The sequence below is a fragment of the Cryobacterium sp. Y82 genome, from assembly GCF_002929495.1.
Taxonomy (GTDB): Bacteria; Actinomycetota; Actinomycetes; order Actinomycetales; family Microbacteriaceae; genus Cryobacterium; species Cryobacterium serini.
In genome coordinates, this window is record NZ_PJJJ01000035.1 from 57,672 (window position 1) to 288,357 (window position 230,686).

General features: G+C 63.3%; 208 protein-coding genes, 6 tRNA genes, 2 pseudogenes and 1 riboswitch (2 of these 217 only partly in view). Of the genes and pseudogenes, 70 read left to right on the forward strand and 146 right to left on the reverse strand.

The genetic code is table 11. From position 1 onward, the window contains the following. On the reverse strand, positions 1–1,415 hold the 5' portion of the coding sequence (gene glpK / locus CXY70_RS12395) for a glycerol kinase GlpK (RefSeq protein ID WP_104192677.1). Its footprint begins 100 nt before the window's first position; only the first 1,415 of its 1,515 coding nucleotides appear in the window; its start codon is at positions 1,413–1,415; its stop codon lies beyond the left edge, outside the window. A 94-nt stretch (positions 1,416–1,509) separates the two neighbouring features. Beyond that, positions 1,510–2,277 carry an MIP/aquaporin family protein gene (locus tag CXY70_RS12400; RefSeq protein ID WP_104192678.1) on the reverse strand — a complete coding sequence of 256 codons (768 nt, stop codon included), beginning with the start codon at positions 2,275–2,277 and terminating at the stop codon, positions 1,510–1,512. 217 nt (positions 2,278–2,494) lie between these two features. Between CXY70_RS12400 and dhaK the strand changes: the two genes are divergently transcribed. The 4 genes from dhaK (at position 2,495) to CXY70_RS12420 (ending at position 5,194) form a co-directional block, all read left to right on the forward strand. After that, positions 2,495–3,496, forward strand: coding sequence for a dihydroxyacetone kinase subunit DhaK (dhaK, locus tag CXY70_RS12405; RefSeq protein WP_104192679.1), 1,002 nt, complete (start codon positions 2,495–2,497; stop codon positions 3,494–3,496). 11 nt (positions 3,497–3,507) lie between these two features. Beyond that, positions 3,508–4,206, forward strand: coding sequence for a dihydroxyacetone kinase subunit DhaL (dhaL, locus tag CXY70_RS12410; protein WP_104192680.1), 699 nt, complete (start codon positions 3,508–3,510; stop codon positions 4,204–4,206). Continuing rightward, positions 4,206–4,898 (forward strand): dihydroxyacetone kinase phosphoryl donor subunit DhaM, encoded by a 693-nt coding sequence (gene dhaM, locus CXY70_RS12415; RefSeq protein ID WP_104192681.1) that lies wholly within the window; start codon positions 4,206–4,208, stop codon positions 4,896–4,898. Before dhaL ends, dhaM begins: the two co-directional genes overlap by 1 nt. 74 nt (positions 4,899–4,972) lie before the next feature. Further along, entirely contained in the window at positions 4,973–5,194 is a 222-nt protein-coding gene (locus CXY70_RS12420) for a hypothetical protein (RefSeq protein WP_104192682.1), read from the forward strand. Between the two features lie 146 nt (positions 5,195–5,340). Here CXY70_RS12420 and CXY70_RS12425 read toward each other — a convergent pair whose 3' ends face one another. From CXY70_RS12425 to CXY70_RS12435, 3 genes are all read right to left on the reverse strand, one after another. After that, the gene (locus CXY70_RS12425; protein ID WP_104192683.1) at positions 5,341–5,751 is read right to left on the reverse strand and encodes an ester cyclase; all 411 of its coding nucleotides are present in this window, start codon (positions 5,749–5,751) and stop codon (positions 5,341–5,343) included. A gap of 230 nt (positions 5,752–5,981) precedes the next feature. Next, complete coding sequence (locus CXY70_RS12430) at positions 5,982–6,830, reverse strand: alpha/beta fold hydrolase (RefSeq protein WP_104192684.1); 849 nt, start codon at positions 6,828–6,830, stop codon at positions 5,982–5,984. A gap of 272 nt (positions 6,831–7,102) precedes the next feature. After that, positions 7,103–7,756: a DNA-3-methyladenine glycosylase gene (locus CXY70_RS12435; RefSeq protein ID WP_104192685.1), complete on the reverse strand. Its 654-nt coding sequence runs from the start codon at positions 7,754–7,756 to the stop codon at positions 7,103–7,105. A gap of 188 nt (positions 7,757–7,944) precedes the next feature. Further along, positions 7,945–8,010, forward strand: a riboswitch (guanidine-III (ykkC-III) riboswitch). 11 nt (positions 8,011–8,021) lie between these two features. Between CXY70_RS12435 and CXY70_RS12440 the strand changes: the two genes are divergently transcribed. Next, positions 8,022–8,396: a multidrug efflux SMR transporter gene (locus CXY70_RS12440; protein WP_104192686.1), complete on the forward strand. Its 375-nt coding sequence runs from the start codon at positions 8,022–8,024 to the stop codon at positions 8,394–8,396. Here the strand turns inward: CXY70_RS12440 and CXY70_RS12445 are convergent. The 3 genes from CXY70_RS12445 to CXY70_RS12455 form a co-directional block, all read right to left on the reverse strand. Then, positions 8,393–10,291: a Na+/H+ antiporter gene (locus CXY70_RS12445; protein WP_104192687.1), complete on the reverse strand. Its 1,899-nt coding sequence runs from the start codon at positions 10,289–10,291 to the stop codon at positions 8,393–8,395. The genes CXY70_RS12440 and CXY70_RS12445 overlap by 4 nt on opposite strands. Before the next feature lie 28 nt (positions 10,292–10,319). After that, positions 10,320–11,249, reverse strand: coding sequence for an aldo/keto reductase family oxidoreductase (locus CXY70_RS12450; RefSeq protein ID WP_104192688.1), 930 nt, complete (start codon positions 11,247–11,249; stop codon positions 10,320–10,322). Positions 11,250–11,442: 193 nt separating this feature from the next. Further along, positions 11,443–12,273 carry a DeoR/GlpR family DNA-binding transcription regulator gene (locus tag CXY70_RS12455; RefSeq protein ID WP_104192851.1) on the reverse strand — a complete coding sequence of 277 codons (831 nt, stop codon included), beginning with the start codon at positions 12,271–12,273 and terminating at the stop codon, positions 11,443–11,445. A 145-nt stretch (positions 12,274–12,418) separates the two neighbouring features. Here CXY70_RS12455 and CXY70_RS12460 point away from each other — a divergent pair, with 145 nt between their 5' ends. Then, positions 12,419–12,892, forward strand: coding sequence for a hypothetical protein (locus CXY70_RS12460; protein WP_104192689.1), 474 nt, complete (start codon positions 12,419–12,421; stop codon positions 12,890–12,892). Between the two features lie 7 nt (positions 12,893–12,899). Continuing rightward, positions 12,900–14,405: a mannitol dehydrogenase family protein gene (locus CXY70_RS12465; protein ID WP_104192690.1), complete on the forward strand. Its 1,506-nt coding sequence runs from the start codon at positions 12,900–12,902 to the stop codon at positions 14,403–14,405. Here CXY70_RS12465 and CXY70_RS12470 read toward each other — a convergent pair. Genes CXY70_RS12470 through CXY70_RS12480 form a run of 3 tightly spaced genes read right to left on the reverse strand, consistent with a single transcriptional unit; the run spans position 14,402 to position 19,741 of the window. Beyond that, positions 14,402–16,819, reverse strand: coding sequence for an excinuclease ABC subunit UvrA (locus tag CXY70_RS12470; protein ID WP_104192691.1), 2,418 nt, complete (start codon positions 16,817–16,819; stop codon positions 14,402–14,404). The genes CXY70_RS12465 and CXY70_RS12470 overlap by 4 nt on opposite strands. Next, positions 16,782–18,962, reverse strand: a complete 2,181-nt coding sequence (locus CXY70_RS12475; RefSeq protein ID WP_104192692.1) for a S9 family peptidase — start codon at positions 18,960–18,962, stop codon at positions 16,782–16,784. Before CXY70_RS12475 ends, CXY70_RS12470 begins: the two co-directional genes overlap by 38 nt. Positions 18,963–18,976: 14 nt before the next feature. Next, on the reverse strand, positions 18,977–19,741 hold the full coding sequence (locus CXY70_RS12480) for an SDR family oxidoreductase (protein WP_104192693.1): 765 nt from the start codon (positions 19,739–19,741) through the stop codon (positions 18,977–18,979). Positions 19,742–19,905: 164 nt separating this feature from the next. Between CXY70_RS12480 and CXY70_RS12485 the strand changes: the two genes are divergently transcribed. The 4 genes from CXY70_RS12485 to CXY70_RS12500 all read left to right on the forward strand — a co-directional run bounded on the left by CXY70_RS12485 (position 19,906) and on the right by CXY70_RS12500 (position 22,606). Next, positions 19,906–20,400, forward strand: a complete 495-nt coding sequence (locus CXY70_RS12485) for an NfeD family protein (RefSeq protein WP_104192694.1) — start codon at positions 19,906–19,908, stop codon at positions 20,398–20,400. Further along, positions 20,393–21,358, forward strand: coding sequence for an SPFH domain-containing protein (locus CXY70_RS12490; protein WP_104192695.1), 966 nt, complete (start codon positions 20,393–20,395; stop codon positions 21,356–21,358). The genes CXY70_RS12485 and CXY70_RS12490 overlap by 8 nt, the downstream gene beginning before the upstream one ends. Before the next feature lie 3 nt (positions 21,359–21,361). Further along, complete coding sequence (locus CXY70_RS12495; RefSeq protein ID WP_233205922.1) at positions 21,362–22,126, forward strand: glycerophosphodiester phosphodiesterase family protein; 765 nt, start codon at positions 21,362–21,364, stop codon at positions 22,124–22,126. 111 nt (positions 22,127–22,237) lie between these two features. Then, on the forward strand, positions 22,238–22,606 hold the full coding sequence (locus CXY70_RS12500; protein ID WP_104192696.1) for an RNA polymerase-binding protein RbpA: 369 nt from the start codon (positions 22,238–22,240) through the stop codon (positions 22,604–22,606). Positions 22,607–22,687: 81 nt separating this feature from the next. Here the strand turns inward: CXY70_RS12500 and lnt are convergent, their stop codons facing one another. The 9 genes from lnt to CXY70_RS12550 all read right to left on the reverse strand — a co-directional run bounded on the left by lnt (position 22,688) and on the right by CXY70_RS12550 (position 33,117). Continuing rightward, complete coding sequence (gene lnt, locus CXY70_RS12505) at positions 22,688–24,214, reverse strand: apolipoprotein N-acyltransferase (RefSeq protein ID WP_104192697.1); 1,527 nt, start codon at positions 24,212–24,214, stop codon at positions 22,688–22,690. A gap of 7 nt (positions 24,215–24,221) precedes the next feature. Next, positions 24,222–26,687 (reverse strand): RNA helicase, encoded by a 2,466-nt coding sequence (locus CXY70_RS12510; protein WP_104192698.1) that lies wholly within the window; start codon positions 26,685–26,687, stop codon positions 24,222–24,224. A 40-nt stretch (positions 26,688–26,727) separates the two neighbouring features. Next, positions 26,728–27,480, reverse strand: a complete 753-nt coding sequence (gene tatC, locus CXY70_RS12515) for a twin-arginine translocase subunit TatC (RefSeq protein WP_104192853.1) — start codon at positions 27,478–27,480, stop codon at positions 26,728–26,730. Positions 27,481–27,525: 45 nt separating this feature from the next. Continuing rightward, positions 27,526–27,783, reverse strand: a complete 258-nt coding sequence (tatA, locus tag CXY70_RS18550) for a twin-arginine translocase TatA/TatE family subunit (RefSeq protein ID WP_104192699.1) — start codon at positions 27,781–27,783, stop codon at positions 27,526–27,528. A 22-nt stretch (positions 27,784–27,805) separates the two neighbouring features. Then, positions 27,806–28,081 (reverse strand): hypothetical protein, encoded by a 276-nt coding sequence (locus CXY70_RS12525; RefSeq protein ID WP_146066131.1) that lies wholly within the window; start codon positions 28,079–28,081, stop codon positions 27,806–27,808. 42 nt (positions 28,082–28,123) lie between these two features. Beyond that, positions 28,124–30,265, reverse strand: a complete 2,142-nt coding sequence (locus CXY70_RS18370; protein WP_233205923.1) for a YafY family protein — start codon at positions 30,263–30,265, stop codon at positions 28,124–28,126. A 14-nt stretch (positions 30,266–30,279) separates the two neighbouring features. After that, positions 30,280–31,227 (reverse strand): FKBP-type peptidyl-prolyl cis-trans isomerase, encoded by a 948-nt coding sequence (locus CXY70_RS12540; RefSeq protein WP_104192701.1) that lies wholly within the window; start codon positions 31,225–31,227, stop codon positions 30,280–30,282. 130 nt (positions 31,228–31,357) lie between these two features. Then, positions 31,358–32,359, reverse strand: a complete 1,002-nt coding sequence (locus CXY70_RS12545) for a tRNA (adenine-N1)-methyltransferase (RefSeq protein ID WP_104192702.1) — start codon at positions 32,357–32,359, stop codon at positions 31,358–31,360. Continuing rightward, positions 32,356–33,117 carry an HAD family hydrolase gene (locus CXY70_RS12550; protein ID WP_369852603.1) on the reverse strand — a complete coding sequence of 254 codons (762 nt, stop codon included), beginning with the start codon at positions 33,115–33,117 and terminating at the stop codon, positions 32,356–32,358. Before CXY70_RS12550 ends, CXY70_RS12545 begins: the two co-directional genes overlap by 4 nt. Before the next feature lie 85 nt (positions 33,118–33,202). Between CXY70_RS12550 and CXY70_RS12555 the strand changes: the two genes are divergently transcribed. After that, entirely contained in the window at positions 33,203–34,159 is a 957-nt protein-coding gene (locus tag CXY70_RS12555; protein ID WP_104192703.1) for a PAC2 family protein, read from the forward strand. 35 nt (positions 34,160–34,194) lie between these two features. On the opposite strand, the gene mshC is transcribed toward CXY70_RS12555, so the two are convergent. From mshC to CXY70_RS12570, 3 genes are all read right to left on the reverse strand, one after another. Continuing rightward, positions 34,195–35,487: a cysteine--1-D-myo-inosityl 2-amino-2-deoxy-alpha-D-glucopyranoside ligase gene (mshC, locus tag CXY70_RS12560; RefSeq protein WP_104192704.1), complete on the reverse strand. Its 1,293-nt coding sequence runs from the start codon at positions 35,485–35,487 to the stop codon at positions 34,195–34,197. Between the two features lie 73 nt (positions 35,488–35,560). After that, complete coding sequence (locus CXY70_RS12565; RefSeq protein WP_104192705.1) at positions 35,561–36,415, reverse strand: undecaprenyl-diphosphate phosphatase; 855 nt, start codon at positions 36,413–36,415, stop codon at positions 35,561–35,563. A gap of 77 nt (positions 36,416–36,492) precedes the next feature. Further along, a complete protein-coding gene (locus CXY70_RS12570) occupies positions 36,493–37,857 on the reverse strand; it encodes a M20/M25/M40 family metallo-hydrolase (protein WP_104192706.1) in 1,365 nt (454 codons plus the stop codon). A gap of 106 nt (positions 37,858–37,963) precedes the next feature. Here CXY70_RS12570 and CXY70_RS12575 point away from each other — a divergent pair. Further along, positions 37,964–38,048 (forward strand) — tRNA-Leu (locus CXY70_RS12575). 112 nt (positions 38,049–38,160) lie between these two features. Here the strand turns inward: CXY70_RS12575 and CXY70_RS12580 are convergent. From CXY70_RS12580 to CXY70_RS12595, 4 genes are all read right to left on the reverse strand, one after another. Beyond that, positions 38,161–39,036 carry an ABC transporter permease gene (locus CXY70_RS12580; RefSeq protein WP_104192707.1) on the reverse strand — a complete coding sequence of 292 codons (876 nt, stop codon included), beginning with the start codon at positions 39,034–39,036 and terminating at the stop codon, positions 38,161–38,163. Further along, positions 39,023–39,991 (reverse strand): ABC transporter ATP-binding protein, encoded by a 969-nt coding sequence (locus CXY70_RS12585; protein WP_104192708.1) that lies wholly within the window; start codon positions 39,989–39,991, stop codon positions 39,023–39,025. Before CXY70_RS12585 ends, CXY70_RS12580 begins: the two co-directional genes overlap by 14 nt. 42 nt (positions 39,992–40,033) lie before the next feature. Beyond that, positions 40,034–41,200 (reverse strand): DUF2092 domain-containing protein, encoded by a 1,167-nt coding sequence (locus tag CXY70_RS12590; protein ID WP_104192856.1) that lies wholly within the window; start codon positions 41,198–41,200, stop codon positions 40,034–40,036. Positions 41,201–41,299: 99 nt separating this feature from the next. Further along, entirely contained in the window at positions 41,300–41,680 is a 381-nt protein-coding gene (locus tag CXY70_RS12595) for a hypothetical protein (protein WP_104192857.1), read from the reverse strand. Between the two features lie 95 nt (positions 41,681–41,775). Here CXY70_RS12595 and CXY70_RS12600 point away from each other — a divergent pair, with 95 nt between their 5' ends. Then, positions 41,776–42,654, forward strand: coding sequence for a hypothetical protein (locus CXY70_RS12600; RefSeq protein WP_104192709.1), 879 nt, complete (start codon positions 41,776–41,778; stop codon positions 42,652–42,654). A 21-nt stretch (positions 42,655–42,675) separates the two neighbouring features. Here CXY70_RS12600 and CXY70_RS12605 read toward each other — a convergent pair whose 3' ends face one another. From CXY70_RS12605 to CXY70_RS12610, 3 genes are all read right to left on the reverse strand, one after another. Continuing rightward, complete coding sequence (locus CXY70_RS12605; protein ID WP_233205924.1) at positions 42,676–43,662, reverse strand: J domain-containing protein; 987 nt, start codon at positions 43,660–43,662, stop codon at positions 42,676–42,678. A gap of 257 nt (positions 43,663–43,919) precedes the next feature. Then, complete coding sequence (locus tag CXY70_RS17845) at positions 43,920–44,084, reverse strand: hypothetical protein (RefSeq protein ID WP_158250978.1); 165 nt, start codon at positions 44,082–44,084, stop codon at positions 43,920–43,922. Positions 44,085–44,187: 103 nt separating this feature from the next. Beyond that, positions 44,188–44,898 (reverse strand): SOS response-associated peptidase, encoded by a 711-nt coding sequence (locus CXY70_RS12610; protein ID WP_158250979.1) that lies wholly within the window; start codon positions 44,896–44,898, stop codon positions 44,188–44,190. 59 nt (positions 44,899–44,957) lie between these two features. Between CXY70_RS12610 and CXY70_RS12615 the strand changes: the two genes are divergently transcribed. Next, the gene (locus CXY70_RS12615) at positions 44,958–45,794 is read left to right on the forward strand and encodes a DUF3097 domain-containing protein (RefSeq protein WP_104192711.1); all 837 of its coding nucleotides are present in this window, start codon (positions 44,958–44,960) and stop codon (positions 45,792–45,794) included. Between the two features lie 311 nt (positions 45,795–46,105). Next, positions 46,106–46,309, forward strand: coding sequence for a cold-shock protein (locus CXY70_RS12620; protein WP_035840308.1), 204 nt, complete (start codon positions 46,106–46,108; stop codon positions 46,307–46,309). Positions 46,310–46,440: 131 nt separating this feature from the next. Here CXY70_RS12620 and CXY70_RS12625 read toward each other — a convergent pair whose 3' ends face one another. After that, positions 46,441–46,920, reverse strand: coding sequence for an Lrp/AsnC family transcriptional regulator (locus CXY70_RS12625; RefSeq protein WP_092107921.1), 480 nt, complete (start codon positions 46,918–46,920; stop codon positions 46,441–46,443). Positions 46,921–47,172: 252 nt separating this feature from the next. Beyond that, complete coding sequence (locus CXY70_RS12630) at positions 47,173–48,990, reverse strand: DEAD/DEAH box helicase (protein WP_104192712.1); 1,818 nt, start codon at positions 48,988–48,990, stop codon at positions 47,173–47,175. An 81-nt stretch (positions 48,991–49,071) separates the two neighbouring features. On the opposite strand from CXY70_RS12630, the gene CXY70_RS12635 reads away from it, so the two are divergent. After that, positions 49,072–49,860: an SGNH/GDSL hydrolase family protein gene (locus CXY70_RS12635; protein WP_104192713.1), complete on the forward strand. Its 789-nt coding sequence runs from the start codon at positions 49,072–49,074 to the stop codon at positions 49,858–49,860. 54 nt (positions 49,861–49,914) lie between these two features. On the opposite strand, the gene CXY70_RS12640 is transcribed toward CXY70_RS12635, so the two are convergent. Together CXY70_RS12640 and CXY70_RS12645 are read right to left on the reverse strand one after the other, a co-directional pair. Then, positions 49,915–51,156, reverse strand: a complete 1,242-nt coding sequence (locus CXY70_RS12640; RefSeq protein ID WP_104192714.1) for a D-alanyl-D-alanine carboxypeptidase family protein — start codon at positions 51,154–51,156, stop codon at positions 49,915–49,917. A gap of 45 nt (positions 51,157–51,201) precedes the next feature. Continuing rightward, entirely contained in the window at positions 51,202–52,011 is an 810-nt protein-coding gene (locus tag CXY70_RS12645; RefSeq protein WP_104192715.1) for an RNA methyltransferase, read from the reverse strand. Between the two features lie 131 nt (positions 52,012–52,142). Here CXY70_RS12645 and CXY70_RS12650 point away from each other — a divergent pair, with 131 nt between their 5' ends. Both CXY70_RS12650 and CXY70_RS12655 read left to right on the forward strand, forming a co-directional pair. After that, entirely contained in the window at positions 52,143–53,066 is a 924-nt protein-coding gene (locus CXY70_RS12650) for a Sir2 family NAD-dependent protein deacetylase (protein WP_104192716.1), read from the forward strand. Positions 53,067–53,132: 66 nt separating this feature from the next. Next, positions 53,133–53,726, forward strand: coding sequence for a histidine phosphatase family protein (locus tag CXY70_RS12655; protein WP_233205925.1), 594 nt, complete (start codon positions 53,133–53,135; stop codon positions 53,724–53,726). Between the two features lie 91 nt (positions 53,727–53,817). Here CXY70_RS12655 and CXY70_RS12660 read toward each other — a convergent pair whose 3' ends face one another. Next, positions 53,818–54,888 (reverse strand): glycosyltransferase family 1 protein, encoded by a 1,071-nt coding sequence (locus CXY70_RS12660; RefSeq protein ID WP_104192717.1) that lies wholly within the window; start codon positions 54,886–54,888, stop codon positions 53,818–53,820. After that, positions 54,885–55,820 (reverse strand): alpha/beta fold hydrolase, encoded by a 936-nt coding sequence (locus CXY70_RS12665; protein WP_104192718.1) that lies wholly within the window; start codon positions 55,818–55,820, stop codon positions 54,885–54,887. Before CXY70_RS12665 ends, CXY70_RS12660 begins: the two co-directional genes overlap by 4 nt. Positions 55,821–55,937: 117 nt before the next feature. Here CXY70_RS12665 and treS point away from each other — a divergent pair, with 117 nt between their 5' ends. The 4 genes from treS (at position 55,938) to CXY70_RS12685 (ending at position 60,059) form a co-directional block, all read left to right on the forward strand. Beyond that, positions 55,938–57,635 (forward strand): maltose alpha-D-glucosyltransferase, encoded by a 1,698-nt coding sequence (gene treS / locus CXY70_RS12670; RefSeq protein WP_104192719.1) that lies wholly within the window; start codon positions 55,938–55,940, stop codon positions 57,633–57,635. A 119-nt stretch (positions 57,636–57,754) separates the two neighbouring features. Further along, positions 57,755–58,456 (forward strand): GAF and ANTAR domain-containing protein, encoded by a 702-nt coding sequence (locus tag CXY70_RS12675; protein ID WP_104192720.1) that lies wholly within the window; start codon positions 57,755–57,757, stop codon positions 58,454–58,456. Positions 58,457–58,566: 110 nt separating this feature from the next. Then, positions 58,567–59,280: a GAF and ANTAR domain-containing protein gene (locus CXY70_RS12680; protein ID WP_104192721.1), complete on the forward strand. Its 714-nt coding sequence runs from the start codon at positions 58,567–58,569 to the stop codon at positions 59,278–59,280. Between the two features lie 92 nt (positions 59,281–59,372). Beyond that, complete coding sequence (locus tag CXY70_RS12685; RefSeq protein ID WP_104192722.1) at positions 59,373–60,059, forward strand: exonuclease domain-containing protein; 687 nt, start codon at positions 59,373–59,375, stop codon at positions 60,057–60,059. A 159-nt stretch (positions 60,060–60,218) separates the two neighbouring features. Here CXY70_RS12685 and CXY70_RS12690 read toward each other — a convergent pair whose 3' ends face one another. The 3 genes from CXY70_RS12690 to glgA form a co-directional block, all read right to left on the reverse strand. After that, positions 60,219–60,470: a type B 50S ribosomal protein L31 gene (locus tag CXY70_RS12690; protein WP_092107894.1), complete on the reverse strand. Its 252-nt coding sequence runs from the start codon at positions 60,468–60,470 to the stop codon at positions 60,219–60,221. Between the two features lie 193 nt (positions 60,471–60,663). After that, positions 60,664–61,446, reverse strand: a complete 783-nt coding sequence (locus tag CXY70_RS12695; protein WP_104192723.1) for an ABC transporter ATP-binding protein — start codon at positions 61,444–61,446, stop codon at positions 60,664–60,666. An 83-nt stretch (positions 61,447–61,529) separates the two neighbouring features. Next, entirely contained in the window at positions 61,530–62,711 is a 1,182-nt protein-coding gene (gene glgA, locus CXY70_RS12700; RefSeq protein WP_104192724.1) for a glycogen synthase, read from the reverse strand. A 79-nt stretch (positions 62,712–62,790) separates the two neighbouring features. On the opposite strand from glgA, the gene CXY70_RS12705 reads away from it, so the two are divergent. Beyond that, the gene (locus tag CXY70_RS12705) at positions 62,791–64,035 is read left to right on the forward strand and encodes a glucose-1-phosphate adenylyltransferase (RefSeq protein ID WP_104192725.1); all 1,245 of its coding nucleotides are present in this window, start codon (positions 62,791–62,793) and stop codon (positions 64,033–64,035) included. After that, positions 64,032–64,685 carry a phosphoserine phosphatase SerB gene (serB, locus tag CXY70_RS12710; RefSeq protein WP_104192726.1) on the forward strand — a complete coding sequence of 218 codons (654 nt, stop codon included), beginning with the start codon at positions 64,032–64,034 and terminating at the stop codon, positions 64,683–64,685. The genes CXY70_RS12705 and serB overlap by 4 nt, the downstream gene beginning before the upstream one ends. Before the next feature lie 26 nt (positions 64,686–64,711). Here the strand turns inward: serB and fabG are convergent, their stop codons facing one another. Further along, complete coding sequence (gene fabG, locus CXY70_RS12715; RefSeq protein WP_104192727.1) at positions 64,712–65,422, reverse strand: 3-oxoacyl-ACP reductase FabG; 711 nt, start codon at positions 65,420–65,422, stop codon at positions 64,712–64,714. 177 nt (positions 65,423–65,599) lie between these two features. Between fabG and CXY70_RS12720 the strand changes: the two genes are divergently transcribed. Genes CXY70_RS12720 through CXY70_RS12730 form a run of 3 tightly spaced genes read left to right on the forward strand, consistent with a single transcriptional unit; the run spans position 65,600 to position 66,989 of the window. Next, positions 65,600–65,878: a DUF3099 domain-containing protein gene (locus tag CXY70_RS12720; protein ID WP_104192728.1), complete on the forward strand. Its 279-nt coding sequence runs from the start codon at positions 65,600–65,602 to the stop codon at positions 65,876–65,878. After that, positions 65,875–66,150 carry a hypothetical protein gene (locus CXY70_RS12725; RefSeq protein ID WP_369852558.1) on the forward strand — a complete coding sequence of 92 codons (276 nt, stop codon included), beginning with the start codon at positions 65,875–65,877 and terminating at the stop codon, positions 66,148–66,150. Before CXY70_RS12720 ends, CXY70_RS12725 begins: the two co-directional genes overlap by 4 nt. Beyond that, positions 66,147–66,989 carry an SURF1 family protein gene (locus CXY70_RS12730; protein ID WP_104192729.1) on the forward strand — a complete coding sequence of 281 codons (843 nt, stop codon included), beginning with the start codon at positions 66,147–66,149 and terminating at the stop codon, positions 66,987–66,989. The genes CXY70_RS12725 and CXY70_RS12730 overlap by 4 nt, the downstream gene beginning before the upstream one ends. A gap of 1 nt (position 66,990) precedes the next feature. On the opposite strand, the gene CXY70_RS12735 is transcribed toward CXY70_RS12730, so the two are convergent. From CXY70_RS12735 to sufB, 8 genes are all read right to left on the reverse strand, one after another. Further along, positions 66,991–68,280: a glycosyltransferase gene (locus CXY70_RS12735; RefSeq protein ID WP_233205926.1), complete on the reverse strand. Its 1,290-nt coding sequence runs from the start codon at positions 68,278–68,280 to the stop codon at positions 66,991–66,993. A gap of 52 nt (positions 68,281–68,332) precedes the next feature. Continuing rightward, entirely contained in the window at positions 68,333–69,931 is a 1,599-nt protein-coding gene (locus tag CXY70_RS12740; RefSeq protein WP_104192730.1) for an ABC-F family ATP-binding cassette domain-containing protein, read from the reverse strand. Positions 69,932–70,051: 120 nt separating this feature from the next. Next, entirely contained in the window at positions 70,052–70,681 is a 630-nt protein-coding gene (locus tag CXY70_RS12745; protein ID WP_104192862.1) for a TetR/AcrR family transcriptional regulator, read from the reverse strand. Positions 70,682–70,800: 119 nt separating this feature from the next. Beyond that, positions 70,801–71,130, reverse strand: coding sequence for a metal-sulfur cluster assembly factor (locus CXY70_RS12750; protein WP_104129099.1), 330 nt, complete (start codon positions 71,128–71,130; stop codon positions 70,801–70,803). A gap of 4 nt (positions 71,131–71,134) precedes the next feature. After that, entirely contained in the window at positions 71,135–71,899 is a 765-nt protein-coding gene (gene sufC, locus CXY70_RS12755) for a Fe-S cluster assembly ATPase SufC (RefSeq protein ID WP_104129098.1), read from the reverse strand. A gap of 61 nt (positions 71,900–71,960) precedes the next feature. Continuing rightward, complete coding sequence (locus tag CXY70_RS12760) at positions 71,961–72,287, reverse strand: non-heme iron oxygenase ferredoxin subunit (RefSeq protein ID WP_104082647.1); 327 nt, start codon at positions 72,285–72,287, stop codon at positions 71,961–71,963. A gap of 2 nt (positions 72,288–72,289) precedes the next feature. Next, a complete protein-coding gene (gene sufD / locus CXY70_RS12765) occupies positions 72,290–73,534 on the reverse strand; it encodes a Fe-S cluster assembly protein SufD (RefSeq protein ID WP_104192731.1) in 1,245 nt (414 codons plus the stop codon). Continuing rightward, the gene (gene sufB / locus CXY70_RS12770; RefSeq protein ID WP_104129095.1) at positions 73,535–74,953 is read right to left on the reverse strand and encodes a Fe-S cluster assembly protein SufB; all 1,419 of its coding nucleotides are present in this window, start codon (positions 74,951–74,953) and stop codon (positions 73,535–73,537) included. Positions 74,954–75,263: 310 nt separating this feature from the next. On the opposite strand from sufB, the gene CXY70_RS12775 reads away from it, so the two are divergent. Together CXY70_RS12775 and CXY70_RS12780 are read left to right on the forward strand one after the other, a co-directional pair. Further along, the gene (locus CXY70_RS12775; RefSeq protein WP_199183437.1) at positions 75,264–76,241 is read left to right on the forward strand and encodes a heme A synthase; all 978 of its coding nucleotides are present in this window, start codon (positions 75,264–75,266) and stop codon (positions 76,239–76,241) included. Between the two features lie 127 nt (positions 76,242–76,368). Further along, positions 76,369–76,956 carry a hypothetical protein gene (locus CXY70_RS12780; RefSeq protein WP_146066132.1) on the forward strand — a complete coding sequence of 196 codons (588 nt, stop codon included), beginning with the start codon at positions 76,369–76,371 and terminating at the stop codon, positions 76,954–76,956. Positions 76,957–76,981: 25 nt separating this feature from the next. Here the strand turns inward: CXY70_RS12780 and CXY70_RS12785 are convergent, their stop codons facing one another. Beyond that, a complete protein-coding gene (locus CXY70_RS12785; RefSeq protein WP_104192734.1) occupies positions 76,982–77,899 on the reverse strand; it encodes a heme o synthase in 918 nt (305 codons plus the stop codon). Positions 77,900–78,225: 326 nt separating this feature from the next. On the opposite strand from CXY70_RS12785, the gene tkt reads away from it, so the two are divergent. The 6 genes from tkt to pgl all read left to right on the forward strand — a co-directional run bounded on the left by tkt (position 78,226) and on the right by pgl (position 86,573). Next, on the forward strand, positions 78,226–80,319 hold the full coding sequence (tkt, locus tag CXY70_RS12790) for a transketolase (RefSeq protein ID WP_104192735.1): 2,094 nt from the start codon (positions 78,226–78,228) through the stop codon (positions 80,317–80,319). Positions 80,320–80,419: 100 nt separating this feature from the next. Continuing rightward, positions 80,420–81,550 carry a transaldolase gene (gene tal / locus CXY70_RS12795; protein WP_104192736.1) on the forward strand — a complete coding sequence of 377 codons (1,131 nt, stop codon included), beginning with the start codon at positions 80,420–80,422 and terminating at the stop codon, positions 81,548–81,550. Further along, positions 81,547–83,148 carry a glucose-6-phosphate isomerase gene (locus tag CXY70_RS12800; RefSeq protein ID WP_104192737.1) on the forward strand — a complete coding sequence of 534 codons (1,602 nt, stop codon included), beginning with the start codon at positions 81,547–81,549 and terminating at the stop codon, positions 83,146–83,148. The genes tal and CXY70_RS12800 overlap by 4 nt, the downstream gene beginning before the upstream one ends. 142 nt (positions 83,149–83,290) lie before the next feature. Next, positions 83,291–84,832, forward strand: coding sequence for a glucose-6-phosphate dehydrogenase (gene zwf, locus CXY70_RS12805; RefSeq protein WP_104192738.1), 1,542 nt, complete (start codon positions 83,291–83,293; stop codon positions 84,830–84,832). Next, positions 84,829–85,785: a glucose-6-phosphate dehydrogenase assembly protein OpcA gene (locus tag CXY70_RS12810; RefSeq protein ID WP_104192739.1), complete on the forward strand. Its 957-nt coding sequence runs from the start codon at positions 84,829–84,831 to the stop codon at positions 85,783–85,785. Before zwf ends, CXY70_RS12810 begins: the two co-directional genes overlap by 4 nt. A gap of 2 nt (positions 85,786–85,787) precedes the next feature. Next, positions 85,788–86,573, forward strand: coding sequence for a 6-phosphogluconolactonase (pgl, locus tag CXY70_RS12815; protein WP_104192740.1), 786 nt, complete (start codon positions 85,788–85,790; stop codon positions 86,571–86,573). A gap of 98 nt (positions 86,574–86,671) precedes the next feature. On the opposite strand, the gene CXY70_RS12820 is transcribed toward pgl, so the two are convergent. From CXY70_RS12820 to uvrA, 10 genes are all read right to left on the reverse strand, one after another. Beyond that, on the reverse strand, positions 86,672–87,040 hold the full coding sequence (locus CXY70_RS12820) for an RNA polymerase-binding protein RbpA (RefSeq protein WP_104129085.1): 369 nt from the start codon (positions 87,038–87,040) through the stop codon (positions 86,672–86,674). A gap of 129 nt (positions 87,041–87,169) precedes the next feature. Then, entirely contained in the window at positions 87,170–87,421 is a 252-nt protein-coding gene (gene secG / locus CXY70_RS12825; protein WP_092340102.1) for a preprotein translocase subunit SecG, read from the reverse strand. Positions 87,422–87,551: 130 nt separating this feature from the next. After that, positions 87,552–88,352 carry a triose-phosphate isomerase gene (gene tpiA / locus CXY70_RS12830; RefSeq protein ID WP_104192741.1) on the reverse strand — a complete coding sequence of 267 codons (801 nt, stop codon included), beginning with the start codon at positions 88,350–88,352 and terminating at the stop codon, positions 87,552–87,554. Further along, positions 88,343–89,557 (reverse strand): phosphoglycerate kinase, encoded by a 1,215-nt coding sequence (gene pgk, locus CXY70_RS12835; protein ID WP_104192742.1) that lies wholly within the window; start codon positions 89,555–89,557, stop codon positions 88,343–88,345. The genes tpiA and pgk overlap by 10 nt, the downstream gene beginning before the upstream one ends. Before the next feature lie 10 nt (positions 89,558–89,567). After that, positions 89,568–90,575: a type I glyceraldehyde-3-phosphate dehydrogenase gene (gap, locus tag CXY70_RS12840; protein WP_104192743.1), complete on the reverse strand. Its 1,008-nt coding sequence runs from the start codon at positions 90,573–90,575 to the stop codon at positions 89,568–89,570. 96 nt (positions 90,576–90,671) lie between these two features. Then, on the reverse strand, positions 90,672–91,298 hold the full coding sequence (locus CXY70_RS12845) for a superoxide dismutase (protein WP_104192744.1): 627 nt from the start codon (positions 91,296–91,298) through the stop codon (positions 90,672–90,674). 124 nt (positions 91,299–91,422) lie between these two features. After that, complete coding sequence (gene whiA, locus CXY70_RS12850; protein ID WP_104192745.1) at positions 91,423–92,412, reverse strand: DNA-binding protein WhiA; 990 nt, start codon at positions 92,410–92,412, stop codon at positions 91,423–91,425. Positions 92,413–92,493: 81 nt separating this feature from the next. Then, complete coding sequence (rapZ, locus tag CXY70_RS12855; RefSeq protein ID WP_104192746.1) at positions 92,494–93,369, reverse strand: RNase adapter RapZ; 876 nt, start codon at positions 93,367–93,369, stop codon at positions 92,494–92,496. 73 nt (positions 93,370–93,442) lie between these two features. Beyond that, the gene (uvrC, locus tag CXY70_RS12860) at positions 93,443–95,344 is read right to left on the reverse strand and encodes an excinuclease ABC subunit UvrC (RefSeq protein WP_104192747.1); all 1,902 of its coding nucleotides are present in this window, start codon (positions 95,342–95,344) and stop codon (positions 93,443–93,445) included. Positions 95,345–95,358: 14 nt separating this feature from the next. Further along, complete coding sequence (gene uvrA, locus CXY70_RS12865) at positions 95,359–98,226, reverse strand: excinuclease ABC subunit UvrA (RefSeq protein WP_104192748.1); 2,868 nt, start codon at positions 98,224–98,226, stop codon at positions 95,359–95,361. A 135-nt stretch (positions 98,227–98,361) separates the two neighbouring features. Between uvrA and CXY70_RS12870 the strand changes: the two genes are divergently transcribed. Genes CXY70_RS12870 through CXY70_RS12880 form a run of 3 tightly spaced genes read left to right on the forward strand, consistent with a single transcriptional unit; the run spans position 98,362 to position 102,541 of the window. Next, complete coding sequence (locus CXY70_RS12870; RefSeq protein WP_104192749.1) at positions 98,362–98,970, forward strand: PadR family transcriptional regulator; 609 nt, start codon at positions 98,362–98,364, stop codon at positions 98,968–98,970. After that, positions 98,967–99,695 carry an ABC transporter ATP-binding protein gene (locus CXY70_RS12875; RefSeq protein WP_104192750.1) on the forward strand — a complete coding sequence of 243 codons (729 nt, stop codon included), beginning with the start codon at positions 98,967–98,969 and terminating at the stop codon, positions 99,693–99,695. The genes CXY70_RS12870 and CXY70_RS12875 overlap by 4 nt, the downstream gene beginning before the upstream one ends. Then, a complete protein-coding gene (locus CXY70_RS12880) occupies positions 99,692–102,541 on the forward strand; it encodes an FtsX-like permease family protein (RefSeq protein ID WP_104192751.1) in 2,850 nt (949 codons plus the stop codon). The genes CXY70_RS12875 and CXY70_RS12880 overlap by 4 nt, the downstream gene beginning before the upstream one ends. A gap of 244 nt (positions 102,542–102,785) precedes the next feature. On the opposite strand, the gene uvrB is transcribed toward CXY70_RS12880, so the two are convergent. The 8 genes from uvrB to polA all read right to left on the reverse strand — a co-directional run bounded on the left by uvrB (position 102,786) and on the right by polA (position 116,532). After that, positions 102,786–104,849, reverse strand: a complete 2,064-nt coding sequence (gene uvrB / locus CXY70_RS12885) for an excinuclease ABC subunit UvrB (protein WP_104192752.1) — start codon at positions 104,847–104,849, stop codon at positions 102,786–102,788. A gap of 29 nt (positions 104,850–104,878) precedes the next feature. Next, the gene (coaE, locus tag CXY70_RS12890) at positions 104,879–105,544 is read right to left on the reverse strand and encodes a dephospho-CoA kinase (RefSeq protein ID WP_104192753.1); all 666 of its coding nucleotides are present in this window, start codon (positions 105,542–105,544) and stop codon (positions 104,879–104,881) included. A gap of 81 nt (positions 105,545–105,625) precedes the next feature. Beyond that, on the reverse strand, positions 105,626–106,135 hold the full coding sequence (locus tag CXY70_RS17850) for a two-component system response regulator (protein WP_158250980.1): 510 nt from the start codon (positions 106,133–106,135) through the stop codon (positions 105,626–105,628). Positions 106,136–106,502: 367 nt separating this feature from the next. Next, positions 106,503–107,957, reverse strand: coding sequence for a 30S ribosomal protein S1 (gene rpsA / locus CXY70_RS12900; protein WP_092448535.1), 1,455 nt, complete (start codon positions 107,955–107,957; stop codon positions 106,503–106,505). A gap of 206 nt (positions 107,958–108,163) precedes the next feature. Beyond that, entirely contained in the window at positions 108,164–110,830 is a 2,667-nt protein-coding gene (locus CXY70_RS12905; RefSeq protein WP_104192755.1) for a multicopper oxidase domain-containing protein, read from the reverse strand. Next, positions 110,827–111,942, reverse strand: coding sequence for a hypothetical protein (locus tag CXY70_RS12910; protein ID WP_199183438.1), 1,116 nt, complete (start codon positions 111,940–111,942; stop codon positions 110,827–110,829). Before CXY70_RS12910 ends, CXY70_RS12905 begins: the two co-directional genes overlap by 4 nt. Positions 111,943–112,105: 163 nt before the next feature. Continuing rightward, positions 112,106–113,779 carry a DUF885 domain-containing protein gene (locus tag CXY70_RS12915; protein ID WP_104192756.1) on the reverse strand — a complete coding sequence of 558 codons (1,674 nt, stop codon included), beginning with the start codon at positions 113,777–113,779 and terminating at the stop codon, positions 112,106–112,108. 74 nt (positions 113,780–113,853) lie between these two features. Then, positions 113,854–116,532, reverse strand: a complete 2,679-nt coding sequence (gene polA / locus CXY70_RS12920; RefSeq protein ID WP_104192757.1) for a DNA polymerase I — start codon at positions 116,530–116,532, stop codon at positions 113,854–113,856. 52 nt (positions 116,533–116,584) lie between these two features. Between polA and CXY70_RS12925 the strand changes: the two genes are divergently transcribed. After that, complete coding sequence (locus CXY70_RS12925) at positions 116,585–117,010, forward strand: hotdog fold thioesterase (RefSeq protein ID WP_104192758.1); 426 nt, start codon at positions 116,585–116,587, stop codon at positions 117,008–117,010. Here the strand turns inward: CXY70_RS12925 and CXY70_RS12930 are convergent. Further along, complete coding sequence (locus CXY70_RS12930; RefSeq protein ID WP_104192759.1) at positions 117,002–120,511, reverse strand: bifunctional RecB family nuclease/DEAD/DEAH box helicase; 3,510 nt, start codon at positions 120,509–120,511, stop codon at positions 117,002–117,004. The genes CXY70_RS12925 and CXY70_RS12930 overlap by 9 nt on opposite strands. Before the next feature lie 136 nt (positions 120,512–120,647). Further along, complete coding sequence (locus tag CXY70_RS12935) at positions 120,648–121,253, reverse strand: ANTAR domain-containing response regulator (protein ID WP_035879545.1); 606 nt, start codon at positions 121,251–121,253, stop codon at positions 120,648–120,650. 38 nt (positions 121,254–121,291) lie between these two features. Between CXY70_RS12935 and CXY70_RS12940 the strand changes: the two genes are divergently transcribed. Beyond that, a tRNA-Leu gene (locus tag CXY70_RS12940) sits at positions 121,292–121,374 on the forward strand. Positions 121,375–121,532: 158 nt separating this feature from the next. On the opposite strand, the gene pyk is transcribed toward CXY70_RS12940, so the two are convergent. From pyk to rpe, 15 genes are all read right to left on the reverse strand, one after another. Beyond that, the gene (gene pyk / locus CXY70_RS12945) at positions 121,533–122,978 is read right to left on the reverse strand and encodes a pyruvate kinase (protein ID WP_104192760.1); all 1,446 of its coding nucleotides are present in this window, start codon (positions 122,976–122,978) and stop codon (positions 121,533–121,535) included. Positions 122,979–123,044: 66 nt separating this feature from the next. Further along, positions 123,045–124,502, reverse strand: coding sequence for a glutamate synthase subunit beta (locus tag CXY70_RS12950; RefSeq protein WP_104192761.1), 1,458 nt, complete (start codon positions 124,500–124,502; stop codon positions 123,045–123,047). Beyond that, positions 124,495–129,072 carry a glutamate synthase large subunit gene (gene gltB / locus CXY70_RS12955; protein ID WP_104192762.1) on the reverse strand — a complete coding sequence of 1,526 codons (4,578 nt, stop codon included), beginning with the start codon at positions 129,070–129,072 and terminating at the stop codon, positions 124,495–124,497. Before gltB ends, CXY70_RS12950 begins: the two co-directional genes overlap by 8 nt. A 147-nt stretch (positions 129,073–129,219) precedes the next feature. Further along, positions 129,220–130,224, reverse strand: a complete 1,005-nt coding sequence (lgt, locus tag CXY70_RS12960; protein ID WP_104192864.1) for a prolipoprotein diacylglyceryl transferase — start codon at positions 130,222–130,224, stop codon at positions 129,220–129,222. A gap of 87 nt (positions 130,225–130,311) precedes the next feature. Beyond that, positions 130,312–131,136, reverse strand: a complete 825-nt coding sequence (trpA, locus tag CXY70_RS12965) for a tryptophan synthase subunit alpha (RefSeq protein WP_104192763.1) — start codon at positions 131,134–131,136, stop codon at positions 130,312–130,314. Then, on the reverse strand, positions 131,133–132,344 hold the full coding sequence (gene trpB, locus CXY70_RS12970; protein ID WP_104192764.1) for a tryptophan synthase subunit beta: 1,212 nt from the start codon (positions 132,342–132,344) through the stop codon (positions 131,133–131,135). Before trpB ends, trpA begins: the two co-directional genes overlap by 4 nt. Continuing rightward, entirely contained in the window at positions 132,345–133,115 is a 771-nt protein-coding gene (gene trpC / locus CXY70_RS12975) for an indole-3-glycerol phosphate synthase TrpC (protein ID WP_104192765.1), read from the reverse strand. 19 nt (positions 133,116–133,134) lie between these two features. Beyond that, positions 133,135–133,356, reverse strand: a complete 222-nt coding sequence (locus CXY70_RS12980; RefSeq protein WP_104192766.1) for a DUF6704 family protein — start codon at positions 133,354–133,356, stop codon at positions 133,135–133,137. Between the two features lie 74 nt (positions 133,357–133,430). Next, positions 133,431–134,114 (reverse strand): Trp biosynthesis-associated membrane protein, encoded by a 684-nt coding sequence (locus tag CXY70_RS12985; protein ID WP_158250981.1) that lies wholly within the window; start codon positions 134,112–134,114, stop codon positions 133,431–133,433. 11 nt (positions 134,115–134,125) lie between these two features. Further along, the gene (locus tag CXY70_RS12990) at positions 134,126–135,682 is read right to left on the reverse strand and encodes an anthranilate synthase component I (protein WP_104192768.1); all 1,557 of its coding nucleotides are present in this window, start codon (positions 135,680–135,682) and stop codon (positions 134,126–134,128) included. Next, positions 135,679–136,044 (reverse strand): phosphoribosyl-AMP cyclohydrolase, encoded by a 366-nt coding sequence (gene hisI, locus CXY70_RS12995; protein WP_104192769.1) that lies wholly within the window; start codon positions 136,042–136,044, stop codon positions 135,679–135,681. The genes CXY70_RS12990 and hisI overlap by 4 nt, the downstream gene beginning before the upstream one ends. Further along, positions 136,044–136,805, reverse strand: a complete 762-nt coding sequence (hisF, locus tag CXY70_RS13000) for an imidazole glycerol phosphate synthase subunit HisF (protein WP_104192770.1) — start codon at positions 136,803–136,805, stop codon at positions 136,044–136,046. The genes hisI and hisF overlap by 1 nt, the downstream gene beginning before the upstream one ends. Before the next feature lie 21 nt (positions 136,806–136,826). Continuing rightward, positions 136,827–137,666: an ATP phosphoribosyltransferase gene (gene hisG, locus CXY70_RS13005; RefSeq protein WP_104192771.1), complete on the reverse strand. Its 840-nt coding sequence runs from the start codon at positions 137,664–137,666 to the stop codon at positions 136,827–136,829. 72 nt (positions 137,667–137,738) lie between these two features. After that, a complete protein-coding gene (locus tag CXY70_RS13010) occupies positions 137,739–138,002 on the reverse strand; it encodes a phosphoribosyl-ATP diphosphatase (RefSeq protein ID WP_092340073.1) in 264 nt (87 codons plus the stop codon). Next, a complete protein-coding gene (gene rpe / locus CXY70_RS13015) occupies positions 137,999–138,682 on the reverse strand; it encodes a ribulose-phosphate 3-epimerase (RefSeq protein ID WP_104192772.1) in 684 nt (227 codons plus the stop codon). The genes CXY70_RS13010 and rpe overlap by 4 nt, the downstream gene beginning before the upstream one ends. A gap of 172 nt (positions 138,683–138,854) precedes the next feature. Here rpe and CXY70_RS17855 point away from each other — a divergent pair, with 172 nt between their 5' ends. The 3 genes from CXY70_RS17855 (at position 138,855) to CXY70_RS13030 (ending at position 140,938) form a co-directional block, all read left to right on the forward strand. After that, on the forward strand, positions 138,855–139,202 hold the full coding sequence (locus CXY70_RS17855; protein ID WP_158250982.1) for a DUF2809 domain-containing protein: 348 nt from the start codon (positions 138,855–138,857) through the stop codon (positions 139,200–139,202). A gap of 732 nt (positions 139,203–139,934) precedes the next feature. Next, on the forward strand, positions 139,935–140,705 hold the full coding sequence (locus CXY70_RS13025) for a hypothetical protein (RefSeq protein WP_104192773.1): 771 nt from the start codon (positions 139,935–139,937) through the stop codon (positions 140,703–140,705). After that, positions 140,705–140,938 (forward strand): helix-turn-helix transcriptional regulator, encoded by a 234-nt coding sequence (locus CXY70_RS13030; RefSeq protein ID WP_104192774.1) that lies wholly within the window; start codon positions 140,705–140,707, stop codon positions 140,936–140,938. The genes CXY70_RS13025 and CXY70_RS13030 overlap by 1 nt, the downstream gene beginning before the upstream one ends. 108 nt (positions 140,939–141,046) lie before the next feature. Here the strand turns inward: CXY70_RS13030 and CXY70_RS13035 are convergent, their stop codons facing one another. The 19 genes from CXY70_RS13035 to CXY70_RS13125 form a co-directional block, all read right to left on the reverse strand. Continuing rightward, a complete protein-coding gene (locus CXY70_RS13035) occupies positions 141,047–142,531 on the reverse strand; it encodes an RsmB/NOP family class I SAM-dependent RNA methyltransferase (protein ID WP_104192775.1) in 1,485 nt (494 codons plus the stop codon). After that, positions 142,528–143,445: a methionyl-tRNA formyltransferase gene (fmt, locus tag CXY70_RS13040; protein ID WP_104192776.1), complete on the reverse strand. Its 918-nt coding sequence runs from the start codon at positions 143,443–143,445 to the stop codon at positions 142,528–142,530. Before fmt ends, CXY70_RS13035 begins: the two co-directional genes overlap by 4 nt. Continuing rightward, positions 143,446–145,500: a hypothetical protein gene (locus CXY70_RS13045; protein WP_104192777.1), complete on the reverse strand. Its 2,055-nt coding sequence runs from the start codon at positions 145,498–145,500 to the stop codon at positions 143,446–143,448. It lies immediately after the preceding gene. Positions 145,501–145,513: 13 nt separating this feature from the next. Continuing rightward, positions 145,514–146,707: a methionine adenosyltransferase gene (gene metK / locus CXY70_RS13050; RefSeq protein WP_104192778.1), complete on the reverse strand. Its 1,194-nt coding sequence runs from the start codon at positions 146,705–146,707 to the stop codon at positions 145,514–145,516. Positions 146,708–146,781: 74 nt separating this feature from the next. Next, on the reverse strand, positions 146,782–148,008 hold the full coding sequence (coaBC, locus tag CXY70_RS13055) for a bifunctional phosphopantothenoylcysteine decarboxylase/phosphopantothenate--cysteine ligase CoaBC (RefSeq protein WP_104192779.1): 1,227 nt from the start codon (positions 148,006–148,008) through the stop codon (positions 146,782–146,784). Positions 148,009–148,032: 24 nt separating this feature from the next. Next, the gene (gene rpoZ, locus CXY70_RS13060; protein ID WP_092107764.1) at positions 148,033–148,293 is read right to left on the reverse strand and encodes a DNA-directed RNA polymerase subunit omega; all 261 of its coding nucleotides are present in this window, start codon (positions 148,291–148,293) and stop codon (positions 148,033–148,035) included. Between the two features lie 116 nt (positions 148,294–148,409). Next, the gene (gmk, locus tag CXY70_RS13065; protein ID WP_104192866.1) at positions 148,410–149,330 is read right to left on the reverse strand and encodes a guanylate kinase; all 921 of its coding nucleotides are present in this window, start codon (positions 149,328–149,330) and stop codon (positions 148,410–148,412) included. After that, on the reverse strand, positions 149,323–150,237 hold the full coding sequence (gene pyrF / locus CXY70_RS13070; protein WP_104192780.1) for an orotidine-5'-phosphate decarboxylase: 915 nt from the start codon (positions 150,235–150,237) through the stop codon (positions 149,323–149,325). Before pyrF ends, gmk begins: the two co-directional genes overlap by 8 nt. After that, entirely contained in the window at positions 150,234–153,521 is a 3,288-nt protein-coding gene (carB, locus tag CXY70_RS13075; protein ID WP_104192781.1) for a carbamoyl-phosphate synthase large subunit, read from the reverse strand. The genes pyrF and carB overlap by 4 nt, the downstream gene beginning before the upstream one ends. After that, positions 153,521–154,801: a glutamine-hydrolyzing carbamoyl-phosphate synthase small subunit gene (gene carA, locus CXY70_RS13080; RefSeq protein ID WP_104192782.1), complete on the reverse strand. Its 1,281-nt coding sequence runs from the start codon at positions 154,799–154,801 to the stop codon at positions 153,521–153,523. The genes carB and carA overlap by 1 nt, the downstream gene beginning before the upstream one ends. Before the next feature lies 1 nt (position 154,802). Next, the gene (locus CXY70_RS13085) at positions 154,803–155,342 is read right to left on the reverse strand and encodes a hypothetical protein (RefSeq protein ID WP_104192783.1); all 540 of its coding nucleotides are present in this window, start codon (positions 155,340–155,342) and stop codon (positions 154,803–154,805) included. Further along, positions 155,335–156,702 carry a dihydroorotase gene (locus CXY70_RS13090; RefSeq protein WP_104192784.1) on the reverse strand — a complete coding sequence of 456 codons (1,368 nt, stop codon included), beginning with the start codon at positions 156,700–156,702 and terminating at the stop codon, positions 155,335–155,337. Before CXY70_RS13090 ends, CXY70_RS13085 begins: the two co-directional genes overlap by 8 nt. Then, entirely contained in the window at positions 156,692–157,654 is a 963-nt protein-coding gene (locus CXY70_RS13095) for an aspartate carbamoyltransferase catalytic subunit (RefSeq protein WP_104192785.1), read from the reverse strand. The genes CXY70_RS13090 and CXY70_RS13095 overlap by 11 nt, the downstream gene beginning before the upstream one ends. After that, the gene (gene pyrR / locus CXY70_RS13100) at positions 157,651–158,193 is read right to left on the reverse strand and encodes a bifunctional pyr operon transcriptional regulator/uracil phosphoribosyltransferase PyrR (protein WP_104192786.1); all 543 of its coding nucleotides are present in this window, start codon (positions 158,191–158,193) and stop codon (positions 157,651–157,653) included. The genes CXY70_RS13095 and pyrR overlap by 4 nt, the downstream gene beginning before the upstream one ends. Positions 158,194–158,323: 130 nt before the next feature. Next, positions 158,324–159,307, reverse strand: coding sequence for a DUF4190 domain-containing protein (locus CXY70_RS13105; protein ID WP_104192787.1), 984 nt, complete (start codon positions 159,305–159,307; stop codon positions 158,324–158,326). 62 nt (positions 159,308–159,369) lie between these two features. After that, entirely contained in the window at positions 159,370–159,789 is a 420-nt protein-coding gene (nusB, locus tag CXY70_RS13110; protein ID WP_104192788.1) for a transcription antitermination factor NusB, read from the reverse strand. Then, a complete protein-coding gene (efp, locus tag CXY70_RS13115) occupies positions 159,786–160,349 on the reverse strand; it encodes an elongation factor P (RefSeq protein WP_092107753.1) in 564 nt (187 codons plus the stop codon). Before efp ends, nusB begins: the two co-directional genes overlap by 4 nt. A gap of 109 nt (positions 160,350–160,458) precedes the next feature. Continuing rightward, on the reverse strand, positions 160,459–160,890 hold the full coding sequence (locus CXY70_RS13120; protein WP_104192789.1) for a type II 3-dehydroquinate dehydratase: 432 nt from the start codon (positions 160,888–160,890) through the stop codon (positions 160,459–160,461). A 49-nt stretch (positions 160,891–160,939) separates the two neighbouring features. Then, positions 160,940–161,338, reverse strand: coding sequence for a hypothetical protein (locus CXY70_RS13125; protein WP_104192790.1), 399 nt, complete (start codon positions 161,336–161,338; stop codon positions 160,940–160,942). A gap of 227 nt (positions 161,339–161,565) precedes the next feature. Between CXY70_RS13125 and CXY70_RS13130 the strand changes: the two genes are divergently transcribed. From CXY70_RS13130 to CXY70_RS13140, 3 genes and pseudogenes are all read left to right on the forward strand, one after another. Further along, on the forward strand, positions 161,566–162,930 hold the full coding sequence (locus CXY70_RS13130) for a helix-turn-helix domain-containing protein (protein ID WP_104192791.1): 1,365 nt from the start codon (positions 161,566–161,568) through the stop codon (positions 162,928–162,930). 56 nt (positions 162,931–162,986) lie between these two features. Then, on the forward strand, positions 162,987–164,510 hold the full coding sequence (locus tag CXY70_RS13135; protein WP_104192792.1) for an aldehyde dehydrogenase family protein: 1,524 nt from the start codon (positions 162,987–162,989) through the stop codon (positions 164,508–164,510). Positions 164,511–164,641: 131 nt separating this feature from the next. Continuing rightward, a pseudogene (locus tag CXY70_RS13140) lies at positions 164,642–165,037 on the forward strand (DUF779 domain-containing protein); the annotation flags it as partial. Positions 165,038–165,130: 93 nt separating this feature from the next. Here CXY70_RS13140 and aroB read toward each other — a convergent pair. The 11 genes from aroB to CXY70_RS13195 form a co-directional block, all read right to left on the reverse strand. Beyond that, the gene (aroB, locus tag CXY70_RS13145; RefSeq protein ID WP_104192867.1) at positions 165,131–166,219 is read right to left on the reverse strand and encodes a 3-dehydroquinate synthase; all 1,089 of its coding nucleotides are present in this window, start codon (positions 166,217–166,219) and stop codon (positions 165,131–165,133) included. Between the two features lie 19 nt (positions 166,220–166,238). Next, the gene (locus CXY70_RS13150) at positions 166,239–166,760 is read right to left on the reverse strand and encodes a shikimate kinase (protein WP_233205927.1); all 522 of its coding nucleotides are present in this window, start codon (positions 166,758–166,760) and stop codon (positions 166,239–166,241) included. Between the two features lie 19 nt (positions 166,761–166,779). Continuing rightward, the gene (aroC, locus tag CXY70_RS13155) at positions 166,780–167,988 is read right to left on the reverse strand and encodes a chorismate synthase (RefSeq protein ID WP_104192794.1); all 1,209 of its coding nucleotides are present in this window, start codon (positions 167,986–167,988) and stop codon (positions 166,780–166,782) included. A gap of 5 nt (positions 167,989–167,993) precedes the next feature. Continuing rightward, entirely contained in the window at positions 167,994–168,872 is an 879-nt protein-coding gene (locus CXY70_RS13160; RefSeq protein WP_104192795.1) for a shikimate dehydrogenase, read from the reverse strand. After that, positions 168,865–170,229, reverse strand: coding sequence for an endolytic transglycosylase MltG (gene mltG, locus CXY70_RS13165; protein ID WP_233205928.1), 1,365 nt, complete (start codon positions 170,227–170,229; stop codon positions 168,865–168,867). Before mltG ends, CXY70_RS13160 begins: the two co-directional genes overlap by 8 nt. Positions 170,230–170,231: 2 nt before the next feature. Next, complete coding sequence (ruvX, locus tag CXY70_RS13170; RefSeq protein ID WP_104192796.1) at positions 170,232–170,702, reverse strand: Holliday junction resolvase RuvX; 471 nt, start codon at positions 170,700–170,702, stop codon at positions 170,232–170,234. A 2-nt stretch (positions 170,703–170,704) separates the two neighbouring features. After that, complete coding sequence (alaS, locus tag CXY70_RS13175; RefSeq protein ID WP_104192797.1) at positions 170,705–173,359, reverse strand: alanine--tRNA ligase; 2,655 nt, start codon at positions 173,357–173,359, stop codon at positions 170,705–170,707. Positions 173,360–173,429: 70 nt separating this feature from the next. Then, positions 173,430–173,639 (reverse strand): hypothetical protein, encoded by a 210-nt coding sequence (locus tag CXY70_RS13180; RefSeq protein ID WP_104192798.1) that lies wholly within the window; start codon positions 173,637–173,639, stop codon positions 173,430–173,432. 82 nt (positions 173,640–173,721) lie between these two features. Next, a complete protein-coding gene (locus CXY70_RS13185; protein ID WP_104192870.1) occupies positions 173,722–174,093 on the reverse strand; it encodes a DUF948 domain-containing protein in 372 nt (123 codons plus the stop codon). A gap of 134 nt (positions 174,094–174,227) precedes the next feature. Beyond that, positions 174,228–174,857 (reverse strand): 30S ribosomal protein S4, encoded by a 630-nt coding sequence (rpsD, locus tag CXY70_RS13190; RefSeq protein WP_092107727.1) that lies wholly within the window; start codon positions 174,855–174,857, stop codon positions 174,228–174,230. A 199-nt stretch (positions 174,858–175,056) separates the two neighbouring features. After that, on the reverse strand, positions 175,057–176,397 hold the full coding sequence (locus CXY70_RS13195; protein ID WP_104192799.1) for a replication-associated recombination protein A: 1,341 nt from the start codon (positions 176,395–176,397) through the stop codon (positions 175,057–175,059). Between the two features lie 108 nt (positions 176,398–176,505). Between CXY70_RS13195 and CXY70_RS13200 the strand changes: the two genes are divergently transcribed. The 3 genes from CXY70_RS13200 (at position 176,506) to CXY70_RS13210 (ending at position 179,364) form a co-directional block, all read left to right on the forward strand. Next, on the forward strand, positions 176,506–177,300 hold the full coding sequence (locus tag CXY70_RS13200; RefSeq protein ID WP_104192800.1) for a peptidylprolyl isomerase: 795 nt from the start codon (positions 176,506–176,508) through the stop codon (positions 177,298–177,300). 110 nt (positions 177,301–177,410) lie between these two features. Beyond that, positions 177,411–178,643, forward strand: a complete 1,233-nt coding sequence (locus tag CXY70_RS13205) for a DUF349 domain-containing protein (RefSeq protein WP_104192801.1) — start codon at positions 177,411–177,413, stop codon at positions 178,641–178,643. Positions 178,644–178,755: 112 nt separating this feature from the next. Beyond that, positions 178,756–179,364: a type IV toxin-antitoxin system AbiEi family antitoxin gene (locus tag CXY70_RS13210; protein ID WP_104192802.1), complete on the forward strand. Its 609-nt coding sequence runs from the start codon at positions 178,756–178,758 to the stop codon at positions 179,362–179,364. On the opposite strand, the gene CXY70_RS13215 is transcribed toward CXY70_RS13210, so the two are convergent. The 13 genes from CXY70_RS13215 to thrS form a co-directional block, all read right to left on the reverse strand. Further along, a complete protein-coding gene (locus CXY70_RS13215; RefSeq protein WP_104192803.1) occupies positions 179,361–181,616 on the reverse strand; it encodes a bifunctional (p)ppGpp synthetase/guanosine-3',5'-bis(diphosphate) 3'-pyrophosphohydrolase in 2,256 nt (751 codons plus the stop codon). The genes CXY70_RS13210 and CXY70_RS13215 overlap by 4 nt on opposite strands. 173 nt (positions 181,617–181,789) lie before the next feature. Beyond that, positions 181,790–182,803 (reverse strand): protein translocase subunit SecF, encoded by a 1,014-nt coding sequence (secF, locus tag CXY70_RS13220; RefSeq protein ID WP_104192804.1) that lies wholly within the window; start codon positions 182,801–182,803, stop codon positions 181,790–181,792. Next, complete coding sequence (secD, locus tag CXY70_RS13225) at positions 182,803–184,524, reverse strand: protein translocase subunit SecD (RefSeq protein WP_104192805.1); 1,722 nt, start codon at positions 184,522–184,524, stop codon at positions 182,803–182,805. The genes secF and secD overlap by 1 nt, the downstream gene beginning before the upstream one ends. 115 nt (positions 184,525–184,639) lie before the next feature. Continuing rightward, the gene (gene yajC, locus CXY70_RS13230; RefSeq protein WP_104192806.1) at positions 184,640–185,026 is read right to left on the reverse strand and encodes a preprotein translocase subunit YajC; all 387 of its coding nucleotides are present in this window, start codon (positions 185,024–185,026) and stop codon (positions 184,640–184,642) included. Between the two features lie 113 nt (positions 185,027–185,139). Then, a complete protein-coding gene (gene ruvB / locus CXY70_RS13235) occupies positions 185,140–186,150 on the reverse strand; it encodes a Holliday junction branch migration DNA helicase RuvB (protein ID WP_104192871.1) in 1,011 nt (336 codons plus the stop codon). 35 nt (positions 186,151–186,185) lie between these two features. Further along, positions 186,186–186,854 (reverse strand): Holliday junction branch migration protein RuvA, encoded by a 669-nt coding sequence (gene ruvA, locus CXY70_RS13240; RefSeq protein WP_104192807.1) that lies wholly within the window; start codon positions 186,852–186,854, stop codon positions 186,186–186,188. Then, entirely contained in the window at positions 186,851–187,477 is a 627-nt protein-coding gene (ruvC, locus tag CXY70_RS13245) for a crossover junction endodeoxyribonuclease RuvC (RefSeq protein ID WP_104192808.1), read from the reverse strand. Before ruvC ends, ruvA begins: the two co-directional genes overlap by 4 nt. Positions 187,478–187,481: 4 nt before the next feature. After that, entirely contained in the window at positions 187,482–188,246 is a 765-nt protein-coding gene (locus CXY70_RS13250) for a YebC/PmpR family DNA-binding transcriptional regulator (RefSeq protein WP_104129021.1), read from the reverse strand. Positions 188,247–188,374: 128 nt separating this feature from the next. Next, entirely contained in the window at positions 188,375–188,929 is a 555-nt protein-coding gene (locus CXY70_RS13255) for a DUF1697 domain-containing protein (RefSeq protein ID WP_104192809.1), read from the reverse strand. Positions 188,930–189,004: 75 nt separating this feature from the next. Continuing rightward, positions 189,005–189,646, reverse strand: a complete 642-nt coding sequence (pdxT, locus tag CXY70_RS13260; protein WP_233205929.1) for a pyridoxal 5'-phosphate synthase glutaminase subunit PdxT — start codon at positions 189,644–189,646, stop codon at positions 189,005–189,007. An 11-nt stretch (positions 189,647–189,657) separates the two neighbouring features. Then, complete coding sequence (gene pdxS / locus CXY70_RS13265) at positions 189,658–190,560, reverse strand: pyridoxal 5'-phosphate synthase lyase subunit PdxS (RefSeq protein WP_104192810.1); 903 nt, start codon at positions 190,558–190,560, stop codon at positions 189,658–189,660. Between the two features lie 102 nt (positions 190,561–190,662). Continuing rightward, the gene (locus tag CXY70_RS13270) at positions 190,663–191,271 is read right to left on the reverse strand and encodes an HIT domain-containing protein (protein WP_233205930.1); all 609 of its coding nucleotides are present in this window, start codon (positions 191,269–191,271) and stop codon (positions 190,663–190,665) included. Between the two features lies 1 nt (position 191,272). Further along, entirely contained in the window at positions 191,273–193,216 is a 1,944-nt protein-coding gene (thrS, locus tag CXY70_RS13275; RefSeq protein WP_233205933.1) for a threonine--tRNA ligase, read from the reverse strand. Between the two features lie 300 nt (positions 193,217–193,516). Here thrS and CXY70_RS13280 point away from each other — a divergent pair, with 300 nt between their 5' ends. Beyond that, the gene (locus tag CXY70_RS13280; RefSeq protein ID WP_233205934.1) at positions 193,517–194,524 is read left to right on the forward strand and encodes an Ig-like domain-containing protein; all 1,008 of its coding nucleotides are present in this window, start codon (positions 193,517–193,519) and stop codon (positions 194,522–194,524) included. 189 nt (positions 194,525–194,713) lie between these two features. Here the strand turns inward: CXY70_RS13280 and CXY70_RS13285 are convergent. The 3 genes from CXY70_RS13285 to CXY70_RS13295 all read right to left on the reverse strand — a co-directional run bounded on the left by CXY70_RS13285 (position 194,714) and on the right by CXY70_RS13295 (position 195,032). Further along, a tRNA-Val gene (locus CXY70_RS13285) sits at positions 194,714–194,785 on the reverse strand. A gap of 43 nt (positions 194,786–194,828) precedes the next feature. Further along, positions 194,829–194,902, reverse strand: a tRNA-Cys gene (locus tag CXY70_RS13290). A 58-nt stretch (positions 194,903–194,960) separates the two neighbouring features. Then, positions 194,961–195,032: transfer RNA gene (locus CXY70_RS13295), tRNA-Gly, on the reverse strand. Positions 195,033–195,268: 236 nt separating this feature from the next. On the opposite strand from CXY70_RS13295, the gene CXY70_RS13300 reads away from it, so the two are divergent. The 3 genes from CXY70_RS13300 to CXY70_RS13310 all read left to right on the forward strand — a co-directional run bounded on the left by CXY70_RS13300 (position 195,269) and on the right by CXY70_RS13310 (position 196,900). After that, a tRNA-Val gene (locus tag CXY70_RS13300) sits at positions 195,269–195,344 on the forward strand. Positions 195,345–195,500: 156 nt separating this feature from the next. Beyond that, positions 195,501–196,208, forward strand: a complete 708-nt coding sequence (locus CXY70_RS13305) for a M50 family metallopeptidase (RefSeq protein WP_104192813.1) — start codon at positions 195,501–195,503, stop codon at positions 196,206–196,208. Between the two features lie 41 nt (positions 196,209–196,249). Continuing rightward, positions 196,250–196,900, forward strand: a complete 651-nt coding sequence (locus CXY70_RS13310) for an SDR family oxidoreductase (RefSeq protein WP_104192814.1) — start codon at positions 196,250–196,252, stop codon at positions 196,898–196,900. An 85-nt stretch (positions 196,901–196,985) separates the two neighbouring features. Here the strand turns inward: CXY70_RS13310 and CXY70_RS13315 are convergent, their stop codons facing one another. Next, positions 196,986–197,555 (reverse strand): hypothetical protein, encoded by a 570-nt coding sequence (locus CXY70_RS13315; RefSeq protein ID WP_104192815.1) that lies wholly within the window; start codon positions 197,553–197,555, stop codon positions 196,986–196,988. A 70-nt stretch (positions 197,556–197,625) separates the two neighbouring features. After that, positions 197,626–198,357: a YqjF family protein gene (locus CXY70_RS13320; RefSeq protein ID WP_104192816.1), complete on the reverse strand. Its 732-nt coding sequence runs from the start codon at positions 198,355–198,357 to the stop codon at positions 197,626–197,628. Positions 198,358–198,561: 204 nt separating this feature from the next. Between CXY70_RS13320 and CXY70_RS13325 the strand changes: the two genes are divergently transcribed. Beyond that, a complete protein-coding gene (locus CXY70_RS13325; protein ID WP_104192817.1) occupies positions 198,562–199,743 on the forward strand; it encodes a MarP family serine protease in 1,182 nt (393 codons plus the stop codon). A 57-nt stretch (positions 199,744–199,800) separates the two neighbouring features. On the opposite strand, the gene CXY70_RS13330 is transcribed toward CXY70_RS13325, so the two are convergent. Together CXY70_RS13330 and zapE are read right to left on the reverse strand one after the other, a co-directional pair. Beyond that, a complete protein-coding gene (locus CXY70_RS13330; protein ID WP_104192818.1) occupies positions 199,801–201,021 on the reverse strand; it encodes an ammonium transporter in 1,221 nt (406 codons plus the stop codon). Between the two features lie 157 nt (positions 201,022–201,178). Then, the gene (gene zapE / locus CXY70_RS13335) at positions 201,179–202,231 is read right to left on the reverse strand and encodes a cell division protein ZapE (protein ID WP_104192874.1); all 1,053 of its coding nucleotides are present in this window, start codon (positions 202,229–202,231) and stop codon (positions 201,179–201,181) included. Between the two features lie 152 nt (positions 202,232–202,383). Here zapE and CXY70_RS13340 point away from each other — a divergent pair, with 152 nt between their 5' ends. Continuing rightward, positions 202,384–203,289: a sulfurtransferase gene (locus CXY70_RS13340; RefSeq protein ID WP_104192819.1), complete on the forward strand. Its 906-nt coding sequence runs from the start codon at positions 202,384–202,386 to the stop codon at positions 203,287–203,289. After that, positions 203,286–203,714 (forward strand): SufE family protein, encoded by a 429-nt coding sequence (locus tag CXY70_RS13345; protein WP_104192820.1) that lies wholly within the window; start codon positions 203,286–203,288, stop codon positions 203,712–203,714. The genes CXY70_RS13340 and CXY70_RS13345 overlap by 4 nt, the downstream gene beginning before the upstream one ends. A 109-nt stretch (positions 203,715–203,823) precedes the next feature. Here CXY70_RS13345 and CXY70_RS13350 read toward each other — a convergent pair whose 3' ends face one another. Then, on the reverse strand, positions 203,824–204,987 hold the full coding sequence (locus CXY70_RS13350; RefSeq protein ID WP_146066133.1) for a S9 family peptidase: 1,164 nt from the start codon (positions 204,985–204,987) through the stop codon (positions 203,824–203,826). Between the two features lie 106 nt (positions 204,988–205,093). Between CXY70_RS13350 and CXY70_RS13355 the strand changes: the two genes are divergently transcribed. From CXY70_RS13355 to CXY70_RS13370, 4 genes are all read left to right on the forward strand, one after another. Further along, a complete protein-coding gene (locus CXY70_RS13355; protein ID WP_104192822.1) occupies positions 205,094–205,684 on the forward strand; it encodes a DUF3000 domain-containing protein in 591 nt (196 codons plus the stop codon). Continuing rightward, positions 205,677–206,879, forward strand: coding sequence for an HRDC domain-containing protein (locus CXY70_RS13360; RefSeq protein WP_104192823.1), 1,203 nt, complete (start codon positions 205,677–205,679; stop codon positions 206,877–206,879). Before CXY70_RS13355 ends, CXY70_RS13360 begins: the two co-directional genes overlap by 8 nt. Positions 206,880–206,976: 97 nt before the next feature. Further along, positions 206,977–208,182, forward strand: a complete 1,206-nt coding sequence (locus CXY70_RS13365; RefSeq protein WP_104192824.1) for a thiolase family protein — start codon at positions 206,977–206,979, stop codon at positions 208,180–208,182. Next, a complete protein-coding gene (locus CXY70_RS13370; RefSeq protein ID WP_104192825.1) occupies positions 208,179–210,350 on the forward strand; it encodes a 3-hydroxyacyl-CoA dehydrogenase NAD-binding domain-containing protein in 2,172 nt (723 codons plus the stop codon). Before CXY70_RS13365 ends, CXY70_RS13370 begins: the two co-directional genes overlap by 4 nt. A 111-nt stretch (positions 210,351–210,461) precedes the next feature. Here CXY70_RS13370 and dxs read toward each other — a convergent pair whose 3' ends face one another. The 5 genes from dxs to dut all read right to left on the reverse strand — a co-directional run bounded on the left by dxs (position 210,462) and on the right by dut (position 217,546). Further along, positions 210,462–212,411: a 1-deoxy-D-xylulose-5-phosphate synthase gene (dxs, locus tag CXY70_RS13375; RefSeq protein ID WP_104192826.1), complete on the reverse strand. Its 1,950-nt coding sequence runs from the start codon at positions 212,409–212,411 to the stop codon at positions 210,462–210,464. Between the two features lie 115 nt (positions 212,412–212,526). After that, positions 212,527–215,373: an aconitate hydratase gene (locus CXY70_RS13380; RefSeq protein WP_104192827.1), complete on the reverse strand. Its 2,847-nt coding sequence runs from the start codon at positions 215,371–215,373 to the stop codon at positions 212,527–212,529. A 208-nt stretch (positions 215,374–215,581) separates the two neighbouring features. After that, entirely contained in the window at positions 215,582–216,403 is an 822-nt protein-coding gene (locus CXY70_RS13385; RefSeq protein ID WP_104192828.1) for a DUF3159 domain-containing protein, read from the reverse strand. Positions 216,404–216,410: 7 nt separating this feature from the next. Then, on the reverse strand, positions 216,411–217,001 hold the full coding sequence (locus tag CXY70_RS13390; protein ID WP_104192875.1) for a DUF3710 domain-containing protein: 591 nt from the start codon (positions 216,999–217,001) through the stop codon (positions 216,411–216,413). A 35-nt stretch (positions 217,002–217,036) separates the two neighbouring features. Further along, positions 217,037–217,546, reverse strand: a complete 510-nt coding sequence (gene dut, locus CXY70_RS13395; protein ID WP_104192829.1) for a dUTP diphosphatase — start codon at positions 217,544–217,546, stop codon at positions 217,037–217,039. Positions 217,547–217,584: 38 nt separating this feature from the next. On the opposite strand from dut, the gene CXY70_RS13400 reads away from it, so the two are divergent. Continuing rightward, on the forward strand, positions 217,585–218,037 hold the full coding sequence (locus CXY70_RS13400; protein ID WP_104192830.1) for a DUF3093 domain-containing protein: 453 nt from the start codon (positions 217,585–217,587) through the stop codon (positions 218,035–218,037). A gap of 4 nt (positions 218,038–218,041) precedes the next feature. Here CXY70_RS13400 and CXY70_RS13405 read toward each other — a convergent pair whose 3' ends face one another. Continuing rightward, complete coding sequence (locus CXY70_RS13405) at positions 218,042–218,335, reverse strand: DUF4193 domain-containing protein (RefSeq protein WP_092112645.1); 294 nt, start codon at positions 218,333–218,335, stop codon at positions 218,042–218,044. A gap of 200 nt (positions 218,336–218,535) precedes the next feature. Between CXY70_RS13405 and sepH the strand changes: the two genes are divergently transcribed. After that, complete coding sequence (gene sepH / locus CXY70_RS13410) at positions 218,536–219,690, forward strand: septation protein SepH (protein ID WP_104192831.1); 1,155 nt, start codon at positions 218,536–218,538, stop codon at positions 219,688–219,690. 12 nt (positions 219,691–219,702) lie between these two features. Here the strand turns inward: sepH and CXY70_RS18375 are convergent, their stop codons facing one another. Next, positions 219,703–219,879: a hypothetical protein gene (locus CXY70_RS18375; RefSeq protein ID WP_233205936.1), complete on the reverse strand. Its 177-nt coding sequence runs from the start codon at positions 219,877–219,879 to the stop codon at positions 219,703–219,705. Between CXY70_RS18375 and CXY70_RS13415 the strand changes: the two genes are divergently transcribed. The 5 genes and pseudogenes from CXY70_RS13415 (at position 219,799) to CXY70_RS13435 (ending at position 224,001) form a co-directional block, all read left to right on the forward strand. Then, entirely contained in the window at positions 219,799–220,224 is a 426-nt protein-coding gene (locus CXY70_RS13415) for a tripartite tricarboxylate transporter substrate-binding protein (protein ID WP_233205935.1), read from the forward strand. The two genes, CXY70_RS18375 and CXY70_RS13415, sit on opposite strands and share 81 nt — an antisense overlap. A 2-nt stretch (positions 220,225–220,226) precedes the next feature. Then, positions 220,227–220,754 (forward strand): tripartite tricarboxylate transporter TctB family protein, encoded by a 528-nt coding sequence (locus tag CXY70_RS13420; RefSeq protein WP_104192833.1) that lies wholly within the window; start codon positions 220,227–220,229, stop codon positions 220,752–220,754. Next, positions 220,754–222,237: pseudogene (locus tag CXY70_RS13425) on the forward strand (tripartite tricarboxylate transporter permease). The gene CXY70_RS13420 and the pseudogene CXY70_RS13425 overlap by 1 nt, the downstream one beginning before the upstream one ends. 12 nt (positions 222,238–222,249) lie before the next feature. Then, the gene (locus CXY70_RS13430; protein ID WP_104192834.1) at positions 222,250–222,903 is read left to right on the forward strand and encodes a DNA glycosylase AlkZ-like family protein; all 654 of its coding nucleotides are present in this window, start codon (positions 222,250–222,252) and stop codon (positions 222,901–222,903) included. Positions 222,904–222,957: 54 nt separating this feature from the next. Next, positions 222,958–224,001 (forward strand): aromatic acid exporter family protein, encoded by a 1,044-nt coding sequence (locus CXY70_RS13435; protein WP_104192835.1) that lies wholly within the window; start codon positions 222,958–222,960, stop codon positions 223,999–224,001. 97 nt (positions 224,002–224,098) lie between these two features. Here the strand turns inward: CXY70_RS13435 and CXY70_RS13440 are convergent, their stop codons facing one another. Further along, positions 224,099–224,860 (reverse strand): amino acid ABC transporter ATP-binding protein, encoded by a 762-nt coding sequence (locus CXY70_RS13440; RefSeq protein WP_104192836.1) that lies wholly within the window; start codon positions 224,858–224,860, stop codon positions 224,099–224,101. Continuing rightward, positions 224,857–226,305: an amino acid ABC transporter substrate-binding protein/permease gene (locus CXY70_RS13445; RefSeq protein ID WP_104192837.1), complete on the reverse strand. Its 1,449-nt coding sequence runs from the start codon at positions 226,303–226,305 to the stop codon at positions 224,857–224,859. The genes CXY70_RS13440 and CXY70_RS13445 overlap by 4 nt, the downstream gene beginning before the upstream one ends. Before the next feature lie 177 nt (positions 226,306–226,482). Between CXY70_RS13445 and CXY70_RS13450 the strand changes: the two genes are divergently transcribed. Beyond that, positions 226,483–227,430 carry a LysR family transcriptional regulator gene (locus CXY70_RS13450; RefSeq protein WP_104192838.1) on the forward strand — a complete coding sequence of 316 codons (948 nt, stop codon included), beginning with the start codon at positions 226,483–226,485 and terminating at the stop codon, positions 227,428–227,430. A 226-nt stretch (positions 227,431–227,656) separates the two neighbouring features. Continuing rightward, entirely contained in the window at positions 227,657–228,688 is a 1,032-nt protein-coding gene (locus CXY70_RS13455; protein ID WP_104192839.1) for an FUSC family protein, read from the forward strand. Positions 228,689–228,693: 5 nt separating this feature from the next. On the opposite strand, the gene CXY70_RS13460 is transcribed toward CXY70_RS13455, so the two are convergent. After that, on the reverse strand, positions 228,694–229,731 hold the full coding sequence (locus CXY70_RS13460) for a nitronate monooxygenase family protein (protein ID WP_104192876.1): 1,038 nt from the start codon (positions 229,729–229,731) through the stop codon (positions 228,694–228,696). Between the two features lie 152 nt (positions 229,732–229,883). After that, positions 229,884–230,686: the final stretch of a hypothetical protein gene (locus CXY70_RS13465; protein ID WP_104192840.1), read on the reverse strand. It continues 1,669 nt past the right edge of the window; the window shows 803 of its 2,472 coding nt (coding positions 1,670–2,472); its start codon lies beyond the right edge, outside the window; its stop codon occupies positions 229,884–229,886.

The window sequence follows — 230,686 nt, forward strand, 5'->3', positions numbered from 1 at the left end:
CATCGGCTGTCTTCCTGCCAGTTAGTGCGTAGTTCGTCAAGACCGCTCCAGAAGCCCACTGCAAGGCCGGCAGCATAGGCTGCGCCCAAGGCTGTCGTTTCCGCAACGACCGGCCGCACCACGGGCACGCCGAGGATATCGGCCTGAAATTGCATGAGCAGGTTATTTGCGATCATGCCGCCATCCACCTTGATCTCGGTCAGGGGAACACCCGAATCGGCGTTGACCGCGTCGATCACCTCCCGAGTCTGAAACGCCGTCGCTTCAAGAGCCGCGCGGGCAATGTGACCCTTGTTCACAAACCGGGTGAGTCCGACCAGGGCGCCGCGGGCGTCGGAACGCCAGTACGGGGCGAACAGTCCCGAAAACGCCGGTACGAAGTAGGCTCCTCCGTTATCGTCGACCGTTTTTGCCAGGCTCTCAATCTCGGAGGCCGAGCTGATCATGCCGAGGTTGTCGCGCATCCACTGCACCAGTGCTCCGGTCACCGCGATAGACCCTTCCAGGGCATAGTGCGGAGCGCCGTCACCGAGCTTGTACCCCAGAGTGGTCAACAGCCCATTTTTGGAGTGCACAATCTCGGTACCGGTGTTGAAAATCAGGAAGTTGCCGGTGCCATAGGTGTTCTTGGCTTCACCCTGGTCGAATGCAGCCTGACCGAAGGTCGCTGCCTGCTGGTCACCGAGGATGCCGGCAACAGGAACCTCACGCAGCAGGCTCGAGGTGTGCGCGGTGCCGTAGACCTCAGAGGAGGAACGGATTGAGGGCAGCATCGACTTGGGCACGTCGAAGACGGCGAGGATCTCGTCGTCCCATTGCAACGTTTCCAAGTCCATGAACAGGGTACGGCTCGCGTTGGTCACGTCGGTGGCATGCACGCCGCCGTCAACGCCGCCAGTGAGATTCCACAACACCCAAGAGTCCGTTGTGCCAAAGAGTAGGTCACCAGCATCGGCTTTAGCCCGGGCTCCCTCCACATTTTCGAGGATCCAAACGATTTTCGTGCCGGAGAAGTAGGTGGCCAGGGGCAAGCCGACCTTCTTCTTGAACCGTTCGACACCGCCATCAGCGGCCAGGCGGTCGACGATCGGTTGGGTGCGGGTGTCCTGCCAAACGATGGCGTTGTAGACGGGAACACCGGTGGTCTTGTCCCACACCACGGCCGTTTCGCGCTGATTAGTGATTCCGATGGCCCTGATATCGTGTCGGGTGAGGTTGGCCTTGGACAGTGCCTGCCCGATCACTTGACGGGTGTTGTCCCAGATTTCTTTCGGGTCGTGCTCGACCCAGCCAGCCTGGGGAAAAATCTGCTCGTGTTCGAGCTGACCGGTCGACACGATTGATCCGGCCCTATCGAAAATAATGGCCCGGGAACTGGTCGTTCCCTGGTCAATGGCGAGAATGTAATCAGTCATTGGTGAGTGTCCTCCTTGTGAGTGTGCGAAAAGTACAGATGTGGCCGCAGGACAATGGGCCGATTCGCTCAGGGAACCGGCCCGTTTGTTCGAGTCAGGCGGCGAGCAGTGGCAGCAGAATCAACGCGGCCCAACCAGCGAGAAGCCCCCCGATGATCGGCCCCACGACGGGCACCCAGGAATACGCCCAGTCGGAGCCGCCCTTGCCCTTGATCGGCAGGATGAAGTGGGCGATGCGCGGCCCGAGGTCCCGAGCCGGGTTGATGGCGTACCCGGTCGGGCCACCGAGCGAGGTACCGATGACGATCACGAGCAGAGCCACGGGGAGGGCTCCGAGAGAGGCCAGTCCACCGGATTCGCCCTGGCGGTCACCACCGAAAGCGATGACGACAAAGACCAGCACGAAGGTGCCGATGATCTCCGTGACGAGGTTCCAACCGTACGAGCGGATGGCCGGCCCGGTGGAGAAGACACCCAGTTTGTTGGCCGGGTCTGGTTCGGCGTCGAAGTGTTGCTTGTAGGCGAGCCAGCACGCGACGGCGCCGAGGATGCCACCGATCATCTGTGCGGCGATATAGGCGAGGACCGAGACTGCGTTGACGGGAACACCCATCCCGAATTCCTCGGCACCGTTGGCGACGAGGCCCAGGGTGACGGCAGGATTGAGGTGCGCTCCCGAACGGTAGGCGACCACGACACCGGCGAACACCGCGAAGCCCCAGCCGATGGTCACCATGAGGAACCCACCCCCGAGGCCCTTATTCTTGGCCAAAGCGACGTTGGCAACCACGCCGGTTCCAAGGAGAACCAGCATCGCAGTGCCCACGATCTCCGAGACGAATACAGCTCCGATATTTTCCACGAGAACCTTTCTGGTCAGACAAGGGACGCTGCAGCTTCCCCTCTGCGGTGAGCGGACGGCAATAACATAGCGCGGGGCGTCACCAAGGGGAATAGGCCATGCGAGTTCGCCCTGGTATTTACTGACCGTGGTCAAAGCGCGTATGTTGAGCTTGAGAAAATTCGCCTGTGAGAGGCACCCGAACGAATCCGCGGCATCACCGAGTGAATGGCTATTCATGAAGAAGCTCATCAATGATCCGAAGAACGTCGTCAACGAAGCCGTAGCCGGGTTCGAGATGGCGCACGCCGACATTGTGCGGGTCTCCCACGATCCGGTCTTTATCCTGCGAGCGGATGCGCCGCTGCGCGGCAAGGTCGGAATCGTCAGTGGTGGCGGCAGCGGACACGAACCCCTGCACGGCGGTTTTGTCGGTTTTGGAATGCTGGATGCCGCCGTTCCCGGCCCCGTTTTCACCTCGCCGACACCGGACCCCATCCTCGCGGCGACACAGGCCGTCGATGGCGGCGCGGGAGTGATCCACATCGTGAAGAACTACACCGGCGATGTGCTGAATTTTGAGACCGCCGCCGATCTTGCTGCCGCTGAAGGCATCGAGGTTCGCGCGGTCATCATCAACGACGATGTCGCCGTGAAGGACTCGCTCTATACAGCCGGACGCCGCGGCGTGGCTGGAACGGTCCTAGTCGAGAAGATCACCGGAGCTGCCGCTGAGCGCGGCGATGATCTGGACGCCGTTGTCGCCGTGGCCGAGAAGGTGAATTCACGCGTGCGCACCATGGGTGTTGCGCTCACCCCGTGCGTTGTGCCGCACGCGGGGGAACCTAGTTTCACCCTGGCCGACGACGAAATCGAAATCGGCATTGGCATTCACGGCGAGCCAGGGCGAGAGCGAATCAAGCTCGAACCCGCCGACGCGATAGTTGACCGGCTACTCGGCCCGATTCTGGACGACCTGCCGTTTGCCAATGGCGACGAGGCCCTCCTCTTCGTCAACGGTATGGGCGGCACACCGCAGATTGAGCTGTACATCGTTTTCCGCCGGGCTGCCGAAGTTCTAGCGGAGCGAGGTATCACAGTCACCCGGAGCCTAGTCGGCAATTACACGACGAGCCTCGAGATGGCGGGAGCATCGATCTCCGTTTTGAAACTCGATGACGAGCTCACCGCGCTCTGGGACGCCCCGGTCCAGACGTCCGCGCTACGGTGGGGACGATAGAAGGAGATTCGATGGCCCCGAACGATGAACCCGGCGCAGCTGGCTCTGGCGCCGCCCTCTCCAACGCAGTGCCCCGGCTGGACACCGGCTGGACCATTCGCTGGATTCGACGAAGCGCCGAGGTACTCGCCGCCAACCGGGCCGCCCTCAACACCCTTGACCGCGACATCGGCGACGGCGACCACGGGGAGAACATGGATCGCGGTTTCCAAGCGATCCTGCCCAAACTTGAGGGACTCGACGACGAGACAACGCCAGGCTCCGTGTTAAAAATTGTTGCCACAACCCTGATCTCGACGGTCGGCGGTGCTGCCGGTCCGTTGTACGGTACAGCCTTTCTTAAAGCTGCCGGTGCTGTCGGCGCGACGCAATCGTTGGATTCGGCCGCACTGGTCGCCCTACTCACGGCGGCGCGGGACGGCATCGTGCTGCGGGGCAAAGCAGTGGAGGGTGACAAGACCATGATTGACGCCTGGACCCCGGCGGTGAATGCGGCGTCGGCAGCGCAGACGGCTGGCTCGCCCATTGGCGCCGTCTTGCTGGCCGCAGCGGATGCCGCAGCACAAGGCGCGCAGGCTACCGAACCGCTGGTTGCACGCAAGGGACGGGCGAGCTATCTCGGAGAGCGAGCGATCGGTCACCGAGACCCGGGCTCCCAGTCGACATCACTGCTGCTGCGCGCCGCGGCCGACCTGGTCGCGCAGCATTGATGGCGGCGACATCCGCTGAACGAGTCGGCATCATTTTCGTTTCGCACAGCGACAAGATCGCAACGGGTTTAGTCGAATTGGTGCGCCAAATGGCACCGACGGTGCGTCTTGTCGCCGCGGGTGGTACAGATTCCGGGGGAATCGGTACGAGCTTTGAGAAGGTCAGCGCCGGAATCAGCGCGGCAAACGGCGGTGTTGGCGTGGTGATTCTCTGCGATCTTGGTTCGGCCATCCTAACCGCGGAAACTGCGCTCGATTTTCTCGAGGAGACCGAGCAAGACCAGGTGCGGATTGTCGACGCACCCCTCGTCGAAGGCGGAGTGGCTGCGGCGGTGGCCGCAGAAATCGGGGGAGGCCTTGACGAAGTTGTCGCGGCGGCGCAGTCAGCGCTGCACGTGATGAGTAGGGCCACGCTGGCCACCAAGCCATCGTCGGCCGGGGTGTCGCGCACGGTAATCCTCGTGAACAAAGACGGTCTTCATGCACGGCCAGCCGCAGAATTCGTGAACTTGGTGAGCACATTTTCGGTCCCGATTACCCTGAACGGCACGGACGCCAGCAGCCTGCTGAGCATAATGTCGCTCGGCCTCAGTCGGGGGAGCAGCGTGCACCTCGCGTCGCCAGACCCCGCGGCTGGACCGGCGATCAACGCCCTCGCGCACCTGCTGGAATCAGGCTTCGGTGAGAAGTGAGCCGCCGGCGCGAACGTGCGGGAAGCTCTTAGCAGTTTCGTGCCTTATTGTCCAATTTGGCGTATCGTAATGGCATGATTCAGGACAAGAACACCTCAGGAGGTCCCGAAGAGCGGGCCACGACCGATTCCTCGGCGTGCCCGATCTGCGGTCAGGCCATGCGCGAACACACCATTGACCACTCAACCCGGAATACCGTGGTTAACTGCCCGGTTTCCCATCCGGGCGCGTGGGACCGCGATGCTTTCGAACCGGTCAACGAATTTGGCATGGTCATACATCGAGCCCACACCTGACGCGGCAGGGCAACCAGCCACCGGGGGAGGACTAGCGCCCGAACCGACAGCCTGATCGGCCGGGCGCGATCAAGGCCGTCTCGCGTTGTGCATCACGTTTAAGGATGCGCCCGGCCATTCTGATTGAGAATGCCAGTTGTTGCAGGCTAACCTGCGAGGCCGAGTTGTTCGAGCATGCCCGTTTGGTCGCTACTGCCCCACCGCTCGACAAGTTTCCCGCTCTCGAAACGGCTTATTTGCATGCCGCGTACCGACATCGTTTTACCGCTGGCGGCGTGGCCCATGAGTGGGCCTTGGTGGGTGCCGGTGAGGGTATAGGCGAACGCGACATCGGTGTCGTTTGCGACGAGGCGTTCGACTTCGATGTGCAGGTCGGGGAAAGCGGCAATCATCTCGCCAAAGAAAGCTTTGTAGCCTGCCGGGCCCGGGCCCTGGCCAGGCGCCGGGTCGTTGTCGACTGCGCCTTCGGCCACGAGGTCGTCTAGAAGGTCAAGTTTTCCGCTGTTTACGGCTTCACCAAACTTTTGCTGTGCGGCGATATTCGTTTCTTTACTCATGTGTTTCCTCTTTTCTTAGGGTGTGACACGGAACACTTTGTGAAGGCGACGGGATGTCCGCGCCCGCTGGCGCGAGACGCTACGGCTACGGCTTCGGCACAGGGGGCCTGTTAAATTAGACCGACAGGGGCCGCAACTTCGGCACCCTTCTGCACAGCTACGAACCGTAAAGAGACGAAGAGGGTCTGCGCCTCCCCTTCGTCCCGGCGGCGCGAACCCTTTCGGGTTCGCTACTTCGCGAGGAAGGCGAGTACGTGCCGGTTCCACTCCTCCCGATGGGAAACGGTAAGACCGTGAGGGGCGCCTTCGATTACGACGAGCTCACTGCCGGCAATGGCTGCGTGAGTGCGCTTGCCGCTGACCTCGAAGGGCACGATCATGTCGGAGTCACCGTGTATCACCAGGGTCGGTACGGTGATTTTCGACAGATCGTCGCGGAAGTCCGTTGTGGCGAATGCGGCCGTGCAATCAAGCGTGCCCTTGGGCGACGCCATTTCGGCCATATCAAGGTTGTATGCAATCTGCGCGGAACTAACCTTCGGCTTATTGACCAACGACGACTTACCGGCGGTGAAGAACATCTGAAGAAATTCGTGCAGGAATGCCGGTCGGTCTCCGGTCAAGCCGTCGTGGAACCACTTGGCCAATTCGGCATCGACACCTCCATCAGGGTTGTCATCCGATTTCCAGAGGTACGGCGGCACTGCGCTGGCGAAGACGAACTTCGCGATGCGGTCGGTGCCGTAGGTTCCCGCGTAGCGAGCAAGCTCGCCGCCTCCCATCGAAAAACCGATGAGAGTGACATCCTGCAGGTCGAGGGTGTCGAGAACGGCCTTCAAATCGGCGGCAAGCGTGTCATAGTCGTAGCCGTTCCACGGCTGAGATGACTGGCCGAACCCGCGACGATCGTACGTGATGACCCTGTGACCGGCGTCGACCAGCGCGGGTACCTGACCTTCCCAGGACCTGCTGCTGAGGGGCCAGCCGTGAATCAGCACAACAGGCTTACCGGCACCAACATCTTCGTAGTGCAGTTCGACGTCGGGCCCGCTCTGACCAGGGACGGTAATGAAAGGCATGTTCTCTCCTCGTACTCGGGATGTTCGTTGGAGGTAACTGAGTTTGTGGGATCTAGACAATCGAGGTCCGCTGGGAAAACGCTGAAATGATGGCGCGGGCGGTCCCGTCCGGCCGGTCGAACCGCGGTATTCTGCGCCACGCAGTCGTTTAGGGGCTCGGTGGCGAGATGTCCGGAGCGGCTCTCCCGCGCGCTGTGACCTGTGCGAGAGCTTCAGCAGGTGGTTCAAGGTCTACGGCACACGTTCGCGGATCGCTGGCCCCGCAATTTGTCTTAGGGTCTCGGTGATGAGCGGCCAGGTTTGTAGGTCGAGACGGATGACGCATCCGCTAACCAGTATCGCCACGGGAAGTCCGTCGCATTGCCGCCGGGCCCGCTGACGCCAACTCTGGGTCCGGTTCGGTGCGGTAAAACCACACCGGCATCCGGAATAAAGAACTTCCACTGTCCGCCGAAAAGATCGTCACCGTCGTTGTCCAGGGTTGCTCCGAGGCTTTGGGCCAGGCAGCCAGGGCCTCGCGCCAAACTGCTATCAAGGAGAGGAATTTTTCGAGGCGTGCGTTCTCGCCGACTGCGGGCGATATCGGAACCTTCGATCACGTCTCCCGCCCTGATGAGACAACCGTATGGCTGGCCTGGATCTCCGGTGACGAGGTTGACCGCATGATGCATTCCGTAGGTGAAATAGCAGTACAGGTGTCCGGCGGGGCCGAACATTGTCCTATTCCGATTCGTCATGCCCCGATAGCTGTGCGCGCCGGGGTCTCGTTCACCCGCATACGCCTCTATCTCGGTTATACGAATGGTCACAGTGCCATCGTCATCGGTACGTTGAAGGATGCTGCCGAGAAGTTCCGGCGCAACATCGAATACCTCGCGGGAGAAGAACTTTCGGTCCGCTCGGTGAAACCCGTCCAAAACGCCCATCTGTTTAGCGTATCCACTCCGTGTGATCAGCGCTCGCGCCAGTCCCTGCGAGAATCCCAGAAGTAGGCGTGCGACAGCAGCGACATACTCGTGGCTGGTGTCGACCGCCCAACGACCAGCGGATGCGCCGGAATCCGTTGCCTGGCCCGTCTGCACAGGGATCGTCCAGCGGACCTGCTTAGTGTCGGGGGAGGCCGTGCACTGCGACCCCCGGACGACGGATCAGTACCCGGAACGCGACAAGACTGGCCGAGGAGTATCAGATATGTCGTGGATCGTACTTATCGCGTCCGGAGTGCTGGAAGCCGTCTGGGCGACGGCCCTCGGCAAGTCCGAGGGTTTCACCAAATTATGGCCGACTGTTATTTTCGGTGTAGCGCTTGCGCTCAGCATGGCAGGTCTCGCCTGGGCGATGCGCGAAATCTCGATCGGAACGGCCTACGCCGTGTGGGTGGGCATCGGCGCAGCTCTAACCGTGGCCTGGGCCATGATCAGCGGGGATACCAGCGTGTCCTGGGTGAAAATCGCTTTGCTCGTCGGGCTTATCGGCTGCGTCGTCGGCCTCAAGCTCGTGGACACGCCAATCGAGGCGGCAGCCCTTGGCGGCACATCTCCCGACGTGTCGACGAGCGCGCGCTAGCCGAGGAGCTCGTCAACGTAACACCAACGCCACAATTCGCGCGGCTCGGCGCTGCACATGATGGGGTGGCCGGACTCGTGAAAATGCCGGGTTGCGTGCTGACCAACGGATGAGTCGCAGCAACCTACCTTGCCGCAGACCAGGCACATCCGAAGGTGAACCGGGGTGGTGCCTTCGCGCACACAGTCGCTGCACTCCGGGTCCGGCGGCACTGGATGCTCACCCACGGCCCGTAGGTGCTCGCAGCCGCCGGCGCCCAGGGGCACCCCAGCAGTGTCGGGCCGGGTCGCGGAACGGCTTTCGGGGCTGAAATCGATGCCCAGGTCGTCGGGCGAGGTATCCAGCATGGATTCCTCCACATCGAGCATCTCAAGCACGTCGCTGATCACCTCGTGGGCATAGGCGCCCGAATGGCGCAGTTTTAGAACCCGGGCGCGCTCCGCGTCGAGCATGGCCAGCCGCAACTGTACGTAGCGCTTACTGGGAGTACGGTCGGCCAGCTCTGAACGTCCGAGGCGCTCCCAGGCCGCCCGGTTGCGTTCCTGTGTGCGGCGTTCGAGCATGTCGAGCACCTCCGGCGGATCGTCGGGCCGGGTGTGCTGGTGCAGGTTTTCTATGCCCGCAGCGGTGGCCTGATCCATCAGTGCGGCCTGGCTGAGTGCATCCGCTTTGTTGTCTGGACCATGCACCCCCAGGATGCGCACCAGCCACGGCAGGCTCAGGCCCTGCACAACCAGGGTTCCCGCCACCACGACCAGGGCCGCCAGAACGAGGACGGGACGGTGCGCGACGTCTTCTGGCAGCGCGAACACTGCAGCCAGGGTGACCACACCACGCATGCCGGCCCACGACACGATGGTGGGTAACTGCCAGGGGGGTGCGGGGTCGGTCTTTCGAATTTTGGGTATCAAGCGGGGGAGATAAATCGCGGGGAACACCCAAATCGGGCGCAACAGGAGAACTGCGACGAGTATGACAGCACAGGCACCCCAGATTCTCCCGGCACCCAGCGAGTCGCCGGAGGTCGCTTCAATAATCGACCGCACCTGCAACCCGATCAGCAGAAAAACAGAATTCTCGAGCAGGAACTGCACTGTGGCCCAGTTGCTGCGCTGGCTCAATCGCGACGCGCCGCCCGGCATCGCGGGCGTCTGGGTGCCGATCACGAGGCCGGCCACAACGACAGCCAACACACCGGATGCGTGGATCACCTCGGCGGGGATATAGGCCACGAACGGCGCAGCCAGGGACATGGACGTGTTGATGGCCACGTTGCGCACACGTTTTCGAATCTGCAACAGGAGCCAAGCAGCAATCAAGCCGACGACGACACCACCAGCGGCGGCAAAAGCGAGATCTGACGCCACTTGCCAGACGGTCACACTGCCGCCAATGGCAACGATCGCCGTGCGAAGAAGCACCAGCGCGGTCGCATCGTTGACCAGCGACTCACCCTCCAGAAGACTCACGACCCGGCGCGGGAGCCCGACTCGGCGTGCGATCGTGGTTGCCGCCACTGCATCCGGGGGAGCGACCACCGCGCCAAGGGCGAACGCCGCAGCCAGGGGTATTTCCGGAATCAGCCACCAGACGATCAGACCGATGGCGACGGTACCGAAAATGACATAACCAACCGACAGCAGGCCGATAGACCGGAGGTTTGTGCGGAACTCGACCAGGGAGGTACGGATGGCGGCTGCGTAGAGCAGTGGAGGAAGAATTCCCACCAACACCAGTTCCGGATCCAGCTGTACCGCTGGAATAAACGGCAGGTACGAGCCGACGACACCGACAACGACCAGCAGTAGCGGAACAGATAGGTTCAAGCGTCGAGCGAGGGCGCTGGCCGCGCAGACAACGACAACGAGAGTGAGAAGACCGAGTGAGACATCCATTTACTCCGCCAAAAGTTTCGGGGCCCAACTACGGCAAGATATGTCCAGCGGCGGTGAAGAGTCGATACCATTCTCCCCGCGTCAGGGGGATATCAGATCCCGCGGCCGAATCAAGAAGATGCCGCACGCTGGTCGTTCCGAGCACCACCTGCATGTGAGCAGGATGACGAGTGATCCAGGCCACGGCGATGGCGGCCGGGGGAGCATCATAGGTTCGAGCGAGGTCGTCGATGACATCGTTCAACGCGGCGTAGTTTTCTCGATCATTTAGAAAGATACCGTCGAAGAAACCCTTCTGAAACGGCGACCATGCCTGCAGCGTGATGTTGTTGAGTCGGCAGTAATCGAGAATGCCGTTGTCCCGATCGATGGACTGGTCAAGACCCGCCATGTTGGCCGAAATGCCGGCGGCGATCAGCGGCGCGTGCGTGATGCTGAGCTGCACCTGGTTCACGATGAGCGGCTGGGCAACCGAGCGTTTCAGCAGCTCGACTTGCCCCGGGGTGTGATTGGAGACGCCGAAATTGCGCACTTTACCCGTATCGTGCAAAACGTTGAAGGCCGCGGCGACCTCGTCGGGTTCCACGAGGGCGTCCGGGCGGTGCAGCAACAGCAGGTCGAGGTAGCCCGTTTTCAACGCCGTGAGTGACTCGTCGACGGATTTAAGGATGTGCTCCTTGGAAAAGTCCCAGAAGCCGGATCGAATGCCGACTTTTGACTGGATGGCCACACGTGCCCGATCTTCTGCCGAAAACGTCACCGCGTCACCGAAACGCCGCTCGCATTCGTGGGGCTCGCCGCCATACACGTCGGCGTGATCAAAAAAGTTGATACCGGCGTCTCGAGACGCTCCAACCAAGGATCGGATCTCTTCGTCGCTGAGAGGAACGATCCGCATCAGCCCGAGTACGATGTTCGAGACTTCCAAGTGGGTATTGGGTAATGTCATTGTCTTCATAGCTTCAGTGTGGGTGCAGACGAGTCAGAAGAACACCCCATCAACTGTTTGTACAAGATCGGGACGTGGAGTTGCGGTTGCCCGACACCAGCGCGGTGAGATCGCGGCACACTTCTATCGAGTTATTGACATAATGTGCATTATCGGTCACCTGGTGGACGCTGTGCAGGCGAGCTCGATGGGCTTGGCATGTCTAGAATTCGACAGCCGGAGTCGGTACGTAATGAACGCGGAGTCCGAGTGCTTCAAGGTGCTCACGGAGCTCCGGCGCGAGTTCGGCGTTGACGACCACGTCGTCGAAGTCGGCCAGGTCAGCCACGTGGTACAGGCCCTTGGCCTCGAACTTGCTGTCGTCAAGCAGCAACACCTTGCGATCGGCTCGAGTGAGCAAGGCTCGCTTCGTTTCGGCCGCCGCGGCATCCGGGTGAAAGAGAGCGTCATTTTTCACTGTAGTGGTGGACACGAAAACCACGTCGGCCGAGACCCGGCTGAGCTGCTCGACCACGACGGCACCGAGAAATGAGTCTGTCTCGTGCACGTATTGGCCGCCGAGGCCCACGAGCGCGATCTGCGGATGCATCAGCGTCAGTTCACGCATCAGCCCCAGCGCGTGGGTGACCACCGCGCTCGGCGCCCGCGCGGCAAGCTGGCCAAGCATGGCTGCGACCGTAGTCGAGTCGTCGAAAGCCACAACGTCGCCAGTCCGAATCAGCAGGGCTGCTTCTGCGGCGAGAGCCTTCTTGAGGCCGACCCTGGTAGCCCGGCGCAGGCGGACATCCTGTTCGGCAAACGGGTGCGGCTTCGCACGCGCCCCTCCCCGCACGCGTTCGATAAGTCCATCACGGGCTAGCAGATCAAGGTCGCGGTGAATGGTCATGGCGCTGACGCAAAAGGTCTCGACAAGCTTTTCGAGTCGCACGGGGCCGTGTGCCTCGATGTGACGTACCAGTTCGCTGCGCCGCACCGGACCGGTCAGGCCGTCGCGCGTGAGGGAATCGTCGTCGGTGACGTGGGCAAGCTTCATGACCGCCATACTAGATGCCCCGAGGCGTGTTGTTAAATCGATGTGAGCATCTGCCTTTTTTCATACCAGACTTAATGTTAAATAAGTCAGAACATGTGTTAGTTTTGGTGCGCTCGATCTCTGGACCATCGTAAGGACGCGAAGAATGGCAGCTCAGGCTCTCACCCACCCAGACGCCCCAACACGCACCCCAGCAGGCGCGACCGACGGCCTCGTCAGGCACGGGGTGCGTGACCGACTTGGACTCCCCCGCCCACTGCTCTGGGGGTACATCGGACTGGCCCTGTTTATGGTCGATGATGGCGTCGAGACCAACATTCTCGCGCCATTTCTCACCGGCGATCACAGCTTCAGTATCCCCCTCGTCGGCACCCTCGTCACGGTCTACGGCGTGGCCGTCGCCATCGCCGCGTTCCTCTCCGCCGCACTCTCGGCCGTGTTCGCCGGTCCGCTCCTCGTGGCCCTGCTCTACGGCACCCTCGGCGCACTCGGACTCGTGGTGCTCTTTGCCGTGCTGTATCTGGTCGCTGCCGTGATGGCATCCGTTTTGCGGGGAACGCAGCCCGGCTTTCACGGTGTGCCCGCTCGCATTCCATTTCATGACGCTCGACTGAATTGAGGCCCCTATGACCACGCTCACCACTCCCCCATTTTCCAACGGCACCGCCCTTTCGACGGATGCCCTGCCCGCCCTCGCCGCCACCGTGCGCGTTCCGTCCTACGACCGCACCGGACTGACCGCGGGCATCATGCACTTCGGTGTCGGCGGGTTTCACCGGGCGCACCAGGCACTCATGATCGATGACCTGCTCAGCCAGGGTCTGGCCCGCGATTGGGCCATTTGCGGAGTCGGCGTGCTGGCCGGTGACGCGCGCATGCGGGACGTCTTAGCTGCCCAGGATGGCCTCTACACTCTGGTCGAAAAGCACGCCGATGGGCATCTGGAGGGACGCGTCATCGGATCGATCATCGATTTTATGTTCGCCCCCGACGACGTCGATGCTGTCATCGAGCGGATGGCCAGCCCCGAGGTGAAGATCGTCTCGCTCACCGTGACCGAAGGCGGCTATAACATCAACCCGGTGACCGGGGCTTTTGATCTTAGCAACCCGCAGGTCCAGGCCGACCTGGCGCCTGGCGCCGCGCCGGCCACAGTCTTCGGCATTGCCGTTGAGGCTCTGCGACGCCGACGCGACCGCGGAGTGACCCCGTTCACGGTCATGTCCTGCGACAATCTGCAAAACAACGGTGAGGTTGCCCACCGCACCTTCGTGGCATTCGCGACCGCCCGCGACGCCGAACTTGCCACCTGGATCGACGTCAACGTGAGCTTTCCGAACAGCATGGTCGACCGCATCACCCCCGGCACAACGGATGCCGACCGCGCGCTGGTCGCCGCGACCTTCGGCGTCCTGGATGCCTGGCCTGTGGTGTGCGAGCCCTTCTTCCAGTGGGTATTACAGGATTCCTTCACTGATGGTCGACCACCGTACGAGCACGTGCGTACCCAGCTCGTCGCCGACGTCGAGCCCTACGAGCTCATGAAGCTGCGGTTGCTGAATGCGAGCCACCAGGGCCTGTGCTACTTTGCACATTTGATGGGCTACCGGCTCGTGCACGACGCCGCGGCCGACCCGCTGATTGCGCTCTTCCTGCGCGCCTACATGGATCGCGAGGGCTCCCCCACCCTCAAACCGGTACCCGGCATCGACCTCGAAGCTTACAAAGACGAGCTCATCGAGCGGTTCTCGAACCCGAGCGTACGCGACACCGTTGCGCGGCTGTGCAACGAGTCCTCTGACCGCATTCCCAAGTGGCTCGTGCCGGTGATCGTCGACCAGCTCGTGGCTGGTCGTTCGGTGCAGCTGTCAGCGGCGATCGTGGCCAGCTGGGCCCGCTATGCGGAGGGAACGGATGAGCAGGGCCACCCGATCGAGGTCGCCGACCGTCTGAAGGAACGGGTCATGAATAACGCTGCCGGATTCGCCGCTGACCGACATTCGTTTTTGCGCGATCGCGACCTGTTCGGCGATCTCATCGACGACACGACGTTTGTCGGGGCCTACGACCAGGCGCTTGACCTGCTGCACACGGTCGGTGCTCGTCAAACGCTGGTCGCGCTCCTCGCCTAGCCCGCGCTGGCCGGGGTCGAAGGCACGGCACCAACATAGGCCGCAAGGTACTCGCCGGTGAGGGACGACCGCGCGGCCACGAGATCGGCGGGCGTGCCCTCAAAAACAATTTGGCCGCCGTCGTGACCTGCGCCCGGACCGAGGTCGATGATCCAGTCGGCGTGCGCCATAACGGCTTGATGGTGCTCGATGACGATGACCGACTTCCCTGAATCGACGAGCCGATCAAGCAGGCCGAGCAGATTCTCGACGTCGGCCAGGTGCAGGCCGGCGGTGGGCTCGTCCAGCACATACACCTCACCCTTTTCGGCCATGTGCGTGGCAAGCTTCAGCCGCTGGCGTTCGCCGCCGGACAGCGTCGGCAACTGTTGGCCGAGGCTGAGATAGCCGAGCCCGACCTCGGCGAGCCGGCCCAGTATCGCGTGCGCTGCCGGAGTACGTGCCTGGCCCGTACCAAAGAATTCCCTGGCTTCAGTTACCGACATCGCCAGCACCTCACTAATATCGCGCCCCGCGAGGTGGTATTCCAACACGGATTCCTCGAATCGCTTTCCCTCGCACACCTCACAGGGTATTGCGACGCCGGCCATCACACCCAGGTCGGTATAGATAACGCCGGCGCCGTTGCAGTTAGGGCAGGCTCCCTCTGAATTGGAGCTGAACAGTGCCGGTTTGACGCCGTTGGCTTTGGCGAAGGCTTTGCGGATTGGTTCGAGCATCCCCGTGTATGTCGCCGGGTTGCTCCGCCTGGAGCCCTTGATCGCGCCCTGGTCGATGGAGACCACCCCGTCGCGGCCCGTTACCGAGCTCTGGATCAGTGAGCTCTTTCCCGACCCGGCCACGCCGGTCAGCACGGTGAGCACACCGAGTGGAATGTCCACATCGACGTTGTGCAGGTTGTTGGCGTTGGCGCCGCGAACCTGCAAGATCCCGGCAGGTCTGCGCACGCTCGCTTTCACAGCGGCCCGGTCGTCCAGGTGCTGGCCGGTCAGTGTACCGCTCGATCGAAGACCGGCCAGAGTGCCCTCGAACACGATGTCACCGCCGTCCGTTCCTGCACCCGGGCCGAGGTCGACGACGTGGTCGGCGATCGCGATCATCTCCGGCTTGTGCTCGACGACGAGCACGGTGTTGCCCTTGTCACGCAGCTGGAGCAGCAGGGTGTTCATTCGTTGGATGTCGTGCGGGTGCAGGCCGATCGTCGGCTCGTCGAAGACGTAGGTGACGTCGGTGAGCGACGAGCCGAGGTGGCGGATCATCTTGGTGCGCTGCGACTCACCGCCGGAGAGTGTACCGGAGGAGCGGTCGAGCGAGAGATAGCCCAGCCCGATCTCGACAAAGGATGTGAGCAGGTGCTGCAACGATTCCAGGAGCGGTGCGACGGAGGGGTCGGCCAGACCCCCTGCCCACTCGGCGAGGTCGCTGATCTGCATCGCGCAGGCATCGGCGATACTGATCTCGTTGATCTTCGACGAACGCGCCCCTGCGCTGAGTCGGGTGCCGTCACACTCTGGGCAGACGGTGAAAGTCACCGCCCGTTCCACAAAAGTTCGGATGTGCGGTTGCAGCGAGTCGACGTCTTTGGAGAGCATCGACTTCTGGATCTTGGGAATCAGCCCCTCATAGGTGAGGTTGATGCCCTCGACCTTGATCTTGGTCGGCTCCTTGCGAAGTAGGTCGTCCAACTCTCGTTCGGTGAAGTCTTTGATCGGTGTATCGGGGTCGAAGAATCCGCAACTATGAAAGATGCGGCCGAACCAGCCGTCCATGCTGTAGCCGGGAATGGCGAGCGCGCCGCCGTTAAGAGACTTAGTGTCGTCGTACAGCGCGGTCAGGTCGATGTCGGTGACCGAGCCCCTCCCTTCACAACGTGCGCACATTCCGCCGGTGATGCTAAAGCTGCGCCGCTCCTTGACCGTCTGACCGCCGCGTTCGATCGAGACAGCCCCCGCGCCGCTGATGGAGGCGACGTTGAAGGAGAACGCCTGGGGAGAACCGATGTGCGGCTGGCCGAGCCGGCTGAACAGGATGCGCAGGAGCGAGTTGGCATCGGTGGCGGTCCCGACGGTCGAACGCGCGTTGGCACCCATCCGTTCCTGGTCAACGATGATGGCCGTCGTCAGCCCGTCGAGTAGGTCGACGTCCGGCCGGGCGAGGGTGGGCATGAACCCCTGCACAAACGTGCTGTAGGTTTCATTGATCATGCGCTGGGACTCGGCGGCAATCGTGCCGAACACCAGCGAGCTCTTGCCAGAGCCGGACACGCCGGTGAATACGGTCAGACGCCGCTTCGGAATCTGCACGCTTACGTTCTTGAGATTGTTTTCGCGGGCACCGTGCACCCGGATCAGGTCGTGGCTGTCCGCGATCTCCGGTTCAGGTGACGGGGTGTCCGTTTTCATTGTCGTGCTCATCGGATCTCCTGTGATTGGCGGCACTGGGCAGAAATCGGGCCCACCAGTCGAGAATAATCTCGAACCGTTGCAAACGGTGCCGTGGACGACCGGTACGGCTGAGTTCGTGGTTCTCCCCCGGAAAGATAACCAGTTCGGCCTGAATCCCGCTGCGTTTAAGCGCGGCATAGTAGCGCTCACCCTGCGACAACGGGCAACGCAGATCCTGCGCGGAATGGAGGACGAGGGTCGGGGTTTGCACCTGGCTGACCAGGAACTGTGGGCTTTGGCTTCGCACCAGGTTGGCATCCGTTCCTGCATACTCGTCACCGAAGAAATCGCCGATGTCGCTCGTACCAACAAATGCGTCGGGATCCAGAAAACCGCGTTCCACGATGGCGGCGGCAAAGCGGTGATCGTGCGCGATCGTCCAAGCGGTCAAATAGCCCCCGTAAGACCCACCCATGATGCCGACACGCTCTGCATCGAGAACGGGCTCGGCTGCGAGGGCACCGTCGAGAAAGTCCAACACGTCAGCCAGATCGAGCGTGCCCATCCGCTGGCGGATGGCGCGCCCATGGGCTTCGCCATAACCGGACGATCCGCGCGGGTTGCAGAGAACCACCGCGTAGCCTGCGTCGACGTAGACCTGGGTCTCATCGAGGAGCGCGCCGGTGTACTGGGAGTATGGGCCTCCGTGGATGGTCAGGAGCACCGGGTGCGGGCCTGGTCCTGGCGGGGTATGCACCCAACCGTGCACCGGGTAGCCGTCTCGCCCGGTGATCGTGAGTTCGATACCCGGCACCAGACCGGTAGCGCGAAGGTGCCCGGAGAAGTCGGTAAGGCGTTTAGGTTCGAGGCACGGCGTCTGCGTGCCGGGGAGGTTCGTGTGAACGAGAACGAGGTCACCGGACGTACCGCCGGACTGCACGGCGACGACCACAGATTCCCCGCTGGCATCCGCTGAGCTCGCGACGCTTGCACCGCAGTCGAGTGGCTCCACGCGCCCGTCGTGGGAGACGCGGAGCAAATCGACGCGGCCGCGACTGCCACGCAGCACGAGCACGGAACCATCCGCCAGCACGCTGATTCCCCCGGTGGCCTCCAGATCAAGTAAATCCTGCCCGGTCTGGTGCGGGTGCGTCACGCGTATCGGTGTCGAAGCGTCACCCGGGTAAACACTGCGGTACAGAGCGCTCACCCGTCCGACGAAATCTCGACCGGTCGCACCGACGTCGGTGGCGAGCAGCCAGAGCGCACCGTCATCGGCACAGGCGAGAGCCGAGATGCTCAGGTTCTTCGTCGAACGCACGACGGTACGAGCTGGAGCGGGTAATTCATGCGTCTTGGAAGCGTCTTCGTCGAGGCTGAGGTTGAGTTCAATGACTTCACTGCGTAGGTCGTTGTCACGGTCGGCATGACGCGCCGAGATAGTGAGGAGTCTGGACCCCGCAGACGCAAAGGCCAGGCCGGAATGATCGAAATTCCCCTCGGTCACCTGGCGTGCGACCGGAAGTCCGGACGGCAGGCTGGCCTGCACCGGGAAAACGGGGTTCCACCCGGTACCCGGTTGGACTCCGGACTCAGCGCGAGTTGCATCGGCCAGAACAGGTGCGAGAGCGGGCATTGGTGCGCCCCAGACGTTGGGCACCACAGCCAGGAACACGTGCACGCGCCGATCGTTGGTGTAGCCGACCCCGTTCGAGCGGTATCGCAGGGTGTCGATGCGACGGGCTGGTTCTGCGTCCGCCGACAAGCCGACGACCGTGCCGTACCTTCCGCGTTCGGGAACCCGGGCCAGGAAAGCGATCCGGCCACCGTTTGGATGCCAACGGAAGTCAGTCACGCCGAGAGCCGCGTCGGTCATTGCCAGGGGCTCGCCGCCGGCCGCGTCGACGACGTGCAACTGCGCGGTGCCACCGGCATCGGCCCTGAGAAACGCGATCAGGCTGCCGTCCGGGGAAAACCGGGGCTCCGTATCACGAAAGCCGCGGGTGATTCGGCGGGGAGCGGGCTCCCCCACCAGCGCGACGGTCCACAATTGGCCGACGTAGTCATCCGCTGCGAAGTCGGCGTTCACCCGCGAGAAAACCGCCCGCGAACCATCAGGATGGATCGTCGGGCGCGACACCGTCCGGAGCAGCGGAAGATCGGCAGCCTTCATTGCTTACTCACTTTCTAGGCGTTGGAGAACCCGGTCGTGTCGCCGACCAAACGGGTATTTCCCACTGGAACCGGATCCACCGCAGCCGAGACAATCTCCGCGGCAAACTCGCTGACGTTGTAGAGACGCCCCGCTGCCTCTTTGCGGGCGTTCAGGGCGCCCGGGTTGGACCGTTCGAGTAGCGTCGCCGTGATGGTGCCCTCGATCATGTCGCCGGAAACGACGACGAATCCGATACCGGACTCTTCGAGTTCGGGAATGACGGCGCGCAGGGCGTCTTCGCCCGCGCGCTTGCTGCGGGCGACCGGCTCATATTCCGGCATGGTGCTTGTCGTCTCAATAAAGTGCGCCTGGTGGCTGGTGACAAAGACAACCCGGGATTCGTCACCGAGCAACGGGATGGCACCGTTCAACAAGTTGACTTGGGCGTCGCGATTGAGCTTGATGGCGTAGTCAGCGGCCATCCCACTTTCCATACCGCCCGATGCGTTCATCACGAGGATGTCGAGGCCCCCGTATTCGGCCCTGATGGTCGCGAACATCGCGGCTACCGATGCCGGGTCGGTCAGGTCAGCTCCGACCGTGATGGCTTGCCCACCGGCGGCGCGAATGGCATCGGCGAGTTTGTTCGCTCGCGCCTCCTTATTGCGGTAGTTGATGACGACCCGCGCTCCAGCCTGGGCAAAATAGCCGATGGTATCGGCGCCGATACCGCGGGACGAGCCGGTGACGAGTACGCGCTTGCCCTCGAGTGATCCTGCTGCAAGTGGATTGGTCACGCATGCTCCTCTAAATTCGGTCAACTTTATTCCGTGATGAAGTGTGGCCTGATCGGCCACTCCCATACTTTCGACCTTATCAACAAGCCACAGTCGCTCCCTCGGCGTGTTGAACGCGGTACCTGCTAGTTTCAAGGTGAAACTGAATGTGGAAGGTGTCACACATGGTCGACCTGACCGACTATCTCTGGATTTTGTGGCTCGTGTTCATTCTCGTGGCCATTACCATCGAACTGCTGAGCCTGGAATTTACCTTCCTGATGATCTCCATCGGCAGTCTGGGCGGTTTGGCCGCCAACCTGCTCGGACTGGACTGGTGGCTGCAGATCGTGTTCGCCGCTGGACTGTCAGTACTTCTGCTTCTGACCATTCGCCCCTTCTTACTGCGGGCCCTTCGCAAGGGAGGCGATCCGGCGCTCAGCAACATCGACGCGCTGATCGGAATGACCGGCCGGGTCATGTCCACGGTCACCGAAACCGGGGGGCTGGTCAAACTAGCCAACGGCGAGACCTGGACCGCTCGGCTTCTGCTGGCGCACCCCGACAGCAGCGCCGCTTCCCGGCCTGGTGTGGAGCCCGGCCAGCCAGTCACCGTGCACCTCATCGAAGGCTCCACCGCCGTCGTCATCTCCGCCGAAAGGACCCAGAACAATGCTTGACCCCACAGCTTTTATCGGTCAGATTTTCGTGATTGCACTTCTCGCAGTGTTGGCGGTGTTCGTCATCGTCATCCTCGTGCGCGCGATTCGCATCATTCCCCAGGGCAACGCCGGGGTGGTCGAGCGCCTCGGCAAGTACCACAAGACACTGCTTCCCGGTTTGAATCTTCTTGTGCCGTTCGTCGACCGGGTACGGCCGCTCCTCGACATTCGCGAGCAGGTGGTGTCTTTTCCCCCGCAGCCCGTGATCACCGAAGATAATCTCGTCGTCTCCATTGACACCGTCGTCTACTTTCAGGTGACGGATGCCCGCGCCGCCACCTACGAGATCAACAACTACCTCGGTGCAGTCGAACAGCTCACCACGACCACCCTGCGTAACGTGGTCGGCGGGTTGAACCTCGAAGAGGCTCTGACCAGCCGGGACAACATCAACAGCCAGCTGCGCATCGTGCTCGACGAAGCTACCGGCAAATGGGGCATCCGGGTGGGCCGAGTCGAGCTCAAGGCGATCGAGCCGCCCCACTCCATCCAGGATTCGATGGAGAAGCAGATGCGCGCCGAACGCGACCGTCGCGCGCTCATCCTCACAGCGGAGGGTACCAAGCAGTCTGCCATTCTCACCGCCGAGGGGGCGCGCCAGGCAGCGATCCTCGAGGCTGAGGGTGACGCCAAGGCTGCGGTATTGCGCGCGCAGGGTGAGGCCGAAGCCATCACCACCGTGTTCAAGGCTATTCACGACGGAGATCCAGATCCGAAACTGCTCGCCTACCAGTACCTGCTGACGTTACCCAAGCTCGCGGAGGGCAGCGCCAATAAGCTCTGGATTGTGCCGAGCGAACTGACCGAGGCGATGAAGGGCATCGGCAGTGCGTTTGGTGCGAATGCTCACGACCCAAAGCCGGGGGCAGCCGCTTCACCGGCGACGTCCGCGCGCGCCGCAGCGCCGCAGGCCTAGGCGGTGGCGGAGAGCACACAATCCGTCTTTCTGAGTGCGCCGCATCCCCGGGTTTTCGCTCACCGCGGTCTGGCACTGGACGCGCCGGAAAACTCCTTGCTCGCCTTTGTGAAGGCCCTGGCGGGAGGGGCAACCCATCTCGAGACCGACGTGCACGTGTCGCTTGACGGTGTGGCCGTGATCAGCCATGACCCAGACCTGGCTGCGCTCGGACGGGACGTACGCATCGACCAGTTGACCATGCCTGAGCTGAGGCGCATCAATCTTGGCTACGGCCAATCGTTTACATCCCTGGCCGATACCCTCGAAGCTTTCCCAGCGGCGCTGTTCAATATCGACATTAAGACGGATGCCGCCGCCGACCCGGCCGCCCAGGCGATTCGTGACCAGCGAGCCACGCCGCGAGTTCTCGTGACCTCGTTCAATGACTCGCGCCGCCGCCGCGTGGTCGACCTGCTCCCCGGTGTGGTTTCCTCCGCGTCGTCGCCGCTCGTGGTGCTGGCCGTAACGGCGACGAATCTAGGCCTTACCTCTCTCGTTCGCCGGACGCTTGCTGGCTGCGTCGCCGTGCAGGTACCCGAGCGAGCAGGACCGGTTCGCGTTATCACGCCCCGATTCATCGAAATGATGCATAGAGTGGACGTCGAGGTGCACGTGTGGACCATCAACGACCCGGTAGAGATGATTCGACTGCTCGATTTGGGAGTCGACGGCATCGTGACGGATCGCACGGATCTTGCTGTGGAAGTCGTCACTCGTCGAACCTGAGAATTACCTCCCAGAACGGGGGGTTTGGGAAGGTTAACACCCAGCTTGATGGTTTACAACTGTCTAAGCATCGTGGTCGTTTTGTGATCGCGACTGAGAGGAGACCACACTATGGCTGACCGCAGTTTGCGTGGCATGAGATTGGGCGCACAAAGCCTGCAGAGCGAAGAGGGCGTCACCTTCTCCCCCCGTGTTACTCACACCTACCGGTGTGAAACATGTGGGCGAGAGACGGTAATGATTTTTTCGGCTGAAGCCGAGGCTCCGGACGAATGGGAATGCAAGTACTGTGCACGAACGGCGACCCGACTGGTCGACTCCCTGCCGGTGATCGTTGACCACTCCGACGAGAAGATCGCTCGGACCCACTGGGACATGTTGCTGGAACGACGGTCCAGAGACGAACTCGAAGAGTTGCTCGAAGAGCGCCTCTCAGTGTTACGTCTGCGGCGTGGTGGCCAGCAAAAAATCGGCGCCTAACCGCCGGCTGCACCCGCACGACCCCGCACTCTGTGCCGGGGTCGTTGTTGGTTTAAGGGTCGTTTTGTGACTTGCGTTGCTTTACCGGCGCCGTTGGCGCCGGTCGAAACGCGCGCACAGGGCCAAGCCAGCCAAGCCGAGCCCCGAGACGAGCCATTCCAGTCCGCGGCCGGCCACCATCGCCGGCGTGATGGTGTCGCTGAGCGGGACGGTCTGCACCATGGCTCCCGCTGTGAAGGTCGGCAGGCTGTCGAGCGTTGCCCCGTCTGGCGTGATGATCGCGCTCGAGCCGACAGTCGAGATATTGACCACCGTACGGCTTGTCTCCATCGCGCGCAGCCGGGCGATAGCCAGTTGTTGTACGCTCTCATCGGTGTGCCCGAAATCGGCGTTGTTGGTTTGGGCGAGAATGATTTGGGCTTCGTCGTCGATCATTTCGTGCACCAACTGATCGTCGGCGATGTCGAAGCAGATCGCTATTCCGGCCAGAACCCCGTTGATATCGAAAATATTGTCGCGGGTGCCGATGCCGTAGTCCCGGCCAATGAGGTCGATCAGGTCCGGAGCGAATGGTCGCCAGAACGCCCGATCCGGCATGTACTCGGCAAACGGCACCGGGTGCACCTTGTCATAGACGTCCACGGCACCACGACCGGCCTCCCAGAGCAGCGAGCTGTTGTAGTAGGTGTCATCGGGCCTGGTAATGGTGCCGGTGACGAGCGGGGCATCCATTTCGGTACTGATGTAGTCGAGTACTTGCGCGGCTGCCTCGGAAACGGTGGGGTCGATGTCACTCGAGTTTTCCGGCCAGACCACGAAATCGACCTTCTGGCCGATCAGCGGCAGGGTGGCCGAGGTGTGGTCCTGCAGAATCTGACCCGGCGCATGCTCGGCAAACAGGCCGGCATCCGCGTTTCCCTGCACCGCGGCCAGGCGCACCTCGCCGCTTTGCAGCGTCGGCCACGCCGGAACTGCAAGGACCACCGCGACGGCACCGACGGCGATGCCCGTCCGCAGCGTGCGCGCCAGCTCCGGTTCGCGAAATACTTGCACAGCGAGAGCGCTCAGCCAGACCAGAATAAAGCTCAGACCGGACAAACCCACCCAGGCCACGAGCGGACCGAACGGACTCTCGGACTGTGACAGGGCAACTCGGCCCCAGGCAAAGCCGCCGTAGGGCCAGACTGCACTGATCGCCTCCCTGGCCGTCCACAAGCCGGCAACAACAACCGGAACAACGCCGAGACGACCCCACGCACTCGGCCATACTTGAGGACCGTGCCGGAGGACGACGGCGGTCACGCCGAGCCCGACGGCGAAGAACAGGCTCTCCAGTCCGCCGAGCGCGAACCACGGCACAAGACCGAGATACAGGGTGATCCAGAAGATATGGATCAACCAAAAAGACAACCCGGCGACCAGACCCACGAGCAGTCCCGTCGCCAAGCTGCGACCGAGCAGGGACAGGAGCATGAGGGCGACCCCCACCGGAGCAAGATACCACCAGTCGCGATCCGGGAAACCGGCATCCAGAACCGCGCCGGCGCCGCCCGCGACGAGAAGGGCCGCCCACAAAGGCAGGCTGAACGCGCGCTCATTCCCCCACATGATGGGTTCAGGCCACCGAAGAGTAGGCGACGATGCCGCGGCGGATCGCATCCATGGCGCTACGAGCTGTCGGCCCAACCTGTCCGTCGCCGGCAATGCTGAGTTGGTCGAGCAGATCGATGGTCTGTTTCGTCCAGCGCACAAAGTCACCGGCGGCCATCTCGGCCTCATAGAGTACGTCGGCCAGCGACGCGCCGCGAGCCCACTTCCACATGGCGAGGCTGAGGCCGACCGCGAGCGGATTACTGCCGGGAAGCTTGTGGTCCCGCTCAAGATCATCGATTCGGCTCCACAGGTCCTGGGTTTCATCGAGGGCCGGTCTGAACGCCCCCTTCGGCAGGTAGCGGGCGTCGATCAAGCCTTCTTCACGTCTCGGCTCGAAGACCAGCGCACAGGCCATTGCGGCGAGGCTCGCGGCATCGAGTTCGTTCCACAGGCCTCGGCGCAGAGACTCAGCCACCAGCAGATCCCTTTCCGCGTAGATTCGGCGCAGGATGCGTCCGCTCTCGCTGAGCGCAATGGCGCCGCTCGCATCCGATTCGAGGTAGCCGTAGCCGAGCAGAACGTCGGTCACCCGATCGAAGACGCGGGCAATGGCCCCGGTGCGCTCCGATATTTGCTGGTTGAGGGCATCCGTTTGGCGTTTGAGCTTGAACCATCGTTCCGCCCAGCGGGAATGCGCCTCTCTATCGGGACAGTGGTGGCAGCCGTGGGCTCGCATCTGCTTGCGCAGGCTGGTCACCTCCCGCTGGCGTTTGTCTCGTTCCCCGCGCAGAGAATTGTCGGCCTTGGTACCCTCCCGCTCCACCTCGGTCAGACGTCGACGAATGGCCGAATACTCTTCAAAGTCGCCCAGGTTACAAGTCATGCTGACCTTGAACCCGGCTAGGGATTCTTCTTGCTGACGCACAGTCCGGGCCAGGTCGACGACGGCCCGATCGGCCTGAAACTGGGCGAATGACGACTCGAGCACGCCGCGCGTGCGCGTGACGCCGAACTGATCGATGAGGTTGACGGCCATATTATAGGTGGGCTTGAAGCTGGAATTCAGCGGATACGTACGTCGGGAAGCGAGCGAGGCCACTGCTTGCGGATCCAGTCCCTGTGCCCACTGAATGACCGAGTGTCCCAGGGTGTCGATTCCGCGGCGACCGGCACGGCCCGTTAGCTGGGTGTACTCCCCCGGAGTGATCGGCACGCGGGCCTCGCCGTTGAACTTCTCCAGTTTGTCAAGAACGACAGTGCGGGCGGGCATATTGATTCCCAGGGCCAGGGTTTCGGTGGCAAAGACAGCCTTGACCAGCTTCTTCTGAAACAGTTCTTCAACGACTTCCTTGAACGCCGGAAGCAGACCAGCGTGGTGGGCGGCGACACCGCGTTCGAGTCCGTCGAGCCACTCGAAGTAGCCGAGCACGCCGAGGTCTTCGTCGAGCAGTGTGCGGCATCGATCATCGACGATTTGACGTATTTCCTCGCGCTCGTGTTCCTGTGTCAGGCGTACCCCCGAGCGGAGCACCTGCCGCACGGCTTGATCGCAGCCGACCCGGCTGAAAATGAAGAAAATAGCCGGCAACAGGTGTTTGCCATCGAGCATGCGCACAATATCGCCGCGATCCATTCGGCCGCCGTCGAACTGTGCGCGTTGTTTGTCATGACCCCGGTAGTCCGCGGACGAGCCGCCCTGGCGACCAGAACCGCGACCACGCCCACGCCCACCGGCCGAGCGTCCGCCGGCATGCGCCAACCGCACGAGCTCGGGATTGACCCGATGCGCACCGATCAATCCAGAGGAGTCGAACAGGTCGAGCATATTGTTCTTGACCAGCACGTGCTGTTCGAGCGGAACCGGCCGCTCCTCCGAGACGATCACGTCGGTCTGACCGCGAACTGCCTGCAACCAGTCGCCGAATTCTTCGGCGTTCGACACGGTGGCGCTGAGCGACACCATGCGTACCGGCTGCGGTAAGTGGATGATTACTTCTTCCCACACGGCACCGCGAAAGCGGTCCGCCAGGTAGTGCACCTCATCCATCACCACGAAAGCGAGGTCTGTGAGTAAGTCGGAATCGGCGTAGAGCATGTTGCGGAGCACCTCGGTGGTCATGACCACGATGCGTGCTCCCGGGTTGACATTGCTGTCTCCGGTGAGCAGCCCAACCTGGTCCGCTCCGTACTCGGCAACGAACTCCTGGAATTTCTGATTGCTCAGCGCCTTCATGGGCGCGGTATAGAAAACCTTCGCCCGCGGCTTCTGCATGGCCAGGTAGATGGCGAATTCGGCAACGATGGTCTTGCCTGCTCCGGTGGGCGCAGCAACGAGTACGCTGTTGCCGGCCTCAAGGCACGCGCAGGCCTCACGCTGGAACGGGTCGAGATCGAATTTGAGGCTGCGATCGAAAGCCAACAACTTCGGTTGGCTTGCTCGGGTGCGCGCTGCCGAATACCGTTCGGCCGGCGATTGCGTGTGCGTCACGTGATCCTTAACAATTGCTACGAACGACTCTCAATACAGACTAGAGCGCGAATTCTTTCTCGAAAGCCAGCACTTTCTTGGCGGCTCGACGGTCGTGCAACCAGGCGATGCCGTAGGCGGCAAAATACAACATGACCATGGGAATGGCCAGCAAGAACATCGAGACCACGTCAGCGGCCGGCGTAGCGATGGCCGTGAAAAGCACGATGACCAAAATGGCGATTCGCCAGGATTTGATGATCGACGCCGCACTGATCACGCCGGCGAAGTTGAGCAGCACGATGAAGACAGGAAGGACGAAGGCAATACCGATCGCCACGACGAGTTTGAGTACGAAGTCGAAATAGCCTTGCGCATTAATGAACGCTGAATCCTCGGTGGGCGCGAAACTCGTCATGAGCTCGACCACGTGCGGCAGCACGACCCAACCCGCCGCACAGCCGGCCAGAAATAAAGGAATGGCCGTGAATAGAAACCCGAACGTGTATTTCTTCTCGGTACGGGTCAGACCAGGCACCAAAAATGCGAAGACCTGGTACAGCCACACCGGGCTGGAAACTATCAGACCGACGTAGAGCGAAATTTTTAATTTTAGATCGAAGGCGCTCGTGATGTCCGGGTAATTGATCTGGGCGTTGCGATGCTGCGCATTGATGATGGCGTAGATCGGCTCTCGCAATTGATCCCAGACAAAATCGGATAGGAACCAACCAGCGATAGCACCAATCAGAAGGCCGGCTGCAGCGAGATAAAGACGCTTGCGCAGTTCGATCAGATGCTGCCCCAGCGACATCTTTCCCGCTTCGGTCGCACGCCGTCCCGCACGGACCATTCGCGGCTAAGGCTTCGAGGTGGGGTCGGCCGGGCGGGGCTCGGTCGGGAGGGACGTCTTTGCCACGCCGTCACCCGTCGTGCTCGTCGACCGCGGTGCGGCGTTGGGATCAGGGTCGACAGTGTCGCTCTTGATCTCGCTCTTGAAGATCTTCATGGACTGCCCCAGGCTACGTGCGAGTCCAGGAAGCTTTGGCGCACCGAAGAGGAGCAGTACAACGACGAGGATGATCAGAAAATGCCATCCGGTCAGGTTTTGCAGCATGAGGGTGTGTCCTCTGTGTTAGCTAGCGGGCGTTTCGCATCAGTTTACCCCGCACGATCCGCGCATCGCGACGCACCTGACTCCGGTGACTGCGGTCAGCTCGATTCTGCTCGACATTGCGGAGTACCACGGCCACGTCCGCGAATACGGCGGGGATGAACGAGACGGACACCGACGGCACACCGAGGTCCACTGCGGAAACTTGATCGCTGAGGACCTCAATCGCCCGCAGGGTCGTTAGGGCTTTACGGTAGAGCGTCACCGCGCACCAGCCCAGGACCACGAGGAGACCGGCCACCAGAACGCTCCAAATGAGCAACCAAGACCACCACGGCATGCGCTACCTCTCGTCCGTCTCGGGCTGAACGTCGCCGGAGTACTGCGCCAGTCCGGCTGTCGCCCAGTCGAAAACGACCTTGCGTGATTCTGCCGGTTCAAGCACTGTGACAATGCCAGCGAGGCTGGTGACGAGGCGTTTCAGAACGTGGGCATGAGCGACGCGCAGTGTGGTGCGCGTGCGTGCACCTGCTCCGACCACCTCGGACCGCTCGGGTCGGTAGTCGGCCAGCAACGGCAGCGCCGCGGTTGGGAGCTCGAGTCGCACATCAACATCGTCGCTCGACGGCTGAAACAGGGTGTCCGGCAGCAGCAGGTCAAGCGTATGTGAACTGCGCGGCGCGGCGGTGATGAGGGGACCGGTCATCCGGTCGAGACGGAAGGTTCGCACGGCTTCGCGAAGGTGGCACCAGCCCCGAAGGTACCAGTCGCTGTCGACGGATTCAATGCGCAAGGGATCGACGAGGCGGTGTTCCTGGTCGCCACGCGCATTGAGATAGTCGAACTCGACCTGCATCCCTGTGCTGAGGGCAGCCTGCACAATCTCGCGGGTCATGCCGGCGTCACGCTGAGCGACGGCGACCTGGGTGGGTGGCGCCGACGCGCCGCGGGTCAACTTAGCCATCAGCGATGCGATCGCATCGGTGTCGGCGTTGTGCGGCAAGGCGGACAGGTACTGCAGACCGGCGATGAGTGCTGCGGCCTCGCGCGCGGAAAAGCGAGGGGAGTCATCGATGGCGACCTGATGGGTGAGCACGATCCGATCATTGGTTTCGAATTCGTCCCAGAGAATGTCGAACAGGTCGCCGTGCAGGTATTGACGTGTTTCCCCGGGAATTCCTGACAGGGCAATGAGGCTGACCAGTGTGCGCACCCGTTCCACTGCCAGTCCGAAGTGCTCGGCCACCTCGGTGACGGTGACCGGCCCCCGGTCGATCAGGTATGGGACGAGGGAGAGCAAGAGTGTGAGCTGGTCTCCGGCGACCCGAGGCTGGCTGGCTGCCTGGGAAGTCTGCGCGTGCAGCGGCGTCGGCCGGCGGCGCTGTGCGCGGACGGGCGGGGACGCGGAGGCTGCGCTGGCATGAGCGTCACGAGCGGCAACCAGTCGATTGTGCACGGCGGTGCGTAAGGCGAGTGGACTTTCGACGAACACCTCGGGCCCGAACCCCGCCAGTTCGTCGGCGAGGATGTTCACGTCGGTGAAGTGCAGGCTGCGTTCAAGCGTCGTTGGCGGGTCCGGCTGGGAGGCGGGGTACTGGGCAGCCTGCCGCGCGGCGAGCCGCACGGCAGCGTCGGATCCCGACACCACGACGATGTGGGCGACATTGCTAACCCACAGGGCATCGAGTTCAAAGAGCGCACGTGCGCTATCGGTCACGTTGCCCGGTTCGCCAACGCTAATGGGAGTCGGAGTGGAGTTCGCCAGAACTGTCACCGTGCCCACGATGCGAGCCAACAGGAAGGTGCGCGGGGCGTGAGCGACCTCATCCGTTGCGTAAAGGTGCCAGCGGCCTTCGTGCTGCACCAACGCACGCGGAGAAACCTCTCGACGGGCCGGCTTGGTCTCCCCCTGTTTGAGGTAGAGAAATGCCACGACCTGCGCGCGGTCGAGGGCTTTGCTCAACGGTTCGAAGCTCTGGTCTTTCGTGCGCAACAGCGGGGCGTAGCCCAACACCGGTTCGCTCGATTCGACACCCAGGGAGTTCAACTTCATCAGAGCCCGGCGGGATTCCCCGGACAACGATCCTTCCCGCCAGACCGTGCCGGCAAGTTTAAGTAGGGATACCTCGTCGGGAGTGAACGTCACATCGGCGGGTAGGTCATACAAACCCTTGGGAATTCGGTACCGCAAAAAGTGATTGCTGCCCGGATCATCGGGCGACTCAATTGTTTCGAGCGGAATCCCCAATTCGCGGATATCATCTTTGTCTCGCTCGAACTGGCGCTCCAGACTCTCATTCGAGCCGCCGGACGAGAATCGCTGTCGGTAACCCTGCACGTTCGCGAGAATATCGGACTTGGTCAGCCCTGATTCCGTTGCTACGAGGGCGAGAACCAAGCTGAACAGCCGTTCCGGGGCCGTCACCAGCAACGGCTTGGCCTCGCTCGCGCTTTCTGGAGGTTCCGATTCAGGCGGGGTAGACATGCGGGCCAGCCGGCTTAGTTGACGCCGAGAATATCGACGACGAAGACCAGCGTTGACCCGGCCGGAATAGTGGCATCCACCGCGTCACCGTAGGCCTGGTCGGGAGGAATGACGGCGACGATCTGTGAGCCGACCGTCTGTCCGATGAGTGCCGTTGCCAGCCCGGGGATGACCGCGTTGGGGACCATTTGAACGGGGCTTCCGTTGGTCCAGGTCGAGACGAAGTTTGTCTTTTCCTTCCAGAGCATGCCCGCGAGATTCGCCGTGACCGTCGAACCCTCCTCGACCTTCTCGCCGGTACCCTGCTTGAGCACACCGATTTCGAGCGTGGTGGGAGCGTCCCCGTTGGGCACGACAATGCCCGGGACACCGTTTTCATTGAGCACCACGGCGGGAAGGCCATTGGCCACGATCTGGTTGGCTCCGTCAGCTCGCGGCAGATACGCCTTGACGATGTCAACGACAACCACGAGGGCATCCGTCGCTTCGACGCGGAGCTGCTCGTTACCGCCGGCCGGACCAAACCCATCATCGGGGGAAATGACGACCGCGATGCGCTCACCTTCGCGGGCGCACAGGAGGCCGGCGACGATTCCGGGAAGGGTGGTCTCGGCGAGGGAAGTCGGAAAGGCAACGCTGCCGTCGAACGGCGCCTGTTGAATGGCAGCGCCGGTCGTTCCGTTGTACATGGTCATGACTGCGGAGATCATTTGACCGGCGACAAGCTTCTCGCCGGAACCCTCGATGATTTGTGTGCGCTGAGTAGTTGATGACTTGAGCGGTGTCGGAAAGCTGACGTCTGGTGCCGAGCCGAAATCGCCGACGGCCGAGACCAAGGTCGAGGCCGCACCGGACGTAGCCGGGGTTTCACAGGAGGCCTGGGCCGTGCCTGGGCCGGCGCACGCGGTCAATGCCGTCATCACGAGGCCGGCGGTGACGATCAGCGCGGATGCTTTGCGCACAAGTCCTTCTTTCGGTACGGGGTTGCTGCAGCATGGATCTGCTGCGCGGGTGTGAGGTTGGTGCAGGTATTGCTGAGGCCAGACGGTTGCGACTTCGGCGCGATACAACCAAAATGGGCCGGGCCCTATCCTAACCGGCGTCGAGGTCGCGAGCCTTGGAAAGCTCGGCGCTCGTGCCAGCGGCCCGCACACGTTTGCGCATGACCTTGGCGCTGACGTTGCGTTCACCGAGCGCCCCCGGGGTCCAGGCCTCGACATCCGCGTCGCTGAAGTCCGTCTTTGACGGACGTCGCTTCAGCTCGGGCAGGATCGTATCGGGGGCGAGCCGACGTGCCGTTATCAGGAAACCGGTGTGGCCGATCATGCGGTGGTCCGGTCGCACTGCCAAACCCTCCACGTGCCAACCGCGAATCATCGTTTCATGGGAATCCGGATTCGTATAGAAACCGGTGCCGCGGATGGCCTCAGCCACACGGGATAATTGCGTCACCGTGGCGACGTAGCACAGCAGCACCCCTCCCGGCTTCAGGGCTTCGGATACGGCGCCCAGGCATTCCCAGGGCGCCAGCATGTCGAGGACCACCCGGTCGACACTCTGCGACGGCATCGTATCGGGCAACGTCTCGGCAAGATCGCCCAGGGTGATGGTCCAATTCTGCGGGTCATTCCCGAGGAAGGTAGCGATGTTGTCACGAGCGACGTCAGCGAATTCTTCGCGCCGTTCAAAGGAGGCGAGCCGGCCGGCCGGCCCGATCGCGCGCAACAGCCAGAGCGACAGCGCCCCGGAACCAACGCCGGCCTCAACGACTGTGGCGCCGGGAAAGATGTCGGCCTGCGCCAGAATCTGCGCAGCATCCTTGGGGTAGATGATGGCTGCACCGCGCGGCATGCTCATCACGAAGTCCACCAGAAGCGGCCGCAGCGCCAGGTGCTCGACGCCAACGTTGTTGGTGACGACCGACCCGTCTGGCTGCCCGATGATGTCGTCGTGCGCGAGTATGCCGCGGTGGGTATGAAAGGTCAGACTTTCCTGAAGGGTGATGGTGTTCATCCGCCCTTTGGGCCCGGTTAGTTGTACCCGGTCGCCGACACGAAAGAGTCCACTGTTTTGAATGACCTGGTTGTTGCTCATGCGAGTGGTGCGCTTTCGTTTCGGGCGGACACGGTGGGGGCGAGATAATGAACGGGAGAGGACGCTTCGGTACGCTTTAAATCGTGAAACAGTGCCGCGATATCGTGGATCGTTCGCCCGTCGAGCGTCGACCACCGCGTGTAGAGCATGCTCTCCGGCAGGTCGATCTGGTGGGGAACGGCGATGGTGATCGTGCCGGCGGCAACAGCGGATTCGACACCCGGCACGGAATCCTCGATTGCAATGCACGATGTCGGGTCGACGCCGAGTTGCTCGGCGGCGACCAAATACGGGTCAGGATGCGGCTTGCTGTTTTCGACCATATCGCCAGCGACTACAACGTCGAATGCTGCAAAGTCGATGAGGTCGATGATCTGGCGCGCCATGCGCTCCACCGACATAGTGACGAGTGCAGTCGGGACGCCGGCGGCTTTCAGCTGCCGCAAAAGCTCACGAGACCCCGGTCGCCAGGGAATCCCGTGTTCGGCCAACTGCTGCTGCACGCGGTCGGTCAGGCGCGCAACAATCGCGTCTGCAGTGAGATCGACGCCCCGTGCTTGCAGAATTGCCGCAGAATTCCACAATCCTGATCCGATCAGCAACATTCCATCTTCGTGAGTCCAGACACCGCCGAACTCGGCCATGAGCTCGGTCTCAGCACGCATCCAGTATGGTTCGGTGTCGACGATCGTGCCGTCCATGTCCCAGAGGACGGCGGCGGGCAGGGTAGCGGGCGTGGGCAGGGGCGGAGAAAAAATATTCACGGGGTTCAAGTCTAGGGCCACCGCCTATCCTTGACTGAGGCCCTTCACGCGGAAGGCTCAAGAATTGAGGACATAAACGGTGGCTGACGGTAATGGGTTTCTGGGCGGACGGCTGCTCGTCGTCGCTTTCGAAGGCTGGAACGACGCCGGAGAGGCCGCAACGGGGGCGGTTCGCGCGCTAAAAGAATTACTCGACGTTGAGATGATCACCGAGGTTGACCCGGAGTTGTACTTTGACTACCAGTTCAACCGACCGACCGTGTCAACGAACGAGGACGGCGTGCGCACTCTCGGTTGGCCGAGCGCGATTATGTACGGTCCGAAAACCCCAGGGACGCTGAGCGTTCCACTGGCAGACGACGCTGAACTGCGGGTCAGTGGCACGAACGCGGGCAATATCTTTCTGCTGATCGGTACGGAGCCGTCCCGCAGTTGGAAGAGCTTCGCCGCGGAGATACTCGACGCAGCCCTGGCCGCCGATGTCAGCGGCGTAGTATTTTTGGGCGCCATGCTGGCCGATGTTCCGCACACCCGCCCCATCTCAATCTTCGTCTCGAGCGATAACGCTCAGGTGCGCACCGAACTGCAAATTGAACGCAGCAACTATGAGGGGCCGGTCGGCATACTCAGCGTGTTGTCCGATGCTGCCGAGACGGTGGGAATTCCTACCTTGTCGATTTGGGCATCCGTGCCCCACTATGTGCATAACGCACCATCGCCCAAGGCAATGCTCGCCTTGATCGACAAGCTCGAAGAGGTCATCGACGTGGTCATCCCCCGTGGCGCACTCGTGACCGAGGCGGCTGAGTGGGAGACCGGTATCGATGTGTTAGCAGGCGAGGACGAGGACATGGCCGCGTACATCGCCCAGCTCGAGCAGGCCAGAGACACCGTTGACTCGCCGGAGGCGAGTGGCGAGGCGATTGCCCAGGAGTTCGAGAAGTACCTGCGCAAGCGCGGCACCGACGGGCGCGATGGGCGCGCAGACGGCCGGCCCGATGGCCCCGGAAGCCGGCCCGACGGGCCACGGCACTAGGAACGCAACGGGGCAGCCGAGGAGTCCGCTTCGCTCTAGAGTGTGACGCCGAGCAGCGCGCCGATGGCACGATGCACCAGGCTCACGTCATCGAGCGGGCCGGCGGCCGCGTCGTCGACGAGCTTCAGTGCCTCGGGGGTATTCAGGTCGTGGCGGAGAGCAAGGCGCAGGGATTGCACGAGCGAAGCGGCTGATCCAGGCGTCCCCCCGTTGGCAGCGCTCTCGGCTGTGCTAAGAGGTGCAGCACCGAAGGCTGCGGACCACACGGACAGACGCGCGACGGCCTCCTCGAGAAGCGCGTCGGTCCATTCCCAGTCGGTGCGATAGTGGCGGGCTAACAGGGCCAGTCGAATCGCACGCGGGTCAATACCCTGGGCGCGTAGCCCTGAAACCAGAACGAGATTCCCGAGCGATTTGCTCATCTTCTCGCCCTGGTAGGCGACCATGCCGGTGTGGCTGTAGACCCCGGCGAGCGGATGTCCGGACAGCGCCTCTGCATGCCCGGCGCTCATGTCGTGGTGTGGAAAGATCAGGTCGGAGCCGCCCCCTTGCACGGTGAAGTCTGTGCCAAGTTCTTTGAGGGCGATCACCGAACACTCAATGTGCCAACCGGGTCGCCCGGCGCCGACCGGAGATTCCCACGCCGGTTCCCCGAAACGGGCAGCCCTCCAGAGCAACGGGTCGAGTCGGTCGCGTTTGCCCGCACGGTCGGGGTCTCCCCCGCGCTCGGAGAATAGGCGCAGCATGCTGTCCAGGTCGAGGTTGCTCTCGTCACCGAGCGCCCATCCGGTGCTGGCTTCGGCGGCACGGATGTCAAAGTACAGGTCGACGGCGATTGTTCCGTCTGCCCCGCCTATGGCGTCGTCCGTCTGCACCGAATAGGCGAGTCCGGCCTCCTGCAGTAGCGCCACCGCGGCCGCTATCTCGTCGATGACCTCGGTCACAGCGACGAAATCATTCGGCGGAATGATTCCCAAAGCTTCCATGTCGGTGCGGAAAAGTTCAACCTGCGATTTGGCCAGGTCATGCCAGTGGACGCCGGTGGCGGTTGCCCGCTCCAGGAGCGGGTCATCGATATCCGTCACATTTTGGGCATAGTGCACGCGGTAACCGGCGTCGATCCAAACCCGCTGGAGGGTATCGAAGGCGAGGTAAGTGTTGGCATGGCCGATGTGGGTCGCATCGTACGGCGTGATGCCACAGACATAGAGTCGGGCTGAAGCGAGCGGCTGGGCCAGCACCAGGCTGTCGGTTTTTGTGTCGTGGAGCCAGGGGGCACTCGACTCGCCGGGGACAGAGACAATTTCGGGTCGTTCCCATGCACGCATGTTTCAAGCCTAGCTTCAGGAAGGCCATCGCTTTGCGAGGGGGGTTCGATGCGACGTTCGTCGCGCGAGCCGACTACGCCGAGATGACGTTCGTTCCAAGGAGCACGAACAGCACGATGCCCAGCAGGATGCGATAGATAACGAACGGCAGAAAACTGTGTCGCGAAATATAGTTCATGAAGAACGCGATCACGGCGAGGCCCACAACGAAGGCAACGATAGTGGCCACCAGGGTTTCGAGCGGTCCGAAAATTTCGAGAGTGCACGTGGTCGCCCCCGCTAGACAGGGATCAGCGACGGACTTGTACACCTGGTAGAAGCCGCTGCCGAGCACGGCGGGAATAGCTAGCAGGAACGCATACCGGGCCGCTGCTGCGCGTTCGTAGCCGAGGAACAGCCCGGCAGTGATGGTACCGCCGGACCGTGACACGCCGGGGATTAGTGCGAGAGCCTGCGCGAACCCGTAGATCGCGCCGTGGCCGACCGTGATGTCTTGCAGCTGACGCCTTTTGGCGCCGACATGATCGGCAATGCCGAGCAGAACGCCGAAGACGATGAGCATGGTCGCGGTTATCCAGAGTGAGCGCAGCACGGTTTCAATCTGGTTCTGGAACAACAGGCCGAGAATGATAATCGGCAGCGATCCCAGAATGATCAGCCAGCCCATGCGGGCATCCGGATCTTTACGGGACACCCTGCCGGTGAGCGACTTGGCCCACTGGCCGATGATGCGCACGATATCACGCCAAAAGAACATGACGACAGCAGCTTCAGTGCCAATCTGGGTGATGGCCGTGAATCGGGCACCCGGGTCTGCGCCGGTGCCGAGAAACTGGCCGACGATGGTGATGTGCGCGCTCGACGACACCGGGAGGAACTCGGTCAACCCCTGAACGAGGCCCAGAATGATCGCATTCAGAAAGTCCACACGCTTCGCTTTCTCGGATTACTCAAAATACTCGGGGAACCCGTACTGACGGTGTCGGGCGGCGCTTTACAGCTTCACTATTGTGACAGCAGGTCGGTCAAAACCTGCCTGCCAAACACTAGTGCGTCAAGCGGTACCCGCTCGTCCACTCCGTGGAACATTGCTGGAAAGTCCAAGTCGTCCGGTAAGCGAAGCGGCGCAAAACCGTAGCCCTTGATGCCGAGGGTGCTGAGCGCCTTATTGTCGGTTCCCGCGGACAACAGGTAGGGCAGCACGGGTGCGCCGGGATCGTGGCGTTCCAGGGTACTCACAACGGCGTCGATCAGCGGCCCCCTGAATTCGGTCTCGAGACCGATGTCGCGGTGCATCGTCACGATGCCGATGTCCGGACCAACGATCTCCTGAATTTGGGCGAGCACGAAGTCTTCTTCCCCCGGCAGCGAGCGGATGTCAATGAGGGCTTCGGCCGTGTCGGGAATGACATTGTGCTTGTACCCGGCGGTCAGGCCGGTGGGGTTGGTTGTCGTTCGCAGGCTGGCCTGGATGAAGCCGGACGCCGTGCCGGTTGCCAGGGCGAGCTCGTCCGGGCCGGCCTTCTGCGGATCAACACCGAGAATTCGAGCAATTTCACCGAGTAATTGCTCGGTCGTGTCGGTCAGCCGAATCGGCCATTCGTGTCGACCCAGTTTCGCCACTGCCTCGGCGAGCCGAGTGACGGCGTTGTTCGGGTGGATGCGAGAGCCGTGCCCGGCCTCGCCGCGCGCGACGAGTTTGACCCAGATCAGCGCCTTTTCGCCGGTTTGCAGCAGGTAGGCGCGTTTGCCGCCGAGAGTGATCGAGTACCCGCCGACCTCGCTGATGGCTTCGGTCGCTCCATCGAACAGGTGGGGATGCTCGTGCACAAGAAAGTGCGAGCCGAGCACACCGCCGGCCTCTTCGTCGGCGAAAAAGGCGATAACGAGGTCACGCTCTGGCGCACCATTGGCACTAATCACGTCCTGCAGAGAAGCCAAAATCATCGCGTCCATATTTTTCATATCGACAGCGCCTCGCCCCCACAGCAGGCCGTCTTTGATGACGCCGCCGAACGGGTCGACGCTCCAGTTCGCCGGGTCGGCCGGCACGACGTCAAGGTGGCCGTGCACAACGAGCGCTGGCCGGGACGCATCACGGCCCTTGACCCGGGCGATGACGCTGGTTCGGCCCGGTTCGGAATCAAAGAGTTCCGGCGCGAGGCCGAGGTCTCGCAGTTTCGCGGCAACGTACTCGGCGGCATCCGTTTCGCCGTTGGAACGGCCTCCCCCGTAGTTCGTCGTGTCGAAACGGATGAGATCACGCGCGAGTTCGGCGGTCAGGTCGAGTTTCTGGGGGATGTCTGCGGTTGAGGTACCCGCTGAATCAGGGATACTCGAGGCCGGGGGCACGTTCGAAAAGGAAGCCATGAATAAACGCTACCCGTCGTCGCCATCGGCAGTGACACATCGGGGGTTCTAATCCGTGCTAAGTTATTACCTCGGCAGCCGGTTCATCCGGAGGCCGTTTCACCCAGTCCGGGTGGCGGAATTGGTAGACGCGCTGGCTTGAGGTGCCAGTGCCCGTTAAGGGCGTGTGGGTTCAATTCCCATCTCGGACACGGAGATTTCTTTCAAGAGATCAACGAGGACTGGTTGAGACAGTTCACAAAGCCGGATCCTTTGGATCCGGCTTTGTCTCGTTAAGCGATCGCCCTACGGTCGCGTGGATGGTCAGGACAAAATGTCCTTGGTCACAAACCTGCTGTACGCCAACGCCCCGAAAACTGCCAGGTAACAGACCTGCACGATCGCGTTCTGGCCGAACGAGCTGAGGTCGAGTGGTTGCCGGAGCAGGTCGGCGAAACCGAGCCAATAGTGGCTGAACAGCCACGGATGCAGCCAGGACAATTGCGGAATGACATCGAGGATCTGCGCGACGACCGAGACCACGATCGTCGCCGCCATAGCTCCCACGGGAACATCGGTGAGAGTGGAGATGAACAGCCCGATCATCGACAAGCCAAGCAAGGATACGGAGACATAGGCGGCGACCAGCAGCGAGCGCAACAGCGACTCGGTGACACTGATGGTGTCGCCCGACAAGAGCGTGACCGGTCCAACCGGGAACAGGGCTGCCCCGATGAGCGCACCCGAGACGGTGAGGGTCAGCGTCGCTACGAGACAGAACAGAGCCGCGCCCGCGTACTTGACCAACAACAGCCGTACCCGGCCGGCTGGCGCTACCAGCAGGTAGCGGAGGGTACCGAGGCCGGCCTCTCCGGCGATCGTGTCTCCGGCCACCACACCGATGGTGAGCGGCAGGAACAGGGGGATGGCAACGACCATTGCGGTGAAGCCGACGAACAGGCCGTTCTGGGTCACCCGATCAAGAAACGGCGGCCCCTCCCCCGGGTTCAGCGTGGAGGACGACAGACGAACGGCGACGGCAAGCAGTACCGGGATCAGCGCCACGGCGACCAACATGGCCCAGGTCCGGCGACGGCGAAACAGCACGGAAATTTCGGAACCGAGCAGGTCCCAGCCACCCCCGCGGCGCACCGGGATATCGCTGCGGCCGGCCGCTGGCAGAACATCACTGAACGACATCAAAACCCTCCCCGGTCAGGGCGACAAAACGTTCTTCGAGGCTCGGTTCCTCGATGGCGAAGCCGCGGATACGCACCCCGCCGGCGACGAGCGCCGTCACGATGGCCTCGGGCTGCCAGTGGGTACCGACGAGCGGCGCGACCACGACCGGGTCAGCATCATCAAGCACGCTGCGCGCGGGCTCCAGCCCCAGGTGGGTGAGCACGCGGATCGCGCCCGGGACATCCGGCGTGCGCACACGCACCCGGGTCTCACCGACCTGTCGCAGCGCGGCCAGCGTGCCCTGGGCGACGAGGCGACCAGCACTCATCACGGCGGCGTGCGTGCACATCTGCTCAACCTCGGCGAGCAGATGGCTCGAGACGAACACGGTCGTTCCCTCTGCGGCCAGTGAGCGCACGAGGCTGCGCACCTCCCGGGTGCCCTGGGGGTCGAGGCCGTTCGTGGGTTCATCGAGTACGAGAAGTTGTCGCGGGAGCAGCAGGGCGTTGGCGATGCCGAGCCGCTGCTTCATGCCGAGCGAGTACGCATGAACCTTCTTGTCCGCCGCATGGGAGAGCCCGACCCGTTCAAGGGCCTGCTGCACCCGCGCACGCCGGGTACTGCTCTGTGCGTGCCGATCGGCGGTGTCGAGGCGGCGCAGGTTGGCCGCTCCGGAAAGAAAGGGATAGAACGCCGGTCCTTCGACGAGGGCGCCTACCTGGGGCAACACCTCGTGCAGGCGGGCTGGCATGCTGTGGCCGAGCACGTTGATTGAGCCGCTGGTCGCCTGGGTGAGTGCCAGCAACATGCGAATGCTGGTGGTCTTACCCGAACCGTTCGGACCCAGGAAGCCAAAGACCGAGCCACGGGGAACCGCGAGGTCAATGCCGTTCACGGCGGTTTGCGGGCCAAACCGTTTGGTGAGACCCCGGCTCTCGATCGCGAGGTCGAGAGCCGGGGTATCGCCGGTCACAGTGTGATGCGCGTCATTGCGGTGACGTCATTGCGGTGACGATCACTCTGCGGCTGCCTGGAGCTGGGCAAGCGGAACCGAGCCGGCGAACACCCGCCCGTCCGTGGCCAAGAACACCGTCATGAGGGATGTCGTCAGGGCGCGACCTCCCTCGACAGCGCTGGTCAGCTGGTCGATCAGGGGGTTGTCGCCGAGCTCGGCCGGTACGGCGGCTGCGGGCACCTCAACGATACTGGACCAACCGTTTCCCGTGACACGGGGCAGTTCATCCGCTGTCGGGCTCTGCGCCTCCGTGTGGTCACCGATAGCGCGGTCGGGCAGGGCCGGAATGGCCTGCTCCGTCACCGTGGCGTTGGTCGGTGGCACGAAATCGAACAGGTCGGCGTCGGGAGCGGCAAAATCAATGGCCGTGAAGCCGACCTGCAGCGCCGGTGCGCTCTGGCCCTCGGCCAGCACGGTCACCTGAACAGGTAGACCGGTCTCAGAGTCGACCGCGATTGAAACGGATTCGACGAGGCTGTCAGCTGCTTTCGGCGTGAGCACCAGCTGGTACACACTGCGTCCAGCAACCCGGGCGTCCGTGCCGACCGAGACCATCGTACTCGGGTCCAGCTCGCTGAGAAAACGCTCGGCGAGCTGCGCCGGGGTCGAGAGGTCGGTGGGGAGTTGCGACTTTAGCTCGGCGAACTTCGACTCAGCGGGAGCAGCGAAATCGGCCGGCACGCTCAAGTGGGTCGCTGCGTTGCCGTTCGAGTCATACAGCCACACATCGTTCCCGTTGTGTACGACATCACGCTCAGCCATGCGGTCCTTGATTTGCACGCGCGACTGGCTTTCACCGCCGACATAAACTCTGAATTCATGGGAGCCGCTGAGCAATTCGAGAGCCGTACTCAGTGCCCCGATGGTCGACTCTCCGGGGACGGATTCGGCCGCGCCTTCCGGCATGGACTCAGCCATGGATTTCTGCATGGATTCGGTCATGCCCGCACTGAGATCCAGTGCGGGGAGTCCGAGATCAGACGATTGGGAGACCGTTCCGGAGAAGGCCGACACGGTGCTGTCGTTCACCAGGAGGAGAACCTGCTCGGGTGTCTTATCGGGGAGATCAACGGCGGCACCGGCCTGGAGCGGCACGGCGATGACCGCGGCGACCACGACCGCCGGTACGACAACGGCGGGGAGCCATTTGAGAGAATTGCGTGACACGATCAACGCTCTGGCGCATTCGGATTCATATGGCGATCGTACGCCTCGGGCATGCGCCTCGGTGGTGAGATCAGCGTACTTTCAGGTGCCGGAAGAGGATCAGACGGATTCGCCCTGGTCAGGTGCCGCGTCGGTGATTCCAATGAATTGACTGCCGATACCATCGCACTCGGTGCGGCCGAATCCGGCGGCCGGCTCGGGCAACTCGTCGAAGCCGTGATTCGAGCAACTGATATAGGTGAACGTCGGCCACCATTTCTTTGGACGCACGGCTTCGGTGTACCCACAGATACTGCAGGTGAGCTGCACCCAGACGGGCTTCTTGCCGGTGCGATTGGCGCGCGACTGCACCAGCCAAACCGGCGGCTCGGCTTCGAGTTTAGCCAGCTGGCCCTCGCTGAGGCGCGAGGGAATCCCGTGACGTGTCGCCATTTCCAGCGGGATATCCAGGCGCAGTGCTACTTCTCGTCGCGTAATCATCACAGACAACGATAAGCGCTCGCGCGCGTGGGCGCAGCATCCGCTGGCCCGATCGATGCCGGAATCTCTTCCGCCTCCTATGGGACAATGGCAAAATGTCAATTCCCGTTTCCCCGCTCGGACTTCTCCTCGACGTTGACGGCCCAATTGCAAGCCCGATCACGCGCAGTATTTCAACGCCGAGCATCCTGGCCGATTTGATCACACTGGCGGCCGGGCACGTGCCGATCGCGTTCATCACCGGGCGGTCAGCCGAATTTATTCGCGAGCAGGTGGTCGCCCCGCTCGTCGCGGCCGGCCTGCCAGAGACCTTTCGAATGTACGGCGTCTGCGAGAAGGGCGCGGTGTGGTTTCCAATCGGAGCGAACGGCATGGGGGACGTCGTCGTCGATCAGAGCGTTGCCCTGCCGGTGGCGGCCATTGACGGGGTGCGCCAGCTGGTCTCCGACGCGTTCGCAGCCGAGATGTTCTTTGACGAAACCAAGCAGGCGATGATCTCGGTCGAACAGCGCACCGATGTGAGCCATGCGAAATTTCTCGCAAGCCAAGTCGAATTCAACGAGGCCGCCTTTGCCATCATGGTGCAACACGGGCTCGGTGTGCGGTTCGACGATCGCCGGTCGCCCGACGAATTCGGTCGGATACCGTTTCGGCTCGACGCCACGATCATCTCAACCGACATCGAGTCGGTCACGCTCGATAAGGACCATGCGGCAAAGCGTGCCCTTGCCTACTTCGCCGAGAGCGGACCGTTGCCCCGGCTGTGGCGATCAATGGGCGATTCCCGCAGCGACTATCGCATGGCCGATCACCTGTACGAAGCCGGCTACGACGTCTCTCACGTTGACGTACGGCCATCGGATGGCATTCTGGACCGTCCCTACCCGGTGATCGTGATCGGCGACCAGATCCATGATGAGGCCGGGGCAACATTTCTGCGCTACTGGGTCGAGAAGCTAGCCCTGCCTGCGTGATCACTGCGGTGACCGAAAAAACTAGGTATTGACGAAACGGATGCCGTTTTGCAGGGTGCTGCGCAGCTCGAAGACCTTTTCAAAGCTGCCGCGTTCCATGCCGGCCAGTCCCTCACGCAGCACGCCGACCAGGCGTGACCGCGGAATCACGATAATCATCGGCCGTCGACCACGCTTGGGCAGCGATACCGGTTGGTCAAGGGCGATGTCGGGCAGCACGACGATGAGCGCGGTGAAGCGCACCTTCAGTGCCCGGCTGATCGAGCGCGCGGCAGCCTCGAACTGGTGGATCGGGCGATCCTCCTCCGGCAGTTCGTCGCCGACCAATTCGCCGCGGCGAAGCTGTACGGGTGCGCCCCAGTCTTCGGACAAGATTCCAAACAGTCCGGCCGGCCCGAGGATAATGTGGTCAAGTTTGTCGGTCTGGCTACCGGTGTCGATGTCGTGCCACGCGGTGAAACCGATACCGAGATTGGCCACAAGCTGGGCTGTGACCTCCTCTGCCAGAGCTTTCGCGAGGCAGTGCCGTACGAGTTTCGGGGTGCTACGGATGAACGCGGGGGCATACGGGTCATCGATGATCGTACCGCGGCCAGCCCATTCGCGCACTAGATCGAGATATCTCAGCCTCGCCTGGCCACCGGGATGACCGTGCATGCGGGTTTTCAGGCTGGATTTTGTGGCGGGGCCGCGGCCGGAGGGGGCGGCGTAGGCATCCGTTGGAGCGGCCTGCTCGGGGTCACCGAAGCGACGACGATCGTAAACGGCCCGGTTTTGTGGACGTCCAACGCGTTCCCAAGCGAGTTGCACGGCGTGAAATCTGATCGCGCTGCCGCCGACATCGGGATGGGTTTGGCGTAACAGCAGTCGGTAGGCACGACGTAGCTCATCCTCGGTCGCCGTCGGACTCACTCCGAGAACCTCGTAGGGGGTGGATGCGGCCGGGCTGTCTTGCATCCTGGGCGGGACCTTTCCGTGTTCGAAGACGACCAATACGAAATCGATCAAAAGTCAACGATACCGCGTGATTCTGATACCGCGCCGAGGGTGGGCTGGGTGGGTTACGGGCCATTCTGCGCCACAATCAGATACGCTACCCGTATAGATCCGTAGTGGGTAGTTGTAGAATATTGAACCCTGCTGGCCGGGCTCGCGAGTCTCTCCACGACCAATGCGGCCGGTGCCTTCGCGGTTCTGGCCGGCCCGGTAGCCAAATCCCTGCCTTGATGAGTTCAGCCGACTCACGAAAACGAGCCGGTGGCGACTTAGTCGCGCAGCAGGTGGAATGGGATTGCCATGGCGATGGACACGCAGAGGATTCCGGCAATGAAGATCGGTCCCATCATGGCCGTGACCGAGAAAGCCAGGCCGAACAGCCAAAAACCGAAAACGAAAATCGCAAAAGCGACGACGAAGGCGACAATGTTCATGGGTGTTCCTTTCACGGCAGCGCCCGGCAATTTCGCCAGTCACTGGTTTGAGCGTACGGCTTATTCGTACTGAATTGAGCGTACCGGTTAGGGCCTGATGCAATTACATCGAGTCGTTGGTGATCGGCTCGATCAATTCAGGGCCGTTTCCGGTCACGGGGCCGACTTCATGGAAATTGAGCGACTCTACGACTATCCGGGAGGCTACGACGGCGGCATCAACGAGGCCTTGGTCGCCCGCGGTAGCCGGGTCCAACCAGTGGTCCCACCACTCTTCTGGGAGGGCAACGGGTGTACGGTCGTGGATCTGCGCGAGCGGGCCCCGGGCATCAGTCGTCAGGATGGCCGCGGACAATACCCAGCGCGATGGATCGCTGTCGGCGGCGGCCGGGTTCTTCCACCAGGAGTACAGGCCCGCGAAGGCGAGGGGAAGTCCGTCATCGGATTGGATGAAATACGGGGTCTTCACGGCGCCCTCGGTGTTCCACTCGAAGTAGCCCGTGGCCGGAACCAGAGCGCGCCGCGACCGCACGGACACCGTGAAGGTTGGCTTCTCGGCGGCCGTTTCTGCCCGCGCATTAAAGGTTGGAAATTTCGACGTCGACTCCGTTGCGAAAGACGGGATCAATGACCAGCGTGCTGATTCCAATCGACGCACTGGTGGGTCGCTTTTGGCCGATTCAAGCACGATTGGAATCTGGTCGGTCGGACGGATGTTCCACGACGGTTCCGGCAGATTTTCGCCTTCATGCTCGATATCGAACATGGCAGCCAGATCGGGCGCTGAATCGGTAATGACGAGTCGACCACACATGCATTCAGAATACCGCGTCATGCCGGGCGCGATCGCGGACTTCCGCTAGCGTCGATGCAATGGACGATCGATATAGTGCAGACGTGCTTTCCCCCGGGTGGCGCGACGCGGGCCGCATCATTATTCCGACGCAGGAAGCCGTCCGAGACCTGGTTGTAGAAGAAATCACCACTGGGTTTTGTGGTGCCGTCATTCGTGTGGAAAAGAAGATTGTCACCCTCGAAGACAGGCATGGCAAGCTGCGACTGTTTCCGCTCGGTTCTGGTTTTCTGATCGACGGACGTCCCGTCACACTGATTGCACCGACCATGGCCGCCGCCCTGGGTCGGGTGCGCACGGCTTCAGGCTCGACCGCCGTGCCCAACGTGCCCGCTCGCGTCGCGCGCGCCAGTCGCATCTTTGTCGAGGGGCGACACGATGCCGAACTGGTGGAAAAGATCTGGGGCGCGGACCTGCGCCTCGAAGGCGTCGTCGTTGAATATATCGAGGGGGTCGACAACCTCGATGCGATCCTCCGTGAATTCCGACCGAGCTCGTCACGTCGGGTGGGCGTGTTGGTAGACCACCTCGTGCCCGGGTCCAAGGAGAGTCGCATCGCGGAGGCCGCGGCGCGCGGGCCGTTCGCTGCGAACGTGCTCGTGGTGGGGCATCCGTTCGTCGACGTGTGGCAATCGGTAAAACCAGCCCGGGTCGGCCTCAATGCCTGGCCCGAGGTCCCGCGGAGCATCGAGTGGAAACACGGCATCTGCGACGCGCTCGGCTGGCCGCACGAGGAACAGGCCGACATCGCCAGGGCCTGGCAGCGAATTCTCGGCCAGGTGCGCACCTTTGCCGATTTGGAACCACAACTTTTAGGGCGCGTGGAGCATCTGATCGACTTCGTGACAGCAGAATGACACGCCGTAACCAGTTTCGGCCAACGGGCGTTCGGGACCGTGCCGGGCACTGGTCGCCCCGGAGTTCAGGCGAATTTGCTCGTAAACGTAACACTTTCATGTCAAAAAGGCTGGGAACTTTGAAACCGTCCAGACTTGTGGGCTAGTGTTGGACACGAAGTTGTAGTGCTTGCACGTCTTAAACGCATCGACTGTGATTCAACTGGATCGCGGTTTGTGCGCCACATTCCTTTCGGAAGCGGACGACGAATACCGCGACGAACGGTCCCGACAGTCGGGGCCGGTCTTACACTCCTGGAGGAGTTTTACAAATGGCAACAGGTACCGTGAAATGGTTCAACGCTGAAAAGGGCTTCGGCTTTATCGCACCCGACGACGGAAGCGCCGATGTTTTCGCGCACTACTCCGCGATCGCGTCGAATGGCTACAAGTCCCTCGATGAGAACCAGAAGGTCGAGTTCGAGGTAACCCAGGGCCCCAAGGGTCCTCAGGCCGAGAACATCCGCGCCCTCTAAATAGAGCTTGCGAAGAACGCCTCCCGCTTTTGCGGGGGGCGTTCTTGCTTTAATGCTGGATGGGTATGAGCACGTGCTGTTTGAGGGCGCCCGTGGCGTCGGTAAACGCGAGCGGGCCCGGCCGATCCGCCCTACTTCACCAGGTCTTGCCAACCGTCGCCATCGACATACTCGAAGATCAGGTTCGTTTCGGTGTGAGCGACGGCCGGATGCTCCGCGAGGTGTTCCAGCACAAAGTCACGCAGGTGTGAGGCATCCGCTGCGGCAACGTGCAACAGGTAGTCGTCGGCGCCGGCGGTGTGGAACAGCCCGATTACGCCCGGCCAGTGCGGGGCGGCGTTGCGAAAGTCATCGATCTGCACCCTGGCGTGCTTGGCCAGTCGCACGGAGATGAGTGCCTGCAGGCTCGCACCGAGCGCAGCCAGGTCGATGTTGGCCCGGTAACCACGAATGTGACCGAGCTGCTGCAGGCGGCGCAGGCGCAGGGACACCGTGGACTCGGCGACGCCGATTTCGCTCGCCAGGGCCGCCCCCGAAGCCCTGGCGTTGACCGACAGGGCGCGCAACAGCGCGCGATCAACCCGGTCAAGTTCCGGCTTCTTCGATTCCATTAACAAACTCCCTCGTTACCAAGGAGTTTATGCGATTCGAGCAAAAGAATTGCAAGGGTCTGCAGTGACACCTGTGTGAGGACATAGAACCTGTTTCTGTGTGGGGACGCTGCCACCGTCGTCACATATTAAGACTCTTGTCGTGCATACCGGGATGGCCCCCCGTCGTTTGATCGGGCGACAATGTGCGGTCGCCAGGTCGCTACCTCTAACGCACTGATTAGATCGGTGTAGCCGCGGCCCGGACCAGCGCTAGCTGCGCCCGAGGCGGCGGCGGAGCAGGTCAATGCGCATCTGTAGCTGGGTGACGCTAGCCTGGGCGACGGCCGGGCCACCGCACAGCCGACGGAGTTCGGCGTGAATCATGCCGTGCGGTTCGTTGGCGAGTTTGGACCACATGCCTACAAGACTCGACAGCAGCGTGCGCTGTTCTTTGAGAGTGCGATATAGGGGCGGCGGCTCGAGCGGGGCGATGTCGCCCGTCACCGGATCCTTGCGCTTGTCGGTCGACCGTTTCGACTGACGGGACTGGCGTTGCCGCAGCAACTCCGACACCTGTTCCGGCTCGAGCAGACCGGGAATACCGATGAAGTCGAATTCTTCGTCGGTGCCCGGCTCGGCGAGCTCTCCGAACTCGTCTCCGTCAAACATGACCATGTCAAAGGTCGCCTGGGAGTCAAGCGCCTGCCAGGTGAGATCGTCCTCGCCGAGATCGTCGGAGGCCTTGTCTTCCTTGTTCGCTGCAGCGACCATGGCGTCTTCGGGGTTGTACATACCGTCGCCGTCGTCGTCACGGTTGCTGCGGTCGAGGGCGTGGTCCCGCTCGAGTTCGAGCGCGTTGGCAAGGCTGAGCAGGCCGGGAACGTTCGGCAGAAAGATGGATGCCGTCTCACCACGCCGGCGAGCCCGCACGAACCGGCCGATCGCCTGTGCGAAGTACAGCGGGGTGGCCGCACTGGTGGCGTAAACGCCGACGGCGAGGCGCGGAACGTCGACGCCCTCCGACACCATGCGCACGGCAACCATCCACCGACGGGTGTTCTTGGAAAACTCGTCGATGCGGTCACTCGACTCCTTCTCGTCGGAGAGCACGATCGTGACGGGTTCACCGCAGATGTCCTCGAGAATGACCGCATAGGCACGAGCGGCGGTCTGGTCGGTGGCAATGACGAGACCACCGGCATCCGGGATGCCGTGCCGCACCTCGGTCAGACGAGAGTTCGCGGCGCGCAATACCGACGGAATCCATTGCCCGCTGGGCTCGAGCGCCGTGCGCCAGGCCTGGCTGGTGATGTCCTTGGTATTGCCCTCGCCGAGCTTGGCTTCCATTTCATCACCGGCCCTGGTGCGCCACTTCATATGCCCCGCATAGACCATGAACATCACCGGGCGAACCACGCCATCGGCGAGGGCGCGGCCATAGCCGTAGGCATAGTCGCTTTGCGACATGCGGATACCGTGCTTGTCAGGCAGGTAACTGACGAAGGGAATCGGCGCGGTGTCGGACCGGAACGGGGTACCGGTCAGCGACAGGCGTCTGGCAGCCGGACCGAAGGCCTCCCGGATCGCGTCGCCCCAGCTCAGGGCGTCTCCCCCGTGGTGGATCTCATCGAGGATGACAAGGGTGCGACTCGACTCGGTGAGCTGTTTGTGCAGGGCGGCGCGAGCCGCTACCTGCGCGTAGGTCACGACGACACCGTGATAGTGGCTGCCATAGCTGCGGTCTGCGTTCTTGAACATCGGATCGAGACGGATGCCCGCGCGCGCTGCGGCATCTGCCCACTGGTTCTTGAGATGCTCGGTGGGCGCAACGACAGTGATGCGGTCGATGGTGCGGCGGGAACGCAGTTCGGCGGCTAGTCGCAGGGCGAATGTGGTCTTGCCGGCGCCCGGCGTAGCCGCGGCCAGAAAGTCGCGAGGTTCGTGCACGAAATAGGCTTCCAAAGCTTCGGCCTGCCAAGCGCGCAACTTGCCGGCCGTACCCCAGGCCGCGCGTTCGGGGAAGGACGGCGACAGGTGTTCGGCTGCACTCGTTCCCTGGGCGGGACCGAAAACCGATGGAGTATTCACTTCTTACAAATCTACCAAAGCCCACCGGCGTTCGCGTGCGCCGGGTTCGACCAGCGGGGGCTGTTCCGACAGACTGGGTCGATGACGACGCAACAGCATCCATGGTCGCGCTACGTCGCCCTCGGCGATTCGTTCACCGAAGGCATCGGTGATCCCGAACAGAAGAGTCCCGGCGGGCACCGGGGCTGGGCCGATCGGGTGGCCGAGATCTTGAGCGACGGCACCGAGGATTTCGCTTACGCCAACCTGGCTGTGCGCGGCAAACTCATTGGCCAGATTGCCGACGAACAGATCGAGCCGGCCCTGGCCCTGCGCCCCGACCTGATCACAATTTCGGCCGGCGGCAACGACGTGATTCGGCCAGGAGCCGACCCGGACCTTATAGCCGCCCGCTGTGAGGCAGCGATTTCGCAGCTGCGCCGGGACGGCGCGACGGTCGTGCTGTTCACGGGAGCCGACCTGGGATTTTCTCCCGTCTTTCGCAGCATCCGCGGTAAAGTCGCGATCTACAACGAGAATCTGCGGGCCATTGCCACGAAGTACGACTGTCTCGTGGCCGATATGTGGCAGCTCACGGAAATTCGGGACCCGCGGATGTGGGCGCCCGACCGGCTACACCTGAATGCACTTGGGCATCACACCGTGGCACGCATGGTCCTGGACACCCTCAACGTGAAGAATTCACTCGCGCCGAGCGAACCAGAACCGATGCTCGGTACCAACTGGCGCCAGGCTCGCACAGAAGATCTGGCCTGGGCGCGGGAATACCTTGTTCCCTGGGTACTGCGCCGGATACGTCACCAGTCCTCCGGCGACCATGTGACGCCCAAACGACCAGACGCCGGCCCCTTCACCCGGCCGACGGTCTGACCCGCTGCGCCGGCGCCGGACGTTTGCGAAAACGGCGAGTTCGGCGCACTGAGGTCAACCGGCGGCGAGCTCGCCGGGGTGCCCCATGCGCCAGGCCGGACCGGGATCCGTGAGGGTGCGCTGCAATTCGAGCGGCACGGTCACCGTAGTGGGCATTGCAGTACCGATCGTGAAGGACACCTCGCCGACCTCGTCGCCGGCCCGGCCGAGTTGCACGTCCTTGGCCGTGGCGGCCCCCGCGATCGGTGAGTCCGACCAGACCAGAACCGATGCCGCCCGCTCGGCGACAATGTCGCTCACGTCGCCCCACTGAGTCGTGTAGCTGCCGAACACTGCGCCTTCTTCGGCCAAGACGACCTCGTGGAAGCCAGGCTGGATGCTTGCGATCAGCGCGGCGATCGCAGAATTAAGCTCGGAGTGCGTGTCCCCCCCGAGAACCACGCCAACAAGGGTGACCGCGCTGCTTCCGATAGTGAAATCGGTCGAGAACAACAGGCAGGCACCGGCAACATCCGTTGTGCCCGTCTTGATGCCGTCGACGCCACCGCGGCCGAGCAGCTTGTTCGTGTTGGTAATGGTTCCGATGACCGGTAGGACCGCCGACGGGAGGGCTACGATTTCGGCGAGTGCCGGGTGGCCGACGACGAGCTTGCCGATCTCCACCAGGTCGGCCAGGCTGCTCACGCTCGACGCGGAGAGGCCGCTCGTGTCGGCGATGCTGGTCTGGGTCAAGGCGTTGTCGGCCAGCCAGGTTTTCGCGGCCTCCAGGTAGTTGTCCACGGATCCGTACGCCCACACTGCGAGGGAAGACGCATAGTTGTTAGCCGACGGCAGCAGCATCGCCTCAAAAGCCTCACGTTGAGTGAGCACCATTCCAGAGACGACGGGTGCCACCGAACCATTCTCGGCGAGCGCGTCGTAGTATCTGTCCACGTCGGCGTCGGTAAAGGTAATTTCGGGTCCGCCCTCGCCGGCACCGAGTGGCTTGGCATCGAGGATGACCAGGGCCGTGACCATTTTTGCAATGCTCGCGATCGGCACCGTGTCCTGCTCGCCGGTCGAGGCCAGAACACCGGGAAAACCGACCGCGCCGATAGCGCTCGCGCCGAAGGCCGGCCAGGCCGGTGCAGCCGCCGGTTGGGAGAGAGCGCCCGGCTGCACGATCGATGCGGTGCTGGGCGGTACAGGAGCCAGGTTGGTGGCGCCGACGTAGCCGATTCCGCCCAGCACAATGAGGAGAACGCTGAAGACGGCCAGTCTTCTGCGCCGGAGGAGCACACGCCGGGAGGGAGACATCCGATTAGCCTAACTTCTTCGTATCGTGCAGCCGGCCCGCCGAGATCACGAGCGCACTCGCAGGGCGTAGAGCGCGACCGCGCTGGCCGAAGCAACGTTGAGCGAGTCGACGCCGTGCAGCATGGGAATTGTCACGACCGTGTCGGCGGCAGCCAAAGCGTGCTGGCTGAGCCCATCACCCTCGGCGCCGAGGATGATGGCGAGTCGTTCGGGCACCGCCTCGGCGAACATGTCGAGGGAGACCGCATTGTCGGCCAGCGCCAGGGCGGCCAGATGAAATCCCGCAGCGTGCAACAGCGGGGTGGCCACGCTCCACTCCGGCAGACGAGTCCACGGTACCTGCAGCACCGTGCCCATGCTCACACGCACGCTTCGCCGGTAGAGCGGGTCTGCGCAGCGCGGGGTGATCAGCACGGCATCAGCACCGAGCCCGGCAACCGAACGAAATATGGCGCCAACGTTGGTGTGGTCGACGATGTCTTCGAGGATCACGATGCGGCGGGCGTTTGTCAGCAGTGCTTCGACCGGTTCCAGCACCGGGCGGTGCATGGCGGCGAGGGCGCCACGGTGCAGGTTGTAGCCGGTGAGCTGCTCCAGCACGCCCGGCTCCCCCACGTAGACCGGCACGTCGGGCCAGTCGACCAGCAGTCTCTCGGCGTCAGGCATCCACTGTTCCTGAATAAGCAGGGACCGGGGCCGATGCCCGGCGTTCAGCGCCCGCGCGATAACCTTGGGCGACTCAGCGATATACAGCCCGCCGGCTGGTTCGAGAACCCGCCGCAGGGCGACATCGGTCAACCGCGAATAGTCGGCGAGACCCGCACTGGACAGGTCGGTAATGCGGGTGATCTGCACGAAGAAGTGCCTTTCGAGACGAGTGGTTGAGCTCAAGCCTGACAGGTGGGTAGCCAAACAGGAAAACAGACGAGTTTAGAATCAACTCACGGGCATATGGTTCATCCCGTCCCTGCGTGAAAGGAGCACCGATGACAGCCGACTCGGCCCCGCCCAGCGAAACAACGCTGGTCGACGCGCTCGAGCCCGTGGGCGGTCCCAATGCCGCCGCTGTGCTCGCCTCGACGGTCGCCCTTGACTCCGAGCGGGCAGTGGATGCTGTGGCCACCCTGTTGCGCGGCAAACGTGCCGCCGTACTCACCGGCGCCGGCCTCAGCACCGATTCCGGCATTCCGGACTATCGCGGTGAGGGCGCGCCGATCCGCACTCCGATGACCTTTCAGACTTTTATTGCCGACGAACGATCGCGGAAACGCTACTGGGCTGGCAGCCATTTGGGTTGGCGAGTGTTTCGCCAGGCTGAACCCAACCTCGGGCATCGCTCGCTGGTGTACTTGGAAAACGCCGGTGCCATCGCCGGTGTCATTACCCAGAACGTAGATGGCCTGCATACCCGGGCCGGCTCACGCCATGTCGTCGAACTGCACGGCTCCCTCGACCGGGTGATCTGCCTGGCCTGTGGCCAGGCGTTCGGCCGAGACAGTATCGCTGCGAGACTCGAAACCGATAACCCCGTACTCCGCGACCCGGAGAGCATTCGGATAGCTCCCGATGGCGATGCCGACGTGGGAAACATCGATGACTTCGTCGTGCCGAACTGCACGGTTTGCGGGGGCATGCTCAAGCCCAACGTCGTATTTTTCGGTGAGCTCGTTCCCACGGAAACATTTCTTGAGGCATCCGCTTTGATTCAGGGTGCCGACGCCCTCATCGTGGCCGGATCTTCGCTGGCCGTGAATTCCGGCATCCGCTTGGTGGAACAGGCTCGCCGGCGCAAGCTGCCCATCATTGTCATCAACCGCGGCGTCACCAAGGGTGATGGGCGTGCGCTGCACAAACTCGAAGCCGGAACCTCCGAAACCCTCGCGGCCCTGACCGAACGTCTGCTGGGCTGACCGTTGGTGTCCGCCCCGCGAAGCGCCGATCCGACTGGTGGACCACGTACGACTATTTTCTCAATCGTGCGCCACGGCCAGACCGATTGGAATCTGCACCACCGCATTCAGGGCCGCACGGATATCCCGCTCAATGCTGCTGGGCGGGCGGAGGCTGTTGCAGCAGCGGCACGCCTGAAGAACCGACGTTGGAATGCGATAGTAACCAGCCCGCTGCTGCGCGCCACTGAATCGGCCACAATCATTGCCGCCGAACTCGGACTGGACGAACCCGAAGTGGTTGCCTCCCTCACCGAACGCCACCACGGCGCCATCGAGGGGCTCACCTTCGCTGAACGCCAGCACCGGTTTCCCGACGGCATGGCCGTTCCCGGCCTCGAAACTCGCAGCGACGTCGTCGACCGGGTACTCGCATCGTTGGCGGCATTGGCCGACGTTCGCGCCGGGCAGTCCGTTCTGGTGTTGAGCCATGGCGGGATCATTGGAACGTTGCTGCGTCACCTCACCGACGGCGATCGCCCGAGGCACGGCGAGTTCATCGCCAATGGCTCGGTGCACGACTTTCGGTGGGAGAACGATCAGCTATCACTGACCCACTTCGAGGCGACGACCCGATCGCCCGGCGAGCGCGGCGAGACCGCACCGCCGATAGCGTCCTGACCCTCGACGTCTAAACGTCCGGAGGTGCTGTGTCGGAGGGAGGCACTCGGTCTCCCGTTCCGCGACGCGACCGGTCGAGTTGCGGTACCCGCTACGCGATGGGTTTCGTCCCCGCCAGCACCCGGAGCAGCGTGCGAGCTGACGCCGCCCAGGTGAACCGAGCGGCCTGTTCGATCGATAGGGCCGAGCGCGTTTGCCACTCCCCCTGCATCGCCAGGCGACGCACGGCTGCAGCGAGTGCGTCAGCACTGCGCGGATCGAAGTACAGCGCGGCAGCTCCGCCGATCTCACGAAAGATGGGAATATCACTGACCACGACGGGTATGCCGAGGCTCATCGCCTCGACCAGGGGAATTCCAAAGCCTTCATCGAGCGAGGCGGTCACGAGTGCCGTCGCCGAGCGCACCAGGCGGTGATACTCCTCATCGGTCACCCCGTCATGGAAGACCAGCCGGGCTTGCGGTACCAACCGGGTCAGCCGCGCCCGTTCGGTCGCCGATACCCGGCTGAGCAGGTGCAGCTCGTAATCTGGCAGGTCGGCCAGAGCCATGACCAGCGTGTCGAGGTTCTTGTAGGGCATGAAAGACCCCATGTAAATCAAGCGGGTCGTTTCCGGGACACTTCGGTGGGTGGGGACGCCGGGAACGGTGTTGGCGGCGTTCGGCACCACGGTGACCGGCCGCCGGGTGAGGTGATGCTCGGAAATCAGTGAACGGGTGGTCTCGGAAACGGTCACGATGCCGTCGGCGCCGTTCAGCAGCATCCGTTGTGGCCACCAGGAGAGGTGGTAGGCGCGCCAAAGCAGTCGGATCCACGGTGAGAGGTCATGCGGGGGTGTGCGGTTGCGGTAGTAGATGAGGTCGTGCACGGTCAGGAACAGCCGGTATTTGCGGCCCCAGGACCCCATGGTCTGCATGGGGCTGAACACAACGTCAGGCTGCAGTCGGTTGACCGTCAGGGCGATGAGTGGTTCGAACAGACTGGTCGGGGCACGCACGAGCTGCCAGGGCAGGGCGGGCAGCATCCCGAGTTGGCGGTGGTCACTGATCAGCATGGTCAGCGGATGCAACCGACCCAGTTCGGCGACCAGGCCAGCAGTGTATCGGCTGATGCCGTCGTGGTGATCCAACCGCACGTAGCGGCAATCGACAACAATTCTCATGCTGGTCGAACCTCAGCGAGAAATTCACGGATGAACTCGGCGGCAGGTTTCGGCTTCTCGTAGTGGATGAGGTGGCCGACCCCGTCGATGACCCGCAGCGTCGAGTTGGGAAACAGCGACTGCAGTCGGTGCTGCGCGGCAAGCGGCGTGATGTCATCTTTGTCGGCCGCGATCAACAGCGTGGGCTGCCGGATTCGCGCAGCGAACTCGCTCACGTCGTGACTGACCGAAGCAGCGAACGCCTCCATCACGACCCGCCGGTTGGCGAAGGCACTGAAGTACCGGTCGTGCTGGTTGTGAATCCAGCGCCGCAGGGCCGGATCACGCGTCTTGGCCATGCTCACGCTCATGATGCGTACGATGGCCCGGTTCTGCAGCAGCGCATAGCCCCAACGATCCGGCAGACTCGCGGCACTCCAGTAGTAGAACACGGCCAGTCGGGTCAGCACACCGCGCGGCCCGGACAGTGCCGGCGCGGCGATCGGATTGACCAGTATGACGTCGTGCGCGACCAGTCCGTCGGCCACGGCCGCAGCGACCACGATTGAGCCAAAGGAATGACCCAGCACGACCAGCCGCCCAGCCGGCGCCAACAGGTGGATAAACTGCTGGAGCCAGTTGGCGTATGCCTCCAACGAGTGCACGCCGCCGGGCAGCGGCACCGACTCGCCAAAACCGGGCAGGTCGGGTGCCACGATGCGCAGGTCAGCCGGATTTACGCCGTCGCCCAACAGTTCAGCCACGACCAATTGCAGACCGTGGTGATCTCCCCGAAACCCGTGCACCAGTACGAGGGTTGTCGCTGCGGCGGGGTCGCCGTAGTCCCAGTACCGCGTGTCCGCACTCTGGCGGTCACTGCCGGGAACGGATGCGGTGAGCTCACGCACCGGCAGGCGCCGCAAAAGCTTGTCGTAGGGAGAAGAAACGATCATCGGCCCTAGTTTAGGCGCGACACTTACGCAAGGCTGGACGTGCATCGGGGTGGCCGATCTAGACTCAAGCCACCACACGCGTCGAGAGAGCCCTTTCGCGCGGACGGAAGGAAAGCCGTGAGCTTCACCGCACCCATCCAGCTGCCCGGTTTGGCCCTCGATCCGCGGTGGTACCGCCGCGCCGTCTTCTATGAGGTGATGGTTCGGTCGTTCGTCGACAGTAATGCCGACGGTTCCGGAGACCTGTCCGGCCTCGTGTCGAAGCTCGATTACCTGCAATGGCTCGGCATTGACGCACTGTGGATTCCACCGTTCTTCAGCTCACCGTTGAAAGACGGCGGCTACGACGTGGCCGATTACCGCACCATTTTGCCGGAATTCGGCACCCTCGAGGAATTCAAAGACCTCGTGACCAAGGCACACGAACGCAACATGCGCATCGTGATCGACTTTCCACTAAATCACACGTCCGACCAGCACGAATGGTTTCAGCAATCCCGTGAGGACCCTGATGGGCCCTACGGAGATTTCTACGTGTGGAGCGACACTGACGAGCGGTACCCCAACATTCGCATCATCTTCACGGATACCGAGGAATCGAACTGGGCTTTCGACCCGGTGCGTCGGCAATTCTTCTTCCACCGCTTCTTCTCGCACCAGCCCGACCTCAATTTTGAGAACCTGGCCGTGCAGGAAGCCATTTTTGATGTCATACGGTTCTGGCTCGATCTTGGTGTCGATGGCTTTCGACTGGATGCGATTCCGTACCTGTTCGAGTCCGACGAGGGCAACGGCGAGGGTGAACCGCCCACCCACGAGTTCGTCAAGCGGCTACGCGCCATGGTCGATCGGGAATATCCCGGCCGAGTCATGATCGCCGAAGCCAATCAATGGCCGCGCGAGGTTGCCGCATTCTTTGGTACCGACGAAGAACCGGAATGCCACATGGCCTTCGATTTTCCGGTGATGCCGCGCATCTTCTACTCCCTGCGTTCCCAGCAAGCCAACGAACTCGTGCGCGTTCTCTCCGAAACGACCGACATTCCTGATGGTGCCGGCTGGGCCGTGTTTCTGCGCAACCACGACGAGCTCACCCTGGAAATGGTGAGCGAGGAGTACCGCCAGGCCATGTACGGCTGGTACGCCTACGATCCACGAATGCGCGCCAATATTGGCATTCGCAGACGACTGGCCCCCCTGCTCGATAACTCCCGAGCCGAACTCGAGCTGGCCCATGCCCTGCTCTTTGCCCTTCCCGGTAGCCCGTTTCTCTATTACGGCGACGAGATCGGAATGGGCGACAACATCTGGTTGTCTGACCGGGACAGTTCCCGTACGCCGATGCAATGGACCCCTGATCGCAATGCCGGCTTTTCCGATGCCGATCCCGGCAAACTGTTCCTGCCCATCGTGCAGTCCCTCGTCTACAACTTCACGCAGACCAACGTGGAGTCACAACTAGCCCAATCCGGTTCACTTTTGCACTGGATTCGCAACGTGATCCATGTACGCAAAGCACATCCGACCTTCGGGCTGGGCGGCATCCGTGTGCTCAACACCAACCACGAATCCGTACTCGTTTTCATCCGGAACTATGCCGGCTCCGGTTCCATGTTCGGCGATCAGCCAGAAACGGTGATGTGCGTGTTCAGTTTCTCCCACAACCCCGTCGCGTTCACGATCGATGACGTTGACATGGCCGGGACGCGGCTGTACGACCTGTTCGGCGGCGCAGTCTTTCCCAGTTTCGATAATGAAGGCTCTCTCACCCTCACGCTCGGGGCGCAGAGTTTTTACTGGCTGCACTGCGGCTGACCACGTCGGCCGTTTCGCTGGCCCGATCGGGCTGAACTCCGCGGGAACATTCATTGTCACGATCGTGCGCAGGACGTATCCTTGAAGTACGCAAGCCATCCAACGCCTGGAGGCAGGTCGTGGCTGAATGGACCAGTACCGAAGTCGGTGTCGAGGACACTGCTTTGTGCGCCCATTTTCTTGAGGCCTTGCCCGTGAACGGCGCTGCCGTCTCGGTTTTCGGCGGCGCCGTACCCGAAACCATTGTCTGTGCCACCGATCGCCTCGCCGCTCGGCTCGACGAACTGCAGTTCGATCTCGGCGAGGGACCGCGTTGGGAAGCCGCCCGAACGCGACTTCCCGTCTTGGAGCCTCGGGTTCGCGAGGTGGAGCATCCGTTGTGGCCGGTATTCCACATGGCACTGATGGACACTACGGTCCAAGCGCTCTACGTCTTCCCCCTCATTCTCGGCGCGCTCAATGTCGGTATCGTCGAGCTGTACAGCACCACCCCGGGAGCATTTGATCGCACAGACCGTGCAAAAGCATTGGTACTGGCCAACGAGACCGCCTGGAACCTGCTCGACCATCTGCTCCGAGTGCAGGAGGCCGCCACCGGTGCAACGTCGTTGACGTCCACAGCCCCTGCGGAGTCTCCACTGTCGCGCCGGGAAATTCATCAGGCCACCGGCATGGTGCTCGTGCAGATGAACGTCACGCCGACGGATGCCCTATTGCTGCTGCGCGCCCACGCCTTCTCCCACGGTAAAACGGTGCGCGCCATTGCAGGTGACGTGGTCGCACGGCGTCTGCACTTCAGCCCGCAAAACACCGAGTTATAGTCTTCCTCGGTGCCAATTCACCGGTGCCAATTCACTCGGTACTAATTCACTCGGTGCGAATTCACTCGGGACAACTGACTAATTTTCAGTAAAGGTTCTAGACTTTCTTCATGGTCACCATGGCTCGCGCCTCACTGGTGAGCGCCGCCTTCATGAAGTTGACGGACACTCTCGTGGGCGAATATGACGTTTTTGATGTGCTTCATACCCTGGTCGAGGCGTGCGTCGAAGTGCTCGACGCCACCGCCGCTGGCATACTGCTGGCCGACCCGGGTGGGGAGCTCCAGGTCGTAGCCTCTACCAGCGAAGAAAGCTACCTGGTGGAGGTTCTGCAACAGCGGGCTGGCGCCGGTCCGTGTGTGGACTGCTATCTCACTGGCAAAGTCGTCACTCTGGGCGACATCAGAACGTATTTGGACACCTACCCAGACTTTGCGGCCGCCGCTTTGTCGCAGGGATTTCGCTCAGTGCATGCCATTCCGATGCGGGTCCGCCATCGGTCAATCGGTGCACTCAACCTGTTCCGCTCCGATACCGGCGACGTCACCCCCGAAGACGCCGCGATCGGGCAGGCCATGGCCGATATCGCGACCATCAGTATTCTGCAGGAACGCACGGTGCGAGAAGACGCCGTCGTCAATGAACAGTTGCAGCGCGCCCTGAACAGTCGCATTCTGATCGAACAGGCCAAGGGGGTCATCGCCCAGGTCAGCACGGTCGACATGGACGAAGCTTTCAAACGACTGCGAGCGGATGCTCGGGCGAACAATCGCACGATGCGCGAGAGTGCCGAAGACGTTATCAACCGTAGCGTGCAACTTTGATTTCACCCCACAACCCCCGCTCCCCGGGCCGCCGAAGCAGAGCCCCGGCTCGCGCAGCAGAACGTGTCGGCGGTCGCCCCTAGGGTGGGGGTATGAGCACTTGGAGCGATCACCTCGCCGTATTCGACCTTGAAACTACCGGCATCGACGTAGAAACATGCCGCATTGTGTCGGCCACTGTCGCCGTTATCGACGCGAGCGGTACGGCCGTTGAGCGCATCGACTGGCTGGTCGATCCGGGCATCGACATTCCCGCCGGCGCGACCAACGTGCACGGAATCACGACAGAGCATGCCGTAGAGCACGGCCGCACGGCAGCCGAGGCGGTGGCCGAGATCGTCGGCGCACTGCGTGGTCATCTGAGCGACGGCCTGCCGATCGTGGCCTACAACGCCCCCTACGATCTCACCCTGCTCGACCGTGAAGCCCTGCGCTATGGCATCGCCCCCCTGATCTCCCCCAGCCCGGTCGTTGATCCGCTCGTCATCGACAAAGCCGTCGATAAGTATCGAAAAGGCAAACGCACCCTGGAGGTCACGAGCGCGTTCTACGGAGTCAGCCTGGAGGAAGCACACGATGCCGGAGCCGATGCAATCGCCGCCGGTCGTGTCGCCCAGGCAATTCACCGGGCACACGAAGGTGCCCTGCCCACCACTCTCGACGAGATGCACGCGCTGCAGGTCACCTGGTATCGCCAGCAGGCCGAAAGCTTCCAGGAGTACATGCGGCGCGGCCGCGACCCCGAGTTTCTGGCTGACACTGCCTGGCCCCAGCGTTGATTCCGTACTTGTTGCTCAGGTCTTTGTTGACCAGAAAAATTAATGTAATGCAATAGCCGGACTGGCCTCAGTACTGGGCCTGCTGGCAGAAGAAAAGAGCGACCAGCCGAAGCTGGTCGCTCTTTTCTTCTAAAACTGGACGTCTGCAAATATCTGGTGCTATTTGCCGAACCCCTTGTAACGCGAGTTGAACTTCTCGACGCGGCCGGCGGAGTCCATGATGCGCTGTTTGCCCGTGTAGAACGGGTGCGATTCGGAGGAGATTTCCACGTCGATGACCGGGTACGTGGTTCCGTCTTCCCACTCGATGGTCTTCTTGCTGGAGACCGTCGAACGGGTCAGAAAGGTCGCGCCGGAGGCGAGGTCGCGGAAAACGACGGCAGCGTACTCGGGATGAATGTCAGACTTCATGAAAATTTCCTTTTGCACTTCTGGTGAACAGACTTGTAACTGGTCACAGTGCTGTTCGATTGTTGGGCACCGCTCGCCGTATGCCCAAATGACAACGCCAAGCCGGTTGGCCTGATGGCCAGCCCCTTACTTTAGCAGAACTTACTTTGGCGGGAACTCCTCGGCGTTGAAGCCTTCTGTTGGAGCGTTCCGTTTAGACAGCGCGCGCCCCGAAGCGGCCGTCGTTCTCGGTGAGTTCAATGTTCAGGCCGAACGTCTCGCTCAGAGCCGTCGCGGTGAGCGCCGTGCCGATTGGTCCGGCCGAGACGACCTTGCCGCCGGACAGTAGCAGCACATGGGTGAATCCAAGTGGAATCTCTTCAACGTGGTGAGTGACCATGATGATGGCCGGCGAATTGGGTTCCTGGGCGAAGCCGCTAAGAAGCTGCAGCAGCGCTTCCCTGGCGCCGAGGTCGAGGCTCGCAGCTGGCTCGTCGAGTAAAAGAATTTCCGGGTCGGTCATGACTGAGCGGGCGATCTGGACCCGTTTCTGTTCTCCGTCGCTCAGGGTGCCGAATTTGCGGTCGGCAAGATGATCGAGATTCCATTCCTGCAATACGCGCTGGGCTCGTCGTTCATCAATGGTTTCGTATTCTTCGTTCCACCGGCCGGTTACCGAGTAGGCCGCCGTCATGACAACGTCGAGGACCTTCTCATTGGCGGGGACTTTGCGTGCCATTGCAGTCGAGGCGAACCCGATCCGGGGCCGCAGCTCGAAGACATCCGTACCGCCAAGGGTCTCATCGAGTACCTCGGCCTGACCGGTCGACGGATGCATAAAAGCTGCGGCAATCTGTAACAACGTGGTCTTGCCGGCCCCATTCGGGCCAAGGATGACCCACCGTTGGTCGTCGTCGACGCTCCAATTCACTGAGTCGAGGATGGGGGTGCCACCCCGGACGACCGAGACGTCGGTGAAATGCAAAACGTTGACCATACAGCCATGTTATCGGGCGGGGTCGACGCAGAAATACGCCGGGCCCACCCCAGGAGCGAGACCGCCACCCCTGACGGGGTGAGTCAAAGTAGAGACGCGTAGATCTCCCGAGTGCGGGTGGCGATTTGGCTCCAGCCGAACTCGCGCTCGGCGCGCAGGCGGCCAGCACGTCCCATTTCAGCCGCTCGGACCGGATCGCTCACCACCTCTGTCAGGATGCGGGCCAGGTCAGCGACGAATTGATCGGGATTCAGTGGCGTGCCCGTGCCGTCGGTGAGCTGCTCAATCGGCACCAGCCGCCCGGTATGACCGTCGGCGACGACCTCGGGGATACCACCGGTAGCGGTACCGACAACTGCCAGTCCACAGGCCATTGCCTCGAGGTTGACGATTCCCAGTGGTTCGTAAATGGACGGGCAAACGAAGACTGTGCCGTGCGTCAGCACCGCGGCGAGCTCTGGTTGGGCGAGGAGTCGGTTGATCCAGACGACCCCCGACCGTTCCCGCTGCAACGCCTCGACGCCAGCGGTCACTTCGGCCAGGATTCCTGGAGTGTCCGGCGCTCCGGCACACAGTATGAACTGCACCTCTGGAGGCAGCAACGCGGCGGCACGTAACAGGTACGGCAGACCCTTTTGCCTGGTGATGCGACCGACGAACACGACTGATGGTCGTTCAGGGTCGATGCCAAGCTCCCGGACGAAGTCTGCGTCGAGTCTGGGCTTCCAGCGGTCAAGGTCAATACCGTTGTACACCGTGTGCACCCGACTCTCATCAAGTGCCGGGTAGCTGCGCAGAATATCGCGCCGCATGCCGTCGCTGACGGCGATCACGGCATCCGCTGCCTCGAAGGCCGTTTTCTCGATCCAGCTCGAGACGCGGTAGCCCCCGCCAAGCTGCTCGGCCTTCCACGGCCGCAGGGGTTCGAGACTGTGGGCCGTGACGACGTGCGGGATTCCGTGCAGCATCTTCGCGAGGTGCCCGGCCGCATTGGCATACCAGGTGTGCGAGTGCACGAGGTCGGCATCAGCGGCGTCCTGGGCCATCTGCAGGTCAACGCCGAGGGTACTCAGGGTGGCGTTGGCGCCGGCCAGCTGCGCCGGAACTTCATAGGCAAAGGTGTCGGTATCGGTGCGGGGCCCACCGAAGCACCGCACCGACACGTCAATATCTTCACGAAGAGCACGCACGAGTTCCATCACGTGAACGCCCGCTCCCCCGTAGATTTCCGGGGGGTATTCCTTGGTCATCAGATCCACTCGCATGGAGCAAAGGTAGCGCAGCCGAACCCGACGCACATCCGCCGTGCAACTCGAGCTGCCCGGTTGGCCCTACTCTGTACACATGAAAGCCAAGAAAATCTTTGGAATCGTACTCGCAGGTGGTGAGGGAAAACGGCTGATGCCGCTGACCGAGGACCGCGCCAAGCCAGCGGTACCCTTTGGAGGGCATTACCGCCTGGTGGATTTTGCCCTGTCCAACCTGATCAATTCGGGCCTCACCCAGGTCGTTGTGTTGACGCAGTACAAGTCACACAGTCTCGACCGCCACGTCTCCCAGACTTGGCATGTCTCCGGTGGTTTGTCTAACTCGTACATCGCATCCGTGCCCGCTCAGCAGCGGCTCGGCAAGCGCTGGTTCAGCGGATCGGCCGACGCGATTCTGCAGAGTCTGAATCTCATCCACGACGAGAAACCCGACATCGTTGTCGTCGTCGGTGCCGACCATGTTTACCGCATGGATTTCAGCCAGATGATCGAAGCGCACATCGCGTCTGGCCTGTCGGCCACGGTCGCCGCGATTCGCCAGCCCATCGGCCTAGCCGACCAGTTCGGCGTCATCGAAGTGGATGCCGCCACGCCTGGCCTGATCTCCGATTTTCGTGAGAAGCCCAAGGACGCCGTCGGGCTTGCCGACGCCCCCCACGAGGTGTTCGCTTCGATGGGAAACTATGTCTTCAACACCGATGCCCTGATCGAGGCGGTACTGCGCGATGGTGAGCGTACCGATTCGAGCCATGACATGGGCGGTGACATCATTCCCGATTTTGTCTCCCGCGGCGACGCCGGTGTGTACGACCTCCAGCGCAATGTGGTACCAGGGTCAACCGATCGCGATCGGTACTACTGGCGCGACGTGGGAACGATCGACTCGTTCTTCGAGGCCCACCAGGACCTTATTTCGGCGCTTCCCGTGTTCAACCTGTACAACCACGAGTGGCCGATTTTCAGCATGCAGTTGAACTCGCCGCCAGCAAAATTCGTGCGGGACGGCCGGGGTGCTCTTGGCACCATGATCGACTCGATTGTGTCGCTGGGGTGCGTTATTTCCGGCGCCCACATCGAGCGCAGCGTTCTCGGACCCTGGACTGCGATCGGGTCGGCCTGCGAAGTCGTTGACTCGATCGTGTTTGACCGCGTGCAGATTCGACCCGGTGCGATCGTGCGTCGCGCCATTCTCGACAAGGAAGTCATCGTCGAGGCCGGTGCCACGGTCGGTGTCAATCGTGATCGCGACCTCGCGCGCGGTTTTAGCGTGACTGAATCCGGCATCACCGTCGTCGGCAAGGGCGTGCTCGTTACTCCGTGATCTCCGCTACTGCACCACGATTTCTGGTCGTCCTCGATGCCGACTCGACCCTGATTCAGGATGAGGTGATCGAGTTGTTGGCGGATGCCGCCGGCTCGCGAAATCTCGTGGCCGACGTGACCGAACGTGCAATGCGTGGCGAACTTGATTTCGCCGAAAGCCTGCGCGAACGAGTTTTAACCCTGGCGGGACTGCCCGACGCCGTGTTTGCCGAGGTGGCCCAGCGCATCCGCCCGACTGAGGGGGTGCACGAGCTGATTGCCGGTATTCATGCCGGAGGGGGCATCGTCGCCGTGGTGTCCGGCGGCTTTCACGAGTTGCTCGACCCCCTCGCGGCCGACCTCGGTGTGGACCATTGGCGTGCCAACCGACTTGAAGTCGAAGCCGGCCGTTTGACCGGGCGGGTCTTCGGACCAATTATTGACGCCGAGGCGAAAGCGGTCGCCCTGCGCGAATGGGCGGCACAAAACGGCATCGCCCTGTCGCAGACCATCGCAGTCGGGGACGGCGCCAACGACCTGCACATGATGGACGCCGCCGGACTCGCCGTCGCGTTCAACGCCAAGCCACGGGTCAAGCGTGAGGCCGACCTCGTGATCGACCGCTGCAATCTCAGTCAGGTACTGCCGTTGCTGGGTTTGCGCGGCTGATACGGCTGCACCGCTTCGCTGTTTGCTCAGTGGCCCATTCCCAAGCCGCCATCGACGGGGATAACGGCACCCGAAATGTACCCGGCATCGTCGCCGGACAGCCAGGTGACGACACGAGCAACTTCTAGCGCAGTGGCAAAGCGACCGGCCGGAATGTTGCGCTTGTAGTCCGCCTGCTGTGCTTCGGGAAGAGCAGCGGTCATATCGGTTTCGATAAAACCTGGAGCGACGACGTTGGCGGTAATGCCGCGAGCACCGAGCTCGCGTGTGATCGAACGGGCCAGGCCGATCAGCCCGCTCTTCGATGCCGAATAATTCACCTGGCCTGCGGAGCCATAGAGTCCGACGACGCTGGATATGAGGACGATCCGTCCGTAGCGAGCTTTGAGCATGCCCTTGCTCGCCCTTTTGACCACGCGAAACGCCCCGCTGAGGTTCGTGTCGATCACCGAGGTGAAGTCATCATCGGACATGCGCATGAGCAGTGTGTCACGGGTAATTCCAGCGTTCGCAACGACGACCTCAACCGGACCGTATGTCGCCTCAATCTCGGTGAACGCTGCATCGATCGACGCAGCATCGGTCACGTCGGCGCGCACGGTGAGGCTGCCGGCCGGTCCGTGACCAGACCGTGAAGTCACAGCGACGCGGTGGCCCTGGGCGAGAAATTCTTTCGCGATGGCAAAACCGATACCGCGGTTACCGCCGGTGACGAGCACTGTTCGAGCCGTTGTCATAAAGTTCCTCTTCTGTTGTGAACCGAGCTGTGGGCTGCCGAAGGCGAGTTTTACAAAATACCCGGCAGATTCAAGTTTAAGGCGTGCAGGAATCAGGTCACACAGTCGTAGGCTGGTTGAGGCGGGTTATCCCCCCGCTGACCAACCCGCTGACCCACTGACGAACCCGATGGACCCATGAAGCAGCAGTCGATCACCTCGCTCCCCGCCTCCCCGGAGGTTGAGCGACGCAACCGGATGATCAAGTACTCCATTGCGATGGGAGTGCGTATCATTTGCATTGTGCTCATGCTGTTCGTGCAGGGCTGGTGGCTGCTGATCTGCGCCATCGGTGCGATTGCGCTTCCCTACTTCGCTGTCGTGGTCGCGAACGTAAAGATAACCCCACGCGGTCCCGAAGTGTTACGGCCCGGCACCGTCGCGACGTACCGCAACACCGATGATGAGGCTAAGTGAACGCTCGCGAGGCCGCTGAGCGCGGTCCGATGATCGGACTGGGCGCTCCGCTGCAAACATCTACCTGCTCGCGCGCCGACTGCCGAAATCCAGGACGTTGGCGCCTCGATTGGCGCAACCCACGCATCCACTCGACCGACCGCCTCAAAACCTGGCTGGCCTGCGACGATCACGTCGACTACCTGCGTGAGTTTCTGGCCGCCCGTGATTTTCCCCTGAGTGTGAGCATGCTTGGGTCTACCGGACCAGAGCACGTTGGAGATACGCAATGACGGGCTGGCAGTTCGCTTTCAGCCGACGCTGGGCCGGGTATCTGGCACTCACCATTCTCTTCGCGGCGGTGTGTTCCGGACTCGGCGTTTGGCAACTCGCCCGGCGTGATCAAGCACTTACCGAGCTGTTCAAGATCGAATCCAATTTTGACGCGAACCCCGTTCCCATCGCCGAAGCGCTTCCCGATCTGACAGCTTTCGACGAATCCCAGAAGTGGATGCCGGTGGAACTTACCGGTACCTATCTTGTCGACGACGAGATGCTCGCGCGGAACCGCCCCCTCAACGTTAATCCGGGCTTTGAAGTTCTGACCCCGCTACTGCTTTCCAATGGCACGATTTTCATCGTCAATCGCGGCTGGTTGCCGACCGGCCAGGAGCAGGATGCTCCCGACACGGTCCCGGCACCGCCAAGCGGAACCGTAACCGTCGTAGCCCGACTCAAAGCCACCGAACCCGACCTGCCCGGCCGCACGGCGAGCGGCAATCAAGTCGCGACGATTAACCTCACGTCTATTGCCGAGCGGCTCAACCAGCCCACCTACACCGGTGCGTACGGTCTGATGGACTCGGAAAGCCCCTTGCCTAGCGAGGAACGTCCGACCGCTGTCGTCAAACCGATACGCGACGAGGGTCCCCACCTGTCGTATGCCTTCCAGTGGTTTGTGTTCGGCCTGCTCGCCTTCATCGGCCTCGGCTGGGCACTACGCGAGGAATACCGCAGCGTGAACGCCGAAGATCCAGAAGAACGCGCACGCGCGGACGAGCGTGCCCGCAAGCGGGCGGCAAAACCGCGTAACGATGCGGAAATTGAAGACGCTTTGCTCGACGCCAACTGACCTAATCGAAAGAAACGTCAGGCGACGTCGCTCGGTGCTGCGTGCGGCCGGGCGAACGCGTACTGAGTTTTCTCCCGTGGGCGTCACACGCGAGCAGCCCCCGGTAGACCTCGAGCAGCGACGCAGCCGACCGGGCCCATTTCAGACCAAGTGCGCGCTCCCGCGCCGCCACTGAGAGTTGCCGCGCCCGCTGCGGATCGGTCAGTACGTCAGCGATCGCGTCGGCCCACACCAGTGGCTCACGCGATTCCAGCACCAGACCGGTCACCCCGTCAGCAACGGCTTCACGCAGGCCGCCGGATGCTGCGGCAATGACGGGCACACCGCTCGCGGCAGCTTCGAGGGCAACGAGCCCGTAGGTTTCCGAGTGAGACGGCACCAGCACGAGCCGGGCACCCCGAAACAGGGCGCTCATATTGACCCTGGACTGCGGACCGATCAGATCAAGCTCATCTGTAAGCCCGACCCGCTCGGCGATCGCCCTCAACTCGTCAACGTAGCCGTCGTAGTCGGCCGAAGCAGCACCGGCGATCACGAGCGTCGGACGAATGGCCGCCGGCACGGCTGCGACTGCAGCAATGGCCAGGTCGAGGCCTTTGAGGGGTTGCAGGCGGGCTGCGACGAGGACGTAACCGCGGCCGTCGCCCTGTACCGCCAGATCAACCGGCATGCTCGGCGAGAACATGCTGCTGTCGACACCGGGCGGCACAATGGCCGTGCGGTCTACGGCACCGCCCAGCCGCCCAGTGATCGTCGCCGCCTCGGACGCGCTGATCGCGACGAGTGAATCCGATTCACGTGCCAGCCATGCCTCACCGAGCATCCGTCCCGGTGACTCGGCACGCTCCCCCGCCGAGAGCGGCGTCGATTCGTCGGCAGCGATGCTGTGGAAGCTTTGTACGTGCGGAACGCCCCATTTCCGCGCTACCGGCAAAGCGGCCATGCCGGAAAACCAGTGATGCGAGTGGACAATGTCCCACGGCGGTCTTGCCGCCAGCTGGGCCGAAAACTTCTCGATCCAGTGTTCGTGGTCGCCCTTCGGCAGTGCAGTTGCCGGACCCGCGTCAAGAAACTCCAGGATCACGCCCGGAGCCAGCTCCATCGCTCTTGGCTGATTCGCCGCTGAACGGCGGCTCAGAATACTCACGGAGTGCCCCAGGGCTGCAAGAGCTTCCGCTTGATGGCGTACGACGACGTTCATACCGCCCGCGTCACCGGCACCGGGATCCGCACCCGGTGAGGTGTGCAGGCACACCAGCGCGATGCGCAAAGATTTCGCGAGCGGCAACACGCAGGGTTCCTTTGAGTCGAATCCGGCGAGGTACGCCGGATCAAAGAATCAGTTAGGACAGCTCGATGAGGTCGAGGTAATCCTTGTTCCAGTGGTCTTCTGTGCCTTCGGGCATGATCAACACGCGCTCCGGATTGAGGGCCTGCACTGCGCCCTCATCGTGGCTCACGAGTACAACAGCACCGGCGTAGTGCGCCAGAGCGTCCAAAATTTCCTCGCGGCTGGCCGGGTCAAGGTTGTTAGTGGGCTCGTCGAGCAGCAGCACGTTGGCGCCGGAGACGACGATCATGGCCAGGGCAAGACGGGTCTTCTCGCCGCCGGAAAGCACACCGGCCGGCTTGTTGGAGTCGTCGCCGGTGAACAGGAACGAGCCGAGTACCCGCCGGGCTTCCATCTCGGTGATGCTGGGCGAGGAAGAAACCATGTTCTCGAGCACGCTGCGTTTGACGTCGATCGTTTCATGTTCCTGCGCGTAGTAACCGATCCGCAGGCCGTGCCCGGGTTCGATCGAACCGGTATCGGATTCGTCGACACCCGCGAGCATGCGCAGCAGCGTAGTTTTACCGGCACCGTTGAGGCCGAGAATGACAACCTTGGATCCGCGGTCGATGGCGAGGTCGACGGCCGTGAAGATTTCGAGCGAACCATAGCTCTTCGACAGGTCTTTGGCCATGAGCGGCGTTCGACCGCAGGGTGCTGGTTCAGGGAACCGCAGCTTCGCGACACGTTCAACGGCACGCACGGCGTCGAGCCCGGAGAGGAGCTTCTCAGCGCGGGCCACCATCTGGTGGGCGGCTGCGGCCTTGCTGGCCTTGGCCCCGAACTTCGCGGCCTGCAACTGCAGGGTTGAGGCTTTCTTCTCCGCGTTGGAGCGTTCCTTCTTGCGGCGATCGGCATCCGCTGTGCGCTGGAGTAGGTAGTTCTTCCAGTTCATGTTGTAGATGTCGATCATCATGCGGTTCGCATCGAGGTAGAAGACGCGGTTGACTGTCTCTCCGACGAGCTCGATATCGTGGCTGATGATGATGACACCGCCCTTGTAATTCTTGACGAATTCGCGCAGCCACGCCACCGAGTCGGCGTCGAGGTGGTTGGTGGGTTCGTCGAGGATCATCATCTCGGCGGCCGAGAACAGGATGCGCGCCAGTTCGATGCGACGACGCTGACCACCGGACAGGGTGCTGAGGGCCTGGTCGAGGATATGGTCGGGCAGTTTCAGGTTGCTGGCGATCGACGCGGCCTCGGCCTCGGCGGAATAACCGCCTAAACCGTTGAACTCATCCGTCAGGCGACCATACTTTTTCATGGCGGCAGCGCTGATTTTGGGATCAGGGTCAGCCATGGCCAAGCTGGACTCGTGCATGCCGAGCGCAATGGTACCGAGGCCGCGCGCGTCCAGGATACGGGTGCGGGCGAGCATGGTCGGGTCTCCGGCGCGCGGATCCTGGGGCAGGTAGCCGATTTCACCGGAATGGCTGATCGAACCCTTGGTCGGGTTCGTCTCCCCCGCGAGCGTCTTCGTCAGGGTCGTCTTGCCTGCTCCGTTACGACCGACGAGACCTATCTTGTCGCCGCTCGCGACGCGGAAGTTGACGCCCTCCATGAGCACGCGCGCTCCAACGCGGATTTCGAGATCTTGCACGTTGAGCACAGCAATAGTCCATTCGAGGTGTGTGTACGGGTGTGGTGGTGTTCATGTAATCTGCGGTGGGCCAAAGTGGTCCAACTCACTAGTATATTTGCCTTCAGGTTGTGCTCGGCACACGGATGGCTACAGCAAGGCCGCCAGGAGCGACTTTTCCAGCCAGTTCAGGTAGGCCTCCGTCGACCAGCCGAGCGACAGAACGAGCGAGCGGTAAGTCTGTGGATGCGCCAGCGCCCACATTGTCGCCGCCGCCTCGTGGTCACTCAGTCCCCCGCGTAGGCCGCGCTTCTCGCGCAGCGCTGCCGCCACTTCGCCGAAACCGTGAAGCCTCGCCGCATCGCGCTTCTGCTCGAACTCCCCCACATCGGGGTCGACCACGGCCGCTTCGCTGACAATGCGCAAGATTCCCGAGGTGCGCTCGTTCACCAGTGCGCTCGATCGGGCCAAAATGCGAATGACCTCGGTTGCCGTGCGTGCCTCAGCGATGCGTTCCCGGGTCGCGCCAGACAGCAGTGCCGGTGCCCCCGGTTCTGCAGCGACCCTATCGAGTACCGCTGCCAGCAGCTCGGCCTTCGACCCCACCGAGTTGTAGATGGTTTGCACGACGACACCGGCTTCTCCCGCGATCGCCGCCACCGAAGTGCCGACATACCCGCGCTCGAGCATCAGCCTTCCCGCCGCCATCACGATCTCGGCGCGTGTACTCGCCGCTTGGGCCACCCTCCGCCGCACTGCCCCATTTTCCCCGATATCCATGTGCATTAGCATACTAGTCTAATCAATAGAATGACCTACTAACCCTCATCGGCTGGCGGGCAGGGACCTAAAAAGACCCCGCCTGCTGGTACGGGCGGGGCCTTCAAATCGAGCGGGAGTTACATCGCGAAGCCGAGGGCTCGCATCATGTCGCGACCATCGTCTGTGATCTTTTCGGGACCCCACGGCGGCATCCAGACCCAGTTGATGCGGAACTGATCGACGACGCCATCCAAAGCCTCGGCCGTCTGCTCCTCGAGCACATCGGTCAGCGGACAGCCGGCCGAGGTGAGGGTCATGTGGATGATGAGCGCATTGTTCTCATCGTCCCAGCCGAGGTCGTAGATAAGTCCGAGGTCGACCACATTGATGCCGAGCTCGGGGTCCATGACGTCTTTAAGGGCCTCTTCGATTTCATCGAAGCGCGCCGGACTCAGTGTTGAAACCATACGATTAGCCTACGTTCGACGGGACGAGAAAGCGATCATAGCCCTCGTCCTCGAGGCGGTCAGCAAGCTCAGGGCCGCCCTGTTCGGCGATACGGCCATTGACGAAGACATGCACAAAGTCCGGGTGGATGTATCGCAGGATGCGCGTGTAGTGCGTGATGAGGAGCAATCCGAGGCCGGTGTTGGCTTTGGCACGGTTGACGCCCTCCGACACGATCTTGAGTGCGTCAACGTCGAGTCCCGAGTCGGTCTCGTCGAGCACGGCGAACTTGGGCTTGAGGAGTTCGAGCTGGAGAATCTCGTTGCGCTTCTTTTCGCCGCCGGAAAAGCCTTCGTTGACGTTGCGTTCGGCGAAAGCCTTGTCCATGCGCAGGTCAGTCATGGCCTGGCGCACATCCTTAATCCAGGTCCGGATTGGAGGCGCCTCACCCTCAATGGCAGTCTTCGCAGTGCGGAGGAAGTTGGTGACGGTCACACCAGGAATCTCGACCGGGTACTGCATGGCAAGGAACAGGCCGGCGCGAGCACGGGCATCCACTGTCATTTTGAGCACTTCGGCGCCGTCAAGCAGGATGGAGCCGCTCTCGACGTGATACTTCGGGTGACCGGCGATTGTGTAGGCGAGGGTGGACTTGCCTGAGCCGTTCGGGCCCATAATGGCGTGGATTTCGCCTTCATTGATGGTGAGGTCGACGCCGCGCAGAATCTGCTTGGTGCCCTGGTCGGTCTCGACGCTGACGTGCAGGTCTTTGATCTCAAGAACAGACATGAATGTCTTATCCCTTTCTAAATTCTTTGAGTTGATGGGCGCGGAACTGCCTTGAGCAGATTTATACCGCGACGGTGACGGACGGATCGACGAAGACGAAACCATCGATGAGTTCAACGTTGTAAACCGGGACCGGGTCGTAGGCCGGCAGAGACAGCGGCTTGCCCGTGGTGAGGGAGAACATCGAACCGTGGGCCCAGCACTCAAGAGTCTGGCCTTCCACGAAACCCTCCGACAGGGAAATATCACCGTGCGTGCAGGTATCACCGATGGCGAACACGTCGCCGGCGGCGTCACGCACGAGAGCGATGGCGACCCCGTCGATTTCGATCTTAACGGCTTGGTTTACTTCGAGCTCATCGAGAGCGCAGATCTTCGTTGCGGTCATGCTTACTTGTCGTCCGTTCCAATAAGTTCGGCTTCGATTGCAAGTTGCAACCGAGCTTCAAGTTCGGGGGAACCAATCTGCTGAACGACCTCGGTGAGGAATCCGCGTACGACCAGTCGTCGCGCTTCTTCTTCGGTGATGCCGCGAGCCTGAAGGTAGAACAGTTGCTCATCATCGAAGCGTCCAGTGGCACTGGCATGACCAGCCCCCACAATGTCGCCGGTCTCGATCTCCAGGTTGGGGATGGAATCGGCGCGTGTACCCTCCGTGAGAACGAGGTTGCGGTTCTGTTCGTAGCTGTCGGTGCCAGCGGCCTTGTTGCCGATCAGTACGTCGCCAATCCAGACCGTGCGGGCACCCTGGCCCTGCAGCGCTCCCTTATAGTTCACGCGGCTGCGGCTCTTCGGGGCGTCGTGAAAGACGTAGACCTGCTGTTCCAGGTGTTGGCCGGCATCCGCGAAGTAGAGGCCGAGAAGCAGGGTATCCGAGCCGGGTCCGGCCAGACGCACCGATGGGTTGATCCGCACGATGCTGCCGCCAAGCGAGACGACGACGTGTTTGAGGCGGGCGTCACGGCCGACGGATGCGAAATGGTTGGCCAGGTGCACCGCGGAGTCGTCCCATTCCTGCAATGAGACAACGGTAAGGTTCGCGGACTCACCGAGAATGATCTCAAGGTTTTCGGTGAGTCGGGCGCCGCCCGTGTTCTGCAGAATGACCGTGGCTTGGCTGAACGGCTTGGCTTCGATAATAGTGTGGGCGCCGCGGGTGGAGTTGCCGAGGGTCGACCGGGTGACCGTGATTTCCTTGGCTTCTTCGCCACTCACCGTGATGGCGAGGGCGTCGTCGAACGCCGACCAGGCATTGGCTGCTGCGCGTTCTTCCGGTAGACCAGCGGTCCCGATGCGGGCATCCGTTCTGGGCACCCACTCGACGGAGATGTCCGGTGACGGAGTCGATTCAACCGGGTAGCGAGAGCCGTCAACGTGACCGGCGGTGAGGTCGGTGAATTTCGCGACGGGCGAGTGCTTCCATACGGCTTCGCGGCCGGTGACGGCCTCGAAGTCGGCGACGTTGACGCTCTTGAAGCGGTCCGAGCGGGTTTGCACCGGCACGTAACCGAAACGTCCGTCGGAGTGTTCTTTGATTCCGTGCTGGCCGGCCGGCAGAACCGACTCGGCAGCGGATGTGGATGGTGCGGGCACAGTTTTTAAAGCGCTCTTCGAAAGCGCTGAAGCGGCGGACATTTAGCCGACGGATCCTTCCATGCCCATTTCAATGAGCTTGTTGAGTTCGAGGGCGTACTCCATCGGGAGCTCCCGTGCGATCGGTTCGATGAATCCGCGGACGATCATTGCCATGGCCTCGTCTTCGGGCATACCACGGCTCATCAGGTAGAACAATTGCTCCTCGCTCACGCGGGAGACGGTGGCCTCGTGGCCGAGCTGAACGTCGTCCACCCGGATATCGATGGACGGGTAGGTGTCCGAACGTGACTGGGTATCAACCAGCAGTGCGTCACAGCGCACCGTATTGGCGGAGTGGTGTGCCGAGGCATCCACTCGAACCTCACCCCGATACCCGCTGCGCCCGCCACCGCGAGCGATGGACTTGGAGACGATCGACGACTGCGTGTAAGGCGCCATGTGGATCATCTTGGCACCGGCGTCCTGGTGCTGACCGGGGCCAGCAAAGGCCACGGACAGGGTCTCGCCCTTGGCGTGCTCCCCCATCAGGTAGATGGACGGGTACTTCATGGTGACCTTGGAACCGATGTTGCCGTCGATCCACTCCATCGTGGCGCCTTCGCCGGCCGTGGCCCGCTTGGTGACGAGGTTGTAGACGTTATTCGACCAGTTCTGGATGGTTGTATAGCGAACGCGAGCGTTCTTCTTTACAACGATCTCAACGACGGCGGAGTGCAACGAATCCGACTTGTAAATCGGGGCCGTGCAGCCCTCGATGTAGTGCACGTAGCTGCCCTCGTCGGCGATGATCAGCGTGCGCTCGAACTGGCCCATGTTTTCCGTGTTGATGCGGAAGTAGGCCTGAAGGGGAATCTCCACGTGCACGCCGGGAGGAACGTAGACGAACGATCCGCCTGACCAGACAGCCGTGTTGAGCGCGGCGAACTTGTTGTCACCGGAGGGAATGATGGTGCCGAAGTACTCCTCGAAGAACTCCGGGTGCTCCTTGAGCGCTGTGTCGGTGTCCATGAAGATGACGCCCTGGGCTGCAAGTTCTTCATTGATCTGGTGGTAGACCACTTCGGACTCGTATTGGGCTGCCACACCGGACACGAGGCGCTGGCGCTCCGCTTCGGGGATGCCGAGCTTCTCGTAAGTGTTCTTGATGTCGTCAGGCAGGTCTTCCCAGGTTTGGGCCTGCTTCTCTGTAGACCGCACGAAGTACTTGATGTTGTCGAAATCGATCTCAGAAAGATCGGCGCCCCACGTGGGCATGGGCTTGCGTTCAAACAACTGCAGGGCTTTCAGCCGTCGCTGGAGCATCCAGTCCGGCTCGGATTTCAGGTTCGAGATGTCTGTGACAACCTCAGGAGAAATGCCACGGCGCGCGGAGGCGCCGGCCTTGTCTGAATCGGCCCATCCGAATTCGTAGGTGCCAATCCCCTCAAGGTCGGGACGGTCGAGCAGGACATCCGACATAATTACCTCTTCTCTACCCAGCACAACCCGGATATTAGTCCGGTGATTCCCGGGCGATCTCAGTGGAGACCACGGGGAACGGGTTGCGTGGACAGCTACGTTGCGTACCTAGAATGTTCATAGAGCCAAATCGAACCCGAGCCGCCAGTGCCCGTTCGGCCACTGTTTGGTTCCGGTCGACCTCGTGCAGTCACTATGACCGTAAGAGAGATCTCCATGGAAATCCCAATTCTACAGGTTGATCGGCAAGATACGCGTGCTTGCCGGTTGATTCACATTCGCACAGGGCACAATCAGAGTGCACGCGATCATGAGTGAGACAGTGGGAGCAGAACCGGTGAATTCCATCTACCAATGGTTACCCAGCGCTATGGACGCACGAATTCGGGTGGTTGCCTGGCTGTCTCTGTTGTCCGAGATAGTGATTGTCGGCACCGGCGGCGCCGTACGCCTCACTGGCTCCGGACTCGGCTGCCCGACCTGGCCGAACTGCGTCGTCGGTTCGCTCGTGCCGACGGAGGAGATGGGCCTCCACGGTGTCATTGAGTTTGCCAACCGTTTGATGACCGGGCTGATCGGAATCATTGCGATCGCGGCCGTCGTTTTGCTCTGGCGTCTGCGCAGGGAACGCAAGGACCTGTTTGTCCTCGCCGTGATTCTCGTCGGTGGCGTTCTCGCGCAGGCACTCGTCGGCGGCGTCACCGTGTGGACCGGTCTCAACCCATTTATCGTTGGCTTCCACTTCACGGTGTCGCTCATCATGGTCTGCCTGGCGACCGTGCTCGTGCACCGGGTCTATCTTGCACCGGGACCGCGTACCCTGGTCGTTCCGGTCGGCTTCGCCGGGCTGGCCCACGCCACCAGCTTCGCCGTGGCGCTGACGGTGATAATGGGCGTGTTGACCACCGCCTCCGGACCGCATTCGGGTGATGCCGACGCGGGACGCACGGGCTTCAACGCTGAATTGCTGGAACACCTGCACGCCTGGCCGGGCTACGCGACGCTGGTTTTGACGATCGTGCTGCTCGCAGCGTGCGTTGGTGGCAAGCTCCCCGTGCGGAGATTCGTCGTCGCCCTGCTCGTGATCGAGCTCGTGCAAATCTTAGTGGGCCTGCTCCAGGCCAATCTGGGGCTGCCCCCCGTGCTGGTCGGCTTACACATGGTGCTGGCCTGCGTACTCGCCGCTGCGATGACGGCGCTCGTGCTGAACCTCAAGGCCCCGACCGGAATCACGCCGGACGCTACCGAATTCATCGGCACGAGCGAGCTCAGCAGCCGCCGCGGATAACCTGCGATCTTCGCCGAATGCCACAATCTTTGATGGGGTTGCCAATCAAAGGCGCGACGGTACACGACGGCTGAAAAATTACCGCGTGGCTCTCCCCCGGCGGTGGTCGCCGGTGTACTCTCCAGACATGCATCTCGCACCGGGAGCCAGGTCGAAACCGCCAGACGACGGCGCGCGCCTCGCCCTGTTCGGTCCGCCGGTGTTCGGTTTCGTGAATCAACCACGCCTTCAGGAACGTGGGTGGAGCTGGTACGGCAACCACGGCCATACGTTGGAAGCGCAGGCACACTACTGGCTCGCGGACCCCACCGGTAATTTTTGGTTCGAGGATTCCCCAGCCGGTCCGGTCGGTATCGCCGAACTGCGCGGCTTCGTTTTCACAGACGTACCCGGCTCCACAAATCGCGGGGGCGACCCGATTCGGGATGCCTTGAACCAACATCTGCAGTACATCGTGATGAACTACGCCAAAAACCCCCATGACTTCGGGTCGCAATTGTGGGCTGACCGACACACTCAACAGCAGTCCGAAATTGAACTCGCGCTTGCCCACCGGTCGAACCTGATCGTCGATGACAGCGCCCTGCCAGCCATCACGGTGACGGCCTCCGACTTCACTGCCACGAGCCTGGCCCTGGCCGGACGAGTTGTGACGGTTGTCATCCATTCGGCCGACGTTGCGAAGATAGACAACCGGCTCTCCCGTCGGGTTTAGCCTCGACCGCGGCAGCGTAAAGCGCTTAGAACGGCAGGAGCGGATCCACTCCGACAGCCACGAACAGTAGTGTCAGGTAGGCGATCGAGCCATGGAAGACGCGCATCGGCGACACGTGCTCGTGTCGAATTGCAAGGCTGTACAGCCGGTGTGTCTCGTAGATGAACCAGCCGCCTGTGACAAGAGCGATACAGGTATACAGCACGCCCATGTCGGCGATCGGAATGAGCAGAAGCGAGCAGGCGACGGTAGCCCACGCATACAGAATGACCTGTAGGCCCACCTGAGCGCGACCACGCACGACAGCGAGCATTGGAACGCCAGCGGCCAGGTAGTCGCTGCGGTACTTCATTGACAGTGGCCAGTAATGCGGCGGTGTCCACAGGAAGATGATCATGAACAGAATAACCGGCGGCCAGGACAGCTCGCCGGTCACGGCCGCCCAGCCGATGAGGACGGGCATACAACCAGCCACACCGCCCCAGACGATGTTCTGCGGCGTACGACGCTTGAGAATGATCGTGTAAAAGACAACGTAGAGCAGAATCGCGCCAAACGACAGCGCGGCCGCCAGCCAGTTGGTCAGCAGACCCAGCCATAAAATGGATGCCGCGCCCAAGGCCCACGCAAAGATCAAGGCTTCTCGGTCGCTGAGCTCGCCGGTGACGAGCGGACGATTTTTCGTTCTCTTCATGAGACGGTCGATGTCACGGTCGAGGTAGCAATTGAAGGCACCCGCGGATCCGGCGCTGAGCGACCCGCCCACGAGCGTCGCCAGAATTAGCCAGAGGCTGGGGATTCCCCGCTCGGCAAGGAGCATTGTGGGCGCGGTGACCACCAGGAGCAACTCGACTACTCGCGGTTTAGTCAGAGAGACATAAGCCTTGAGGGTGCGCTTCAACGTACGCGGAGTTCTCTCGATGGTCTGAAGTGCGACGTCCATAAATCCTCGAATGCTAGGCAGTTCCTCTAATTCTAGGTCACCCGGTGGCGCGTCGCTGCAAATGACAGGTCACGTTCTATCGAGCGCCCGGCGCATTCGATGCGTATACTTAATGCGCTCCCCACAGTGAATCAGTAGTTCGGCGAGCCCCCGGGTGGGAGATGGCAGCGTAAAGCAGGCCAACTCGCTGGGGGTGATATTTCGCTTGCAGTCCCGCGTAACAAAATACGCGGGTCCGCCGTGCGAGACGGTTGCCGGCACTTGCACAACTATCAAAGGATGGGTTGAGCTCAACCCGCCTTCGCTTCAATGAAGGGTTACGTGACGTGGCAGCTTTGCAATGGAATTCCGTTGACGATCAGGCGGTTGACACCGCACGCATTCTGGCGGCCGATGCCGTTGAGAAGGTTGGGAATGGGCATCCGGGCACGGCAATGAGCCTCGCTCCGGCCGCGTACCTTCTGTTTCAGAAAGTCATGCGCCGCGATCCGTCCGACAACGAGTGGATCGGTCGCGACCGATTCATTCTCTCGGTCGGCCATAGCTCGCTGACCCAATACATACAGCTCTACCTCGGCGGCTACGGCCTCGAGCTCGAAGACCTCAAGGCCCTCCGCACCTGGGGATCCAAGACCCCCGGCCACCCGGAATATGGCCACACCGACGGCGTCGAAATCACCACAGGCCCGCTCGGCCAGGGACTTGCCTCCGCTGTTGGCTTTGCCTACGCGTCCCGCTTCGAGCGTGGCCTGTTCGACCCGGATGCCGCCACCGGCGCCAGCCCGTTCGATCACTTCGTGTACGTCATTGCCGGCGACGGCGACCTGCAGGAGGGCCTGACGAGCGAAGCATCCTCTCTCGCTGGCCACCAGCAGCTCGGCAACCTGATTGCAATTTACGACAGCAATCAGATCTCGATCGAGGACGACACCAATATCGCCTTCACCGAAGACGTTGCCGCGCGCTATGCCGCCTATGACTGGCACGTGCAGACCGTGGACTGGAAGAAGACCGGCTCCTACGTTGAAGACGTCGCCGAATTGAATGCGGCCATCGAGGCTGCCCAGAACGAAACCGGCAAGCCCAGCCTGATCATTTTGAAGACGATCATCGGTTGGCCCAGCCCGAAGAAGCAGAATACGGGCAAGATCCACGGCTCCGCCCTCGGCGCCGAAGAACTCGCCGGCGTCAAGACCGTTCTCGGCTTCGATCCGGAGAAGACCTTCGATGTCGCCCCCGAAGTCATCGCTCACACCCGGCTGGCCCGGCAACGCGGTGCGACCCAGCATGCGCAGTGGACCGTGCAGTTCGATGCCTGGGCCGCCGCCAATCCCGAGCGCAAGGTGCTGCTCGACCGCGTGCTTTCCGGCGACCTGCCCGACGGCGTCGACGAGGCACTCCCCGTCTTCCCCGGCGGCACCGCAGTCTCGACCCGTGCAGCCTCCGGCAAGGTGCTCACCGCCCTCGGCGGCGTCATCCCTGAACTTTGGGGGGGCTCGGCCGACCTCGCCGAATCAAACAACACCACTATCGGCGGCGCAGCCTCGTTCATTCCGAGCGAGCACTCCACCGGCGAATGGACCGGCAACTCGTATGGCCGGGTGCTGCACTTCGGCATTCGCGAACACGCCATGGCCGCTATTCTCAACGGAATCGTGCTGCACGGCAACACGCGTCCGTTCGGCGGGACGTTCCTCATCTTCAGCGACTACATGCGCCCCGCTGTGCGTCTCGCGGCGCTCATGAAAGCGCCGTCAATCTTCGTCTGGACCCACGACTCCGTCGCACTGGGCGAAGACGGCCCCACCCACCAGCCGATCGAACAGCTCGCCACCCTGCGTGCCATCCCCGGGCTTGACGTGGTGCGTCCCGGCGATGCCAACGAAACCGCGTGGGCCTGGAAGACCATTTTGGAACGCCGGGGCGGTCCGGCCGGCATCGCCCTCACCCGCCAGAACATTCCGGTGTACGAGCGCGGCGAAGGCGCAGCATCCGCTGAAATCTTCGCCTCGGCGAAGAATGTCGCCCGCGGCGCCTACGTGCTGGCCGAAGCGGCCGGCGGAACTCCGGACGTCATCCTGATCGGAACCGGGTCCGAGGTGCAGCTCGCCATTGACGCCCGCGCCCAGCTAGCCCTCGAAGGCATCAACGCCCGCGTGGTCAGCGCCCCCTGCCTGGAATGGTTCGAGGAGCAGAGCAGCGAATATCGCGAGTCGGTGCTGCCCGCAGCCATCACCGCCAGGGTATCGGTCGAGGCCGGGCTCGCGCTGACCTGGCGCGGTTACGTCGGCGACGCGGGTCGCAGCATCTCGATCGAACATTTCGGGGCATCCGCTGACTACCAGACGCTGTTCCGCGAATTCGGCATCACCACCGAAGCCGTGGTTGCCGCTGCCAAGGAATCAATTAGCGCAGCCTGATGTTGCCCCCTAGTACGGGGTCAGCACCGCACATCGTCAACCTCTCCACACACTGCACGACCCAGCTGCCTGACGGCAGCACGACCAGGAGATTTCAACTATGACAAATCCGACACCCCTCGCCCAGCTGTCCACAGCCGGCGTCAGTATCTGGCTCGACGACCTCTCCCGCGAACGCATCAACTCCGGCGGGCTCCAAGACCTGATCAAGAACAGCAACGTCGTCGGCGTCACGACAAACCCGACGATCTTCGCCGGCGCCCTGGCCAAGGGCGAGGCGTATTCCGACCAGGTCGCGACGTTGGCCGCCGCCGGCACGAACGTCATCGACTCCGTTTTCGCCATCACCACGGACGACGTTGCCGCTGCCTGCGATATCTTTCGCCCGGTCTACGACTCGACCAACGGCCAGGATGGACGCGTCTCGATCGAGGTTGAGCCGAGCCTCGCCCGCGACGCAGCCGGCACGGTCGCCGAAGCCCAGAAGCTATGGGCCAAGGTCAACCGCCCCAACGCGATGATCAAGATTCCGGCGACGCTCGAAGGCCTGGAAGCCATTACGGCGACGATCGCCCTCGGCATCAGCGTCAATGTCACCCTGATCTTCAGCCTCGAGCGTCACCGTCAGGTGATCAACGCCTACCTGGCCGGTCTCGAGCATGCCAAAGCTGCCGGCATCGATCTTTCTACTATTCACTCCGTTGCCTCGTTCTTCGTCTCGCGCGTCGACTCCGAGATCAACGCTCGCCTTGAAGCTATCGGCACCCCCGAAGCCCTCGCGCTGAAGAGCAAAGCCGGCGTCGCCAATGCCCAGCTTGCCTACCAGGTTTACGAGCAGGCGTTCAGTAGTGAGCGCGCCCTCGGCCTGATCAAGGCCGGAGCCACCAAGCAACGTCCGCTCTGGGCGTCGACCGGTGTCAAGGATGCCAGCCTTCCCGACACCCTGTACGTCACCGAGCTAGTCGCCCCCGAAGTCGTCAACACGATGCCGGAGAAGACCATGCAGGCCACGGCCGACCACGGAGTCATTCCGGCTGACTCGGTTACCGGCTCGTACGCCGCCGCAAACGCGGTGCTCGACGCGCTGGCCGCGCAGGGTGTCTCATACGACGACGTCACCCGCCAGCTCGAGGACGAAGGCCTGTCGAAGTTCGAGGTGTCGTGGAACGAACTGCTCGATACCGTACAGACGGCCCTCACGGCCGCCTCGACTCCCTCGGTCGCCCAGTGAGCTTTCGAATCTCGGTGAGTGGTGCCGCAGCTGATGCTGTGCGCGCCACCGTACCGACCCTGATCACAGACCTGGTCGCGTCGGGCATCACTGCCCAAAACCCCGCACTGTGGGGCCCTGCCGTCGAAGCTGAGGCCGCGTTGCGTCTGGGCTGGACGGAGTCTGCCGCAGTGTCCCGCCCACTCGTGGCTGAGATTGTCGAGTTGCGGGCTGCCCTCCACGCCCGTGGTGTCACCCAGATCGCCCTCGCCGGAATGGGCGGATCATCGCTCGCTCCCGAGGTCATCACCCGCACCGCTGGAGTGGACCTCACTGTGCTCGACGCGACCGACCCGGGTCAAGTGTTGTCCGCATTGAACGACAATCTGGCCGGAACCGCGCTCGTCGTCTCGTCCAAGAGCGGCTCAACGGTTGAAACCGACAGCCAGCGCCGCGTGTTTGAACGTGCGTACCGGGATATCGGAATCGACCCGGCCGAGCGCATTATCGTCGTGACCGACCCGGGGTCACCGCTCGAGGCATCCGCTCGGGAAGCTGGCTACCGCGTGTTCAACGCCGACCCCACTGTCGGCGGACGCTACTCGGCGCTGACCGCGTTTGGTCTCGTTCCGTCGGGACTGGCCGGTGTTGACATTGGTGCGCTCCTCGACGAGGCCGAATCCATCTCGCTGGCATTGGCCGTTGACTCGCCCGAGAATCCGGGCCTCGTGCTCGGAGCGGCCATCGCCGCTGCCAGCCCTCGTCGGGACAAGCTCGCCATCGTCTCAGACGGCACCCACATTGTGGGCTTTGCCGATTGGGTCGAACAACTGATCGCTGAATCTACCGGCAAGCTCGGCACCGGCATTTTGCCCGTCGTTCTCTCTCCCGATGCTCCCGAGCTGACCGAGGCTCTGCCGGACCTGCAACTCGTTCGGGTTGTGGCCGACGCCGGCACCGACCTTTTCGTTGAAACCGGCGACGAGATTCGCGTCAGCGGAACCCTCGGAGCTCAGTTTCTAGTCTGGGAATACGCGACTGTCGTAGCGGGCCGTTTGCTCGGTATCAACCCGTTCGACCAGCCGGACGTGGAGTCCGCCAAGATCGCTACGCGAGGGTTGCTCGACGTTCGCCCCGCGCCGATACCGGCCGCCTTCATCGCGGACGGTATCGAAGTGCGTGGCACGCCGCACGTTATCGGTGCGGCGAGCGACCTCGCCTCGGCAATCGACGCGCTTCTCGAAGAGCTCGGCCCCGACGGCTATGTTGCTGTCCAGGCCTACGTAGACCGGCTGGCCCTGCCGGAACTGGCCGAAATTCGCAACAAACTGGCCACACTCTCGAAGCGTCCGGTCACGTTCGGCTGGGGACCGCGCTTTCTGCACTCCACCGGGCAGTTCCACAAGGGCGGACCGGCAACGGCCGTTTACCTGCAAATCCTGGCCACGCCGGCGGAGGATCTTGAAATTCCGGAGCGTCCCTTCACCTTCGGTGAACTCATTCAGGCGCAGGCCAGCGGTGATGCGAGCGTGCTCGCCGACCACGGGCGCCCGGTGTTGACGTTGACCCTGACGCAGCCCAAGCAAAATATCTCCACATTATTCCGGGCTTTGGCCTAGTAAAACCAACAAACCGAACGCCTGATTTGTTCTTCGCGAGCAACGCCCGACGAGGAACCAATCAGGCCAACGCACTATTCTCTTTGCAGCATCCCTTGTTTGCATTCTTAACTTTCCTGCACTAAACCGTAAAAGGAGCTGCATGTCCCCGGTGGAAATTACCCCGGAGTTTAATCCGCTCAGGTCACCATCCGACTATCGTCTGAACCGTATCGCCGGGCCATCCAGCCTCGTTATCTTCGGCGTCACCGGTGACCTCGCGCGCAAGAAACTCATGCCAGCGGTCTATGACCTCGCCAATCGCGGCTTGCTGCCACCTGGATTCGCCCTCGTCGGGTTTGCCCGCCGAGACTGGGACAACGAAGACTTCATGGAAGTCGTGCATGATGCCGTTAAGGAACATGCCCGCACAGAGTTCCACGAGGATGTTTGGGCGCAGCTGGCCGAAGGCATCCGTTTCGTCTCTGGAACTTTTGACGACGACGAGGCATTTGCGCGTCTCAGCCAAACCATCGACGAGTTGGACCGTGAGCGCGGCACGATGGGCAACCACGCGTTCTATCTGGCCATTCCGCCGAAGGCTTTCCCACAAGTGACAGAGCAGCTGCGCCGATCCGGCCTGGCCGAGCAGAAGAATGGGCAATGGCGTCGCGTCGTCATCGAAAAGCCTTTCGGCAGTGACCTGACGACGGCACGCCAGCTCAATGATGTCGTCGAGTCGGTCTTTCCTCCGGACTCGGTTTTTCGGATCGACCACTACCTCGGAAAAGAGACGGTGCAGAATATTCTCGCGCTGCGTTTCGCCAACGAGATGTTCGAGCCGCTGTGGAACGCCAATCACGTCGAACACGTTCAAATCACCATGGCTGAAGACATCGGCGTGGGAGGTCGGGCCGGCTATTATGACGGCATCGGCGCCGCCCGCGACGTCATCCAGAACCATCTGCTGCAGCTTCTCGCGCTCACGGCCATGGAAGAACCAATCTCCTTCGACGCCGCCGACCTGCGCGCCGAAAAGGAAAAGGTACTCGCCTCGGTTCGACTCCCCGCCGACCTCGGCCTCGGCACCGCCCGCGGGCAGTATGCCGGTGGCTGGCAGGGCGGAGAAAAGGTCGTCGGCTTCCTGGAGGAAGACGGCATGGACCCGGATTCCGTCACCGAAACCTACGCTGCCATGCGGCTGACAATCGATACCCGACGCTGGGCCGGCGTTCCGTTCTACCTGCGGGCCGGTAAGCGCCTGGGTCGTCGCGTAACGGAAATTGCCGTGGTCTTCAAACGAGCGCCGCAGTACCTGTTCGCACCAGGCCAGACCGCCGAACTCGGCCACAACGCCCTGGTCATTCGGGTGCAGCCCGATGAGGGCGTCACCATCCGTTTTGGCTCGAAAGTTCCGGGTGTCGTCATGCAGGTTCGCGACGTGACTATGGACTTCGGTTACGGGCACGCGTTCACCGAGGCGAGCCCGGAAGCGTACGAGAGGCTCATCCTCGACGTACTGCTTGGTGACCCGCCGTTGTTCCCCCGCCATGAAGAGGTCGAATTGTCCTGGAAAATTCTCGACCCGATCGAAGAGTACTGGGCTACGCAAGGACAGCCTGAGCCCTATCGCCCCGGAACTTGGGGACCCACATCCGCTGACGACCTGCTGGCCCGCGACGGCCGAACCTGGAGGCGACCATGATCGTCGATCTGCCCAACACCACGACCGCGAAAATCTCGAAGGCGCTCGTGCGAATTCGCGAAGAGGGTGGCGCCGTCGCCCTCGGGCGAGTGCTGACCCTGATTATCGCGTCAAATCTCGGACAAGAGGAAGAGGCCATTGAAGCGGCCAACGATGCGTCGAGGGAACACCCGATGCGGGTCATCGTCGTGTCGACGCAGGAACACGATACGACCAGTGGCAAGGCACGGGTTGACGCGGAAATTCGGGTCGGAGGCGACGCCGGTGCGAGCGAGGTCATCGTTCTGCGCGTGTATGGCGAGGCGGCGACCGACCCGGAAAGTCTGGTTACCGGTCTGCTGCTGTCGGACGCCCCGGTTGTCGCCTGGTGGCCAGGCACGGCTCCCGCCGTTCCCAGTGACTCCCCTCTCGGCCGGATCGCCTATCGGCGCATTACGGACGCCTCAGCCCAGCCGGACCCCCAGGCAGCACTACGCCAGCTCTGCGGCAGCTACCGGCCAGGCGACACCGACTTCGCCTGGACTCGGCTGACTCTCTGGCGCGCCCAACTAGCCGCGGTTCTGGACCAGCCGCCCTTCGAGCCCATCATCGGTATTCAGGTCATTGGCGCCGCGGCGTCCCCTTCGACCACGCTGCTCGCCGCCTGGCTCCAGATGCAGCTGCAGGTGCCCGTGGAGTGCAAGCTGACCACCGGCCCCCTGGCTAATGGTTTGCACGGCGTGCACCTGGTGCGAGCATCGGGAGCGATTTCACTCGAACGAGAGGTTCCTGATATCGCCACACTGAGCCAGCCCGGGCAGCCGCTGCAGGATCTGACGCTCAAGCGCCGCAGCCTGCGTGATTGTCTGGCCGACGAACTGCGCCGCCTCGATCCCGATGAGCTGTATGGTGAGGTCATCACCCGCGGGTTACCGCAGCTCAAAAAAGTGGTGAGCCAGGAGACCGGAGCTTAACCGTGACACATGACCGACGCGTGCTGCTGCACCAAAACAAGCACGCCCTGGCCGGGTCGGTCGCTGCACGGTTTCTCACCAATATGGTTGACGTTCTGCACGAGCAGGACGAGGCGAATGTCGTGCTCACCGGCGGTTCCGTCGGCATCGCTGTTCTGGCTGCCATCAACGAATCGGCCGCACGCGACACGATCGACTGGTCCCGAGTAAATTTCTGGTGGGGCGACGATCGTTGGCTGCCTCGCGCCGATCCGGAACGTAATGAGTTGCAAGCGCGCGAAGCCCTCTTGAACCACATCTCGGTGCCGCCGGAGAATATTCACGCCTTCGGGGCGTCAGATGATGCGGTCGAAGCCGGAACGGATGCACTCGACGCTGCGGCCGCACGGTACGCGGCGGAGTTATTGGCTCGTGCTCCTGCCGGAGCCCAGTACCCCCGAATTGACGTAACTTTTCTTGGAGTCGGACCGGACGGGCACATTGCGTCGTTGTTCCCACACCGACCGGGTATCCGCGAGAGTGAAGCCAGTGTCGTCGCCGTGCGGGACTCCCCCAAGCCGCCGGCCGCCCGGCTGTCGTTAACCCGACCCGTAATCAACTCTTCGGATCGCGTCTGGCTGGTGCTGGCCGGATCGGACAAGGCATCGGCGCTCGGACTGGCCCTCGCCGGAGCGAGTCGCGACGAGGTACCCGCTGCAGGAATCAAAGGCCGGTACCGAACCGTGTTCTTCGTTGACAACGACGCAGCAGCTCAGGTGCCCGAAAGCCTCATCGCTCCGGGCTACTAGTTTCCCGCCAGCCGATTTCGCCGCACCACCTACCAGCGGTCGGGCATAAAAAACACCGGTTCTCGAACAATTGAGAACCGGTGTTTCGCGCTCCCGCGTCAGTTGGTCGGCGACAACTTGCCGCGACGAACGCGCAACTGATTGAGGGCCTCCTCGAGCAACGAGTCGGCCTCTTCTTCGGTACGTCGTTCCTTGACGTAGGCGAGGTGCGTCTTGTACGGCTCGAGCTTGACGACAGAAGGAGGATTCTCCTTGTCGCGCCCGGCAGGCAGCCCCGATGACGGGCAGTCGATGGTGACGGGAATTTCTTCATCTGGTAAGCTCGCCGCAAAATACCGCACGGTTTCATTCCCAAGCGCGTCCCAGTACGAGATCTTGATGCGATCCGCGTGAAAACCGCGGTCCTGCTCACCCATAGGGCCTGCGCCTACACGCGAGCCACGAATTGCGCTTCCGCCTGATGCCATCTTGTTCCTCCGTTGACTCGTGCAGTTGTGCGCTGCAGGTTCGAGCTGTAATTGGTGTTACTGCTATTGTGTTCTGCGCTCAAGATCTATGCCCGTAAAGCTCAGGCTAACCCCGCGCGGGGCGAAAAGTTAAGCCCCGGTGTCGAACTTGGTGATCAATCCGAGAACTACGATGCACGAGATCCAGAGCAGACCCAGAATGACAGTGATGCGATTGAGGTTACGTTCGGCAACACCCGATGCCCCCAGGTTGGAAGTTACGCCGCCGCCGAACATGTCCGACAACCCACCGCCCCGTCCCTTATGCAACAGAATGAGCATGGTGAGCAGGAGGCTCGTGATTCCAACGAGCACCTGCATGACGACCTGGAGAATCTCCACACGAAACCTTTCAAAACACGGTGGGCGCAACTCGGGCGCCAAGACCCTCGTAATTATACTCTGCAGGCAGGAGAGAGGTGGTTGCCACACGGGCAACCACCTCTCTCCTCACTGTCGGGTGCGCGTCGGTTTAACGGCCGACGTGCTTCTGATACCGAACAATGCTGGAAAACTCAGTAATATCCAAGCTCGCACCACCGACGAGCGCTCCGTCGACATTGGGTTCCCGCATGAACGCGGCGATGTTGCTGCTCTTAACCGAACCTCCGTAGAGGATGCGGGTCTTGTCGGCTACATCCTGACCAAGAGTCTCAGCGAGGACGCCACGCAGCGCGGCCGCCACCTGCTCGGCCTGCTCCGGCGTGGCAGCCTGTCCGGAGCCAATGGCCCAGACCGGCTCGTAGGCTACGACGATGTCCGCCGCGTTCGTAACGCCCGCGAGAGCAGCCCGCAGCTGGGCGACCGGAACCGCGCTGGGCCCATGAACGGCGAGGTCCTCGGCGCTCTCTCCCACGCAAATCAGCGGCACGAGGTTGTGCTTGAGGGCTGCGGTCACCTTAGAAGCGACCTGCTCATCGGACTCGTTGTGCAGGGTGCGGCGTTCGGAGTGACCGATGATGACGTACTGGCACTCCAGTTGGGCGAGGAAAGCACCCGAAATCTCACCGGTGTACGCCCCCGAATCGTGTGCCGAGACATCTTGCGCCCCGAAGGCGAGCGAAAGCTTGTCGGCCGAGATAAGGGTCTGCACGCTGCGCAAATCCGTGAAGGGCGGGAACACGGCTACCTCGACCGCGGCGACATCGTGGCCGGTATCCTTAAGATTCCAGGCGAGCTTCTGCACGAAAGCGATTGCCTGGAGGTGGTCCAGGTTCATTTTCCAGTTGCCCGCAATCAGCGGTGTGCGCCGAGGGTTGATGTTCACTGCCATCCGAGGACCTCCAGTCCTGGGAGACGCTTGCCTTCGAGAAATTCGAGGCTCGCGCCGCCGCCGGTAGAAATATGACCGAATTGGTCGTCGTTGAAACCGAGAATGCGCACGGCAGCGGCAGAGTCGCCACCACCGACCACGCTGAGGCCGGTGACCTCGGTGAGTGCTGCGGCCACGGTGCGGGTGCCCTCCGCGAACGGTGCCAGTTCAAAAACACCCATCGGGCCGTTCCAGAACACCGTCTGCGACGCGCGAATAATCTCGGCGAACGCTTTAGCGGTGTCCGGCCCGATGTCCAGGCCGAGTCCGGCCGCACCGAAGGGAGTGTTCTCGATGCCGTCGGCCGGGGTGATCTCGTATTCGGCATCTGCACCGAACTTCGATGCCACGACGACGTCGGTCGGCAGCACGATCTTGACGCCGAGACGTTCGGCTTCGGCCAGGTAGCCTCGGACTGTCTCGATCTGGTCGATCTCCAGCAGGCTGGCGCCGACCTTGTGCCCCTGGGCGGCCAGAAAGGTGAAGAGCATACCGCCGCCGATGAGCAAAGAATTCACTCGAGGAAGCAGATGCCCGATCACGCCGAGCTTGTCGCTCACCTTCGAACCGCCGAGGATGACCGTGTAGGGCGCTTCCGGCTTTTCGGTGAGCCGGTCGAGCACGTCGAGTTCGGCCGCGATGAGCAGGCCGGCAGCGCTCGGAAGCAGTGAGGCGAGATCGAACACGCTCGCCTGCTTGCGGTGCACGACACCAAAGCCGTCGGAGACGAGCGCGTCGCCGAGCAGTGCGAGCTTTTCGGCGAACGCGAGGCGCTCGGCATCCGCTTTGCTGGTTTCACCGGCGTTGAACCGCAGGTTCTCCAGAACGACGATGTCGCCGTTCTGCAAGGCCGCGACGGCCCGCGTGGCCGCGTCGCCGACGGTATCGGTGGCGAAAGCTACCGGGAGGTTCACCAGTTCGCTCAGGCGAGCGGCAACGGGCCGCAGGCTGTATTGGGGATCAACGGCCCCGTCGGGGCGCCCGAGGTGAGAAACGATCACCACGCGGGCGCCCTGGGTAACGAGGGCGCTGAGGGTGGGCAGTGATGCCCGCACTCGTCCGTCGTCGGTGATCTGCCCGTCTTTCAACGGAACATTCAGGTCGAAGCGGACAATAACCCGCTTGCCGGTCAGTGAACCAAGCGAGTCAATGGTGCGTAACGTCACCGCGCGGCCGTTAGAGTCGCTCGGCGACGAACTCGGTCAGGTCCACGAGGCGGTTGGAGTAACCCCACTCGTTGTCGTACCAGGAGGCAACCTTGACCTGGTCACCGATCACCTTGGTGAGACCGGCGTCGAAAATCGACGAATGCGGATCGCCGACGATGTCGCTGGAGACAATCGGGTCCTCGGTGTAGCTGAGGATGCCCTTGAGCGGGCCTTCGGCTGCGGCTTTGTAGGCGGCATTCACTTCTTCGACCGTCACCGCGCGGGAGGCGGTGAGGGTGAGGTCCGTGATCGAACCGGTCGGAACCGGAACGCGGAGCGCATAGCCATCGAGCTTGCCGATGCTCTCCGGGATGACCAGGCCAAGAGCCTTAGCGGCACCGGTCGAGGTCGGGATGATGTTCAGCGCAGCCGCACGGGCGCGACGGAGGTCGCTGTGGGGGCCATCCTGCAGGTTCTGGTCTGCGGTGTAGGCGTGGATCGTGGTCATAAGACCACGCTCGATGCCGAAGTTGTCCAGGAACACCTTGACCAGTGGCGCAAGACAGTTCGTCGTGCAGGACGCGTTCGAGATGATGTCGTGAATCGCCGTGTCGTAGGTGTCTTCGTTCACACCGAGCACGAGCGTCGCGACGTCAGCACCCGTTGCGGGAGCCGAGACGATGACCTTCTTGGCGCCGGCCTGGATGTGCTTCTGGGCGTCGACGGCCTTCGTGAAGCGGCCGGTCGACTCGATGACGATTTGCACGCCCAGCGCGCCCCAGGGCAGGTTGGCCGGGTCGCGCTCGGCGAGCACCTTGATGGGCTTGCCGTTGACGATGATGCTGTCCCCGTCGACCTCGACGGTGGCGTTCAGTCGGCCGCCGACGGAGTCGTATTTGAGAAGGTGCGCGAGCGATGCGGGGTCGCTGAGGTCGTTGACGGCGACAATTTCGATGTCGCTGCCCTTGGCGAGGGCCGCTCGGAAGTAGTTACGACCAATGCGGCCGAATCCGTTGATGCCGATCTTTACGGACACAAATAGCTCCTGTTACTGAAAAGGCGCCGGAAGGCGCGATGAAAAGAATGCGGAAGGACAACGGCGGTGCCCCGTATCGCTCGGGGCACCAACCGGCTACGAGAGTAGCAGCAGTCCGTTCGTCTTCTCGCGCGCGACGGTGAAACGCTCCTGGACGTTTGCCCAGTTGGCGATGTTCCAGAAGGCCTTGACGTAGTCGGCACGCACGTTGCGATAGTCGAGGTAGTAGGCGTGCTCCCAGACATCGAGCATGAGAACCGGAACGGTTCCGGCAGCGAAGTTGGACTGCTGGTCGAAGAACTGCTGAATGATCAGGCGCTGCCCGATGGAGTCCCAGGCCAGGACTGCCCAGCCGGAACCCTGCACGCCGAGCGCGGCCGCGGTGAAGTGCGCCTGGAACTTGTCAAAGGAGCCGAAGTTGTCATCGATCGCCGCAGCGAGCTCGCCGACCGGCTTGTCACCGCCGTTCGGGGACAGGTTGGTCCAGAAGATGGAGTGATTGACGTGACCGCCGAGGTTGAAGGCGAGGTCCTTCTGCAGCTTGTTCACGTTGGCGAGGCTTCCGCTGTCGCGGGCCTCCGCGAGCTGGGCCAGTGCCGTGTTGGCGCCGGTGACGTATGCCTGGTGGTGCTTGCCATGATGGAGTTCCATGATGGTGCCGCTGATGCTGGGCTCGAGGGCCGCGTAGTCGTAATCAAGGGTGGGGAGGGTGTATTCAGCCATTACTTATCTCCTTGTGGGTTGTGCCGCCACACCAGGTGAGGCGGCGTTGTAAGCGACGATTCAGTCTAACCGCGCGCGTTCGAAGTCACAGAATTCAAGACCTCGTGCACGATCATGGTTCGATTCACACGGGCGCTAGGTCGTCGGGGTGAATGGGATAGCCGACGTCGGTTCCTTCGATGCCGAGTTCGACCGCTTTCTTGTCTGCCATAGCGAGCAAACGTCGAATTCGGCCGGCGACGGCGTCCTTGGTCATTGGCGGTTCGGCGTGGTGGCCGAGTTCGTCAAGACTGGAGTCACGAAAGTTAAGACGCAGGTCTCCCGCGTAACGCAGGTGCTCGGGGATATCCTCACCGAGGATATCCATCGCTCGCTGCACTCGGGCGCAGGCTGCAACGGCCGCTTCGGCGGAGCGACGCAGGTTGGCGTCGTCGAAGTTGACCAATCGGTTCGCGGTGGCCCGCACTTCGCGCCGTTGACGCAGGGTTTCCCAGTTGAGCACCGTGTTGGTGGCACCCATGTGCACGAGCATGGCCCCAATAGCGTCGCCATCGCGGATGACGACGCGGTGCACCCCTCGAACCTCGCGCGCTTTGGCTGCGACGCCGAGGCGTCCGGCCGCTCCGACGAGAGCCATGGCTGCCTCATTGCCGGGACAGACGACTTCCAGCGCCGCCGATCGGCCCGGATCGGTCAGGGTGCCGTGGGCGAGGAAAGCGCCGCGCCAGACGGCGGCGATTTCTTCCTTCGAGCCCGTGGTCAAACGGTTGGGCAGACCGCGAATAGGCCGGCGGCGGGCATCCAGCAGGCCGGTTTGCCGCGCGAGTGTTTCGCCTCCCTCGATGACCTGGACGAGGTAGTGGCTGGACTGACGGATGCCGGTGGCAGCGATGACCTGCAGGGCGCTGCGTACCCCATACAGTTCCGCGAGATCTTTGCGCACCCTGCGAGCCAGGATGGCAGTGTCGAGTTCGGACTCGATTGCGATGCGGCTGCTGATCATGTGTAATCCGCCGGAGAACCGGAGAATCGTGGCCAGTTCGGCCGCGCGCACGGTGGTCTTGGAGACCTCCACGCGCGAAAGTTCATCTTTAACGTCGGCGGTGAGTGCCAATCGCTTTTCCATTCTGTTGATCAGTTGCGTTATGTCTGAGTGGTGAAAGCCTGGGGAGCCGGATGCTGCGCCCGGGCTCGCTTATTCGCGTCCGAGGTCGCGGTCTTTGATATTGACCGCGACACCGGGAAGTTTTTCGAGTCGAGAGGCCAGTTCCCTAGCCATCGCAACGGAGCGGTGCTTGCCTCCGGTACAGCCGATGCCGATGGTGGCGTGACGTTTATTTTCTCGCTGGTAGCCGGCCAACACCGGCGCCATGGCTGCGGCGTAGTGGTCGATAAAATCGAGGGCCCCAATTTGGGCAAGTACGAAGTCTTTCACCTCTGGCTCGACGCCGGTGTGCGCACGCAATTCGGGGATCCAGAACGGGTTCGGCAGAAAGCGGGCATCCGCGACGAGATCGACGTCCGTCGGCAGGCCGTACTTGAAGCCGAAGCTCATGATGGTCAGCTGCAGCCCCGCTCGCCCCTCGCCCGCGAACCGTTCGGTGATCGTCGTCGCGAGCTGGTGCACGTTCAGATCCGAGGTATCGACAACGAGATCACACGATTCCCGCACGGCGAGTAACCGGGAACGCTCTGCCGAGATGCCGTCGAGAAGGGTGCCGTCGCCCTGAAGCGGATGAGGTCGGCGCACGGATTCAAACCTGCGCACGAGCGCGTCGTCCCTGGCTTCGAGAAAGATAACCTGCACCTGGGTGTTGCTACGCAGTTGCTGCACGGTTTCGAGAAAATCGCCGAACAGATCGCGACCGCGAATGTCCACCACGGCGGCGATCTTGGGCAAATTCGTGCCAGCCCGTTCAACCAGATCGACCAGGGGCCGCAGCATTTGCGGCGGAAGATTGTCGACGACGTACCAGTCCAGGTCTTCCAACGCGTTGGCGACGGTGGAACGTCCTGCCCCGGACATTCCCGTGACGATCAGCACTTCCTGCTTGTCCGGGTCCGTAGTCATTCTTAAAAATCGCCTTAATGAGAAGTTGATGGACTAGCAAGCCTACCGAGCGCTGGCCGGTTTCGGGTTACGTTCAGGCTCGCAGGTGGGCGTGGATCGACTCGGCCAGCACCGGGCCGATGCCGCGAACATCCGCTATTTCCGCCACCGAAGCCACCTTGAGGCGCGCCACCGAACCGAAATGTTGCAACAAAACTTTCACCCGGGCCGGCCCGAGCCCCGCGATCGCACCCAAAATCGAAGAGATATCTTTCTTGCGGCGAATGCGCTGGTGCGTGATGGCGAACCGGTGGGCTTCGTCGCGGATGCGTTGGATTAAAAACAGCGCGTCACTGTTGCGGGGCAGAATCACCGGATAGTTGGAGTCGGGCAGCCAAATTTCTTCGAGCCGCTTGGCAATCCCGCACAATTGGATTCCGGTCACGCCCGATTCGGCCAGGGCGCGCTTGGCGGCGGCTACCTGCGGTTGCCCGCCGTCGACGATGAGCAGGTTGGGCAGGTATTTGAATTTGGCGCGCTTCTGCTCCACCTGGCCGATGTCGCTCAATTCGACGGTGCCTGGAGCGGAGTTTGGTGCATCCGCGGCAACCGACTCTGGCTTCAGGTAGGCGAGGCGTCGAGTGAGAATCTGATAAATCGAGTCGGTGTCGTCGGTAGATTCGGGAATGTTAAAGCGTCGGTATTCGTCTTTGCGGGGCAACCCGTCTTCGAAGACGACCATGGACGCGACAATATTGGTGCCGCTCAGGTGCGACACGTCGTAGCACTCCATGCGCAGTGGAGCGGCCGGCATCTCGAGGGCGTCCTGAATATCCTCCAGGGCCTTGGAACGTGCGACGAAGTCTGAGCTCCGCCGAGTCTTGTAGAGCATCAGCGCCTGCTTGGCGTTGTTGCTCGCCGTCACGAGCAGAGCCGCCTTCTCACCGCGCTGGGCGGCTACGAGCCGCACCTTACGACCGGCCAGGTCTGCCAGCCACGCCTCCAGGGCCTCAGCATCTTCTGGCAGCTCGGGGAGCACGATTTCGCGCGGCGGCAATGCGTCATGGTTGTAGGCCGTCTGCATCATGGAGTCGATGAGTTCACTCATGGTGACGTCGAGCTCCTTGTCAACCATCCAGCCACGCACACCGCGGATGCGCCCGCCCCGTACGATGAACAGCTGCACGGCTGCGGCCAACTCGTCCTGCTCGATGGCGAACAGATCGATGTCAACGTTGTCCCGCAGCACAACCGCGCTCTTTTCAAGGACGGCGTTGAGTGCCCGCACCTGATCGCGCCGTTTGCCGGCGATTTCGTACTGCTGCGCCGCCGCTGCGTCCTTCATCTCCTGGGTGAGTTCGTTGATGAGCTTCCTGTCGTGACTGCCCATGAAGCTGACGAACTCGTTGACGATTTTTCGGTGATCCGCCATCGAAACCAGGCCGGAGCAGGGGCCGAAGCATCGACCGATCTGGCCGGCGAAACACGGCTTGCCGCTCTGCATCGCCCGCTTGTAATTGGCGTTGTTGCACGTGCGGATGGGAAAAGCCTTGAGCATGAGCTCAATGGTTTCGTGCACCGCCCACACCTTTGGGTACGGACCGTAATAGCGAGCACCCTTGATGCCCTCTGTACGGGTTACCAGGGCGCGCGGCGCCTCGTCGCCCAGGGTAACGGCGAGATACGGGTAGGACTTGTCATCCTTGAACTGCACATTGAACGGCGGATCGAATTCGTTGATCCACATCCACTCGAGCTGCAAGGCTTCGACCTCGGTGCCGACGACCGTCCACTCGACCCCGGTCGCGGTGGTGACCATGCGCCGGGTGCGTTCGTGCAGGCTGTGCAGCGGGGCGAAGTAGTTGCTCAGCCGGGCCCGCAGGTTCTTGGCCTTGCCGACATAGAGGATGCGCCCGGTCGCATCGCGAAACCGGTATACCCCAGGGGTCGTGGGAATCTCGCCCGTTTTCGGACGATAGCTCAGGGCATCAGACATGACCGGGTGACCGCCTAGCCGGCCGCCAGGACCTCCTTCAGGAAAGAACCGGTGAAGCTCTTCTTGACCGTTGCAAGGTGTTCCGGCGTGCCGGTAGCGAGCACCTTGCCGCCGCCGGACCCGCCTTCTGGTCCGAGGTCAATCACCCAGTCGGCCGACTTGATAACGTCGAGGTTGTGCTCGATGACGATAACGGTGTTTCCCTTGTCGACCAGACTGTTGAGCACGAGCAGCAGTTTGCGCACGTCTTCGAAGTGCAGGCCCGTCGTGGGTTCATCGAGCACGTACACGCTGCGGCCGTTTGAGCGGCGCTGCAGCTCGGTGGCGAGCTTGACCCGCTGGGCTTCGCCGCCGGACAGGGTCGTAGCGCTCTGGCCGAGGCGCACATAGCCGAGGCCGACCTCGACGAGCGTCTTCAGAAAACGGTGGATCGACGAGATCGGTTCGAAGAAATCGGCCGCCTCGCTGATCGGCATGTCGAGCACCTCGGCGATGTTCTTGCCCTTGTAGTGCACGGTGAGGGTGTCTCGGTTGTACCGGTCTCCCCCACACACCTCGCAGGCTACGTACACGTCCGGCAGAAAGTTCATTTCGATCTTGATTGTGCCGTCACCCGAGCAAGCTTCGCAGCGCCCTCCCTTGACGTTGAAGCTGAACCGGCCGGGCAGGTAGCCGCGAGTCTTGGATTCGATGGTTTCGGAGAACAGCGTTCGGATCTTGTCGAACACGCCGGTGTAGGTGGCCGGGTTGGAGCGGGGCGTTCGGCCGATCGGTGCCTGGTCGACGTGGATGACCTTGTCGAGCTGGTCCAGGCCGGTGACCCTGGTGTGCTTGCCGGGCAGCTTACGGGCACCGTTGAGCCGGTTGGCGAGTACCCGGTAGAGGATGTCGTTGACGAGCGATGATTTGCCGGAGCCGCTCACCCCGGTGACCGCGGTGAACGTGCCGAGGGGGAAGGTCACCGAGACCTTCTGTAGGTTGTTCGCCTCGGCACCGGTGACGCCGATCAATCGTTCCGGATCAATCGGGCGGCGAGTCTTCGGCGTGGCGATGGACTTGCGCCCGGACAGATAGTCTCCGGTGAGCGATTTCGTGTTGGCCAGCAGACCCTCGTAGGATCCGGAGTGCACGACGTGCCCGCCATTGACTCCGGCGCCCGGCCCGATGTCAACGACCCAGTCGGCTGTTTTGATGGTGTCTTCGTCATGCTCGACCACGATGAGTGTGTTGCCGAGGTCACGCAGGGTGACGAGGGTCTCGATCAGACGGCGGTTGTCGCGCTGGTGCAGGCCGATGCTCGGCTCGTCGAGTACGTAGAGCACCCCGGTGAGGCCGGAGCCGATCTGGGTCGCTAAGCGGATGCGCTGCGCCTCGCCGCCGGAGAGGGTCGCCGCAGCGCGAGCAAGGTTCAGGTAGTTCAGCCCCACCCGGATGAGAAAGTCGAGACGTGCCCGAATCTCGCGCAAGACCTGGGCGGCAATGGCAGCTTCACGGTCGGTAAGCGTGAGTGTGTCCATGAATTCGCGCGCGTCGCTCAAGCTGAGCGCGCAGACATCCGCAATGCTCGCCTCGTGCACGAGCACGGCGAGAACCTCGGGCTTGAGCCTTGTGCCCTTGCAGACGTGGCAGTCGACCTCGCGCAGATATTCGGACCAGCGCTGGCGCTGGGTGTCGCTCTCGGCCTGCAGGTACTGGCGTTCGATGTAGGGAACGACACCCTCGAAACCGGAGGTATAACTCATCTCCCGGCCATAGCGGTTCTTCCACTTAACCCGCACCTCGAAGTTGTCGCCGCGCATGACGGCGTTCTGTACCTCGCTGGACAATTCGCCCCACGGGGTGTCGAGGGAGAAGTCCAGGTCGCGGGCGAGGCCGTCGAGCAGCTTCTCGTAGTACTGGAACAGGCCCTTGCCCTGGGTAGTCCAGGGCAGCACGACGCCTTCCGCGATGCTCAGGTCGGGGTCACCCAGCAGCAGGTCTTCATCCACCGACATGCGCGTGCCGAGGCCGGAGCACTCGGGGCAGGCGCCGAACGGGGCGTTGAACGAGAAAGTGCGCGGTTCGATTTCGGTCAGCTGCACCGGGTGGTTGTTCGGGCAGGACAGCTTTTCCGAATAGTTCTGCCAGGCCTTGTCGCCTTCTTCGTCGAGAAAGTTGATCTGGACGAGCCCGTCGGTGAGCTTGAGCGCTGTTTCGAGCGAGTCGGTGAGGCGGGAAAGCAGTTCAGGACCGGCGACGAGGCGGTCGACGATGACGGCGATGTCGTGCTTCTGCTGCTTCTTGAGCGTGGGCGGTTCACTGAGCTGAATCTGCGTGCCGTCAACGATTGCGCGGGAATAGCCGCCACCGGCGAGTTCCTGGAACAGGTCGACGAACTCGCCCTTCTTTTGCGAGATGACCGGGCTGACCACTTGGTAGCGGATGCCCGCCTTCAGCTCCATGAGCTGGTCGGCGATTTGCTGTACGGTCTGGGACTGGATGATCTCACCACAGACGGCGCAGTGCGGCACACCGATTCGGGCCCAGAGCAGGCGCATGTAGTCGTAGATTTCGGTGATGGTACCCACCGTGGACCGCGGGTTGCGGTTGGTCGACTTCTGGTCGATCGAGACCGCCGGGCTCAGGCCCTCGATGAAGTCCACGTCGGGCCGGTCAACCTGCCCGAGGAACTGCCGGGCGTAGGCCGAAAGCGACTCGACGTAGCGGCGTTGCCCCTCGGCGAAAATGGTATCGAAGGCGAGCGACGACTTGCCCGAACCCGAGAGACCGGTGAAGACCACGAGCGAATCGCGCGGAATCTCCAGATCTACGTTGTGGAGATTGTGCACGCGGGCTCCGCGCACACTGAGTTTCGGACCTGTTTCTACCTTGGTAATCGACACTCATAGAGTCTATGCACCGCCGCTGACAGTGCCTGACAGCAAGCATCGCCGAGAGCGAACACCGGCATCTACTGATATTGTTTTTGAGTATGTATATACTTGGTGATTATTAGCCGTTGAAGTGCCGGAGGTCGTATGTCTGTTCGCCAGAGTCTGCTCGCCATCCTGAACCAGGGGCCGTGCTACGGCTACCAGTTGCGGGCCGAATTCGACCGTCGCACCGGGTCGACCTGGCCGCTCAACGTCGGCCAGATCTACAACACCCTCGACCGGCTCGAGCGGGACGGCCTCGTGCAGAAGGCCGATATCGACGCCGACGGTCAGAATTACGTCGAGATAACGGATGCCGGCCGCACGGAGGTCGCCGAGTGGCTCGGCTCCCCCGTGGTGCGCACCATGGCCACCCGCGACGAGCTCGCCATCAAGCTCGCTATTGCGGTGACTCTGCCGGGAGTCGACATCGCCCAGGTGATTCAGGTGCAGCGCACCGCCACCATGCGCACCCTGCAGGAGCTGACCCGCACCAAGAACGCGACCGCCGACCCAGAATCGGCGGAGCAGCTGGCCTGGCTGCTCGTGGTCGATTCGCTCATCTTCGCGGCCGAGGCCGAGGCCCGCTGGCTCGATCACTCGGAGCACCGGCTGGCCCGGGCGCGCGCGGCCGGCCTGGCGAAACCGTTGCCACTGAACACCGCGGTACCCAAGCGCGGTCGCCCGGCCAAGACGGTGCAGGCCAGCGCATGACCGGCTCGGATCTTCTACTTCAGCTCGACGGCGTTTCGATGCAGTACGGCCGCGGTGAGACCGCGATCACGGCGCTTGCTGGCGTCGACCTGTCGGTGCGCCGCGGCGAACTTGTTGCGGTAATGGGGGCATCCGGTTCGGGAAAATCGACCCTGCTGACCCTGGCCGGCGGGCTCACGCCGCCGACGGCCGGGGAGGTCGTGGTCGAAGGGCACTGGCTCAGCCAGCTCTCGGCCCGCGAACTCGCAACGCTGCGGCGCCGCAGCCTCGGCTTCGTTTTTCAGGATTTCAACCTGATTCCGTCGCTGACCGCGCTCGAAAACGTGAGCCTGCCGCTCGAACTCGACGGGTGGACGTCGAAGAAGGCGCACCGCCCAGCCCTCGATGCGCTCAATATCGTCGAGCTCGGCGATCGAGCCCAGCACTTTCCCTCCGACCTGTCGGGCGGCCAGCAGCAGCGGGTGGCGATCGCCCGCGCTGTCGTCGGCGGCCGATCGTTGATTCTCGCCGATGAACCCACCGGCGCCCTCGACAGCACGACCGGCGAACTCGTGCTGCGGAGGCTCCGCTCGCGAGTCGACGCCGGTGCCGGCGGCATTCTGGTCACCCACGATGCTCGCCACGCGGCGTGGGCGGACCGGATCGTCTTTCTGCGCGACGGGCGGATCGTGGACGAGTCGCAGGCATCCGCTGTGTCGAGCCTGCTGAGCGGGCTGCCGGCATGAGTTTTGAACCGAGTTCGCTCGCTGGCGGGCGCCCGGGATCTACTCGAATCGCGTTTCGGATCGCCCGGCGGATGGCCGGACAGTCCCGCGGTCGCAGCGCGCTGATCGCACTGCTGGTGGCGATCCCCGTGCTGGGAATGGTGGGGATCACGACGGTGACCGCGAGCAATGTCGCAACCCCCGCTGAGCACGTTGCACTCGAGCTTGGGTCGACTGAGGCGCGTGTCGTGATCGCCGCAGCACCCGACCCGCAGTTCACCCAGGACCCGATCAATGACCGGTTTTCGGGTCACAGCGATCAGGTCATCCGTGCCGACGCCGCGCAGTCGATCGAGCCGACGCCGGTCACCGCCGCGTCGCTGTTCCCCGCTGGTACCCACCTGCTGTCCATTCGGAAGACGAACGTCGTCGCGGAGACGAAGGACGGGCTCGGCTCGTTCAACGCCGTACAGGGCCAGCCCTGGGACCCAGCGTTTGCCGGCAAGTACGACGTGACGTCTGGTTCAGCGCCAACCAATGGCGGCGAGATCATGGTGACCGCCGCGGCGCTCGACCGCCTCGGAGCACAGATCGGGTCGACGGCCGTCATGACCGCGCCCCGTGCCGCATCGTTCACCATCGTCGGCACGATTCGCTACGCCTATTTTGACGACAGCATCGTGGCGTTCTACGGTATGCCCGGCGCCTTCGACGGCATCATGCCCGACGATGCCGACCTGATGACCGAGTGGTACCTGCCCGACACCCCACTCACCTGGAGCCAGATCGGTGAGCTAAACCCGCGCGGGGCAACCGTTCTTTCGCGCACGGTGCTGCTCGACCCGCCGCCCGCAGGCAGCTCCCCTTTTGATAGCAGCTTCTCCCGCGACTTCGAAAATCTCTTCATCGCCCTGCTCGGCGGATTCGCCCTGTTCGAGGTGGCACTGCTCGCAGGGGCCGCGTTCACTGTCGGCGCCCGCACCCAGCAGCGCACGCTCGCAACCCTCGCGAGCGTCGGCGGCGACAAACGGATGCTGTTTCGCGTGATGTCGTTCGGCGGAGTCATTCTCGGCGCTCTCGGAGCGGCACTGGGAACGCTGCTCGGCCTCGCTGGTGCGTGGATTTTCATGCAGATTTCGGCGAACGGCAGCGCGGCCCGGTACCCGGGTTTTCACCTCGATCTGGTCTCCCTGCTCGTCATCGCGATCTTCGCCGTGCTCGCCGGCTGGTGTGCAGCGGCGGTTCCGGCGCGGGCTGCTGGCCGCATCGACGTTCTGGCGGCGCTGCGCGGCGCCCAGCGCCCGCCACGAGCAACGCGTCGCCGACCAGCGGCCGGGCTCGTTTTGTTGGCCATCGGTGCCGTCATGGCCGTCACCGGCGGGTTGATCGAGCTCGCCGCCTACGTGCCCACCTACCGCCAGGGCCTGGCCACCCTCGGAATTTGGCTCATCGTTGGTGGCCCGGTGATCATGCAGATCGGCGCGGTGTTCGTCGCTCCGCTGATTCTGCGGTGGGCGGCGCGGGTCGCCTCGAGAGTCGGACCAGCCGCCCGCTTGGCGACCCGGGATGTCGCCCGCAATCCGGGGCGCAGCGTTCCGGCGATCGCCGCCATCATGAGCTGCGTCTTTGTCGCCACGTTCGCGATGAGTCTCGTGGCGACCTTCCAGTTGAACTCGACCAAGAACTACGTTTTCGGCGCCCCGCTGGACACGGCGTGGGTGAGCCTGAACACCTCCGTCGATGAGCCACCGTACGGCTACGAGCTGCAGACAAGCGGCCTCGAGGTCGTTGCCGCCGTCGACAGCAGTTTTCCCAGCGCCCAGGCCCGCCTCTTGAGCAGCGCCGAGGATCCGCCAATGGGTTTCGGAGAGACCGATGCCGAAAGGAGTGGGAACGCCGCTGCTGAGCCGACCTTCGCTTTACCGCGGCTCGACCCCGGCGCGGTGTGTCCGAGTGATGCCAGTCGGCCGGGCTCGAACCCGGAGGCGGAAAACCGCACCGACACCCGGTGCCCCACTCCCTACTATCTCGACACGTTCACGATGTCGAGCATGAACGACCACATCTGGGTTGGCGATCTGGCAGACTTCGCCGCGATTCTCGGAGAGCCGGTCTCGACCGAGTCCCGGGCAACGCTCGCCGCCGGTGGAGCTGTCGCCACCTACGCACAATACGTGGTCAACGACAGCGTTCAGATCGACTGGATCACCGAGCTCAACTCCACCCTGAAGCCAGCTCGCAGCCTGACGCTGGCCGCGAGCGTGCAGGAGCCGGAGCATCCCCTGCCCTACGCCGTGTTCATGCTGACTGCCACAGCCGATGCGTCCAACCTCGCGTACCGGCCGTCGATGGTGGTCAGCAGTATCGGTGCGGCACCGACCCAAGCCGAATTCGACCACGCCCAGGGTGCCCTCGCCGCCATCTCGCCGAAATTTTCCCTTATAAGCGAATCGGGCCCGCAAACTTATGGCGCGTCGTGGACCTGGGCGCTGCTCGCTCTCACCACCATCATCGCCCTGGTCACGGCGTCGATCACGATCGGACTCGCCCGCGCTGACGGGCACCGCGACAATGCAGTGCTCACGTCGCTCGGTGCATCACCGCGGGTGCGTCGAGCCTTCGGGTTCTGGCAGGCCGTGGTGATCGTCGGGCTCGGCAGCATCATCGGGGTGCTGCTCGGGCTGGTGCCGTCGCTTGCGCTGTCGCTGACCCGCGACACCGCTGGTCACTCGTTGCTGCCGTTCACTCCCCCGTGGCTGCAGCTCGCGCTAATCGTGGTGGCGCTGCCGGCGGTCGTCGCGGTTGGTGGTGCCCTCACGACTGGCGGCAACCGCACCCGGTTCAGCAACCGGGCCGCGTTCGACTGAATCGCACGGGCATCGGGCATCCGCCCTCGCGGCACTCGTTAGCGCTGACGGCACTCGTTCGTAAGGGTGCCGCGATCTCCAGCGAGTGCAGCGACGCTCTAGCCGGCCGGCCGAGGGACGACCCCGACTTGCGGCACTCGTTCAGGATCGCGGCACCCCTAAGAACGCGTGCCGTGATCCCCAACAGGTGCCGCGACAACAGGGCTCGGTGACGGCACCCCGTTCGGAGGCGCGCAAAGCAGGGCTACTGCAGGTGGCCGGCCTTCTCCATTTGCCGCAGCTCGCGCTTGAGCTCGGAAAGCTCATCGCGCAGGCGCGCGGCCAGTTCGAACTTCAGCTCCCCGGCAGCCTCGAGCATCTGCGAGTTCAGGTCGGCGATGATCGATTCGAGGTCGTTGGCGCCGTTCGCAGCGAGGCCGACCCGCCGGTTAGGAGTGGAACTCTTGCGCCGGGCATCGCGGCCGGCCAGCAGTTCGGCGGTATCGGCCTCCTCACGGGCGAGCGCCTCGGTGATGTCGCCAATACGTTTGCGCAGCGGCGTCGGGTCGATGCCGTGCAGGGTGTTGTAGGCGACCTGCTTCTCCCGTCGACGGTCGGTCTCGTCGATCGCTTTCTCCATGGATGCCGTCAGCCGGTCGGCGTACATGTGTACCTCGCCGGACACGTTGCGGGCGGCCCGCCCGATGGTCTGGATGAGCGACGTGGCCGAGCGCAGAAACCCTTCTTTGTCGGCGTCAAGGATGGCGACGAGGGACACCTCGGGCAGGTCGAGGCCCTCACGCAGCAGGTTAATGCCGACCAGCACGTCGTAGATGCCGGCTCGCAGTTCGGTGAGCAGTTCCACCCTGCGCAACGTGTCGACGTCGGAGTGCAGGTAGCGCACGCGCACCCCGGCTTCGGTGAGGAAGTCCGTGAGATTCTCGGCCATTTTCTTGGTGAGCGTCGTGACGAGCACGCGTTCGTTGCGCTCGGTGCGCTTCTTGATTTCTTCGAGCAGGTCGTCAATCTGCCCGGCGCTCGGCTTCACGATGATCTGTGGGTCGATCAAGCCGGTCGGGCGGATGATCTGTTCGACGATGCCGTCGGCGATACCCATCTCGTACTTACCCGGCGTGGCCGACAGGTAAACGGTCTGACCGACCCGGTTCTTGAATTCGTTGAACTTGAGCGGGCGGTTGTCGAGTGCGCTCGGCAGCCGAAAGCCGTGGTCGACCAGGGTGCGCTTACGTGAGGAGTCTCCCTCGTACATAGCGCCGATCTGCGGCACGGTCACGTGTGACTCATCGATGACCATGAGAAAGTCGTCGGGAAAATAGTCGAGCAGGCAGTGCGGAGCCTCCCCCGGTTCGCGCGCATCGATGTGACGGGAGTAGTTTTCAATGCCGGAGCAGAACCCGATCTGCTCCATCATCTCGAGGTCGAAGGTGGTGCGCATCCGCAGCCGCTGGGCTTCGAGTAGCTTGCCCTCACGTTCGAGCACCTCCAGGCGCTCCGCGAGTTCAATCTCGATGGTGCCGATGGCGCGGCGCATGACGTCGTCGCTTGCGACATAGTGAGATCCGGGAAAAACGGATACCGAATCGAGTTTCTTGACGATGTCACCGGTGAGCGGATGCAGGCTGTACAGCCCCTCGATCTCATCGCCGAACATCTCGATGCGAATAGCGAGCTCCTCGTACATCGGGATGATCTCAATCGTGTCGCCGCGCACGCGAAAATTACCTCTCGAAAAGTCGACATCGTTGCGCTTGTATTGCATGGCCACGAATTTGCGCACCAACCAGTCGCGGCTGACTTTCTGGCCCACCTGCAACGCGATCATGGCGTCGAGGTAGCCTTGCGGCGTGCCGAGCCCGTAGATGCACGACACGGTGGAGACGACGATGACGTCGCGCCGGCTCAGCAGTGAATTGGTGGTGGAATGCCGCAGCCGTTCCACCTCTTCATTGATCGAGGAGTCTTTCTCGATAAACGTATCCGTTTGCGGCACGTAGGCCTCTGGCTGGTAGTAGTCGTAGTACGAGACGAAGTACTCCACCGCGTTGTTGGGCATGAGGTCGCGAAATTCGTTGACCAGCTGGGCTGCGAGAGTCTTGTTGTGGGCCAGTACCAGCGTCGGGCGTTGCACCTGCTCGATCAGCCAGGCGGTTGTGGCCGATTTTCCGGTTCCGGTGGCGCCGAGCAGAACGATGTCTGTTTCGCCGGCGTTGATCCGGGCGGTCAGGTCGGCGATGGCGGAGGGCTGGTCACCGCTCGGCGTGTACTCACTGACCACTTCAAACGGGTTCACAGAGCGGGTGGGTTCCATGCTCCCATTCTACAAAGGGGGTCTGACAGTCAGCCTCGGCGGGCAGACCACGGCGTGCGGGTGCCGTCGGACTCTTCGACCGTGCGAGCTTCGTCCGCCCGTACGCGAGTCCACAGGGCGTCAACCTGAGCCAGAGTCGCTTCAACGGTGCCGTTGTTGTCGATGACGACATCGGCCAGGGCGAGGCGGTCCGCATCACTGGCCTGCGCGGAAATGCGGTGGGCAGCTTCCTCACGCGTCAGTCCGCGTAAGTCCACCATGCGCTTGATTCGGGTCACAGCATCTGCGTGCACGACAACGATCAGATCAAACGTGACCAGACCGCCGGCGATGGCCTCCGCCAGGAGCGGAACGTCGTACACAACGATGGCGTGCGAGTCGACGGCACTTGCAGCGGCGACCCGGTCGCGGGTGAGTCGTCGAACGGCCGGATGCGTGATGGCGTTCAGTCGCTCTCTCCGGCTCGCATCGGAAAAAATGATGGCGCCCAGCGCCGGTCGATTCAGCGTGCCATCAGCCAGCAAGATCGTGTCGCCGAACTCGGCGGCAATCGCTGCGAGGCCGGGCGTGCCGGGTTCAACCACTTCACGAGCCAGCTGGTCGGCGTCGATCCCCACGGCGCCCCAGGAGGCCAGGCGCTTGGCCACTGTGCTCTTGCCCGACGCGATCCCGCCGGTCAGTCCTATCAAGTACATTCCGCCATGCTATCCGCTGCGCCGCCGCGCGTGACGAGCGGACGCGACCACCTGCACCGAAAGAGGACTGCGGGCATCGACCTATCTGAGGGCCCGCTGAATCTCGGCCAGGAGTGCTTCACGGCTGCGGAGGCCGAGCAGGGTGAGAGAAGTCTGCAGCTCGGCCGGCTGGAGCGGTTTCTCCAGGACGGCAGCAGCCCCCCTGCTCAGCGCCATGCCCATATCCGTCCGACCACCGATAACAATGACCGGTGCGGATTCCTGCCCCAGTGAATCTTGCAGCTTCAACAGGAATTTCCAACCATCCATTCCGGGAAGATACACATCGAGGGTGATCAGGCTCAGCGGAACTCTCCGAGTGATATCGAGAGCCTCCTCGCCGGTCGCAACCGTGATTACCCGAAATCCGTCCGACTCCAGGAGCAGCCGGAGGAGCTCGGCCGATTCGGGATCGGTCTCGACGACGAGTGCCGTCGAGTGGCTCGCTGCGGTGTTGTTGCTGATGATGGCTTCGGTGTGGCTCGACGGCGCTACGTCGAAGGGAGCGTCGCCCCCCGTGCCGCCGTTGTCTGAGGGACGAAAACTTTTCATGAAATGCTCCGATGGGGCTGTGATTCGTGGAACTGGTGTGCACGGGCGAATTCGTCCAGAAAACAGGTTTTCGTGGGGAAGTTGGAAGTGCGCGGCAATCCTGAAGATATCGGGACGCGCTAAGGAGGAGGAAATATCCTCACTATCAGGTATAGCACGAAGTGTCCAGAGTCCCACGGTCAGGCCGCACACAACCACGACCCCGACCCCGACCTCGACCTCGACCTCGACGGATGCACAGCAGACTTCGGCATCTGCCTTAGCCGCAGGCGTTGCGTCAACCGCTGGTGTCCGATCCATCGGTTATACAACACAGCGGGCCGCACCCCGAAGGATGCGGCCCGCCGTTGAGCGTCGTGCTGTGGTGCTAGTTGCCGCCAGAGAGCTTCTCGCGGAGGGCCGCGAGTGCTTCGTCGTCGGCGAGCGTGCCGGCGCCAGCCGACTCGCTCGAGAAGGCCGATCCGGCCGGTGCGACGTCGCTGGGGGCAGCGATTTCGTCGTTCGCGGTCGAAACCTGCTTCTTGTGGGCTTCCCAGCGAGCCTGGGCAGCAGCGTAGTCCTGCTCCCACTTTTCGCGCTGCTCGTCAAAGCCTTCGCGCCACTCGTTGGTCTCAGAGTCGAAGCCTTCGGGGTACTTGTACTGGCCCTTGTCGTCGTACTCGGTGAGCATTCCGTAGAGCGCCGGGTCGAACTCGGTGCCGTCGGGGTCGACGCCATCGTTGGCCTGCTTGAGGCTCAGCGAGATGCGGCGACGCTCGAGGTCGATGTCGATGACCTTGACGAAGACCTCGTCGCCGACCGAGACAACCTGCTCGGCGAGCTCGACATGCTTGCCGGAGAGCTCGCTGATGTGCACGAGGCCCTCGATGCCCTCGGCAACGCGAACGAACGCGCCGAACGGAACGAGCTTGGTGACCTTACCCGGTGCAACCTGGCCGATGGCGTGGGTGCGGGCGAATACCTGCCACGGGTCTTCCTGCGTAGCCTTGAGCGACAGCGAGACACGCTCGCGCTCGAGGTCAACTTCGAGGATCTCGACGGTGACTTCCTGGCCAACTTCAACGACCTCGCTGGCGTGCTCAATGTGCTTCCAGCTGAGCTCGGAAACGTGAACCAGACCGTCGACGCCGCCGAGGTCGACGAACGCACCGAAGTTGACGATCGAGGAGACGACGCCCTTGCGGACCTGTCCCTTCTGGAGGTTGTTGAGGAACGTGGTGCGGCTTTCGCTCTGCGTCTGCTCGAGCAGGGCGCGACGCGACAGCACGACATTGTTGCGGTTCTTGTCGAGCTCGAGGATCTTCGCTTCGATCTCCTGGCCCAGGTACGGGGTCAGGTCGCGAACACGGCGAAGTTCGATGAGCGATGCCGGCAGGAAGCCGCGCAGGCCGATGTCGACGATGAGTCCACCCTTGACGACCTCGATGACCGAACCGGTGACAACACCGTCGGACTCCTTGATCTTCTCAACGTCGCCCCATGCACGCTCGTACTGAGCACGCTTCTTAGAGAGGATGAGGCGGCCTTCTTTGTCTTCTTTCTGAAGAACGAGGGCCTCGACCAGGTCGCCGACCTTGACAACCTCAGAGGGGTCAACGTCGTGCTTGATGGAGAGTTCGCGGGAGGGAATGACACCCTCGGTCTTGTACCCAACGTCGAGGAGAACCTCGTCGCGGTCGATCTTCACAACGGTGCCTTCGATGAGGTCTCCGTCGTTGAAGAATTTCAGAGTCTTTTCGACCGCGGCAAGAAAGTCTTCAGCAGATCCAATGTCGTTAATGGCGACCTGCTTGGGTGCCCGTTCGGTCGTTGCGATTGTCATGTAGTAGTTGCTCCAGGATGGACAAAATCGGGCCACACGCAAAAAGTTGTGCAAGTGTTATTGATGCTCGGCGGTGCAGAAAAACCGGGGAACACTCCGCGCATGGCAGCGGATAGGCGTCACGATTGTGACACCTTAGTCTAGCCACCCGAAGCGACGAGGAGCAACTCGATGTCCAACGCGGGTGCCCTGCCGCCGCAAAGCGGCTACGGGACGACCATGATCTGCCCGGCGGCGCCGCGTTCAGCATCTGTCATGGCGTGCGTCACGAAGGGATAGGTGCCAGCTTCGGGGAAGCGCAGCTCCACAAACCCGCCCTGCGCCGGCGCGAGCCCGAGCGTCTGACTGCCGCCGGTGCCGGTGCTGCCGCCGTTACGCAGCAAATACTCGCCTTCCGCGTAGACCGTGTCGAACTGGCCGCCGACGATGTGGAAGGAACTCGCCAGGTTGGGTCCGGCGTCGAGTACCCAGAAGCGGATGCGCTCCCCCACTTTTGCGCGGAGCGGCTGCTCCTGGTATTGGTTCGCGTAGCCGTTAAAGACGACGAGGTCGGGGACGGCTGCGGCGATTTTGTCGGAATCGGCAATGCCGCCCTGCGGCCCGAGGTAGAACTCAGATTGCACGAGCAGGTATTCCCGATCGACCGGGTCGAGCCCGGCGGGATCGATGACGACCGCCCCAAACATGCCGTTGGCGATGTGCAGCGACATCGGCATCGTGGAGCAGTGGTACAGCCAGACACCCGACCGCGTGGCGGTGAAGGAATACTCGAGGGTTTCGCCCGGCTCTATCGTGCGCATGGGACCGTCGGGGGCCAGCGCGCCGGCGTGGAAGTCGAGGGAGTGACCGGTCGTGGCCTGATTGACCAGGGTGATCGTGAAGGTGTCCCCGACTTTTCCGCGCAGGGTCGGGCCGGGCGCTGTGCCGTTAAACGGCCAGAGGGTCTGGGTTACCCCTGGGGCGACCTCGACTTGGGTATCACCGACCCGGAAAGTGTAATCGTGGTGGGTTTCGGCGGACGCGGGCAGCAGGAAGGGGTCGCGCGCCTCGAATCCAGGCGAGGGCTCCGGCTGGGTTCCGAGGTCGTCGGCGGCGGATACTTCTAAACCCGTGGCATCGGAACCGGAGTGGTCGGCCGCAGCATCCGTTTCTGCGGAGCCGGTGACGATGATCTGCAGCACCATACCCATCTGGCGGTGGCCGGCGATGGAACACCAGCCTTCACTGCTGGCGGCCGTGATTCCGGCGTCGATGATCACTGTCTCCCTGGGCGCGACACGGCCCGATGTCAAACCGCTCGCGAGGGTGAGGTCGTGCACGGCGGTGTCGCCGTTGGTGACGGTGAGTTCAAGCCGGTTGCCGGCGGGCACGGTCAGGCTCGAGGGCGCGAACCGCATGTCGAGCATGGTCACGGTCGCCTCGGTGACCTCGCCCGAGGCGCTGGCCACGGTGCCCTGAGCGGTGACCGATGCCGCACCCACCCCGGCCGTGACCGGGTCGAGGGCAACCCCCACGGTGACGGCCAGCACGAGTGCACCGACCGCGCCGGCGGCCATCCCACTACGCGTGCGGCGCGAACGCGCCTCGCCGGCCGGCACCGCGGCGGAACCGGCGACCGGAGCGGACCCGGCGACCGGAGCGGACCCGGCGCGAGAGCGGATGCGCCCACCTGCCACGACCGCGCGCACCAACAGCACCAGAAAGCTCAGCATCACCCCGAACACCAACAGGGACAGTACGACCTTGACCAGGCTCGGCACCGGCAGGAGGTACAGCACAATGCCGCCGTTCACGACGAGCAGGCGAAACAACGGCGCCCGGTTGAGTTCGACGGCGGCGGCCTTGCCGGCCTGCGGTCCGCCGCCGGAAACCATCGGAATCAGGTAGCTGAGGGCGCCGAGCAGCAGTTGCGCACTGAAGCCGGCCAGCAACGGAATCACCAGCCAGCCGAGGCGGGCTACGGCGTCGATCGGGGTCGCCGCGGTCGCTACCACGACGCCGAGCGCCGCAACACTGAACGCCAGCCAGGCCATCGAGGCGGCGAGGCTCCAGCCGGCGAAAGTCGTCGGCGGCGCGTGCCGGGCCTGCCGCACTGCCTCCCACACAACGGGTACGAGACCTAGAAGGTACAGCAGGGCGCCTGCACCGACACCGAGCGGCACTCCGGCCAGGCTGGCACCGGCGACCACCCCCACGCCTGCGGTGAGTAGGGGAAGGGCGGTACGGGCGGCGGCATCCGTTCCATCGCCAAGCCGGGTGCGCAGCACCGTGGGCCAGAGCAACAGGAGGGTTCCGACCGCGGTCAGGCCGATCCAGCCGAGCACGTTGAGAGCGATATGCGCCAGGTAGAGGCGAGCGTGCAGGTCGGCGCCCGTCCCCGGGTTCGCCATCCAGATGCCGAGGCACACACCACCCAAGAGGCTCACAGCGGCTGCGACGTAGAAGCGCACGAGCGAGCCGAAGCGGGTGGGTTTCGTCCGGCGGAGCTCACGGCCCAGTAGCGCCGTATGCAGCACCGCAACCGCGCCGACCAGCACGCCCCCCGCGAGCACCACAACGAACAGGTTCACGATCATGCCGATTATCACGAGAATGGCCCCGAGCGTGTGCCCGACCAGGCGAATGATCAGCGACCGGCGCCCGCCCAGTGGATGCCGCCGCACCAGAGTGTCGGCGAAGTGCTGGCTCCAGATGATGATCGCAGTACTGACTGCGCCGAGCAGTAAAAGGTGCACCATGAGCCAGTCGGCGACCGGAATGTTTTGATGGGCCAGAACAACAACGCCGAGCACGGCGAGCCAGGCAGCGACAACGGCGTTCGTCTGCAGATACCAGGTGCGTCGGGCATACACCCGGGCCGTGACGGGACTCATGAACGGTCTCTCTGAACAGGTCGCGCTGGCTTGCCCTGGCGCACCGGGCCAAGGACCGCGGAGGCCCCAGCGATGACGATGAACAGCAGCAGGGCGGTGATGCTGAGTGATCCGCCAAGCTGGAGCAGGTGGGGTAAGTCGCGCGCATCACCGAACAACACGCGCAGCACGAGCGAGGCGTGCAGCAGCACTACAGGCAGGTACATGATCGGCCGGTACGGTAGCGGACGGCGCAGCACGGCCGGCAGAATGACGGGCGCGTGCGCCATGATCATCGACAGTGTGAACCCCAGCAGCACCGCGTGAATGACAGCGTCGTAGGTCGGGCCGCTTGTCGCGGCGTCGCCGACGAGCCAGATGACACCGGCGACGACCAGCCAGGCGTACCCGCTGAGCAAGCACGCTGCCATGTACCTCGGCAGCCCGACCGATCCCAGCGTGCGGCGCGCGACATCGTGCAGGAACAGCCAGGACACCACGCAGAGCAGAGCCAGGCCAAACAATGGATAGCCGAACGCGGGCACGCACAGGGCGAGCGAGACGCATCCGGTCAACGTCAGCGACGCCCAGAGCAGGGCACGCCCGGGATGGGTGCCGCGCAGGGACAACCGCGCAAGTTCGAGGCGTTCCCCGGCGATGGTAAGCACGAGGAAGGCGCTGAACGCCGGTATCAGGTGGGCAACCGGAACGTTGGCGAGCCAGAGAATCGCCGCGACGAGCAGGTTGACACCGCCGAGGAACTGAATCGCAATGGCCGTCATCGCCTGACGGCGCCAGATGCTGCGGTAGATCAGCAGCAGGCCGAGCGCGCCGACCGCGATTGCGGTGCGTCCGATCCAGATCGGCAGCGGCGCCAGCACGAGCAGGCTGCCAACGCCGAGCAAGGCCGGCGCAAAGAAGGCCCACCACATCTTGATCGCGACGGCCCGTTCGAGCACGATCAGGGTTCCGACAAAGCCAAAAACCATGAGCGCGCCGTGCGATGCGGCCAGGCGGTCGGCGAGCGGCGGCACGTCGAAGCCGAGTAGGGCCGCCGCGGCATACAGCCCGAGCAGCAGCGACACCCCCGCCGGAGCCAGAAACAGAAGGCGGATGCCCGAACGATCAATCACGGCTCGGCGGGACTTTGGCCGGAGCTGGAATGGAGCGGGTGCAGTCGCTGTCTGTTCCGGTGCAGATACAGTGCCGGTGTCGAACGGGGACGACTCAGGGGGACGCACCTGCCCAGTTTACCGAGCCGTATATGCTCGATGCGGACTGCGTCGCCCCTGGCGCTTATGCCAGCGCCGACCGCAGGGTGTCAAGACCAACGCCGCCGAGATCGAGGGCACGACGATGAAATTCCTTGACCCTGAACTTCGCTCCCTCGCGAGCGGCACACTCGTCGCGAAGCTGCTCCCAGATGCGCTGGCCGACCTTGTACGACGGCGCCTGGCCCGGCCAGCCGAGGTAGCGGTTCACCTCGAACTTCACGAAACTCTCATTCATGTTGACGTTCTGACCGAGGAATTGGAAGGCATAGTCCGAAGTCCACGGGCCCGAACCGTCTGGCCGGGTCTTGCCGAGGTGCACGCCGATGTCAAGAACGACGCGAGCGGCGCGCATCCGCTGGCCGTCAAGCATGCCGAAACGGTCTGCCGGGTCGTCGAGGTAGCCGAGTTGTTCCATCAGTCGTTCAGCGTAGAGCGCCCAGCCCTCGGCATGCCCGGAGGTGCCGGCCAGCTGGCGGCGCCAGGTGTTGAGCTTGGCCCGGTTATAGACGGCCTGGCCGATCTGCAGGTGGTGGCCGGGCACACCCTCGTGATAGACGGTGGTGAGCTCGCGCCAGGTGTCGAATTCGGTCACACCGACGGGTACTGACCACCACATGCGTCCGGGCCTGGAGAAATCATCGGTGGGGCCGGTGTAGTAGATGCCGCCTTCCTGGGTGGGCGCGATCATGCACTCGATGGTCTTGATCTCGTCGGGAATGTCGAACTGGGTTTCGGCGAGGTCAGCGACGGCTTTGTCGCTGGTTTTCTGCATCCATTCCTGTAAGGCCTGCGTGCCGTGCAGTTTACGTTTCGGGTCAGTGTCGAGGTAGGCGATGGCTTCGAGTACGCCCGCGCCTGGTTTGATCTGGTCGGCGATCTTTTCTTGCTCTTCCACCATGCGAGCGAGTTCTTCGATGCCCCATTCGTAGGTTTCGTCGAGATCCACCGTCGCGCCCAAGAAACGACGAGAGGCGAGGTTGTACAGATCCCGACCGATTGCGTCGTTTTCGGTGGCTTTGCCCTCAAGTTCTGTGCTGAAGAAGGTGGCCAGTTTGTCGTAGGCGGTCGCGGAGAGGCGTGCGCCCACACCGAGGTCCGTGACCAGGGATGCTGGCAGTGTGCCCTCGGCCGCAGTTGCGTTCGCGGTGAACTCGGCGAAGAACCCGTCGCTGGCAGCGTGGCGCTTCGCCTGGGCGAGCACCTCCCGCACCTGCCGGCGAGCCGGCGTCACGCCGCGTTCGATGCCGAGGCGAAGGGTGTCGATATAGCCGTCGATGGCTGCGGGCAGGTTGCCGAGCCTCGACGAAATGTTGGCCCAGTCGTCAACGGTCTTGGTCGGCATAAGGTCGAAGATCTCGCGAATCTCCTGCGCCGGTGAGGCAATGACGTTGAGGTCGCGCAGCTGCAACTCGGCGTCGGCGCTTTCCACAGTGAGCGCCAACTCGCTGCGCAGGTCGGTCTGGGTGACTTCATCGACGCTGTCACCCGGGTGAGCGGCATCCAGCTGGGCAATGGTCTTCTTTGCCTCGGCGATGAATCGTTCGTGGCCGGCCGGGGAATAATCGCCGTAGCGACCGTCCCCCTCGGTGCGGCCGATGTAGGTACCCACCGTGGGGTCGAGGTCGACGAGGGTGTCCACCCACTCTTCAGCGATCTGGTCGATGGCCGTTGGCGTGCGCTGGATGTCGTGTGTCATGCCCCGAGCCTAGGACACGGGTGTTGCGTCTGGGCCCCCCAATTGGGGAAAGTGGCCGGTCAACCCGCAACGAACTAGTGGGCGGCTGCGTCCCAGTTGGGTCCGCGACCGACCTGCACCGTCAGCGGAACGAGCAGGTCGGCGGCGGACTCCATGTTGTGGGTGACGACCTGGCGCAGGGCGTCCCACTCCCCCGGTGCGACGTCGAAAATCAACTCGTCGTGTACCTGGAGTAGCATGCGGGAATCCATCGACGCATCCGCCAGATCCGCGGCGATACCGTTCATGGCGATTTTCATGATGTCGGCCGCCGAACCCTGAATCGGAGCGTTGAGAGCCGCGCGTTCCGCGTTGTCGCGCAGCACTCGTTTCGGGCTGGCCAGATCAGGGAACGGCCGGCGCCGCCCGTAGATGGTCTCGGTGTAGCCGTCAACCTTGGCTTGCTCGACAACGTTACGCAGGTAGTCCCGCACCGCTCCGAACCGTTCGAAGTAGTCGGTCATGAGCTGCTTGGCTTCTTTGGTGTCGATGCGCAGCTGCCTGGACAGGCCGAAGGCACTCAGGCCGTAGGCGAGCCCGTAGCTCATCGCCTTGACCTTGCTGCGCATCTCACCGGACACATCGGCGGGGTCGACACCGAAAATGCGCGAACCGACGAAACGGTGCAGGTCTTCTCCGGCGTTGAAGGCTTCGATCAGCCCCGCGTCCTCGGAGAGATGCGCCATGATGCGCATCTCGATCTGCGAATAGTCCGCAGTGAGCAGGCTTTCGCTACCGACGCCGGCTTGGAAAGCGGCACGGATGCGCCGACCCTCCTCGGTGCGCACGGGGATGTTCTGCAGGTTGGGATCGTTCGAGGAGATCCGGCCGGTCGTGGTGCCGATCTGCACGTACGTCGTGTGGATGCGGCCGGTCGTGTCGATGGCCTTGTCGAGGGTTTCGACGATCTGGCGCAGCTTGGTAGCGTCGCGATGCTTTAGCAGCAGATCGAGGAACGGATGCGGGTTGCTCGCCTGAAGGTCGGCCAGGGCGCCGGCATCCGTTGAAAAACCAGTCTTGTTGGCGCGCGTCTTCGGCATCTGAAGCTGCTCGAACAGCACGTCTTGCAGTTGCTTGGGTGAACCGAGGTTGACCTCGCGCCCGATCTCGGCGTAGGCCGCCGCGGCGAGACTCGCCGTGCTGACGCCGAGCTCGGCTGATAGTTCGGCGAGTTGCTCGTGTGAGACGCTGACGCCGGCGAGTTCCATGTCGGCCAGGGCCAGCAGGGTCGGCAGCTCGATCTCCAGCAGCAGTTTGAGAGAGCCGGGATCGAGCGCGGTTTCGACGGCGGCGAACACCCGCAGGGTATACCAGGCGTGGGCGGGGGCGCCAGCCTGCTGGGTCTCGTCGGGCACGAGCTGGTTGGGATCGGCCACCGGCAGCACTTCGTCGAGGTACCGTGACACAAGGTCGGCCAGGGACTTGTCCGGACCGCCCGGGCGGACAAGCCAGGCGCCGACCAGCGTGTCGAAGGCCAGGCCGGCGAAAGCCAGGCCGCTTTTGCTCAGGGCCTTCACCTGGTGTTTGGCGTCGTTCATGATCTTCAGGGCATCGCTCGCCAGCCAGGCTTCGAGCGGGGCGTAGTCTTTGCGACCCTGCTGCCACGGCAGGTTGATGGTTTCGGTCGGGGTGGCCAGGCCGAAACCGATCGCCTTGCCGTCCTGCACCTCGACGGTGAGTCCGAGTCCCGCCGGGTGGGCCGCCGTTGCCCGGTCGAGCCAGGACTGCAGCTCCTCGTCCAGCAGGTCCTGCGCGACAGGCGACTGCACCGCTGGAAGCTCGTCGATGGCGGCAACGAGAGCGGAGCCTTCCGCCGCCGGGTCTTCACCGGCAAGCTTGAGCACCCGGTCGAGTAGCGTCTTAAACTCGAGGCGAGTGAAGATGTCGCGCACGGCATCCGTGTCCATGGCCCCGCGTTCCAGGGCGGCAACAGCCACGGGCAGCTCCAGGTCGGTGACCAGGCGGTTGAGACGGCGGTTGCGAATCGCGTTCTCTTTCTGCTCGCGCAGGTTGTTGCCAACGACGCCCTTGATCTCGTCGGCGTGTTCGAGGATGCCGTCGAGGCTGCCGTAGAGGCCGAGCCACTTGACGGCCGTCTTCTCGCCAACCTTACTGATGCCGATGAGATTGTCACTGGTTTCGCCGACGAGTGCGGCGATGTCGGGATACTGCTCCGGTTCGATGCCGTAGCGCTCGCGCACCCGGGCCGGGTCGTAGCGGGTGAGCGCCGACACGCCCTGACTGGAGGGGTAGAGCAGGGTGACGGTCTCGTTGACGAGCTGGATCGCATCCCGGTCGCCGGAGACGACCAGTACGTTGTAGCCGGCGTCGGTACCCTGCACCGACAGGGTCGCCAGAATATCGTCGGCCTCGAAGTCTTCCTTGGTGATGGTCGTGATGTTCATCGCGGCGAGGGCTTCCTGCAGCAGCGGAATCTGGCCGAGGAACTCCGTGGGCGTCGCATTACGCGTGCCCTTGTACTCGGGGTATTCCCTGGTGCGAAAGGACGCGCGCGAAATGTCGAAGGCGACGGCGAGGTGGGTCGGCTTCTCGTTGCGCAGCAGGCTGAGCAGCATCGACAGAAAGCCGTGGATGGCGTTCGTATGCTGCCCGGCACGGGTCTGGAAGCTGTCCACTGGCAGGGCGAAGAACGCCCGGAATGCCAGGGAGTGGCCGTCGATGATCATCAGGGTAGGCTTTTCGGAGTCCAACACTCCCCTAGCCTACAAGTGTCTTCCCGCGTGGGCTTCCCGACCAAAGGTGATCATGTTCAATACGACTGACGACGCACTCGCCTGGGTTCAGCAGCGCGGCTGCGGGGATCTCGCCGACAAGATGGGGCTGGAGTTCACCGAGTTCACCATTGACCGGGCTGTGGCACGGATGCCCGTGGCGGGCAACACGCAGCCGGCCATGCTCATGCACGGCGGCGCCTACGTCGTGCTCGGTGAGTCGCTCGGCTCGATGGCCGCGAACCTGCATGCCGGACCGGGAAAACTCGCCGTCGGTATCGAAATCAACGCCTCGCACAATCGCTCGGCAACGTCCGGCTACGTCACGGGGGTGTGCACCCCGATTCATCTTGGCCGCACGCTCACCACCCACGAGATCGTCGTCACCGATGATGCCGGCCGGCGCTGCTCGACGATTCGCATCACGAACATCATCAAAGACCTGCCGCCGTCAGCCTAGATCTTGGCCCGGGTCTGGCTCAACCAGGCTGATGAACGCACTGAGTTCGGCGAGGCCAGCGGGCGTCACCGGCAGGTGCGCCGTCAGCGACGGTGAATAGACCAGGTACGCGGCCCATTTGGCCCGCGAAATAGCGACGTTTAGCCGGTTCTTCAAAATGAGGAAGGCCAGGCCGCGCGGCACGTCGTCGGCCGAACTGGCCGCGAGCGTGACGATCGCGACGGCCGCCTCCTGACCCTGAAACTTATCGACCGTGCCCACCCTCACGTTGAAGTAGCCGGCAGCGGCCAGTGCCGCGTGCACCAGGGCCAACTGGGCGTTGTAGGGCGTCACGACGATCACGTCGGCTTCGCCCAATGGATCCTCGCTGCGGCACTCGGTCGGGTCGGTCCAGAGCCGGCCGAGGACATTACGAACGAGGGCCACGACGGCATCTCCCTCTTCGACTGATGAAATGGCATTGCCGGTGTGCTCGACCGGAACGGCGTGCAACCCGGGCGTGACACCAGCGAGGAACCTGGTCGAAGTGATCGGATTGGCACGCAGGAGTCCGCCGTAGGAGAGTCGGGAGACCGGAGCTGCCACCGCCGGATGCATGCGGCGACTCTCGGCGAGAAAATATCCTCGCGTCGCTGCGAGCACGTCGTGGCCGGCCGCGACCCAGCCGAGCGCTGACTGGTCGATCGGCTCGGGGTGCGTGCCCTGACTCACCTGCGGCAGTTGCTGCGGGTCGCCCAGCAACAACAGGTTCTTTGCGCCGACGCTCGCCGCAATGGTCGAGGCGAGCGAAAACTGGCCGGCCTCGTCGACGACGAGCAGGTCAAGGCTGTGCCGAGGCACACGAGCAGGATTACTGAAGTCCCAGGCAGTGCCGCCGACGACGAATCCGGAGTTGGCGTGGTCGAGTGCAAAGAGCAGCTGGCCGTCTTTGGGCAGCACCGTGTACCCGGCTTGCGCCGGGTCAGCCCCCGTTTTGGCCGCCTTTCCGACGAGGGCAGGATCGAGCCCGGCCGTGACGATAGCGCCGAGCAGATTCTCCACGACGGCGTGGGATTGGGCGACGACACCAATCTTCCAGCCGTACTGCTGCACGAGCGCCGTGATCACGTGGGCGCCGAGGTAGGTTTTGCCGGTGCCGGGTGGCCCCTGGATCGCAAGGTACGACCCGTCGAGGTCACGAAGACTTGCCAAGACCGCGTCTATGGTCTCTCCATCGACCGCGACGGCCGCCAGGCCTCCTGTACGGGTGCGCGGCGGGGTGCGACGCAAAATGTCGACCATCGGGTCGCGCGGCCAGGTTGGCTGGGCGTCAACGATCGCCCGAGCCCACTCATCGATGGCGGGTTTCTGTTGGAGCGGTCGAGGCGGGGCGGCCGGTGTGAGTGCGCTCGGTCGGTGGTCGTAGCGGGCGACATCTTTGAGCAGGGTCTCTTCGACCAGGATTCCGCCGTCGTCGGCGACCTCGAGCACTTTTACGGCGCGGTGGGTGCGAGCCCCCGCCGAGGTGTCGGGGTTGGCGAAAGGCCCGGGGTAGTCGTAGAGCAGGTAGGGCCCGGCCTGGTCACCCGGTTTGATGCTGCTGCCCGGTGCCAGACGCCCCCGAAGCCACAGGTGGCGACGATCGACGCGCTGCTGGCCCTCGCGAAACCAGTCACGGTCGACGTCAACGCGGTCGACCACAAGTACGTCGCGGGTGTCTTGCCATTCGTCGATGGGGTATTCGAGCCTAGAATAGTGTCCCCACCAGAAACTTTTCTGTTCCCGGCGGTGGTAGTCGATCGCGGCGGCAGCGAAGGCCGCCGCGGTCTGGTCAGCGCTGCGCGACGTGTGGCCAGCCGTCGCCGCGATGGCGAGCAGCGCGTCGCGCACCGGCGACGGCTCGAGCGTGTCTGCATCCTGGTCGGCCTGGGTGCCGGCCGAGCGGATGCCCGCCCCGCGCGCGAGCGCGAGCAGCCAGTCGCGCAGGCGCAACGTTGACACGCAGTCGTAACGGTTGTAGTCGGCGATGGAATCCAGCATGCGCTGCGCTTCGGCCTTGTCGCCGTGCGCGTGCAGGTCTCGAGCGCCGGCGTATTCGGTAATCGAATCCGCCGCGTTAGTGACCTCACCGCCGCGCAGTTCGGCGCCCATGTAGAGCGGTTCGAGCTTCTTGATCGAGTATGAGCGGGACCCGACACGCATGGTCTTGCGCACGAGCGGGTACAGGTCGACCAGCACGTTCTCGCGCAGCAACTGGTCGATCTGGTCTTCGCCGACGCCGTGCCGGGCTGCGAGGCTGAGCAGGTGGGTGCGCTCATAGGCGGCGTAATGATAGACGTGCATACCCGGAAACTCGGTGCGACGCTTGTCGACGTAGGCCAGGAAGTCAACGAGAGCCTGCTTCTCGTCACGCCAAGAGTGCGCCCAGAAAGCGCGAAAGCATTCATCGACGTCGACCAGGCCGAACAGGTAGTCCAGTCCCCACTGCGTGGTCGCACCCTCGGTGCCACTGTCTTCTGTGTAGAGCGGGTCACCTTCAAAGTCGAAGAAGATGTCCCCGGGGTTAGGCTCGGGCAGCGCGGCCAGTGCACCGGGATTGAACACATCGACTGGCGGGGCCGTACCCGCCACCGCCTGGAGCTGCAGCCGCGCCTGTTGGCGCAGGGCGGCGAGCGTGACATCGGCCATGCCGTCAATACCACCGTTGGATACTGCCAGCTCCTCAACGGTGCAGATGCCACCGGACACCAGGCGCGCGCGCTGCGTCAGCCGCATTCCGGCTACGAGGAACAGGTCGCGGTGTCTGTGCACCTCTACCTCACAGGTGGCACAGCGTCCACACACGGTGTAGCGCGGGTCTCCCCACCTGACGAAAGCAGTATCGCCGAGCCGTTCCGTGATGATCTGCACGAGACGCTGTTTGCGCTTGCGGTACACCGGGCGAATGTCTGCCAGCTGGTGCACGCTGACGGAGCCATCGCCGAGCAACAGCTCGACGGTCTCAGCCGACTCGACCCCAATGCGTTCAAGTTGTTCGGCGTAAGCGGCCAGCTGCAACAGGGCGGTAACCCGGGCGTGCCGGGCAAGTTTTGTGTCTTGCACCAGCCAGGTTTCATCACTTCGCCGCACGATGAAGTCGGCGAATCCGAGGAAGGCGATGGGGCCATCTCTGTTCGGTGGGCCAAAATCGGGATCGAAGAAGGTTGCCTGAAAAATCACGTCGGCGTGCCCGGCGAACGCCAGCCGCGTGTTGTCGGCTGCTGCTTCGAGGTCGGGCCGCGATATGCGCTCTGGCCGGGCAATCTCCACGACCGAATAGTTTTGCCGGTAGCGTTCGAGCACCCGATGTTCGTGCTCATCGCCAAGCCGGGACGTGCGTTCGAGCATGGCATCAACCGGTTCCGGCACGCTGTCAATGCGGCCCAGTTTCGCGTCGATACGGCGCAGGAACGCAAACTCGCAAACGGATGCCGCACTCAGGTCACTCGCACTGGTTACCACGCTGTCACCCAGTCGGAACATGCGCCCGCCCTTCGTCTATTCCGAGACTAACGGGCACCACCGACACGCGGTCCATAAGGAGCCGCGCCGGTGCAGACCGCTGGATCGCAAAAGGGCCCGGCAGAATTTGCCGGGCCGTTCTCTGCGCAAACTGCGATTACTTCTTGGCGCTGAGCTGTTCGATGATCGCCTGAGACACGTCGTGCATGGTGAGGCGACGGTCCATCGACGCTTTTTGGATCCAGCGGAAGGCCTCCGGCTCAGTCAGGCCCATCTTCTCGTTGAGCAGGCCCTTAGCCCGATCGACGAGCTTTCGGGTTTCGAACCGCTCGACCAGGTCGGCAACCTCGGCTTCGAGGGTGATGATCTGGCTGTAGCGCGAGAGGGCGATCTCGATTGCAGGTAACAGGTCGTTGGGGGTGAAGGGCTTGACGACATACGCCAGAGCGCCGGCTTCGGTGGCGCGCTCGACCAGTTCCTTCTGGCTGAACGCTGTGAGCAGCACAACGGGTGCAATGTGCTCTTTGGAGAGGCGTTCGGCTGCGCTGATGCCGTCGAGCTGGGGCATCTTGACGTCCATGATGACCAGGTCGGGGCGGAGTTCCCGTGCCAAGGCGACCGCAGTTTCTCCGTCACCGGCTTCGCCGACGACTTCAAAGCCGTTGTCGCGCAGAATCTCGACGATGTCGAGGCGGATGAGGGATTCATCCTCAGCGACGACAACGCGGCGCGGAGGGGTGGGGGTGCTGTCTTGGTCGGTCACGGGTAAAAGCCTACGGTATTCTGAACTAGTAGTTGTAAGCCGGTGTGGCGGAATGGCAGACGCGGAGCACTCAAAATGCTTTGTTCGCAAGGACGTGTGGGTTCGAGTCCCACCACCGGTACAAATTTTCATCTGTTAAATCCCTGGTCAAACAAGTTTTTAACTTTTTTACAGCGACTTCATCAACAGCCGTGACACAAATTCATGGTGAACGAGTCGTCGATATCGACCAAAGCCCCGCTCCGTAGAAATCACGGAGCGGGGCTTTGGTATCAAGCGTTAATTCTTGACGTACGCCGGCGCGACCTCGTTGTGGGCGTCGCCCACGCGGTGCACGCGAATGTCGTTCGTCGAACCGACGATTCCGGGAGGGGAACCGGAGATGACGACGACCTTGTCACCGATTTGCGCGAGCCCCTGGCCAATGAGGATGTCGTCCACCTGGCCGAACATGGCGTCGGTGTGGGTCACCGGGTCCACCAGGTAGGTCTGGATGCCCCAGGTGAGGGCGAGGCGACGACGGATGCCCGCCTCCGGGGTGAAGGCCAGCATCGGAATTTTTGACCGCAGACGCGACATACGGCGGGCAGAGTCGCCGGACTCGGTGAAGATACAGAGAAACTTCGCGTCGACGAATTCGGCGACCTCGATGGCGGCCAGTGTGATGGCACCGCCCTGCGTGCGCGGCTTGTTGGTCAGCTTGCCGATGCGCTCGAGTCCGTGCACCTCGGTGGACTCCACAATGCGGGCCATCGTCTGCACCGTGACAACAGGGTATTCTCCGACGCTGGTCTCACCACTGAGCATGACGGCATCCGCACCGTCGAGCACGGCGTTGGCGACGTCACTGGTCTCGGCCCGGGTGGGTACCGGGCTGAGGATCATGGATTCGAGCATCTGCGTGGCCACGATGACCGGCTTCGCCATGCGACGAGCGATCTCAACAGCCTGCTTTTGCACGATCGGCACGGCCTCGAGCGGCAGCTCGACGCCGAGGTCGCCGCGAGCTACCATGATCGCGTCGAAGGCGTCAACGATCTCTTCGAGGTTGTCGACCGCCTGCGGCTTCTCGATCTTGGCGATCACCGGAACCCGGCGACCTTCTTCGGCCATGATCTCGTGCACGCGCACGATGTCGTCGGCGCTGCGTACAAAGGACAGCGCGATCAGGTCAGCCCCGAGGCGGAGGCCCCAGCGCAGGTCGGCTTCGTCCTTCTCCGACAGGGCGGGAACGTTGACGGCCACGCCGGGCAGGTTGATGCCTTTGTTGTTGGAGACCGGGCCGGCGACGATCACCCTGGTCGTGACGACGACGCCATCCGTTTCGACGACCTGCACCTTGACCTTGCCATCGTCGATAAGCAGAAAATCGCCGGGGTGCACATCGTGCGGCAGTCCCTTGAACGTGGTGCCGGATAGTTCTTTGGTACCCAGTACGTCTTCGGTGGTGATCTTGAAAATATCGCCGACGGCGAGGTCATACGGGCCGCCCTCGAATTTGCCCAGGCGAATTTTCGGACCCTGCAGGTCAACCATGACGGCGACGGCACGGCCGGAATCGTTGGCGGCCTTGCGCACATTGGCGTAAACGCTCTCGTGCACCTGATAGTTGCCGTGGCTCAGGTTCATGCGACACACGTCGACACCCGCGTCGATGAGGGCCCTGATCTGCTCGTAACTGGCAGCTGCCGGCCCAAGGGTGGCGACGATTTTTGCGCGTCTCATTCTGGTGAATCTCCGATTTCCGCGCTATTCAGGCGCATTTCGACGTGGTGCAGGAAGGCTGGTGGATTAGAGGGCGAACGAGCGGTCCGTGGGCTTGACGGGAGACGGCAGTTGCGTCTGTCCTTCCAGAAACGCATCGACCGAAGCGGCGGCGGCGCGTCCCTCGGCAATGGCCCAGACAATCAGCGACTGGCCACGACCGGCGTCGCCGGCGACGAAGACACCCTCCTGGCTGGTCTGGTAGTTTTCGTCCCGCTCAACGTTGCCGCGCCCATCGAAGGGAACCTTCAGCTGGTGGCCAAGGTCGTCTTGTTCCGGACCGGTGAAGCCCATCGCAAGCAACACCAGGTCTGCCGGAATCTCCCGCTCCGAACCGGCCTTGGGAACGCGGCGTCCGTCAAGGTACTCGGTCTCGGCGATACGAATGGCTCGCACCTCGCCGAAGTCGTTGGTGAGAAATTCGACCGTTGACGCGAGGTACTGGCGGGTGCCGCCCTCTTCGTGCGCGCTGGAAACCTCGAACAGGGTCGGCGATATCGGCCAGGGCTGGCTTTCCGGGCGGGTCGTGCCCGGCTGCTTGCCGATCGCCAGGTTGGTGACGGATGCTGCCAGCTGGCGATGCGCGGTGCCGATGCAGTCGGCACCGGTGTCACCACCGCCGAGTACAACGACGTGCTTGCCCTCTGCGGTGATCAACGCTTCGATGCTTCCGCCGGCGCCGATCTTGTTCTGCTGAACCAGGTACTCCATGGCGAAGTGCACTCCGGGCAGATCGCGCCCCGGAATCGGCAGGTCGCGCGGCACCATCGCGCCGGTCGCCACCACAACAGCGTCGTAGCGCGCACGCAGGTCGTCCCACGTGATATCCACGCCGATGTTGACGTTGGCACGAAAGCGCGTGCCTTCGGCCGTCATCTGGGCGAGGCGTAGTTCGAGGTGCTTCTTCTCCATTTTGAAGTCGGGAATGCCGTAGCGTAGCAGCCCGCCAATGCGATCGTCGCGTTCGAACACGGCGACGGTGTGGCCAGCGCGGGTAAGTTGCTGGGCGGCAGCCAGCCCGGCCGGTCCGGAGCCGACGACCGCGACGGTCTTACCGGTCAGGCGTCCGGGTGGCTGCGGCTGCACCCAGCCCTTCGCGAAGGCCTGGTCGATAATCGACACCTCGACCTGCTTAATCGTGACGGCGGGCTGGTTGATGCCAAGCACGCACGATGATTCACACGGGGCAGGGCAGAGCCGACCGGTGAATTCGGGAAAGTTGTTCGTCGCGTGCAGGCGTTCGATGGCCGCTCGACCTTCGTCGCGCCAGACCAGATCGTTCCACTCGGGAATAAGGTTGCCGAGCGGGCAGCCCTGGTGGCAGAACGGTACGCCACAGTCCATGCAGCGGCCGGCCTGCCGTTTGAGCACGGCACTGTCACCCTGCTCGTAGACCTCTTTCCAGTCCATCAAGCGGATGGCCACCGGCCGGCGAGCCGGAAGCTCACGTTCCGTGGTCTTCAGGAATCCCTTCGGATCAGCCATTGGTTACCTCCAGAATTCGATTCCAGACAACGAGTCCGTCGGGATCGAGTCCCTCATCGACGGCCGTTTGTCGGGTCTCCAGTACGGCCGCGTAGTCGCGCGGCAATACCTTGACAAATGTATTCATGGTTTCTTCCAGGTTGTCGAGCATTCGCTTGGCCAGCGCAGAGTCGGTCTGGTCCCGGTGTTGTTCGAGCAGGTCGCGCACGATCTCACGGTCGACACTTTCGAGCACCAGCAGGCGCAACTCCCCCGAGGTCAGTGCGTCACGATTGACCCGTTCGGCGGTGAGCCCGTAGACGTAGGCCGTTCCGCCGCTCATTCCGGCTCCGAGATTGCGCCCGGTCTCACCGAGGATGACGGCCAGGCCGCCGGTCATGTACTCCAGGGCATGGTCGCCCACGCCTTCCACGACGGCGATCGCACCGGAGTTGCGCACCAGGAATCGTTCGCCGACAATGCCGCGAATGAACAGGCTGCCCTGGGTCGCCCCGTAACCGATGACGTTCCCGGCGATGACGTTGTCTTCGGCCGGAAATTGGCTGGTTCGATCGGGGCGAACGATGATCTGCCCGCCCGACAGCCCCTTACCGACGTAATCGTTGGAATCGCCTTCCAGCCGCAGGGTGATGCCGCTCGGCAGGAACGCTCCGAATGACTGCCCGGCAGACCCGGTGAGGGTGACCTCGATCGAGCCCGCCGGCAGGCCGTTTTCGCCATGCCGCAGGGTGACCTGGTTGCCGAGCATGGTTCCGACGGCGCGCTCGGTGTTGCGGATCGGCAGGTCGATGCTGATCGTGCCGCCGTGCTCGAGCACGCTCTGGCTGCGACGAATCAGCTCGTTGTCGAAGTGCTTCTCCAGTTCATGCTCCTGGGCGCGGGCCCACTTGCGCGGTTCGCTTTCGGAAAAGTCCGGACCGCTGAGAATGGGTGAGAGGTCGAGTCCCTGTGCCTTCCAGTGAGTCAAAGCGCGGTTCACGTTGAGCACTTCACGATGGCCGATGGCTTCGTCAAGACTGCGGAATCCGAGCTCGGCCAGGTACTCGCGTACCTCCTGCGCGATGAACTCGAAGAAGTTCACCACGTGGTCGGCCTGACCGGCGAAGCGTTTGCGCAACTCCGGGTTCTGGGTAGCAACGCCGACCGGGCAGGTGTCGAGATGACAGACGCGCATCATGATGCAGCCAGAGACGACGAGCGGCGCGGTGGCGAAACCAAATTCCTCGGCGCCGAGCAGGGCACCGACGAGCACGTCACGCCCGGTCTTCAGCTGGCCGTCAACCTGCACGACCACCCGGTCGCGCATGCCGTTCAGCATGAGCGTCTGCTGGGTCTCCGCAAGACCGAGTTCCCACGGCGTACCTGCATGCTTGAGCGAGTTGACCGGGCTCGCACCCGTTCCGCCGTCGTGGCCGCTGATCAGAATCACGTCGGAGAGGGCCTTGGCGACACCGGCCGCGACGGCCCCGATCCCCGACTGGCTGACCAGTTTGGTGTGGATGCGGGCCTTCGGGTTGGCCCGTTTCAGGTCGAAGATGAGCTGCTTGAGGTCTTCGATCGAGTAGATGTCGTGGTGCGGTGGCGGTGAGATGAGACCGACGCCGGCAGTGGCGTGCCTGGTGCGGGCGATCCACGGGTATACCTTGGTGGGCGGCAGCTGGCCGCCTTCGCCGGGCTTGGCACCCTGGGCAAGTTTGATCTGGATGTCCTCGGCGTGGGTCAGGTACATGCTCGTGACACCGAATCGACCGGACGCAACCTGCTTCACCGCGCTGCGCCGGGTCGGGTCGAGCAGACGGTCGATGTCTTCGCCGCCCTCGCCGGTGTTGGACTTACCGCCGAGGCGGTTCATGGCAATCGCGAGGGTCTCGTGCGCTTCCTGGGAAATGGAGCCGTAGCTCATCGCGCCGGTGGAGAACCGTTTGACGATCTGGGAGACCGATTCGACCTCGTCGAGGGGCACCGGACGACGCTGGCCAGGGCTCAGCGTGAACATGCCCCGCAGGGTCATCAGGGATTCGGCTTGATCGTCGACCATTTTCGTATATTCGCGGAAGATGTCGTAGCGCCGGGTACGGGTGGCGTGCTGCAGACGGAAGATGGTCTCCGGGTTGAACAGGTGTGGGGCACCATCGCGGCGCCACTGGTATTCGCCGCCGGTCGCGAGGCGCTCGTGGGCGGTCACGGCGGCGTCCATCGGATAGGCGGATGCGTGCCGCGCCAGGTTTTCGACACCGATCACGTCGATGCCGACGCCGCCGAGCTTGCTCGTGGTGCCGGTGAAGTACTGATCCACGAACGACTGGGCGAGGCCGACGGCTTCGAAGGCCTGGGCACCGGCGTAGGACGACACGGTGGAGATACCCATCTTGGACATGATTTTGAGCACGCCCTTGCCGAGGGCCTTGATGACGTTGCGCACCGCCTTCTCGGGCGTGACGTTGGTGATGATGCCGCTGCGCACAAGGTCTTCGCAGGTCTCCATGGCCAGGTACGGGTTGACGGCGGAAGCGCCGTACCCAATGAGCAGCGCCACATGGTGCACTTCGCGTACGTCGCCGGCCTCGACCACGATTCCGACCTTCATGCGGTTTTCGGTGCGAATGAGGTGGTGATGCACGGCCGCGATCATGAGCAGCGAAGGGATGGGTGCGAGATCCTTGTTGGAATCGCGGTCACTCAGCACGATGAACAGCGCGCCGGCCTCTATAGCGTGGTCGACCTCGACGCAGATGGCGGCAAGGCGCTTCGAGAGCGCGTCTGGCCCTTCTTCGACGCGGTAGAGACCACGAATGGTCGTTGTGGTGCGGCTGCCGATGGCGGGGTCGATGTGCTGGATCTTCGCCAGTTCGTCGTTATCGATGACCGGGAAGTCCAAAATTACCTGGCGGGCGTGCTCCGGACCGGCGGACAGCAGGTTGCGCTCCGGCCCGAGAGCGAGCTTGAGACTCGTCACGACTTCTTCGCGAATCGAGTCGAGCGGGGGGTTGGTGACCTGTGCGAACTGCTGGGTGAAGTAGTCGAACATGAGGCGCGGACGGTCGCTGAGCACGGCGATGGGGGTGTCGCTACCCATGGCGCCCAGCGGTTCGGCTCCGGTTCTGGCCATCGGGGCGAGCAGAATGCGCACCTCTTCTTCGGTGTAGCCGAAGGTGCGCTGACGACGCACTACCGAGGCCGGCGGGTGCACGATGTGCTCTCGCTCCGGAAGATCCTTGAGGTTGATGCGCCCCTTCTCGAGCCAGTCTCCCCAGGGTTCGCTCGCGGACAGTTCTGCCTTGATCTCCCGGTCGTCGATGATGCGGCCGGCCTTGGTGTCGACCAGGAACATCTGGCCGGGACGCAGGCGGCCCTTGCGCACGACCCGGGCCGGATCGATGCCGAGTACGCCGATCTCGCTCGCGAGCACGACGAGCCCGTCGTCGGTGACGAGGTAGCGTCCGGGGCGCAAGCCGTTGCGGTCGAGCGTTGCCCCCACGAGGGAACCGTCGGTGAAAACGATCGCGGCGGGGCCGTCCCACGGTTCCATGAGCATGGAGTGGTATTCGTAGAAGTCGCGACGTTCGTCGTCGAGGTCGGTCTGGTTTTCCCACGCCTCCGGCACCATCATCATGATGGCGTGCGGCAGTGATCGTCCCGACAGGCTGAGCAGTTCGACAACCTCATCGAAGGAGGCCGAGTCGCTCGCACCCGGGGTGACGATCGGCAGCAGCGGTGCGACGTCACCGAGCAGCTCGGACTCGAGCTGGGACTGGCGCGCGCGCATCCAGTTGCGGTTGCCCTGCACCGTGTTGATCTCGCCGTTGTGAGCGATCATGCGGAACGGCTGCGCGAGCGGCCAGGAAGGAAATGTGTTCGTTGAGTAGCGCGAGTGCACTAAGGCCAGCGTCGAGGCGAAGCGTTCGTCGGACAGGTCCGGGTAGAACGGTTCGAGTTGCAGGGTCGTGACCATGCCCTTATAGACGAGTGTGCGGCAGGACAGCGACACGAAGTAAATCTCGAGTTCGCGTTCGGCACGCTTGCGCAGTCGATAGGTCTGACGATCGAGTGCGATGTCGGCAAACGGCTCGCCCGACTCGGTGGTGCGGGTGCTCTGCACAAACAGCTGCTGGATCGCCGGCATGTTCGCGCGGGCCTGGATGCCGAGGTCTTCAGGGTGCACCGGGACCTCGCGCCACCCGATGATGGTGAGGCTTTCTTCGTCGGCGATGAGACTGATGGCACGTTTGATGGCGGTGCGAGCGGTTGGGTCGGTCGGCAGAAAGACGTTTCCGACGGCGTACTGCCCGACCGGGGGAAGAGCGAACTCTGTGACGGCGCGCAGAAAAGCATCCGGTATTTGGGTGATGATACCGGCGCCGTCACCGGTACCGGCATCGGAGCCAACCGCACCACGGTGTTCCAGGTTGCGTAGGGCATCGAGGGCCTGGGTGATGATGTCGTGTCCGGCGGTGCCCCGCAAGGTCGCCACCATGGCCAGGCCGCACGCGTCGCGCTCGGCCGCCGGGTCGTACAAACCGGATGCTTCGGGCATGTTGCTGAAGCGGGAGTAGAGAGGTTTCTGCGCCATTGAGACCGTCCTCACGAGATGACTGGCAGGAAGGGACGACGCTGGCCCGAAGGAGAAGTGCGAAAAACTGTAACCGTCGCCCTGTTCGGGTCAAGCCCATCAGCGGGCGACGCTATGTGTGTGTCAGCTGGATGCAGCGACGTGACTCTACAGACGCGAAGCGCTCGTGCTTGTGGCGGGAGCCTCGGGTGATTCGGTGCGTTCATCGGCATCATCGCTCTGATTCGCGGAGCTTTGATCAAGATCATCCGAATCACTGTCCTCCGATTCTACCCCAGCGTCCGACCCGATCCATTCCCGACCGGGAACATACGGACTCGGCTCCAGCCCCGGGTGGCGCTGACGCTGCACGAGAATGATGACCAGACCGAGCGCGATGGCGGCCAGAGCAGCCCAGACGTTGGTGCGGATGCCGAAGTAGATCTCGCTCGGGTCGATGCGAATCGACTCAAAAAAGCTGCGCCCGAATCCGTACCAGATGAGGTACGCACCCAGGGTCTGACCGAACCGCAGACGGAATTTACGTTCGAGGTAGAGGATGACCGCCACACCGAGCAGGTTCCAGATGATTTCGTAGAGAAAAGTCGGGTGGAACAGCGTGCCGGACGGCAGCCCGACCGGAAAGGCAACATTGCTCGATTCGATTTCGAGGCCCCAGGGCAGGGTCGTCGGCAGGCCGAACAGTTCGTGGTTGAACCAGTTGCCGAGCCGACCGGTGGCCTGCGCGACCAGCAGCGCGGGCGCGACGGCGTCGGCGAACGTCCAAAAGCGGATGCCCGCCAGTCGGCAGCCGATATAGGCGCCGACGGCGCCACCGATCAGCGAACCGAAGATAGCATTGCCGCCCTCCCAGATGTACAGGGTGCGCAAGAGGTCAGCGCCCTCAAAGAAGTAGTCGCCCGGGTGGGTGAGCACGTGGTACATTCGCGCCCCGACAATGCCGAGGGGCACCGCCCAGAGGATGATGTCGAGTACAACTCCCGGCTCCGCGCCACGCTTGGTCAGGCGACGGGAGGTGATGATGGTCGCCAGGATGATACCGGCCAGGATGCACAGCGCGTAGGCGTGGATGCGGAACGTGGCGAGATCGAAAAAGTGGAGGTCGAAGAAACTCCACTCCGGACTCGGGATGCTCGCGCTCAGAAGACTCAAAGACACCTAGGTACTACCTTTCATCGTGACTCACGTCACTTGGGGCGAATCGATCGATCGCCTCGAACAATTAAGTGTAAAGCGCGTCTAGGAGGCGAGACGAATATCGCGCGCACCGGCGGCGAGTTCACCAGCCAGGCGGGCTACGGCGGGTACTCCCCCATCGGTCAGCGCTTTCACGAGCGCGGAACCAACGATGGCGCCGTCGGCGTAACCGAGGATTTCGCGCACCTGCTCGGGCGTGGAGATGCCCAGGCCGACGCACGCGCTCGTGCAGCCGACCGCGCGCAAGCGCTCCACGAGGATGCGGGCGGCCGCGTCCACACCGGCGCGAGCGCCGGTCGTTCCCATCGTCGAGACGGTGTACACGAATCCGCGGCTCGCCTCGATCGCCTGCACCAAGCGGGCGTCCGACGACGACGGTGCAGCCAGGAAGACCCGGTCGAGGTCGGCGCGAACGCTCGCCGCCATCCAGTCGTCGGCTTCGTCGGGAATGAGGTCGGGCGTGATCAGTCCGGCACCGCCAGCGGCGCGCAGGTCGTCGGCGAATCGTTCGACGCCGTACTGCACGACCGGGTTCCAATAGGTCATGACCAGCACGGGGGCATCGACCTGTGCGGTGATGGCCCTGATCGCCTCGAACCCGTGGCGCAGCTTGAACCCGTTGGCCAGGGCCTGCTGGGTGGCCGCCTGAATGACAGGACCGTCCATCACCGGGTCGGAGTACGGCAGGCCGAGTTCGATAATGTCGACGCCGTTGGCGACGAGCGCCACCGCAGCGTCGATGCTGTCGTTCAGCGTGGGGAAACCGACCGGAAGGTAGCCGATGAGGGCTCCCCCACCCTCGGAGCGCCGGCGGGCGATGGCCTGTTCGACCGTGCTCACAGCGTCGCTGGTGATGGGAGTCGTCATGACTGTTCCGCGCCTTCGTCGAGCAGATCGAAGTACCGACCGGCTGTTTCCATGTCTTTATCACCGCGACCGCTGAGGTTGACCAGGATGGTCGCCTCCGGGCCGAGTGCGCGACCCAGCGCGAGGGTACCGGCGAGGGCATGGGACGACTCGATCGCCGGAATGATGCCCTCGGTGCGGCTCAGCAGCCGCAGGGCGCTCATCGCCTCGTCGTCGGTGATGGGCATGTAGGTCGCCCGGCCGATGCTGGCAAGCCAGGCATGTTCCGGCCCGACACCTGGATAGTCAAGCCCCGCAGAGATGGAATGGGATTCGACGGTCTGCCCGTCTTCGTCCTGCAGCAGCATGCTCCGGGCACCGTGGAGTACTCCGGGACGGCCTTTGGTGATGGTGGCGGCGTGGCGTGGCGTGTCAACGCCGTCACCGGCCGCCTCATAGCCAAATAGTGCGACGGTCGGATCGTCGAGGAACGCGTGAAAAATACCCATGGCATTCGAGCCGCCACCAACACAGGCGGTGACGGCATCCGGCAGGCTGCCGGTCAGATCAAGAACCTGCTGACGGGCTTCCTCTCCGATGATTTTTTGAAAGTCGCGCACCATGGCGGGGAACGGATGCGGTCCGGCTACGGTTCCAAAGATGTAATTGGTGGTCTCGACGTTGGTGACCCAGTCGCGCATGGCATCGTTGATGGCGTCCTTGAGCGTGCGCGAGCCGGTCTTAACCGGAACGACCTCGGCACCGAGCAGACGCATCCGTGCGACGTTGAGGGCCTGACGTTCCGTGTCGACTTCGCCCATATAGACAACGCACTCTAACCCGAACAGAGCGGCGACGGTGGCCGTGGCCACCCCGTGCTGGCCGGCCCCGGTTTCGGCGATCACGCGGGTCTTACCGATGCGTTTGGTGAGCAGTGCCTGTCCGAGGGCGTTATTGATCTTGTGGGAACCGGTGTGATTGAGATCTTCACGCTTGAGGATGATGCGGGCGCCGCCGGCGTACTCGGCGAATCGCGGCACCTCCGTGATGATGGAGGGGCGACCGGTGTAGTCGACGTGCAACTTCATCAAGGCCGCAGCAAAGGCTGGATCGTTCTTGGCGAGTTCGTATTCCGCCGTGAGTTCATCGAGCGCCGCCACGAGCGACTCGGGCACGAACCTGCCGCCGAAGTCACCGAAATAGGGGCCGGGCTGTGTACGTAGAGACATTTAAACCGCCAAAAACTCAGAGAGGGTTCGGATAGGATCGCTCGTGACGAGCGCTTCGCCCACGAGAACGACATCGGCGCCAGCGCCGCGGTAGTGCGCCACGTCGGCGGCCGTCTTGACAGCGGATTCGGCGACTCGGATAACACCGGACGGGATTTTGTCGGCGAGAGTGCCGAAGAGGTTCTGGTCAAGTTCAAAAGTAGACAGGTTGCGCGCGTTGACGCCGACCAGGCTCGCGCCGATGTCGAGTGCGCGGCTGACTTCGTCGCCACTGTGCGTTTCGACCAACGCAGTCATTCCGAGCTCGCGAATGAGATCGTGCAGCGAGAGCAAAGTGGCTTGATCGAGCGCGGCCACGATGAGCAGCACAAGGTCGGCGCCGGCCGCGCGGGCTTCGAACACCTGATACGGCGTGCCGATGAAGTCCTTACGCAGGATAGGAATGTTTACCGCTGCCCGCACCTGCTCGAGGTCGGTCAGTGAGCCCTGAAAACGGCGACCCTCGGTGAGTACGCTGATAGCGCTCGCCCCACCCGTCTCATAGGACACTGCCAGGCCTGCCGGGTCCGTGATGGACGCCAGGGTGCCACGGCTCGGACTGGCCCGCTTGATTTCTGCGAGAATCTTGACCCGCACAGTGGGGGCCAAGGCGGCCAATGCATCGAGAGCGGGCGCGTGGGCGCGCGCCGCAGCCTCCACTCTTGCGAGCGGACGAGTGAGAAGGCGCTGATCGGCGTCAGAGAGCGCACCAGCGAGAAGTTCTTGGAGCACCAGGTCTCAGCGCCGCCGGTTAGTGCTCGGCCGACGTGGCGCTAACGCCGTAGCCGACTTTGCCGAGTACGTAGCCGACGATGAGCCCGGCTATAAGCAACCCGAAGGAAGCCCAGACGAGCCAGGCGAGACTAAAGAAGAATGCTGTGGTGCCGATGGTAAAGGCAGCCAGCATGATGATGACCGCGATCCAGGCCGCCGGGGAGTGGCCGTGTCCGGGATCTGACAGATCGATGCTCATGGTTCTCCTCGTAAATACGTAAACACTGTATGCGTTGACAAGCAGGTCAAGTCTAGCGGAGCGACAGCGCGCCCTCAGCGAGCGGTCGGGTCTTCGCCGCGACTGAGGTCGTCCCAGTCGCCAACGGAGTCAGCCGGCGCAGGCTCGGTCGACGCATCGCTGGTCACCGCCGGCGGAGGCTCGGTCGACGCATCGCTGGTCACCGCGGAAGCTGGCAGGGAACCGTCGGGGTCGGCAACCGGCTCAAACCGCACGGCCTGGTATTTGCGAGTCGGCCCGGGCCAGCGTGCGCTCGTCACGATGACGGCAACACCGGTCGCCGCCATAATGACAGCGGCGCCCATTGCGACGAACGGCCACGGGGTAACCACCGTGCCGAGAACGCTCAACTGAATGGATTCGTGTCCGGCAATTCCGGTCGCAGCAGTGACCGCAGCGGCACTGGCCTGAGACGGGTCCTCGACCGCGAGGTATGCGGCCAGAAAGACCGAGAACCCGAGGAGAACCTCAAGCGCGCCGAGCACGACCCTGATGAGGCGACCGGCGATGGTGAGGGCAGCGGAGAGGGCGAACCCGGAAAGGGCCAGCGCCGTCAGTGCCGGTGCGGCGATGGCTCCGTCGATCTCGAGCACCTGGCTGCCAGCGTCGGGCAGTGCCACTTCGGCGTGCACCCAGACCTGCGTCCACGCCAGCATTGCCAGGGCACTCGCGCCCAGAATGGTGAGAATGAGTACGAGTTTGAGGCGACGCGCGGGCATCCGTTCGTTCATTAGAACACTCGCCGCATCGCGTTGGCGATGGCGACGGCGCGCAAGGGGGCTGCCGCTTTGTTCTCTGACTCCTGGTACTCGGAGGCCGGGTCGGAATCGGTGACGACGCCGCCGCCGGCCTGTACCCGGGCGATGCCGTCCTTGATGGTGGCGGTACGGATGGCGATGGCAAGGTCGGCGTCGCCGGCGAAGCCGAAGTAGCCCACCACTCCCCCGTACACGCCACGCTGAGCCGGTTCGAGAGCGTCGATGATCTCGAGCGCCCGCGGTTTCGGAGCGCCCGACAGGGTGCCGGCCGGAAAAGTGGCACGGAAAACATCGATCGCGGTCTTGCCGGCGACCAGGTTGCCCTCGACCGAGGACACCAGGTGCATGATGTGGCTGAACCGTTCAATGCGCATGAATTCGGTCACTTCGACCGATCCAGCCGTGCAGACTTTCAGCAGGTCGTTGCGGGCGAGGTCGACGAGCATGAGGTGCTCGGCACGTTCCTTGGGGTCTTCGGCCAGCTCGATCGCGTAGTCGGCGTCGGCATCCGGCGTTGTGCCGCGTGGTTTCGAGCCGGCGATCGGGTGGGTGAAGACGCGTTGGTCTTGTACCTTGACGAGCGCTTCGGGCGAGGACCCGACGATCCAGTACGGGTCTCCCTCCGCCGTTTCGAGACTGAGCAGGTACATGTATGGGCTCGGGTTGAGGCTGCGCAGCACGCGGTAGACGTCGATGGGGTGTGCGGTGCAGACCTGGTCGAAGCGCTGGGAGATGACGACCTGAAACACGTCGCCGTCGACGATGTGCTGTTTGCCAACATTGACGGCGGCAAGAAAATCGTCTCGCGTGGTGCGGTTGCTCGGCGCGCTCGGTGCCTGCAGGTCAACCTCAGCCAGCCAGGCTTCTCCGGGCGCGGCAAGTCGGGTTTGCAGTGAATTCAGGCGTGCCGTCGCGTCAGCCCAGAGCTGCTCGGGGGTGTCGGCGCCGTCGTTGAGCACGTTGGCGATGAGTTGCACGGTTCCGTACTTGTGGTCGAGAACGACGAGGTCGGCGACGAAGCTAAACGACTGGCCTGGCACCTCGTAGTCGGCCGGCGGCTGGTGCGGCAGGCGTTCGATCTGGCGAATCGCCTCCCAGCCGATGAAGCCGACCAGTCCTCCCGTGAGCGGGGGGTGCTCGGGCAGCCGCGGCGTCTGCCAGCGTTCGAACAGGTAGGCCAGAGCGTCGAGGGGTCCGAGTTCGGCTGCGGAGCCGAGCGCACGCTCGGTGGAGAGGCCGTAGTCGATCCACCGGGTGTCGTCGCCCTGTTGGGTGAGCACACCGAACGAGGAGACACCGATAAAGGAGAACCGGGACCAGATTCCGCCCTGTTCGGCGGACTCCAGCAGAAAGCTGCCCGGCAGTCCGTCGGCCAGTTTTCGATAGATGCCAACGGGGGTCTCACCGTCTGCGAACAGTTCACGGATCACCGGAATGACCCGGTGCTCCCCGGTTAACGCATCAAACTGGTCGCGCGTCGTCGAACCGGCCGTACGGGAACCGGTTGCGACGGGGGTACTATCGGTCATGCCATCGGCCTGTCCATGGTGATTGCGCCCAGGTCGCGCCCGTCAAAGCACGTGTGCGTGCCAGTGTGACAGGCGGCTCCGACCTGGTCGACCTGCACGAGCAGGGTGTCACTATCGCAGTCGAAGGCGGCGGACTGCACGTACTGGGCGTGGCCGGAAGTGTCGCCCTTCCGCCAAAATTCCTGCCGGCTGCGCGACCAGAAGGTCACGCGTCCCGAGGTGAGGGTGCGGCGGAGCGCTTCCCGGTTCATCCACCCGAGCATGAGCACCTCACGGGTGTCCCACTGCTGGATTACGGCGGGAAGCAGCCCGTCGTCACTAAATACAGCGGCGTCCAGCTGATCGGTAAGTTCCTTGGTCATCAGCGCACCAGCATTCCGGCGTCGGCGAGCTCACGCTTGACGTCGCCTATGGTCAATAGTTCATTGTGAAAAACGGATGCCGCGAGAACGGCATCCGCACCGGCTCGAATCGCCGGCGGAAAGTGCTCCAGGCGCCCAGCGCCACCGGAGGCGATCACCGGAACCCGACTGTTGGTTCGCATGAGCGCGATAAGGTCGGTATCGAATCCGGCCTTCGTGCCGTCGGCATCGATCGAGTTGACCAGGAGTTCCCCGGCACCCAGCTCGATCGCCTGCCGGGCCCAGGCCACGGCATCCAGGTCGGTCTCGGTACGGCCACCGTGCGTGGTGACGACGAAACCGCTCTCCGTGCGTTCGGATCGTTTGACGTCAAGGCTCAACACGAGCACCTGGGCGCCAAACCGGTCGGCGATTTCAGCGATAAGAGCCGGGCGGGCAATGGCCGCGCTGTTGACGCTGACCTTGTCGGCGCCGCTCGCCTGCAGCCGGGAGACGTCTTCGACGGTGCGGATGCCGCCGCCGACCGTCAGCGGAATGAACACTTGCTCAGCGGTCGCGCGCACCACGTCATAGGTCGTCGAGCGGTTGTCCACCGTGGCGGTGACATCGAGGAAGGTGAGTTCGTCGGCACCCTGCTCGTAGTAACGTCGCGCCAGCTCGACCGGGTCGCCGGCGTCGCGCAGATTCTGAAAGTTGACGCCCTTAACGACGCGACCGTTGGCCACGTCGAGGCAGGGTATGACGCGCACACTCAAACTCATGCGAGTTCTCCTCTCGCCGGTTTACAAACGGGCGTTGTGGATGGTGGTGACCAGGATGGCCCTGGCCCCAAGGGCGTAGAGGGCATCCATCACGTTGTTCATATCGAGCCGGGCGATCATGACGCGCACGGCGGCCCACTCCGGGTCGTGAAGGGAGGAAACAGTCGGGGATTCGATGCCGGGCGCGAGCGCTGCGGCAGCATCGAGCAGGGCTACCGGGATGTCGTAGTCGAGCAGCACGTACTGGCGTGCCACGAGCACGCCCTGGAGGCGGCGCAGCAGGGTGTCGATTCCGGCCTTGTCGCTGGTGGAGCTGATCAGTACGGCGGTGGACTCGAGGATGACCGGTCCGAAGATTTCGAGGCCGGCTTTGCGCAGGGTCGTCCCGGTGGAGACGACGTCGGCGACGGCATCCGCTACCCCGAGCTGAACGGCAGATTCGACCGCGCCATCGAGTTCGACCAGGTCGACGGTCACGGAGTGCGTGGCGAGGAAGCGTTCCACCAGGCCCGGGTAGCTCGTCGCGACGCGCAGACCGTCGAGGTCTTTCAGCTCGGTGAAGCGCCCGGCCGGCCCGGCGAACCGAAAGGTCGAGTCGCCGAAGTCGAGGGCGGCGATCTCCACGGCTTTCGAGTGCGAGTCGAGCAGCAGGTCGCGGCCGGTGATGCCGACGTCGAGCGCGCCTGATCCGACGTAGGTGGCGATGTCGCGGGGGCGAAGATAGAAGAATTCGACGCCGTTTCGCGGATCGGCGGTGACGAGGTCACGTGGATCGCGCCGGCCGGTATAGCCGGCTTCAGCCAGCATCTGCGCGGCGGTTTCAGACAACGAGCCCTTGTTGGGCACGGCAATTCTCAGCATGGGGATACTCTCTTGGTTTTTTAACATACGACTATTGAGTGAATTCGAGCCAGCGTCGAACGCCGGCGTGGGTCACAAATGTCGGTAAATGTCGGCCGGAGAGAGGCCCTTGGCGATCATCATGACCTGCAGGTGGTACAGCAACTGGGAGATTTCAGCGGAGGTTTCGTCGTCGCTTTGAAACTCGGCGGCCATCCAGACTTCGGCGGCTTCCTCAACAATTTTCTTGCCGATGGCGTGCACGCCGGCGTCCAGTTCGCGTACGGTACCGGAGCCCTCTGGACGGGTGGCGGCCTTGTCGCTTAGTTCTACGAAAAGGTCATCGAATGTTTTCACAACTCTAGGTTACCCGCCCCGTGACGGTGGCTGGCCGCGCGCTCCCGCAGCAGGCCGATCTGGGCGGCGGGATTCTCGGCCCCAAACACGCTGGAACCAGCCACAAAGGTGTCGGCGCCGGCCAAAGCGGCAATTTCGATCGTCTGCTCGGTGATGCCGCCGTCGACCTGCAGCCAGACGTCGAGGCCGGTCTTTTCGACGGCAGCGCGGAGCTGCTCGAGCTTCGGCATGGTCGATTGCATGAAGCTCTGGCCGCCAAAACCCGGCTCGACTGTCATTACGAGCACCTGGTCGAATTCGGAGAGCAGTTCGAGATACGGCGCAACATCAGTGCCCGGTTTCAGGGCGATGCCAGCGCGCGCGCCGATCTGCCGCAGCCGACGGGCCAGAGCGATGGGCTCGGTCGTGGCCTCAGCGTGGAAGGTCACCGAGTAGGCGCCGGCCTCGGCATAGCCCGGCGCCCAACGCTCGGGATCCTCGATCATCAAGTGGATGTCCAGCGGCAGCGGCGACACCTGCTGCAGGCGTTCGACCATTCCCAGCCCGAAGGTGAGGTTTGGAACGAAGTGGTTGTCCATGATGTCAACGTGCACGAGGTCGGCAGAGCGGATGCGGGAAAGCTCGCTCTCAAGGTTGGCGAAATCGGCGGCGAGGATGCTCGGATTGATGCGGTTAGCCATCCACTCAGCCTATCGAGCCAGAGCTCGGCGCGTGGTTGCCTCAGGACCGTGCCGCGGGACGGTCCCCTATCCTCAAGGGATGGAACGCTCGGAATCCCCGTATTCGCGTGGGACGAGACCCGCGTCGAGGAGCAGACGGAGCCTCCTGGCTTCCGGCGCTGTCATCACGGGCATGGGGTTGACGGTTCATTTCACCAACAATGGACCGGTCGGTGATTTCGCTGCCGACGCTCTGTACGCGGTGCTGACCTACCTGGCCGTTTCGTTCATCGCTCCACGCTTTCGACCTCAGGTCAGTGCAACGATCGCCTACTTGGTTTGCGTGACGATCGAGGCAGCCCAACTATCCCCAGGGCCGGCTGCCCTGGCCGATGTCTTTCCGCCGGCCAGACTCATTCTCGGCACGACGTTTGCGCCCGTGGATCTCCTCGCCTATGCCGTGGGGGTGTCAGCCGCCCTGGTCTGCGACAGGCTCATTCCACGACGCCGCACGCGATCGATCCGGCCAACCGCCAGGTAGCAGCTACGGAATGCGCTCGTGCAAGCGGCACTCACCGTGGTCGAGGCGCCACAATCTACATCCGCGCTAGTCGACCTTGCCGAGACCTCCACGTGCACGACGTGGCGCGGTCTCGGCGTCGTACACGTGGGGCGGGCGCCTACTTTTCCCAGTTGGGTTTTTCGGCAGGGGTGGCAGCGCGGTTTTGGCCGGCGGGGCGCCAGGTTTGGGTGGGGTCGAACACGGGGGCCCGGAGACCCCGGGCCGGCCGTCTCGCATGGTGATATCCGAGCCGGAGGTCTCGATACTTTCACGCCCGGCGTTGCAGAGCAGCACAGCATTGTCCATATCGGCGGGTCCGCCCGTGCGCCGGGGCCTCACCGGGCGCAGAGCCGTCCGGTGCATTATGAAAAAAACCTGAAATTGAGTGCAAACTTGCTCAAAGAAAGAACCTCCCCGACCCGGCCTTAGTGCGAGTTATCGATCAAATTTTCGAAAGTACCAGGAGCTATGCACAAGGCAGAAACAAGGAGACGTCGAGCATAGAGTTCCTCGCACTGCCGCGCGGCGCTCCGAGCACCCGGTGCACCGCTGCTCGACACTGGGCAGCATGCTTGGTCATCGCTCGGGGCGCATTTCGTGCTGTTGAAATCGTGTTATCGTTTATCGTTATGTATCGACAAACGTTATGGCGTAAGGGTCCAGCATGATGATGATTCAACACGACACGAAGAACTCTGAAATGACACGCTGATGGCGGCTCTAACCTGGTGGGCTGCTCTCCTCGTCTTACTCGTGCTCGGCACCATAGCGACCGTCGTGGTAATCGAACGTCGATCGGGATCTCGACCGGGCACCGATGTCGGCCCCACCAAGGCGGTGCGGGTCACCAGAATCATCGCGATCCTCTATGCGGTGGTGACGGTGTTCGGAACTGTAGCCGACGCCCTGCAACGGCTACTCAGCGACGCTGTGAGTGTGCGGCTGCCCGTCAAGCCATTCTGGCCCGGCCTGCCGAACACGGTTGAGGTCACGGGGACGACCGCCGACGTTGTGGGTGGAGGGTTCGACCACGCTGTGGTGACCGTGGCAGGGCTGGACACTGCCACCCGCGTCTGGCTGGCAGCCGGCGACGCGCTTCAGGGAGCGACGAACGTTGTGATCGCTGTCGTTGTTGTTATGCTCTGCACGAGCATCATCAGGCTGGATCCGTTCCGTCCGGCACTGACCCGCGGCATCAACCTGACCGCGACCTCGATCATCGTCGGCGGCCTCGGCTGGCAGGTGTGTGATGCTGTCGCGGGCGGCCTCGCCTCCTCTCAGGTACTCAGGGCAACCGGGTGGAGTCTGGACACAGCCGAGATCGACTGGACTGACATTCGTCAGGTCATCGGGCTGCCGATGGCAGGCCACGAATGGACTCTGGATTTCTGGCCGATCTGGGTGGGCCTGGCCCTGTTCGCCGTAGCCGCGGTATTTCGATACGGGCAGAAGTTGCAAAGAGACTCCGACGGGCTCGTCTGATGCCCGCGGTTCCCGATGAGGACTCCGGCATTCATTGCCGGCTCGACGAGCTCCTCGAGCAGCGTGGCATGACCCTGACGCGGCTCAGCTCCCTCGTGGGCGTCAGCATCGTCAACCTGTCGGTGCTGAAGAACGACCGAGCCAGAGCCATCCGCTATTCAACCCTGCGGGCGATCTGTGATGCGCTCGACTGCGATGTCGGAGATCTGCTGGTGGTGGGACCGAGCCCCTGACAGCGGATGCCCGCATGACCGCGCCTGATCTCGGTAGCCACTACGGTAGCGGGCGTAGCGCGCACCCGTTTCGGGAGCGCGCATCCGCTGGTCTGGGCGGCGGGGCGCCTACTCGTCGGAGCGCTGCAGCAGAGTGATGAACATGGCGTCGGTACCGTGGCGGTGCGGCCACAGTTGCACGCTTCCGGTGTCGGCGGGCAGGTCGAGGTTCGCCGCACTGAAGGACTGCACGACGGCCGCGGTGTCGAGCGCCGTCACGGCGCCGCCGGCCTTACGCACGGCGAGGGCGACGATCGCCCGCGTCTCCGCGATGTGCGGTGAGCAGGTGACATAGGCGAGGATGCCGCCGGGCTTGAGCGCGAGCAGTGCCGCATCGATGAGTCCGGACTGCAGGCCAGCGAGGTCAGCGACGTCCTTGGGTTGCTTGCGCCAACGCGCCTCGGGTCGGCGCCGAAGGGCACCAAGGCCGGTGCAGGGGGCATCAAGCAGAATGCGGTCGAAGGTTTCCGGGTGCGATTGGCCGATGGTGGTGCCGTCGATTTCCCACACCGGAATTGGCTCGGGGAGGGCCTCAAGAGCGGTGCGCACGAGCGTCGCCCGGGCGGGAACGAGCTCGTTGGCCACGAGAACGGCTCCCCCGGCGCGTGCCTCGGAGGCGAGCAGGGCGGCCTTGCCACCGGGTCCGGCGCAGAGGTCGAGCCACCGCTCCCCCGCAACGATCGGCCGGGCGCGGCTCAGTGCCAAAGCGGCGATCTGCGATCCTTCATCTTGCACTCGAATGCGACCCGCCGTCGCCGTCACCAAGTGGTATGGGTCTCCGGAGTCCAACACGAATCCGACCGGCGAGAATTCATCGGAGAGGCCCAGCCGTTCGCGGTCGGCGTCGGTGGCGAGGCCGGGCAACGCAACCATATTGACCTTCGCCGCCATATTGTCGGCGGCGAGCAGATCGGCCAGCTCATCTTCGTGACCTTCGGCACGCAGGGCCTGCCGAAAGGCCCGCACGATCCAGGCCGGATGGGAGTATTCGGCGGCGAGCCGGTCATCGACGTTGACCGCACCTTCGAGCACCCGGCCACGCCATTCCTCGGCGCTCGATCGGGAGATGGTGCGTAGGACCCCGTTGGTGAAACCGGTCGCGGAACGTGAGCCGACCTGCTTCGCGAGCGAGACGGATTCGTTAACCGCGGCGTGGGTCGCGACGCGGGTCGCGAGCAGTTGGTGGGCGCCAAGTCGGAGCACATCGAGAATGGCCGGATCGATGGCGCTGACCGGTCGGTTAGCAGCGAGGGCGATCACACGGTCGTAGAACCCCTGCATGCGCAGGGTGCCGTAGGTGAGCTCGGTCGCGAGGGCGGCATCCGCCGTATTAAGGGCGGCGCGTTGAATGCGGGTCGGCAGCAGCAAGTTCGCGTACGCGTCGGATTCCCGCACGGCCGCGATCACCTCGTAGGCAATGCGTCGCGCCGGCTGCACGAAGTCGGCGGGGGCCTGGCGGGACCGGGCCTTGCCCGACGGTTCCGAGTCGGCCGCGCGGGCCGAGTTAGCCCGGGCCGAGTTAGCCCAGGCCGAGTTAGCGCGATCGTCACTCATGATGCCATCACCGATTCTGTTGCCACTCCGCGCCACCAGTCGTTCGCACTCATTGCTGTCTTTCCGGCCGGTTGCACGCGAAGCAGAACCAGGGGTTCGCTCGCTGTGCCCACCAGCACGATCTTTTCGCGCTGCACAATACTTCCGACAGGCAGGTTGGGTTGGTCGACACTGGGTGCGACCTCGAGAAGTTTCAGTACCGCGCCGTTCACGGTGGTGAACGCACCCGGCTCCGGGGTCACACCGCGAATATGGTTATAAACGGATGCTGCCGGTCGGCTGAAATCGATCCGCGCGTCGTCCCGCGCGAGTTTGGGCGCGAGCGTAACTTCCCCGGTCTGCGCCACGGCCAGGGCAGTGCCAGCGGCGAGCTCAGAAACTACCCGCAGAAGCAGATCGGCGCCGCTGTGGCTAAGCTCCTCGAGAAGTATGCCCGAAGTGGAATGCGCGCCGAGCGGCCGGGAAAAACTGCCGAAAACGTCGCCGGCATCGAGTTCTGGTACCAGTTGGAACACTGCGGCGCCGGTGAGTTCATCACCGGCGATGACGGCGCGCTGTACCGGGGAGGCCCCCCTCCAGCGCGGCAGGAGAGAAAAGTGCAGGTTGATCCAACCGAGACGGGGAACGGAGAGCAGGGGCTCGCGCACAATGCCGCCGTAGGCGACGATGACGCCGAGGTCGGGGTGCTGGGCCCGGATGGTCTCGGTCGCCGGAGCGTCAAGCCGGTTGGTCTTCAGCACCGGATAGCCCAGCTGCGTCGCGGCCTGCCCGACCGGCGACGCGGTGAAGGTGCGCTTGCGCCCGAGCGGGGCATCCGCTCGAGTGATCACGGAGACAATCTCGTGATCGGAGCTGGCCAGGGCAGTGAGGCTGGGCAGCGCGACCTCGGGCGTGCCGGCAAAGACGAGTTTCATTTAGATCAGCTCCGGGTCGTCGAATCGAACTTTAAGTGTAGGTGCCGGTTGGAACGAACCCGACTTCGGCTTGCGGCGTTTGGCGGCGTTCCGCACGACCGCCGCCTTGAGCGCGTGGGCCACTTCATCGCCGCGGGCGTAGCCGAACCGAACGACCGCACGCACCAGGGGGGCCTCGGTATCGACCGGGCCCAGTATGTCGAGGCCTGCCACCGCGCCGAGATCGGCGAGGGCAGCGTCGACGTCGGCGGCGGTGCCGGTAACCGAAGCGACACGCACGGCCGGCGGAAACCGCAACTGGCGCCGGTCGGCAAGTTCGCTCGCGGCGAAGATATCCGGCCGCCAGGAGTTGAGTGCCCGGGCGAGGCCACCGCCAACGCCGGCGAGCAGCACGGGAGCGCCGGGCGCGGCGAGGGCGGCCGCGTTGGCCCACCAGCGCAGGCAATCCTCAGCGACGCGCAACGATTCACGGGCGAGCATCCGCTCTCCGTCGAGGATGAGGATGGCACGGTAACCGCCGGTCGGCACCGGTTCGGCGCCCCGGGTGGCAATCACGAGAGCCGGCTGGGCTCCGAGAGTCTGAATCGTGTGTTCTCCGTCGGCGACGATCACCCGTGCCCCCGGAAAGGCGCGGCCGAGTTCTTCGGCGGTGCGCCCGGTGCCAAGGGTGACGACGCGCAGCTTGGTTCCCGTGCAGTGCGTGCAGGTCCAGCCGGCAGCGAGGGCGCCGCACCAGCGGCAGGACGGTACCGCCGACGCGGATTTGAGCCCGAGCGGGCCCTGGCAGTGGGTGCAGCGGGCGGCTTTCTTGCAGGTTTGACAGGCCAGCATGGGCGCGTAGCCGGGGCTGGCGACCTGCACGAGCACCGGTCCGTGGGCGAGTGCCTCCCGGGCGGCCTGCCACGCGGCCGACGGGATACGGGCCACGCGGGCCTGCTGGTCGGGCTCAGACTGATAGTCGGTGGGAATAATGCGCGGGTGCCGATCGGCGGCCGGACTCACTTCGGCGAGATACCCGAGTTCAACCAGGCGCTGGGTTTCGACGCTGCGCGAGTGCCCGAGCAGTACGAGGCCGCAGTCGCTGTCTTGTTGCCGTACGAGGGCCGCGTCCCTGGTGTTCACGTATGGGCTCAGCGGTTCGGTGTAGAGCGGGTCGCCGTCGTCCCAGACGGCAATGAGGCCGAGCTCGTGCGCCGGGGCGTACACGGCCGACCGGTTACCGAGAATGATGCGCGGGACGGGTTCGAGACAGGCCAGAAAGGCCCGGTACCGATCCGGGTTCGGCTGGCGGGCATCGACCCGGCAGAGCGGCACCGTCGGTGCGAGTTGGTCAAGGACTGCCTGCACCTGGTCCTGGTCACGAAAGTCGGGCACGCAGAGAATAGCGCTCTGCCCGGTACCGACCGTGGCCACGGCGAGTTCGGCCAGGGTCTGCGCCCAGCGGCCGACGGTGCGCCCGTCGGCCAGTTGTACGAGTTCGGGGATCGCAGCCACGGCAACGCGGTGGTGTTCCATGATGGCGCTGTCGAGGCGACCGGTCGGGTAGCCGACGAAAGCGGGTGTTGCCAAAACGATCGCGGCGGGTGGCGTCGTCGGGGCCGCGGTCGTGCTCAAATCGGCCCGGTTGCCGAGCTCAGAGATGACGACCCGCGCGGCCAGCCAGGCTTTTTCCACGCGCACCTGCCGCGGTGGTACCGCGAGTCGGATGATGTCACTCGCGTTCCCGGCGGCGCGATCCGCCAGACGGCGAGCCAGTGTCCAGACGGCTGGCGTGAGCACCACGGCAGTCGACACTAGGGAGTCGAGCGGGCTGAGTGCGCCGCGGAAGGCGACATCCGTTTCACGGGCGGATTCCGAGCGCACTGCTCGCGGATCAAACAACTCGATCACATACGCGTCGACGACGCGCCCACCGGAGCGAAACGGCACCTTGACGCGCATGCCGGCCGCCACCTCGCCCACCAGTTCGGCCGGTACGCCGTAGTCGAACAGGTGGTCCAGTTGCGGCAGGGGGGACTCGATCAGCACCCGTGCGACGAGGCCGGAGTGCGTCATGACCGCGCCGGTTTCAGAGGCCGGCGGCGCTACGCAGGTCGTCGACCTTGTCGAGGCGCTCCCAGGTGAAGTCGGGCAGCTCCCGGCCGAAGTGCCCGTACGTCGCCGTCTGCGCGTAGATGGGACGCAACAGGTCAAGCGAGTGGATGATTGCTGCCGGCCGCAGGTCGAACACCGCGCGGATAGCCGCGGTGATCTCCTTATCGGGCAACACACCGGTGCCGAAAGTTTCGACATACAGGCCAACCGGAGAAGCCTTGCCGATCGCGTAGGCGACCTGCACCTCGAGGCGTTCAGCCAGGCCGGCTGCGACAGCATTCTTCGCGACCCAGCGCATGGCATAGGCGGCAGACCGGTCGACCTTGGACGGGTCCTTGCCGCTGAACGCACCGCCGCCGTGGCGGCTCGATCCGCCGTAGGTGTCGATGATGATCTTGCGACCCGTCAGGCCGGCATCGCCCTGCGGGCCACCGATTTCGAAGCGTCCCGTGGGGTTGATCAGGGTCGTGAGCGACGAGGAATCGAGGTCGATCAGGTCGAGAACCGGACGAATCACGAGTTCTTCAACCTCGAGGCGCAACTGCTCGGTGGACACCGAGGGTGCGTGCTGGGTTGACACCACGACGGTTTCGACGGTGCGCGGAATGATTCCGTCATAACCGATGGTGACTTGGGTCTTGCCGTCGGGCCGCAGGTAATCGAGTTCGCCGCTCTTGCGCACGAAGGCGAGGCGTTCGGCCAGGCGGTGGGCGATCCAGATGGGGATCGGCATGAGTTCGGGGGTCTCCCGGGTGGCGTAGCCGAACATAATGCCTTGGTCGCCGGCGCCCTGCCGGTCGAAGTCATCGAGGCTGGACTGTTCGCGCGTCTCGAAGGCGTTGTCGACGCCCTGGGCGATATCGGGCGACTGCCCACCGATGGAGATTTCGACCCCGCAGGATCGGCCGTCGAACCAGACGTCCGAGGAGTCGTAGCCGATGTCGGTGATGCACTTGCGCACAATCGACGGAATTTCGACATAGGCCTCGGTGGTGACCTCGCCGGCCACGTGTACGAGCCCCGTGGTGACGAGCGTCTCGACGGCGACCCGGCTGTGCGGATCGTCGGTGAGCAGCGCGTCGAGAATGCTGTCGGAGATCTGGTCGCAGATCTTGTCGGGGTGACCTTCGGTGACTGATTCCGAGGTGAAGAGGCGAAGATCGCTCATCTGGCCCGTCTCTGTTTACTAAAAAACGTAGTTTTGAATGAAAACGTAGGAGTTGTTGCCTGTCGCAGCGGACGCTAGCCGATCAGGTCAAGTATGCAATTGGCCACCGACACTTTGCTTCCGGAGGCCTCATTCACTATAACTCCGTGGCGATCGAGCACCGTCACGGTGTTACGTTCCGTGCCGAAACCGGCGCCCAGGCCCACCCGGTTCACGACCAGGTAGTCACACCCCTTGCGGGAGATTTTGGCGCGGCCGAGCGCGAGCAGCTGATCGGCATCCGTTTCAGTCTCCGCGGCGAAGCCGATGATCAGCTGCCCCCGTCGGCGCGAAGCAGAGAGGCTGGCCAGAATGTCGGGATTTCTGACAAGTTGCAGGGTGAGGGTGTCCCCCACGGCTTCTTTCTTGATTTTGCCGAGCTGCACGGTTTTGGGTCGATAGTCGGCCACCGCAGCGGCCATGATGATGACGTCGGCCGATTCGGCCGCGAGTGTCATGGCCTCGTGCATCTCCAGGGCGCTGTTGACCACGACGGTGGTGACGCTGGTCGGCACCGGCACTTCGAGGTTGGCGGCTACCAGGGTGACGTGAGCTCCCCGGGCCAGCGCAGCCTGAGCGAGTGCGACGCCCTGCTTTCCGCTTGACCGATTGCCAAGAAACCGCACCGGGTCGAGCGGTTCCCTGGTGCCACCGGCGCTGATCAGCACCCGGCGACCGGTGAGATCGTGCAGAGCGGATGCCGCGGGCTCAGAGGCCAGCTGCCGTCGGTCGAGCACAGCCAAAGCCACCGCCACGACGGTCTCGGGCTCCTCCATGCGCCCAGCACCGGTATCGGTGCCGGTGAGGCGGCCGACGCCGGGGCCGACGATGGTGACGCCGCGCGATCGTAGTGTGGCGACGTTGGCGACCGTGGCCGCGTTGTTCCACATTTCGGTGTGCATGGCCGGAGCGATCACAAGCGGCGCGGTGCTGGCCAGAATCGTGTTGCCGAGCAGGTCGTCGGCGAGGCCGGCGGCGAGTTTGGCGATGCTGTTCGCCGTTGCCGGAGCGACGACGATGAGGTCGGCGCCCTGGCCGATGGCGACGTGACGAACCTCGGCGACGCCCTCGTAGAGATCGGTGTGCACCGGGTTACGCGAAATCGCTTCCAGGGTCGGCTGGCCCACGAAGCGCAGGGCAGCCGCGGTGGCGACGACGTGCACCGCGTCGCCGTTCAACACGAAAGCGCGCACGATGTTGACTGCCTTGTACGCCGCGATGCCGCCGGTGATACCGACGACGATCGTGCGAGGTGTCTTCATCCTGCGCGCTTAGGGTGGGGTGTTTTAGGCCTCGACGATCGGGCGGGAGACGAGCTTGTCGTCGTTGATCTCGCGCAGCGCAACCGAAAGCGGCTTATCTTCGACGGTTGAGTCGACGAGCGGTCCGACGTTGTCGAACAGGCTGCCTTCGTGGAGGTCGGCGTAGTAGTCGTTGATCTGGCGCGCACGCTTGGACGCGAAAATCACGAGGGCATACTTCGAGTCGACCTTGGACAGCAGGTCGTCGATGGGCGGGTCAATGATGCCAGTGGGCTTGTTCGCCATTGGTGTCACACTCCTAATAAAGCACGGCCTGGGGCCTGTGCGAATCTGTTGTTGAACGAGTACATGGAAAGGGCAAACGCGTCGCAGGACACGCAAGAAATCAGTAGAAACGGGCGCTAAGATATGCCGGATGCAGCGCGGATCTCCATCAAGTCTACGACCTCACGAGCGGCGTCGCCGACATCGTGGTTGATTACGCGATAATCGAACTCGCTCTGAGCTGCTAATTCTAGTTTTGCGGTCTCCAGACGGCGAGCTTGTTCCGCCGCGTCTTCGGTGCCGCGGCCGATCAGGCGGCGCACCAGTTCCTCCCAGCTCGGTGGCAGGAGGAAGACGAGGCGGGCTTCCGGCATGGCCCGTCGAACGGCGCGAGCGCCCTGCAGATCGATTTCGAGGAGCACGCTGTTACCTGCAGCGATGGCGTCGTCGACCGGCCCGCGGGGGGTGCCGTAGCGGTAAGCGTTGTGCACTTTGGCCCACTCGAGCAATTCGCCAGCCCTGATCATTCCATCGAACTCGTCATCGGAGACAAAGAAGTAGCTGACTCCCTCAATCTCTCCGGGGCGCGGCGCTCGGGTCGTCGCTGAAACGGAGAGCAACACGTCAGGGTAGTTCTCGCGAATGTAACCGGCAACAGTTCCCTTGCCGACGGCAGTGGGGCCAGCCAGAACGATGAGTTTGGAGTCGATAGCGCTATGCCGCAGGGTTGGCCGTTCAGAGAGAAAATCGCGCAGCCGATCGCGCTGGTGACGGCCGAGCCCGCCGAGGCGTTTGGACGGCGAAATCTCCAACCGGTGAATGATGCGCTGCATCTTGGTCACGCCGATGGCTGGAATACTCACGAGCAGCTCGGTCACTCGCAGCCGGCCCTCCACTCCGATCGGGTCCGCAATCGCTGCGGCGAGCACCTCAAGCGCGGTACGTTCACCGGAGGCGACCTCAGCCTTGACGTGAGCGCGAGCGCGGCGGGCCGCAACAGCGGCGCGCGAGGCAGCCACCCGGTCGACTTCGGGCGGGGTTGGACGATTTTCAGCCACGAACGGCACCTACCTCGGCTACTCGGCGCTCAATGGCTTCTTCGATTCGGTGGGGTCCGGCCGAGAGCACACTGCGCGATTCACTCACGATAACCCCATCGGCGTATCCGCCATATATCGAGATCAGATCCATAATATTCCCCCCTTGATGTCCGAAGCCCGGTGCGAGCACGGGTGTTCGAAATTCGGTCGGCGTCTGGTGCACGTCAATGCCAAAGACGGCCAGGTCGAGAGTGGCTCCCAGCACGACACCGATCGACCCGAGACCGGGCGCTACCCCAGCGGATGCTGCACCCCCGATGGTTCCGCTGGTGCAACCGTTCCGCTCTCCGACCTCATCGAGAATGGCGCGGGCGACACTCGAACCGGCGTGGCTTCCCTCGGCCACGATAGCTTTTTGAATGTCCGCGGCCTCGGGGTTGGACGTCGCCGCGAGCAGGAAGACACCCTTACCGTGTGCAGCCGCGAGACTGAGCGACGAATCAAGCGAACCGACACCCATGTACGCGGCCAGGGTGAGGGCATCCACTTCGAGCGGGGAACCGGGAGAGAGCCAGGCCTCGGCATAGGCCAGCGCGCTCGTGCCGAGGTCGCCGCGTTTGGCGTCGCCGATCACGAGGAGACCGGCGTGCCGGGCGTCGGCGAGCACCCGTTCGAGTGCGACGAAACCGGCCGAACCGAAACGTTCGTAGAAGGCGACCTGCGGTTTGACCAGGCCGACCCGGCCGGCCGCAGCGGCAACAACCGCGCGGCCGAACGATTCGGCGCCGGCGGCCGTGTCGGGTAGGTTCCACTCGCGCAGCAGCCAGGAATGCGGGTCGATGCCCACGCACAGCTGGCCTTGTGTGGCGAACACGCCGGCGAGTCGGTCGCCGAAGGAGACGACCGGCTCAGCCGACACCGTCACAGCAGGGCCGTTCGCGCGGTGGCGTACTCCTGGAGCGAGGTCACCTCGAACCCGTCGCGAATCGAGTCGATCGAGGCGACCGCGGCGCTGAGCTCGGCAATCGTGGTGAACAGGGGCAGGTCACCGGCGACGGCGGCCGCGCGAATCTCATAGCCGTCGGCCCTGGCCGTGCTGCCGCCGGGGGTGTTGATGACGATCTGAATCTCTTCGCGGCGAATAAGTTCGACGATGGAGGTGTCGTCCTCCCCCTTCTTCTCACTGAACTTGGTCACGACTCGGGCACGGATACCGTTTCGCTGCAGTACCTCGGCGGTACCGATGGTCGCTGTGATCTCGTAGCCGAGCTGCTGCAGTCGCAGCATGGGCAGGATGATCGCGCGCTTGTCGCGGTCGGAGACCGACACGAAGACGGTACCGGAGAGCGGGATTCCGCCGTAAGCGGCCAACTGACTCTTGGCGAAGGCCCGCGGAAAGTCGCGGTCGATACCCATGACCTCGCCGGTGGAGCGCATCTCCGGGCCGAGGATCGAGTCGACGACGAGGCCCTCAGGGGTGCGGAACCGGTTGAACGGCAGCACGGCTTCCTTCACGGCGACCGGCGATTCAATCGGCACGCGGGAGCCGTCGATGAGCGGCAGCTTGCCATCAGCTTTCAGCTGCGCGATGGTTGTACCGACCATGATCAGCGCCGCGGCCTTGGCCAGCGTGATGCCGAGCGCTTTCGCGACGAACGGCACCGTGCGCGAGGCTCGCGGGTTGGCCTCGAGCACATAGAGCACACCGGCGCCGATGGCGAATTGCACGTTGAGCAGGCCCTTGACCCCGATGCCGCGGGCAATGCCGAGGGTAGCTTCGCGCACCCGGTCGATCTCGGCGCGGCCGAGGGTGACCGGCGGCAGGGTGCAACTCGAGTCGCCGGAGTGGATCCCGGCCTCTTCGATGTGCTCCATGACGCCGCCAATGTAGAGCTCGTGACCGTCGTAAATGGCGTCGACGTCGATCTCGATCGCGTCGTCGAGAAAACGGTCCACCAGAAGCGGATGCCCCGCGCCAATGATTCCCTGCCCGGCCATGCGGGTGAAGTAGTCAGCGAGCGACGGGGAATCATAAACGATCTCCATGCCGCGGCCGCCGAGCACGTAGCTCGGGCGCACGAGCACGGGATAGCCGATCTCTTCGGCCACCACGACGGCACCGCCGAAGTCGATCGCCGTTCCATTGCGCGGGGCCAGCAGACCGGCGTTATCGAGGATTTTCGAGAACAGACCGCGCTCCTCGGCGAGGTCGATCGCGTCGGGGGTGGTGCCGAGAATGGGAATTCCGGCCGCTTCCAGGCCGCGGGCGAGGCCCAATGCGGTCTGGCCGCCGAGCTGCACGACCACACCCACGAGTTCGCCACTCTGGCTCTCGGCGTAGATGACCTCGAGCACGTCTTCGAGGGTCAGCGGCTCGAAGTAGAGCCGGTCGCTCGTGTCGTAGTCAGTGGAGACCGTCTCCGGGTTGCAGTTGATCATGATGGTCTCGTAGCCGGCTTCGGACAGCGCAAAAGAGGCGTGCACGCAGGAGTAGTCGAATTCGACACCCTGCCCGATGCGGTTCGGACCGGAGCCCAGGATGACGACCTTGCGGCGGTCGCTGGCGACGACCTCGGTCTCGTCATCGTAGCTGGAGTAGTGGTAGGGCGTGAGGGCGGGGAACTCCCCCGCGCAGGTGTCGACGGTTTTAAACACAGGGCGCACGCCGAGAATGTGGCGCACGGTGCGAACATCCGCTTCGCCAAAACCGCGCAACTCGCCAATCTGGGCGTCGGAGAAGCCGTGGTCCTTGGCGAGGATCATGACGTCGCGGTCGAGCCGGTCGGCGGCTTTGACCTGCTCGGCGATCTCGTTGATCAAAACGATCTGATCGAGGAACCATGGGTCGATCTTGGTGGCGGCGAAGACCTGGTCGATGGTCGCGCCACGGCGGAGGGCCTGCTGCACCGTGACGATGCGGCCGTCGGTAGGAATTTCGGCAACGGCGAGCATTTCGTCAACCGTGCGGGTCTCCGTACCCCAGTGAAAGCTTGAGCCGCGCTTCTCGAGCGAGCGCAGCGCCTTCTGCAGGGCGGATGCAAAACTGCGACCGATGGCCATGGCCTCACCGACGGACTTCATGGTCGTGGTCAGGCGCTGGTCGGCCGCCGGGAACTTCTCGAACGCGAAACGCGGCACCTTGACCACGACATAGTCGAGGGTCGGTTCGAAGCTCGCCGGGGTGACACCGGTGATGTCATTGGGGATTTCATCGAGACGGTAGCCGATGGCGAGCTTGGCGGCGATCTTGGCGATTGGAAAGCCGGTTGCCTTGCTGGCCAGGGCTGAGGAACGGGAGACGCGCGGGTTCATCTCGATCACGATGACGCGGCCGTCGGCCGGGTTGATCGCGAACTGGATGTTGCAGCCGCCGGTGTCGACACCGACAGCACGGATGATGTCGATCGAGATGTCGCGCAGGTGCTGGAATTCCCGGTCGGTCAGGGTGAGCGCCGGGGCCACGGTGATCGAGTCGCCGGTGTGCACACCTACCGGGTCGACGTTCTCGATGCTGCAGACCACGACGGTGTTGTCGGCCGTGTCGCGCATCATTTCGAGTTCGTACTCTTTCCAGCCGAGAATGGATTCCTCGAGCAGAACCTCGGTGGTCGGGCTGTGGTGCAGGCCATCGGTGACGATGCGGCGCAATTCCACCTCGGTATAGGCGAAGCCGGAGCCGAGGCCGCCCATGGTGAAAGAGGGACGAACGACCAGCGGGTAGCCGAGGTCGGCGGCGTAGCGGACAGCTTCCTCCACCGTACGGGCGATGAATGAGCGGGCCACGTCGGCGCCGGCGTCCAGTACGAGCTGCTTGAAGATCATGCGGTCTTCGCCCTTGTTGATGGCGTCGAAGCTCGCGCCGATCAGCTCGACGTCATACTTCTGAAGAATTCCGCGCTCGTGCAGCTGGATCGCCGCGTTAAGGGCGGTCTGCCCACCCAGAGTCGGCAGAATCGCATCCGGTCGTTCCTTGGCGATGATCGTCTCGAGAATCTCGGCCGTGATCGGTTCAATGTAGGTCGCGTCGGCAAAGTCGGGATCGGTCATGATGGTGGCCGGGTTGGAGTTGACGAGGATGACGCGCACGCCTTCTTCGCGCAGCACGCGGCAGGCCTGCGTGCCGGAGTAGTCGAACTCGCAGGCCTGGCCGATGACGATCGGGCCGCTGCCGATGACAAGGACACTGTTGATATCGTCGCGCTTGGGCATTATTTGGTTTCTCCTGCTGTGCCGCGCTGCGAAGCCAGCACAACGTCTCTGAATCGATCGAACAAGTGGTTGGCGTCGTGCGGGCCAGAGGCGGCCTCCGGGTGGTATTGCACCGAAAAAGCGTTGATGTCGAGGCAGCGAATGCCTTCGACCACCTGGTCGTTGAGGCTATAGTGGCTCACTTCCACGCGTCCGAAGCCGGCGCGCGAGTCGTGTACGCCTTCGATAGGCATGTCGACGGCGAATCCGTGGTTCTGCGAAGTGATCTCCACCCGTCCGGTGGTCTTGTCGAGCACGGGCTGGTTGATGCCCCGGTGCCCGAACGGCAGCTTATAGGTGCGAAACCCGAGTGCCCGGCCAAGCAACTGGTTGCCGAAGCAGATACCGAAGTAGGGAATGCCCGCACGGAGCACCTCCTGCAGCAGGGTGACGTGGGCGTCGGACGCGGCCGGGTCACCGGGTCCGTTGGAGAAGAACAGGGCAGAGGGCTTCAAGGAGAGAACGTGCTCTGCGGTGACCGACTGCGGCAATACGAGTACCTCGAACCCGCGCTCGGCGAGGTAGGTCAGCGTGCTGGTCTTCACCCCGAGGTCGAGGACGGCGACCGACCCGATGCGTTCGCCCTGGGCGGGAATCGAGAAGGGTTCGACGGTCGAGACCTCGAAGGAGAGGTTGCGGCCGCGCATGGCCGCGCCGGAGAGCACGCGTTCGAGCTGTTCGCTGTCGGACAAGCCGAACAGGTCGCCCGAGAAGATGCCGCTCTTCATCGCGCCCTTCGAGCGGATGTGGCGGGTGATCGCCCGGGTGTCGATGCCGCTGATCCCGACGACGCCGTTTGCTTCGAGGTCGTCGTCGAGGGTGCGGGTGGCACGATGATTTGAGGCGATCCGCGCCGGTTCCCGCACGATGAAGCCGGCCACCCAGATCTGGCGGGACTCCATATCCTCGTCGTTCATTCCGGTGTTGCCGATGTGCGGGGCAGTCATAAGCACGATCTGCCCGGCGTAGGACGGGTCGCTCAGGGTCTCCTGGTAGCCGGTCATGCCGGTAGCGAAGACGATCTCGCCGAGCGTCTGGCCCTCGCTGCCGTAGCGGCGGCCCACGAAGCGGCGGCCGTCTTCCAGAACGAGTACGGCCGGGCCGGGGCGGTCGGTAACCGAGAAGGTGCTACTCCGTTTAGGCGATACACCGGCGGCGGATGCGACGGCGTCGGTCGGTGAGGCATCCGTTGGAACAGCCTGGATTGCTTCTGCCTGGTCTGGAGCGGTCGAGTCGGGCATGTCAGGCCTCGCTTTCATCTTGATGGGCCGTGGCGGCAATGGTTCGAATCGTGTCGACGAGGCGAGCACGATCATTCGGATCGATGATGCGAAAGAAGCTGTCAACGGCGCGGCGGTCGTCGGGCCCGGAAGCGCTACCCGTGGCCAGACGCCAGCTCAGGCGCACCAGGCCATCGGTTTCGACCACCCGGTCGATGGCCACCTGGGCCGCACCAACCGCGTCGATAGCACTGCCGGGAATGAACACCGGCTGGTTACCATCGAGGTCGAGCGTTACGCCGGCCTCGGTCACGGTGACAGCGGCGCGGGCACGAAAGCCCAGCCCGCCAATGGCCAGGCGCTCAAGGGGCGCATCGCGGGGGGTGGTCGCCACATAATAGGTCTCGGCACCGGCCAGTGCGGCTCCGGAATTATCCGGCATCGGATAGCCGGCGGTGAGAGCGGCATCGCGTCGACTGCGCTTTCGCCAACTGCGCCACATAAGAACGAGAACGCCGAGCAGAACAAGCCCTGTGATGATGGCGGGAATGGACCTATCCATGGGTGACTACTCCGCTCGCGTGGCCGGCTATCTCGAGGCTGCTGCGAACCGCGCCGTCGAGCATCGTGGCGTAGCCACGATGGAACGTTGCTCGCACGTCGCCGGGCAGCGTCATCGACAGATACGGCGAGTTCGAGCTCGTACCGGCCAAGTCGGCGCGGCCGAATACTCGGGTCGCTGCCGGATCGTAGAGCGCCAGTTCGGCCGGTGAACCGACCGCGATCGGGTTACCCTGACCGGCAAGGCGCCCGATACGGGCCGGAGTGCGCGACAGAACGCGTTCGATGTCGGCCCAGTCGAGCAGCCCGGTCGCGACAACGGCGGCATGCACGACCGAGAGTGCCGATTCCAGCCCGACCATGCCATTGGCGGCGGCATCCCACTCGCAGTCCTTGCTTTCAACCGGATGCGGTGCGTGGTCGGTTGCGACGATGTCGATCGTGCCGTCGGCGAGTCCGGCGCGCAATGCCTCGACGTCTTCGCGGGCTCGCAGCGGCGGATTCACCTTGAACCGGGCATCATAACCGCGCACGAGGTCTTCGGTCAGCAGCAGGTGGTGCGGCGTGACCTCGGCCGTCACGTTGATGCCGCGAGCCTTGGCCCAGCGGATCACGTCGACTGAGCCGGCCGTGGAGACGTGACAGACGTGCAGGCGGGAGGCGACGTGTTCGGCCAGCAGGACATCGCGGGCGATAATCGATTCTTCGGCGACGGCCGGCCAGCCGATGAGACCGAGCTCACCGGAGAGGGCACCCTCGTTCATTTGAGCTTTTTCGGTGAGGCGTGGTTCCTGAGAGTGCTGCGCGATGACTCCGTCGAAGGCTTTGACGTACTCGAGGGCACGGCGCATAAGGAGCGGGTCCGAGACGCAGAATCCGTCGTCCGAGAACACCCGCACGCGAGCCCTGCTCGATGCCATGGCTCCGAGTTCGGCGAGCTGGTTGCCGGCCAGGCCAACGGTGACGGCACCGATCGGCTGAACGTCAACGTAGCCGGCGCTCTCACCGAGGGCGAGTACCTGCTCGACCACCCCGGCAGTGTCCTGGGCCGGCAGGGTGTTGGCCATAGCGAACACACTCGTGAATCCGCCCCGGGCAGCAGCGCGGCTGCCGCTCAGCACGGTTTCGCTGTGCTCGTAGCCGGGTTCGCGCAGGTGGGCGTGCAGGTCGACCAGTCCGGGCAGTGCGATGAGCCCGTCGGCGTCGAGCACGCGCGCGCCGCTCGCAGACAGGCCGATTCCAAGCTCGGCGATTCGTCCATCAGCGAGACGAATGTCGGTGCGCGTTCCGTTAGGCAGGGTCGCGCCGCGAATGAACCAGCTTTCGTGCCGTTCGTGTTGCTGTAATCCGTCAATCGACATTCTTCGTTTCCTTCCGATCACCGGATAAGAGCAGGTAGAGCGCGGCCATCCGCACGGAGACACCGTTCGTGACCTGTTCGAGTACGGTCGAGTTCGCGGAGTCGGCCGCCGCCGAAGAGATCTCCAGGCCGCGATTCATCGGGCCGGGGTGCATAACAATGCTAGCCGGACCGAGTCGGCCAAATCGCGCGTCGTCAAGTCCCCAGACCCGGGAGTATTCGCGGCTGCTCGGAAAAAACGCTGCGCTCATCCGTTCGGTCTGGATGCGCAGCATCATGACCACGTCGGGGCCGGCATCGATCGCATCATCGAGGTCAAAGCTGAAGCGAGCCGGCCACAGTGCGGTGTTACTCGGCAACAGGGTGGGTGGGGCGACGAACGTGACCTCCGCGCCGAGGGTGGTGAGCAGCCAGAGGTTGGAGCGGGCCACTCGGGAGTGCAATACGTCGCCGACGATGGTGACGCTGACCCCGTCGAGGCCCCGGCTACGGGAAGCCTGGCCGTGGATGCGGCGGCGGATGGTGAAGGCGTCGAGCAGGGCCTGGGTCGGATGCTCGTGGGTGCCGTCACCGGCGTTGATGATGCCGGCGTCGATCCACCCGCTCGCAGCGAGCACGGCGGGGGCGCCGGAGGCTGGGTGGCGAATGACGACGCCGTCCGCACCGATTGCGGCGAGGGTCTGGGCGGTGTCTTTCAAGCTTTCACCCTTCGACACGCTCGATCCCTTGGCGCTGAAGTTGATCACGTCAGCGCTCAGTCGCTTCGCCGCGGCCTCAAAGGAAATGCGGGTGCGGGTGGAATCTTCGAAAAAGAGGTTCACGACGGTCTTGCCGCGCAGGGTCGGGAGCTTTTTGACCTCACGCTCGGCGACATCGGCCATGTCTTCGGCAATGTCGAGCAGACTGATGGCCTCGTCGCGGCCAAGGTCCTTGGTGGAGAGAAGGTGCCTCATCGGTCACTCCCGCCGTCGATCGAGACGAATTCGTCACCGTCGATCTCTTCAAGGTGCACGTTGATGCGCTCGTCGGTCGCTGAGGGCAGGTTTCGACCGACGAAGTCGGCGCGAATCGGCAACTCACGATGGCCGCGATCAACGAGAACGGCCAGACGCACGATGTTCGGGCGGCCGTGGTCGCCGAGCGCGTCGAGAGCGCTGCGGATGGTACGACCCGAATACAGCACGTCGTCGACGAGCACGACAGTAGCATCGTCGATGCTGCCAGGAACTTCAGTGCGAGAGGGGGTGCGGGTACGGCCATGGGCGAGATCGTCACGATAGAGCGTCACGTCGAGCGATCCGACCCGCAGCGCGGTTGCCGTTGGCTCGATCCGTTGAATGATCTCCGCGATGCGGCGGGCGAGTATCACCCCCCGTGTCGGGATGCCGAGAATGACGAGGTTGTCCGGCCCCCGATTGGACTCCAGGATCTCGTGAGAAATTCGAGTCAACGCGCGGGTGATGTCAGCTTGGGTGAGCACGGTGTGCGCCAAATGCCGACCTCCTTCCCCGTCTCACAGGACGGATCATTAAAGGATGTCTGATTAGCTCTACCTTAGCCGGTGGTGCGCCGGGCTCACCACACCACCACCGGTTCACACTCACGAGTAAGAAGGACGGGAGTTAAAAAGCAGCGGCGACGAAGCCAGAGAATTCGGCGATATCGGTGAGGCTGCCGGTGTACGGTGCGCCGTCAACAAGCACGGTCGGGGTGCCTTTCACGGACGCGATCTGAGAACCGTCGATCGGCCCCATCAGTGCCATCGCGGTATTGTGCTGCGACCAGCCCTGGTAATCCCCGGCTTCGGCACAGCCGACGATGCTGACCGCGCCGGGTGCGAGGTCTGCGAGTTCCCGATTACTGAGCCCGGAAGTTGCCTCGAGCGGCTGGTTGGCGAACAACGCTGACAGATAGTCGAGTGTCTGATCCGGGTTCAGCGTGGCCTGGCAGGTCAGCGCCGCGGATGCTCGACTGGAGTAGTTCGTGCCCTGCGAGACTCGGTCGAGAAAGGTGAGCGAGTGCACCCGGAGCGTGGTGACGCCGCTCGAAACGCCCGCGGCCAACAGCTCTCCGTTGGTCTCTTCGAACTGGGCGCAGAACGGGCACATCGGGTCGATGTATTCGTCGACAATGACGGCGCCGGTACCGAATTCGAGATAGCCGCCGTCGAAGTTGGCGGCGCCCAGCTGACCGGTCGGCAGCGGGGCCGTTGATTCCATCGGCGCCGACGATTCCGACGAATCAGCTGGCGCCGAGGACGTCAGGCCTGCATTCAGCGCGATGAAGAACGCTCCAACAGCCGAAGCGAACACGATCAGCAACACCACAAGGATGGCTGTCACAGCAACGCGGACGTACCCGATGATGAGACCGGCCAGCGCAAATCCCCGGCCGAGTTCTCCGCGTGCGCGAATCTGCCCGAGCGCGATGTGCCCCGTGATTATTGCAACGAGACCGATGAAGAACGACGATGCGAACGACAAGATCGCCAGGGTATTGGTCTTCGGTACGGTCACAAAAGGAACGGCCGGCCCCGGCAGCGGCGGCGCATACGGGTTGGGCTGAAGCGGCTCGTCGAGGGAGCCATTCGGTCCGAAGCTATCCATGTTCCTGTCCTTCGGTGACGCCCTGGCGCACCCGGCGCTAGCCAAACCTGCCGGTCGGGTCGTTAGGCAGACGGCGCGGTTTGAGCGATTTTGCCGAGCAGTCCATTGACGAAACCGGCCGAGTCATCCGTTGAGAGAATCTTCGCGGCCTCGACGGCTTCATCGATTGCGACGGCGTGCGGCACAGCGTCGTTGTAGAGGATCTCCCAGATACCGATGCGCAGAATAGCGCGATCGATGTTGGGCATGCGGGCGAGCGACCAGCCCTGCGAGTAGGTCTCGATCAGTTCGTCGATCTCTTCGCGGTGGTCGACGACCCCGTCGACGAGCTCACGAGCGTACAGCCAGGAGACGAGACGAGCGGGTTCACTCGCTGCACGCTCGGCTTCTGTTGCGAGCGACTCCGGAATGGTGATCTGGCGCACATCCGCTGCGTACAGGATATCGATGGCGCGCTTGCGAGCCTTGGTACGTGCGCTCATTCGTTGACGCGGCCGAGGTAGTCGCCGGTGCGGGTGTCGACCTTGACCTTGGTGCCCTGCTCCAGGAACAGCGGAACCTGAATTTGGTAGCCGGTCTCCACGGTGGCGGGCTTGGTGCCGCCGGTGGAGCGGTCGCCCTGCAGGCCCGGCTCCGTGTAGGTGATTTCCAGGGTGACAGATGCCGGCAGCTCCACGTACAGCGGGTTTCCGTTGTGCAGTGCCACGGTCACGGCCTGGTTTTCGAGCATGAAGTTGCTCGCATCGCCCACGACCGCGGCGGAGACGGTGATCTGATCGTAGTCGGCCACGTCCATGAAGACGTAGGCGTCTCCGTCGTTGTAGAGGTACTGAAAGTCGCGACGATCAACGTTTTCGGTCTCGATCTTGGCACCGGCGTTGAACGTGCGGTCAACGGTTTTGCCCGAGACGACGTTCTTCATCTTGGTGCGAACGAAGGCACCACCCTTGCCCGGCTTGACGTGCTGAAACTCGACGACGGCCCAGAGCTGGCCATCCATGTTGAGTACGACGCCGTTTCTGATATCAGCGGTAGAAGCCATGGGAGGGGTGTTCCGTTCAATTGATAAGGTGCGCGGGTGCAAATGGCACCCTGACAAGTCTAGGTGCCGAAGCCTCAGGCGCCAAAGGCACCTTTTCGGCCCTGCGTCACTAAGTGGTGACGAAGTCCAGGGCCAGCCGGTAGGAGTCAAAGCCAAGACCGGCAATGACACCGGTCGCGATGGCGCTCACCACACTCGTGTGGCGGAACGTCTCACGAGCGTGCGGGTTCGAGATGTGCACCTCGATCAGCGGCAGACCCGCCTTGGAGACGAGGGCAGCGGCATCTCTCAACGCGTAGCTGTAGTGCGTGAACGCTGCCGGATTCAAAATGACCGGCATCCGCTCGTCAACGGCTTCGTACAGCCAGTGGATTAGCTCAGCCTCGTCGTCGGTCTGCCGCAGGTCGATCGTGACCCCGTCCCGAGCGGAGGCGACGAGCAGCTCGCGCAGGTCGTCCAGGTTCGCCGACCCGTACACGTCAGGCTCGCGACTACCCAGGCGACCGAGGTTGGGACCGTTCAGAACCAGCACTGTACTCATCCACTCAGCCTAGGCCGTCCCCGTGCGGCTGCCTCGTCGGCGCTGCCCATCAGGGAGCGAGAACGGCTACGCCGTCATCGTGAGCGACGAACAGGCCGGTAATTCGCATGAGCTTGCCGAAGGACTCCGTCAACTCCACGGCCCAGGCCTGGTCTGGGGCAGTGCGGGCAGCTGACCCCGGTCGTTCCAGGGTCACTATGAGGCTGCCTCCCGGAGCGTCACTGGCCAAAATTTCGTTGATCTTCACGGCAAACGGTCGCACCGAACCAGGTTCGGGCCGAAGCGGAATGCCGTCGATGGGAATCAGCAGCGAAAGCTGTTGCCCGTGAGCGTCGAGAACCATGAGCCAGAGCTGGCGGCGGATGGCGTGGCCGATCAGGTCGAAAACCCGTGCCCTGGCCTGCACCACCGTAGTCACGGGCGGAGCGTCGTCGATGTTGATTGTCATCTGCTCAGAATGTACGGATCCAGCGGTCGCGAATGGTTATCCACAGGAATTTTGTGAACCCGCTCCGCTGTGGGTATCTTCCGGCGGGCGTCCGGTCGTCGTCGGCGTCACGGTTCGGTTCGGGCTGTTTGATGCCAGCACACCGCGGTGCGGCAGGGCCCTAGAATGAAGTTCCGACGGCGGCCGCGTCAGCCGCGGCCGACCACTGCTAACGGAGGCAGACGCTGATGGGACACGGCTTGAAAAGTACGTCGTCAATTCCGACCGGCCCAGCGCGTGAGAATCTGCTCGCCCTCGAACGAGCCCACGAATCCGCCGTCACAGACCGCATCTTCCAGTCCGGTGTGCGCCAGCTCGTGCAGGATTCCTGGCAGCGGTCCCTCTCGCTCAGCCTCGACCCCGGGAGCGTTGCACCCGAGCGGACACTGACCGATACCGAACTGCGCAACCTGCGCAACCAGCATCCGCTTGCCGCTGTGTTGCCCGTCGTACACAACCTGCTGATTCGCCACGCCCTCGATGCTGAGTTACTCGTTGCCATCGGCGACGAATCCGGCCGGTTGCTCTGGATCGACGGCGACCGGGTGCTGCGCCGCCAGGTCGAGGAAATGCTGTTCGTCGAGGGGGCCGACTGGTCGGAAAAGCGGGTCGGAACCAGCGCCCCCGGTACCGCCCTGGCTCTGGACCGCGGCATTCAGATTCGGCGGGCCGAACACTTCAACGCCCTCGCGCACCCGTGGAGCTGCACGGCCGTACCCATCCACGACCCAGACACCGGCAAAATCCTCGGCGTGATTGACATCACCGGCGGCGACCAGGCAGCCGCACCGCAAACACTCCCCCTCGTTGAAGCAGCTGTCGCCGCGATGGAGGCCGAGTTGCGCATCCAGCGCCTCGGCCAGCCGAAGTCTTCACCGCCCGCCCACCGATCGCTTATATCACTTCCGACAAGCGTGCCGCGCCTCGCGCCGGCCGGTCTGAGTGTGCTCGGCACCGATCACGGCCAGCTGTATTGCGGCGGCAACACCGTGGATGTCTCGCCCCGCCACACCGAGATTCTTACGCTTCTGGCCTGGCACCGCGAAGGACTTTCCGCCGATCGTCTGGCCAGCTATCTTTTTGATCTGGACCCAGCGGTGGAAACGCTGCGCGCCGAAATGGTTCGGGTACGCAAGGTCCTCGCCCTCCTCGACCCTCCGATCACGATCACCTCCCGCCCGTATCGGCTGGAATCGCGGCTCGAACTCGACGCCCAACAAGTGCTGGCTTTTCTGGAACGCGGCGCCCACCGGGTGGCTCTCGGCGCCTACCGCGGCGCTGTACTCCCGGGATCGTCAGCTCCCGGGATCATTGAAATTCGTTCAGAAGTGAGCAGCCGACTGCGCGAGGCGATGCTCGCGGATGCGTCGGTCGACCTGCTGCTCACCTACGCGCGTACCGAAGAAGCCACCTGGGATACCGAAGTCTGGCGGGCCTGCCTCGAGCTGCTTCCGGCCCGATCGCCCAAACGTGCAACGGTCGTGGCGCATCTGGCCCGCATCGAAGTCGAAATCGGTGGCCATCGCAACATTTCGCAACGTTCCCGCTTCTAGAATCGGATCAGGCCGCAGGTTTGCGTGCCCGACACCGTCGTCGAAATAGGAGTGACATGACCGTTTATTCAGTCCCAGGAACACCCGGCTCCAAAGTTACCTTCAAGTCCCGGTACGAGAACTGGATCGGCGGGGAATGGGTCGCCCCCGTCAAGGGCCAGTACTTCGAAGACATCACCCCCGTCACCGGCAAGCCGTTCGCCGAAGTTGCTCGCGGCACCGCCGAAGACATCGATCTGGCGCTCGACGCCGCCCACAAGGCCGCTCCCGCCTGGGGTAAGACCAGCCCGGCCGAGCGCGCATCCGTGCTGAACAAGATCGCCGACCTCATCGACGCCAATGTCGAGATGCTCGCCGTCGCCGAAACCTGGGACAACGGCAAGGCGGTGCGCGAAACCATCAACGCTGACATTCCCCTCGCCGCCGACCACTTTCGCTACTTCGCGTCGGCGATCCGAGCCCAGGACGGCGACCACGCTCAGCTCGACGGCGACACGGTCTCGTACCAGTTCCACGAGCCGCTCGGCGTCGTCGGCCAGATCATTCCGTGGAACTTCCCCATTTTGATGGCCGTCTGGAAGCTTGCCCCCGCACTCGCCGCCGGCAATGCGATCGTTCTCAAGCCGGCCGAGCAGACCCCGGTCTCGATTCTCGTACTGATGGAGCTCATCGGCGACATTCTCCCCCCTGGAGTGGTAAACGTGGTCAACGGTTTTGGCCTCGAGGCCGGCAAGCCGCTCGCTTCAAGCAACCGCATCCGCAAGATCGCCTTCACCGGGGAGACCACAACCGGACGCCTGATTCTGCAGTACGCCTCGGCCAATATCATCCCGTCGACCGTCGAGCTCGGCGGCAAGAGCCCGAACATCTTCTTCAGCGACGTTGCAGAAGAGAAGGACGCCTTCTACGACAAGGCCCAGGAAGGCTTCGTGCTGTTCGCCTTCAACCAGGGTGAGGTCTGCACGGCTCCGAGCCGGGCGCTCCTGCAGAAGCCGATCTACGACAGCTTCCTCGGCGATGCGGTCACCCGGGCCAGGAAGATCATCCAAGGCAACCCGCTCGACACGGACACCCAGATGGGCGCACAGGCCAGCAACGACCAGCTCGAGAAGATCCTGTCGTACATCGACATCGGCACCAAGGAGGGCGCAAAGCTGGCGCTCGGCGGCGAACGTGCCGATCTTGGCGGTGACCTCACCGACGGCTACTACGTGCAGCCAACCATTTTCGAAGGCCACAACAAGATGCGCCTGTTTCAGGAAGAGATCTTCGGACCGGTCCTGGCCGTGACGAGTTTCACCGATTACGACGATGCCATCTCCATCGCCAACGACACCATCTACGGCCTCGGGGCGGGTGTCTGGTCGCGCAACGGCAACGTCGCCTACCGGGCGGGCCGCGATATCCAGGCCGGCCGGGTCTGGGTGAACAATTACCATGCCTACCCGGCTGGGGCGGCATTCGGCGGTTACAAGAGCTCCGGCATCGGCCGCGAGAACAACAAGCTCGCACTCGGTCACTACCAGCAGACCAAGAATCTGTTGGTTTCCTATTCCGAGAACAAGCTCGGCTTCTTCTAAACCGATCAATCTGGCCCGCGGCGTAGTTCCATCCAGTGGGAGTTGGCTGTAGGGCTGGTCCGGGGGCTGCCGACGACGTAACGTCGTAGGCAGCCCCTTTTTATCAACGCCCGTTTATTGGAGGTCAGTCAATGTCGACACCCACCATCACCGCCTCGGTCACGATCGCTGGCGAAACCGTTCCCCGCGTCGAACTCACCCCGGTCGCGGTCGATCTGCTCCGGAGCCTGTGGGAGGAGCACGGCCCCCTCATGTTCCACCAGTCCGGCGGATGCTGCGATGGCAGTTCACCGATGCTGTTCATGGCGGGCGAGTTCATCACTTCTGATCAGGACGTTCGCCTCGGCCAGTTCGATATCGCTCCGGCCAATGAGCCCAGCCAGCCCCTCGATTTCTGGATGTCGGCTGAACAGTTCAACTACTGGAGCCATACCTTTCTCACCGTCGACGTCGTACCCGGTCGGGGCAGCGGCTTCAGCGCCGAAGCCCCTCGCGGTGTGCGCTTTCTCATCCGCTCCGAGCTCATGACCACGATGACCCCGTTTGCCGGCTCGGCCGAAACCGACACGGTACAAGAGGATGCCGTAGCCACCCCCTCGAAGGCTGTTCCAGCCTGAGGGCTACTGGCCGATGGCTTGGTATGCGCTGAACAACAGGGAGGCGTCCGGGCCTTCGAGGATGGTGGGCTTGCCCACATCGTCGAGCACGACGAAGCGCAGCATGCCGCTGCGTGTCTTCTTATCGCGCTGCATCGTGGCGAGCAGGGTAGGCCAGCGGCCGACCGGATAGCCGGTGGGCAGGGTCAGCGACTCGAGAATGCTGCGGTGCCGATCGACGACCTCCATCGGGAGCCGGCCACTCAGGGCAGCGAGCTCGGCCGCGAACATCATGCCGACGGCAACGGCCGCGCCATGACGCCAGCCGTACCGTTCGGCGTGCTCAACGGCGTGGCCAAGGGTGTGGCCGTAGTTGAGGATCTCCCGGAGGCCGACTTCCTTGAAGTCTTCCCCCACGATGCGGGCTTTCATCGCGATGGACAGTTCGATCAGCCGGCGAAACTCGGGGGTGGTCGGGTCGGTGGCGCGGTCGACATCCGCTTCGATGATGTCGAGAATTTCGGGAACCTGAATGAAGCCGGCCTTCACGATTTCAGCGAACCCGGCCAGGATTTCATTCTTCGGCAGCTCAGCGAGCAGGTCCAGGTCGCAGAGCACCGCGGCGGGCGCGTAGAAGGTGCCGACGAGATTCTTGCCCTCGGCGGTGTTGATCCCGTTCTTGCCGCCGACGGCGGCATCGACCATGCCGAGCACACTCGTGGGAATCTGAACGAGCTTCACACCGCGCAGCCAGGTGGCGGCGACGAAGCCAGCGAGGTCGGTGACTGCGCCGCCGCCAAGTCCGATCACGGCGTCGGTGCGGCTGAAATCGGATTGACCCATCACGCCCCAGCAGAACGCTGCGACCTCGACGCGTTTGGCGGCCTCGGCGTCGGGAATCTCAGCGAGCAATACTTCAGAATAGGTTTCGAGCAGGTTGTCCCGCAGTGCAACGGCGCGGGCGCCGACGGTGGAGGTGTGCACGATGAGTACTTTGTTGACGCCGCTGCCCAGCTGCTCGGCGACGGTAGTGACCAGGCCACGCCCCACTTGCACCGGATAGCTATCAATCCCGGTCACGGTGATTACGGTGGTTGCGGGCTGCTCGGTCATCTCGGTCATTCTGAAAATCTCACTCATCATTTCTTTCTTGTACCCAGTTCACGATTTCGTCGGCTATGCCGCTGATGGGTCGGTTGGAGGTGTCCAGGCAAATCGTCGCGAGGCCCTCATAGATGGGGCGACGAATGTTGTAAATGCGTTCCCAGTCGGTGCTGCCCCCCGCCAGTAGCGGCCTTTTGCTGCCGCCCAGACGCGCCTGCACTGCCGCGGTCGTGACACTGAGGTAGACAACCGTCGCGTCTTCGAGATCGGACTGGGTGTCGGCATTCAGCACCGCTCCCCCGCCGAGCGACACGATGGCTGGCTCGCCGAGAGCCCAATCGACGGCTTCGCGCTCGATGATGCGAAAATATTCTTCGCCCTCACGAGCGAAGATCTCGCCAATCGGACCGTAGCGTTCAACGATGCGTTTATCGGTATCGATGAAGGGTACATTCAGGCCGCGCGCCACTCGACGACCGATCTTGGTTTTACCGGCGGCCATAGGCCCGATGAAGACGATCGGCAGCAGCGAGTTGCGCAGACTCAGCATCGCTCTGGCCGAAAACTCGTCACAGTGTCGCGTCGCTTGACGCACCCGTGCGCAGGTTGGCGGGAATGTTGGCCAGATACGACTGAAGGTTGCGACGGGTTTCTCCGATCGAGTCGCCGCCGAACTTCTCGAGCACCGAATTCGCGAGCACGAGCGCCACCATGGCCTCGGCGACGACGCCGGCGGCCGGGACCGCACAGACGTCGGAGCGTTGGTGGTGCGCCGCTGCCGGCTCGCTCGTGGCCACGTCGACCGTGCGCAGTGCCCGGGGAATCGTGGCGATCGGTTTCATGCCGGCGCGAACGCGCAGCACCGTGCCGGTGCTCATACCCCCCTCTGTGCCGCCGGCCTTGTCGCTGACGCGCTGAATCACGCCATCCGCTTGCACGAGTTCGTCGTGCGCATCGGACCCGCGACGGCGGGTGGTCTCGAAGCCGTCACCGACCTCGACGCCCTTGATCGCCTGGATACCCATGAGGGCAGCGGCGAGCTGCGAATCGAGACGGCGGTCCCAGTGCACGAATGACCCGAGGCCTGGGGGAAGGTTGTAGGCGAGCACTTCGACGACGCCGCCGAGAGTGTCACCTTCATCGTGCGCGGCATCCACTTCAGCGACCATTAAAGCGGATGTCGCGGCGTCGAAACAGCGCAGCAAGTCGGCGTCAAGGGCGTCGACGTCGCCGGGCTGCGGCAACGGCGTGCCCTCTGGCACGCGCACCGGTCCAATGGCGATCGTGTGGCTGACCAGATGAATCCCCAGCTCGTTTAGAAAGGACCTGGCAATGGCGCCAAGCGCCACCCGTGCAGCGGTTTCCCGAGCGCTGGCACGCTCCAGTACCGGGCGGGCTTCGTCGAAGCCGTATTTCTGCATGCCGGCCAGGTCGGCGTGACCGGGCCGCGGCCGGGTCAGCGGCGCCCCACGGCCGCGGGTGATCGTAGCTGGGTCCACCGGTGCTGCACTCATCACGTCGACCCACTTGGGCCACTCCGAGTTGCCAATGCGCAGCGCGACCGGGCCGCCCAGGGTGAGCCCGTGCCGCACTCCCCCGGAGAGGGTGAGCTCATCCTCTTCAAATTTCATGCGCGCACCACGGCCGTAGCCGAGCTTTCGGCGCGCCAGATCGAGGCGGATCGAATCAAGGGTGACCGGAATTCCAGCGGGCAAACCCTCGACGATAGCGATGAGTTCGGGGCCGTGAGATTCTCCGGCAGTAAGCCAACGAAGCATGGTTCCTATCTTTCCACAGCATCGCGGGGGCCAGTGTCGCGGGTCAGCGCACCGCGCATGGCCGCGAGCACGGACGGCTCGTCTGGCAACGGTTCAAACGGGTCACCGGTGACGAAGACCCGCACCTGGATGAGCGCCTGATGCAGCAGCATTCCGAGGCCGTTTACCACTGTGCCCCCTGCCGCCTGCCACGAGGTGGCGACCCCACTCGGCCACGGTGAGTACGCGACGTCGAACAAGACGGCACGTTCGCGCAGTTCGAGCGGCAGCGGCACAGGCAGCACGGTTCCTCCCGGCAGGGTGCTGATCACGACGTCGCTGTCGACCCGGCTCACCCTGCTGAAATCCTGCAGGTCAACGACCACGCCCAGCGTCCGGCCAAGCTCGACCAGTGGCTGCGCTTTGGGTGCGTCCCGCATAAGCACCGTGACGAATTCGGCTCCGAGTTCTGCTGCCGCCATAAGAGCGGATGCCGCCGTCGCGCCCGCTCCGAGCAGGGTCACGTGCGTCGCCCGGGTGACTCCACTTTCGGCGAGGGCGCGAACCAGACCCGCAACATCCGTATTGAAGCCGCTCAGTGTGGCGCGCCCCTTGACCCGGCGCAGCAGCACGGTGTTGACCGAACCGGTCAACTGGGCAACCCGGTCGCAGTCGTCGATGAACGGCAGAACCTCCTGCTTGAGCGGCATCGTGAGTGACAAACCTCGCCATTCCGGCTCAAGCTTGCTCAGAAACATGGCCAGGGAGCCCGATTTGACCTCTACGGCATCGTACGACCAATCGAGGCCCAGCCGCCCGTAGGCGGCTCGGTGCAGCAGCGGCGAACGGGAATGCTTGATCGGCGAACCAAGCACCGCGAGCCGATTCGAAGTCAGGCTATCCATATTCGGGATGCTCCCTCATCCAGTTCTGCCAGACCACGACCGCCGCGTCGTGCTCGACCACTGTCGTAGAGAAGACCGTCTCTCGGGTATCGAGGTTGACTGTCACGAAGAACAGCCAAGACCCGTCGGCCGGGTGCAGGGCGGCGTCGATAGCGACGTCGCCCGGGTTCGAGATGGGACCGACGAGCATGCCCGGATGCACGTAGGTGTTGTAGGGATTGCCGGCATCGCCGCGTTCGGCGTTGGTCGTGGTCACGAGATGGGTCTTGCCGGTGCCGTAGGCGACGGTCGCGTCGGACTGCAACAGGCCGCTCTCCCATTGCGCCGGATCCAGCCGGTTTAGGAAAACCCTCGACACCTTGTAGAAGTCGTCGCTCACCCCGGCCTCACGCTGAATCAGCGAGGCAAGAACGATCGTCGACCAGCGATCAGCAACGGCGACTCCGGCAGAGTCGAGGGCCTCATACTGCCGGTCCACCATCGCCTGCAGAACGACCTGTGCGGTGTCCCCCGGCGAGAACGTGTACGTGGCAGGAAAGAGAAAACCCTCGAGCGTGGTAGCTTCGGGCGGCAAACCAAACGAGCCTACGTTGGCCGCAGCGGCCTGCAAGTCGGCGAGAGGAATGTCAGTGCCCTCGGATATCGACTGCAGCACGTCAACCGCCGCGGTTCCCTCCGGAACGACGACGGCCTGGCTGAGTCGCGTACCGTCAGCGAGCAGCGCATCCAGGGCTGTGCTCGCGACCATTTTAGTCTTCAGCTGATAGGCACCGGGCTGGAACACCGGCTCCGGAGTGGCCTGTAGCAGAAGCGTGTAAAACGCATCGAAGCTCTTCACGACGCCCCGATCTACGAGGGTGCTGGTGATGTCCGAGCCACCGTCACCACCGTGAATCATGACGACGACGTCCTCACCGGAGGCTGCTTCTTCAGTCGTGAAATCGGCGGGCCCCTGTGTGGCCGCGATGATTTGCGAGATGGGACCTTTGAGAAAGAAGTAGCCCCCGGCCACGAGCACAGCCAGCACGACCATGACGATGAGGCAGCCCCAGGCACCCTTATGGCTGCGCTTTTCTCGCGGAGGCTCGTCGGCCAGGAGCGAGCGTCGGTCTGCTCTCCCGCGGCCGGAGTCGCCGCTCTCGTGCGCCGTCCGAAAGTCGGTGCCAACGGTCGTGGGCTCGACTGACTCGCTCGCCCATGGAGGCACGAGCGCTCCGTCTGTCGCGACGGTAGCAGGATGCGGTGCGGCCTGGCTCTCTCCCGCGGCTGCTTGTTCCGCCGCGGCCTCCGCTGCGGCGTGTTGCGCGCGCAATTGCCGACGGCTCGGCAGGGGCTCTTCCGGGGTAGAAGTCGGCACGGTTACGGCCTCTCTGTCGGTTCGACGGGCGACCCTGGCGGCCGCCCCGAGGCACGCTCGCTGTCGAGCGCGTGTTGCAGAATAATAGTCGCAGCCACCTGGTCAATGACTGGCCGCTGAGTTTTCGCAGACCGACCGGACGCCCGCAACGCCGACTGCGCCGACACGGTCGAGAGTCGTTCGTCGACCAAACGCACCGGCACGTCCAGAATTTGCTTGAGCCGCGCAGCGAAATTGATGGCGTCGTCGGTCGATGCGGTCACGCTTCCCGACAAAGCGAGGGGCAGACCGACGATGACTTCGACCGCTTCGAGCTCGACCACCACAGCCCGGATGCGGACGAGGTCGGTCAGTCCGGCCAGGTCGCGGGCAACGGTTCCGACCGGTGTCGCGAGCATGCCGTGGTTGTCGCTGCGGGACACGCCAATGCGCACCTTGCCGACGTCGACGCCGATACGCACCCCTGAACGCATCGTTAGCGACTGATCGCCGCGACGACGGCCTGCAGCGCGGCCGGGATGGCGTCGCCGTTGGGGCCGCCTCCCTGCGCGAGGTCGTCCTTGCCGCCACCGCCACCGCCGAGAATTCCGGCAACGGTCTTGGCGAGGTTTCCGGCCTTGTGGCCGGCGTCTCGAGCGGCCGTGTTGGTGGCGACGATCACAACGGGCTTGCCCGCGGCAATGGCGGAGAGCGCCACGACGACCGCGTCGGTGCCGAGGCGCTCCCTGGTCGCGAGAGCCAGCACACGCACATCGTCAGGGGAGCCGAGCACGCCGAGGTCTTCGGCGACAACGGTTACGGCGCCGACCCGGCGCGCCGTTGTCAGCAGGGGGGGAACCCGGTCGGTCAGGGCGCGGGCTTCGAAGGCAGCAATCTTCTTCTCAGCCGCCTTGAGGCTCGTTACAAGGTCGCTGATGCGTTCCGGCAGCTGTTCGCGCGGCGTTTTAAGGCTTGACGTGAGCTGCGAGACGAGGGTTCGTTCGGCGGCGAGATCACGGAAGGCCTCAAGGCCGACCAGAGACTCGACGCGACGGTTGGTCGATCCGACCGAGGCTTCACTGATGAGGTTGATCATGCCAATCTCAGCGCTGCCGGATACGTGGGTTCCGGCGCAGAGTTCACGCGACCAAGGGCCGCCAATGTCAACAACGCGCACGACATCGCCGTACTTCTCGCCGAACAGCGCCATGGCGCCGAGCGCTTTCGCTTCGGCGATAGGCAGTTCCCGCGTGGTGACCGGCAGGTTGTCGCGAATGGCGTTGTTGGAGATCTCTTCGATCTCGGCGCGGGTCGCCGGCGATAGTGCCTGGTTCCAGGAAAAGTCGAGTCGAAAGAACCCAGCCTTATTATAGGAGCCGGACTGGTGGGCGTTGGGGCCGAGAACCTGCCGCAGGGCGGCGTGCAGCACGTGCGTTCCGGAGTGCGCCTGACGGGCACCGCGGCGCCAGCTCTCGTCGACAACGCTCGTGGCGCGCTCGCCCACGCCGACCTCACCGGAAAGCACCAGCACTTTGTGGCTGATGAGGCCCCTGACCGGCTTCTGCACGTCAAGCACCTTGAGCTCGTAGCCGGCCCCGACGATGAGGCCGGCATCCGCTTCTTGCCCGCCGGATTCGGCCCAGAGCGCGGTCTCGGCAAGAATAACCTCGGCTGTTTGACCGGCAACCGCGCTCGTGACGGACTCGCCGTCGACGATGAGGCCGAGCACGCTGGACTCATTCTGCAGGTCGTCATACCCGGTGAAGACGGTCTCGCCGAGGGCACGGAACGCGCTGTAGACGCCGAGGTCGGCGAGTGTCGTCTTCTTGGACTTGGCGTCGGCCTTAGCCAGGGTGCGCTGCTTCGTCATGAGCACGTCGAAGGCATCACGATTCACGCTGAGGCCAGCTTCTTCGGCAATCTCGAGGGTGATCTCGATCGGGAACCCGTAGGTGTCGTGCAGCAAGAACGCGGTCGGGCCGGCCAGTTCGGTCTTGTTGGCCTTTTTGGTCTTCGCGACGGCCAGATCGAGCACGGCGCTGCCGCTTGCGAGGGTGCGCAAAAAGGTTTCTTCTTCGGCAAAGGCGGCCTGGCTGATGCGCCCGAAATCGCTCTCCACCTCGGGGTAAGCGGCACTCATGGCGTCACGCGAGGCGGGCAGCAGTTCGGGCAAGCTTACGGTGTCGACGCCGAGCAGGCGCATGGCGCGCACGCTGCGGCGCAGGAGGCGCCGGAGGATGTAGCCGCGACCTTCGTTGGACGGCATGACACCGTCGCTCATCAGCATGAGGGAGGAGCGCACGTGGTCGGCGACGATGCGCATGCGCACGTCATCGTCGTGGTCGGCGCCGTAGCGGCGGCCAGAGAGTGCTGCGGCGCGATCGAGTACCGGGCGCACCTGATCGATTTCGTACATGTTCTCGACACCCTGCTTGAGAAAGGCGACGCGTTCAAGGCCCATGCCGGTGTCGATGTTCTTCTTCGGCAGGTCGCCAAGAATCTGAAAGTCGCTTTTGCCGGTGCTCTCGCCGCGCAGGTACTGCATGAAGACGAGGTTCCAGATCTCGACATAACGGTCATCGTCGGTGGCCGGACCGCCGTCGGCTCCGTACGCTGGGCCTCGATCGAAGAAGATCTCCGAGCAGGGGCCAGCCGGTCCGGGCTGGCCGGTGGACCAATAATTGGATTCCATGCCGAGGCGCTGGATGCGGTTGTCCGGCACGCCGATCGCCCGCCAGTAACGGTAGGCCTCGTCGTCATCGAGGTAGATGGTGACCCACAGGTCGCTTTCGCGAAAACCGAAGCCGCCCTGGTTCTCCGGGGTCGTGAGCAGCTCCCAGGCGAAGCCGATGGCTTCTTCCTTGAAGTAGTCGCCGAAGCTGAAGTTGCCGTTCATCTGAAAGAAGGTGCCGTGCCGGGGTGTTTTGCCGACCTCTTCAATATCGTTGGTGCGGATGCATTTCTGCACGCTCGTGGCGCGCGGATATGGTGCCGGAACGAGCCCGGTGAGGTATGGCACGAACGGCACCATGCCGGCCACGGTGAAAAGAAGGGTGGGATCGTCGCTCACCAGTGACGCGGACGGCACAACGGTGTGTCCACGATCGGCGAAAAAGTCGAGCCAGCGCCCGCGAATGTCAGCAGTCTGCATGGTGTCCGTAGCTTTGATGGTGCATGAGTGTGGTGGTGCGAAAGACGAAGGTTCTTTTTTGACCGGATGCTTATGGCGCGGTAGGCGTCGACGCGTCGCCGAGCGCGGCGTGCAGCTCTGCCTCGCGCTGCCGATAGCCCTCGGAAATAGCCTCGCCGAACTCGCGGGCCTTGGTGTCGAGTTCGGTGAAGAACTGCTTGCCTTGCTGGGTCTTGTTGACCTCATGGGCCACCACGAAGCCCGCGGCGACGCCGATGACCAACCAGATGACGTTCTTCATTGCACTTCTCCCTGAATCTGCCTAGCCGTAGCTATCCATAAGTCGGGCGCGAAAATATCAGCGCCGAATCCAGAGTAGCCGGTCAACCCCGATTACGCCGAGGCCGCGGCCGCCCGGCGCGAAAGGCCGCCCGCACGCCGGCAGAGAACCCAGCGAGTTTGATGAGCGGTCCACCAACCGTCGCGGCGAACAACGCGACGAGTGCTGAAACGTTACCTGTGGCATCCGCTACGTTGCTCGTGATGGTGTCCACCCGAGCCAGTTGCTGGTTGGCACCGCGAATGGCATCGGTCGTCTCGGTCAGCATCGGGGTGATTCCGTCGCTGAGTTCGTGGATGGCCGCGGTGGTCTCATCGAACACCCGGCCCAATTTGACCATCGGTACAGCAATGACCGCGACCAGAATCGCGAACACGCCGGCAGCGATGAGACCGGCAATATCTCCACCTGACACGGTGACTCCACTCAGTTCGATCGGCTCCTGGGGAGCGCGGGTATACAAAAAGGACGGATCACCCTGAGGTGATCCGCCCTTCAGCGTACCGGTTTCGAGCAGCCCGAAGGCGATTGAGATCCGGTCAATGCGAGCTATCGAGCTGCGTAGTACTCCACGACGAGCTGAACTTCACAGGTCACGGGAATCTCGATGCGCTTCGGGGCGCGCACGAGGCGGGCCTGAAGCTTGTCGAGCTCAACCTCGAGGTACGGCGGGAGCTTGGGAAGCAGGTCGACGTGTCCGCCGGCTGCTGCAACCTGGAAGGGCTCCATGCCCTCGCTGCGAGCCTTGACGTGCATGAGCTGGCCCGGCTTCACGCGGAAGGAGGGCCGGTCAACGAGCTCTCCGTCGACGAGGATGTGACGGTGCACGATCATCTGACGAGCCTGAGCCGTGGTACGGGCAATCGCGGAACGAACGAGGAGGGCGTCCAGTCGGGTCTCAAGGATCTCGACGAGGTTCTCACCGGTCAGTCCCTGGCGACGACGAGCCTGCTCGAAGGCAATCTTGAGCTGGGCTTCGCGGATGCCGTACTGGGCGCGTAAGCGCTGCTTTTCGCGGAGGCGTACGGCGTAGTCAGAATCGGTCTTGCGCTTGGTACGGCCGTGCTCACCGGGTGCGTAGGGGCGCTTCTCGAGGAAGCGGGCTGCCTTCGGCGTGAGGGCGATGCCCAGCGCGCGCGAAAGGCGAGTTTTACTGCGGGTACGTGACTTGGTAGACACGGTTTCCTTTCAATCGGACTCAATAACAGGGATACCAGGGCGAGTGCGTATAGCTACAGCACTGCGTCATGGGAGATCAGAGGATTGGGTGCCACGGGAAGTTCGGCTACAGAACGATTCCCCTCCAAACTGGAAACGGACGCAGCCGCATGCCGAAACCAGTTGTAGGCGAAGACAAGGCTAGCACACGGACGCACCGTTACTGATTGCGCACTATTCTGCGGATTTTGAGCAGGCGCGCAGAAATGTCGCGTTCGTGGCCGTGCTCGGTCGGCTCGTAGTAGCGGGTGTTTTTCAATTCGGTCGGCGGATACTGCTGGGTGACCACGCCGAGCGCGTCGTTGTGCGGGTATACGTACCCCTTGCCGTGACCGAGTCGTTTAGCGCCGGGGTAATGCGCGTCGCGCATGCCCTTGGGCACTCGGCCCATCTTGCCGGCCCGCACGTCGGCGATCGCCGCATCAAGCGCCATGTAGGCCGCGTTGGACTTGGGCGCAGTTGCGAGGTGTACGACTGCCTGGGCCAGGGGTATGCGGCCCTCGGGCATGCCGATTAGTTGCACGGCGTCGGCGGCGGCTACAGCGATGAGGAGCGATTGCGGGTCGGCCATGCCGATGTCCTCGGAGGCGAGAACGATGATGCGGCGGCAAATGTACCGCGGATCTTCGCCGGCCTCGATCATTCGCGCCAGGTAATGCAGTGCAGCGTCGACGTCACTGCCGCGCACCGACTTGATGAACGCACTGATCACGTCGTAGTGCTCGTCACCATTCCGGTCGTAACGAAGCAAGGCACGATCAACGGCGAGCGAGACGATATCGGTCGTGATGACGGGCTTGCCGGTCGCTCCGGGTTCCAGCGTCGACTCCGCTGAAACGGATGCCGCCTCCAGCGCGGTCAGCGCCCGCCGGGCGTCACCAGAGGCGAGGCGGATGAGCGCACCGCGGGCTTCGGGGTCCAGCTCAAACCGGTCGGCCAGGCCGCGCGTGTCGATGACGGCGCGGTCCACAACAATGCCGAGGTCGTCGTCACTGAGCACTTCGAGGGTGAGTAAGAGAGAACGCGACAGCAAAGGAGAAATGATCGAGAATGATGGATTTTCGGTGGTCGCGGCGACCAGAATGACGACACCGTTCTCGACTCCCGGCAACAAGGTGTCCTGTTGAGCCTTGGAAAAGCGGTGGATCTCGTCAAGAAACAGCACCGTCGCGAGGCCATACAAATCGCGGTTGGTGCGGGCATCTTCCATCACCTGCCGCACGTCACGTACGCCGGCCGTCACAGCGGACAGCTCGACGAACCGCCGCCCTGAGCTGTGCGCTATGGCCTGCGCGAGCGTGGTTTTTCCGGTACCGGGCGGTCCCCACAAGATGACCGACACGCTGCCGCGCTCCCCGGTCTTGTCGCTCGCGAGGCTCACCAGCGGGGAACCCGGCGTCAGCAGGTGGCGCTGGCCGGCGACCTCGTCAAGTGTTTTTGGGCGCATTCGTACGGCGAGGGGGGCCTGCCCGCTGTGCAGACCCGGTTGAGCATCCGACATTCTTACAGCGTAGTTTGTGCGTAGAGTTCTACGAGGTCGGGAGCACGAGGCGCCTGATTGCTTTTTGTTCGGTCGTCGCCAATCCCGACGGCCCTGGAGGGGTTCCAAGTGGCTTCGAATTACAAGCTCGAGCGTGCGGCACGTGAAGAGCGCGGACGCGTTCGTTCCTACCAAGCCAGACGGGCCGTGCACGAGCACCAGAAAAAGCGTCGCGTGCGGGACAATCTCATCGCCGGGGGCGGGCTGCTGGTCGTACTGACCCTCATCGTGGTCGCGCAGGTGTTCTACTTTGACGGCGGACCAGGCACTCCGGCAGCAACCACCGCGGCCACCGACACCCCGACCACGCCGCCGACCGCTGCCGCCGGTGCCAATTCGGGTGTGGTGCCCGCCAGCACGCTGGCCGAAGGTCGCGCCTGGACCGGCACCATGACCCTCAACGACATTCCGGTCGGATTCGAGCTCGATGGTGCTCTGGCACCGCAGGCAGTTTCGTCGACCATCAAGCTCGTTCAAACCGGGTTTTACAACGGGCTCACCTGCCACCGCCTAACGGTGGAGGGTATTTTCGTGCTGCAGTGCGGCGACCCGGTGGGTGATGGCACCGGTGGCCCCGACTACAGCTACGGACCGGTGGAGAATGCCCCGACCGACGACGTTTATCCAGCAGGGACCCTCGCCATGGCGCGTTCCGGCAACGACGGCTTCTCCAACGGCAGCCAGTTCTTCATCGTCTACGAAGACAGCACCATCCCCGCCGATAGCGCGGGCGGTTACACAGTGCTTGGCCGGGTCACGAGCGGCCTCGACCAGATCAAGGCCGAGATCACGGATGCTGGAATCACTGCAGGCGGCGCCTCGCCCGTCGTGCCGACCACCATTATGGGCATAACAGTTCAGTAGGATCAATCGACCCGCCTGCGCTATTGCAATAGGCTTATCAGGGTATTTCCTGGCTCCGCACTCTTTACTCCCGCGGATCCACACACAACAACTCAGCAAAGGTGAGGCTCTTGACTACGACAGATCAGCAACCATGGGGTCGCGTAGACGAAACCGGCACGGTTTACGTGCGCGAAGCCGATGGCGAACGCGCCGTCGGCCAATACCCGGATGCCACTCCGGAAGAGGCCCTGGCCTACTTCGAACGCAAGTACGTTGAGCTCAACGGGCAGGTAACCCTGCTCGAACAGCGCGCGAGGGGGGGCGCTCCGGCCGCGGACATCGCCAAGTCGGTCTCCAACCTCACCGTCGCCGTTGCCAACGCCAACGCCGTCGGCAATCTTGCCGCACTGGCCGAGCGTCTCGGTGCCCTCGGCGGGGCCGTCAGTGAGCTCACCGAGCAGCAAAGCATCGAGACCAAGGCCGCATCCGCAGCCGCCGTCGCTGAGCGGGCCGAGATCGTGACCGAGGCGGAGCGTCTTGCCGCCGAAGACCCGGCGAAGACGCAGTGGAAGCAGACCAGCGCCGCTCTCGACGTCCTGTTCGCCAAATGGCAAGCACACCAGCACGACGCCCCGCGCATTCCCAAGGGGGAGGCCAACGACCTCTGGAAACGCTTCCGTGCCGCACGTACGACGATCGAGCAGAACCGCAAGGCGTTCTTCGCCGAGCTTGACAGCGCTCACAAAGACGTTCGCACCAAGAAGCAGCATCTGATCGAACAGGCGGAGGCCCTCGCTCCGCAGGGTGCCGATGGCGTCTCAGCATACCGAAACCTGCTCGACGAATGGAAGAAAGCCGGCCGTAGCGGCAAGAAACAGGACGACGCCATGTGGGCCAAGTTCAAGGCCGCCGGCGACGTGCTCTACTCGGTCAAAAGCGAAGTCGAAGCTCAGGACAACGAGGAATTCTCCGCGAACCTCGTACTCAAGCTCGAACTGCTGGCCGAGGCCGAAACCCTGCTGACCACGAGCGACCGCAACGCCGCGCGTGACACGCTCACCGTGATCCAGCGCAAGTGGGATGACATCGGCAAGGTTCCCCGGGACCAGGTCAAGCCGATTGAGGACCGTCTTCGCAAGGTGGAAGCCGTCGTGCGCAAACTCGATGACGACCATTGGAAGCACAATAACCCGGAGACGAAGGCACGCACCGAGGGCCTGGCCGGCCAGCTGAACGACGCGATCGCCAAGCTCGAGGCTGAGCTGACCCTGGCGCAGAAGGGGCAAAACGCCCGCGCCATCAAGGACGCCACCGAAGCGCTCGAGGCCCGTAAGGCCTGGCTGAAGGCGATCGGCCAGTAGCAAAGCGGCAGGGCCTCCCGCGGAGTTATACACACTCCGCGGGAGTTCACACTTTATCCACAGATCGTCCTCCTTTGGGCCTCTGAGTGGGTAGGACCGTCACTCTGGTGGCATGACGAATTCAGCGGGACGACCGCTCAGCATAAACGACCTGCCGCTCACCGAGCTCTACAGCGCCCGCCTCGACGGACAGGTCTTCCAAGTCGCCGATTCCTGGTGCGTGATTGATGAGATAGACGGATGCGATACCCGCGCTATCGCCGCCAGCCAGCTGGTCCCGCCCCGCGCCATCGCCGAACAACTCACCGCCGCGTGGATCTACGGCGTCGCACCGGAGCCGCGTCGCCACCAGTTCTGTGTGCTGATCAGCGCGCGCGCCACCGCAGTGTGGTCTCCGCGGGCACAGGTGCGTGAAATCGTGCGCTCTCCCGACGATGTTCGCACCATCTCGGGGGTACGAGTTACCACGCCCCTGCGCACCGCGGTCGATCTCGCGCGCTACACGCCCGGCACTGCGCCGGCCGCGGGACTCACAGCCCTGTTGGCCCGCCTTTTGCACTACGGCGAATACCCCGATGTCGCGGCCGCCATTCGCCTCTGCAAACGAGGCAGCCCCGCCCACGGCACCCTCGCCGTGGCGCGATTGGCAGCCGTCACGGCTCCCCTGCAGGCCTTGCGCCTACAGTGCCTGCGGGGTGCCGCGCCCATCACCGCGGGTTAGCCGTCGCTAACCCGGTACACATCGTAAACGGCATCAATGCGACGCACGGCGTTCAGCACGCGGTCGAGATGGGTAGTATCGCCCATTTCGAACACGAAGCGGCTAAGCGCCAGGCGAGCGCTGGAGGTGTTGACCGTGGCCGAGAGAATGTTTACGTGGTGCTCCGACAACACCCGGGTGACGTCGGAGAGCAGCCCGGAACGGTCGAGAGCTTCAATTTGTATGTGTACGAGGAACAGGCTCTTGGAGGTGGGCGCCCACTCGACCTCGATCATGCGCTCGGGTTCTTTGAGCAGCGACTGCACATTGTGGCAGGCCGCCTGGTGTACCGAGACGCCAGCGCCACGAGTGACGAAGCCGACGATCTTGTCGCCGGGCACTGGAGTACAACACCGGGCCAGTTTGACCAGGATGTCGGGCGCCCCGCGCACGAGAACTCCCGAATCTCCATTGCGGGTGGTCTGCGTCCGCCCCCGCGCGGCGACCGGAAAATCATTGTTGTCGTTGTCTTCGATGCTCTGCACCGAGGAGACAACCTTTTCGAGCACGGACTGGGTCGAAACGTGACCCTCACCAACAGCGGCATAGAGCGCCGAGACGTCTTCGTACTTGAGCTGGGCCGCGACCTCCGCGAAGGAGTCCTGGTTCATCAGCTTCTGCAGGGGGAGGTTCTGCTTGCGCATCGCGCGTGCAATGGCGTCGCGGCCCTGTTCGATAGCTTCGTCGCGGCGTTCTTTCGTAAACCATTGCCGGATCTTGTTGCGAGCCCTGGGGCTCTTGACGAAATTCAGCCAGTCTTTGCTCGGGCCAGAGTCAGGGTTTTTCGAGGTGAACACCTCGACGACGTCGCCGGTGATGAGCTCGTTCTCGAGCGGTACCAGTCTGCCGTTGACTTTGGAACCCATGGTGCGGTGGCCGACCTCGGTATGCACCGCATAGGCAAAGTCGACCGGCGTTGCACCGGAGGGCAGGCCAATGACGCGGCCTTTCGGCGTGAATACGTAAACTTCCTTGGCGCCGATCTCATAACGCAGGGAGTCGAGGAACTCTCCCGGGTCGGCCGTTTCGGCCTGCCAGTCAGAGATGTGCGCGAGCCACGCCATATCGGTGTCGCTCTGGGGACCTGGCCCGCCGGCACTTTTGCCGTTGACCTGTTCCTTATACTTCCAGTGCGCGGCAACTCCGAACTCAGCACGCTGGTGCATCTCGGTGGTGCGAATCTGAATTTCCACAGCGCGACCGCTGGGGCCGAGCACGGTCGTGTGCAGGGACTGGTACAGGTTGAACTTCGGGGTGGCGATGTAGTCCTTGAACCGACCGGGCAGCGGCGTCCACCGGGCGTGGATGGAACCCAGAACCGCGTAGCAGTCCCGCACGGAATTCACGAGAACGCGAATACCGACGAGGTCGTAAATCTCATCGAACTCACGGCCGCGCACGACCATCTTCTGATAGATCGAGTAGTACTGTTTGGGTCGCCCGGCGACTTTGCCGCGAATTCGTGCCGATTTGAGATCGTTGTTGATGGTGTCGATGACCTGCTGAACGAACTCTTCACGCTGCGGCGTGCGCTGCTTGACCAGACTTTCAATTTCGGCGTACAGCTTGGGGTACAGCACCGCAAAAGAAAGGTCTTCGAGTTCCCATTTGATGGTCTGGATTCCGAGACGGTGCGCGAGGGGCGCGTAGATTTCCAAAGTCTCTGTAGCTTTTCGCACTGCGGATTCATTGGGAACGAAGCCCCAAGTGCGCGCATTGTGGAGTCGGTCGGCGAGTTTGATGATGAGTACCCGAATGTCTTTAGACATTGCGACGATCATCTTACGTACGGTCTCGGCCTGGGTCGAGTCGCCGTATTTCACCTTGTCGAGCTTGGTGACCCCATCCACCAGCATCGCAATTTCATCGCCGAAGTCGGCCCGCAGGGCGTCGAGGGTGTATTCCGTGTCCTCCACGGTGTCGTGCAGCAAAGCAGCAGCGATGGTCTTGGTACCGATACCGAGATCAGCCAAAATCTGCGCCACGGCGACGGGGTGGGTGATGTACGGCTCGCCGCTCCGACGCAGTTGACCGTCGTGTGCTCGCTCGGCGGCGGTATACGCGCGCTCGATGATCGACAGATCAACCTTTGGGTGATTCAGCCGTACCGTCTTGATCAAGCGATCGACGGCACCGGCAGGCTGCGCCCGGGAGAATATGCGCGGAACTAAACGGCGCAGCGACGCCGGAGAGGGGGTCGTCGTGTCCGTCATAGTCTCACCTCGTACTTCACGCCCTGCGGAGATACGCGGGCGGGTGTGCGTAGTGTCAATTATGCCGGTTCTGCGAGGGTTGCCCTTACGCCCCCAGCGATCATGTGTCGATCACACGACGAAGCGGCCAGCCCGAAAGGGCTGGCCGCTCTACATCACAGAGATTCCTGCAACTACGCCGTAACGCTCTCCGCGGTCGGAGCTGAAGCCTTGGCGCGCGCGGCGAGGGCCTTCTTGTCGTGTTTACGAATGACATCCTCACCATTTCGCAGCTGGGCATACATCGGTGACGCGATGAAGATGGTCGAATAAGTGCCGACCAGGATTCCGATGAGCAGAGCGAGCGAGATGTCGCGCAGGGTGCCGGCGCCCAGAACGAATGCACCGATGAACAGAATGGATGCCACGGGCAGGGCCGCCACGACGGAGGTGTTGATGGAACGCACGAGCGTCTGATTGACGGCGAGGTTCACCGACTCAGAGAAGGTTCGGCTTGAGCCTGACCCATCGAAATTCGTATTCTCGCGAATCTTGTCGAAAACAACGACGGTGTCATAGAGCGAGTACCCAAGGATCGTGAGAAACCCAATTACTGCCGCCGGCGTGATTTCAAAACCGGTTATCCCATAGAAGCCCGCAGTGATCACGAGGTCGTGCAGCAGGGCGACCATGGCTGCCACGGACATCTTCCAGGTGCGGAAGTAGATCGCCATGATGATTCCGGCCAGCACGAGGAACACGACCAGGGCACGAAGAGCCTGCCCGGTGATGTCCTGCCCCCAGGTCGCACCGATAAACGAGGTGGCAACCTCACGGACTGGAACGTTGTAGCCAGCGGCGAGAGCGTCACGCACCCCCGTGGTCTCTGCTTCCGAGAGCTGATCGGTCTGGATCCGCACACCGTCAGAGCCGACGGTGGAGACCTTCGGCACGGCGTCTGGAACAACACTCGCGACGGCATCCGTTGCCGTGGTCTCCGACTGGCTGGTCGTCTGCGAGACAACGAACTCGCTGCCCCCGGTGAATTCGATACCGAAAACGAAACCGCCGCGCAACAGGAACGGACCGACCAGGGCGATGAGGACCATTCCTCCGGCGATCAAGTACCAGAGCTTCCGACGCCCGACGATATTGAGCGAACGAGCGCCCGTGTAGAGGTCATTTCCAAATTTCGAGAAGCTGGCCATCAGGAATCCTTCCTGTCCGTCGATCGTTCAGTGCTGGTGCTCACGAGCTCTGAGGCTTTACGCTCGGCGATGGTTTGTCGCTTCGCTGCCTCTTTGCTCGAGGAAGAGACCTTGGAAGCCGACACCGACGCGGACGGCTCAAATCGGGCCCGTCCGCGGTAGACGGCCCCGAGCGCGCGCGGATCCAGCCCGCTGAGTTTGTGGCCCTCATTGAAGAACTTCGTCTGAGCGACCAGCTGCAGCATCGGGTGGGTGAACAAACTGACCACGAGCAGGTCGACGATCGTCGTGAGGCCAAGCGTCAGCGCGAAACCGCGCACGTTGCCAACGGCGAGCACGAACAACACGGCAGCGGCAAGAAAATTGACGACGTCAGAGGCGACGATGGTACGGAGAGCCCGCTTCCAGCCAGCTTCGACCGAGGACTCCAGCCCGCGACCGTCGCGCAGCTCATCACGAACACGTTCGAAGTACACGATGAACGAGTCGGCAGTGATACCGATAGCCACGATCAAACCGGCTACACCGGCCAGGGACAGGCGATAGCCGTCGCGCCAGGACAAAATGGTGATGAGCAGATACGTGATCACCGCAGCCACGCCTAGAGACGCAACCGTGATCATCCCGAGAAGACGGTACTGGGCGAGCGAGTACAGGACGACGAGGATCAGACCGATCAGGCCGGCGATCAGCCCATTGAGGAGTTGCGTCGACCCGAGCGTCGCCGAAATGGTGTCCTGGCTTTGCACGGTGAAGCTGATCGGAAGGGCACCGAACTTGAGCTGGTCTGCCAGCGCTTTTGAACTGTCCTGATCGAATGACCCGGTGATCTGTGGCTTGCCATCGAGGATGGCGGCCTGGGTGGTCGGGGCAGAGATGACATGGCCGTCGAGCACGATTGCAAACTGGTTCTGCACACCGGTGAGGTCGAACAACCGGGTGGTGACGTCAGCGAACTTCGAGGTTCCATCATTGTTGAAGACGATATTGACGGCCCACTCGCCCGTGGTTGCGCCGTTTTGCGTCGTTTGTTGGCCATTGGTCGCGTCGGCGATTGTGGACCCGTCCACCTCGACCGGACCGAGGATGTACTTGACGGATCCATCCGTTTCGCAGGTGATCAGGGGCCGGTTGGCCGGCGCCACATTGGTGGAGTTGATTTTGCTGCAGTCGAAGGCGTCGTACTCTGCCTGGAGTGCGGGGGTGACGTAGTTGAGGTCGCTTGCGTTGGTCGGTGCGACGGCGGGAGTGGTCGACAGGCTCGGATCGACGGGAGCTTGCGGCGTCGGTGTTGCGGTGCCGTCAGCACCGACGGTCTGGCCGGACGGTTGACCGGCGACGAGCACCGCCCGAAACTCGAGCTTTGCCGACGACTTGATACGTTCCAGGGTGGCGTCATCGGGGGTACCGGGAATCGATACGACGATGTTTCGTCCGCCCTGAGTATTGACCTCCGCCTCGGAGGCACCAGAGGAGTTCACACGCTGGCGGATGATACCGACCGCTTCGCCCAACTGTTCAGAGGTAACCGTCGCACCACTCTCAACTTGCGGGGCGAGAATGATCTGCGTTCCGCCCGCGAGGTCAAGGGCCAGTTTCGGCGTCCACGATCCGTTCTGGGTAAACACGCCAAAAGCGTTGAGGGCGATGAGGGCGACGATAATCACGCCAAGCCAGGTCAGGGATCGCCAGGCCTTCTTGACCGGAGAGGACTTAGCCACCTATGAACTCAGCTTTCTGTTGGCGCCCACGCCATAATGCGTGGGCGCGCCGCGTGTTGCAGTACGTGCGTTGTTTTACTGTGGTGCCAAGCGAGTATTGCGTAAAAATTAGAAACTACGCGTCACCCTTTTTGGGCTGGTCCGTGGTGTCGGTGTCGACATCGGCAACGCGCTGGCCGAATTCCGGCTCGGTGAGCGAGTCGATGCTATCAACACTGGAGTCCTCGGGGACATCGGCCACTACCGGCTCCACCACACGGGCGATGGTCTGACGGTGGATTTCGACAACGACGCCGGGGGCGATCTGCAGTTCGACCTTGTTGGCCTCTTCATCGATGGCGATGATGGTACCGTACATGCCGAAGTTGGTCATAACGTCGGCGCCGGGAACCATGGTGGCCTGCAGTGCTTCCTGGTCTTTCTTGCGCTTACGGCCATTGCGGAACATGAAGAAGACGAGAACGGCCAAAACGGCCAACATGACGAGAGTCAATGAATCCATAAAGCGGTATTACCTTTCGATTGCGGCACGGGTGGCCGAAGCTTGTGATGAGGCCCGCTTGTGCGGGCAGATACCTTCTGGACTAAGGCTATAGACAGATGGACCAAATTGAATTATAGATCAAGAAGGGTCGCACTGCCCTGAGGAGGGGTCAGACCGAAATGTTGCCACGCTGCGCTCGTGGCAACCCGCCCTCGCGGGGTGCGCGTGAGGAAGCCTATCCTTACCAGGAACGGCTCGACGACCGCCTCCACCGTTTCGGACTCTTCACCGACCGACACGGCCAGGGTGTTGAGCCCCACCGGCCCTCCCCCGAACCGGGTCAAAATGATCTTCATGACTTCACGGTCGAGGCGGTCGAGACCGATCGCATCGACGTCATACAGCTCGAGTGCCGCGTGTACCGCCGCAATGTCGGCCGCTCCCCCGTGCACGAGCGCATAGTCACGGACCCGGCGCAGCAGGCGGTTCGCGATGCGCGGTGTGCCGCGGCACCGTCCGGCGATCTCGGCCAGGGCATCTTTTTTGATCGGCAGGTCGATTAAAAGTGCTGCACGAGCCAGAACTTGTTCGAGCTCGCTCTCAGCGTAGAACTCGAGATGGGCTGTGAAACCGAATCGGTCGCGCAAGGGGTTCGGCAGCAGACCGGAACGGGTGGTGGCACCGACCAGGGTGAACGGGGCCAGGTCGAGCGGAACCGAAGTAGCACCGGCGCCCTTGCCGACCATAATGTCAATGCGAAAGTCCTCCATGGCGAGGTAGAGCATCTCTTCGGCGGAACGTGCCATGCGGTGGATCTCGTCGATAAAGAGCACCTCGCCGGGCACCAGGGAAGAAAGCACGGCCGCGAGGTCGCCGGCGTGTTGAATGGCTGGACCACTCGACATGCGCAGCGGACGGTTACCCTCGTACGCGACGATCATGGCCAGGGTGGTCTTGCCGAGGCCGGGAGGACCGGCCAGGAGGATGTGATCGGGTGTGCGATTCTGCATCGTTGCGGCGGTCAGCAGCAGCTCTAGCTGCCCACGAACCTTTTTCTGGCCGACGAATTCGGCCAGACTCACCGGGCGCAAGGCCCCCTCGAAGGCAAGCTCTGACTCGCTTTCAAGCGAGGGGTCGACCAGTTTGACGACGGAGTTTTCGATGTCAGGATCGGTTGTCACGAGCGAGACGTTCCGTTGCTCGCGGCGGCTGCAGAGCCGGTAGCGTGGTGCGCTGCCGGGCCCAAACGTCCGAGTGCCAGCCGGAGCACAGCGGCAACCGCCGGCGGCGCGGAGTCTGTACCGGCGGCATCCGCCAGCTCGGACAGGGTTTCGTCGACCGCCTCGGCCGCGATCCGCTCCGACCAGCCGAGGCCGATCAGGGCAGCCTGCACGCTCGCAGCGACCGATCGGACCCCGGGCTGGCGGGTCGGCGTGCTCGCGGCCGTGACGGCGAGTTTGCCGGCCAAGGAAAGCACGATGAGTTTTGCGGTTTTCGGTCCGATGCCGCTGACCTTGCGGAAGACGCCGTCGTCATCGCCGGCGACAGCCTGCGCGATCTGGTTAGGGGTGAGTACTGCAAGCACGCCGAGAGCGGACTTGGGGCCTACACCGGTCACACCGACGAGCAGTTCAAAGACCTCGAGTTCGTCACCGGTGGAAAAGCCATAGAGCGTGAGGGAATCCTCCCGCACGATGAGGATGGTCACCAGCCGGGCTTCCTCGTTGATGCGCAGGCCGAGTGCTATGGCCGGCGTCACCTGCACGGCGAGGCCGACTCCGCCGACCTCGATCACGACGGTTGAGCCGACGGCTGAAAGGACAAGGCCACGTACGGAAGAGATCACCGCTTAAGACTACGGGGCACCGCCGACACCGCTGGTACCAATCCTCGTTCGGCATCGCGCCACGCCTTCTGTGCCGGGGTGAGGGCAGCGGGCGTGACGGTGGACGCTTTCACCGACGTTACGGTAGGCAGCGTGCCACCAGATGCCCCGGTACGCCAGGCGTGGCAGATCGCGAGGGCGAGGGCATCCGCTGCGTCGGCTGGTTTGGGAATCTCGGTTAGCCCAAGGATGCGGGCGACCATTGTGCCGACCTGCTTTTTATCGGCGGCACCGTAGCCGGTGATGGCGGCTTTCACTTCGCTCGGGGTGTGCAGGGTCACCGGCAGGCCGCGCTTCGCGGCGAGCAGCAGGGCGACCCCGCTGATCTGCGCGGTGCCCATGACGGTGCGCACGTTGTGCTGGGCGAAGACGCGTTCAATGGCAATAAATTGCGGCCGATGGCGGTCGAGCATGTCTTCCAGACCCTCGGCCAGTAGCAGCAGCCTCTGCTCGAGGGGCAGGTCGGGTGCGGTGCGCAGCACGGTCACGTCCACCAGGCGAGCTGAGCGGTTACCCTCGACGTCGACCACGCCTACACCGCAGCGGGTGAGACCCGGGTCGATGCCGAGAACCCGTACCGCCATCGAATTACTCGGACTCGCTCGCGAGTGCGGCCTGTACCTCGGCGGACAGGTCGTAGTTGGAGTACACGTTCTGCACGTCGTCGAGGTCTTCCATTGCGTCGATCAGGTGGAACACCTTACGGGCGGTCTCTGCATCGACCTCGATCTTGAGCGAGGGAATGAACGCAATGTCCGCTGACTCATAGTCGATTCCGGCGGCCTGCAGCGCGGTACGAGTGGCGACGAGGTCGCTCACATTCGAGTGAATCTCGAACGTCTCACCCTCGTCGATGACCTCTTCGGCGCCGGCATCGAGAACGGCAAGCATGATGTCGTCTTCGGTCAGCGTCGGCAGGTGCTTGACCACAACGACGCCCTTGCGGTGAAAGTTGTAGGCGACGCTGCCCGGATCGGCCATGGCTCCGCCGTTGCGGGCCATCGCGGTGCGAACCTCGGCCGCGGCGCGGTTTTTGTTGTCGGTGAGGCACTCGATCATGATCGCAACACCGTGCGTGGCGTAACCCTCGTACATGATGGTTGTGTAGTCGACCTGCTCGCCAGACAGGCCAGCGCCGCGCTTAACCGCGCGGTCGATGTTGTCGTTGGGTACCGACGTCTTCTTGGCCTTCTGAATAGCGTCGACCAGCGTCGGGTTACCCGAGAGGTCAGCGCCGCCCAGTCGAGCCGCCACCTCAATGTTCTTGATGAGCTTGGCGAACGCTTTGGCCCGCCTGGAGTCGGTGACCGCCTTCTGGTGCTTCGTGGTGGCCCATTTGGAATGCCCGGACATACATCTCCCGTTGTTGTGCTCGATCGTTCACTGTGGTGCAGCAGGTGCCGGCGGCCCGTGGCCAATTGGCCGTAATGCGGCGAGCGGCGGCAGTGCGTGGTCGGTGCACGCTTAGGCGCCGAATCAGTCTATCCCGCAGTGACTTCCAGCAGCTTGTGCAGGGTATGCAGGTTGCGGGTGGTCGTCGTGTCGCGGTACTTAAGTTTGGCACTCTTCTTGCTGAAAGCACTCTTGATCCCGACCGACTTGCGAACCTCCCAATACAGCACACCGTGGCCGAGTTCGATGCGTTCCTCGGCGACCTCAAGTTCTTTGCGGTGCCCGGCAAGCTCGCTGAGATGACCAGGATCCGAGGAAAACATCACATACGGATGCCAGCCGTCGCGGCCCGCGTCGAAGGGGTACGCGCGAACGATCCGGTCGAGCGATTCAGCGTCGACGAGCACAATCCACGCATCGTACTCAAACCGAGCGGTCAGAGCCCCCTCGATGCGGGCCTTGAGGGCGGCGGCATCCGCTTTATCAACGAGCGGACTGTCGATGCTGAAGATCACATTGCCACTCGCCAACACCGTTTTGACGTCGGTGTAGCCGAGTTCGTGAAATGTGTCGGCAAGATCGGCCATGGTTATGGTGATGCCGTTGACGTTGATGCCACGGAGTAGTGCTACGTAACGGGTCATCGTTGACCACCGGTTGTCTGAGTCATGTCTGAACCCTAGCCACACTCTCGCGCCCGGCACAATTGAGCCGACTACTTACCGGGCGGCAGCAACCAATTTCTGTAGAAAATACTGGTGAAAACGATATTCGCCGGTGATTTCCGGGTGAAAAGAGGTTCCGAGCAGGTTGCCCTGCTCGACGGCGACGCAGCGCCCGTCGTCGAGGCTGGCCAGCGCGGTCGCCCGCGCACCGATGGTCTCCACGACCGGCGCTCGAATGAACACGGCGTGCACCGGCTCCTGACCGAGCGCGGGAATGTCGAGGTCGGTCTCAAAAGAGGCCGTCTGCGAGCCGAAAGCGTTGCGGCGCACTGCGATGTCAAGTCCGCCGAAACCCTGCTGGCCGTTCATGCCGTCGAGAATCGTGTCGGCAAGCATGATCAGGCCGGCGCAGGTGCCGTAGACCGGCAGGCCGCCCCGGATAGCAGCCCGCAACGGCTCGGCGAGGCCGAACGTGCGAGCCAGCTTGTCCATGACGCTCGATTCGCCGCCCGGAATGACCAGACCGTCGATTTGGTCGAGTTCTTCCGGGCGACGCACCAGATAGACGTTCGCTCCGAGTTTGCGCAACACCTGCGCGTGCTCGCGAAAATCCCCCTGAAGGGCAAGCACCCCGACCCGCAGCCCTGGCGGTACAGCGGTTTCAGCCGGTCGGGTGCCCACGGAGAGAATCGCCACGAACGGCCCGGCTACCAGCCGCGGCTGGCGAGGCGGTGCGGCGCGGGAATGTCGGACACGTTGATGCCGACCATGGCTTCACCGAGGCCGCGCGAGACATCCGCGATGACCTTGGCGTCGTCGTAGAACGTGACCGCCTTGACGATGGCCGCAGCGCGTTGCTCGGGGTTGCCCGACTTGAAGACGCCGGAGCCGACGAACACGCCGTCAGCGCCGAGCTGCATCATCATGGCGGCGTCAGCCGGGGTGGCTACGCCTCCGGCGGTGAACAGCACGACGGGCAGCTTGCCGGTCGAGGCGATCTCGGCGACGAGCTCGTACGGTGCCTGCAGTTCCTTGGCCGCAACATACAGTTCGTCGCGGCTCATCGAGGTGAGGCGCTTGATCTCGCCGTTGATGGTGCGGATGTGCTTGGTGGCTTCGGAGACATCGCCGGTGCCAGCTTCACCCTTGGAACGGATCATGGCCGCGCCCTCGGTGATGCGGCGAAGCGCCTCGCCGAGGTTGGTGGCGCCACAAACGAAGGGAATGGTGAAGTTCCACTTGTCGATGTGGTTCAGGTAGTCGGCCGGGCTGAGCACTTCGGACTCGTCGATGTAGTCGACGCCGAGCACCTCAAGAATTTGGGCCTCAACGAAGTGGCCGATGCGGGCCTTCGCCATGACCGGAATGTTGACCTCGGCGATGATGCTGTCGATGAGGTCGGGGTCGCTCATGCGGGCCACGCCACCCTGTGAGCGGATGTCGGCGGGAACGCGTTCGAGAGCCATGACGGCGACAGCGCCGGCGTCTTCAGCAATACGAGCCTGGGCAGCGGTGACGACGTCCATGATGACGCCGCCCTTGAGCATTTCGGCGAGTCCGCGCTTGACGCGGCTCGATCCGAACTGCTCGGCGGAGGTTGATTCAGTCATAGCTATAATCCTATTCCTTGCGCGGTGGTGGTCTGGTCGGCGGCGGGTGCTATGACGCGGAAAGACTGGGTGCGCCCCAGCACACAGTAATTGTTCATCGGGTTAGCGGGGCGCTGCAGCCGCGGTCGTGGCACCAGGCCAGCCCTCGGCAATGTCGCGACGCACGTCGCCGAGCAGACGCGGAATAGCTTTGGTGCCGGCGATGATGGGAAAGAAGTTCGAGTCGAGGGCCCAGCGTGGCACGATGTGCTGGTGCAGGTGCTCGGCGATACCGGCCCCGGCGATGCGCCCCTGATTCATACCGATGTTGAATCCGTCACAGTTCGACACGTTGGTGAGCACCCGCATCGCGATCTGGGTGAGCTCGCCGATCTCGGCGATCTCTTCCGGTGTGGCCTGGTCGTAGGTGGCGACATGCCGATACGGGCAGACGAGCACGTGGCCGCTGTTGTACGGAAACAGGTTGAGGAGTACATAGGCGTGGGTGCCGCGCGCCACGATCAGCGCTTTCTCGTCGTCCAGACTCGGAGCGATGCAGAACGGGCAGTCATCCGGGTGCGGCTGTTGCCCATCCTGGATGTAGACCATCCGATGCGGTGTCCAGAGCCGTTGGAAGGCGTCCGGAACCGAAGCGAAGTCGGCAGCGGTTTCGCTCGCACGCCCGTCGCCAGCGTCCGACCCGCGCAGCCGATCGGCCGGGATTCCCATCATGCTAGGCCTGTGCCTCGGCCGCGATCAAGGCAACCGGGCTCGTGGTGACCTGCGCGCGGTTCTTGATCGATTCCACGATGAGACGCACCGCCTCCTTGATCGGCACCCCATTTTGCTGCGTGCCGTCGCGGAAGCGAAAGCTCACCGCGCCGTTGGCCTGGTCATCCTCGCCGACGATGAGCTGGTAGGGCACTTTCGCCTTGGTGTGCGTGCGGATCTTCTTTTGCATGCGGTCGTCGGAATGGTCGACCTCAGCGCGCACGCCGACCTTCTTCAAAGTTGCGATCACGTCATCGAGGTACGGACCGTACTGCTCGGAGACGGGGATGCCGACAACCTGTACCGGGGCTAGCCAGACGGGGAATGCCCCGGCGTAGTGCTCGGTGAGCACGGCGAAGAAGCGTTCGATCGAGCCGAACAGGGCGCGGTGGATCATGACCGGGCGTTGGCGGCTGCCGTCGTTCGCGGTGTATTCGAGGTCGAACCGTTCTGGCAGGTTGAAGTCGAGCTGAATGGTCGACATCTGCCAGGTACGCCCGATGGCGTCCCTGGCCTGCACCGAGATCTTGGGACCGTAGAACGCCGCCCCGCCCGGGTCGGCGACCAGGTCGAGACCGGATGCCTCGGCGACCTCACGGAGCGTCTCAGTGGCTTCGTCCCAGGCGTCGTCACTGCCGACGAACTTCTTTGGGTCTTTCGTGGACAGTTCGAGGTAGTAGTCTTCAAGGCCGTAATCGGCGAGCAGATGCAGCACGAAATTGAGGGTGCTCGTGAGCTCCTCTTTCATGCCTTCCTTGGTCGTGTAAATGTGGGCGTCGTCCTGCGTCATACCGCGCACCCGGGTGAGCCCGTTGAGCACCCCGGACTTCTCGTAGCGGTAGACCGAGCCGAATTCGAACAGGCGCATCGGCAGGTCGCGGTAGCTGCGGCCACTCGACTTGAAGATGAGGTTGTGGAACGGGCAGTTCATCGGCTTGAGGTAGTAGTCGACGCCCTGGCGGGTGACATGGCCGCTATCGTCACGTTCCTCGTCGAGGTGCATCGGCGGGAACATACCTTCGCGGTACCAGTCGAGGTGGCCCGAGGTTTCGAACAGGGTCGACTTGGTGATGTGCGGCGAGTAAACGAAGTCGTAGCCGGCTTCAACGTGGCGCTTGCGGGAGTAGCTCTCCATCTCCTGTCGAATAATGCCGCCCTTGGGGTGGAACACGGCCAGGCCGGAACCGATCTCTTCCGGAAAGCTGAACAGGTCGAGTTCGGCGCCAAGCTTGCGATGATCGCGCTTGGCGGCCTCTTCCTGGCGGGTTTGGTAGGCGCGTAGTTCGTCCTTGGTGGGCCAGGCGGTGCCATAGATGCGCTGCAGCTGCGGGTTCTTCTCAGAGCCGCGCCAGTACGCGGCGGCCAGGCGGGTGAGCGAGTAGCCGTTGCCGATCATGCGGGTGTTGGGCAGGTGCGGGCCGCGGCAGAGATCTTTCCAGAGCGTCTCCCCCGTCTTCGGGTCAACGTTGTCGTAGATGGTGAGCTCGGCGCCGCCGACCTCGACGGACTCGTTGTCTTCGGTGGTGGAGCCGCCCTTCAGCCCGATGAGCTCGAGCTTGTACGGTTCGGCAGCCAGTTCAGCTCGGGCTTCGTCGTCGGTCACGACTCGGCGCACGAAGCGCTGCCCCTGACGAATGATGCGATCCATCGCTTTTTCCAGTGACTTCACGTCATCGGGGGTGAATGGAACCTCGACGTCGAAGTCGTAGTAGAACCCGTCGGTGATGGGCGGGCCGATGCCGAGCTTGGCGGTCGGGTTCACCGTCTGCACTGCCTGGGCCAGAACGTGGGCGGCCGAGTGGCGAAGAATGCTGAGGCCGTCGGGAGAATTTATGCTGACCGGTTCGACAGCATCCGTCGGCAACACGGTGGCCGCCAGGTCTTTCAACTCACCATTGACGCGCATTGCGACAACGGATCGATCGGTGAAAAGCGCAAAGCCGTCAGCCACGTGTATAACTCCCTGTTGTTTGCCTACCCGTTAACTTTAGCGGCGTGCGCGGGCGCGCTCGTCGGTCGCGCTCTGTCTCGGCGTTGATCACGCCCGCACGCCCTTCTCCCCGAGCCAATTTTGGAGTACTTTGGCCGTGATTTGAGAACCCGATCACCGCCGACAGCAAGGAAACGACCCATGGCACCTTCATCGCACCCGTCTAACTCCACTCGTTTGGGAGCGAGGCGTTTTTGGCACCTTCCCGCACTGGTGATGCCTACCGTCGTCGTTCTCGGCGCCCTCATCGGCGTGCCAGCGGCGTCCGCTGCAACGGATGTCTCGGCCATTTCCACGGGGCGGGGCACGGTCAGTATCGTGGCCGGCACGTACGACTTTTTCTTCGCCGGGCAACGCGCATCCGTTTATGGCGAGATATCAGCTGTCGCCCCCGCCTCTGGCGTTCCGACGGGATCCGTGCGAGTCGTGTCTCTCGAACCGGGCAGCCCCACTGATACACAGGAACTCTTGCCCAGCGATACGGTTGGCGTTTTCTATTCCGACGCCCAGCCCAGCGTGGCAGGAACGCGCCAGTTTCGCGTGGACTACCTCGGGGATGCGAACTTTGCTCCAGCCTCGAAAACCTTTGACTACGTTGTGCCGATCGGCCCGGATACGAAGACCACGCTGATCGCGAAGCCGTCTGGCACTATCACGGCCGGGCAATCGATCACCTTTACGGCGGACGTCACGGACAGCAAGGGTCGAGCGTTGGGTACTCCGCTTTTCGGCGAGGAGATTTCCTTCTTCGACAACGGCCAGCCGCTGGTCGGCGACCAGGTGTTTGGCGAATGGCACTCCACGTTGACCACGACGAGCCTGTCGGTGGGGGTGCACCGCATTACCGCGAAAAGTTTCGCCGTGTTCTACGATTCGTCGACGTCGCCAGTGGTGACGGTCACGGTTCTGGCGAAGACCGCCGCGGCCGCCAAGGTGGCCGGAACGCTGAGTGTGTCGCCGAGGGGTGAGGTCAAAGTCGGCACCGCTGTCAGGGCTGTGGCGAAATTCGCTCCGCGCTCGGGCACCGCCACGGTGACCGGTTTCGTGCAGTTCTACGACATAACAACAAAGGTCGGCAGCCGCGTAGCGCTCAAGAACGGTTCAGCCTCGTTCACGTACACGTCGCTCAAGGTCGGCACTCACGCGCTGATAGCCCGCTACCTGGGCACGCCGAAGTTCGCTCAGACGTTGACCGTGCCGAAAATCGTACGGGTAATTCGGTAGCAGAAATGTGCGGGCTCAGCCTGCGACGTCCGGCCTGGGCCACCACACCTCCACCGATTCCCTCGATAGTCCAATGACAAGATGGGCGCAGTGGTCCCACTGCTCTCAGGCCGGTCATCGTTGCGCGCCGAATCTGGGCAGAAAAAAACCCCGGATGACCGGGGCTCTCATTCAGCTGAAAATATTTTGTGGGCGATACTGGGATCGAACCAGTGACCTCTTCCGTGTCAGGGAAGCGCGCTACCGCTGCGCCAATCGCCCAAGATTCTGGGAACTATCTATTCTTCAGGACGTGCACAAAGAATGGAGGTGGATACGGGATTCGAACCCGTGTTAACGGCTTTGCAGGCCGCTGCCTCGCCTCTCGGCCAATCCACCATGTGGGTTCATACCAAACGAATTGGAACCGGCCTTTCGACCGATTCCAGTTCATTTGAGCGGATGACGAGATTCGAACTCGCGACCCTCACCTTGGCAAGGTGATGCGCTACCACTGCGCCACATCCGCAACTGTCCGCATTTCTGCGTACTTGAAGACTCTAGCCGAATAGCCAGACGGAAACCAAACCGAGCCGTTTACGGCGTGTTGCATCAGGTACTGCAGAACGCTTGGCAGCCCGGCTTGAGAGCGCTGGGACGCGCGCGCCACACCCGGAGCAGCGTCGATGTGCTTCGGCAGGCAAGTCTGGGCTAGTATCAAAAGTCGCAGGCAGCAACCTTGGTTTATGCGTGCAGATGAAGTTTGGGCGATTGGCGCAGCTGGTAGCGCGCTTCCTTCACACGGAAGAGGTCGTGGGTTCAAGTCCCGCATCGCCCACCACGAAACACGAAAGCCCCGAGAAATCGGGGCTTTCGTGTTGGCACGCTAACGCCATGCTGCGAGAGCGGGATAGTCGTCTCACTCGGTCCGGAACAACGGATTGCCCCTCTCACGAGATGGGTTAAGTGTCGAACGGAGCAACCTAGTCTGAGAGACATGGACGTGCTTCTCGACATCTGGCAACGCATGACGACACCGCACGCCATGCTGGAACCGCTCATCGCCTGGCTGACCGTGGCAGCAGCCGCTCTGATTGTGCTCTTTCCTCCGCTCTGGCGCCTCTCTCGCCACGCCATCACGATCGTGCACGAAGGCGGGCACGGTGTCGTCGCCGTGCTGAGTGGGCGGCGGCTGGGCGGCATCCGACTGCATTCGGACACGTCCGGGCTCACCGTGAGTCGCGGACGCCCGACTGGCCCCGGCATGATCTTTACCCTGCTGGCCGGCTACCCGGCCGCTGCGCTGCTCGGCCTCGGCGCGGCTTGGTTGCTCAGTTTGGGCTACGACGTGGGCCTGTTATGGGTACTTCTCCTACTGCTGGCTGTGCTGCTCGTGCAGATTCGCAATTGGTTCGGGCTCTGGTCGGTTGCCGTCACCGGCGCTGTGGTGTTTGGTGTCTCCTGGTTTGGGTCGCCCCGGGTGCAGGGTGTTTTTGCGCTGCTGGTCACCCTGACTCTCCTTCTCGGTTCGCTGCGCACGTCCCTCGAACTGCAACAATCCCGGTCGCGACGGTCCGGCTCCTCGTCGGACGCCGATCAGTTGGCGAGACTCACCCACATTCCGGGTATTTTCTGGGTGGCCGTGTTCATCGTCGTGCAACTGCTCTGCGTGGTCCAGAGCGCACGACTGCTCGGCTTTCTTTGAATCTAAGACTCGCTTTCAGTCAATCGTGGGAGGCTGGAAGCATGACAAAAATTGCGATAATCGGCGGACACGGAAAAGTTGCCCTCCACCTGGCCCGTTTGCTCATGACCGCGGGACATGAGGTCACCTCGCTCATCCGCAACCCCGAACACGTCAAAGACGTCTCGGCGACCGGCGCGACGCCGCTCGTAGCGGATGTCGAGCACCTCTCGGCAGACGAAATGGCCAAAGCGCTCGCCGGACACGATGCTGTGGTCTGGTCGGCCGGCGCCGGCGGAGGCACCGCAGAGCGCACCTACGCCGTTGACCGGGACGCGGCCATCCGCTCCATGGACGCTGCCGCGCAAGCCCACGTCGGCCGCTATGTGATGGTGTCGTACCAGGGGTCACGTGCCGATCACGGGGCCTCCCCCGACGATGGCATGTTTGCCTACTACGAGGCCAAGGCCGCCGCCGATGACTATCTGCGCGCCACCTCGCTGAACTGGACCATCCTCGGACCGAGCACGTTAACCCTGAACGCCGCGACGGGCTCCATCAACGCAGGCTCTGATGCGAGTGGTACCACCTCACGCGAGAACGTGGCGCTCGTTGCCGCGGCCGTGCTGGCCAACGAAAATACCGTGGGCGCTTTCATCGAATTCACCGACGGCGAGGTGCCGATCGGCGAGGCCATAGCCGCTACCCACTAACGGGGTCCGACACTGACGGGCCAAGCATCTGACGGGCCAAGCAGCTGACAAGCCGAGCAGCTGACAAGCCGAGCAGCTGACAAGCTCAGAAGCCAAAATCCCCACCGAAGTCGCCGCCACCGAAATCTCCGCCGGAGTCGCCACCCGCATCGCTCGCGGCGTCGGCGTTGGTTTCGGTGTTGGCGTCCGCGCCGGCATCGGTGCCGCCGCCGTCCATCGGCATAAAGGCGCTCACCAATGCTGAACCAATGACGAATCCGGCTACGGTGCCCAGCAGTGAGCTGCCCATCATGCCCCCGAAGCCCATTCCGTTCTGGTTTCCAAACGAACGGTTCAGCGTACCCGGCTGACGCAGTTCGGCCCGGGTTGCGGCCTGGGCGAGGGTGGCCGGTGCGGCGTCGGCCGGGCGCTCGCTCGGTTCGACGTTCTCGGTGAGTTGGCGAAAGAGAATGTCGCGTTGCTCGTCGGTCAGCTTCGAGAACGCCTCGGTGTGCACCGCTTCAATGGTTTCGGGTGGAGCCGTGCGCAGCAGGTACTGGTACCGTTCGACTGCAATCTCATCATCGCTACGCGCGGGGGCGCCGTTTCGCTGGTTTGACCGGTCGTTCGTGGGTGATTGCTCCTTGCGGCCCAGCAGAAAGTCAAGAAATCCCATGGTGTTCTACTCCTTTTGTGGAATCGTCTGTGATCAACATTTTTCCAGATCTTTCTGAGTGCCGGCGTCGTCAGTTTCCCCGGCCGAACCAGGTCGTGATGCCGGGCGAATAGAGCACAGAATCGGGCGCGCGGTCGGCGAGCCCGGCGAAACCGGCCACGGCCAACAGGGTGTCATCGAGACTGACCAGGTCGGCCCCGAACAACGGCCATGGCGCGTGGTGGTTGCGCAAATGCACGGTCCGACCACGGATGCTCGTGAACAACGCCCATCGCGCGGTGAGAAAGTCCGCCAATGGATTATCAACGACGGCGTCTCGACCCGGCCGCGCCACGATCTCTGTGCGCTTACTGCGGTCCCCGTGTCGCGTCGAGCTGTACCGGTACTGGCCGGAATCGACTGCGAGACGGGTGTGCGACCAGACGTAGGGCAACGAGAACAGGGCGCGGGCGGCCAACACGGCCGCGAGGCGACTGGCTTCCAGTGACACAAAAACGACACCGCGACGGCCAGCGGAGTCGACAGCGTAGAGGCGCACATTCACTTCGACAAAGGTGCCGAAGTACGGTATTGGCGGGCTGCCGAAAATGGTCGCCCGATCAAGCACAAACGGAATCAGGCCGACCCAGCTCGACCCGTCGTATTCATCGGGTACAAGGCCTTTCGGCAGCAGCGGCGCGACCAGGGCCGCATCCACTCGCCAGTGTAGAAACACCAGATGCGACCAGCGCTGGCTCGCCGACGCCCGCCCCGCCAGGGGCGGTGCGATCGCCGAAATGGGATAAGCCTCGGCGTTCGACACGGGATCCTTTCACAGAATTTTTCACTGAGAATTTCGCGGGGTGTGGCTCACGGTACTCGCTGGCTCGTGTCTACGCCTGTTGATCACCCGGGAATGAGGGTCGGAAGCCACGTCTGCTCAGCAATCGCGGAGGCGGCCTGTGTAAACATGAACAAGACGAAATCGTTTTGAAGCAATACATGAAATAGTGGATGAGGGAGAAGGATGCCGGGCTCGACTGTTCTCGACCTCTTACTGATCTTGGTCTTGTTCGTTGCCCTCGTCAACGGCTACCGCAGCGGACTGCTGCAGAGCCTCACCGGCATCGTCGGCGCTGTGGCCGGCGGAGTTGCCGCCTTCTTTGTGGTTCCCCTGGTGGGCAGTTGGGTACCTGCGGCGCAATGGCGCACACCAGCCACCATCGCCGTGGCGATCGTGCTCGTGCTCATCGGACATTCGCTGGGCACCTCCGCGGGAGGCATGGTGGGGCGCAGAAAGAAGCGCTCTCCCCTCGGTGCCATCAACCGCGTGCTGGGCGCTGTATTCGCCGCCGTCGCCTCGGCCCTCGTGGCGTCGATGGTCGCGTTCAGCATCGGCTCCCTCGGCATCCCGTTCCTGTCCCCTGCCATCGCCTCCTCCACCGTCGTGTCAGGCATTGACTCGTTCACCCCCGACCCGGTCAAGGCGCTCATGGCTGAGCTGCGCTCCGTGGCCGTGCAGCAGGGCCTGCCACGTATCGTCGACGCATTCACGGGACCGACACCGGATGCCGCCGAAGCTGACACGAGCAGCCCGGCACTGGCCGTGGCCGCGCAGTCGGTCGTGCGCATCACCGGAACGGCCTACGCCTGCGGGCAGAGCCAGTCCGGAAGTGGCTTCGTCGTCTCCGACGGCCGCGTCATCACGAACGCGCACGTCGTCGCCGGAGTGGGCGAGCCCGTCGTGGAAACGCCGACGGGCGAAACAATGGCCGGCGAGATCGTGTACTTTGACCCGGTCGACGACCTCGCCATCATTTCGGTGCCCGGGCTCGGTGCGCTACCGCTGCCCGTCGGCGCAAATCTCCCAGCGGGCAGCGGCGCGGCCGCCGACGGGTATCCCTTCGGAGGGCCGTATGTCTCCGACCCGACGCAGGTCATCTCGATCGGCACCATCAACGTGGCCGACATTTATGGTCAGGACCCGACGCCACGACAGGTGTACACCCTGGCTTCGGACGTGCAGCAGGGCGAATCGGGCGGACCGCTCCTGAGCGAATCCGGTCTGGTGGTCGGCGTTGTCTTTGCCAAGGCGTCCAACACCGATAACGTCGGCTATGCCCTCGCGCTCGAAGAGGTGCAGCCGGTTATCAGCCAGGCGCCCGGCCTGAGCTCCCCGGTATCATCCGGAACCTGCGTTCGCGGCTGAGCCAGGGCATCCGCTTGCCCGCGGGAACAGCCCAGGCCTAACCGGCAAAGCCAGAAGCTAGACACGCTCGAGGGCGTAGCCCTCCTCGCCGTGCACGCTTGTGTCGATTCCGGCCAGTTCATCTTCGTTCTTAATGCGAAAGCCGATGGTCTTCTCGATCGCAAGACCGAGCAGGTACGCAACGATGAAGGAGTAGACGAGAACCGAAAAGCCTGCAATGGCCTGCACGGCGAGCTGACCAAGGTCGCCGCCGGTGAAGAGTCCGGTGTTGATGGCGAAGAAGCCAAGGTAGAGGGTGCCGATGATGCCACCGACGAGGTGAATGCCGACGACGTCGAGCGAGTCGTCGAAGCCGAGCTCGAATTTGAGTTCAACGGCGAGGGCGCAAACGGCGCCGGAGAGCCCACCGAGCAAGAGCGCCCAACCCGGTTCGAGGTTGGCGCAGGCCGGGGTGATGGCGACGAGGCCGGCCACAGCACCCGATGCGGCGCCAACCGAAGTGGCTTTACCGTCCTTGAACTTCTCGACGAGCATCCAGGCGAGGATGGCCGCTGCCGTGGCGCCGAGGGTGTTGATCACAATGATGCCGACATTGGCGAGGCCATTGAGCCATTCAGCACCGGCGTTGAAACCAAACCAGCCAAACCAGAGGATCGAGGCGCCAATGAGCACGAGCGGTACATTGTGCGGTTTGGTGATGCCCTTCTGGAACCCGACGCGCTTGCCGAGAACCAGGGCGAGGGCGAGAGCTGCGGCACCGGCGTTGATGTGCACCGCGGTACCACCGGCATAGTCAATGACGCCGGGGAGACCCAACGTGTCACCGAGCGTCATGATCCAGCCGCCACCCCAGACCCAGGCTGCGACCGGGAAGTAGACGAGGGTTGCCCAGATACCCGCGAAGATCATCCAGGATCCGAACTTCGCCCGGTCGGCAACGGCGCCGCTGATGAGGGCAACGGTGATGATCGCGAAGGTCGCCCCGTAGGTGGCACCGAGCAGGTCGATGCTGCCCGTCTCTCCCATGGCGAGCTCGCCGAGACCGAAGTCGGAGAACGGATTGCCGGCGAATTCGGTGGGACCGTTCACGGCACTCATGTTGTAGCCGTACAGGATCCACAAAACGCTGATGAGGCCCAGTGCACCAAAGCTCATCATCATCATGCTGATGACACTCTTAGCCTTGACCAGTCCGCCGTAAAAGAAGGCGACCCCCGGTGTCATAAACAACACGAGCGCGGTGGCGGTCAGCCCCCATGCAATGCTTCCGGTTTCCATAGAATTGTCCTCACGCGTCTCAAAGGTGCAGGGCGTAGCGCGAGGCGAGCCACCTCGGATACGAGTCCAGTATCTGAGGTGACTGTTACAACAAACGTTCCGACGTGTTTCGTGACGGTTACGAGCGCTGACGAATTGTTAACGCCAGATTTCGGGGTCAGTCGGTGTGCGGCGGTAGCTCTCCCGTGGTGAGGGCAACCATGCGCGACTGCGACCGTTGGTACTTCTTGCGATACCCGCCAGCCATCATCTCGTCGTCGAACACCTCGTTGAGCGGACGCCCACTGGCGACGATCGGAATCTCAGCGTCATAGACGCGGTCGATGAACGCGACCAGTCGCAGGGCGTCGGACTGATCGGTCAGGAGGAACACACCGCGCAAAGCAATAACCTCGACGTCGCGAATGACCTTGACATACTTTGACGGATGCACGGTGCCCAGATGACGAATCAAAGAGCCGAAGTCATCTTCGGTGACCTTCGAGCCACGCTCGAGCAGGGTGTTGACCAGGTGTTCACGTGCCTCGGGCAGAACAGCTACGGCCTGCCCGGTGACATTCCGACGACGGTAGTCAAGACCGTCGATGCGCAGGGTCTCGAAGTTGGCACTCATCGCCGAGATCTCGCGCAGAAAGTCCTGCGCGGCAAACCGGCCCTCGCCGAGCGAGTTGGGCGGGGTGTTCGACGTGGCGGCGACGCGGGTGCCGGAGGCGACGAGTTCGCCGAGCAGTCGGGTCATCACCATGGTGTCGCCCGGATCGTCGAGTTCAAACTCGTCAATGCAGATGAGCTTCGCGCTGCGCAGCTCCTTGATGGTCTCCTGATAGCCAAGGGCGCCGACGAGGGCGGTGTATTCGATGAAGGTGCCGAAGTACTTCGGGCCGGTCGCGGCATGCCAGAGCGCTGCGAGCAGGTGGGTCTTGCCGACACCGAACCCACCATCGAGGTAGATGCCCGGTAGGTCGTCCCTCGCCTGCCGGCGGCGAGAGAAGAATCCGGCCGGCCGAGGGTTCACGAATTCCTGCAGCTTTTCGACGGCTTCGACTTGGGACGGGTAGTCGTGATCTGGCCGGTAGTTCTCGAACGAGGCGTGTTCAAACTGGGGAGGCGGTACCAGTTCAGCCACTATTTCCCGGCCCGTGATGCTCGGGGTTCGTTCGGCCAGTTGCGGAACCGTGTGGTGCGCCTTCTCGTGGGCCTCTGGTGCCATGCTGAAACGCCCGTTCTCGTTCTTCGTGCTGTGAATGCGCAGTGTGTGCAAATGCGCTGTGTGCCGGCACCGCGTAGATTTGTGGGTGGACCAGATAAGCCTAATCCGCTGTCAACTCAAATCCGTATGCATCCGCTACCCCTGGAGGTTACATGTCTGCCCCGTTCGATCCGACCGAGAAGTTCGCCGCCTACGCCCACCCCTCCAGACTGGTTTCCACCGACTGGCTGGCCGAACACCGCGGTGATGCAGGACTGGTCGTGGTCGAATCCGACGAAGACGTGCTGCTCTACGAAGTGGGACACATCCCCGGATCAGTGAAAATCGACTGGCATACCGACCTCAACGACAAGGTGAACCGCGACTACATCGAGGGCGTCGCCTTCGCTGCCCTCATGAGCAGCAAGGGCATCACGCGTGACAGTACCGTCGTCATCTACGGCGACAAGAGCAACTGGTGGGCCGCCTACGCCCTCTGGGTTTTCACCCTGTTCGGCCACGACGATGTTCGCCTACTCGACGGTGGACGCACAAAGTGGCTCGCCGAGGAGCGCGAGATAACAACGGATGCCTCTTCCGTCACGCTCACGGAATACCCGGTGGTCTCGCGCGACGACACCCCGATTCGCGCCTTCAAGGACGACGTGCTCGCCCACTTCGGTAATCCGCTCATTGATGTGCGCTCCGACGAGGAATACAGCGGCGTGCGCACGACGATGCCCGCTTACCCTGAGGAGGGAGCCCTGCGCGGCGGCCACATTCCTACCGCCGCGTCGGTGCCGTGGGCCCGGGCCGCGGACGCCGACTCCACCTTCCGCACGCGCACCGAACTGGACGATATCTATCGCGGGGAGGCTGGTCTGGCCGACGGCGACGACGTGATCGCCTACTGCCGCATCGGCGAGCGGTCGAGCCACACCTGGTTTGTGCTGACCCACCTGCTCGGCTTCGAGAATGTGCGCAACTACGACGGCTCCTGGACCGAGTGGGGCAACGCCGTCGCCGTGCCGATCGCGGTCGGCACGGCACCCGGTGCCGCCCCGGCACCGCGCCGATGAGCGCAGACCTGCTGGCAGAGATTCGCCAGGACTTTCTGGAACTCGAGCAGAAGGACCGTCTGCTCTTGCTGCTCGAGTTCGCCAATGACCTGCCCGAACTTCCGCAGCAGTTTCAGGACCACCCCGATCTGCTCGAGCGCGTCGTCGAGTGCCAATCGCCGGTCTTCATCTTCGTCGACCTGGATGCTGACGGCACCTTCCACCTGCACGCCACGGCTCCGCGCGAGTCGCCGACCACGCGAGGGTTTGCCTCGATCCTCGCCCAGGGGCTCGACGGCCTGACCGCCGAGCAGGTACTCGCCGTTCCCGATGACTATCCGCAGACCATCGGCTTGAGCGAAGCCGTCTCTCCGCTGCGCCTGCGCGGCATGAGCGCTATGCTCGGCCGGGCCAAACGCCAGCTCCGGGATCGGCTCGCCGCTTAAAGTGTCGGCCATCGGGCAAGCCAGGCCGCGATCTCAACGTTTAGCGCCTGCACGGCATGAGCGCTATGCTCGGCCGGGCCAAACGCCAGCTCCGGGATCGGCTCGCCGCTTAGGGTGTGGGTAGCTGGGCCAGCCAGGCCGCGATCTCTTCGTTCCACCGCTCAGGGTCGTAGTTCCACAGTTTCGTGTGTCTGGCTTCGGTAAAAGCAACGAGGGTCACCAGGTCCGGCCGTCGGTCGGCGAGTCGACGCGACCCGGTCGGGGGCACAAAACCATCGTCATCGCTGTGCAGCAGCAGAACGGGCTGGTGCACGTCGCGGGCCCGTTCCACAAAGTCGAGCCTGGCAAAATCAATGGGAGCGTCCTGCCCGGTGAGGCGCCGGGTCCAGCGCGCCCCCAACACCACGACAGCGCCGCGGGCGATCAGTTTTGGTAACCGACGTTCCGTGGCCTGGGCGGCAATGACGTCTCGCCAATCGATGACCGGCGATTCCAGCACGACACCGACGATCAGGTTCGCGCGTCGACCGCGAGTCAATGCCTGCAACACCACGGCACCGCCCATCGACCAGCCCATGAGCACGATGCTCGTCGCCCCGTGCGCGGCGGCGTAGTCGAGGGCGGCGTCAATGTCAGGCCATTCGGTGTCGCCGAGGCCGTAGCGCCGGTCAGTGCTGGCGGGAGCGTCGCCGTCGTTTCGGTAGGAGACGAGCAACGAGGTGTAGCCGGCCGCGCGAAACACCGGCACGGCCCGCAAGGCCTCCTCGCGGCGCACGGCCCGGCCGTGCACCTGGATCACCCATCGTGTCGACCGGAACACGGCATCCGCTGGAACGAGCCAGGCGGGGGCCGGCCCGACGGGCGTGCTCACGGTGACCTCCGCCCAGGCGAAACCAAGGTCGGCGGGGCTGGTGTAGAGCCAACCGCTAAACCGACCTCGGCGCGCAGCGGTGAGGTCGCCGTAGTCCACGCTGAGAATGCGCCGGGTAACGGTCGCCGCCCCGCGCGCGGTGATCTCACCGACCCTGGCATGCCCGGTGCCCGCGCTGAAGAAGAAGCTGTAGTTACCCGGAAGGACAGAATCGCGATGGCGTTGCAGTGTGATCGTGCCGCTCGGCAGGTCGACTGCGACAACCCGGGTGTCGTCGGTACGGACTGCGGGCGGTGTGACAATGGTCTTCGCCATGACCCCCGCAAGCACACCGGCTGCACCGACGATAGCCACGGCGGAGCCGGCGATGAGGATGCCGGTGGCGCCGAGAATCGCGCGCAAAGCATGATCATGACGCCCGATGGGGGGATGTGGGTCGTGCACGTGCACCTCCGACTGATCGGCGTGCCTCACGGACAACACCCAGAAAAAACTCTAGTCTGCAGACGTGCCCGAAACAGATCAATCGCTTCCCGCGGAGTTTGCCGCGGCGTTGACCGCGATTCGTCGCGCGACGAGCCGGGCCGAATTAGTCGTCACCGAAATTGCCGCTCCCGCACAACTCGCCCCGTATTCAATCGCTTTGGCCGCCAATATCCGGCCCGTTCGGCACGGAAGGGACTCCGAGCTGGGAACCGGCCGATTCATCCTGCTGTACGACCCGGAGGAGCCAGAAGGCTGGAATGGCGCCTTTCGCGTCGTCTGTTTCGCGCAGGCTCCACTCGAGGTCGAGATCGGGCTCGACCCGTTTTTGGCCGAGGTTACCTGGGCGTGGCTTGTCGATGCCCTCGACTCCCGCAAGGCCAAGTACACCGCGGCCTCCGGAACGGCGACTAAAATAATCTCATCAGGCTTTGGCGCACTCGCCAAACAGGGAGATGGTGCGCAGATTGAGCTGCGTGCGTCGTGGACACCCCTGAATCACAATCTCACCGCCCACGTCGAGGGGTGGGGCGAGCTGCTATGCATGCTCGCCGGACTCCCTCCCGCTGGGGAAGGAGTCAGTATGTTGTCAGCACGCCGAGCAGCCCGTGGCTGAATCGCTCCACCAGGTCATTGACACTCGCGAGGCCTATCTCGCAGCGACGGCCGCTCTGGCCGCCGGGAACGGGCCGGTCGGGGTCGATGCGGAACGGGCATCCGGTTTCACCTATTCGCAACGCGCATATCTGATTCAGATCTACCGCCGCGGCGCCGGAACTTTTCTGTTCGACCCGCCGCCGATCGGGGACTTCAGCGAGTTGAATGATTCTCTCGCCGACGCCGAGTGGATTCTGCACGCCGCAAGCCAGGACCTCGCCTGCCTGCGTGAGGTCGGACTCGACCCGATACGCATCTTCGACACCGAACTCGCCGCCCGGCTGCTCGGCCTCCCGCGGGTCGGCCTCGGCACCGTGGTGGAAGAGCTGCTCGGAATTCACCTCGCCAAGGAGCATTCTGCCGCGAACTGGTCGACTCGGCCCCTGCCCGAATCGTGGCTGGTGTATGCCGCCCTCGACGTTGAGTTGCTGCCCGACCTGCGCGACCGCATGGTCGACCTGCTCGTCGAGTCCGACAAGACCGACATCGCCGACCAGGAATTCGCCGCGACCCTGGCCAAAGAGGCCAAGGCGGCGCGCATTGATCCGTGGCGTCGATTGTCGGGTATCCACTCCCTGCACGGGCAGCGCAATCTGGCCGTTGCCCGCGAGCTGTGGCTTGCCCGCGATGAATTCGCCCGCGAAGTCGATGTCTCCCCTGGGCGCCTCGTTCCCGACGCTTCCTTGCTGGCTGCCGCCCGCGTGCTGCCGGCAACGAGGCAGGCTCTGTCCGATCTGCGCGAGTTCAACGGTCGCGCCAGTCGCAATGAACTCGAACGCTGGTGGGCCGCCATTGAGCGTGGCCGCACGACGACCGATCTGCCAGCGCTCAAGGCGACCAGCGATACCTTGCCGCCACCGCGGGCCTGGGCGGACCGTAATCCGGAGGCTGATGTGCGTTACCGGGCGGCGCGCTCTGTGTTGCAGGCCGTCACGGATGAACTTGAGATTCCCCTCGAGAATCTGCTCACTCCGGACTACCTGCGTCGGGTGTCGTGGTCGCCGCCAGAACCGGCGGACGCCGCATCCGTTGGCCGAGCTCTAACCACCCTGGGAGCGCGACGCTGGCAAGTTGACGCGACCGCACAATTAATAGCGAATGCTTTTGTAGAAGTTCCACAAGCAGCCGATCCCATCTCGGATCTGGAGTCGTAGAAACCTGCAAACGATTCGAGGGGCCCATTTGAGTCACCCTAGGATCGATTCAGACCTAACAGGCCGCTTCGGATCTGTTTGACGTACGGGAGGCATTGTGGCCGAGAGAACAGAAGTCGTTTTTGTGGATGGAGTTCGAACCCCGTTCGGACGCGCTGGCGAAAAGGGCATGTACTGGAATACCCGGGCCGACGACCTTGTGGTCAAAGCGATTATCGGGCTGATGGAACGAAACCCTAGTGTACCGCCCGACCGCATCGATGACGTCGCTATCGCAGCCACGACCCAGACCGGCGACCAGGGTTTGACCCTGGGGCGCACCGCCGCTCTGTTGGCCGGCCTGCCGAAATCAGTTCCTGGTTTCGCGATTGACCGTATGTGCGCCGGGGCGATGACTGCCGTCACCATGATGGGCGCGTCCATCGGTTTTGGCGCGTACGACCTCGCCATCGCCGGTGGCGTCGAGCACATGGGGCGCCACCCGATGGGCTTTGGGGCAGACCCGAACCCGCGTTTCCTCTCCGAGCGGCTGGTCAGTGAAGACGCACTCAACATGGGCGCGACCGCCGAACGCATTCACGACCGGTTCCCCGAGTACACCAAGGAACGCTCCGATCGGTTCGCGCTGCGCAGCCAGCAGAAGGTTGCCGCAGCGTACGCGGCCGGAAACATTCAGCCCGACCTGATTCCCGTTGCCACGCGCAGCGAATCCGGATGGGGCCTCGCGACCCGCGACGAAGCACCGCGCCCTGAAACCACCCTTGAGGGCCTCGCGACTCTCCGCACGCCGTTCCGTTCGCATGGCCGGGTCACGGCGGGCAACGCCTCCGGCCTGAACGACGGCGCATCCGCTTGCCTGCTGGCGAGCGGCGCCACGGCCAAGGAACTCGGCCTCGGCGTGAAGATGACCATGACCAGCTTCGCCTTCGCCGGCGTGGAACCGGAGGTCATGGGCCTTGGGCCGGTGCCCTCCACCGAAAAAGCGCTGCGCAAAGCCGGCCTGTCGATCACCGACATCGGTTTGTTCGAGCTCAACGAAGCCTTTGCCGTGCAGGTCATCTCCTTTCTCGACCACTTCGGCATCGACGACGAGGACACACGCGTGAACGAATACGGCGGAGCGATCGCGCTGGGGCATCCGCTCGCCTCCTCGGGCGTTCGCCTCATGAACCAGCTCGCCCACCAGTTCGAGGCGCACCCCGAGGTGCGCTACGGCCTCACCGCGATGTGCATCGGCCTCGGCCAGGGTGGCAGCGTGATTTGGGAAAACCCGCACTTCAACCAGAAGGCAGCCAAGCGATGACGACCACTGATTACAACTCTCTCGATTTCAGCTCGCTCGTCGCGATCTCCGGCGACGAGGTCGTCACGCACTCCTTCGTGCGCGACGTGCCACTTTCCGACGGCCGCACGCTCGCGCTGGTCACCCTTGACAATGGGCGCGATCACACGCGGCCGAATACGCTCGGCCCGGTCACCCTGCTGGAGTTTGCCGCCACCATGGACGAGCTCACCGCTCGTGCGGGGCGTGGGGAGATTGACGGTGTCGCCGTCACGGGCAAACCGTTCATTCTCGCCGCCGGCGCCGACCTCAGCAAGGTCGCCGAGATCCCCTCGCTCGAGGCCGGCAAGCTGCTCAGCCAGCTCGGCCACCACGCGCTCGGCAAGCTCGACACCCTCGGCGTGCCCTCGTTCGTGTTCATCAACGGGCTCGCACTCGGCGGCGGACTCGAGATCGGCCTGAACGCGAGCTACCGCACGGTCGACGCGGCCGTTCCCGCGATCGCGCTTCCCGAGGTTTTTCTCGGTCTGATCCCCGGCTGGGGCGGCTCCTACCTGCTGCCCAACCTGATTGGCATCGAGAATGCCTTGAAGGTCATCATCGAAAACCCCCTCAAGAACAACCGCACTCTCAGCGGAGCGGATGCCCTCGCGCTCGGTATCGCGGATGTCATGTTCACGTCGGCCCGGTTCCTTGAAGACTCCATCAACTGGGCCGACGGCGTCATTGCCGGGCGCCAGAAGGTGTCTCGCCCGAATGCGCCCGGCAAGATCGAGCGCCTCGTCAAGTGGGACGTGGCCGTCGGCATCGCCCGCAAGATGCTCGTCAACCGCATTGGCGAAGTCGCCCAGTCACCGTATGTGGCACTCGACTTGCTCCAGGCGGCCAAGAGCGGCAGTCGCGCCGAAGGTTTTCAGCGCGAGGATGAGGCCCTGGCCGGCCTCATCGTCGGCGATCAGCTTCAAGCGAGCATCTACGCCTTCAATCTCGTTCAGAAACGCGCCAAGCGGCCGGCCGGAGCGCCGGACAAGAAACTTGCCCGGCCGATAACCAAGGTCGGCGTGATCGGCGCCGGCCTCATGGCAAGCCAGTTCGCACTGCTGTTCGTGCGCCGCCTCAAGGTGCCCGTCGTCATCACCGACCTCGACCAGGCCCGCGTTGATAAGGGTGTGGCGTACATTCACGACGAGATCGCCGCGCTCCAGACCAAGAGCCGCATCTCCCCCGACGAGGCAAACCGCCTGCGTGCGCTCGTCACCGGCACGACGGACAAATCGTTGTTCTCCGACGCCGACTGGGTGATCGAGGCCGTCTTCGAAGAACTGGCTGTCAAGCGGTCAGTGTTCGCCGAGATCGAAAAGTTCATCTCACCCGAGGCGATTCTGGCCACAAACACCTCTTCGCTGTCAGTCGAACAGATTGGCGCAAAGCTCACGCACCCGGGGCGCCTGGTCGGGTTCCACTTCTTCAATCCGGTCGCCGTCATGCCACTCATCGAAGTGGTCAACACGCCACAGACCAACGAAGTGACGCTTGCCACGGCGATGGTCATCGCCGGCAAGCTGCGGAAAAACGCCGTGATCACCAGGGACACCCCCGGATTCGTGGTCAACCGTGTGCTCGCCAAGCTGCTCGGTGAAGCCATGCACGCCGTTGATACCGGCACTTCGTTCGAGGTCGTGGAAGCCGCTGTAGCGCCGTTCGGACTGCCGATGACCCCGTTCGAGTTGCTCGAGCTCGTCGGTCTCACCGTGGGCGCTCACGTCCTTGATACGCACCATGCCGCTTTCCCCGACCGGTTCTTCGAGAGCGACAACCTGCACAAGCTGGCCGAGCACGGCAAAATTCTCGAACGCGACAGCAAGGGACGCCGCACGGGTTTCGACAAGGGCGCGCTGAAGATCGTCGCTGGCGGCACCACGCCGATGACGGCCGAGCAAATTCTGCAGCGGGTTGAAGACGGCCTGGTCGACGAGATCAAGCGCATGCTGGATGACAACGTCGTGCACGCGGCCGAGGACATCGATTTGTGCATGGTTCTCGGCGCCGGCTGGCCGTTCCAGATGGGCGGGATCACCCCGTACCTCGATCGGGTTGGCGCGACCGAGCGGGCATCCGGCGGCACGTTCCACACACCGCCAATCCGCGGTATCGGTGCGTCGGTACGCGCGGCAGCCGCTCACAGCTAGCGAGAACGGGGTCTGGACATTGATCAGGCCCACCTTAGGAAAGCGGGCCCATGATCTATCATGGGCCCGCTTTCCGGGCCCGGGCCCGGTCCGTATCCGAGGCGGGAGAGGCTAGTCTCGGCGGGTTACCTGGATGGCACCGGTGTCGGTGTGATCGGCGGGAAGCGGCCTGGCATTGGGAATCTTGCTGCCGAGCACCATCGCGACCACGTCGCGGGCGATCACCTGCGGCGTCAGCCCGACCCGCTCGAGAATCTGGGCACGGCTGCCATGATCGAGGAACTGGTCGGGCAAGCCGAGTTCGGTCACCGCCGTGTCGACTCCCGCCTCCCGCAGGTCCTGACGGATCCGCGTACCGATACCACCCACGCGAATGCCGTCTTCGATCGTGACGACGATGCGGTGCGCGGCCGCGAGGCTGATGATGCTCCGCGGCACGGGAACGACCCAGCGCGGGTCGACGACGGTTGCACCGATGCCCTGGGCGGCGAGTCGGTCAGCGACGTCGAGCCCCATCGCCGCCATCGGACCGACGGTCACTATGAGGACGTCGAGTTGAGTCGCTTCCTGGAGCACATCGACGCCGTCATCGAGGCGGCGAATGGCTTCGAACTCGAGCTCGACGGTGCCCTTGGGGTAGCGCAAAACCGTAGGTCCGTCGTCAACGACAACGGCCTCAGCCAGTTCTTCCCGCAGCCGAACGGAGTCGCGCGGCGCCGCCAGGCGAATATTGGGAACGACCTGCAAAATAGCGAGGTCCCACATACCGTGGTGGCTCGGGCCGTCCGGCCCGGTTACCCCCGCACGGTCCAGAACGAAGGTGACGCCGGCCTTATGCAAGGCAACGTCCATCAGCACTTGGTCGAAGGCGCGGTTGATAAACGTTGCATACAGCGCGACGACCGGATGCAGACCGCCGTAGGCCAGCCCGGCCGCGCTGGTCACCGCGTGCTGTTCGGCGATTCCCACGTCGTGCACACGGGAGGGAAAACGTTCGGCCATCTTGTGCAGCCCGGTGGGACGCAGCATGGCGGCGGTAACGCCCACGATGCGCTCGTTCCCGATCGCTAAGTGCAACAGTTCGTCGGCGAAGACCGAGGTCCAGGATGCCGCACCGGGCTCTCCGACGGATTCGCCTGTTTCCGGGTCGATCTGCCCGACCGCGTGGAACTGGTCGGCGACGTCTTGCACTGCCGGGTCGTAGCCCTTGCCCTTTTGAGTGATGGCGTGCACGATGACCGGTGCGCCGTAGCCCTTGGCCTGGGCGAGGGCCTCTTCCATCGCGTGCACGTCGTGCCCGTCGATTGGGCCGATGTACTTGATATCGAGGTTTGAATACAGGGCTTCGTTGTTGGTAACCCGCGCGAGGAAACCATGCAGGCCACCACGCACACCGCGCCAAAGGGCCCGTCCGGGCGTACCCATGCGATCAAACATGTCTTTGCTGGTAAGGTACGCATCCCTATAGCTGGCCCGCGTGCGGATGGTATTGAGGAAACGCGCCATGCCGCCGATGGTCGGTGCGTAGGAACGCCCGTTGTCATTGACCACGATGATGAGCTTGCGGGTGTTGTCGTCACTGATGTTATTGAGCGCTTCCCAGGTCATTCCCCCGGTCAGTGCCCCGTCGCCGACGACGGCGACAACGTGCCGTTCGTTCTGGCCGGTCATTTCAAAGGCACGGGAGATGCCATCGGCCCACGACAGTGAGCTGGAGGCGTGCGAACTCTCGACGATGTCGTGCTCCGATTCGGAGCGCTGCGGATAGCCCGCAAGCCCGTCGAACTGGCGGAGCCTGCTGAAGTCCTGGCGCCCGGTGAGCAGCTTGTGCACGTAGGACTGGTGACCGGTGTCAAAGACGATGGGGTCGGTCGGCGAGTGAAATACCCGGTGGATGGCGATGGTCAGCTCGACGACACCAAGGTTGGGACCCAGGTGCCCACCGGTCTTGGAGACCTCCCGAACGAGAAAGGAACGGATCTCGCTGGCCAGCTGGGGCAGCTGCTCTTTCGAGAGACCATCGAGGTCCCGGGGACCATGAATCGTCTCCAGAAGGATCATCCGTCACACCTTTCACGTCACTGTTCAACAACACCATTCACAAGCAAACCGGCGCATAGACCCGAATAGATCGAGTCTACGCGCCGGTGTCGTGCTGGTCGCGCGAGACGCCGGCTTAGACGAGCGAACGCAGCACGTACTGCAGGATGCCGCCGTTGCGGTAGTACTCGGCTTCGCCCGGGGTATCGATGCGCACGATGGCGTCGAACTCGACCGGCGCCTTGCCTGCCGCCGAGAATTCACTCGGAGCGCAGGTCACGTGCACGGTCTTCGGGGTCGTACCGTTGTTCAACTCGGTGATACCCGAGACCGAGACGATCTCGGTACCATCGAGGCCAAGCGAATCGGCGCTCTGGCCGACCGGGAACTGCAGCGGCACAACACCCATACCGATAAGGTTCGAGCGATGAATGCGCTCGAAGCTCTCCACGATAACGGCCTTGACGCCGAGAAGGCTCGTGCCTTTGGCTGCCCAGTCGCGGCTGGAACCCGAGCCGTATTCCTTGCCACCAAAGATGACCAGCGGGGTTTCGGCGGCCTGGTAGTTCTGGCTGGCATCGTAGATGTCGGCCTTCGGGCCTCCGGCAACGCTGAAGTCACGGGTGAATCCACCCTCGACGTTGTCCAGGAGCTGGTTGCGGAGGCGAATGTTCGCGAAGGTTCCGCGAATCATGACCTCGTGGTTTCCACGACGCGAACCGTAGGAGTTGTAATCGCCACGGGCGATGCCGTGCTCGGCCAGGTACCGGCCGGCGGGGCCATCCGCCTTGATCGAACCGGCGGGGCTGATGTGGTCGGTGGTGACGGAGTCGCCGAGCTTGGCAAGCACGCGAGCACCGGAGATGTCGACTACCGGGCTGGTTTCCAGCGTCATGCCGTCGAAGTACGGGGGCTTCCGCACATAGGTGGACTCGGCATCCCAGGCGAAGATATCGCCGACGGGAGTTTCGAGCGACTGCCAGCGCGCGTCGCCGTCGAAGACGCCGGCGTACTGGGTTTCGAACATGTTCGAGTCGATGGACTCGTCGATGGTCTTCTGCACCTCGTCGGCGTCGGGCCAGATGTCCTTGAGGAACACGTCGTTACCCGCGGTGTCCTGGCCGAGAGCGTCGGTGTCGAAGTCGAAGTTCATCGTTCCGGCCAGCGCGTACGCGATGACGAGCGGCGGGCTCGCCAGGTAGTTCATCTTCACGTCGGGATTGATGCGTCCCTCGAAGTTGCGGTTACCGGAGAGCACTGCCGTGACGGCGAGGTCGTTCTCCTGCACGGCGGTGGAGATTTCGTCTTCGAGCGGGCCGGAGTTGCCGATGCAGGTCGTGCAGCCGTAGCCGACGAGATAGAAACCGAGGTCTTCGAGGTAGCCGTTCAGGCCGGCCTTCGCGTAGTACTCGGTTACGACTTTGGAGCCGGGAGCGAGCGTGGTCTTGACCCACGGCTTGCTCTTGAGCCCCTTGAGGCTCGCGTTGCGGGCCAACAGGCCGGCCGCAAGCATAACGCTCGGGTTCGACGTATTAGTGCAGGAGGTGATCGCGGCGATCGCAACGGAACCATTGTCGATCGTGAACGCACGACCGTCGGCCAGGGTGACGTCGGTCGGCTGCGGGTGGGATACCGTCGGGTGGCTGGCCTGACGGGCCAGGCCACTTTCAAACGCGTGGTTGTGCGCGGTCTCTTCGTCCTGCGGGGTGAGACCGATCGGGTCTGAAGCCGGGAAAGTACCCTCTATTGCCGCGTCCACGAGGGAGACCGGCGCATTGGCGTAGTTGTCCAGGTCGCGCTCGAACTGGGTCTTGGCCTCGGAGAGGATGATGCGGTCCTGTGGGCGCTTCGGTCCGGCGATCGACGGGACGACCGTGGACAGGTCCAGTCCGAGGTACTCGCTGAAGACCGGCTCCTGGTCGGGGTTGTGCCAGAGGCCCTGCAGCTTGGAGTACGCCTCAACCAGCGCGACCTGCTCCTCGCTGCGACCGGTGAGGCGCAGGTAGCCGAGGGTGACATCGTCGATCGGGAACATGGCGGCGGTCGAGCCGAACTCGGGGCTCATGTTGCCGATGGTGGCGCGGTTGGCGAGCGGCACCGAGGCGACGCCCGACCCGTAGAACTCGACGAACTTACCGACGACCCCGTGTGCGCGGAGCATCTGGGTGATGGTGAGCACGACATCCGTTGCGGTGACGCCGGCCGGGATGATGCCGGAGAGCTTGAAGCCGACAACCTTGGGGATGAGCATGGAGACCGACTGGCCGAGCATCGCCGCTTCGGCTTCGATTCCGCCGACGCCCCAGCCAAGCACGCCGAGGCCGTTGACCATGGTGGTGTGCGAGTCGGTGCCGACACAGGTGTCGGGATAGGCCTGCAAAACGCCGTTAACCTCTCGCGTCATGGTGACGCGGGCAAGATATTCGATGTTGACCTGGTGCACGATGCCGGTTCCCGGCGGAACGACCTTGAAGTCGTCAAACGCGGTCTGGCCCCAGCGGAGGAACTGGTAACGCTCACCGTTGCGCTCGTATTCGATTTCCACGTTGCGCTCGAACGAGTCGGTCGTGCCGAACAGGTCGGCAACGACGGAGTGGTCGATGACCATTTCGGTCGGGGCGAGCGGGTTGATCTTTTTGGCGTCGCCGCCGAGTTCAACGAGGGCTTCGCGCATGGTGGCGAGGTCGACAATGCAGGGAACACCGGTGAAGTCCTGCATTACGACGCGAGCCGGCGTGTACTGGATCTCGGTGTCGGGCTCAGCGGTGGGGACCCACGCGCCGAGGGCACGGATGTGCTCGGCGGTGATGTTGGCGCCATCCTCAGTGCGAAGGAGGTTCTCGAGCAGCACTTTCAGGCTGTATGGCAGCTTTTCGTACCCGTCGACGGCGTCCAGACGAAAGACTTCGTAGTCCGTCGATCCGACGCGCAGGGTGTCTTTGGCTCCGAAGCTATTTACCGCGGTATTTGTTGAATCCGACACAATGCCCTCTCCGTTGTGGGAGCCGACGGGAGACCGGCGGCAATCCTCAATTCTTGTGGCAGGCACAGCCTCGTGCCAGCAAGGCAAGCCTAACCAGCGGATGCCGGGACCTGCCTTTTTCCATCACGCTGTACCGGCGAGTTCTCGCCGGGCAACTATCTTGACGTCGAGATAACTCTAGCAGGCGCGAAGGCACCCGAGTCGTCATTCAGACCGCGTCAACGGCATCCGCTTTGCGGTAGACCGAGCGCACCATGAGCCACGAAACAATCAGGAGCGGCGCGTACAGCGGGATGCCCATGAGGAGTTTCATCGAGGCGAGTAATTCAACGTTGTTGGCCAGGTAAAGCGGCAGTTGCACGGCGAGGCGAGCGAAAAAGAGACCGGTCCAACACAGGGTGAGGATGGTCAGCACTCGGCGCTTGGACGCGTCGAGGCGCCAGGCGACACCGTCACCCATGAGAAAACCGACGGCCACGCCGATGAGCGGCCAGCGCACGAGTACGGAGAGCAACAGGGCCGCACCGTAGCCGGCGTTGGTCCACAGGCCCACCAGAAAGAAGTCGGACGGTTTACCCGAGAACAATGCGAGCGCGACGCTGATCGCAGTTCCAACGAGGCCGCCGAGTGCCGGCGTCGTGGTCTGCCTGGTGATCGCCCGCAGGGCAACGAAGATCACGCCGATCACGAGCGGCGCCACGAGCGAGGGCAGCAAGGTGCCGATCGGGTCGCTCGTCACGTCTGTGGAGGGATCGATAGTGAGCGAGTAGGTGATCAGAAAGACCAAGCCCGGCAGTACAGCTTCAATCAGGCCGCGAATGCCGCCCATCGCCGCCAGCAGCGCCTGTCCACCGATCGGCTTACCCTCGGTAACCGCGCCGAACCCGGCGCGCCGCGCCGCACCGGCCATCGACTCGGCAAACAGTCCGGAGGCTGCCGGAGGCAACTCGTCCTTCGGTGCGGCGTGCGGTTCGCTGGACTGCTCTGACTGACCGGGCTGCTCCGGCTGATCTTTGGGGGTGTCGCTCATGGCCTGTTTAGACTGCGGTGGGCTCGGTCGCGCCAGCAGGGGTGGCCGGCATACGTAGTGGAATCAGATCACGCGGCGGCATCGGTGTGGACCCGCGCACGACGACGATGCTGCGGAAGAGGTCTTCGATCTGCGCGGCAGCCTCTGGGTCGATTGCGCCCTCGCCGGCGATGACACCCCGCAGGAACCAGCGGGGGCCATCGACGCCGATGAAGCGTGCAAGGCGGGTGACGCCGCCGGCTTCCTGTCCGGCCGCAACGGGGATCTCGGCGACGAGTTCGGGGCCGAACGGGCCTTCTCGCGGAGTTGTGGTTCCACCCTGCTTGCCGATCTGGTCGGCGATCTGATCGCGAATTTCATGCCACAGGCCGCTCGAGCGCGGCGCGGCGAACGGCTGCACTTGCAGGGTTGATCCGGCGAAGTCAAGGCCGATGGCCACCACACGCTTACTTCCCTCTTCAATTTCGAGGCGCAGGTGCAGCCCCTCCCGCGGGAGGATCTTGATACCACCGAGATCCACATACGGACGTACCGGGTTGGCCTCTGACTCGTCGAGCGGGCCCTCGGTCTCGCGGTCTTCGGGCGCCGACTTCGGCATCGGCTCGGGGATCTCCCCAGGCTTCGTGAGGTCACTCACTGGTTGTCTCCTGACTGTGGGACCGTACGGCCCGATACTGGTGCACTGGTGTGAGTGCTCGCTGCCGGGCGGGGCACAACACCGGTCGAGCCGAAACCGTTCTCACCGCGCTGGCTGCCCGGCAGCTTGTCGACGGCAATGAACGTGGCACGAACGACGGGCATCACGATGAGTTGGGCGATGCGATCGCCGACAGCGATCGTAAACGATTCAAACAGATCGGTGTTCAGCAAGGTCACCTTGATTTCGCCGCGGTAGCCAGCATCCACTGTGCCGGGAGAGTTTACGATCGTGATGCCATATTTGACGGCCAGACCGCTTCGAGGAACAACGAAGGCCGCAAAGCCATCGGGAAGGGCGATCGACACGCCGGTACCGACAAGTGCACGGGTTCCCGGGGCCAGCACGTGCGCCTCGGCCGCGTGCAGGTCTGCCCCGGCATCACCGGGGTGTGCGTAGTTGGGGAGGATGGATGCCTGGATCAGTACTTCGACGCTTTCTGCCACGTGTCGAGGGTAGTGCAGATATCTGATCGAATAGAGCCATGCCTGAATACCGTGAAAAACTGTGGCCCAACGTCTGGGCCTTCATCGTTACCGCCCTGGTGATACCAGCGAGCATTCTCGTGCTCGTACCGATTTCCCTGTTTGCGGGGATCGTCACGGCCGCGGTTTTGTACGGCGGATGCGTGCTGCTGCTCGTGCTGGCCGCGCCGGTCGTGCGCGTGCAGAACGGCGTTTTGACCGCCGGACCCGCCACGATCTCTACCGGGCTTCTCGGCGAAGCAACGGCATATGAGAAGTCGGAAGCCACGCAGGAGCGTGGGCCCCGCCTGGACGCCCGAGCCTGGCTGCTCATTCGCGGCTGGATCGACCCGGTCGTGCGCGTGCCCATCGTCGATGCGACCGACCCGGCGCCGTACTGGGTCATTTCCACCCGTCACCCAACAAAGTTGGCCGCCGCGATCAATGAATCGCGAACGGCCAACGTGGAGTGAAGGTTTAGGAGTCGCACTCCAGGCAGACGGTGCCGAGCTTGGTCTCGTGTCCCATCTGCGAGCGGTGCTTCACGAGGAAGCAATTCACGCAGGTGAATTCGTCGGCCTGCGCGGGCAGGACGACGACATCGAGATCCAGGTCGGACAGGTCGGCGCCCGGAAGGTCGAACCCACCGGGGTTGTCGGAGTCGTCGACATCAACGCTGCCGGACATCTTGTCTGGCACACGTTCCTTGAGAGCCTCGATCGACTCAGAGTCGTCTTCAGTCTTTCGGGGTGCGTCGTAATCGGTTGCCATGCCCATCCATTTCAGTTACGCCGAAAAACGAAATCGGCGGCCACAGTTTCCAACAATCCAGACGGAATAGCAAACCGCCCGCCAACCTTTTTATTCGGACACGAAGAAACAACTTGCGGCACGCCCGGCGTATTCCCGCAAAAAGGCACCAACCCGTGGCAGTCTTGCAGCCAACGGTAATCGCGAGAGGGCTTGTCTTCATGCAGGAATTGAAGGTTATTGGGGTTGAGAACGGTGCGCTGCTCGCAGCGTCCGAAGATGGCGATCGATATCGCATCGCCATTGACGAGGTTCTTCAGTCCCGGCTTCGCCAAACCCAGACGGAACGCGTTAACGCTCCCAAGCTGTCCCCGCGGGAAGTTCAGGCGCACATTCGCTCCGGCATGTCCGCCGAGGACGTCGCTGCGGTCACCGGGGCATCGCTCGAGTACGTGCGCCGCTTCGAAGGTCCGGTCGTGGCCGAGCGGGAGTACATCGTATCCTCGGCGCTGAGTGTTCCGGTGCACACCGCCATCGACCCCGATCCGATCGACGAGAACGTCAACTTCGGCAGTGTCATTCGTGAACGGCTCGCCTCACTCGGTGCGACCGGCGAACGCTGGGCGAGCTGGAAAGAGCCCGGCGGCGGCTGGATTGTCAAGCTGTCGTTCACGGCCGACGAGATCGACCACGACGCCCGCTGGGGCTTTGAACCGAAGAAGAATTCGCTGTCGCCGGTCGGCAGCGAAGCTGTCGCGCTGTCGCAGCAGGGAGAGCTCAAGGGTTCGTTGATCCCGCGCCTGCGTGCCGTCGGCTCCGAGACGAGCACCGCCGACGTGTCACGATTCGACAGTAACGCCTTTAACTTCAAGGAATCCCTCGCCGACGAAATCCTGAACGACACCAGCCCCAACCTCGAAGCCGTGCCGCACTCGCGCTCGCTGAGCCGGGACGATGCGGTGTCGAAAGCGGCCATCAAGCGTGCTGCAGAGCCGGCCTCGAACATGAGCGAAACCGCCGACCTTCTGGAATCATTGCGTCGACGACGCGGCGAACGCGAGGCGGCGTCGAGCGCGGATGCGTCTGCGTCTGCGTCTGCGTCTGCGGCCAAGCCGATGGCATCCGCTTCGGTGCCGACGCCCACGCAGTCGCTGCGACCCCGACCGGCGACGTCGAGCGACGCCACGGTCACCGATGAGTCCAGTGCGGCGCCCGCCACAACCCCCGAGCCAACCGGTAACGTTTGGGCCAACCAGGCGGCCCGCGCCCAGGAACGTACGAATCACGGTCGTACTGCGCCCAAACGCGGCCGGGCATCCATGCCGAGCTGGGACGAGATCGTGTTCGGGGCTCGCACCGACGACGACTTGGGCTAGAAAGCGCGGAGGCTAGCCGACGAGCCAGGCGTAGCGCCGTTGCGGGCGGCCGGTCTGGCCGTAGGGCAGGCTGACGACTGCCTGCCCCGTTGTGACGTGGTATTCCAGATATTTGCGGGCCACCACCCGGGACAGGCCGAGCAGTTCGGCGCACTCCGACGCGGCCAGGTCGGGTTCGCTGCCGAGCAAGGCCGCTGCGGCCAGCGCAGCCGTCTCCTTGCTGAGACCTTTCGGCTGGCCGTTACAAGCGAGGAGCGGGTGCCTGTCATCGACGCACCCACCCTGACCGAAGAAGGCATCGACCTGGTCTTCACCAACTGGCGCGGTCTCCTGGCCGCACCGGGTCTCACCGATGCCGAGATCGCTCGCCTCGTCAATGCCGTCAGCGTTATGCACGACAGCCCGGAGTGGATGCGCGTCCTCGAGGACAACAGCTGGACCGATGCCTTCATCACCGGCGACGATTTCAGCACCTTCTTCACCGAACAGGACACCCGCGTCGCCGACGTGCTGAAAACTCTGGGCCTGGTCTAACCATGACCGCCCCCAGCACAGGAGTAGCCCCCGGGCTGCGCGCCCGACTCCAGGGTCGCTCCGAGCTCGGCGTCGCCGCCCTGCTCGCGGTGATCGCGATCGTTATCGCGGTCGATACCGCGAACATCCGTCACACCGCCATCAACGTCGGCGTGATGGGACCGCGGGTCGTTTCCACGATCATCGCGATCGGCCTGGGCCTGTGTGCGATCGCCCTGGCGATCTCTGTGCTGCGGGGCGGCCACGCCGAGGCCGAAGACGGTGAGGACATTGACCTCACGCAAAAGGCCCACTGGCCGACCGTCTTCGGCCTCGGCGGCCTGATTTTCGTGTTTGCCCTCACGATGGACTTTCTCGGCTTCGTGATCGGCAGCGCGCTGCTGTTCTACGGTTCCGCACTGCTGCTCGGCTCAAAGCGCTTCATCTGGGCGCTCGTGATCGGCATTCTTCTGGCCGTTGGCACGTTCTACGGCTTCGTACTGGGCCTCGGCATTAACCTGCCGGCCGGCCTATTGACGGGAATTCTCTAATGGAAAACCTCACCCTGCTGATGGAGGGGTTCAGTAACGCGCTGACCCTGCAAAACCTGCTGTTCGCCCTCATCGGTGTACTGCTCGGCACCGCCGTCGGCGTGCTGCCCGGTATCGGCCCGGCCATGACCGTGGCCCTGCTGCTGCCGCTCACGTATGCGCTGGACGTGACGGGGTCGCTGATCATGTTCGCCGGTATCTACTACGGCGGCATGTATGGCGGGTCGACGACCTCGATTCTGCTCAATGCCCCTGGCGAATCCTCCTCGGTCGTCACGGCACTCGAGGGCAACAAGATGGCCAAGGCCGGCCGCGGCGCCCAGGCGCTCGCGACCGCCGCGATCAGCTCCTTCGTGGCCGGCACCCTCGCCACCGGCGCCCTCGTCTTCGTCGCCCCCTTCATCGTGGCGATCGCGATTGGGCTGGGGGCTCCGTCGTACTTCGCGATGATGGTCTTCGCCTTCGTCGCCGTGAGCGCAGTGCTTGGCTCGAGCCGTATTCGAGGTCTCGCCTCGCTGTTCATCGGGCTGACCATCGGGCTCGTGGGGCTCGATGGCACGACCGGGCAAGCACGGCTGACCTTCGGCCAACCGCTTCTTTCCGGTGGTATCGACGTCGTCGTCATCGCCGTGGCCCTGTTCGCAGTCGGTGAAGCCCTGTGGATCGCCGCCCACCTGCGTCACGGAATACCACCGACGATCCCGGTCGGTGTGCCGTGGATGGGCAAGGACGACTGGAAGCAGCCAACAACGCTTCCGCCGCGGGAACGCTGGTGCCGCTTCTGACCCTCGGTCTGCCCACCACGGCAACCGCCGCCGTGATGATCGCCGCATTCAACCAGTACAACATCCCTCCGGGTCCGATGCTGTTTCAGAACGAACCTGTTCTGGTCTGGACGCTAATCGCGAGCCTATTTATCGGTAATGCTCTGCTGCTGGCGCTCAATCTGCCGCTCGCCCCGCTCTGGGCGAAACTGCTGCGCATTCCGCGGCCCTACCTCTACGCCGGTATTCTATTCTTCGCCACGCTCGGCGCCTACTCGGCCGGTATGCAGATCTTAAACATCGGTATTCTGCTCCTTCTCGGCGCCCTCGGCTACATGGCCAGGCGCTTCGGGTTTCCGGTGCTGCCGATCATCGTCGGGGCCATCGTCGGCCTGGAGATGGAACGCCAGCTACGCCGCGCGCTGCAGATCAGTGCTGGCGACCCGGCTGCACTGCTGAGCGAACCGCTCGCGGTCGTCGTTTATAGCGTGATCGTGTTGTTCCTGGCCGGTTTGCCCATCGTCAAGGCGCTGCTTCGTCGGTTCGGCCGCGGCGGACCTACCGACGACCCCCCGGCAGGCGGCGGCACGGACGGCACCGACGGCTTCCGCGAGGATGGGTCGACCGTGCAGTTCGATGCCTTCGGAACCCAGGCCACGGACGGTAGTGCCCGCGTGATCCGCGTGATTCGGCCCAAAGTCGGGCGGTGCGGAAGGTAGCAGATCGGTTGGGTGAGTCACGCCCGGCGCTTCCAGGCCCAGGGGCTAACCGGGGTTGCGCTCCCCGGTGCGGTCGCCGTCGCCGAGCGGATGCTCGCGGTGCAGGCCCAGGACTACCCTGCGGCGCAGTGGGCCCTCGGGGTGCGCTCCCCCGGCACGACGCTCCATGACGTCCAGGCCGTCATTTCGGCCGGCGAGATCGTACGGTCCTGGCCGATGCGAGGCACGCTGCATTTCGTTCCGGCCCGCGAACTGGGCTGGATGCAGAATCTCACGACACCGCGGCTGCTCGCGAAAACCCGCACGATCAACGAGCGACTCGGCCTTGATTGGGCCGTGCTGGAGCGAGCCCGCGAAGCTGCGATCGCCGCCCTGACCGGCCAGAAACAGCTCAGCCGCGCCGAATTCATGGCCATGCTGCGAGCGACGGCTATATCGACAGAGGGTCAGCGCGGGCATCACATGATCGTGCATCTTGCCCGTACCGGAACCCTGTGCTGGGGGCGGCACGTCGGTACGCAGCAGGGACTCTTGCTCGACGAATGGGTGCCCAACCCCCGCCGGTTCGAGCGCGACGAAGCGCTCGGCGAGTTCGTCTACCGGTACTTTCTCGGCCATGGGCCCGCGACACTGGTCGATTCGGCGTGCCAAATCGGCAGACCGTGAAAGCGGATGCGCCGGCATTCACTCGACGCACCCGGCACGGGTTAGCCTTGACCGGTGAAACTAACCTCGGCCCTGCGCGTCCCCAAACGGCTCCCGCTGCTGCAGGTCGTCAAGGTGGCCGTCGCCGTCGCCCTGGCCTGGGTAGCCTCCCAGCTGCTGCTACCGAGCGACCTGCCGATCTTTGCTGCGATCGCGGCCCTGCTCGTAGTGCAGCCGAGCGTCAACCAGACCCTCGGGCGAGCGATCGAACGCACCGCGGGCGTCATCGGCGGTGTCATCATCGCTTCCACGATCGGTTTCTTCCTCGGCGAGTCCAGCTGGGTCGTGCTCGGCACGATTATGGTCAGCCTGCTCGTTGCCTGGGCACTGCGCCTGTCCCCCTCCTCGGCGAGTCAAATTCCCATCAGTGCCATGCTCGTACTCGCCCTCGGTGCCACGACACCCGGGTACGCCCTCGATCGCATCTTCGAGACGTTCATCGGGGCGGGAATCGCCCTCGTCATCAACGCCCTCATCGTTCCCCCGGTATTGATTGCGCCCGCCCGCGACGCCGTCGGGCTGCTGGCCCGAGAGCTGGCCGACACCTTCGACCGCATTGCGCAGGCGCTGCGCACCCCGCAGAGCCCGATCGACCTGATGGAATTGATGATCAAGGCCCGGCTGCTGCGCCCCATGCTCGCGTCGGCAGAGAAGGCCATCGCGCAGGCCGAGGAAAGCCTCATGCTCAACCCTCGCAAGGCCAAGCTGCGCCTGGCCCTCGATGCCGACCACGACATGATCGAGCGACTGCCGACTCTCGTGACCCGCGCAATCGGCATGACTCGTGCCCTGCACGACCACTACGACCCCTCCCTGCAGTTCGAGCCGACCGTTCAGGCTTTCTCCCGGGAACTGGCCCGGGCTGCACACGACTTGGCCCTACTCGCCCGCGCCGACGACGACCCGACGTCCTTACCGGAGCCGGCCGCGCCCGACGTGCTCGCCCTGACCGCGCCGCTGCGGATCGTGACGCCGCACCCTGACCACTGGATTTTGATCGGATCGCTGATGGAAGACCTGCGCCGGGTGCGCGAGGAGATCGTCGGCGACCGCGCCTGAGCCTCCCGGCCCAGAAACGGATGCTCCGCGGGCCTCGGGCGCAGAATCCGCCGGATAGGTGCGCCCCATTTCGGTGCGCGCTCCAGCCACTACAGAGCTACAGTACCTTGGAGAGGAAGTCCCGTGTGCGTTCCTGTTGCGGGTTGCCGAACAGCTCGGCCGGGGTGCCCTCTTCGACGATGACGCCATCGGCCATGAAGATGACCCGGTCAGCGACTTCGCGGGCGAAACCCATTTCGTGGGTGACCACGACCATGGTCATGCCCTCGGCGGCGAGATCACGGATGACCTGCAGCACTTCGCCGACCATCTCCGGGTCGAGGGCGCTCGTGGCCTCGTCGAAGAGCATGATGTCGGGGTTCACTGCGAGAGAACGGGCGATCGCAACGCGCTGCTTTTGGCCGCCGGAGAGCTGGGCGGGTCGGGCATCCGCTTTGTCGGCAAGGCCCACCCGGTTGAGCAGTTTGACGGCGGTGGCGCGGGCATCCGCCTTGGATTCCTTCTTCAACTCAACCGGGGCCAACATGATGTTCTGCAACACCGTCATGTGCGGAAACAGGTTGAAGTGCTGAAACACCATGCCGATGTGCTGTCGCACCTCGTTGAGGTCGACCGTTTTGTCGCCGAGGTCGAAGCCATCGACGATGATCGTGCCGGCGCTGAGCTCGTCAAGCTTATTCAAGCAGCGCAGAAAGGTTGACTTGCCCGAGCCCGATGGGCCAATGACACAGACGACCTCGCCCTCAGTGATCTCGACGTCGAGGCCTTTGAGCACCTCGTTGGAGCCGAACGACTTGCGGAGGCCCCCGACACTAATTTTACTGCCGGCGCTCGCGGTGTTATTGGCGCTGGTGCTCATTTGTTGAACCTCTTGTCGAGCTGATTGGAGAGCATGGTGAGCAGGTTGATGACAATGAAGTAGAGCGCCGCCACGATCAGCAGGGTCTCACCCGTGCGAAAGTTCGAGGCGTAAATCTGCTGGCCCTGATAGGTGAGTTCGGCGAAGCCGATCACCGCGAGCAGCGAGGTGTCTTTCAGGGTCATCACGAACTGGTTGATGAACGACGGCGTCATGATCTTCACAGCCTGCGGCAGCACCACACGGCGCATGGTCATGACATAGCCGAGGCCAAGGCTGCGGCCCGCTTCGGTTTGGCCCGGATCGACCGACTGGATGCCGCCACGCACGATCTCAGTCATGTAGGCGCCCGCGTTCAGGCTCAGGGTGAGCACACCGGCGGTGAGTACGTCGATCGACTGCCCGGTGAGTTGGGGCAGCCCAAAGTAGAAGAAGAACGCCTGCACGAGCAGCGGGGTGCCCCGAAAGATACTCACGTAGACGCTCGCCAGGCCGCGCAGCACGCGACTCTCAGAGACCTTGAAGAAACCGAACAGCACGCCGAGCACGAGGGCGATCACAATCGACAGGGCGGTCGCCAGCAGCGTCAGCCCGAGGCCCTTCATGAGGGCCGGCAGGCTGTCGCTGAGCAGGCCGAAGAAGCTCGTATCCTTGGACGCTGCGGGGGCGTCGAGGTAGGTATCGAGAATTTCCTGATATTCGCCGCCGCTTTTCAGCTCGGCCAGGCCGATGTTGAAGGCAGCTAGCAGTTCGGGGTTCTGGCCCTTGTTGACAGCGAAACCGTAGGAGCTGCCCTGTTCCTTCTCGGTGACGGACTTGAGGCCGTTGTTCTGGTTGATGCCATAGGCGAGCACGGGATAGTCGTCGAAGACCGCGACGGAGTTACCGGCTTTGACGTCGTCGTACATCGTGGCCGAGTCGGCGAGGGCCTTGACCGTGAAGTTGTACTCGTTCTTGATCGAGTTGGCGAAGGTCTCGCCCTCACTGCCGCGTTTGGCGACGACGGTTTCGCCGGCCAGGTCGGCGTACTTGGTGATCTCGGTGTTGCCCTCGGCGACGGCCATCTGCACGCCGGAGTCGAAGTACGGGTCGGAGAAGTCGAACACGAGCTTGCGCTCGTCGGTGATCGACATGCCAGCGATGACGCCGTCCACCTGGTTGGACTGCAACGCCTGCAGCGCCGCATCGAAGCCGAGCGATTTGATCTCTACGGTGAAGCCTTGATTGGCGGCGATGCCCCGAATCAGGTCCATATCGATACCGGTCAACTCACCGTCTTCGCGGTACTCGAACGGTGCAAAGGTGGTGTCGGTGCCGATGACGTACGTTTCGCCGGTGACAGCGGTGCTGGGCTGGCTGGCTGCTGCGGCACTGACGCCGAGCACTCCACCGGTGAGGGCGAGCAGTGCCGTGACGGCGACCGTGAGCTTTCCCGTCCGGAACATATTCAATTTGCGCAAAGGAGAACCATTTCTTGTCGTGCGGTCTGCTCGGCCTGGCGGCCGGTGGTGTGTTTCGCGCCGATCGACGCTGATCTACCGGAGGGCGGTGACTGCACACCCTGTCGAATGAGCCTACCTTGGGGTCCACGCGCAATAATCACCAAGATCGAAGGAGCGACTGTGCGGTTTCGCCAGCTCGAATATTTTGTCGCCGTGGCCCGGGAACGACATTTCGCTCGTGCCGCGGCCGCATGCCACGTTTCCCAACCCGCCCTCTCCGCTGCGATCAGCCGGCTGGAGCAGGAGCTCAATGTTTCTCTGATCAATCGTGGTCATGCCTTTGAGGGTTTGACTACGGAGGGCGAACGCCTGGTCATCTGGGCCAAACGTATCCTGGCCGAGCATGACGCGTTCAAGGCTGAAGTTCAGGCAGTCCAGTCCGGAGTGACCGGCATTTTGCGGCTGGGTGTTGTACCCAGTGCCTCGACGACGGTCGCCCTGGCCGTTGCCGCGTTCTGTGCTGCGCATCCGTTGGCCAGGGTGCAAATCAAATCGGACCTCTCCGCGGTCGAAATCGCCCGACGACTGCGCAGTTTTGAACTGGACGCCGGCGTCACCTACGTCGATGAGGTTGCCGACCCGCGGCTCGTTTTCGTGCCCCTGTACGAGGAACGCTACGTTCTCATCGCGTCCGACGAACTCATTCCGGACGTCCCCGAAACGATGACCTGGCTCCAGGCATCCCAGCTCCCCCTCGCTGTCTTGACGGCGGAAATGCGCAGCAGACAAGTTATCGACGATGCCTTCAGCCGCACCCAGATTCAGATGGTGCCACAGGTCGAGACGGATTCGATCGCGTCCCTCCACGCGCACATGAAGACGGGCCGATGGGCCAGCATCGTGCCCCATTCGTGGCTACAAACCATTACGCCGTCATCGCGCACCCGCGTCGTGCCACTCGTTGATCCCGTCGCGACCGCGCGTGTCGCTGCGGCAATCAGCGCGGCGTCGCCTGGTTCGGTGACTGCGCGAGCGTTCGCGGCCGTTGCCGCGCGGCTTTCCCTGGGAGAGCTGTTCGATCGGGGGCTTCCGCCAGTCGCGCCCGAAGCTCCTGCAATACCTAGGTGATTGATAACGTGCGGTTATCGGCTGGTCAACTTCGAGTCTTGGACAGGCCGGGCACAGGGGCACAGAATGGTACGACCGCTGGAGTTGAGCGCGGAACCAGCCAACCGGAGGCACCGAGAGCGCCCGTTGGCCCCAGCTACGTGATGGATTCGATGATGACCAGTAATCGGGTTCCGTTGTCGACGTTGCAATGCCATTATTCTGATCGAAAGGCCGTGACACCCCCGTGCGCCCGACGCTGTCGTATATTCGCGCGCTCATCAGTGTCGGACCCGCGGTCAATGATCACTGGCCAGCCCTTCGCGTGGGCCTCGGGGTCACCGTCCCGGTTCTGGTCCTGCTGATCTCCGGCCATCCGGAGTTGAGCATATATGCCGTCTTTGGCGCTTTCACGGGCATGTACGGCCGTGGTGAAACCCATCAGCTGCGGCTGGTGCATCAAGCCCAGGCCGCGGCAGTACTGCTGACCGGGGTGACCATCGGGGTGGCGCTGTCGATCACCCACATCGAGGTCTGGGCGTTGATCGCCATCGAGGCCTCCCTGGCCGGGCTGGGTTCACTCGTGGCCGACAAGATACAGCTCAGACCAGCCGGGCCTTTCTTCGGTATTTTCGCGCTGGGAGCCTGCGCGTCGATCCCAACGGTCGTTGGGCTCTGGACTGCCGCGCTGATCTGCGCCGCATCCGCAGTCTTTTCTCTAATCGTCGGGTTTGCTGGCTGGTTTCGAGGCCGCGCCTGGGACTCAACGGCGAGACGTTCTCGCGAACCTCTCTCCCGGCCATGGCTAGCGAAGGCAGGCGTGCACGCCACCCGCTATGTCCTCGCTGTCGCAGCCGCCGGGGTTCTCGGTCTCGTATTCGGGATCGGCCACGCCTATTGGGCTATGGCCGCAGCGGCCGTTCCCCTCGCCGGTGCCGATCTTCCCAGCCGAGTGCAGCGTGGCGTCCATCGAATATTCGGCACCTTTGCAGGTCTGGGCCTCACGGCGGGTATTCTGCTCCTCCATCCCAGTACGACCGTGCTGGTCATCCTCGTCATGGTCTTGCAGTTCCCGACTGAATTATTCATGGCGCGCCACTACGGTCTCGCACTCACTTTTTTCACGCCCGTCATACTGCTCATGACCCAACTCGCCAGCCCGATCGACCCGACATCTCTACTCACTGACCGCGGATGGGAAACTCTTCTTGGTGCCGTGGTCGGGATCGCCGTCGTTCTGCTGATCCGCGACCGGCGTCCACGAGGAAGTCTGCGTTAGCTCGGCTAACGACCAGCAGCCGCGGCCGTTGCACCGGCCCAGAGGGACGCCAGAACGGACTGGGCCGGGCCAGCAGCCGCGGCGCGAAATCCTGTCCCGGCCCAGAGGGCGAGCCCGTCGGGGTCGCCACGGCGGGCGGCATCCGTTCGCAGGCCCTTGGTGAGGTGATGCACCTGGGGATACTCGTGGGGCACGCTCGAATCGTGAGCCGTGACGAAGGCATTTCGCAAGGCACGCGCCGGGCGACCAGAGAAGGCCCTCGTTATGACGGTCTCGGCGAATCGCCCATCGACCAGGGCATTTTGGTGGGCCGGGTTCGCGCCGGACTCCTCTGTACGGAGAAGGGCAGTACCGAGCTGTACGGCGCCCGCGCCGTTGGCGAGCAACGAGGCGATCTGTTCGCCCGAGTGGATGCCGCCCGCCACGATCAGCGGCAGCCTCACCACCTCGCGAATCTCGATCAGCAGCTCCCCCAGGGCAAGGGTGCCCGGTTCGCCCTGAGTGGTGAAGGTCCCCCGGTGCCCGCCAGCCTCCGGCCCCTGCACGCAGAGTGCGTCGACGCCACGGTCGACCGCCTGAAGGGCTTCGGGCACCGAAGTGACCGTAGCGATCAGGAATGAGCCGGCCGCGTGCATGCGCTCTACGGCGTCTCGTGGGGGCAGGCCGAAGGTGAACGAAACAACCGGAACCTTCTGAGCGATGACGACGGCCACCTTATCGGCGAACCAGTCGTCGTCGGTTTCGTCGATTTCGCCGAATGTGGCCGCTGGATTCTCGCGGGCGAGCACGTCGCGATAGGACAGGGCTGCGGCGCGATCACTCAGAGCCGGCTGAGGAATGAACAGGTTGACGCCGAAGGCGCGCTCGGTGCGCTGCTGCACGTCGACGATCTGTTCGGCCAGGGCCTGCGGGGTCTTGTAGCCGCCAGCCAAAAAGCCGAGTCCGCCCGCGTCGCTGACGGCTACCGTCAGGTTGGGAGTCGAGGCGCCGCCGGCCATCGGTGCCGCGATGATTGGAATGTGCAGGTCAGAAAGAGAAAACACGAAGACTCCTTGCCGAAGTGGAGTGGTCATCTAACCGCTGGAAGCATGCTCTAAAACAAACATTCTGTTTATTCCGGGCGGCGAACCCCACAAGGGTACCTTCGCACAGATGAAGGCCCGGTGCCCGGCAACTCGTGGCCCCGGATCGAGGGCTACGTGACTTTAGGCGTTGCACCGCTCTTCTTCACTGCGGTCAGGTAGCCGGTCTGACTGGCGGTGACAGTGACGGTCATGCGGTAATTTCGGTCCATCGAGGTGAGCGCGTAGGTCGCGGCTGTAGCTCCCGGCACGGGCGTTGCTCCGCGGAACCATTGGTAGCTCAGGGCCGCAGCGGGAGTCCACACGCCGGGCACGGCAACGAGTTGCTGGCCAACCCTGGCCATTCCGCTGATGCTGGGAATCGGGCCGACCAATTTGCCCGGCTCAACCGGTACCGTCGCGGCGCTGGTCGTGCTGATGGAACGATACCCCACCTTCGTTCCGGTCACCGTCACCGTAATCCTGCCGCCCAAGTCGGCCGCGGTCACCTCGTATGTGCTGGATGTGGCGGCGACTACCGGCGCCCCATTGCGATTCCACTGCACGGCGAGGTCGACGGGGGCCGGTCGCCAGACACCGGTCGATAGGCCGAGAGTTTTACCCACGGTGGTTGCGCCGACGATCTCGGGGACGGGCGTCTCGGACAGCACGCCGATCGCGATGAGAGCAGGGCTACTCGACCGGCTGGTGGCGGAGTAGCCGGTCTTCGTACCCGTGACGGTTACGTTGACGCTCTCGCCCGCCTCGGCGCCGGACAGCTGAAATTTGATATCGGTCGCACCGACAATAGCGGCGCCGTTACGTTTCCACTGATAACTCAAGTCAACGGCACCTGGTCCCCAGCGACCGGGAACGGCAGTCAGTTGGAAGCCGACCTGTGGCGTGCCCGTGACGCTCGGTGTCGGAGCGGGTGCCA

Bases quoted from the DNA above. Each gene is read 5' to 3' on its own strand.
- dhaK (WP_104192679.1), top strand. From the start codon at position 2,495: ATGAAGAAGCTCATCAATGATCCGAAGAACGTCGTCAACGAAGCCGTA.
- dhaL (WP_104192680.1), top strand. From the start codon at position 3,508: ATGGCCCCGAACGATGAACCCGGCGCAGCTGGCTCTGGCGCCGCCCTC.
- dhaM (WP_104192681.1), top strand. From the start codon at position 4,206: ATGGCGGCGACATCCGCTGAACGAGTCGGCATCATTTTCGTTTCGCAC.
- CXY70_RS12420 (WP_104192682.1), top strand. From the start codon at position 4,973: ATGATTCAGGACAAGAACACCTCAGGAGGTCCCGAAGAGCGGGCCACG.
- CXY70_RS12425 (WP_104192683.1), bottom strand. From the start codon at position 5,751: ATGAGTAAAGAAACGAATATCGCCGCACAGCAAAAGTTTGGTGAAGCC.
- CXY70_RS12430 (WP_104192684.1), bottom strand. From the start codon at position 6,830: ATGCCTTTCATTACCGTCCCTGGTCAGAGCGGGCCCGACGTCGAACTG.
- CXY70_RS12435 (WP_104192685.1), bottom strand. From the start codon at position 7,756: ATGGGCGTTTTGGACGGGTTTCACCGAGCGGACCGAAAGTTCTTCTCC.
- CXY70_RS12440 (WP_104192686.1), top strand. From the start codon at position 8,022: ATGTCGTGGATCGTACTTATCGCGTCCGGAGTGCTGGAAGCCGTCTGG.
- CXY70_RS12445 (WP_104192687.1), bottom strand. From the start codon at position 10,291: ATGGATGTCTCACTCGGTCTTCTCACTCTCGTTGTCGTTGTCTGCGCG.
- CXY70_RS12450 (WP_104192688.1), bottom strand. From the start codon at position 11,249: ATGAAGACAATGACATTACCCAATACCCACTTGGAAGTCTCGAACATC.
- CXY70_RS12455 (WP_104192851.1), bottom strand. From the start codon at position 12,273: ATGAAGCTTGCCCACGTCACCGACGACGATTCCCTCACGCGCGACGGC.
- CXY70_RS12460 (WP_104192689.1), top strand. From the start codon at position 12,419: ATGGCAGCTCAGGCTCTCACCCACCCAGACGCCCCAACACGCACCCCA.
- CXY70_RS12465 (WP_104192690.1), top strand. From the start codon at position 12,900: ATGACCACGCTCACCACTCCCCCATTTTCCAACGGCACCGCCCTTTCG.
- CXY70_RS12470 (WP_104192691.1), bottom strand. From the start codon at position 16,819: ATGAGCACGACAATGAAAACGGACACCCCGTCACCTGAACCGGAGATC.
- CXY70_RS12475 (WP_104192692.1), bottom strand. From the start codon at position 18,962: ATGAAGGCTGCCGATCTTCCGCTGCTCCGGACGGTGTCGCGCCCGACG.
- CXY70_RS12485 (WP_104192694.1), top strand. From the start codon at position 19,906: ATGGTCGACCTGACCGACTATCTCTGGATTTTGTGGCTCGTGTTCATT.
- CXY70_RS12490 (WP_104192695.1), top strand. From the start codon at position 20,393: ATGCTTGACCCCACAGCTTTTATCGGTCAGATTTTCGTGATTGCACTT.
- CXY70_RS12500 (WP_104192696.1), top strand. From the start codon at position 22,238: ATGGCTGACCGCAGTTTGCGTGGCATGAGATTGGGCGCACAAAGCCTG.
- lnt (WP_104192697.1), bottom strand. From the start codon at position 24,214: ATGTGGGGGAATGAGCGCGCGTTCAGCCTGCCTTTGTGGGCGGCCCTT.
- tatC (WP_104192853.1), bottom strand. From the start codon at position 27,480: ATGTCGCTGGGGCAGCATCTGATCGAACTGCGCAAGCGTCTTTATCTC.
- tatA (WP_104192699.1), bottom strand. From the start codon at position 27,783: ATGCTGCAAAACCTGACCGGATGGCATTTTCTGATCATCCTCGTCGTT.
- CXY70_RS18370 (WP_233205923.1), bottom strand. From the start codon at position 30,265: ATGTCTACCCCGCCTGAATCGGAACCTCCAGAAAGCGCGAGCGAGGCC.
- CXY70_RS12545 (WP_104192702.1), bottom strand. From the start codon at position 32,359: ATGAGCAACAACCAGGTCATTCAAAACAGTGGACTCTTTCGTGTCGGC.
- mshC (WP_104192704.1), bottom strand. From the start codon at position 35,487: ATGCGTGCATGGGAACGACCCGAAATTGTCTCTGTCCCCGGCGAGTCG.
- CXY70_RS12570 (WP_104192706.1), bottom strand. From the start codon at position 37,857: ATGGCTTCCTTTTCGAACGTGCCCCCGGCCTCGAGTATCCCTGATTCA.
- CXY70_RS12580 (WP_104192707.1), bottom strand. From the start codon at position 39,036: ATGTCGTTCAGTGATGTTCTGCCAGCGGCCGGCCGCAGCGATATCCCG.
- CXY70_RS12595 (WP_104192857.1), bottom strand. From the start codon at position 41,680: ATGATTACGCGACGAGAAGTAGCACTGCGCCTGGATATCCCGCTGGAA.
- CXY70_RS12600 (WP_104192709.1), top strand. From the start codon at position 41,776: ATGTCAATTCCCGTTTCCCCGCTCGGACTTCTCCTCGACGTTGACGGC.
- CXY70_RS17845 (WP_158250978.1), bottom strand. From the start codon at position 44,084: ATGAACATTGTCGCCTTCGTCGTCGCTTTTGCGATTTTCGTTTTCGGT.
- CXY70_RS12610 (WP_158250979.1), bottom strand. From the start codon at position 44,898: ATGTGTGGTCGACTCGTCATTACCGATTCAGCGCCCGATCTGGCTGCC.
- CXY70_RS12615 (WP_104192711.1), top strand. From the start codon at position 44,958: ATGGACGATCGATATAGTGCAGACGTGCTTTCCCCCGGGTGGCGCGAC.
- CXY70_RS12620 (WP_035840308.1), top strand. From the start codon at position 46,106: ATGGCAACAGGTACCGTGAAATGGTTCAACGCTGAAAAGGGCTTCGGC.
- CXY70_RS12625 (WP_092107921.1), bottom strand. From the start codon at position 46,920: ATGGAATCGAAGAAGCCGGAACTTGACCGGGTTGATCGCGCGCTGTTG.
- CXY70_RS12635 (WP_104192713.1), top strand. From the start codon at position 49,072: ATGACGACGCAACAGCATCCATGGTCGCGCTACGTCGCCCTCGGCGAT.
- CXY70_RS12640 (WP_104192714.1), bottom strand. From the start codon at position 51,156: ATGTCTCCCTCCCGGCGTGTGCTCCTCCGGCGCAGAAGACTGGCCGTC.
- CXY70_RS12650 (WP_104192716.1), top strand. From the start codon at position 52,143: ATGACAGCCGACTCGGCCCCGCCCAGCGAAACAACGCTGGTCGACGCG.
- CXY70_RS12660 (WP_104192717.1), bottom strand. From the start codon at position 54,888: ATGAGAATTGTTGTCGATTGCCGCTACGTGCGGTTGGATCACCACGAC.
- CXY70_RS12665 (WP_104192718.1), bottom strand. From the start codon at position 55,820: ATGATCGTTTCTTCTCCCTACGACAAGCTTTTGCGGCGCCTGCCGGTG.
- CXY70_RS12680 (WP_104192721.1), top strand. From the start codon at position 58,567: ATGGTCACCATGGCTCGCGCCTCACTGGTGAGCGCCGCCTTCATGAAG.
- CXY70_RS12685 (WP_104192722.1), top strand. From the start codon at position 59,373: ATGAGCACTTGGAGCGATCACCTCGCCGTATTCGACCTTGAAACTACC.
- CXY70_RS12690 (WP_092107894.1), bottom strand. From the start codon at position 60,470: ATGAAGTCTGACATTCATCCCGAGTACGCTGCCGTCGTTTTCCGCGAC.
- CXY70_RS12695 (WP_104192723.1), bottom strand. From the start codon at position 61,446: ATGGTCAACGTTTTGCATTTCACCGACGTCTCGGTCGTCCGGGGTGGC.
- glgA (WP_104192724.1), bottom strand. From the start codon at position 62,711: ATGCGAGTGGATCTGATGACCAAGGAATACCCCCCGGAAATCTACGGG.
- CXY70_RS12705 (WP_104192725.1), top strand. From the start codon at position 62,791: ATGAAAGCCAAGAAAATCTTTGGAATCGTACTCGCAGGTGGTGAGGGA.
- fabG (WP_104192727.1), bottom strand. From the start codon at position 65,422: ATGACAACGGCTCGAACAGTGCTCGTCACCGGCGGTAACCGCGGTATC.
- CXY70_RS12720 (WP_104192728.1), top strand. From the start codon at position 65,600: ATGAAGCAGCAGTCGATCACCTCGCTCCCCGCCTCCCCGGAGGTTGAG.
- CXY70_RS12730 (WP_104192729.1), top strand. From the start codon at position 66,147: ATGACGGGCTGGCAGTTCGCTTTCAGCCGACGCTGGGCCGGGTATCTG.
- CXY70_RS12745 (WP_104192862.1), bottom strand. From the start codon at position 70,681: ATGGATATCGGGGAAAATGGGGCAGTGCGGCGGAGGGTGGCCCAAGCG.
- CXY70_RS12750 (WP_104129099.1), bottom strand. From the start codon at position 71,130: ATGGTTTCAACACTGAGTCCGGCGCGCTTCGATGAAATCGAAGAGGCC.
- sufC (WP_104129098.1), bottom strand. From the start codon at position 71,899: ATGTCTGTTCTTGAGATCAAAGACCTGCACGTCAGCGTCGAGACCGAC.
- CXY70_RS12760 (WP_104082647.1), bottom strand. From the start codon at position 72,287: ATGACCGCAACGAAGATCTGCGCTCTCGATGAGCTCGAAGTAAACCAA.
- sufD (WP_104192731.1), bottom strand. From the start codon at position 73,534: ATGTCCGCCGCTTCAGCGCTTTCGAAGAGCGCTTTAAAAACTGTGCCC.
- sufB (WP_104129095.1), bottom strand. From the start codon at position 74,953: ATGTCGGATGTCCTGCTCGACCGTCCCGACCTTGAGGGGATTGGCACC.
- CXY70_RS12775 (WP_199183437.1), top strand. From the start codon at position 75,264: ATGAGTGAGACAGTGGGAGCAGAACCGGTGAATTCCATCTACCAATGG.
- CXY70_RS12780 (WP_146066132.1), top strand. From the start codon at position 76,369: ATGCATCTCGCACCGGGAGCCAGGTCGAAACCGCCAGACGACGGCGCG.
- CXY70_RS12785 (WP_104192734.1), bottom strand. From the start codon at position 77,899: ATGGACGTCGCACTTCAGACCATCGAGAGAACTCCGCGTACGTTGAAG.
- tal (WP_104192736.1), top strand. From the start codon at position 80,420: ATGACAAATCCGACACCCCTCGCCCAGCTGTCCACAGCCGGCGTCAGT.
- zwf (WP_104192738.1), top strand. From the start codon at position 83,291: ATGTCCCCGGTGGAAATTACCCCGGAGTTTAATCCGCTCAGGTCACCA.
- CXY70_RS12810 (WP_104192739.1), top strand. From the start codon at position 84,829: ATGATCGTCGATCTGCCCAACACCACGACCGCGAAAATCTCGAAGGCG.
- CXY70_RS12820 (WP_104129085.1), bottom strand. From the start codon at position 87,040: ATGGCATCAGGCGGAAGCGCAATTCGTGGCTCGCGTGTAGGCGCAGGC.
- tpiA (WP_104192741.1), bottom strand. From the start codon at position 88,352: ATGGCAGTGAACATCAACCCTCGGCGCACACCGCTGATTGCGGGCAAC.
- CXY70_RS12845 (WP_104192744.1), bottom strand. From the start codon at position 91,298: ATGGCTGAATACACCCTCCCCACCCTTGATTACGACTACGCGGCCCTC.
- rapZ (WP_104192746.1), bottom strand. From the start codon at position 93,369: ATGACTACGGACCCGGACAAGCAGGAAGTGCTGATCGTCACGGGAATG.
- uvrC (WP_104192747.1), bottom strand. From the start codon at position 95,344: ATGTCTGATGCCCTGAGCTATCGTCCGAAAACGGGCGAGATTCCCACG.
- CXY70_RS12870 (WP_104192749.1), top strand. From the start codon at position 98,362: ATGTCTGTTCGCCAGAGTCTGCTCGCCATCCTGAACCAGGGGCCGTGC.
- CXY70_RS12875 (WP_104192750.1), top strand. From the start codon at position 98,967: ATGACCGGCTCGGATCTTCTACTTCAGCTCGACGGCGTTTCGATGCAG.
- CXY70_RS12880 (WP_104192751.1), top strand. From the start codon at position 99,692: ATGAGTTTTGAACCGAGTTCGCTCGCTGGCGGGCGCCCGGGATCTACT.
- uvrB (WP_104192752.1), bottom strand. From the start codon at position 104,849: ATGGAACCCACCCGCTCTGTGAACCCGTTTGAAGTGGTCAGTGAGTAC.
- coaE (WP_104192753.1), bottom strand. From the start codon at position 105,544: ATGTACTTGATAGGACTGACCGGCGGGATCGCGTCGGGCAAGAGCACA.
- CXY70_RS17850 (WP_158250980.1), bottom strand. From the start codon at position 106,135: ATGAAAAGTTTTCGTCCCTCAGACAACGGCGGCACGGGGGGCGACGCT.
- rpsA (WP_092448535.1), bottom strand. From the start codon at position 107,957: ATGACAATCGCAACGACCGAACGGGCACCCAAGCAGGTCGCCATTAAC.
- CXY70_RS12905 (WP_104192755.1), bottom strand. From the start codon at position 110,830: ATGAGTCCCGTCACGGCCCGGGTGTATGCCCGACGCACCTGGTATCTG.
- CXY70_RS12915 (WP_104192756.1), bottom strand. From the start codon at position 113,779: ATGACACACGACATCCAGCGCACGCCAACGGCCATCGACCAGATCGCT.
- CXY70_RS12925 (WP_104192758.1), top strand. From the start codon at position 116,585: ATGTTCAATACGACTGACGACGCACTCGCCTGGGTTCAGCAGCGCGGC.
- CXY70_RS12930 (WP_104192759.1), bottom strand. From the start codon at position 120,511: ATGTTCCGACTGGGTGACAGCGTGGTAACCAGTGCGAGTGACCTGAGT.
- pyk (WP_104192760.1), bottom strand. From the start codon at position 122,978: ATGAGACGCGCAAAAATCGTCGCCACCCTTGGGCCGGCAGCTGCCAGT.
- CXY70_RS12950 (WP_104192761.1), bottom strand. From the start codon at position 124,502: ATGGCTGATCCGAAGGGATTCCTGAAGACCACGGAACGTGAGCTTCCG.
- gltB (WP_104192762.1), bottom strand. From the start codon at position 129,072: ATGGCGCAGAAACCTCTCTACTCCCGCTTCAGCAACATGCCCGAAGCA.
- trpA (WP_104192763.1), bottom strand. From the start codon at position 131,136: ATGACGACTCCCATCACCAGCGACGCTGTGAGCACGGTCGAACAGGCC.
- trpB (WP_104192764.1), bottom strand. From the start codon at position 132,344: ATGTCTCTACGTACACAGCCCGGCCCCTATTTCGGTGACTTCGGCGGC.
- CXY70_RS12980 (WP_104192766.1), bottom strand. From the start codon at position 133,356: ATGAGCATCGATCTGTCAGATCCCGGACACGGCCACTCCCCGGCGGCC.
- CXY70_RS12985 (WP_158250981.1), bottom strand. From the start codon at position 134,114: ATGCCCGCGCGTCGCCTCAAACTCGTACTCATTCTCACCATTCTGGGC.
- CXY70_RS12990 (WP_104192768.1), bottom strand. From the start codon at position 135,682: ATGACCGATAGTACCCCCGTCGCAACCGGTTCCCGTACGGCCGGTTCG.
- hisI (WP_104192769.1), bottom strand. From the start codon at position 136,044: ATGACCAAGGAACTTACCGATCAGCTGGACGCCGCTGTATTTAGTGAC.
- hisF (WP_104192770.1), bottom strand. From the start codon at position 136,805: ATGAGTTTGAGTGTGCGCGTCATACCCTGCCTCGACGTGGCCAACGGT.
- hisG (WP_104192771.1), bottom strand. From the start codon at position 137,666: ATGCTGAGAATTGCCGTGCCCAACAAGGGCTCGTTGTCTGAAACCGCC.
- rpe (WP_104192772.1), bottom strand. From the start codon at position 138,682: ATGGCTAACCGCATCAATCCGAGCATCCTCGCCGCCGATTTCGCCAAC.
- CXY70_RS17855 (WP_158250982.1), top strand. From the start codon at position 138,855: ATGGGGTTGACGGTTCATTTCACCAACAATGGACCGGTCGGTGATTTC.
- CXY70_RS13025 (WP_104192773.1), top strand. From the start codon at position 139,935: ATGGCGGCTCTAACCTGGTGGGCTGCTCTCCTCGTCTTACTCGTGCTC.
- CXY70_RS13030 (WP_104192774.1), top strand. From the start codon at position 140,705: ATGCCCGCGGTTCCCGATGAGGACTCCGGCATTCATTGCCGGCTCGAC.
- CXY70_RS13035 (WP_104192775.1), bottom strand. From the start codon at position 142,531: ATGAGTGACGATCGCGCTAACTCGGCCTGGGCTAACTCGGCCCGGGCT.
- fmt (WP_104192776.1), bottom strand. From the start codon at position 143,445: ATGAAACTCGTCTTTGCCGGCACGCCCGAGGTCGCGCTGCCCAGCCTC.
- CXY70_RS13045 (WP_104192777.1), bottom strand. From the start codon at position 145,500: ATGACGCACTCCGGCCTCGTCGCACGGGTGCTGATCGAGTCCCCCCTG.
- metK (WP_104192778.1), bottom strand. From the start codon at position 146,707: ATGAGCGATCTTCGCCTCTTCACCTCGGAATCAGTCACCGAAGGTCAC.
- coaBC (WP_104192779.1), bottom strand. From the start codon at position 148,008: ATGAAGACACCTCGCACGATCGTCGTCGGTATCACCGGCGGCATCGCG.
- rpoZ (WP_092107764.1), bottom strand. From the start codon at position 148,293: ATGGCGAACAAGCCCACTGGCATCATTGACCCGCCCATCGACGACCTG.
- carB (WP_104192781.1), bottom strand. From the start codon at position 153,521: ATGCCCAAGCGCGACGATATCAACAGTGTCCTTGTCATCGGCAGCGGC.
- carA (WP_104192782.1), bottom strand. From the start codon at position 154,801: ATGCCCGACTCGACCGCTCCAGACCAGGCAGAAGCAATCCAGGCTGTT.
- CXY70_RS13085 (WP_104192783.1), bottom strand. From the start codon at position 155,342: ATGGATAGGTCCATTCCCGCCATCATCACAGGGCTTGTTCTGCTCGGC.
- CXY70_RS13090 (WP_104192784.1), bottom strand. From the start codon at position 156,702: ATGTCGATTGACGGATTACAGCAACACGAACGGCACGAAAGCTGGTTC.
- CXY70_RS13095 (WP_104192785.1), bottom strand. From the start codon at position 157,654: ATGAGGCACCTTCTCTCCACCAAGGACCTTGGCCGCGACGAGGCCATC.
- CXY70_RS13105 (WP_104192787.1), bottom strand. From the start codon at position 159,307: ATGGATAGCTTCGGACCGAATGGCTCCCTCGACGAGCCGCTTCAGCCC.
- nusB (WP_104192788.1), bottom strand. From the start codon at position 159,789: ATGAGCGCACGTACCAAGGCTCGCAAGCGCGCCATCGATATCCTGTAC.
- efp (WP_092107753.1), bottom strand. From the start codon at position 160,349: ATGGCTTCTACCGCTGATATCAGAAACGGCGTCGTACTCAACATGGAT.
- CXY70_RS13120 (WP_104192789.1), bottom strand. From the start codon at position 160,890: ATGAGTACAGTGCTGGTTCTGAACGGTCCCAACCTCGGTCGCCTGGGT.
- CXY70_RS13125 (WP_104192790.1), bottom strand. From the start codon at position 161,338: ATGACAATCAACATCGACGACGCTCCGCCCGTGACTACGGTGGTGCAG.
- CXY70_RS13130 (WP_104192791.1), top strand. From the start codon at position 161,566: ATGGGACACGGCTTGAAAAGTACGTCGTCAATTCCGACCGGCCCAGCG.
- CXY70_RS13135 (WP_104192792.1), top strand. From the start codon at position 162,987: ATGACCGTTTATTCAGTCCCAGGAACACCCGGCTCCAAAGTTACCTTC.
- aroB (WP_104192867.1), bottom strand. From the start codon at position 166,219: ATGACCGAGCAGCCCGCAACCACCGTAATCACCGTGACCGGGATTGAT.
- CXY70_RS13150 (WP_233205927.1), bottom strand. From the start codon at position 166,760: ATGCTGAGTCTGCGCAACTCGCTGCTGCCGATCGTCTTCATCGGGCCT.
- aroC (WP_104192794.1), bottom strand. From the start codon at position 167,988: ATGCTTCGTTGGCTTACTGCCGGAGAATCTCACGGCCCCGAACTCATC.
- CXY70_RS13160 (WP_104192795.1), bottom strand. From the start codon at position 168,872: ATGGATAGCCTGACTTCGAATCGGCTCGCGGTGCTTGGTTCGCCGATC.
- ruvX (WP_104192796.1), bottom strand. From the start codon at position 170,702: ATGCGTTCAGGGGTGCGTATCGGCGTCGACGTCGGCAAGGTGCGCATT.
- alaS (WP_104192797.1), bottom strand. From the start codon at position 173,359: ATGCAGACTGCTGACATTCGCGGGCGCTGGCTCGACTTTTTCGCCGAT.
- CXY70_RS13180 (WP_104192798.1), bottom strand. From the start codon at position 173,639: ATGAAGAACGTCATCTGGTTGGTCATCGGCGTCGCCGCGGGCTTCGTG.
- CXY70_RS13195 (WP_104192799.1), bottom strand. From the start codon at position 176,397: ATGTCGGATGCTCAACCGGGTCTGCACAGCGGGCAGGCCCCCCTCGCC.
- CXY70_RS13210 (WP_104192802.1), top strand. From the start codon at position 178,756: ATGACGAATTCAGCGGGACGACCGCTCAGCATAAACGACCTGCCGCTC.
- CXY70_RS13215 (WP_104192803.1), bottom strand. From the start codon at position 181,616: ATGACGGACACGACGACCCCCTCTCCGGCGTCGCTGCGCCGTTTAGTT.
- secF (WP_104192804.1), bottom strand. From the start codon at position 182,803: ATGGCCAGCTTCTCGAAATTTGGAAATGACCTCTACACGGGCGCTCGT.
- yajC (WP_104192806.1), bottom strand. From the start codon at position 185,026: ATGGATTCATTGACTCTCGTCATGTTGGCCGTTTTGGCCGTTCTCGTC.
- ruvC (WP_104192808.1), bottom strand. From the start codon at position 187,477: ATGGCGGTACGGGTTCTCGGCATCGACCCGGGTCTCACCCGCTGCGGT.
- CXY70_RS13250 (WP_104129021.1), bottom strand. From the start codon at position 188,246: ATGTCCGGGCATTCCAAATGGGCCACCACGAAGCACCAGAAGGCGGTC.
- CXY70_RS13255 (WP_104192809.1), bottom strand. From the start codon at position 188,929: ATGACCCGTTACGTAGCACTACTCCGTGGCATCAACGTCAACGGCATC.
- pdxS (WP_104192810.1), bottom strand. From the start codon at position 190,560: ATGACTGAATCAACCTCCGCCGAGCAGTTCGGATCGAGCCGCGTCAAG.
- CXY70_RS13270 (WP_233205930.1), bottom strand. From the start codon at position 191,271: ATGATGGGAATCCCGGCCGATCGGCTGCGCGGGTCGGACGCTGGCGAC.
- thrS (WP_233205933.1), bottom strand. From the start codon at position 193,216: ATGCGCGTCAATGGTGAGTTGAAAGACCTGGCGGCCACCGTGTTGCCG.
- CXY70_RS13280 (WP_233205934.1), top strand. From the start codon at position 193,517: ATGCCTACCGTCGTCGTTCTCGGCGCCCTCATCGGCGTGCCAGCGGCG.
- CXY70_RS13305 (WP_104192813.1), top strand. From the start codon at position 195,501: ATGGACGTGCTTCTCGACATCTGGCAACGCATGACGACACCGCACGCC.
- CXY70_RS13310 (WP_104192814.1), top strand. From the start codon at position 196,250: ATGACAAAAATTGCGATAATCGGCGGACACGGAAAAGTTGCCCTCCAC.
- CXY70_RS13315 (WP_104192815.1), bottom strand. From the start codon at position 197,555: ATGGGATTTCTTGACTTTCTGCTGGGCCGCAAGGAGCAATCACCCACG.
- CXY70_RS13325 (WP_104192817.1), top strand. From the start codon at position 198,562: ATGCCGGGCTCGACTGTTCTCGACCTCTTACTGATCTTGGTCTTGTTC.
- CXY70_RS13330 (WP_104192818.1), bottom strand. From the start codon at position 201,021: ATGGAAACCGGAAGCATTGCATGGGGGCTGACCGCCACCGCGCTCGTG.
- zapE (WP_104192874.1), bottom strand. From the start codon at position 202,231: ATGGCACCAGAGGCCCACGAGAAGGCGCACCACACGGTTCCGCAACTG.
- CXY70_RS13340 (WP_104192819.1), top strand. From the start codon at position 202,384: ATGTCTGCCCCGTTCGATCCGACCGAGAAGTTCGCCGCCTACGCCCAC.
- CXY70_RS13345 (WP_104192820.1), top strand. From the start codon at position 203,286: ATGAGCGCAGACCTGCTGGCAGAGATTCGCCAGGACTTTCTGGAACTC.
- CXY70_RS13370 (WP_104192825.1), top strand. From the start codon at position 208,179: ATGACGACCACTGATTACAACTCTCTCGATTTCAGCTCGCTCGTCGCG.
- dxs (WP_104192826.1), bottom strand. From the start codon at position 212,411: ATGATCCTTCTGGAGACGATTCATGGTCCCCGGGACCTCGATGGTCTC.
- CXY70_RS13385 (WP_104192828.1), bottom strand. From the start codon at position 216,403: ATGAGCGACACCCCCAAAGATCAGCCGGAGCAGCCCGGTCAGTCAGAG.
- CXY70_RS13390 (WP_104192875.1), bottom strand. From the start codon at position 217,001: ATGCCGAAGTCGGCGCCCGAAGACCGCGAGACCGAGGGCCCGCTCGAC.
- CXY70_RS13400 (WP_104192830.1), top strand. From the start codon at position 217,585: ATGCCTGAATACCGTGAAAAACTGTGGCCCAACGTCTGGGCCTTCATC.
- CXY70_RS13405 (WP_092112645.1), bottom strand. From the start codon at position 218,335: ATGGCAACCGATTACGACGCACCCCGAAAGACTGAAGACGACTCTGAG.
- sepH (WP_104192831.1), top strand. From the start codon at position 218,536: ATGCAGGAATTGAAGGTTATTGGGGTTGAGAACGGTGCGCTGCTCGCA.
- CXY70_RS13420 (WP_104192833.1), top strand. From the start codon at position 220,227: ATGACCGCCCCCAGCACAGGAGTAGCCCCCGGGCTGCGCGCCCGACTC.
- CXY70_RS13440 (WP_104192836.1), bottom strand. From the start codon at position 224,860: ATGAGCACCAGCGCCAATAACACCGCGAGCGCCGGCAGTAAAATTAGT.
- CXY70_RS13445 (WP_104192837.1), bottom strand. From the start codon at position 226,305: ATGTTCCGGACGGGAAAGCTCACGGTCGCCGTCACGGCACTGCTCGCC.